Below are 226,793 nucleotides of genomic sequence, written 5' to 3'. Positions count from 1 at the left end.
GACGGTTGGTATCTGGTTGCCGCCAAGGGCAGCCATCAACAGTTCAAACACCCGATCAAGACCGGCTGGGTGACGGTGCCTCACCCCAAGAAGGACATACCGATAGGCACGCTGAATAGCATCAAGAAACAAGCGGGTCTCCAGTAAGGAACCATTATGTACTACCCGATTGCAGTTGAACCCGGTGACGACCAACATGCCTACGGCGTCATCGTGCCGGATCTGCCCGGCTGCTTCTCCGCCGGGGACACTCTGGATGAAGCCATCCGGAACGCCCGAGAAGCCATTGAGCTACATCTGGAAGGGCTGGTGGACGACCTGGACGTTATCCCTCTGGCCAGCAGCGCGCAGGCTCATGTCGGTAAACCCGAGTTTGCCGGCCATCTCTGGGCGCTGGTGGATGTGGATATCACCCGCTATCTGGGTAAAGCGACCAAGATCAATGTCACGTTGCCGGCCAACCTTCTGCACCGTATCGATGAATATGTCGCTTCCCACCCGGAATACGATAGCCGCAGCGGTTTCCTGGCCAAGACCGCGCTAGAAAAGCTGTTGTGTCGGCCGTAAAAGCGGTTAATTTTACTGTTTGAGCATGGATGTGCCGCGGAGCGCACTCAGCCTAGGCCCGCTAACAAAACCGCGCCGCGTACCTGAGCCAAGGCGCGCCGACGCAGGCAGTACAAGTGGTACGACCAGGAGGCGCAACGCAGGATCAGGGGTTTTGTTAGCGGGCCTTAGTTACAAATCCAGCACCAGCGGTCCGCTCCCCGCCGCCCGCGACACGCAGATCATGATGCGTTCCCGCCGCTCCGCCTCGTTCAGGTATTGGTCGCGGTGTTCGGCGTCGCCGGCCAGCAGCCTGGTTTCACAGCTGCCGCAATAACCTTCCCGACATAGACAGTCCGGCCGCAGCGAGCTCTGCCGTTCTATCGCCGCCAGGATGGATTCGTCGGCGTCCACTCGCAGCCGCAGGCCGGAGCGGGCCAGTTCCACCTCAAAGCCGGCGCTCTCGGCCGCCGTGTCGGCGCTGAAGCGCTCATAGTGCAGCCGGCCGGCCGGCAAGCGCCGCGCGCAGGCGTCCGCCGTCGCCGCGATCAGCCGCTCCGGCCCGCAGACATACACCTGGCTGTCCGCCGGCGCGGCGGCGATCAGCGCGTCCAGATCCAGCCTGCGGCCGGCCCGGCTCTCGTACAGGCGGATTCTGGCGTCGCCGCGCTCGCTGCGCTCGGCCAGCTGGGCGGCGAAGGCGGCGCCGGCGGCGTCGCGGAAGGCGTAGTGCAGCTGGTAGTTCGCGTTAGCGCCCAGCGCCGCCATATGGGCGATGAAGGGCGTGATGCCGATGCCGCCGGCGATGAACAGCCGCGGGCCGGGCACGGCGGCCAGCGGGAAACGGTTGGCCGGCGCTTGCACCCGCAGGCGGCTGCCCGGCGCCAGCGCGTGCAGATAACGCGAGCCGCCGCGCGAATCCGGCTCGTGTTTGACCGCGATGCGGTAGACCCCGCCGCCGGGGTCCAGCAAGGAGTAGGCCGCCGGCCGGCCCGGCGGCGGCATGTCCACCACGATGTGGCTGCCGGACGGGCAGGGCGGGGCCGGGCCGTCCAGCGGCCGCAGGGTGAAGGCCTTGACGCCGGCGGCCACTTCTTCGATGGCGCAGACTTCGGTGACGATGGCGGGCATGCGCGGCGCTCCGGTTCAGCCGCGGTAGGCGGCGGCCACCATCTGGTGGAAATGGGCGATGCCGTGCTCGCTGATGCCGCTGCGCTGGCTGTCCGCCATGATGCGGCCCTGGCCGCGGTAGCCGCGCGATTGCAGCCCGCGTTGCACGCTTTCCACCAGCCGCAGGTCTTCGGGGCGGAATTCGTCGCGTGCCCAGCTGACGAAGCGGCGCTGTTCCTCGCTCAAATCCTGGTTGAGGAAGAGGATTTCGTAATGCTGGACGGTGATGCCGGCGGATTCCGGAAATTCGTAGATCACCGTCATCGCCGCGTCGCCGGGCACCACGTTGAACATCACGCCGGGCCACAGCCAGTAGCCGTTGAAGGCCTGGTTGGCGGCCTCGCCGTCAAAGGCGTAGCTGCTGTCGCTGGATTGGGCTGCGCCGCGCTGCAAGGTCCAGCGGCCGTGAAGGCTGTGGGTGTAGCCGTCGGTGGTCACCGATTGCGAGAAGCTGGGGTGGGCCGGCGCGCAGTGGTAGCACTCCATGTAGTTGTCGACGATGACTTTCCAGTTGGCCGGCGTGGTGGTGACCACGCGCTCGGCCACCTTCAAGTCCGCCACTCGCGGACACACTTGCATGAAGTGCTCGCGCAGGCCGGCGTATTCGACGTCGATGTTCGGCGCGTCCGGGTCCATGTTGACGAAGACGAAGCCGCAGTATTCGGCCACTCGCAACGGGCTCAGATGGCTGCCGGCCCGGTCGAAGTCCGCCACCTGCTCGCAGTTGCGCGCGTGCGCCAGTTGGCCGTCCAGCCTGAAGGCCCAGGCGTGGTAGGGACAGGTGATCACATTCCTGGCTTGGCCGCTGCCGCTGAGCAGCTCATGGCCGCGGTGCGGGCAGACGTTGTAGAAGGCGCGCAGCTCGCCGTCGCGGTCGCGCAGCAGCAGGATGTTCTCGCCTATCACCCGGCGGGTGACGTAATCGTTGGGCCGGGCCAGCTCGCTGCCGTGGCACAGGCAGAGCCAGGATTTGGCGAAGATCTGTTCTTTTTCGTACTGGAACACCTCGTCGGCGGTGTAGCAGCGCGCCGGCAGGGTGTGAGCGCGCTCGATGTCGCTGCAGAAGTCGGCGGGCAGGCGCGGCGCGGCGGGCGGGGGCTGGATGACGGCGTGCTGTTGCATGGCGGGGCTCCTTCAAAAGCCTTGAGTGGGGGACGGCTGTTGATGATTTAACGGTGTGCCGGCGGCGGCGGAGCGGATGGCCGCGACGCTTACTTTTCATTGCGCGACAATTTGCATTGGCGCGAACCGGGCGCTCGCGCTTATGCTGGGCCTTGGAACGTGTTTACGATCTCGCGAGCTAAGGCGAGACAAGGCGTTGCGGCTGAGAAAGCGGAATGTGCAAGTGGTGCATGAGCATTTCGAAGACGCCCTCACCGTGCCACGTCTCACGACGCGCAGCAGATCGTAAACAGGTTCTTAGACTGGGAGGGGAAAGCGCGGTGGACGAATACCATTTCCTGTTGTTGCCGGAGTTTTCCTTCATCGGCTTCGCCGCGCTGATGGAGCCCTTCCGCATCGCCAATCGCTTTCAGCCCGGCGCCAGCCGCTGGCGGCTCTTGTCCGTGGACGGCGAGGCGGTGGCGGCCAGCAACGGCATCGCGCTGATGGTGGACGGCGCGCTGGCGGAGGCCGGGCCGTGCACCTGTCTGTTCGTGGTCAGCAGCTTCCATCCGCTGCGGCATTACACGCCGGAGCTGGGCGCGGCGCTGCGGCGGCTGGAGCGCGGGGGCGTGACCCTGGGGGCGATAGACACCGGCTGTTTCATCCTGGCCGAGGCCGGCCTGCTGCGCGGGGAGACGGTGACGCTGCACTGGGAGGCGATTCCGGCCTTCCGGGAACGCTACCCGCAAGTGACCGCCAGCCAGGAGCTGTTCCTGACCGAGCGGCGGCCCACCTCCGCCGGCGCGGCGGCCGGGCTGGACCTGGCGCTGGCCTTGCTGGCGCGTCGTCACGGCCGCGAGCTGGCGCTGGCGGTGTCCGAGCAATTGGTGCAGGGGCAGATGCGCAGCCCGTCCGAGCACCAGCGCCTGCAGGTGGCCAGCCGCTACCAGGTGCACAACAAGAAGCTGGCGCAGGCGATACGGCTGATGGAGGCGCAACTGGAGGAGCCGTGGCCGCCGGAGGAGCTGGCCGCGCGTTGCGGCGCCACCCGCCGCCAGCTGGAACGCTTGTTCCGCGCGCATCTCAAGGCCTCGCCGGCGGAGTTCTACCGCGCGCTGAGGCTGGACCGCGCCCGCTGGCTGCTGCGCCAGACCGAGCTGAGCGTGGTGGAAATCAGCGTGGTCTGCGGCTTTGAGTCGCCGTCTTATTTTTCCCGCGCCTATCGCAAGCGTTTCGACCGCAGTCCAAGGGAGGATCGCGAGGATCGCAGCGGCGCTTGAGAAGCTGCTCTCAGCGGTTTTCGCCTTGTCCCGCGCTTGCTCGCGGGGCTTTGGACCGGTCCGGAGCGGGGGGCATTGGCTGGCCGCGGACGGTTTTATCGGGTACTGTTGAGGGTTTGGATTGGCGCGGGCGGCGCGCCTCCATAAAATAACAGGGCAAACCCCAAATAGCCCTACGCTGGAGAAACCCGAAAATGGCCATCATCCGTCAGGAAGACTTCGTGCAAAGCATTGCCGACGCCTTCCAGTTCATCAGCTATTACCATCCCAAAGACTATATCGACGCGCTGTACCAGGCGTATCTGAAGGAAGAGAGCCCGGCGGCCAAGGACGCCATGGCCCAGATCCTGATCAACAGCCGTATGTGCGCGGAAGGCAAGCGCCCGATCTGTCAGGATACCGGCATCGCCGTGGTGTTCCTGAAAGTGGGCATGAAGGTGCAGTGGGACGCCGAGTTGTCGGTGCAGGAGATGGTGAACGAAGGCGTGCGTCGCGCTTACCTGAACCCGGACAACAAGCTGCGCGCCTCGGTGCTGCTGGATCCGGCCGGCAAACGCCAGAACAGCAAGGACAATACCCCGGCGGTGGTGCATTTCGAGATCGTCGAAGGCGACGGCGTGGAAGTGACCTGTGCGGCCAAGGGCGGCGGCTCGGAGAACAAATCCAAGTTCTACGCGCTGAATCCGTCCGACTCCATCGTGGACTGGGTGCTGAAGACCCTGCCCACCATGGGCGCCGGCTGGTGTCCGCCGGGCATTCTCGGCATCGGCATCGGCGGCACGCCGGAAAAGGCGATGCTGCTGGCCAAGGAAAGCCTGATGAGCCATGTGGACATCCAGGATTTGAAAGCCAAGGCCGACAGCGGCGCGGAACTGAGCCGCGTGGAGCAACTGCGCCTGGAACTGTTTGAAAAGGTCAACGCGCTGGGCATCGGCGCCCAGGGCCTGGGCGGCCTGACCACGGTCTTGGACGTGAAGATTCTGGATTACCCCACCCACGCGGCCAGCCTGCCGGTGGCGATGATCCCCAACTGCGCGGCCACCCGCCACGTGCATTTCCACCTGGACGGCAGCGGCCCGGCTTCGCTGGAAGCGCCGCGCCTGGAAGACTGGCCGGACATCACTTACGACAACTCCAACGGCAAGCGCGTCAACCTGGACGCCATCACCCCGGAAGAGGTGCAAAGCTGGCAGCCGGGCGACGTGCTGCTGCTCAACGGCAAGATCCTCACCGGCCGCGACGCCGCGCACAAGCGCATGGTGGACATGCTGAACAAGGGCGAGAAGCTGCCGGTGGACTTCACCAACCGCTTCATTTACTACGTGGGCCCGGTGGATCCGGTGCGCGACGAAGTGGTGGGCCCGGCCGGCCCCACCACCGCCACCCGCATGGACAAGTTCACCCGCCAGATGCTGGAGCAGACCGGCCTTCTGGGCATGATAGGCAAGGCCGAGCGCGGTCCCACCGCGATCGAGGCGATCAAGGACAACAAGGCGGTCTATCTGATGGCCGTCGGCGGTTCCGCCTATCTGGTGTCCAAGGCGATCAAGGCGTCCAAAGTGGTGGCCTTCGAAGACCTGGGCATGGAAGCCATTTACGAGTTCGAGGTCAAGGACATGCCGGTGACGGTGGCGGTGGATTCCTGTGGATCCAGCGTGCACAACACCGGCCCGGCCGAGTGGCGCGTGAAGATAGGCAAGATTCCGGTGATCCCGGTGTAATGCCGGCATGAAAGAAACGGTCGCCTTCGGCGGCCGTTTTTGTTTGCGCCGGCGGCGCCTGAAAACGGTTTGATCCAGACCAAGGTCGGGCGGCGAACCGTCGCCTATGCTCGGCGGCACCCCCTTATTGTGCTGCCCGCATGTTGACCGAGTTCTCATTGATCCTGACCTTGTTGCAGCAGATGTGCGTTTACCTGGTGATCGCCTATCTCTTGTCCAAGACGCCGTTGTTCATTCCGCTGACCCAGGTCACCATCCGCCTGCCGCACAAGCTGGTGTGCTATCTGGTGTTCTCGGTGTTCTGCGTGATGGGCACTTATTTCGGCTTGCACATCGACGATTCCATCGCCAACACCCGCGCCACCGGCGCGGTGCTGGGCGGCATGTTGGGCGGGCCGTGGGTGGGGCTGGCGGTGGGTTTCACCGGCGGCCTGCATCGATATTCGCTGGGCGGCGTCACCGCCGGCGCCTGCATGGCGTCCACCATGGCCGAAGGCCTGCTGGGCGGGCTGGTGCACCGTTATTTCGTGCGGCGCGGCCAACTGGGGCGGGTATTCGACCCGCTGGCGGTGGCCGCGGTGGCCTTGCTGGCGGAGTGCATGCAGATGCTGATCCTGCTGGCGGCGGTCAAGCCCTTCGCCGCCGCCTGGCATCTGGTGCGCAGCATCGCGCTGCCTATGTTGATAGCCAACACCCTGGGCGCGGCCATGTTCATGCGCATCCTGCTGGACCGGCGCGCGCTGGCGGAGAAGTATTCCTCCGCCTTCTCCTCCAAGGCGCTGCAGATCGCCGCCCGCGCCGAAGGCGTGCTGCGCCACGGCTTCGACCGCGACAACTGCATGACCATGGCGCGCATCCTGTACGAGGAGCTGGGCGTGGGCGCGGTGGCGCTGACCGACCGCGAGCGGCTGCTGGCCTTCATCGGCGCCGGCGCCGACCACCATCTGGCGGGCACGCCCATCACCTCGCCGCTGACCCAGCGCGCCATCGCCGCCAACCAAGTGGTGTACGCCGACGGCAATGAGGCGCCATACCGCTGCTCCATCAGCCCGGCCTGCAAGCTGGGCTCTTCGCTGGTGATCCCCTTGCGCGGCGAGGACGAACGGGTGATCGGCACCATCAAGCTGTACGAGACGCGCAACAAGCTGTTTTCCGGGATCAACCTGACCCTGGGCGAGGGCATTGCCCGGCTGCTGTCCAACCAGATCCTGCAAGGCAAGTACGAGCAGCAGAAACAGCTGCTGGCCCAGACCGAGATCAAGCTGCTGCACGCCCAGGTCAATCCGCATTTCCTGTTCAACGCGCTCAATACCCTGTCCGCGGTGATACGCCGCAACCCGGAGCACGCGCGCCAGCTGGTGCAATACCTGTCCACCTTTTTCCGCAAGAACCTGAAGCGCTCCAGCGAGATGGCCACCCTGGGCGACGAGATCGACCACGTCAGCGCCTATCTGCGCATCGAGGAGGCGCGCTTCGCCGGCCGGCTGCAAGTGGAGATAGCCGCGCCGGAGGCGGCGCGCCGCGCCGAACTGCCGGCGTTTTCCCTGCAACCGCTGGTGGAAAACGCGATCAAGCACGGCACCTCCCAGCTGCTGGAGCCGGGGCGCATCCGCATCTCCGCCCGCTGCGACGCGCAAGGCCTGCGGGTGACGGTGGAGGACAACGCCGGCCTCTACCACAAGCCGGAACAGAGCGACGGCCTGGGCATGTCCCTGGTGGACCGCCGCATCCGCGCCCGTTACGGCGAGGCCTACGGGGTGGCGGTGGATTGCGCCCCTGAGCTTTACACCCGGGTCAGCCTGCTGCTGCCCTGTCGTTGCCCGCAGGCGGACGCGCGCCGCGCCGGAGCGGCGACATGAGCGCGGCCGGCCTGCCCAGCGCGCTGCTGGTGGACGACGAACCGCTGGCGCGCGACGAATTGCGCCAGCTATTGCAGGCCGCCGGCGGACTGGACATCGTCGGCGAGTGCGGCAACGCGGTGGAGGCCATCGCCTTCATCCATCGCCGCAAGCCGGACGTGGTGTTCCTGGACATCCAGATGCCGCGCATCAGCGGCCTGGAAATGCTGGCGATGCTGGACCCGGAGGCCATGCCGCAAGTGGTGTTCGTCACCGCTTACGACGCCTACGCGCTGCAGGCCTTTGAAGAACACGCCTGCGACTATCTGCTGAAGCCGGTGGACCCGGCGCGCTTGGCCAAGACCCTGGCGCGGCTGCGCCAGCGCGCCGCGTCGCCGCCGGCGGCGGTATGCGCCTTGGCGCCGCTCAGCCTGATTCCCTGCCAGGGCGTCAACCGCATCGTGCTGTGCCGCTTGGAGGAGGTGGCCTATGTCTGCTCCCGGCTCAGCGGCGTTTACGTGGTGGACGCCGCCGGCGTGGAGCGCTTCACCGAGCTGACGCTGCGCACGCTGGAAGAGCGCAGCGATCTGTTCCGCTGCCATCGGCAATACCTGGTGCGCTTGTCGGCGATCCGGGAAATCCTGTTCGGCGACAACGGCGTCGCCACCATCCATACGCTGGACGGCCACAGCCTGCCGGTCAGCCGCCGCTATCTGAAGCCCTTGAAGGACGCGCTGGGCATCGCGAGCTAGCGGCCGCCCGTCCAAATGCGCCGCGCATCCCCCTCCGCTGTGCTAAACCTCAGTCCAGGGGAGACATTCGATGACAAAACAAATGCTGCTGTGCGCGGCCTGGGCGCTGGGCTGCGCGCCCGGCCTGCTTCATGCCTGCAACGGCACGGCAACCCAGGACAGCTCGCCGGACATCAACCGGCCGGATCTGCACGGCATCGCCGTGTTTCTGCCGCAATTGCTGGAGAACAACCAGAACAGCCCGTTCGCCGAACTGCTGCAAGTGGTGGCCAGACATTACAAGGAAGGCAAGATCAGTTTCAGCATAGAGCCGGTCAAGCGCGTCTATCTGGACGCCAGCGACAAGAACGCGGACTTCCGCTTTCCCATCATGAAGGTGAGGGAGGGCGCGGACGACGCCACGCCCTATCAGTTCACCAAGGAGATGCTGGGCAAGGTGACCTTCGTGCTCTACACCCACAAGACCAAGCCGCTGGACAAAGAGGACGTGCTGCGCATGGCCAATCTGGCCAAATACAATATCGAGGCGCCGCCGGTGAACTGGGGCTTTCCCAGCAAGAGCGTGGTCAATCTGGAGCTATCGCTGAAAAAGCTGAATCTGGGCCGGGTGGACGGGGTGCTGTGGGCGCAGGAGGAGGCGGATTATCTGGTGCGCAAGTTCAAGCTGAACAATATCCGCCGCGCCCGTTTCGACGACTACCCGGACGTGCTCTTCCTCAACTGCAACCGCCGCGGCGATTTCGTCCATCAGGCGCTGAACCGGGCCATCCGCGCCGCGCGCGCCAGCGGCGAACTGCAAAAAGCCTACGCCAAGGTGCATAAGCCCTATCAGGACTGGCAGCCCTGAGGGCCTGTAGGCTAAAGACGCTGCATCTTTATGTTCTGCCTACGATAAAATACAAAATACGCTTGCCTGTTAGCTCAAGAATGTATGCATATTTGCTCTTTTGAAAGCTACCACTACGGCCTATGCCATCAAAATTATCCGTTATGCAAAGATATTTCTTCGGACCCTCCTCAAGTAATGCCCAATAAGCTAATTCAACATGAACCACCGGCTTGCTCACCTTTGCTACTCCTGGAAGCAGTGTCGAGCGATTAATAGGCCAGAGTTTGCCCATGTAAAGTACCGCGCCTCCCTTTGGCGAGGTGGCAAAGCCAATATCAATACCCTCGTGTTTTACATACTCAGCAGTGTACCCTGGCTTATAGCCATCTTCTTGAATAATTTCATTTATCCGTATTTCAACCGAGCTTATGCCACCTCTAGCCTGTGTTTCTAGGCAACTACTGATCACATTGGCAGATGGCGCTGCGAATAGTGCGGTTGAAATTAAAGTCAATGCAATGCCAAGCGATTTCATTTATATTCCTTCGCCTTGGTAAACCGCAAATAGTCCGTGTTCTGCTTCCAAAAGATTGTTCCCCCATGGGCAGCCGTGGACTCATAGACGTGATCGTAGCGATAAAGCTCCTCCTTGTAAGTTTCTATTTTTCCGTTTGCTTTCTTTTTGGTGACTTTGTGTTTTATAACCAGCTTTGACGACTCATTGATATCATAAATGTTGTGCGATGGGTCGGTAAAACGAATGCCGACCCTTACCTTGAAATGTTTTTTGTAGTTGGATTTAATATCGGCGCCATCCCAAAACCAAGCGCCATTAGATTTGTCAGGGCCATTTGCCAGCGCATTTTCTGCGGCGGCTATAGCGATTTTCATCCCGGCGTTGGCCAGTATGTCCTCGTCTTTTGTCTTTTTAAAGTGGACATAACGCTTATTGCCATCCCCGACTACAAATGAAAAAGATGGTTCACCTGCCACAAACGCGGCCATGCTGGAATAACCCCGAGCATCTCTTTGACGCTTTAGCACGCTGGCCAGGGCGTACATTTCATCGGGGCTATCCGCCAGAGATGCTTCGCCATACGCCATGGCGGCTAACAGGCGAACCTCCGGGTTTATCCTCGGTTTGGCTATAGCTGTCATGATTTGAGTCCCTAATCACGTTTAGCGGAATCACGCTCCAGCCACATGACGAAGTCCGAGTTCCCTCCTTGGATCGCGTTTGTCTTGCCTGAGTTGAAGCTTCCTTTATGAGTGACGCGCTCTTTGTTTTGATAAAGATCGTAGCGATAGCCTTCAACGGGATGACCGGACTCATCTTCAAGTGTGTACCAATGCTCGATAATCTCATTTTCCAAAGCTGCGGCAGCAGCCGTCGCTACAAGTACAACAGCACGAGCTGTCCCTCCAACGCTTGCCGCACCGCTGGCTTCATAACTACGCCCAACCTCACCCAGTGTTGAGATCAAGGTAGCGCCACAGCTAACTTTGTGTCCTTCCAGTGCCGTTGCTTTACCGTCGATGATCCATGAGGGATCCCCTTCAACAATGACACAGCCAGTATGTCCCTGCTGTGGGCAGCTTACTGGGTCGCCAATCCGAGCGACAGGCTTCCCAAAGAAAGTCGTTGTGGGCGCTGCGCCCGTGACAAAACCGCCATGATCTGTCGGGTCGCCCAAGCGAATCACTCTCTTCATAGCCATACCGTCAATATGGTTAATGAAGCAAAAACCATAGATCATTTTTATTGATTAATCTGCTGGCCTTTTGACTCGTTTTTGAGCTGCGCTCATATGCTCGCGAGTTCGTGAGCTGACGCCTGCCTTGTGCCGCTCGCCCCGCTCTGGCCGCCGCTGGCGACGCCATGCGGCCGCTGAGCCGCTTTCCGCCCCACGGAGACCGCGCCCGCGCGTAAGTTCCGGGTGAGACTATCACCGGAGCTGATAAAAATGGATCACGCATTGACCTTCGTGATCGCCACTCTTTGCATACTTGCCATCTGCTACCGCCTGTACGGGGTGTTCTTCACGCGCAAGGTATTGGGTGTCGATGATAGCGCCGTGACCCCGGCGCATGAATTAAAGGACGGCAAGGACTATGTGCCCACCAGCAAGTGGGTGGCGTTTGGCGGTCATTTCGCCGCCATTGCGGCGGCCGGCCCGCTGGTGGGACCGGTGCTGGCCGCCCAGTACGGCTATCTGCCCAGCATGCTGTGGCTGTTGATAGGCTGTGTGATCGGCGGCGCGGTACACGACACCGTGGTGTTGTTCGCCTCGATGAAGCATCACGGCAAATCGCTGTCGGAAGTGGCCAAGACCGAGCTGGGCCCCTGGGCCGGCTGGTGCACCGGCCTGGCCATGCTGTTCATCATCACCATCACCATGGCCGGCTTGTCCATGGTGGTGGTGCACGCGCTGGAGCGCAACCCCTGGGGCGCGTTCGCGGTGAGCATGACCATTCCCATCGCCATCGCCGTCGGTCTGTGGGAGCGCGTCACCGGCAGTATGAAGAACGCCAGCTATGTCGGCGTCGCCGCCATCATGGCCTGCGTGTTCGCCGGCCCCTACATCCAGGGCACCGCGCTGGGCGAATTGCTGACGCTGAAGGCGTCCACCGTGTCCCTGCTGCTGCCCGTCTACGCCTTCTTCGCCACCGCGTTGCCGGTGTGGATGTTGCTGACCCCGCGCGCCTGTCTGTCCAGCTTCATGAAGATAGGTGTGTTCGGCCTGCTGGTGGTGGGCGTGGTGTTCATCAACCCGCAAATCCAGTTCCCGGCCGTCACCCAGTTCATCCACGGCGGCGGCCCGGTGCTGGCCGGCCCGGTATGGCCGTTCATCTCCATCACCATCGCCTGCGGCGCCATTTCCGGCTTCCACGCCTTCATCGGCTCCGGCACCACGCCCAAGCAGATAGACCGCTGGAGCGACATCCTGCCGGTGGGTTTCGGCGCGATGCTGGCCGAATGCGTGGTGGGGGTGATGGCCTTGATCGCCGCCACCGCCTTGCATCCGGCGGATTACTTCGCCATCAACTCCGCGCCGGACACCTTCGCCAAGCTGGGCATGCAGGTGGTGAACCTGCCGCAGCTGTCCCAGGAGATCGGCCTGGACCTGTATGGCCGCACCGGCGGCGCGGTGACGCTGGCGGTGGGCATGGCGGACATCTTCACCCGCATTCCCTGGTTCCATAATCTGGCGTCCTATTTCTTCCAGTTCATGGTGATGTTCGAAGCGGTGTTCATCCTCACCGCCATTGATTCCGGCACCCGCGTCGCCCGTTATCTGATCCAGGATTTCGTCGGCGACGCCTGGGCGCCGCTCAAGCGCACTGACTGGATGCCCGGCGCTATCGGCGCTTCGGTGGTGGCCTGCCTGCTGTGGGGCTATCTGCTGAACTCCGGCGACATCAACTCCGTGTGGGCCTTGTTTGGCGTGTCCAATCAGCTGATGGCGTCCATCGGCCTGATCATCGGCGCCACCATCATCCTGCGGCTGTCGCACAATCGCGCCTACATGATGACCTGCCTGCTGCCGCTGGCTTATCTCTACGTCACCGTCAATTACGCCGGTTACTGGATGATCAAGCACGTTTACCTGAACCCGGCGGCCAAGGGCTACAACCTGTTCAACGCCGCCATCTCTATCGCCATGCTGGCGCTGGGCCTGGTGATCCTGCTCTCCGCCTGCCGCAAGTGGATGGAGCTGCTGGCGCGGCCAGCGCCGGATGCGCGGCGCGAACTGGCCGCCACGGAGGCTTGAGCCGCTTGATTAAAATTGGGGTAAGACTTGGCCCGCTGGAAACAGCGGGCTTTTTTTGCGTCAGGGCCGTGAGAGTCTGTTTACGTTCTTGCGAGCAAGAGCGAGACAAGGTGTTGCGGCTGAAGAAGCGGAATGTACATACGGTACAGGAGCATTCTGAAGCGGTACCCACCGTGTAACGCTCCACGACGCGCAGCAGATCGTAAACAGGCCCTGAGAAAGCCGGAGGGCGCTTTCCCAGGGCCTGATGGTGGTCAGCGCTTGGTGACGTAGTCAGGCAGGCCGCTGATCTTCTTCTCGTAATCCGGCACATTGATGGGCCGCACGCTGTTGTTGCCCTGAATCATCGACGGAATCGCTACCGCGTGTTCCGCCAGATCCCAGCCCAGAATGGTTTCATCCGCTTCGCCGGGGTCTTGCGGCCCGGTGATCGACTCATAGCCCAAGAGGCTGTTCAAGGTGACGTTGCGGCCGAGCAAGCGGCTGATCTCCCTGAGCGCCGCGGCCTCGTCGCTAAGCGGCTGGCTGGTGCGGAACAGGCGGGAGAGGGCGGTTCTGGGCACGTAGACGCGCATCATGATGCCGGTGGCGCCGGAGTCGTTGTCCAGCGCGTAGCCGTAGGCGACGTTCGGATCGCCGGCGATGTAGAGGCCGCGCCAGATCGGCTGCAGATCCTGGGTGCGGTGAGTGATGCCGGCGGTGACGATGCTTGTGGCGGCGGCGCGGGAGCCGCCGTGATAGCCGGCGAAGACATAGCCCTGGTCCAGCAGCCGCTGATGGGTGGCCAGCAGGCGTTCCTGGCTCCAGTTGCCGGTGGTGCCGTTGGCGAGGAATTCCACCGCTTCGCCCGGCGCGAAGAAGCTTGAGCCGGGGTGGTACTCGCGGTTGACGTGGGCGCCGTCGGCGTTGGCGGCGGCGCAAGGCTCGCTGTCGGCCGGGCAAGTCAGGGATAGCACGTCCGCTCTTTGCGCGTCGTCGGCGCTGGCGCCGGCGTGGTTGGCGCGATAGGCGTTCAAGCGCGCTTCCGCCTCGGCCAGGCCTTCGCGGGCCAGTTCCGGCGTTTCGCGCACCGCGGTGCCCAATTGCTCCAGCGCCTCCGGATCTTGCGCGCCGCTGACCGGGCGGGAATGGATCAAGTCATCGACCACCTGGCGGAAACGGTCGAAGGACAGCCGGGTGGCGATGTACAGCCCGACGATGTTTTCCACCCGGAAGCCGCAAGCGGACAGCTCTTCCCATCCCCTGGGCTGGCGGCTGCGGGCCAGGGATTCCAGCGGGATGCCGCAGACGCGGTGGGCGGACAGCGCGCCCAAGGCGTTTTCCTTGCTGAAGTGCACCCGGTGCTGGATGGGCGCTTTGGCCAGCGGTTTGAATTCATTGATCTGCGGCTTGCCGGCCACCACCTGGTACAGCTTGCCTTCCCAGGTCTTGTTCAACTGGCAGCGGTTTTGGGTGACATAGTTGTAGATGGCGTCCAGCGGGTCCAGCCAGCACAGCAGGACACCGCTATGCCATTCGCTCCAGCGCTTTTGCCGGTTGTGCTGCGTGGGCGCGGCGGTGTAGCCCACGCCCGGCCAAGACAGGATGATGTCGTTCCTTGGATTGGCGGAGCTGAACGCCAGCTTGGCCTTGTCCGGCCAGCGCGCCAGCGCGGCGTTGTCCAGGTCCACGCTGTACAGCGGCGAGTGATCGACGATCTTCTTATTGCTGTCCATGTCCATGATGAACAGCTTGATGCTGGTGGGCGCGTCTTTGCCGATGGGCACCACCCAATTCAGCGTGAACCATTCGGTGCGGCGCTTATGGGTGAATGTCTTGACCTTGCCGTCCGGGGCGGCCAGTTCAATGGTCAAAGTGCCCGGCGCGTGGCCGGTGCTTTGGCCGTCGTTGATCCGGACCTTGGCGAAGTTGTCGATCTTGATGGTGGCGCTATTATTGGCCGCGGCGATGAGACGGTCTTGCACGAACATCGAGTAATACAGCACGCCTTCGTCCGGCGACGGGGTGATTTGCAGCGGCAATGAGGTGCTGATGAATTTACCCGGTTCCGCCGGCGAGAGAATGCAGTTGTCCGCGCATTGCTTGAAGATTTCGAAATCGGTCTTGATGACGGAACTGGCGGCCTGCTTGAAACTGGCGGTCTGTACCGATCCGGTGGAAAAGGGGCTGGCTTCGTCGGTTTCGCACGCGGACAATAAGGGAATCAGGCCCGTGGCAAGGGCAAGGCTTTTATACAATCGCATATGGCGCTCCTAAGTGATGGAATGAAGCGAGCGAGCCATTGTTGTGATCATTTTTGTAAATGATTGAATTTTATATTTACAGTATTCCGGTGTTTGTTTTTTAAGGTCAATGGTAAATAATTACAGACCTATGTCATTGATTTTGATTATTAAATTGCCTTCTAGGAAAGTATTAAATAAAGATGGTTTTGTAAGGACGTTATTGTTGTTTTTATTGATGTGATGGATGGATGTTTAAATGTTCATGGCATTTTATTGGCCGCGGGTTTTTATTGAGGGGAGGGGGCGGAATGGCGATGCGGTTTCAATTAAACCGCTTTGGCTTGACGTATTTGGCCGTTTAGCCAACCCTTTTCGCCATGCTATCGCGCGGAATGGTCGGTATCGGCATAAGTGTTAATGGCGGGCGCTGTCGGGGAGCTCTCACGGGCTGCCGGTTCCAAGATGCCGGTCTGTCAACCCTGTTAGGCGTCTGCCGCCTCCATTCTGCGTTGTCTTGAGGTATCCGCCTGGCTTGCCAACCGATTCTGTCAGCCGTCGTGTGGCTAGGATAGGGCCGTCGGCTTTCTCCGCGTGGGTATCGCTGCGCTCCACCCACCCTACCCAGGGGACGCTGCGCGAGGCGTCAGTCCGTAGGGTGGGTGGAGCCACCGGCGATACCCACCGGCAGCGGCTTCGGGAGCCCGCCGACAGCCGGTCTTGAACCGGCCCTCAGCGCACAAACCGCAGCGGCAGACCCTGGCAATCCGGCTGGATGCGGCCCTGGAACCAAGCCAATTGACCGGAAACGATGGTGGCGCTGACCGTGTGGCGGAAGGCCAGATGCGGGAAGGGGGTCCAGCCGCAATGAGCCAGCAGGGCGTCGCGGCAGACCGGGCGCGGCGCGGGCAGGCGCTGCACCAGCGTCAGATCGGCCCAATAGCCTTCGCGCAGATAGCCACGTTCGGCGATGGCGAAGCGGGTGGCCACCGCGTGGCTGGTCTTGTCCACCAGTTGCTGCAGCGTCAGTTCGCCGTCGGCCACTAATTCCAGCAGCGCCGGCAGCGCGTGCTGGACCAGCGGCAGGCCGGCCGGGGCCTGTGTGTAGGGCTGCTGTTTTTCCTCCCAGGCGTGCGGCGCGTGATCGGTGCCGATCAGGTCGATGCGGCCGTCGCGTAGCGCCTGGCGCAGCGCGTCGCGGTCGGCGCGGCTTTTGATCGCCGGATTGCATTTGATCAGGTGGCCCAGGCGGGCGTAGTCGCCGTCGTCCAGCAGCAGGTGGTGGACGCAGGCTTCGGCGGTGATGCGCTTGCCGGCGACGGGGCCGGGCGGGAACAGCTCCAGTTCGCGCGCGCTGCTGAGGTGCAGCACGTGCAGTTGACTGCCGTGGCGTTGCGCCAGCTCCACCGCCAGCCGGGTGGATTGGTAGCAGGCTTCGGCGTCGCGGATCAGCGGGTGCTGGTCCGGCGGGATGTCGTCGCCGAAGCGCAGCCGCCAGGCGGCTTCGCGCTCGCGGATGCGCGGCGTGTGTTCGCAGTGGGTGAGGATGGGCAGCGGGCAAGCGGCGAACAGCCGCTCCAGCGCGGCCGGGTCGTCCAGCAGCAGGTCGCCGGTGCTGGCGCCCATGAACACTTTGACGCCGGCGGCGCGGTTGGGCGGCAGCGCGGCGATCAGCGCCAGATTGTGGCGGGTGGCGCCCAGGTGGAAGCCGTAATTGGCCACGGAGTGGGCGGCGGCGCGGCTTTCCTTGTCCGCCAGCGCCTCCAGGCAGGTGGTGGCCGGCCGGGTGTTGGGCATGTCCATGAAGCTGGTGACGCCGCCGGCCACCGCGGCGCGGGATTCGCTGGCGATGCTGCCCTTGTGCGGCGCGCCGGGTTCGCGGAAGTGGACTTGGTCGTCGATCATGCCGGGCAGCAGCCATTGGCCGGCGGCGTCGATGTCGATGTCGCCGGGGCGGCCGGGCAGGCTGGCATCGATGCGGCGGATGCGGCCGTTGCCGACGCGCAGGTCGGCTTCCCACTCGCGGCCGTCGCTGACCAGGCGGGCGTTGCGGATCAGGATGTCGCTCATTCAGAACTCGTTTTGCAGCGCTTTGTAGCCGCGCACCAGTTCGCTGTTGGCGCGCAGCACGTCTTCGGAGAATTCGGCGGCGGACACGCTGGCCTTGGGCAGGCGCGCGGTGTCGCTGGCCGCGCCTATGCGTTCGGTGGAGGCCACGTAGCAGCCGGCCGGCAGTTCGCAGCCGTCCACCACCGCGTTGTGGCGCACCACGCAGCCGTCGCCGACGCGGCAGTTGAACAGCACGCTGTTGAAGCCGACGAAGACGCGTTCGCCCACGGCGCAGGGGCCGTGGATGATGGAGCGGTGGGCGATGGAGGTGTGCGCGCCGATGGCGACGGCGGCGCCGGCCTTGGAGTGGATGACCACGCCGTCCTGGATATTGGAGTGGGGGCCGATGACGATGGCTTCCATCTCGCCGTTGGCGTCCACTTCGTCGGCGCGGATCACCGCGTAGGGGCCGATGAAGACATGGTCGTGGACGATGATCTTGCCGCAGAGGATGGCGGTCTTGTCGATGTAGGCGGATTCGGCGATCACCGGCAGGTGGCCGGAGGGGTTTTTGCGTATCAAGCGCTGCTCCCTGAGAGTGTGTTCACGATCTGCTGCGCTGCGGCGATACGGCGTTGAGAACATCTTCGAAATGCTCATGTACCGAATGTACATTCCGCTTTCTCCGCTGTTCTCGCCTTGTCTCGCTCTTGCTCGCGAGATCGTGGATAGCTTATGAGAGTTGGCTGGCCGCCACCGCGTCGTGCGGGTGCAGGCTTTCCTGGTGGCGCACGTCGACCCGGCTCAGGCCGTGGCCGGCCAGCGCCGCTTGCAGCCGGCGCGCGGCGTCTTCCACATACATCAGATTGGCGCCGTTGAGGGCGGCGAAAGCTTGTTCGTCGGCGCGCTTGACCGCGGTTTGCACCGGGGTGGCCAGCGCTTGTTCGGCCAGGTCTATGCGCATCGCCAGCTCCCAGCCGGCGGCGTCGGCGGGGATGTCGAAGCGCAGCCGCGCCTGGCTGCGCTGGCTGTGCGGGGTGGCCAGGGTGGCGTGTTCCAGCAGCCAGTCGTAAACCGCGTCCGGCGTGGCCGCGCGCTCCTGTTGGCGGAAGGCGTCGGCGATCAGCCTGCGCGCCAGCGCGGCGGAGCAGGGGCAGGTGGAGGAGTAGGCGATTTCCACTTCGGCCCACAGCCGGCAGCCGTCGCCATCGAGTTCGGCGCCCAGCGCGGCGGGGTAGGCCTTCCAGCCGGACAGGCCCGGCGTGGCCAGCGCCGGGCGCTGGCACAGCAGTTCGAAGCGGAATTCGGCGCGGGCGGCGTCGCTGCCGCAGTCGGCGTGGCTGTCCGCCATCGCCCGCAGCAGCCGGCTTAGGGCGTCCGGGCTCAGCGGCGCGGCGTCGGCGTGGGGCTGCAGCAGCCGGTAGAGCCGGGACATGTGGATGCCCTTGATCGCCGGCCGGGGCAGGTTGACTTGCACGCTGGCGCGGGCGGCGACGCAGCCGTGGGCGGCGTCCGCCAGCCGCAGCGCGATGCCGTCCATACCCACCCAGTTCAAGGGCAGCAGCGCGGCGGCGGCGCCGCTGCGCGCGATATCGGGCAGCGGGGCGTTCATGCGGCGTCCTCGGCAAGGGTGTCCAGCGGCGGGAAGGGGTCCGGCAGCAGCGCCCAGGCGGCCGGGCCGGCGGCCATTTCGGCCTCGTCCAGCAGGCAGTCGTCCAATTGCCGGCGCAGTTCGGCTTCGTTCATGGCGATGCCGATCAGCACCAGTTCCTGACGCGCGTCGCCGATGCCGTCCCGCCAGTGGCTTTCGATCTGGCGCAGGCTGTCTTCGTCCTGCGGCCAGTATTCGCGCGGGGTGGCGGCCCACCACTGGCCGGCCAGCTCGTGGCGGCACACCGCGCCGGCCTGCGACCACAGCTGGGCGTGGGCCGGGCGGCTGGCCAGCCAGAAATAGCCCTTGGAGCGCAGCACGCCCGGCCATTCCCGCTGCGCCAGTTCAAAGAAGCGCTGCGGATGGAAGGGGCGGCGCGCGCGGTAGACGAAGCTGGCGATGCCGTATTCCTCGGTTTCCGGCGTGTGCTCGCCGCGCAGCTCGCTGAGCCAGCCGGGGGCGTCGGCGGCGGCGTCGAAGTCGAACAGGCCGGTGTTGAGCACCGCGTCCAGCGGCACCTGGCCGAAGCGGGCTTCGACGATGCGGGCGCGCGGGTTGAGCTGGCGCAGGATGCCGGCCAGCCGCTCCTTGTCCGCGGCGTCGATCAGATCGGTCTTGTTGAGCACGATCACGTCGCAGAACTCCACTTGTTCGATCAACAGGTCCGCCACCGTGCGCTCGTCGGCCTCGCCCAGGGATTCGCCGCGTTGCCGCAGCTGATCGCGCGAGGCGTAGTCGCGCAGGAAGTGACAGGCGTCCACCACGGTGACCATGGTGTCCAGCCGCGCGGAGTCGGCCAGGCTGCGGCCCTGCTCGTCGGCGAAGGTGAAGGTTTCCGCCACCGGCAGCGGCTCGGCGATGCCGGTGGATTCGATCACCAGCTGGTCGAAACGGCCTTCGCGCGCCAGCCGCGACACTTCCAGCAGCAGGTCTTCGCGCAGGGTGCAGCAGATGCAGCCATTGCTCATCTCCACCAGTTTTTCCTCGGTGCGCGACAGCGCCGCGCCGCCTTCGCGCACCAGGGCGGCGTCGATATTGACCTCGCTCATGTCGTTGACGATCACCGCCACGCGGCGGCCTTCGCGGTTGTTGAGGATGTGGTTGAGCAAGGTGGTCTTGCCGGCGCCGAGGAAGCCGGACAGCACGGTGACCGGCAGTCTGGCGTCTAGCGCGGCGGAGGAGGAGGGCGTGGGCGTCATGGCATGGGGTCCGATTAAGTGAGGGCGATGCGGGTGGCGAAGGCCTTTGGCTGTTCGCTATTTTTGTTATGTTATAACATTTTATTTTTCGACGGCAAGGGTCGAATATCGCCACTAGTTCTTTCTGGCTAGTCCGTCTCGCCAAAGTACTAACCGTGACTAGTGCCAATGCGCCGTCCGGCGCCAACCTTCGGCGAATGTCGGCGCTTGCCGGCGCGTTCTAAGCTTGCAATCAAGTGAAAAGGTCCGTTTCCCCCGGTGGCTGGAGCCGCCGGCCCGTGCGGCGCGGACCCCGATATTTGGAGGCAAGATGAGTCACTTTCTCGACCGTTTGAATTTCCTGGGCAAGACCCGCTCCACCTTTGCCAATGGTCACGGCGCCGTCGTCAACGAGGATCGCGGTTGGGAAAACGCCTACCGCCAGCGCTGGCAGCACGACAAGGTGGTGCGTTCCACCCATGGCGTGAACTGCACCGGCTCCTGTAGCTGGAAGGTGTATGTGAAGAACGGCCTGATCACCTGGGAAACCCAGCAGACCGATTACCCGCGCACCCGGCCGGACCTGCCCAATCACGAACCGCGCGGCTGTCCGCGCGGCGCGTCCTATAGCTGGTACGTCTACTCCGCCCAGCGCGTCAAATACCCGATGATCCGCGGCCGGCTGGCCAAATTGTGGCGCGAGGCGCGCCAGACCCTGAGCCCGGTGGAGGCCTGGGAAAAGATCAGCCAGACGCCGGAACTGGCCAAGCAGTACAAGTCCAAGCGCGGCCAGGGCGGTTTCGTGCGCGCCAGCTGGGACGAGGCCAATGAGATCGTGGCCGCCGCCAACGCCTTCACCATCAAGCGATACGGTCCGGACCGCGTGGTGGGCTTCTCGCCGATTCCGGCGATGTCCATGGTGTCCTACGCCGCCGGCAGCCGTTACCTCAGCCTGATCGGCGGGGTGCCGCTGTCCTTCTACGACTGGTATTGCGACTTGCCGCCGGCCAGCCCGCAGACCTGGGGCGAGCAGACCGACGTGGCCGAATCCGCGGACTGGTACAACTCCACCTATCTGATGGTGTGGGGCTCCAATGTGCCGATGACCCGCACCCCGGACGCCCACTTCTATACCGAGGTGCGCTACAAGGGCACCAAGACGGTGGCGGTGTCCAGCGACTTTGGCGAAATGGCCAAGTTCGGCGACATCTGGATGGCGCCCAAGCAGGGCACCGACGCCGCGATGGCAATGGCGATGGGCCATGTGATCTTCAAGGAATTCCACCTCGATAATCCATCCGGCTACTTCAGCGACTACATCCGCCGCTATACCGACATGCCGATGCTGGTGGCGCTGAAGCAAGACGGCGAGCGCTACATTCCGGACTACTTCCTGCGCGCCTCCCATCTGGAAGGCGGCTTGGGCGAAGACAACAACCCGGACTGGAAAACCCTGCTGATCGACGAAGCCAGCGGCGACATCGTCGCACCCAACGGCTCCATCGGCTTCCGCTGGGGCCAGGCCGAGGGCAAGGCCGGCAAGTGGAACCTGGAGCAGAAGGACGGCGGCAACGGCCGCGAGGTGTCCGCCAAGCTGTCGCTGATCAAGGAAAGCGACGCGGTGGTGGGCGTGGGCTTCCCTTACTTCGGCGCCGAGCACGATGAACTGCTGACCCGCAATGTGCCGGCCAAGCGCATCCGCCTGGCCGACGGCAGCGAAACCCTGGTGGCCACGGTATTCGACCTGATGGCGGCCAACTACGGCATAGACCGCGGCCTGGGCGGCGGCAACGTCGCCGTCGACTACATGGACGACGTGCCCTACACCCCGGCCTGGCAGCAGAAGCACACCGGCGTGAAGCCGGAACTGGTGATCCAGGTGGCGCGCGAGTTCGCACAGAACGCCGATCAGACCCAGGGCAAATCCATGGTCATCGTCGGCGCGGCGCTGAACCACTGGTACCACATGGACATGACCTACCGCGGCATCATCAATATGTTGATGCTGTGCGGCTGCATCGGCCAGTCCGGCGGCGGCTGGTGCCACTATGTGGGCCAGGAAAAACTGCGCCCGCAAACCGGCTGGGCGCCGCTGGCCTTCGCCGGCGACTGGAACCGCCCGGCGCGGCAGATGAACGGCACCAGCTTCTTCTACGCCCACACCAGCCAGTGGCGGCATGAAAAACTGGGCGTCGGCGAAATCCTGGCGCCCACCGCCGACGGCCGCATGGCCGGCATGGCGCTGATCGACTACAACGCCAAGGCCGAGCGCATGGGCTGGCTGCCGTCCGCGCCGCAGCTGTCCGCCAACCCGCTGGAGGTGACCCGCGCCGCCGCCGCCGCCGGCCAGGACGCCGCCGCCTACGTGGTGGACGGCCTCAAGTCCGGCAAGCTGGACCTGGCCTGCAACGACCCGGACAACCCGCAGAACTTCCCGCGCAATATGTTCGTGTGGCGTTCCAACATCCTGGGCAGCTCCGGCAAGGGCCACGAATACTTCCTCAAATACCTGCTGGGCACCCAGAACGCGGTGCTGAATTCGGAAGACGACTGCATCAAGCCGACCGAAATCACCGTGCGCCCGGCGGCGGAAGGCAAGCTGGACCTGCTGGTGGTGCTGGACTTCCGCATGTCCACCACCTGCTTGTACGGCGATATCGTGCTGCCCACCGCCACCTGGTACGAGAAGGACGACCTCAACACCTCGGACATGCACCCCTTCATCCACCCGCTGTCCGAAGCGGTGCAGCCCTTGTGGCAGTCCCGCACCGACTGGGAGATCTACAAGGGTTTCGCCAAGAAACTGTCCGAGCTGGGCAAGGACTATCTGGGCGTGCAAAAGGACTTGGTGCTGACCCCGCTGATGCACGACACCCCGGAAGAACTGGGCCAGCCCTTCGATCCCAAGGACTGGAAAAAAGGCGAGTGCGAGCCGGTGCCGGGCAAGACCATGCCCAAGATGACGGTGGTGGAGCGCGACTACGGCGCGATCTACGACAAGTTCACCACCATCGGCCCCTTGCTGGAAAAAGCCGGCAACGGCGGCAAGGGCATCAACTGGAAAACCGGCCATGAGGTGGACATCCTGCGCGGCCTGAACCAAGTGGCGAGCCAGGGCGCCGGCAAGGGCCAGCCCAAGCTGGAAACCGCGATCGACGCCGCCGAGATGATTCTGACGCTGGCGCCGGAAACCAACGGCCACGTGGCGGTGAAAGCCTGGGACGCGCTGTCCAAGATCACCGGCCGCGACCACACCCATCTGGCCAAGCCGCGCGAGCACGACAGCATCCGCTTCCGCGATGTGCAGGCGCAGCCGCGCAAGATCATTTCCTCGCCCACCTGGTCCGGCCTGGAAAGCGAAGAAGTCAGCTACAACGCCGGCTACACCAATGTGCACGAGCTGATTCCCTGGAGAACGATTACCGGCCGTCAGCAGTTCTACCAGGATCACCAGTGGATGCGCGCCTTCGGCGAAGGCCTGTGCGTGTACAAGCCGGCGGTGGATCTGAAAACCACCCAGGCGGTGCTGGGCAAGCACGGCAACGGCAATCACGAATTGGTGCTGAACTTCCTGACCCCGCACCAGAAATGGGGCATCCACAGCACGTACTCCGACAATCTGCGCATGCTGACCCTGAGCCGCGGCGGCCCGAACGTGTGGCTGTCCGAGGACGACGCCAAGAAGGCCGGTATCGTGGACAACGACTGGATCGAGGTGTTCAACGCCAACGGCACGCTGACCGCCCGCGCCGTGGTGTCGCAGCGGGTGCCGCAGGGCATGACGATGATGTACCACGCCCAGGAGAAGATCGTGAACGTGCCGGGCGCGGAAGTGTCCGGCAAGCGCGGCGGCATCCACAACTCGGTGACCCGCACGGTGACCAAGCCCACCCACATGATAGGCGGCTACGCGCAGCTGTCCTGGGGCTTCAATTACTACGGCACCGTGGGCGCCAACCGCGACGAGTTCGTGGTGGTGCGCAAGATGAACTCAGTGGACTGGATGGATAGTCCGGCAGGAGAGCAACAATGAAAATCCGCGCTCAAATCGGCATGGTGTTGAATCTGGACAAGTGCATCGGCTGCCACACTTGTTCGGTCACCTGCAAAAACGTCTGGACCAGCCGCGACGGCGTCGAATACGCCTGGTTCAACAATGTGGAAACCAAGCCCGGCATCGGCTACCCCAAGGAATGGGAAAACCAGGAGAAGTGGAAGGGCGGCTGGGTGCGCAAGCCCAACGGCAAGCTGGAGCCGCGTCAGGGCGGCCGGCTGAAAATCCTGGGCAATATCTTCGCCAACCCCAATATGCCGGCGATAGACGATTACTACGAGCCGTTCACCTACGACTACGAACATCTGCAGAACGCGCCGGAGATGAAGACGCCGCCCACCGCGCGGCCGGTGTCGGTGCTGACCGGCAAGAAGATGAACAAGATCGAATGGGGCCCGAACTGGGAGGACGATCTGGGCGGCGAATTCTCCAAGCGCAGCAAGGACGCCCTGTTTGAGGGCATCCAGAAGGAAATGTACTCGGCCTTCGAGAACACCTTCATGATGTATCTGCCGCGCCTGTGCGAACACTGCCTGAACCCGGCTTGCGTCGCCTCCTGTCCGTCCGGCTCCATCTATAAGCGCGAAGACGACGGCATCGTGCTGATAGACCAGGACAAATGCCGCGGCTGGCGCATGTGCGTGTCCGGCTGCCCGTACAAGAAGATTTATTACAACTGGACCTCCGGCAAGGCCGAGAAGTGCACCTTCTGCTACCCGCGCATCGAGGGTGGCCAGCCGACGGTGTGCTCGGAAACCTGCGTCGGCCGCATCCGCTATCTGGGCGTGCTCTTGTACGACGCCGACAAGATAGACGAAGCCGCCGCGGTGGAAGACCCGAAGAGCCTGTACGAGGCGCAGCTGGGCGTGTTCCTGGACCCGAACGCGCCGGAAGTGATCGCCGAGGCGCAGAAGCAGGGCATTCCGCAAAGCTGGATCGACGCCGCGCAGCGCTCCCCGGTCTACAAGATGGCGATGGAGTGGAAAGTGGCTTTCCCGCTGCACCCGGAATACCGGACTCTGCCGATGGTGTGGTACATCCCGCCGCTGTCTCCCATCCAGTCCGCGATGGAAAACGGCCTGATCGGCGAGAACGGCATCATCCCGGACGTCAAGGACCTGCGCATCCCCATCCAGTACCTGGCCAATCTGCTGACCGCCGGCAAGGAAGAACCGGTGGTGAAGGCGCTGGAAACCATGGTGGCGATGCGGCGCTATATGCGCAAGAAGAGCGTGGAGAAGGTGTCGGACCCCGCCACCCTCAAGGGCACGCATCTGAACCCGGCCCAGGTGGAGGAGATGTATCAGGTGATGGCCATCGCCAATTACGAAGACCGCTTCGTGATTCCGTCCAGCCACAAGGAGCTGGTGGAAAACACCTTCGAGGACAAGGCGTCCTGCGGCTTCACCTTCGGCAACGGCTGCTCCGGCGGCGAGTCCGAGGCCAGCTTGTTCGGCAAGAAGAAGGCCACCCCCATCGTGTTCCACGACATGCGGCGCGACCGCAAGTCCAATTCCGGTCAGTGAAGGAGAACGCCATGCGCATCTATCAGGCCTTATCGGCGCTGCTGTGCTACCCGGAGCCGGATCTGATCGCGGCGGCGGACGACATCCGCGCCGAGGTGGCGGCCGAGCCGCGCATCGCCCGGCTACTGGAGCCCTTGCTGCTGTCCTTGGAGGGCGAGGATCTGATCACGCTGCAAGAACGCTATGTGCAGACCTTCGATCGCAACCCCAGCCATTCGCTGCATCTGTTCGAGCATATCCACGGCGAGGACCGCGCCCGCGGCCAGGCCATGGTGGATCTGCTGGCCGAATACCAGGCCCAGGGCCTGGAGCCGGCGGCGAACGAGCTGCCGGACTATCTGCCGCTGTTCCTGGAGTTCCTGGCGCAGTGCCAGCCGGAGGAGGCCGCCCGGCTGCTCTCCGACGCGGTGCACGTGATCGCCCACGTGGCCGGCAAGCTGGCCGACAGCCATTCCCACTACGCCGGCGTGCTGCAGGGGCTGGTGCTGCTGTCGCCAGTGGAGCCGGAAGCGCTGACCGTGCCGCCGGTGCGCGACATGGACGAGATGCTGGAGACCTTCGGCCCCGGCGCGGACGGCGTGGAGCCGCTGCTGAAGCCGGCGCGGCCGGCCATCGCTCCGGTGAACTTTTACCCGCAGCGGCCGCAGGGCTGAATCCCGCTGCCAGGAGAGCAACATGAACTATCTGCACCAATTCGTATTCGGCATCTACCCCTACATCGCGCTGGCGGTGTTCCTGCTGGGCAGCCTGATCCGCTTCGACCGCGAGCAATACAGCTGGAAGAGCGAATCCTCGCAACTGCTGTACCGCGGCCAGCTGCGGCTGGGCAACATCCTGTTCCACCTCGGCATCATCGGCCTGTTCTTCGGCCATCTGGTGGGCCTGTTGACGCCGGTGGCGGTATGGGACGCGCTGGGCGTCAGCCACAGCTTCAAGCAGGTGTTCGCGATGACGGCCGGCGGCATCATGGGCGGCCTGTGTCTGGTCGGCATCCTGATCCTGCTGCACCGCCGCTTCACTTGCGACCGGCTGGCGGCCAACACCACCTGGCGCGACAAGCTGGTGTTGCTGTGGATTCTGGCCACCTTGCTATTGGGCCTCAGCACCATCGCGGTGTCGGCGCAGCATCTGGACGGCCACGAGATGGTGTTGCTGATGAGCTGGGCCCAGCACATCGTCACCCTGCGCGGCGACGCGGCCATCTTCATCGTCGGCGCCTCGCCGGTATTCAAGGCGCACTTGTTCATGGGCATGAGCTTGTTCGTGATCTTCCCGTTCACCCGTCTGGTGCACGTGTGGAGCGGCTTCGGCGCGGTGACCTATCTGGGCCGGGCCTGGCAGCTGGTGCGGCCGCGGGGCTGATCCGGCGGGTTTGCCAAGATTCAGCATGAGGTCGCGGCGGGGCATCCTTGGATGCTCCGCCGTTTTTCATGCCGTCCGGCTACATATAAATTTGATAAGTTGTGAAGCGATAACAAGAGAGAACAATTCCTAACAATTCGAAACAGCCGGCTGTCAACCAAACGGTTAAGCTGCCTCATCCGTTTAAATTCAGGAGTTAGCCGCATGAAACGCGCACTTGTCATCTTATCGCTGAGCCTGGCCGGTTTGGCCTCCACCGCCCTGGCGGACACCTCCACCATCGTTGGCGGCGCGCTGGGCGGCGCGGCCGGCGCGGCGGTGGGCGAGGCGGTGGGCGGCCGCAACGGCGCCATCATCGGCGGCGCGGTGGGCGGCGCTTCCGGCGCGGCCATCGGCCACGACTACGGCAAGCCGGCGGCGTCGGAACGCCGCGACGACGACGGCCGCCGCTATCGCAAGCACCGCCATCGCCATCACCGCGACAAAGGCTATTTCTGCCCGCCGGGCCAGGCCAAGAAAGGCCGTTGCTGAGCCGCCGCGGCTGTCCAGCCGGCCATTGGCATTAAACCCATTGCAGTATTCAGCATGAGCCGGGCTTGATCTATATTGATGGATGTTGGTTTCCATTGTCATGGAAAATCAAGAGAAACAGTCGATAGAGATCGGAGCCCGCCATGCTGTCCAGGCTATCCCTCGCCAGCAAGCTGCTATTGCTGCTGCTGCCATTTTCCGCCGCCCTGATCGGCCTCGCCTCGGTGCTGGCCGTCGATCGCTTCCAGACCCTGTCGGAACTGCAACGCTCGGATCGCCTGATCCAGGTGGCGGCGCGTTCCAGCCAGTTGATCCACGATTTGCAGACCGAACGCGGCCTGAGCAACGGCTTCCTCAGCGGCCAGGCCGCCGGCTTGCCGCCGCCCTTGCAGCAGGCGCGCGCGGTCAGCGACAAGGACCTGGCCGCCTTCCGCGACGAGGCGGCCAATCACGCCGCCAGCAGCCTGGCCGGCGATCTGTCCGCCCTGAGCAGTCAGCTGGACGGTCTGCCCCAGCTGCGCGACAGCGTGGAAAAACGCGCGACGCCGGCGGCCGAGGCCTTCGCCGCCTATTCCGGCCGCATCGACGCCCTGATCGGCCTGATCGCCAAGCTGGCGCAGGCCAATAGCGACGGCGATCTGCTACGCAGCACCGCGGCCTTGCTCAGCCTGCAATGCGAGAAGGAGTTCGCCGGCCGCGAGCGCGGCTACGTCAACGGCGTGCTCAACGGCGGCGTGTTCGATCAAAAAGGCTTTGCCCAGGCGGTGGGCCTCAAGGCCAAGCAGGACGCCTGCGCCGGACAGCTGCGGCTGATGGCGGACGATACGCTGCGCGCCCAGATGGACGCGGTGGAAGGCGGCGACGAGGCCAAGGCCTTGCAGGCGCTGCGCGACAAACTCTTGGGCCAGGCCCTGGGCCAGCCGGCAGGCGTGGCGCCGGCGGCGTGGTTTCAGGCGGCGACCCAGCGCATCGGCGCGCTGAAAACGCTGCAGGACAAGCTGCTGTCCGATCTGGCCGGCCTGGTGGCGGCCAAGGTGTCCCAGGCCCGCGTCGACCTGTGGGTGACGCTGGGCGGCTCCGCCCTGGTGATTCTGGCCCTGGGCGGCCTGGGTTTCGCCATCTATCGCGGCATCCATGTGCCGGTGCAGCGGCTGGAACTGCTGATGACCTCGATGAGCCGGGATTTTGACCTGAGGCCGCGCGCCGACATCCGCGGTCACGATGAAATCGCGCGCATGGGCAAGGCTTTCGACCACTTGGTGGAGGCCTTCGCCCGCACCCTGAACCAAGTCAATCACAACGCCCACAGCCTGGTGGAGGCGGCGCACGCGATGCTGGCGATTTCCCATCGCGCCGCCAAGGCTTCTGAAACCCAGAGCCAGTCGGCGGCCGGCATCGCCGCGGCGGTGGAGGAGATGAGCGCGGGCATCGAGTCGGTCAGCGCCAACACCCGGCTGTCGCTGAACGTGGCGCAGCAGATGCAGAGCAGCGTCAGCGACGGCCGCGAACGCATGCGGAGCACCACGCAGGCGATGAATCAGACCTCGACGGTGCTGGACGACGCCGGCGGCCGGATAGAATCCTTGCAGCAGAAGTCCGAAGACATCCGCTCCATCATCACCGCCATCCGCGAGATCGCCGACCAGACCAATCTCTTGGCCTTGAACGCGGCGATCGAGGCGGCGCGCGCCGGCGAGATGGGCCGCGGCTTCGCCGTGGTGGCGGACGAGGTGCGCAAACTGGCCGAGCGCACCGGCAAGGAGACGCTGGACATCACATCGCTGATCGAGGATATCCGCGGCGAGACTCAGACCGCCGCCCACCACATGCAGGAGGCGCGCCAGCGCATGGAGTCCGGCCTGGAGCTGGTGGGGCAGACCGTGCACGACCTGGATGAAATCCACCAGGAAGCCAGCGAAGCCGCGGCCAAGAGCCAGGGCACCGCGGTGGCGATGGCGCAGCAGACCGCGGCTAGCGGCGAGGTGGCCAACAATATCAGTGTGATCGCCTCGCTGGCGGAGGAGAATTCCGGCTTGGTGCAGGAGGTGGCGGATTTGTCCGACCGCCTCAATGCCTCGGCCAGCGAGCTGGTGGATCTGGTGGACAAGTTCAAACACGCCTGAGCGCCGATTTACCACGGGGTCGCTCCTGATCGCCGGACGCGCCTGTTCCCTTCATCCTGCGCTCGCATTTCGCCGGCCGGCCCTAGTCACAAGTGACTAGGGGCCGGCGTGCTTTGGTTGGACTGCGAATTGTTGGGCTAGCTAGTAAAATGGAATCAGGAAATATCAGATTGGCGGCGACAGCCGGGCCACTTGGTTGCGACTAAGCGGTATCATTGGCTGCCATGGAGGAACTCATGCTTACCGACCGCTTCGGGCGCTCCATCGAATACCTGCGTCTGTCCGTGACCGACCGTTGCGACTTGCGTTGCAATTACTGCCTGCCCAAAGGCTTCAAAGGCTTCGAAGAGCCGGCCAACTGGCTGACCTTCGACGAGATAGAACGCGTGGTGGCGGCTTTCGCGCGCCTGGGCACGCGGCGGCTGCGGCTGACCGGCGGCGAACCGCTGCTGCGCCGCAATCTGCCGGAGCTGGCGGCGCGCCTGTCCGCGCTGCCCGGCCTCAACGACCTGTCGCTGACCAGCAACGCCACTCAGCTGGCGCGCCACGCCCAGGCGCTGCGCGCCGCCGGAGTCAGCCGCGTCAACGTCAGCCTGGACTCGCTGCGCCGCGATTGCGTGCACGACATCACCGGCAGCGACAGCCTGCCGCGGGTGATGGAAGGGCTGATGGCGGCCAAGGAGGCCGGCTTTTCCCCGATCAAGATCAATATGGTGGCGATGAAGGACGTCAACGACGCCGACATCGGCGCCATGGTCGCCTTCTGTATCCAGCATGGCTTCGTGCTGCGGCTGATCGAAGCCATGCCCATGGGCGACACCGGCCGCGCCGCCAGTTACCTGGACTTGCAGCCGGTGCTGCGTCAGCTGCAAACCGAATTCGACCTGGTCGAACAGGCCGCCACCCTGGGGGGCGGCCCGGCCCGCTACTGGAAAACCCGGGACGGCGGTTTCTCGCTGGGCCTGATCACGCCCATTTCCCAACATTTCTGCGCCACCTGTAACCGGGTGCGGCTGTCCGTGGACGGCACGCTCTACATGTGTCTGGGCCAGGAAGAAAGCTTTGAGTTGCGCCCTCTGCTGCGCGCCGGCGTCAGCGACGCCGAACTGGAAGCGGCGATCCGCGCGGCGATAGAACTGAAACCGGAGCGACATGAATTCAGCGAGAAGCCGAAAAAGCTGGTGCGCTTCATGTCGATGACCGGTGGCTAGGGCGACGGCGATGCGGCTGAACGTGTCCCCGGTGCTGGGCGGCCCGCTGGGCCAGCGGCTCAGCGCCAAGATCGTCGGCGTGCTGGCGATTTTTCTCTTGGTGGCGCTGGGTTCCATCGGCGCCACGCTGTGGCTGTCCTGGCAGCAGGAGGGCGGCGCGGCGGCGATCAACGACGCCGGCAGCCTGCGCATGCGCGTCACCCGGCTGGCGCTGGATTTGCAGCTTAGCGGCCAGGACGGCGCGCGCGCCGACGCGCTGCGCCGCGACATGGTCAATTACGAAGCCATCTTGCAGCGGCTGCGCCGCGGCGACCCGGCGCGCCCGCTGCTGGTGCCGCGTCAGGCGGACATCCAGCAGGCGCTGACCCAGGTGGAAACGCAGTGGCGCGAGCAACTGAAACCGGTGTTGCAGGACGCGCTGACGCGGCCCGGCGACAACGCGGCGGAGGCCGCCCGTTTCGCCGAGCGCGTGGCGCTCTACGTGGCGGACATCAACACCTTCGTCAGCGGCATGGAGGCCTACAACGCGCGCAACACCGATTATCTGCGCCTGCTGCAGCTCTTGCTCGCCAGCATGGCGGTGGTGGGCACCGTCGCGCTGATTTATCTGATGCTGTTGATCGTGCTGCGGCCGCTGGACAAGCTGCACCAGGGCATACGCCGGCTGGCGGCTGGCGATTACAGCGTGCGGGTGCCGGTGGAGACCGACGACGAATTCGGCCAGGTCAGCACCGGCTTCAATCTGATGGCGGCCTGTCTGTCCGAATCCCACGCCACGCTGGAAGAGCGGGTGCGCGGCAAGACCGCCAGCCTGCAGCAGAAAAACCAGGAATTGGCGCTGTTGTACGAAATCACCTCCTTCTGCAATCAATCCCAGCCGCTGGAAGCGCTGTGCAAGGGCTTCCTCGCCCGGGTGATGCGCGCCTTCGACGCCGACGGCGGCGCGGTGCGCTTGACCGATCACGGCCAGGGCATGGTGTTCGTGGTGGCCGACGACGGCTTGCCGGAAGGGCTGCTGCGCGAAGAGCATTGCCTGAAAGTGGGCGACTGCCTGTGCGGCGAAGCCGCCGCCAAGGCCGAGAGCCGGGTGGAGAATATGCGCGGCCTGCCGGACAAGCAGTGCAGCCGCGAAGGCTTCCGCGTGGTCAGCGCCTTCCCGGTGGCGACGCAAAACCGCACCTTGGGCATTTTCAATCTGCATTTCCGACAGGCGCGCATCCTGCCGCCGCAGCAGGTGCGGCAACTGGAGATGCTGGGCCAGCACCTGGCGGTGGCGATAGAAAACCTGAGGCTGGCGGCCAAGGAGCGCGAACTGGCGGTGCTGGAGGAGCGCAATCTGGTGGCCCAGGGCCTGCACGACAGCATCGCCCAGGGCCTGTCCTTCCTGAATCTGCAAACCCAGATCATGCGCCAGGCGCTGGACAGCGGCGACCCGGGCCTGGTGGACGACACGCTGGCCTTGTTCGAGGCCGGGGTCAAGGAAAGCTACGACGATGTGCGCGAGCTGCTCAACAACTTCCGTTCCAAATTGTCGGAAAGCCTGAGCCAGGCGGTGAGCAGCCTGCTGGACAAATTCCGCAAGCAGACCGGGATGCGGGTGGAGCTGCGCTCCACCGGAGCCGGCGCGCCGCTGATGCCGGAACAGCAATTGCAGATCCTGTTCATCCTGCAGGAGGCGCTGTCCAATGTGCGCAAGCACGCCGAGGCCAGCCAGGTCACGGTCAGCCTCAGCGACGACGGCGAGGTCTTCGTGCTCAGCGTGCTGGACAACGGCGTCGGTTTCGATCTGGATACCGTGCGCAACAAGGGCGACGGCCATTTCGGCCTGTCCATCATGCAGGAGCGCGCGCAGCGCGCCGGCCTGCAACTGGACATCGAATCCACTCCGGAGGCGGGCACCCTGGTCAGCCTGCTGCTGCCGCGCGCGCGGCGCATGGCCGCTTGAGCCACTGGCGCGGCGGCTAGACAGCTCTCATACTGTCTATATCTGAATTCGAAAGACCCGGACTCGATGATGTCTGAACAGACCATACGCATTTTGCTGGTGGACGATCACACCTTGTTCCGCAGCGGAATCAAGGCCTTGCTGGCGCGCCAGGCGGCTTTCGACGTTGTCGGCGAGGCGGCCGACGGCGCCGAGGGCGTCAAGCTCGCCAAGCAGCTGGACCCGGACGTGGTGTTGCTGGACCTGAACATGCCGGGCATTTCCGGCGTGGAGGCGCTGACCCTGATGCTGCAGGACCAGCCCAAACGGGCGGTGGTGATGCTGACGGTGTCCGAGGAGGCCGACGATCTGACCGCGGCCTTGAAGGCCGGCGCGCGCGGCTATCTATTGAAAAACATCGACGCCGACTTCCTGACCCAGGCGGTGGCGCGCGCCGCCGCCGGCGAATCGGTGATGAGCGATTCGATGACCGCCAAGCTGATGGCCCAGTTCCGCCACGGCGCGGCCGCGCCGGTGGAGCCGGCGGAACAGGAACTGGACCGGCTGACCCCGCGCGAACGCGAAATCCTCGGCTTTCTGGCTCAGGGCAAGAGCAATAAGGAAATCGCGCGCAGCCTGGATCTGGCCGAGAGCACGGTCAAGATCCATGTGCAGAACATCCTGAAGAAGCTCAGCCTCAGCAGCCGGGTGCAGGCGGCGGTGTTCGCGGTGGAGAACGGGGTGGGGCGCAGCGCGTGAGCGGCTGCGCGCGGCCCTGGCCCCCATGAACAGCTTCTAAGCGGCGGTCCGCTCAGCCCTCCACCAGCCGATAGCCGACTCCGGTCTCGGTGAGGATGTGGCGCGGCATCGCCGGATTGTCTTCCAGCTTCTGCCGCAGATGGCCCATATAGACGCGCAGATACTGGTTGTGCTCAGAGAACGACGGCCCCCATACCGCCAGCAGCAGCTCGCGATGGGTGATCACCTTGCCGGCGCTGCGTATCAAGGTGGACAGCAGCCGGTACTCTATCGGCGTCAGATGCACCGCCGTTTCCGCCTTGGCCACCTGCCGGTTGACCAGGTCCACCTTGATGTCGCCGAACTGGAACACTTGTTGCGCGGCGGCGCTGCCGTGGGTGCGGCGGCGCAGCAGCACGCGGACGCGCGCCAGGCATTCGGCCACGCCGAAGGGCTTGGTCAGATAGTCGTCGGCGCCGGCGTCCAGCGCGGCCACCTTCTCGGTTTCCTGGGTGCGCGCGGACAAGACCAGGATGGGCAGATCGGTCCATTCGCGCAGCTGTTTGATGGTGTCCTGGCCGTTCATGTCCGGCAGGCCCAGGTCCAGGATCACCAGGTCCGGCTTGCGGGTGGCCACTTCGATCAGGCCTTGCTTGCCGGTTTCCGCCTCGTGGACGGTCAGGCCTTCTTCTTCCAGCGCCGCGCTCAGAAAGCGGCGTATCGGTTTCTCGTCTTCAATGACGACGATGCTGATCGGTGCGTCTTGCATGGTCATGGTTTTCTTTTGAGTTAGGGCGTCTCATCCGGCGGCAGCGCCGGCGCTTGACCGGCCGGCAGGCTGAAGCGGAATTCCGCTCCGTGCGGCGAGCGGTTGCGCGCGCTGATGCGGCCGCCGTGGATTTCCACGATGGAGCGGCAGATCGCCAGGCCCAGCCCCACGCCGGGGGTGCTGGACTCCGCCGCACCGCGCGAGAATTTGTCGAAGGCGCGCTGTTCCATATTGGGCGGCAGGCCGGGGCCGTCGTCGCTGACCGACACCAGCACCTCCGCGCCTTCGCGCCGCGCCGCCAGCGTGATGCGGCTGCCCGGCGGCGTGTATTTGCCGGCGTTTTCCAGCAGGTTGACCAGCACCCGCTCCAGCAGCACGGCGTCGTATTCCAGCACCGGCAGGTCCGGGTCCAGTTCCAGCTTCAGTTCCCGGCCGCGCAGGCCGCGTTCGGCGGCGCGCAGCGCGCTGCCCACCACCTCGTCCAGCATCTGCCATTCCTTGTTCAGCTTGACGCCGGATTGCAGCCGCGCCATGTCCAGCAGATTGGTCACCAGCTTGTTCATGCGCAGCGCTTCGTCCTGGATGGCGGCGGCGATCTCGGCGCGCTGATCGTCGTCCACATTGGGCGAGCACAGCCGCTCGGACAGGCCGGCCATGGTGGTCAGCGGTGTGCGCAGATCGTGGGACACCACGGACAGCACGCTGTTGCGCAGCCGCTCGGACTCCATCGCCACGATGGCGTCCTGCGCCACTTCCACGTAATGCACGCGCTCCAGCGCCAGCGCGATCTGGGCGGCGCAGGTTTCCAGCAGTCTTTGCTGTTCCGGCAGAAAGGCCTGATCGGTGACTTCCGGCAGCAGCGCGATCACGCCGCGGTTGCGCATCGGCGCGCGCAGCGGCACGTAGAGCGCGGCGTTGGCGGGCAGGGTGTTGGTGCCGAGGCCGGCCGGCTGCTGATGATCGTAAACCCATTGCGCGACGCCGATGTCGGCATGGCCGCGGTCTTCGCCGGCCAGGCGCAGTTCGTCGCCGCTATTGGGCAGGAACAGGTTGACCTTGGCGGCGAACAGCGGCTCCAGCCGGCCGACGGCGGTGTCCACGATCTGGGCGGCGGTCAGCGCGCCGGCCAGTTCGCGGCCCAGATCGTACAGCGCGCGGGTGCGGCGTTCGCGATAGGTGGAGATATTGGCGGCGAAGCGCAGCCGGGCGGTGAGCTGGCTGATGATGGCGGCCACCAGCAACATCACCACGAAGGTCATCAGGTACTGGGTGTCGGTGACGGCGAAGGACATCTGCGGCGGCACGAAGAAAAAGTCGAAGGCCGCCACCGACAGCAGCGAGGCCAGCATGCCGGGGCCGCGGCCGTAGCGCACCGACACCAGCACCACCACCAACAGGTAAATCATGATGTCGTTGGCCAGCGCCACATGGGGAATCAGCAGGCCGGCCAGCAGCGTGGTCAGCAGGCAGGCGACGGCGGCGGCGATGTAGCCGGCGCGGGAGCGCGGGCTGTCCTGCTCTTCGAACAACAGGCTGGCGCCGGTCTTGGCGGCGCCGGCGTCCTCCGCTTCCAAGTCGTGGGCCACCACGTAGAGATCGATGTCGCCGGAGCGGCGGCTCAGCTCGTTGACCAGGGTAGGGCGCCACAGCCGCGACCAGCGGCCGCGGACGGATTTGCCCACCACCAGCTTGGAGACGTTGCGGCTGCGGGCGTAGGCCAGCAGCGTGGGCGCCAGTTCGTTGCCGCCCAGCACCGTGGTTTCCGCGCCCAATTCCTGCGCCAGCCTCAGGCCCTTGAGCACGCGGGCGCGCTGCTCCTCGGACAGTTTTTGCTGGCGCGGCGTTTCCACGTAGACGGCGATCCAGTCCGCGTCCAGATTGGCGGCCAGGCGCTTGGCGCTGCGGATCAGCTTGTCGATGCCGGCGCTGGCGCCGACGCAGACCAGCAAGCGCTCGCGCGCGTGCCAGACGGGGTTGATGGACTGGTCGGCGCGGTAGGCGCGCATCTGCGCGTCCACGCGGTCGGCGGTGCGGCGCAGCGCCAGTTCGCGCAAGGCCAGCAGATTGCCCTTGCGGAAGAAGTTCTTCACCGCGCGCTCGGCCTGCTGCGGCAGATAGACCTTGCCGGCGGCTAGCCGGCCCAGCAGCTCGTCCGGCGGCAGGTCCACCAGCGCCACTTCGTCGGCGCGGTCGAACACGTGGTCGGGCAGGGTTTCGCGCACCACGATGCCGGTGATCTGTCCGACCACATCGTTCAGGCTTTCCAGATGCTGGACATTGAGGGTGGTGTAGACGTCGATGCCGGCGGCCAGCAGCTCCTCCACGTCCTGCCAGCGCTTGGGGTGGCGCGAGCCGGGCGCGTTGGAGTGGGCGAATTCGTCCATCAGGATCAGCTGCGGCCGGCGCGCCAGCGCCGCGTCCAGATCGAACTCGGACAGTTCGTGGCCCTTGTAGGCGATCCGCCGCGGCGGCAGCAATTCCAGGTCCGCCAGTTGCGCCTGGGTTTCCTTGCGGCCGTGGGTTTCCACCACGCCCACCAGCACTTGCACGCCTTCCTGGCGCCGGGCGCGGGCCGCCGCCAGCATGGCGTAGGTCTTGCCGACCCCGGCGCAGGCGCCGAAGAAAATCTTCAGCCGGCCGCGTTGGGCGTCCAGTTCTTCGCGTTTCAGTTCATCCAGCAGCGCGTCCGGATCGGGACGGATGTCGGGCATGGCTTGTCCTGTTTTTTAGCCGCGGAAGCGGGGGATTCCGCGGCTCGTTCTTATCAGCCGCGCCGCTGGTCCAGCGCCAGGTTCAATTCCAGCACATTGACGCGCGGCTCGCCAAGCAGGCCGAAGGTTTCGCCTATCACCCGGCTCTCCACCAGCTTGCGCAGCGCGGCCGGCTCCATCTTGCGGGCGGCGGCGACGCGCTCCAACTGGTAGAAAGCCGCGGCGGCGGAAATTTCAGGGTCCAGGCCGCTGGCCGAGGCGGTGACCAGGTCCACCGGCACCGGGCCGGTCTGCCCCGGATGGGCGGTGCGGATGCGTTCCACATTGGCCTTCACCGCGTCCAGCTGCGCCGGGTTGGTGGGGCCCAGGTTGGAGCCGCCGGACCCGCCGGCATTGTACGGCATTGGGCTGGTGGCGGACGGGCGGCCCCAGAAATATTGCGGGCCGGTGAAGTTCTGGCCTATCAGCCGCGAGCCGACGATCTTGCCGTCGCGTTCGATCAGGCTGCCGTTGGCCTGGAAAGGGAACAGCGCCTGGGCGGCCCCGGTGGTGAGCAAGGGATAGGCGAGGCCGGTGATCAGGGTCAGGCCGCCAAACACCACCAGCAGCGGGCGTAACAGTTTCATTTGCTTTGTCCTTTCAGTGCTTATGCCAGGCTCAGCGCGCCCAGCAGCATGTCGATCAGCTTGATGCCGGCGAAGGGCACCAGCAGGCCGCCCAGGCCGTAGATCAGCAGGTTGCCGCGCAGCAGCTCCGCCGCGCTCTTGGCTTGATACTTGACCCCCTTCAGCGCCAGCGGGATCAGGAACACGATGATGACGGCGTTGAAGATCACCGCCGACATGATGGCCGAGGCCGGGCTGTTCAGGCCCATCACGTTCAGCGCGTTCAATTGCGGATAGGTGCTGGCGAAGGCGGCCGGAATGATGGCGAAGTATTTGGCCACGTCGTTGGCGATGGAGAAGGTGGTCAAGGAGCCGCGCGTCATCAGCATCTGCTTGCCGATTTCCACGATCTCGATCAGCTTGGTGGGGTTGGAATCCAAGTCCACCATATTGCCGGCTTCCTTGGCCGCCTGGGTGCCGGTGTTCATCGCCACCGCCACGTCGGCCTGGGCCAGCGCCGGCGCGTCGTTGGTACCGTCGCCGGTCATTGCCACCAGCTTGCCCTCGGCCTGATGGCTGCGGATCAGCTTGAGCTTGGCTTCCGGCGTGGCTTCGGCCAGGTAATCGTCCACGCCGGCCTCGGCGGCGATGGCGGCGGCGGTCAGCGGGTTGTCGCCGGTGATCATCACCGTCTTGATGCCCATCTGGCGCAGCTCGGCGAAGCGCTCCTTGATGCCGCCCTTGACGATGTCCTTCAGTTCGATCACGCCCAAGGCGCGATTGCCTTCCGCCACCAAGAGCGGGGTGGAGCCGCGGCGGGCCACTTCATCGGCGCTTTTCGCCAGCGCGTCCGGGAACTGGCCGCCCAGTTCGGCGATGTGGCGGCGGATGGCGTCGATGGCGCCCTTGCGGATCCGGCGGCCGTCGTAGTCTATGCCGCTCATCCGGGTTTGCGCGGTGAAGGGGATGAACGCGGCTTCATGGCTGGCCAGCTCGCGCTGGCGCAGATTGAACTGCTTCTTGGCCAGCACCACGATGCTGCGGCCTTCCGGGGTTTCGTCGGCCAGCGAGGCCAGCTGGGCGGCGTCGGCCAAAGCCTGTTCGCTGACGCCGGGCGCCGGAATGAAGGCCGAGGCCTGGCGATTGCCCAGGGTGATGGTGCCGGTCTTGTCCAAGAGCAGCACGTCCACGTCGCCGGCGGCTTCCACCGCTCGGCCGGAGGTGGCGATCACGTTGGCGCCCATCATCCGGCTCATGCCGGCCACGCCGATGGCGGACAAGAGGCCGCCGATGGTGGTGGGGATCAGGCATACCAGCAAGGCCACCAGGGTGGTGATGCCGATGGGCGAGCCGGCCTTGGCCGCTTCCACGCTGAACAGCGAGAAGGGCAGCAGGGTGACGGTGACCACCAGGAAGACGATGGTCAGCGCCACCAGCAGGATGGTCAGCGCGATCTCGTTCGGCGTTTTCTGGCGCTTGGCGCCTTCCACCATGGCGATCATGCGGTCGAGGAAGGTTTCGCCCGGGTTGACGGAAATCCGCACCACGATCCAGTCGGACAGCACGCGGGTGCCGCCGGTGACCGAGGAGAAATCGCCGCCGGCCTCGCGGATCACCGGCGCGGATTCGCCGGTGATCGCGGACTCGTCCACCGAGGCCACGCCTTCGATCACCTCGCCGTCCACCGGGATCACGTCGCCGGCTTCCACCAGCACATAGTCTCCCTTGCGCAGGCTGCTGCCGTCGATCACGGTCTTGCCGGCGTCGTGGCTGGGGCCGGACAGCTTCTTGGCCACCACGTTTTTCTTGGCCGAGCGCAAGCTGGCCGCCTGGGCCTTGCTGCGGCCCTCGGCCAGCGCTTCGGCGAAGTTTGCGAACAAGACGGTGAACCACAGCCACAGCGCCACCGCCAGGATGAAGCCGGACGGCGCCTCGCCCTGGCCGGCCAGGGACTGAACCCACAGCGCGCTGGTCAGGATGCTGCCGATGTAGACGACGAACATCACCGGGTTGCGCCACTGGGCGCGCGGCGACAGCTTCTTGAAGGAGTCGACGATGGCCGGTTTCACCAGGCTGGGGTCCAGCATGGACTTGGCCGCGCTCCTGTGGCCCGCTTGAACGGGCTGGGCGGCCGGCAGTTTGGAATGATTGATATCGTTCATTTTATGAGTCCTCCCGCAAGGTTCAGCGACCGCTGATCATCTGCAATTGCTCGACGACCGGGCCCAGCGCCAGCGCGGGAACATAGTTGAGCGCGCCCACCAGCAAGACGGTGCCTATCAGCAGCACCACGAACAGCGGGCCATGGGTGGGCAGGGTGCCGCCGGTGACGGCCAGCCGCTTCTTGGCGGCCAAGGAACCGGCGATAGCCAGGATGGGCACGATCATGAAGAAGCGGCCGAAGAACATGGCCACCGCGGTGGCGACGTTGTAGAAGGGCGTGTTGGCGGACAGGCCGGCGAAGGCGCTGCCGTTGTTGTTGGCGGCCGAGGTGAAGGCGTACAACACCTCGCTGAAGCCGTGGGCGCCGGGGTTGAGGACGCCGGCCTTGCCGGAGGCGGCCAGCACCGCGATGGCGGTCAGCGTCAGCACCAGAACCGGGGTGACCAGAATGGTGATCGCCGTCATCTTCATCTCATGGATTTCTATCTTCTTGCCCAGGTATTCCGGGGTGCGGCCCACCATCAGGCCGGAGATGAACACCGCCAGGATGGCGAAGATCAGCATGCCGTACAGGCCGGAGCCGACGCCGCCGAACACCACCTCGCCCAATTGCATCAGGAAGGTGGGCACCAGGCCGCCGATCGGGGTCAGCGAATCGTGCATGGCGTTGACCGCGCCGCAGGAGGCGGAGGTGGTCACCGCGATGAACAGCGAGGTGTCGATGACGCCGAAGCGGGTTTCCTTGCCTTCCATATTGCCGCCGGACTGCAAATGGCTGGCCTGCTGATCCACGCCCATTGCGCTCAGCTGCGGCACGCCGGCCTGTTCCGCGCCGGTGGCCGTCACGACCGCGCAGACGAACATCACCGTCATCGCGGCGATGATGGCCCAGCCTTGGCGCTGGTCGCCCACCATGCGGCCGAACACGAAGCACAGCGCCGCCGGGATCAGGAAGATGGCCAGGCTTTGCAGGAAGTTGCTCAGCGGGGTGGGGTTTTCAAACGGGTGCGCGGAGTTGGCGTTGAAGAAGCCGCCGCCGTTGGTGCCCAGCAGCTTGATCGCTTCTTGCGAGGCCACCGGCCCCATGGGCAGCGTTTGCTGCTGGGTGCTGGCGTTCGCCATCACCGGCTTGCCGTCGGCGCCCAGGACCGCGTTGCCCTGAGCATCGGTCTTGGCCTGCTGATAATGAGTGGTTTCCACCGTCTGCGCGTTTTTATAGGCGGACAGGTTCTGGATCATGCCTTGCTGGCTGAAGGCCAGCGCGAACACGAAGGACAGCGGCAGCAATACGTAGAGGGTGAAGCGGGTGACGTCCACCCAGAAGTTGCCGATCTTGGCCGAGCCGTGACGGACAAAGCCGCGCACCAGGGCCAGCACCACCGCCGCGCCGGTGGCGGCGGACAGGAAGTTCTGCACCGTCAGGCCCAGCATCTGCACCAGATAGCCCATGGTGGATTCGCCGCCATAGCCTTGCCAGTTGGTGTTGGTGACAAAGGAGATCGCGGTGTTGAACGCGGAGTCCGGCGCCACCGCGCCCATGCCTTGCGGGTTGAACGGCAGCCAGCCCTGCAAGCGTTGCAGCAGATACAAGGCCAGCGCGCCCAGCACATTGAACAACAGCAAGGCGACGGCGTAGCCGCGCCAGCCCATGTCTTCGTCCGGCTTGACGCCGGCCAGCCGGTAAAAGCCGCGCTCCAGCGGCGCGAACAGGCGCAGGGGGCCGACATTGTCGCCCTGCATCACGCGGGCGATATAGGCGCCCAGCGGCCAGGCCAGCGCCAGCAGCACCAGCAGGAACAAGCCCAGCTGCAAGGGTGCGGCCGAGCCGATGAAATTGGCGAACATGATTAAAAATTCTCCGGCTTAAGCAGTGCGTAGATCAGATAGCCAAGCAGGCCCAGCGCGATCAGCGCGCTGAGCAGATACCAGACGCTCATTCCTTTTCTCCCAGTTTCCGGCAGCCGGCGACAAAGCCGCAGGCCAGCGCGCCGAACAACAGGACGAGTCCCAGATAGACGACATCCATCATGAAAATCTCCATTTGAATCAGTAATGGAAAGGTACTGAAGCCGGCGTCAAAAACCCGATAAAAGCCGTTGGATAGAGATAAAAATCGCGTAAAAATCGATGGGAAATCGCCGTTTGGCGCAAATTCGGACGGATTTCGGCGGGAAAAGGAATTTTCTTTATGCGCGCGGAGGCGGAGACGCAGGGGACAACGGGCGGACGACCGGCGTCGCTGGACGCGGGCGCGGCGGCGGGAAACGAAACGGGCGGCTCGGCACAGGCGGCAAGCGCGCGGTCCGCTTCAAGGCAGGGAGGTTGCGGCGTGGCGTATGGCTGGGCCGCTAACCGTCAACAGGCGGCAAGCCGCCAGTAGGCAAGGTGTTCAGAACAGGTCGTCGCAGCGGTCGGCCAGGAATCGGGCATCGTCCCGATCGTGCGCGCGCTGGCGCACTTTCTGCTGGCGCGACCTCTCAGCATCACTCAACTGAGGCTTGGCGACCGCATAGAGAAAACTCTCGTGCTGGTCTCTAGCCTGCTTTCTGCGAACACTCAGAGGAATACGGGAAGTCATCATCCTTGCACCTCTCGGTCACGTACTTGTGTGAGGCCAGGGCAAACCCTGACCCTTTGACATTGACGCTATTTTCGCGATTTGTAAAGCCCTGTTTGCTTGTGATTAGGAGCAAATCGGACTTGGGCATTCCAGCGGACTCCGCCCACGCTACCGGCGCGATGTTACCGCAGCATGATGGAGCGGGCGTCCGGGGCAAGTCTTTGAGGTAAATCACTTTTCGAATAATGTTGTTTCGAAACGGTATAAATCGTTATATGAAACTGGCGTAGCATGCCGCTATCGAATGGCGCGGCCAAGGAGCGGTTTTATGGAGTGGGGGTATGCGATCGCGGGTTTGGCGGTGGGCTTCATCGTAGGTCTGACCGGCGTGGGCGGCGGTTCGCTGATGACGCCCATCTTGCTGTGGTTCGGCATCTCTCCGGCCACCGCGGTGGGCACGGATCTCTTATACGCGGCCTTGACCAAGATGGGCGGAGTGACGGTGCATCATCGCCAAGGTCATGTCGATTGGCGCATCGCCGGCTGGCTGACCGCCGGCAGCGTGCCGGCTGCCCTGCTGGTGCTAGCCGGCCTGTCCTATCTGCATCTGCCGGAAAAAATGCTGGACACCCTGTTCAAGCTGGTGCTGGGCGTCGCCTTGCTGCTGACCGCCGCGGCCATCCTGGGCAAACCCTTGCTCTTGCGCTGGCTGGGCCGCGCCGGCGCGGCCAGCCCGTCGTTCGAGCCGCGGATAGGCTTGACCGTGGCCACCGGCGTGGTGTTGGGCGTTTTGGTCACGCTCAGTTCCATCGGCGCCGGGGCCCTGGGCACCCTGGCCTTGTTCCTGCTGTATCCGGCCTTGCCGACTTCGCGGCTGGTGGGCACCGAAATCGCCCACGCGGTGCCCTTGACCCTGGTGGCCGGTCTGGGACACGCCGGGCTCGGCAATGTGGATTTTACGCTCTTGCTCAATCTGCTGGCGGGCTCCCTGCCCGGCATCTGGCTGGGCAGCAAGCTGACGCGGCGGCTGGCGGAGGGCTGGTTGCGGCCGGCGCTGGCGGTGATGCTGGCGGTGATAGGCGGCAAGCTGGTGTTGTGAGCCGCGGCGCGGCATGACGGGACAGGGCGGCTCAGGCCGCCTTTTTTCATGGCCGCGCGCAAAAAAACGCCCTGATCGGAGAGGCGAGCAGGGCTGAAATGCAAACAACAAAAGGAGAAGCCATCATTAAGCCTCTCAATATTAGTATTTCGTAATCCTGATGCCCTTGACCTGGAGCAAGAAAGCGGCGGCAGCCAAGGCCGACGGCGTGGAAGACATAAAAAGACCGCGCAGCGCGCGGTCTGTTGACGAGAGTTGGGAGGCTTAGAACCTGTTTCCGATCTGCTTCGCGTCGGCGATACGGCGTTGAAAACGTTTTCGAAATGCTCATGTACCACGCGTACATTCCGCTTTCTCAGCCGTTTTCGCCTTGTCTTGCCTTAGCTCGCGAGATCGCAAACACGTTCTTACAGCTTAGCCGCCACCCAGGCCTGCACGCCGGCCAAGGCCGCCGCCAGGTTTTCCGGCTGAGTGCCGCCGGCCTGGGCCATGTCCGGACGGCCGCCGCCCTTGCCGCCCACTTGCTGGGCGACGAAGTTGACCAGCTCGCCCGCCTTGAGCTTGGAGGTGAGGTCGGCGGTGACGCCGGCCACCAGCGCCACTTTGCCGTCGCCCTTGGCGGCCAGCACGATGGCGGCGGAGCCCAGCTTGTCCTTCAGCTTGTCCAGGGTTTCGCGCAGGGCGTTGTTGTCCGCGCCCGGCAGTTCCACCGCCAGCACCTTGACGCCGTTGACCTCGGCCGCGCCGTCGGCCAGGCTGTCGCCGGCGGAGGCGGCCAGTTGGCCCTTGAGTTTGGCCAGCTCTTTTTCCAGGGTCTTGACGTTGTCCTGCAAGCTGCCGATCTTGGCGGCCACTTCGTCCAGCGTCTGCGCTTTCAGCGCGCCGGCCGCCTCTTTGAGCAGGGCGTCCTGAGCCTGGATGTGGGCGATGGCGCCTTCACCGGTGACGGCTTCGACGCGGCGCACGCCGGCGGCGACGCCGCTTTCCGCCACGATCTTGAACAGGCCGATGTCGCCGGTGCGCTGCACATGGGTGCCGCCGCACAGTTCGGCGGAGAAGTCGCCCATGGTCAGCACGCGCACTTCATCGCCGTATTTTTCGCCGAACAGCATCATCGCGCCGGATTTCTGCGCGGCTTCCATGCTCATCACTTCGGCCTTGACCGGCAAGTTGTGGCTGATCACGCGGTTGACCACGCGCTCCAGCTCGGCGATCTGTTCTGCGCTGACCGGTTCGCCGTGGGCGAAGTCGAAGCGGGTGCGCTCCGGATTCACCAGCGAGCCCTTCTGCGCGACATGGTCGCCCAGCACGTGGCGCAGCGCCGCGTGCAAGAGGTGGGTGGCGGAGTGGTTGCGGGCGCTGGCGGCGCGCGCGTGCAGATCGATGGTGGCGGTCACGCTGTCGCCGACGGCCAGACGGCCGCGGGCCAGCTTGCCTTTGTGGCCGAACACCGCGGCCTGGATCTTCTGGGTGTCGTTGACGTCGAACAGCGCGCCGATGCCGCCTTGCAGCGAAATCTCGCCCACGTCGCCGACCTGGCCGCCGCCTTCGGCGTAGAAGGGGGTGTCGTCCAGCACCACGATGCCTTCTTCGCCGGCTTCCAGCGCGGCGACGGCCTCGGTGCCCTTGAACAGCGCCAAGACCTTGGCGTCGGTGCTGGCGGAATCATAGCCGTGGAAGCAGGTGTCGGCGCCGCTGTAGCTGACCTTGCCGGTCATCTTGAAGCTGGAGCCGGCGCGGCCGCGCTCGCGCTGCGCTTCCATCGCGCGCTCGAAGCCTTCCAGATCGGCGTGGATGTCGCGTTCGCGGCAGATGTCGGCGGTCAGGTCCACCGGAAAGCCGAAGGTGTCGTAGAGCTTGAAGATGGTGTCGCCGTCAAGCTTGGTCTTGCCGCCTTCCAGCGCGGAGTCCACCAGGCCCATGCCGATTTCCAGCGTCTCGGCGAACTTGATCTCCTCGGCGCGCAGCGCGTCTTCGATATGCGCCTGCTTCTCGCGCAGTTCCGGATAGGCGTCGCCCATCTCGGCCACCAGATCGGCGACGATCTTATGGAAGAACAGGCCTTTCTGGCCCAGCTTGTAGCCGTGGCGGATGGCGCGGCGGGCGATGCGGCGCAGCACGTAGCCGCGGCCTTCATTGGACGGCAAGATGCCGTCGGCGACCATGAAGCAACAGGCGCGGATGTGGTCGGCGATCACTTTGAGCGACGGCACGTCCTGGCTGTAGGCTATGCCGGTTTCGCGCGCGGCGGCGCGCACCAGGCAGGCCAGCGCGTCGGTCTCATAGTTGGACTTGACGTGTTGCAGCACGGTGGACAGGCGCTCCAGACCCATGCCGGTGTCGACCGACGGCTTGGGCAGCGGATGCAGGGTGCCGGACTCGTCGCGGTTGAACTGCATGAACACGTTGTTCCAGATTTCCATGAAGCGGTCGCCGTCTTCGTCCGGGCTGCCCGGAGGGCCGCCGGCCACGCTCGGGCCGTGGTCGTAGAAGATCTCGGTGCAGGGGCCGCAGGGGCCGGTGTCGCCCATGGTCCAGAAGTTGTCGGAGGCGTACGGCGCGCCCTTGTTGTCGCCGATGCGGATGATCTTGTCGGCCGGCAGGCCCACGCGCTTGTGCCAGATGTCGTAGGCTTCGTCGTCGGAGGCGTAGACGGTGACCAGCAGCTTGTCCTTGGGCAGGTTCAGCCATTGCTCGCCGGTCAGGAATTCCCAGGCGAAGGTGATGGCGTCCTGCTTGAAGTAATCGCCGAAGCTGAAGTTGCCCAGCATTTCGAAGAAGGTGTGGTGGCGCGCGGTGTAGCCGACGTTTTCCAGGTCGTTGTGCTTGCCGCCGGCGCGCAGACATTTCTGGCTGGTGGTGGCGCGGGTGTAATCGCGTTTTTCAAAGCCCAGGAACACGTCCTTGAACTGCACCATGCCGGCGACGGTGAACATCAGCGTGGGGTCGTTGCCGGGGATCAGGCTGCTGGAGGGCACCACCTGATGGTTTTTGCCGGCAAAGAAATCCAGGAATTTCTGGCGAATTTCAGAGGTTTTCATGTTTGATTTCGTAAGATTGCGAATTCTGGGCCGCTTTGGGGGCTTGAACCCAGAGCGGCGCGGACAGCTGATTGTGTCAAGCCGCGCCGGCGCTGGCAAGGGTTTCGGCGCGGCGCTTGAGCGCCTGGTTCATCAATTCGAAACCCTTGCGCGTGTCGGCCAGCAGCGTCTGGCCGAACAGCGGCAGCAAGAGGCCGCTGAAAGTTTCGCCGTGATGCAGGCGGGTGCCGCCGTTTTCCAGCGCTTCCAGGCGAAAACTGTGGCGGCCGTCCAGCAGGCCGGGCAGCAGCGCGCGCCCCAGCCAGACCAGCTCCTCCGCCGTTTGCAAGACTTCCAGCCGCGGGCGGAAGGTCAGCCGCGGCCGGCCGGGCGGATGGACGCTGACCACCAGGCGAGACCCTATCTGCTGGCGGCCGTGCAGGCCGACGATGAAGGGGTTCCATTCCGGGTAGGCTGCCCAGTCGCACAGCACGCGCCAGACCGCGGACGGCGCGGCGTCTATGTCGATATGGGTGGCGATGCCGCGCGTTTGCATGCTCAGTCCTCGTCGGCGGGAAAGTCGTCGTCGGCGGCGCCGCTGAGCACCTTGCCGATCACGGACATCGGGAAGCCGCGTCCGGCCAGGAAGCGGATCTGGCGCGCGCGCTCCTGCGGCGTGTCCGGCAGCTGGCCGAACTTCTTCCGCCATTGCGCCTGGGCGGCGGCAAGGTCGTCGCGGCCTTGCAAGGCGTCGCGGATCAGTTCGGCGTCCACGCCGCGTTGACGCATTTCCTGTTGCAGGCGGCGGCTGCCGTAGCGCTGGCCCTTGCTGTCGGCGAACTGCTGGGCGAAACGCTGATCGGACTGCCAGCTGTGTTCGGCCAGATCGTCCAGCAAGGCCGTCAATTGTTCCGGGCTCTCCGCAAACGGAGCGAGCCGCCGCTCCAGCTCCCGTCGCGTGTATTCGCGGCGGGACAGGAGATCGACGGCCCGCGCCCTCAGGCTTTTTTCCATTCAGGGAATCAGGCGTCGAGCGCGTCGTCGGCGAACTCTTCGTCCGGCTGGCCTTCGGTGATTTCCACTTTGATGCCCACCGCGTCGCGGATCTTGCGTTCCACTTCAGCGGCGATTTCCGGGTTGGACTTCAGCCATTCGCGGGTGTTGTCCTTGCCCTGGCCGATCTTCTGGCCGTTGTAGGCGTACCAGGCGCCGGATTTGTCGATGAAGCCGTGCTTGACGCCCAGTTCGATGATCTCGCCCTGACGCGAGATGCCCTCGCCGTACAGGATTTCGAAATCGGCCTGGCGGAACGGCGGCGACACCTTGTTCTTCACCACTTTGACGCGGGTGTCGTTACCGATCACTTCCTCGCCCTTCTTGATGCCGCCGGTGCGGCGGATGTCCAGGCGCACGGAGGCGTAGAACTTCAGCGCGTTGCCGCCGGTGGTGGTTTCCGGGTTGCCGAACATCACGCCGATCTTCATGCGGATCTGGTTGATGAAGATCACCAGGGTGTTGGTGCGCTTGATGTTGCCGGTCAGCTTGCGCAGCGCCTGGCTCATCAGGCGGGCTTGCAGGCCCACGTGGCTGTCGCCCATCTCGCCTTCGATTTCAGCCTTGGGCACCAAGGCGGCGACGGAGTCGATCACGATCAGATCGACGCCGCTGGAGCGCACCAGCATGTCGCAGATTTCCAGCGCCTGCTCGCCGGTGTCCGGCTGCGAGATCAGCAGGTCGTCGACCTTGACGCCCAGCTTTTGCGCATATTGCGGGTCCAGCGCGTTTTCCGCGTCGATGTAGGCGCAGGTGCCGCCCAATTTTTGCATCTCGGCCACCGCTTGCAGACACAGGGTGGTTTTACCGGACGACTCCGGGCCGTAGATTTCCACCACGCGGCCGCGCGGCAGGCCGCCGACGCCCAGCGCCAGGTCCAGACTCAGCGAGCCGGTGGAGACCACTTGCAGGTTTTCGTTGATCTGGTTGTCGCTCATGCGCATGATCGAACCCTTGCCAAACTGTTTTTCAATTTGGGCAAGGGCCGCGGCCAACGCTTTGCTCTTGTCTTCGGATGCCATGCTGTCTCCAGTGTGGGGGGCGCTAAACAAAATGAATGCTCGGCCAGCGGCGGGCCGCGTCCATGGCGGCGGGGAAAACCCGATGCCGGACAGGGGTTTGCGCGGCGCCGGCGGGGCTGCCCCGTCGCGCTCGCGCTTGCCGCGCCGATAGCCGAAAAGATGCCGTCGATTATCTCATAAAGCCTTGGCCAACGGCAGAGCCGCTTGCCGGCGATACCGTCCTTCGGGACGGGAAACCGCGATCTCGCTTGAAAAAGTTGTGATTGCGACCACTTTTACAAGTGTCCACCCTGTGTACAATGAAGCCATCATGATGAACGAACGCGCGCAACACCTGCTCAAGGTCCTGATCGAACGCTACATCGTCGACGGCCAGCCGGTGGGGTCCAAAACCCTGTCCATGCTGCCCGGCGTCGAGCTGTCGTCCGCGTCCATCCGCAATGTGCTGGCGGAGCTGGAGGCGATGGGGCTGATCGCGGCGCCGCACACCTCGGCCGGCCGGGTGCCCACCGCGCGCGGCTACCGCATGTTCGTCGATCGTCTGCTCACCATCCGGCCTTTGGAAGAGGCGGCGCTGCACGAGCTGGAACTGAATCTGCAGCCGGACAGCCCGCAGCGCATCGCCCAGTCCGCGTCCTCCTTGCTGTCCGAGCTGACGCATTTCGCCGGCGTGATCGTCACGCCGCAGCGCTCCGACATCGCTTTTCGCCAGATCGAATTCCTACGCCTGTCCGAGCGGCGGGTGCTGATGATCTTGGTGACGTTGGACGGGGACGTGCAGAACCATCTGCTGACCACCGAACGCGATTACACGCCGTCGGAATTGATAGAGGCCGGCAATTTCATCAACCAGCATTACGCCGGCCAGGGGCTGGATCGCATCGCCAGCCGGGTGGCGGACGAGTTGCGTCAGCTGCAGGGCGACATCGCTGAATTGATGTCGGCGGCGATCCGCCTGGGGCAGAGCTCGATGGCGGCCAGCAGCGCCGCGGTGGTGGTGGCCGGCGGCAGCCGGCTGCTGGAGGTGAGCGACCTGTCCGAGGACTTGTCGCGGCTGCGTCAGTTGTTCAGCGTGTTCGAACGCAAGACCGAGCTGCTAAAGCTGCTGAACCAGGGGCGGGAAGCGCAGGGCGTGAACATTTTCATCGGCGAGGAGTCTGGCGTGATGACGCTGGACGAATGCTCGGTGGTGACCGCGCCTTACCGGATCAACGGCCAGGTGGTCGGCGCGCTGGGCGTGGTCGGTCCCACCCGGATGGCTTACGAGCGGGTGATCCCTATCGTCGACATTACCGCGCGCCTGGTGTCCAGCGCCTTGTCGTTCCGGGCCTAGCGCCCGTGCGCCGGCCGTGCGCCGGTTTTGGCCGCCGCAAGGCTTGACGCGAGGTCTGCGGCTATAGTTTTCGCGCCGCGTTCTTCGAGGAGCGCGGCTAAGTCAAAAACGCTTATTCAGAAACCAGCCCATGAAATCTTTGCTTAAACTGGCCCCGTTGGCGGCTCTGTTCTCCTTCCAGCTGGCGCAGGCCGACGCGGCCTTTCTGGCGCGTCCGGACGTGCAGCGCTACATCGACGAGCAAGTGGCCGGCGGCCAGTTCAACCGCCCGGAGCTGGAGGCGGTGTTCGCCAATGTCGAACTCAAGCCCAACATCATCAAGATTCTGGACAAGCCGTCCACCTCGCGCCCCTGGTATCAGTTCCGCAATTCCACGGTGGGGGAAAAGACCATTGCCGACGGCGTGGCGTTCTGGCGCGCCAACGCGGCCGCGCTGACGCGGGCCGAGCAGCAATACGGCGTGGCTCCCGAGCTCATCGTCGCCATCCTGGGCGTGGAGTCCCATTACGGCCGCAACACCGGATCGTTCCGCCTGGTGGACGCCTTGTCCACCATCGGTTTCGATTACCCGCGCCGCGCGGAATTCTTCCGCAAGGAGCTGACCGAGTTCCTGCTGCTGGCCAAGGAGGAGGGCAAGGACCCGCTGACGCTGAAGGGCTCCTACGCCGGCGCGATGGGCTGGCCGCAGTTCATGCCGTCCAGCTTCCGCAAATGGGCGGTGGATTTCGACGGCAGCGGCCACCGCGACATCTGGAGCGATCCGGACGACGCGATCGGCAGCGTGGCCAATTACTTCCAGCGCCACGGCTGGCGCCACGGCGACGACGTGATCCTGCCGGCCAGCGTGCAGCCGGGGCCGCAGATCGATCAGCTGATCGCCGACAAATTCAATCTGCACTACACCGTGGGCGAGCTGAAGAAAATGGGCGTGACGCCGCAGTCGCCGGTGGCTGACGACGTGCCGGCGGTGCTGGTGCCGCTGGAAACGGCGCCCGGCGTCACCGAATACTGGCTGGGCCTCAACAACTTCTTCGTGATCACCCGCTACAACCGCAGCACGCTGTACGCCAAGGCGGTGCAGGAAATCGCGGATCAGCTGCGCCAGCGCTATCTGGCGGGCCAGGCCGCGGCCCAGCCGTGACGCCGCGCGCCGCCCGCCGCGGCGGCGCGAAACCTGTCGCCACGCGCGGCAATTGCCATTAAAATCCGCCCCCATGAGCTATCAAGTCCTTGCCCGTAAGTGGCGTCCCAAGCGCTTTGCCGATCTGGTCGGCCAGGAGCACGTGGTGCGCGCCTTGACCAACGCCCTCAAAGAACAGCGCCTGCATCACGCTTATCTGCTGACGGGGACGCGCGGGGTGGGCAAGACCACCATCGCCCGGATTCTGGCCAAGAGCCTGAACTGCGAAACCGGCACCACCGCCGAACCCTGCGGCGAATGTTCGGCCTGTCGTCAGATCGACACCGGCCGCTTCGTCGATCTGCTGGAGATCGACGCCGCGTCCAACACCGGCATCGACAATATCCGCGAAGTGCTGGAAAACGCCCAGTACGCGCCGACGTCCGGCCGCTTCAAGGTCTACATCATCGACGAAGTGCACATGCTGTCCAAGAGCGCCTTCAACGCGATGCTGAAGACGCTGGAGGAGCCGCCGGCCCACGTCAAATTCATTCTGGCCACCACCGATCCGCAGAAAGTGCCGGTCACGGTGTTGAGCCGCTGTCTGCAGTTCTCCTTGCGCAATATGACGCCGCAGCAAGTGGCCGGCCATCTGGCCCACATGCTGGACGTGGAAGGCATCGCCTACGAGACGCCGGCGCTGGCCTTGCTGGGCCGCGCCGCCTCCGGTTCGATGCGCGACGCGCAATCGCTGCTGGACCAGGCCATCGCCTACGGTCTGGGCGAGGTGAAGGAAGACGGCGTGCGCGCGATGCTGGGCGCGGTGGACCGCCGCTATCTGTTCGCCTTGCTGCAGGCCTTGGCCGCCGGCGACGGCCCGCAGCTGATGGCCGAGGCCGACGGCCTGGCCGAGCGCGGGGTCAGCTTCGAAGGCGCTTTGAGCGAACTGGCGGTCTTGTTGCAGCAGCTGGCGCTGATGCAGACCGTGCCGCAGGCGGTTGCCCAGGACGAGCCGGAACGCGACGCCCTGCAGGCGCTGGCGGACGCCATTGCGCCGCAGGACGTGCAGCTGTATTACCAGATCGCCATCCACGGCCGCAAAGACCTGGCGCTGGCGCCGGACGAGCACGCCGGTTTCAATATGACCCTGCTGCGCATGCTGGCCTTCCATCCGGCCAACGCCCGGGCCGAAGCCGCGCCTCCGCGCCCGGCCGCCGGCGCGCCGGCTCGCCCGCAGCCGCCGCAAGCGCAGCCGGTCCCGGCCGCGCCGGGAGGCATTTCGCCGGCCGCGCGGGCCTTGCAGGCCGCCGGCCTGAGTTCGCCGGCGCCGCGGCAATCCGCGCCGCAGCCGGTTCAGGACAGCGCGCCGGCGGCGGAACCCGAACCCGAGCCTGCCGCGCCCGAAGCCAGGCCGCCTGCGCCGGCCGCGCCGGTCCGTCAGGCCGCGCCGCCGCCCGAGCCGGAGCCCGAGGAGGAAGACGCGTCGGACGACGGTGACGTCAGTCCCGACGAGGTGCCCTGGGATCAGGGCGCGGCGGCGGACGAGGAGATGCCGTCCTATTTGCAGGCGCCGCCGGAGGAGCCGGCCGACTATCGCTTCGACGGCGACTGGCAGGCGCTGGTGACCGAACTGGGCGTCAAGCTGGGCGCGGCGCGCATGCTGGCCCATAATGCGGTATTGAAGGACTGGGACCAGGAACGCCTGGCGCTGGCGGTGCCGGAGAGCTTCCGCCACATGACCAGCCGCGATTACCAGGACAAGCTCAAGCTCGCCTTGAGCGAGCGCTTCGGCCGGCCGGTGGAATTGGCGGTGACGGTGGAAGAGCTGGGCCTGGAGACGCCGGCGATGAAAGACGCCCGCCATCGGCAGGAGCAGTTGGACATCGCGCGCGAGAATATGAAAAACGATCCGGTGGTGCAGCAAATGGTGCGCGAATTCGACGCGACGCTGCTCATCGAAACCATTCAACCCGTGAAGGAGTGAAACGATTATGTTTGGCAAAGGTGGTATCGCCGGCCTGATGAAGCAGGCCCAGCAAATGCAGGACAATATGAAAAAGGCGCAGGAAGAACTGGCCACGGTGGAAGTGGAAGGCCAATCCGGCGCCGGCATGGTCAAGGTGGTGATGACCTGCTCTCACGACGTCAAGCGCGTCAGCCTGGACGACAGCCTGCTGGACGACGCCAAGGAAGACAAGGAAATGCTGGAAGACCTGATCGCCGCCGCGTTCAACGACGCGGTGCGCAAGGTGGAAGCCACCACTCAGGAAAAAATGTCCGGTTTCTCCGCCGGCCTGAACCTGCCGGCCGGCATGAAGCTGCCGTTCTGATCGCATCGGTTTCGGCATCCGGATGGCTCGGCGCGCGCCGGGCCATTTTTACGTTGTTTCCGAGGTCGCCATGCGCGGATTCGCCCATTTCACCGTGCGCAGCCGGCTGCGCGCCGACGCCGACAGGGTGTGGGCGCACGCCGCCAGCGCCGCCGGCATCAACGACGAGCTCGGGCCCTGGCTCCGCATGCGCTTGCCGGGCGGCGAGCTGCCCGACGGCTTGAGGCCGCCGGCGCGCATCGGACCGTGCCGGATTCTGCTGTTCGGCCTGTTGCCGGTGGAATGCGACGACTTGGAGCTGACGCGGCTGGAGCCGGGCGCCTTCGACGAGCGCTCTACCATGCTGACCCAGCGGCGCTGGCTGCACCGGCGGCGGGTGCGCGCCTTGCCCGGCGGCTGCGAAGTGGTGGACCGCATCGGCTTCGCGCCGCGCGCGCCCTGCTTGTTGACACTGCATTACGGCATTTTCCGCCTGGTTTTCGCCTGGCGGCACGCGCGTCTGCGCCGCCGTTTTTCCCGATTGTGAAAGCGATGAAGAATCCTCCCGCTCTAGACCATCTGATTTCCGCCCTGAAAGTGTTGCCGGGGGTCGGACCCAAGACCGCGCAACGGATGGCCTTCCACCTGTTGCAGCGCGACAAGAAGGGCGCGGACAAGCTGGCGCGCGCGCTGGACCGCGCGCTGACCCAATTGACCCACTGCGAACGCTGCAACACCTTCAGCGAAACGCCGCTGTGTCCGATCTGCGCCGACGAGGAGCGCCGGCAGGATTTGCTGTGCGTGGTGGAGATGCCGGCGGATCTGCTGACGTTGGAGCAGGCCAAATGCTTCGACGGCCTGTATTTCGTGCTGATGGGCCGCATCTCGCCGCTGGACAATGTCGGCCCGCGCGACATCAATCTGGACAAGCTGCTGGTGAGGGCGGCGGACGGCGCGGTGGAGGAGGTGATCATCGCCACCAATTTCACCGCCGAGGGCGAGGTCACCGCGCATATGATCGCCGAGCTGCTGAAGGAACGCGGCCTCAAAGTGACGCGCATCGCGCGCGGCATGCCGGTGGGCGGCGAGCTGGAGTACGTCGACCTGGGCACTCTGGCGCAGGCGGTGTATGAGCGTCGTGGCGTAGGCCAGTAAGAAGCTGTTCAATCTTTGCTGCGCTTCGCGGGACCTTGAACAGGCCCTTGGGCCCGGTCCGGCGGGGCGAAAAAAGCAGGCCGGACTAGCCGGCCTGTAACAGAGGAACATCTGAATCAGTGGGACGGCCCGCCGCGGGAGCGACGGGCCGTCGCTGGTTTAGGAGAGCGCCAGTTCGACGGCTTCCTGCACCGTCGGCTTGGCGGCCGGGGCGTTGAAGCGGTCGGCCAGGAAGGGCGTCACGTCCAGCGGCGGCGTTTCGCCGCGCACCAGCGCGTCCAGCATCACGCCGGTGATGGCCGAGGTCAGAATGCCGGTGCGGAAGTGACCGCAGGCGTTCAGATAGCCGTCCACGCCCTGCATCGGCCCGAGGATGGGCAGCTCGTCCGGGGAGCCGGGGCGCAAGCCGGCCCAGCAACGCTTGATGTTGATGTTCTTCATCTCCGGCAGGCAGCGGATCGCGCCTTTGACCAGGCCGGCGATTTCCGGATAGGTGTTGCTGACGTCGAAGCCCTTGTCCTCCGTGGTGCTGCCGATCAGGATTTCGCCGTTGTCCTTCTGCGCGATATAGCAATCGCTGGTGGTGATGCAGCCGCGCAACAGCTTGGGCATCTTTTCCGACAGCACGATCTGGCCCTTGACCGGTTTGACCGGAATATCGACGCCGGTCGCCCATTGGCTCAACTCGGCGGCCCAGGAGCCGGCGGCGTTGATCAGGGTGTGGCAGTGGAATTCGCCGGCTTCCAGCGTCCGCACGCCGGTGACGCGCGAGCCTTGCTTGAGCACGCCGGTGACATTGGTGTTGAAGAATACGTCGACGCCGTTCTGGCGTGCGGCCTCGGTATAGGCGTCGGTCAGGCGGAAGGGGCTGACCTGGTGGTCGCACAGGAATTCCAGCGCGCCGGTGGCCTCGTGGCTGATGTAGGGCTCGTTTTCACGCAGTTGGGCCTGGTCCACCCAGCGCACCTGATCGGACAGGTGGGGAATCTGCGCGGCGATGTGTTCGGCGTAGAGCTGGTCTTCCTCGTCGTAAATCACGAATTTCAGCCCGGTTTCCTCGAACTTGAAATCCATGCCGTGGTTTTCGATCAACTCCTGATGCAGGGCCGGATACAGCGCGTTGGAGGCCAGCGCGAAATTGAAGAAGGACTCCGGCAGGATGTGGGGGGTGCTGGCGTCCACGGCGATGGCGGCGCCGGCCGCCTCGCGCTTGTTCTTGGCCGAGGTCATGCGGAAGAAGATCACGCCGCAGCCCAGGCCAACCGATTCGCCGATTGCCCACAGGCCGCCGGCCGAGGCGCGCGAGGCGTTGCCGGGGCGCTTGGCGTCGATCAGCGCGATTTTCAGGTCTTTGCGTTTGGACAGCTGGTAGGCGCAAGAGGCGCCGATCACGCCGCCGCCGGCGATCACGATGTCGTATTGTCTGCTCATGGTCAGGCCTCTTCGGTTTCGGTTTGGAAGGCGGAGAACGGCAAGGGGTCCAGCGGGAAGCGCGGGCGGATCCAGCCCACGTCCGCCTTGCCGGTGTGCTCGCGCAGGCGGTCGCTGCAATAGCCGACGCACATCTTGCCCTGGCAATCGCCCATGCTGACGCGGGTGCGCATCTTCAGGCTGATCAAGTCCTGCACGCCTTGTTCCAGCGCGGCGTCGATATCCTTGCGCAGCGCGTTCTCGCAGCGGCAGATCACAGTGTCTTCCTGCGGCAGCGTCAGCTGTCCGCTGCCGCGCTGGGTGAAGCTGTCTATGCCCACGCGGAAGCGCAACACTGTTTTCAGTTCCGTCAGGTAGCGCTGGCGGTTTTTCTCGGCCAGTTCGGCGCTGATCGCGCCGCGTTGCTTGAGGATGGACTGGGCGGCGATGCGGCCGCTCAGCATGGCGGCCTCGCCGCCGCGCAGGCCGCCGATGTCGCCGGCCAGGTGGATGTGGGCTTCGCTGCTTTGCTGCCAGCCGTTGATTTCCGGCTTGAGGAAGCCGTCGGCGTCGTAAGCGTGGCGCAGGCCCATTTGCTGGGTCAGCTGGGTGCGCGGAATGAAGCCGTAGCCCACCGCCAGGGTTTCCGTGGCCAGGCTGACCGCGCGGTTCAGGTCCGGCGTCCAGTTGTCGTCGTAAGGCGCGACGGTGACTTCCTGCACCTCTTGCTGGCCGCTCGCCTCCACCACGCCCCAGCCGTAGTGCAGCGGCACGCCGTGGCGTTTCAGGTAGGCCAGCATGCTCAGGCCGTCCAGGAACAGCTGCGGCTTGTTCAGCATGGCCAGGGTTTCCTTGGCGATGCGGCCGAAGGAACTGGCTTCGTAGACGCCCTGAACGTCAGCGCCGGCGCGGTGCAGTTGACAGGCCACCAGCGGCAGCAGGGGGCCGGTGCCGACGATGGTGGTGCGGCCCAGCGGCTTGACCACGCCGCTCTTGATCTGCAATTGCAGGCCGCCCAGCATGATCACGCCGGGCAGGGTCCAGCCGGGGAAGGGCACGCTGCGTTCGTGGCAGCCGGCGGACAGCAGCAATTGTTCAAAGTCGATCTTTTCGACTTTTTCCTGTTCATTCAGCGCGTACAGCCACTGGCCGGCTTCGCCGCCGACGACGCGGGTGTTCAGCTTGATCTCCACCGCGTGGCTGACTTCGGCGAACTGCGCGTGCAGCGCCTGCATGGCGTCGCGGTAGCGCTCGCCCAAATAGTCCAGGGTCACGCCCTGGCGCAGCGGGCCGCGGTAAACCACGCCGCCCAGGCGCGAGGCTTCGTCTATCAGCGTGCAGGGCAGGCCGTGCTTGACCAGCTCGATGGCCGCGGCCATGCCGGCGGGGCCGCCGCCGACGATGATGGGGCGCGCGCTCATTGCAGGCCCTCCAGTTCGATGCGATTGGCCGCGGTTTCCACGGTCATGCCGGGCTGCACCACGGTCTGGCAGGCGCGGCGCTTGTAGCGGCCGTCGATGCGCACCAGGCAGCAATGGCAGACGCCCATGCCGCAATAGGAACCCATGCTTTGCTGGCTGTCGTTGCGGCTGACGCGGCGCAAGCCGACGGCGTTGAGCACGCTGAGCACGGTCTCGCCCTGCGCGGCGGCGACGGTGTTGCCATTGATGTTGATGGCGATTTGACCTTCATTCAATTTCTGAATGTCATATTTTCTGTCTAAATTTGGCATCGAAATAGCTCGTTTTGGTTCTACTGACACGATAAGGGAGCGCCGGATGGAGCGCGGAGTGGACAGTCGCTTCCGGCGGCGAGCGATTTGGTCGCGCCTGACTATGGTCAGACAATCAGGCTATTTGGCGATTGCCGTAGCCTAATTATGATGAATCGCTTTTTAATTGTCGCAAGCATTGTTATCGCATTGTATGGGTACAGGCAATGTACAGATTGCTGTGATCAGATGTATACAGATTGGCGGGAGCAGCAGGAGATCGGCGGGTGTTTGTCTTGTATTTGTTTTTGAAAAACAATTACTTGCTTGGATTTTGCGCGTGACTAGACCGTTGGAATAATGTATTTTTCTGTTACTTTAATGCGCATAGCATTTTCAAAACTGTGCATTATTTGATTATGATCAAATGGCTAGAAAGCTGATGTCATCATCATTATTTTAGCCATTGGATATAGTGTGTCTAAAGACTTTTCTGTTTGAAACCAAGTGCTTGCCGCGCTTGGTGGGCGGTATTCAGGCCGGTTTGCGCGCGCTGCGGCCGTTTTCGCCTTGATGCTCCTGGTGCCAGGCCTCCAGGGCTTCTTCCGCGTTCAGGATGTGTTGTCTCAGGAAGGCGGCGGCGCTGACCGCGTCCTTGCGGCGGCACAGTTCGAGCATTTCGCTGTGCTCGCGATGGGCGCGGTCGCTGAAATTGGTCAGCAGAATCTGCATCCGGGTGTAGCGATCGGTGCGATTGTGCAACTGCTCGATCAGCGCCAGGGTTTGAGGCCGGTCGGCCGCCTGGTACAGCGCCAGGTGGAAGCGCGAATTCAGAATGCCCCAGGCGCCGACATCCCGTCGGCGCAGCGCCTCCTCGAACTGCGCCAGCAGCGCGCCGGCCGCGTCCAGATCCGCCTGGGTCTGCCGCGGCACCGCCTCCAGCAACATATCGCATTCCAGCAGCACTCTCACCCGCAGCAATTCCAGCACTTCCGGCAGCGACAGCTGGGCGATCACCGCGCCGCGCCGTTCGGTGATGGCCACCAATCCTTCCGCCTCCAGTTGACGCAGCGCCTCTCGCAGCGGCACCCGGCTGACGCCCAGTTCCTTGGACAGCGCCTCCTGGCGCAGTTGGGTGCCGGCCGGCCACTCTCCCAGCAGGATGCGCTGGCGCAGCGTGTCGGTGGTGGTGGCGGTGAGGGTTTGGCGCGGAGCGGTGGTTTGGGGCATGGCGAAATCGGCGGTTGGAGTTTTCAAATTATCACAGGCGCGGGGAGGGCGGGCAATGGCCGCGTCCAGTCTTTGTTTTGGCATGGATTATGGGTGTGTCTGCTGTAATTTTGTATTCAATTATTCGCGGTTTCATCCCTTTTTTAAGGTGTTTTTGAGTTGGCGGCAATGCTGCAATGCAAGGTGATTAAAAAACAACACGCAATAATATGTTGATTTTATTGTGTATTTAATTATTTCACATGTGAGATAACGCAATATTCTCGCAAGCGCATGTCTGCTGCGCGCCTCAAAAATTGTATTCAAAAAAGAGCGCGGTTAGAGTGGCCCCATCACAAGCGAGGAGCAAGAACATGGCGGTGCGCGAATTCGAATGTCTCGATGGCCATACCTGCGGCAATCCGGTGCGGCTGGTGGTGAACGGCGGTCCGCGGCTGGAAGGGGAGACCCAGGCGGAGCGGCGGCTGGATTTCATCCGCCGCTACGACTGGATACGCACCGGGCTGATGTTCGAGCCGCGCGGCCATGCGCAGATGTCCGGCGCCTTTCTGTATCCGTCGACGCGGGAGGATTGCGACATCGCGGTGCTTTACATCGAGACCAGCGGCTGCCTGCCGATGTGCGGCCACGGCACCATAGGCGTGGTCACCATGGCGCTGGAGCACGGTCTGGTGACGCCGGCCGCGCCCGGGGTGCTGAATCTGGACACGCCGGCGGGCAAGGTGGCGGCAGAGTACCGGATGGAGGGCGACAAGGTCGCCGCGGTGACCTTGACCAATGTGCCGTCCTTCCTCTACCTGCGCGATGTGGAGGCCGAGGTGTCCGCGTTGGGGCGCTTGCGGGTGGACATCGCCTACGGCGGCAATTTCTATCCCATCGTCGAGGCGCAGCCGGGCTATCGCGATATGGCGGATTACTCGCCGGCGCAGCTGGTGGCGATGGGGCGCGAACTGCGCGAATACCTGAACCGGCATTACGACATCGTCCATCCGCTGGACCCCAATATCCGCGGCGTCCGCCATTGCCAGTGGACCGGCGCGGCCAAGAACGCCGGCTCCAGCGCGGCCAACGCGGTGTTGTACGGCGAGTCTGCGCTGGACCGCTCGCCTTGCGGCACCGGCACTTCGGCGCGGCTGGCTCAGCGTCACGCGCGCGGCCTGCTCGCCGTCGGCGAGGATTTCATCCACGAGAGCCTGATCGGCAGCCAGTTCGTCGGCCGCGTGCTGGCGGAAACGCGGGTGGGCGATTACCCGGCCATCGTGCCCTCGGTGCGGGGCTGGGCGCGCTTCACCGGCTACAACCGCATCCTGCTGGACGACGCCGATCCCTATGTCCACGGCTTCGAGGTGGCCTGAGATGAGCGCGCGCGTCATTGTCGTCGGCGCCGGCGTGGTGGGCATCGCCGCGGCGCTGCAACTGCGGCAAGCCGGGCTGGAGGTGTTGCTGCTGGACCGCGGCGAACCAGCGCGGGAAACCAGCTACGGCAACGCCGGCGCGCTGGCGGTCAGCGATGTGATTCCCTTGGCCGAGCCCGGCGTCTGGCGCCGCCTGCCCGGCTGGCTGCTGGACCCGCTGGGGCCGCTGGCGGTGCGCTGGCGCTATCTGCCGACGCTGGCGCCGTGGCTGGCGCGTTTCGCGCTGGCCAGCCGGCCGGCGCGGGTGGCTGCCCTGACCCGCGCGCTGGCGGCTTTGCTGAACCGGGCCGCCGCCGATTACGCGCCGCTGGTGGAGCTGGCCGGGCTGGAGGGCATGTGGCGGCGGCACGGCGCGCTGACCTTGTACCGCGACGCGGCCGAGCTGGAGCGGGCCTTGCCGGCCTGGCGGCGGAAGTCCGAGCACGGCGTGGGCTGGCAGGCGCTGGATCAGGCGGCGGCCCAGGCTTGCGAGCCGGCGCTGCTGGACGGCTGGGCGCGCGCGGTCAAGGTGGCGTCCTGGTCGCATGTCGATGATCCCTATCTGTTCTGCCGGGGCCTGTTCGACGCCTTCGTCGCCGCCGGCGGCGGCTTCGAGCAAGCGGAGGCGGCGGCTCTGAGCGAAGGCGAGGGCAAGGTCGACGGCGTGGTCTGCGCCGATGGCCGCACGCTGGCCGCCGCCCAGGTGGTGGTGACCGCCGGCATCTGGAGCGATCGCTTCACCCGGCAGTGCCGCTACCGGGTGCCGCTGGAAAGCGAGCGCGGCTATCACGTCAACCTGCCCAAGGCCGGGGTGGCTTTGCGCCATTTCATTCAGTGCGCCAGCGAAAGCTTCGTGATCCTGCCGCTGGCCGACGGCGGCCTGCGGTTGGCCGGCACCGTGGAACTGGCCCACCGCGACGCGGCGCCGGACTGGCGGCGCGCCGAGATCCTGCTGGACAAGGCGCGGCGCATCGTCGGCGATTTTTCCACCGAAGGCATGACGTTGTGGATGGGCAACCGGCCGTCGCTGCCGGACACCGTGCCGGTGATCGGCCCGGCTCCGGATCGCCAGGGCCTGTATTTCGCTTTCGGCCACGGCCATTTGGGCCTGACGCTGGCCGCCACCACCGGCGCGCTGCTGCGCGACATGGTGTTGCGGCGTCCGCCGGATCTGGATTTGCATCCTTACCGCCTGGCGCGCTTTTAGAACGTGTTTTCGATCTCGCGAGTTAGAGCGAGACAAGGCGAAAACGGCCGAGGAAGCGGAATGTACCCGTGGTGCATGAGCATGTCGAAGTCGTTTTCAATGCGGTATCGCAGCAGCGCAGCAGACCGTAAACAGGTTCTTAGCGCCGCGGCCCCTCCGCGCCGGCAGCCTCGACGTTGCCGGCCGCCCACCCGAGCAGAGGAGAAACGCCATGCAACAAAGATCGCCGCGCTTGCCGAGCGCAACCCAGGTTGTCGCGGTGATGGCCGGTTTCATCGCCATCATGTTTCTATTCCTTAACGTGCTGGACCTGCCCATCCAGTTGGCGCTGTTCAGCAGCTGGTTCCTGGTGATAGGGCTGGGCAACTGGCTGGGCCGCAGTTACGACGATATGCAGCAAGGCCTGATCCAGGGTATCCACAACGGCATGGTGGCGGTGCTGGTGCTGATCACCGTGGGCGCGCTGATCGGCACCTGGATCGCCGGCGGCGTGGTGCCGGCCATCATCTACTACGGCCTGGCCATCATGAGCCCGCAGATCTTTCTGTGCGCGGCCTTCATCATCTGCATGCTGACTTCGCTGGCCACCGGTACCTCCTTCGGCACCGCCGGCACGGCGGGCATCGCGATGATGGGCATAGGCTACAGCTTCGGCATGCCTTTGCCGCTGGTGGCCGGCGCGGTGATTTCCGGCGCCTATGTCGGCGACAAGATGTCGCCGCTGTCGGACACCACGGTGATGACCGCCTCGCTGTGCAAGGTGGATCTGATCGACCACATCCGCTCGATGATGTGGGTCAGCGTGCCGGCCACCTTGCTGACCGCGCTGTTGTTCCTCGGCGTCGGTTTCTTCTATGTCGACGCCGGCCTGGACACCGGCCGCGCCGACCTGGCGATGCAGGCCTTGGGCTCGCACTTCACCGTCAACGGCTGGCTGCTGCTGCCGGCGGCGGCGGTGATCACGATGTTGACGATGCGGCTGCCGTCCATCCCGGTGATCTGCTCGGGGCGGTGATGGGCATCGTCTGCGCCTGGTGGGCGCAGGACATGCCCGTGCTGGACGCGGTGCGCACCGCGTACTTCGGCAACCGCACCGCGTCCGACGTGGAGTTTCTCAACACCTTGCTCAACCGCGGCGGCATCGAATCCATGCTCAGCGTGATCGCGCTGATCCTGTTCGCCCTGGGGCTGGGCGGCCTGATGGAACGCGCCGGCATCCTGGAGGTGATCAGCGCCAACTTCCTGCGCTGGGCCAATAATCCGGGCCGTCTGACCGTTTCGACGATTCTGGGCGGCTTCTTCGGCAACTTCTTCGGCGGCGCCGCCTATGTGTCGCTGATCACCGCCAGCACCATCACCGAGCGCAATTACGATCTGCAGGGCATAGAGCGCCGGGTGCTGTCGCGCAATGTCGAAGCCGGCGGCACGGTGACCGCGCCCATGGTGCCCTGGAGCGACGGCGGCGTGTTCATGGCGGCGACGCTGGGCGTGTCCACGCTGCAGTATCTGCCCTTTCTCTGGTACCACCTGCTGGTGATCGCCATCAGCGTGTTCTACGGCTACGCCGACATCGCGATCTGGCGCGTCCGCTCCGCGCCCGCCGCCGCCGCGCCGGCTTGAGCCGCGCGACCTTCTTCCACCCGTAAGTACAAAGGAAACTCCCATGCAAGAACAAGGCATTCTGGTTCCCATCGTCACGCCGTTCGACCGCGACGGCCGCCTGGACCTGGCGGCGCTGCGGCAGCTGATCGAGCGTTTCATCGAGCAAGGCGTCGCCGGCGTCGTCGCCTGCGGTACCACCGGCGAATACTACGCGCTGGACGAGGGCGAGCGCCGCCAAGTGCTGGAGTGCGTGGCCCAGGCGGGCAAGGGCCGGCTGCGGCTGATCGCCGGCGCCAACGACCTGTCCACCCGCGGCGCGATCGCGCGCGCGCGCCAAGCGGCGGAGCTGGGCTACGAGGCGCTGATGCTGGCGCCGCCGGCCTACAGCCTGCCGGACCAGGCCGGCATCGTCGCCCATTTCAAGGCGGTGGCCGCCGCCAGCGCGCTGCCCATCATTCTCTACAACTTCCCGGCGCGCGCCGGGGTCGGCATCGACATCGACAGCGTGGCGGAGCTGAGCCGCGAGCCCAATATCGTCGGCATCAAGGAAAGCAGCGGCGATTTCAGCCGCGCGCTGGCGCTGATCCAGGCGAACTTGCCGGATTTCGAGGTGATCTGCGGCTGCGACGACCAGGCGGCGGATTTTCTGTTCTGGGGCGTGCGCAGCTGGATCAGCGGCGCGGCCAACGTCTTTCCCGGCGAACAGGTGGCGATGCTGAACGCGGCCAAGGTCGAGGACTGGGCGCGGGTGCGCGCGCTGATGGCGGCGATGTATCCGGCGATCCAGGCGATGGAATCCGGCGGCTACAACCAGAAGGCCAAGCTGGGCGTGCGTCGCCACGGCGTCGAGGCCGGCGATGTGCGCCTGCCGCTGCTGCCCTTGCCGGGCGCGGAAGCCAAGGCCTTCCTCGACGCGCTGGCCGCGTTCGATCGTTAACAGGAAACTGAGATGCCATTAAGCAAGGAAACGGTATTCGAGCAGGCCCGCGCCGGGCAATTGTGGGCCGGCCTGCTGATCCCCGGCCATGAGGGCAAGGGCGCGCGGCTGGACAATCGGACGCCGATGGACAACAGCCTGATCGGCCATGTCGCCGCCGGCGACGCCGCCGACGTCGACGCCGCGGTGGCGGCGGCGCGCGCCGGCTTCGAGTCCGGCGAATGGTCGCGCCGGCCGCCGGCCGAGCGCAAGCAGGCGATGCAGCGCTGGGTGGCGCTATTGCAAGAACACGTCGAGGAGTTGGCGGCGCTGGACTGCATCGACGCCGGCAAACCCATCACCGAATGTCTGAACACCGATCTGCCGGCCACGCTGGACACCTTCGGCTGGTACGCGGAGGCGATAGACAAGTGCTACGGCAAGGTGGCGCCCACCGGGCCGGAGGCGCTGGGCTTCATCGTCAAGGAGCCGATAGGCGTGGTGGGCGCGGTGCTGCCGTGGAACTTCCCGGCGCAGATGTACGCGTGGAAAGTGGCGCCGGCGTTGGCCGCCGGCAACTCGGTGGTGGTGAAGCCGGCCAAGCAGACCTCGCTCAGCGCCTATCGCATCACCCAGCTGGCGCATCAGGCCGGCATTCCCGCCGCGGCGCTGACCCTGGTCACCGGCTCCGGCCAGTCGGTGGGCGAGGCGTTGGGCCGGCATCCGGACGTGGACATGGTGTCCTTCACCGGCTCCACCGAAGTGGGGCGTTTGTTCCTGCAGTATTCCGCCGAGAGCAATCTGAAGGAAGTGGTGCTGGAGCTGGGCGGCAAGAGTCCGCAGCTGGTGTTCGAGGACGCCGAGCTGGACGAGATCGTCGACGACGTGTTGGCCGCGGCCTTCTGGAATATGAGCGAGAACTGCAGCTGCGGCTCGCGCTTGATCGTCGCCGCCGGCGTCAAGGACGCCTTGCTGGAGAAGCTCAAGCGGCGGCTGGCCGGCTGGAAGCTGGGCCTGCCCACCGATCCGACGGTGCAGGTGGGGCCGCTGGTGGAACAAGCCCACTTCGAGCGGGTGAAAGCCTATCTGGACGCGGCCAAGGCCGAGGGCGCGCGGCTGGTGCACGGCGGCCGCATCCACGCCGAGCTGGGCAGCGGCTGGTATATCGAACCCACCATTTTCGACCAGGTCGACGCCAAGATGCGCGTCTTCCAGGAGGAAATCTTCGGCCCGATCCTGGCGGTGAGCACCTTCGACAGCGAGGAAGAGGCGGTGCGCCTGGCCAACGACAGCGTCTACGGCCTGGCCGCCTCGCTGTACACCCGCGACGTCAGGCGCGCGCAGCGCGTGGCCGCCGCCTTGCGCGCCGGCACGGTGTCGGTCAACGGCTTCTCCGAGGGCGATATCACCACGCCCTTCGGCGGCTTCAAACAATCCGGCTTCGGCGGGCGCGACAAAGGCCTTGAGGCGCTGGAGCAATACCAGCAGACCAAGACCATCTGGTACGTGAACTAGCTTGAGGCCCGGCGCCGCCGGCGCGGCGCCGGGCGTTTTGCGCAGCACCCATCCAAAACAAAGGAGAGACGAGATGAAAACCATTTTCCCCCTGCGGGCGGCGCTCGCCGGCGCCGCGCTGCTGATCGGCGCCTGGCCGGCGGCCGCCGAAACCCTGGTCAAGATAGGCTTCGCCTCGCCCTTGTCCGGCCCGCAAGCCCATTACGGCAAGGACAATGAAAACGCCGCGCGGCTGGCGGTGGACGAATTGAACGCACGCAAGCCGCAGATAGGCGGCCAGCCGGTGCGCTTCCAGTTGCTGGCGGAGGACGACCAGGCCGATCCGCGCATCGGCACCCAGGTGGCGCAACGCTTCGTCGACTCCGGCGTCAAGGCGGTGCTCGGCCATTTCAACTCCGGAGTGTCGATTCCGGCTGCGCGTCTTTACGCCGCCGCCGGCATTCCGCAGCTGTCGGTGTCCACCAACCCGGCCTATACCCGGCAGGGCTACCGCACCGCCTTCCGGCTGGTGGGCAGCGACAGCCAGGTGGGCGCCGCGTTGGGCCGCTTCGCGGTGCAGACGCTGAAGGCGAGCAGCATCGTGGTGATAGACGACCGCACCGCCTACGGCCAGGGCATCGCCGACGAATTCGCCAAGGCGGTGCAGGCCAGCGGCGGCAAGATCGCCCGCCGCGAGTACACCAACGACAAGGCCAGCGATTTTTCCGCCATCCTGACCGCGGTCAAGCCGCTGCGGCCGCAGGTGATCTTCTACGGCGGCGCCGACGCCCAGGCCGCGCCCATGGCCAAGCAGATGAAGCGGCTGGGGCTGGACGCGCGTCTGCTGGGCGGCGACATGCTGCAAACGCCCACCTTCCTCAGCCTGGCCGGCGACAGCGCCGGCGGCCACTTCGCCGGCATTCCCGGCGGCCAGTTGAACGACAGGCCGGCGGGCAAGGCCTTCCGCCAGCGCTATCAGGCGCGTTTCAAGCAGGATGTGGTGAGGCTGGGGCCGCAGTTCTACGACGGCATGATGATGGTGGCGGCCGCCATGCAGCAGGCGGGTTCGGTGGAGCCGGCGCGATTCATGCCGGTATTGGCCAAGCTCAGTTACGCCGGAGTCAGCACCGATTTTTCCTTTGACGCCAAGGGCGATCTCAACAAGGCGGCGGTGACGATTTCCGAAGTCAAGAACGGCCAGTGGATGACACGGGCGGTGATGCAGTGAGGCAGTGAAAGGAGGGTGGGATGAGGCGGTATGCCCAAGGACAATTGGATGAATGGCTGACATTCGCGCGGGAGCTGGTGGCGGACAGCCGCGGCTTGCTGGCTTCCCGTACCGACTGGAGTTCGCAGTTCAAGCCGGACCGCACTCTGGTGACTCAACTGGATCTGGAGATTGAGCAAAAGCTGCGCGAGCGCATCCTGCGGCGTTATCCGGACCACGGCGTGCTGGGCGAGGAGTTCGGCGCCAGGGAGCGGGACGCGGAATGGCTGTGGGTGCTGGACCCCATCGACGGCACCGCCTCCTTCATGGCAGGCATGCCGGTCTACGGCAGCCTGATCGCGCTCTTGCATCAGGGCGTGCCGGTGCTGGGCGTGATCGACCAGCCGGCCACCGACGACTGCTGGATAGGCCGTCGCGGCCTGCCCACCTTATTGTTCAAGCGCGACGGCGGCCGCGAATGCCGGACCCGAGCCTGCGCCGGCCTGGAGCGGGCCTTCGTCTCGGTCAGCAGCCCGGATTTTTTTCTGCCGGAAGAAAGGCCGGTATGGCAGGGCTTTTGCGAGCGCACGGGCTGGCGGGTCTACGGCGGCGCTTGCCGCAGCTACGGCCTGCTGGCTTCCGGGCGCACCGACCTGGCGCTGGACGCCGGCCTCAAGCTCTACGACTACGCGGCGATGCGGCCGGTGATCGAGGGCGCCGGCGGCGTGATCAGCGATTGGGAGGGCCGGGCGATCACGCTGGACAGCGGCAGCCGGGTAGTGGCGGCCGGCGATCCGGCCCGCCACCGCGAGGCGCTGGAGCTGATTCAGCGGCTGGCTTGAGGCAAGGCGCGCAAAGACGCGCCGGTCACAACGGCGCCGCCGTCGCGGCGGCGCGGACAGAGGAGAACGCACATGTCGCTGAGAACATGGCTGAGCTGGCTGCGCGCGCAGCCGGAGGCGCCGGTGGACAAGAACCAGGAGGAAATCAACGCCAGCTACCGCCATTGGCGCCTCCACATCATGTTGGGCTTGTACGCCGGCTACGCCGTCTACTATTTCACCCGCCGCAGCTTCAATTCCATCCTGCCGGCGATGTTGGACGATCTGGGCTGGGAGCGGGCCGCCGGCGGCGCCATCCTGTCGATGTTCTACATCGTCTACGGCGTGTCGCGCTTCGTGTCCGGCATGATGAGCGACTTCGCCAATCCGCGTTACTTCATGGGCCTGGGCCTGATCGCCACCGGCGTCATCAACATCCTGTTCGGCTTCAGCAGCAGCTTGCTGGCCTTCACCGCGCTGTGGACGCTGAACGCTTTCTTCCAGGGCTGGGGCTGGCCGCCGTGCGCCAAGTTGATGACGGCCTGGTACTCGCGCAACGAGCGCGGTTTCTGGTGGGCGATCTGCAATACCTCGCACAATGTCGGCGGCGCGCTGATTCCCTTGCTGGCGGGCGCCTTGGCGATGGCCTACGGCTGGCGCTACGGCATGATCGTGCCGGGGGTGATCGGCATCGCCGTCGGCCTGTTGCTGTGCGTCCGCCTGCGCGATCGGCCGGCGTCCATGGGCCTGCCGACGGTGGGGGCCTGGCGGCGGGACGAACTGGAGCTGGAGCAGGAGAGGAATAGCGCCAAGCTGCCGATGTGGCAGGTATTGCGGCGTTATGTGTTCGGCAACCGCTTCATCTGGCTGCTGGCCGCGTCTTATCTATTCGTCTACGTGGTGCGCATCGGCATCAACGATTGGGGCAACAAATTTCTGCAGGAGCAGCACGGTTACGCGTTGCTGAAGGCCAACTCGGCGATTTTCTGGCTGGAGGTGGGCGGCTTCATCGGCACCATCGTCGCCGGCTGGGGCTCGGACCGTTTTTTCCGCGGCAACCGGGTGCCGATGAACATCATCTTCACCCTGGGCATCCTGCTGTCGGTGCTGCTGCTGTGGACCTTGCGGGTGGATCACTACCTGTTGATCGCCGGCAGCTTCTTCTTCATCGGTTTCTTTATTTTCGGCCCGCAGATGCTGATAGGCATGGCGGCGGCCGAGGCCGCGCACAAGGAGTCGGCGGGCGCGGCCACCGGTTTCGTCGGCGTGTTCGGCTATCTGGGGGCGGCGCTGTCGGGCTACCCGCTGGCCAAGGTGACCGACGCCTGGGGCTGGGACGGGTTTTTCCTGGCCTTGTCCGTGACCACCATGCTGTCCGCCGTCTTGCTGCTGCCCCTGCTGGGGCAGCGCAAGCGGGTCAAGCTGGCGGATGAGCGGATCTGAGGCTCAGCGGACGTTGGCCGGGCTGAGCAGCTCGGCCAGCAGGGGGACGCCGGAGCGGTGTTGCAGCGGATCGAAGAAGCTGAAGTTCAAGCGCATCGCGTTGCCGGTGTCCTGTCCCGGGGTGTGGAACATCTGGGACGGCGCGAAGTGCAGCCCCTGTTGCATCGCCATCGGCAGCAGGCGGCGGCAGTCGACGCCGGGCGGCAGCTCCACCCACAGGAAGTAGCCGCCCTGCGGCCGGGCCATCCGGCAGTCGGCCGGGAAGTGGGCGGAGATCTGCTGTTGCAGCGCGGCCAGATTGTTTTGCAGACGCTGGCGCAACAGGCTGAGCATGTCCTCGTGATGGCCGCCGGCCAGCAAGCGCGCCAGCGCCATCTGGCTGGGCAGCGGGGTGGCCAGCGAGCTGCACAGCTTGAGGCCCAGAATGCTGTCGCGGAAGCGTCCGGCGGCGATCCAGCCCACGCGATAGCCGGGGGCCAGCGATTTGCTGAAGGAGGAACAGTGCAGCACGCTGCCGCGCTGGTCGAAAGCCTTGAGCGGCAAGGGCGCGCCTTCGCCGAAGTACAGCTCGCGATAGGTGTCGTCCTCGATGATGGGCACGCGGTGGCGTTCCGCCAGCGCCAGCAGCGCGGCTTTTTGCGAATCGCTCATCACCTGGCCGGTGGGGTGCTGGAAATTGGGCATGGCGATGATGCCGGCCGGCTGGTGCTGGATCAGCAGCGCCTCCAGCCGTTCCAGGTCCAGCGGCTGCCCCGGCGGACAGTTGAAGCCGACGGCGCGTAGTTCCAGGTGTTCCAGTTGTTCGAAGATGGGCGGGAAGGCCGGGGTGATCACCAGCATGCAGTCGCTGCCGCTGAGGCGGGCCACCGAGCGGATCGCCAGGTTCAGCGCCTCCATGCCGCCGCAGGTGATCAGCATTTCCTCGCCGTCCAGCTCCACGCCCTGGGCGAGATAGCGCAGCGCCAGTTCTCGGCGCAGCCCCTCGTAGCCCTCGCTGTCGGTGCTGGACAAGGCGTAGCGGTAATCGCTGAGCGCGCGGGTCAGCGCGCGGGTCAGCGGCGTGGTGTTGATCAATACCGGGTTCATGAACGGGCAGCCCCAGGGCATGGGCAGCGCCATGGTCAGGTGCTCGGCGCGGAACTCGCCCGGGTGGTCCGGCAGCGGCGGCGACTGGCGCAGCGACAGCGAGGACAGGCCCAGCACCCGGAAACCGGAGCGGGCAGGGACTCGATCAGGCCTTGTTTCTCCAGCTCGGCGTAAGCGCGTTGGGCGGTGGTGATGCTGACCTTGTGGTCCAGGCATAGCTTGCGCAGCGAAGGCATGCGATCGCCGGGGCGCAGATGGCCTTGCTCGATGGCATGGCGAAAGCGCTGGCTCAGTTGACTGGTCTTGCTCATTGTATTCCTGGCGGTTGAGCCGCGGCGGCGTTGCGCCGCGGCATGACTCCTGATGGACTGCCTAGGGCCGCCGACGTTTGCTTGGCGCTGAAAAACATCGGCGGGTCCTAGATTCATTCGCCGATGAAGCTGGATTTTTCCCTGATCATACTACCGTCATGGCTCAGCGAGCTGACCACGAAGTAGATGTCGTGCGCGCCGCGGGTGGCGTGCTCGGGCTCGGCCTGCACTCGCACGGTGACGGTCTCGGTGCGGGTGGGCGCGACTTCGACCACCTGGCCCGGCTTGTCCAGCCTCAGGCTGGGCAGGCCTTCCACCTGGATCTTGAAGCGCTGCGCCTGTTCGCTGGTGTTGATCAGCTTCAGGTTATAGCTGTTTTCCAGCAGGCCGTCGTCGGTGGCGCGCACCAGGACCGCGCGGTCGCGCAGCACGTCCACCTTGAACGGTTTTTTCAGGATCAGCGCGGTGGTGGACAGGGCGATGATGCCGGCCAGCAGGCTGGAGTAGACGATGACCCGCGGGCGATGGCTGCTGCTGGGGCGTTCCGGCTTGCCGGCGGCTTCCAGCGCGGCGGCGCTGGTGTAGCTGATCAGCCCGCGCGGCGCATGGATCTTGTCCATCACCTGATCGCAGGCGTCGATACAGGCGGCGCAGCCTATGCACTCGTATTGCAGGCCGTTGCGGATGTCGATGCCGGTGGGGCAGACCTGGACGCAGATGCCGCAATCGATGCAGCTGCCGCGCGCCTTGTCGGCCGCCTGCTTGCTCTTGCCGCGCGGTTCGCCGCGGCGGTTGTCGTAGGAGATGATCAGGGTGTCGTTGTCGAACATCGCGCCCTGGAAGCGCGCGTACGGGCACATGTGCAGACAAACCTTCTCGCGCAGCACGCCGGCCAGCAGCCAGGTGAAACCGCCGTAGAACAGGATCCAGAAGCTTTCCCACGGGCCGTAGGCCAGGCTGGGCGCGGCGGCGGCCAGCTCGCGCACCGGGGTGAAGTAGCCGACCAGGGTGAAGCCGGTGATCAGCGAGAACAAGCCCATCAGCCCGTGCGACAGCGTCTTGCGCGTGAACTTGTTCACGCTCATCGGCGCCGCGTCCAGTTTGCGGCGGGCGTTGTGATCGCCCAGGGTCAGCCGTTCTATCCACAACATGATCTGGGTGTAGACTGTCTGCGGACAGCTGTAACCGCACCAGAGCCGGCCGGCCAGCGCGGTCCACAGGAACAGGCCCAGCGCGCAGATCACCAGCAAGGCGGCGAAGAAGATGAAGTCCTGCGGCCAGAAGGTGAGGCCGAAGATCAGGAAGCGATGTTGTTCCAGATCCAGATGCACAGCCTGCCTGCCGTTCCACTGCAACCAGGGCAGGCCGAAGAACGCCAGTTGGGTAGCGAGAACCATGAACACCCGAACGTTGTTGAAGCGGCCGGTGGTCAGGCGCGGATAGATTTTGATGGGGACGGCTTGCTGGCTAGACATGGCGAAATGACCATTGGATGAAAACCCCTTATTAGTACTGCTTGGGATCGGTACAAACAATGAACAGTTGTCTTTGAAAATGTGTATACAGCGCCGTCTGTCTATATACAGATTCGGGCTTGGGCTTGAGCGTGGACATGGAAAACCCCAAGTAAAAACAAGGGGTTTTCCATGCGGCGAACGGGCGGGGCCCGGGTCTTGCCCCGCTTTGTCTGGTATTGAACGCCAGGCGCTGTGCTGATCGCCTCAGCACAATAATCCTGCCGAGTTTGTGGGTTTTTTGGGATTTTATCGTGCAAGCTGCGGAAAAAGCCGGTAAATCCCATCCACGATGATTTCCACCGACACCGCCGCCAGCAGCATGCCCATCACCCGGTTGACGATGTTGATGCCGGTCTGCCCCAGCAGGCGGGACAAGGGCGAGGCCAGCACCAGCGCGCCGTAGCAGGTGATGGCCACCAGCAAACTGCTTACCAAAAGGTAAACCACCTGTACCCACGACGAGGCCGTCGTCGCATAGATGATCACGGTGGAGATGGTGCCCGGCCCGGTCATCAGCGGGATGGCCAGCGGCACCACGGCGATATTGGTCTTGGTTTCCGCTTCCTCGCGCTCCACCTTGGTGGTCTTGGTCGGTCCCGGTTTGGCGTTCATCAGCGCGATGGCGATCAGCATCACCAACAGGCCGCCGCCCACCTGGAAAGAGCCGACGCTGATGCCGAGAAAGCGCAGCAGGGTCTCGCCGACGACGGCGAACAGGCAGAGCACGATGGCCACGGCGATGGCCGTGGTCTTGGCGATCTTCTTGCGCTCCAGCTGGTTGGAGGTGGGCGTCAGGCTGATGAAGATGGGGATGGCGCCCAGCGGATTGACCAGCACCAGCAGCGCGATGAATATTTTTGCGATTTCGACTTCCATGGTTCGGATCATACCTTTCGCTGGAGGCCGCCGCATTCAGGCGGGAGACGAGAAGCGTCGACGCCGCGCCACGGCGGCGCGCCGCAAAGCAAAAAAACCGGCCGCGCCAGGCGCAACCGGTTTCAGCATAGCCGGAATTCGGCTTAGTCAGTGTTCAGCAGCAGTTCCAGCGTGTGGCGATAGATGGCGGACAAGGGTTCGACATCGGCCGCCTCCACGCACTCGTTCAGCTTGTGGATGGTGGCGTTGACCGGGCCGAACTCCACCAGCTCGCGCGCGATGCGCTTGATGAAGCGGCCGTCGGAGGTGCCGCCGGTGGTGGAGAGCTCGGCCCGGCGGCCGGTGGCGTCGGCGATGGCGAGGCCAAGCGCCTCGGTGAGCTTGCCCGGCTGCGTCAGGAAAGGCTGGCCGGACAATTGCCAGTGCAACTCATAGCCCAGGCCGTGGCGGTCCAGAATGGCGCAGACGCGTTCCTTCAGCGATTCCGCGCTGCTCTCCGGCGAGAAGCGGAAGTTGAAGCGGATATCGCAATGGCCGGGAATGATGTTGCTGGCGCCGGTGCCCGCATGGATGTTGGACACCTGCCAGCTGGTGGGCGGGAAAAAGGCGTTGCCCTCGTCCCAGCGCGTCTCCGCCAGTTCGGCCAGCGCCGGCGCCATCAGGTGAACCGGGTTCTTGGCCAGGTGCGGATAGGCGATGTGGCCCTGGATGCCGTGCACGATCAAATGGCCGGACAGCGAGCCGCGGCGGCCGTTCTTGATGGTGTCGCCCAGCGCCTGGTCCGAGGTGGGCTCGCCGACGATGCAATAATCTATGGTTTCGCCGCGCGCCTCCAGCGCGTCCACCACCTTGACGCTGCCGTCCACCGCCACGCCTTCCTCGTCCGAGGTGATCAGGAGGGCGATGGAGCCGGGGTGTCCGGGATGGCGGGCGACGAAGTCTTCGCAGGCGGTGACGAAGGCGGCCAGCGAAGCTTTCATGTCGGCGGCGCCGCGGCCGTAGAGCAGGCCGTTGCGGATGGTGGGTTCGAAGGGCGGGCTGTCCCATTGCTCCAGCGGACCGGTGGGCACCACGTCGGTGTGGCCGGCGAAGCAGACCAGCGGAGCTGCGTCGCCGCGGCGGGCCCAGAAGTTGTCGACCTCGCCGAAACGCATGCGCTCCACGCGAAAGCCTATGGCTTCCAAGCGGGCGATCATCAATTCCTGGCAGCCCTGGTCGCGCGGGGTGACCGAATCCAGCCGGATCAGCTGCCGCGCCAATTCTAAGGTTGCGCTCATTTCAGCAGGCGCTCCGCCCAGTCGGCTTCGACGAAGCCGACGCTGATCTTGCCGCCGGCGTCCAGCACCGGGCGCTTGATCACCGAGGGATTGGCCTGCATCAAGGCCAGCGCGGCCGGCAGTTGCTCGGCGCCGGCCTTGACCTCGTCCGGCAGCGCGCGCCAGGTGGTGCCCTGGCGGTTGATCAGCTTGGCGAGGCCGACCGCGGCGGCCCAGCGCTCCAGGCTGGCGGCGTCCGCGCCTTGTTTCTTGAAATCATGGAAGTGGTAGTCGAGGCCGTTGTCGCTCAGCCATTGGCGCGCTTTTTTGACGGTGCTGCAATTGGGTATGCCGTAAAGAGTAATCATGGGTGGGTTTACAGGTCCAGTTTGATGCTGTCGAAGCTTGGCGGCTCGCCGCCGGCTTGCTTATCGTCGCCGCTCGCCGCTTTTTCCTTGCTCTGATTGATCAACCAGTACAAGTTGGTGGGCGAGTCGGCGTTTCTCAGGGCCTCGTCCAGGCTGATGCGCCCCGTGCTGTAGAGCCGGTACAACGCCTGTTCGAAGGTTTGCGAGCCATCGCTCATGCTGCTTTCGATGGCTTCCTTGATTTTGTCTATCTCTCCGTTTCGGATCAACTCCGAAATGCGCGCGGTGTTGATCAGGATTTCGATTGCCGGCACCCGGGCGCCGTCCACCGTGGGGATCAGCCGTTGCGAAACCACCGCCTTCAGCGCGGAGGACAGGTCCATCAGCAAGGCGGCGCGGCTTTCCGCCGGGAAGAAATTGATGACCCGGCTCAGCATGTGATAGCTGTTGTTGCCGTGCAGCGTGGAGATGCATAGATGGCCGGACTGGGCGTAGGTCACCGCCTGGGTCAGGGTTTCCGGGTCGCGGATCTCGCCTATCATCAGCACGTCCGGCGCCTCGCGCATCGCGTTTTTCAGCGCGCGGGCGTAGGAGAGGGTGTCGAAGCCCACTTCGCGCTGGTTGACGATGGACTTGTCGTGGCGGAACAGGAATTCGATCGGGTCCTCCACGGTGAGGATGTGGCCGCTCATGCTCTGATTGCGGGTTTGCAGCATGGCCGCCACGGTGGAGCTTTTGCCGGAACCGGTGGAGCCGACCACCAGGATCAGGCCGCGTTTGAGCTTGATCAGTTCGCTGAGCACCGGCGGCAGCTGCAAATGCTCCAGCGACGGAATATTGGGCAGGATGTAGCGCACCACCATGCCCACCGAGCCGCGTTGCCAGAAGATATTGATGCGGAAACTGCCGAGGCCGGGCACCGGGTGGCCCAGGTTCATTTCGCGTTCCTGTTCGAAGACGCCGATTTCCTCTTCGCTCATCAGGCTGTAGGCCAGCTGTTTGACCATGTCTGCGGTCAGCGGTTTTTCGTTCATCGGCAGCAGCTCGCCGTTCTGCTTGATCATCGGCGGGGAGAAGCTGGTGAAGAACAGATCGCTGGCGCGGCGTTCGGCCATCAATTTGAAAAACGGCAGCATCAACATAATCGTGCACCCGAAGCGGCAAGGTTTATCAATGGAACGGTTCTTTTAAAGTGTAGCCGGCCCGCGCCCAAAAAAAACGCCGCCCGATAGCGCGGGCGGCGGCGATTTCATGGCGTCCGCATGGATCAGGCGGGTTTGGCGCCGCTGTTCTCATCGCGCAGCGCGCGGCGCAGAATCTTGCCGACATTGGTCTTGGGCAGCTCGTCGCGGAATTCCACCAGCTTGGGCACCTTGTAGCCGGTCAGATTGTCGCGGCAGTGCTGGATGATGTCTTTTTCCGTCAGCGCGCGGTCTTTGCGCACCACGAAGACCTTGACCACCTCGCCGGACTTGTCGTCCGGCACGCCGATGCAGGCCACTTCCAGCACGCCGGCGTGGCCGGCCACCACGTCTTCGATCTCGTTGGGGTAAACGTTGAAGCCGGACACCAGGATCATGTCCTTCTTGCGGTCCACCAGTTTGACGAAGCCGTCCGGCGTCAGCATGGCCATGTCGCCGGTGGCGAGGAAGCCGTCCGGGCTCAGCACCTTGGCGGTTTCGTCCGGGCGGTTCCAATAGCCTTTCATCACCTGAGGACCGCGGATGCACAGCTCGCCCTGCTCGCCGGGGGCCACTTCCTCGCCCTCGGGGCCGCGCAGCTGCATCTCGGTGGAGGGCACCGGCACGCCGATGGTGCCGTTGTAGGCGGCGAGATCCAGCGGGTTCATGCACACGGCCGGGCTGGCCTCGGTCAGGCCGTAGGCTTCCACCAGAGTGACGCCGGTCACTTGCTTCCACTTGTCCGCCACCGCCTTTTGCACCGCCATACCGCCGCCCAGCGCCAGGCGCCAGGTGGAGAAGTCGAGCTTGGCGAATTCCGGATTGTTCAGCAGCGCGTTGAACAGGGTGTTGACCCCGGTCATGCAGGTGATCGGGTACTTGCCCATTTCCTTGATGAAGCCGGGGATGTCGCGCGGATTGGTGATCAGGATGTTGAGCGCCCCCACTTCGGTGAACACCATCAGATTCGCGGTCAAGGAGAAGATGTGATAGAGCGGCAGCGCGGTGACGATGATTTCCTGTCCCGGGCGGATCACCGGCTTCACCCACTCGCCGGCTTGCAGCATATTGGCGACGATATTGCGGTGAACCAGCATCGCGCCCTTGGAGACGCCGGTGGTGCCGCCGGTGTATTGCAGGAAGGCGATGTCGTCGTGGCCCAGCTCCACCGGCCGGTAGGGCGCGCGCGCGCCGCGGGACAGAACGTCGCTGAAGCGGACATGGCCGGGCAGGCGCCACGGCGGCACCATCTTCTTGACCTTGCGCACCACGAAGTTGACCAGCATGCCCTTGGCGAAGCCCAGCATCTCGCCGATGGAGGCCACGATCACGTGCTTGACCTGGGTGCGTGGCAGCACCTGCTCCAGCACGCTGGCGAAGTTCTCCAGGATCACGATGGTTTCCGCGCCGGAGTCCTTCAGCTGATGCTCCAGCTCGCGCGGGGTGTACAGCGGATTGACGTTGACCACGGTGCCGCCGGCGCGCAAGGTGCCGAACACCGCGACCGGATATTGCAGCAGATTGGGCATCATCACCGCCACGCGGTCGCCCTTCTGGAGCTTCAGCTCATGCTGCAGATAGGAGGCGAACTGGCCGGAGAGCTGGTCCATCTCGCGGTAGCTGAGTTCTTTGCCCATGCAGGCCAGGGCGGGGCGGTCATGGAATTTCTTGACGCTGCGGTCGAAGACTTCGACCACGGATTGAAACTGGTTGATGTCGATTTCGTGAGCTACGCCCGGCTGGTAGTTTTTGAGCCACACCTTTTCCATAAATCCCGGTTTCTCCATCGTGCTGGTTAACGAGAGTCGCGCCAGCGTATCGCGCGCCGGCGGGCGTCGTACCTATTTGGTGACTATATATTTGTTATGTCGCGGCGGCTTGGCCGCTCATGACGTCAAACTGCTGTTTGAGTGCCCGGTAATGTACCGTAACTGGAACCGCTCGCAAAGAAGTCCGGCGCAAACAGCCGTCCGGTCCCGTTGGAGGCGGGCGGTTCGCCGGTTTTCTTTTTCAATGGAATAGGTTACAATCGCGTCGGTTAGGGATGGGCGTTTCGCCCATTTTTTATTTGTGGAAAAAGCAATGGATGTTCGTTTGCTGCTGGAAAACACCCTGCCGGGTCTGGGCTACGAGTTGGTCGATTTCGAAATGACCCCAGGGGGCGGTTTTCGCGTTTTTATCGACAAGCCGGGTGGCATCACCGTGGAAGATTGCGTCCAGGTGAGCAATCACTTCACCCGCCTTTTCATGGTCGAGAACATCGACTACGAGCGACTCGAAGTGTCTTCGCCGGGCTTGGACCGTCCGCTGAAGAAAGAGGCTGATTTCGTCCGCTTCGCCGGTAAGCTTGCCAAGATCAAGACGCGCATGCCGATCGAGCAGCAGAAGAAATTTACCGGTCGTCTTGCCGGGGTCGAGGAAGACTCTGTGAAGCTGGATGTGGATGGCCGCATCGTGGCGATTCCGTTTGCCAATATCGACAAGGCCAGGCTGGAGCCTGAGTTTTGATGTCTGGACGGCCATAAGCCACGCAAAAGGACAAAAATCGGAGAGGAATGAATGAGTCGCGAGATTTTGTTGCTGGTGGATGCCCTGGCGAGCGAAAAGAATGTCAGCAAGGATGTGGTGTTCTCCGCCCTTGAGATGGCGCTTGCCTCGGCAACCAAGAAAAAGTTTACCGATGACGAGATGGACGTGCGCGTCGAAATCGACCGCCACAGCGGTCAATATCAGACCTTCCGCCGCTGGTTGGTGGTGGAAGACGAACTGCTGGAATCGGAAAGCAAGGAAATCGGCGTAATCGACGCGCGCGAGCGCGATCCGCGCATTGAAGTGGGCGCGTTCATCGAGGAGCCGATGGAGGCGGTGGAGTTTGGCCGCATCGGCGCGCAAACCGCCAAGCAAGTGATCCTGCAACGCATTCGCGACGCTGAGCGCGAGCAGCTGCTGAACGAGTTCCTGCAGCGCCGCGAGCACCTGGTGACCGGCACCATCAAACGCATCGAGCGCGGCAACGCCATCGTGGAATGCGGCAAGCTGGAAGCGGTGCTGCCGCGCGATCAGATGATCCCCAAGGAAAACCTGCGCGTGGGCGACCGCGTCAAGGCTTTCCTGTTGCGCATCGATCGTCTGGGTCGCGGCCCGCAGCTGGTGCTGTCGCGCACCTCTCCGGATTTCCTGACCAAGCTGTTCGAGCTGGAAGTGCCGGAAATCGACGAAGGCCTGCTGGAGATCAAGGCCGCCGTGCGCGACGCCGGCATGCGCGCCAAGATCGCCGTCAAGGCCAACGACGCGCGCATCGATCCGCAGGGCACCTGCATCGGCATGCGCGGTTCCCGCGTTCAGTCGGTCAGCCAGGAGCTGGGCGGCGAGCGCATCGACATTGTGCTGTGGGCGCCGGAACCGGCTCAGTTCGTGATCAACGCGCTGTCGCCGGCTGAAGTCAGCCGCATCATGGTGGACGAAGACAACCACAGCATGGACGTGGTGGTGGAGGAGGAGCAACTGGCGCTGGCCATCGGCCGCAGCGGCCAGAACGTCAAGCTGGCCGCCGAGTTGACCGGCTGGTACCTCAACATCATGACCGTTGCCGAGGCTGAAGAAAAGCATCAGGCGGAAGACGCCGCCGTGCGTGATCTGTTCGTGAACGCCCTGGGCGTGAGCGAAGACGTCGCCGCCGTACTGGTGCAAGAAGGCTTTGCCGCTTTGGAAGAAGTGGCGTATGTGCCGATTGCGGAGATGCTGGAGATTGAAGGGTTTGATGAGGAGCTGGTCAACGATCTGCGCATCCGCGCACGTGACGCTCTTTTGACACAGGCTATTGCGTCCGAAGAAAAGGTGGAAAGCGTTTCCGATGGCCTGCGCGATATCGAGGGCCTGGACGCCGAGCTGGTTCGCAAGCTGGCCGAAGGCGGCGTGATCACCCGCGACGATCTGGCCGATTTGGCCGTGGACGATCTGGTGGACATGACCGGCATGGAGGCCGAGACCGCCCGCGCCGTCATCATGAAGGCGCGCGAGCACTGGTTCGACCAGTAAGGCCTGTCCGGAAAGAATTTACAGAATTTGGGAAGACGCATGGTTTTGACAAACGTAAAACAATTTGCCAGTGAGCTTAACCTCACACCGGAACGCCTGCTGGAACAGCTGGGCGCGGCCGGCGTGAGCAAACGCTCGCCGGATGACGCGCTATCCGCGCAAGACAAGTCCCAGCTTCTTGACTATCTGAAGCGCTCCCACGGCGCGCGCGACGAAGAGTCGCGCATCGCCCTGACGCGCAAGTCCACCAGCGAGATCAAGACCGCCGACGGCAGCACCGTCAAGGTGGAGACCCGCAAGAAGCGCTTCGTGGTGCGTCCGGAAGAGGCGTCCGCGGCTCAGCCCGCCGCGGCCGAGTCCAGCCCGGTGGAGCCGGTGAAGGCGCCGGAACCGGCGCCGGCTCCGGCGGTGGAAGCCAAGCCCGAACCGAAACCGGAAATCAAGCCCGAGCCCAAGCCGGAACCGGCTCCGCAAGCCGCGGAAGCCAAGCCCGAGCCCAAGCCGGCTGAAGCGCCGCGCCAGGAAGCCGCCAAACCGGCCGCTCCCAAGCCGGCCGCTCCGGCGCAGCGTCCGACCGTGGCCTCCATCCTGAGCCCGGAAGAAATCGCCGCTCGCGAAGCCGAGGAAAAGCGCCAGGCCGCTTTCCGCGCCCGTCAGGAAGCGCTGATGCGCGAAAAGATCGAGCGCGAAGAGCGCCGCCAGGCCGCGCGCCAGGCCGCCTTGCAACCGCCGCCGGCTCCCGAGCCGGTGCGCGCCGCTGAGCCGCCGGCTCGCCGCGAAGAACCGCGCCGCGACGACCGTCGTCCGGCCGGCGCCGGCGACAACCGCGGCCCGCGCCCGGCTGGCGACAACCGTGGCCCGCGTCCGGCTGGCGACAACCGCGGCCCGCGCCCGGCTGGCGACAACCGTGGTCCGCGCCCGGCTGGCGACAACCGCGGCCCGCGTCCGGCTGGCGATAACCGCGGTCCGCGCCCGGCTGCTGCCGGCGCGCCCGGCGCCCCGGCGGTTCCGGCCACCGTGGCCGGCCGTCCCGACGCCAAGAAAGGCGGCGGCAAGAAGGGCGGCGATCGCTGGGACGAAGGCAAGAAGGGCGGCCGCGGTCTGAGGACCAAGGGCGGCGATGCCGGCAACGACTGGAAATCCCGCGGCGGCAAGAACCGTCACAAGCAGAACAATCAGCACGCCTTCCAGGCGCCGACCGAACCCATCGTGCATGAAGTGCTGGTGCCGGAAACCATTTCCGTCGCCGATCTGGCGCACAAGATGGCCGTCAAGGCCGTCGAGGTGATCAAGGCGCTGATGAAGATGGGCATGATGGTGACCATCAACCAGGTGCTGGACCAGGAAACCGCGATGATCGTGGTGGAAGAAATGGGTCACGTGCCGAAGGCGGCTCAGGCCGACGATCCGGAAGCCTATCTGGAACTGGGCGGCGCCGAGTCCGCGGTGGAAGTCGTGGAACTGCCGCGCTCCCCGGTGGTGACCGTGATGGGTCACGTCGACCACGGCAAGACCTCGCTGCTGGACTACATCCGCCGCGCCAAGGTCGCCGCGGGCGAAGCCGGCGGCATTACTCAGCACATCGGCGCTTACCACGTGGAAACCCCGCGAGGCATGATCACCTTCCTGGACACCCCGGGTCACGAAGCGTTTACCGCGATGCGTGCCCGCGGCGCCAAGGCCACCGACATCGTGGTGCTGGTGGTGGCGGCCGACGACGGCGTGATGCCGCAAACCATCGAAGCCATCCACCACGCCAAAGCGGCCAAGGTGCCGATGGTGGTGGCGGTGAACAAGATCGACAAGCAGGGCGCCAACGTCGAGCGCATCCGTCAGGAACTGGTATCGCATGAAGTGGTGCCGGAAGACTGGGGCGGCGACACTCAGTTCGTCGAAGTGTCGGCCAAAATGGGCCAGAACATCGACGCGCTGCTGGAAGCCATCCTGCTGCAAGCCGAAGTGCTGGAGCTGAAGGCTCCGGTGGAAGCGCCGGCCAAGGGCATCATCGTCGAGGCTCGCCTCGACAAGGGCCGCGGCCCGGTGGCCACCTTGCTGGTTCAATCCGGCACCCTGAAGAAGGGCGACGTGGTACTGGCCGGCACCGCCTTCGGCCGCGTCCGCGCCATGATGGACGAAAACGGCAAGGCCATCGAATCCGCCGGTCCGGCGATTCCGGTGGAGATCCTGGGTCTGTCCGACGTGCCGCAAGCCGGCGAAGACGCGATGGTGCTGACCGACGAGAAGAAGGCGCGTGAAATCGCCCTGTTCCGCGCCGGCAAGTTCCGCGACGTGCGTCTGGCCAAGCAGCAGGCGGCCAAGCTGGAGAATATGTTCGCGCAGATGGCGGAGGGCGAGGTGCAAACTCTGTCCATCATCATCAAGGCCGACATGCAAGGTTCCTACGAAGCGCTGGCCGGCAGCTTGCAAAAGCTGTCCACCGACGAAGTGCGCGTGGGCATCCTGCACTCCGGCGTGGGCGGCATCTCGGAATCCGACGTCAACCTGGCGATCGCCTCCAAGGCCATCGTGATCGGCTTCAACACCCGTGCCGATGCCGCCGCCCGCAAGCTGGCGGAGAGCGAAGGCGTGGACATCCGCTACTACAACATCATCTATGATGCGGTGGACGAAGTGAAAGCGGCGCTGTCCGGCATGCTGGCTCCGGAGAAGAAAGAACAGATCCTGGGCACGGTGGAAATCCGTCAGGTGATCCCGGTGTCCAAGGTGGGCAATATCGCGGGTTGCATGGTGACCGACGGCATGATCAAGCGCACCGCTTCGATCCGTCTGATCCGCAACCACGTGGTGGTGCACACCGGCGAACTGGATTCCCTGAAGCGCTTCAAGGACGACGTGAAGGAAGTGAAGCAGGGCTACGAATGCGGCCTGATGCTGAAAAACTTCAACGACATCCAAGAAGGCGACCAGCTGGAAGCGTTCGAAATCGTGGAAGTGGCGCGCTCTCTGTAAGCGAGACGCCAAGGGCGGGCGCCGGTCTGACCGTGAGGTCGGCGGGCGCTCGCCTTTTTTCTTGTTTGAATTAGCCACGGAAGTACACGGAATGAATGGCGCTGAATGAGGGGGCCTGATTCGGTGGACGAGGGAGCGCCGCCGATGCGCGCTTTCCGTGCCGTTCCGTGTGCTTCCGTGGCTAATTAATCAATTTATTGGAAATGCTATGGCCAAAGCCAAAAAAGGTTTCTCCCGTTCCGACCGCATCGCCGAGCAGATTCAGCGCGAACTGGCGGAACTGACCCGCAAGGGCCTGAAAGATCCGCGCGCCGGTTGGATCACCATCACCCTGGTGCAAGTGACCCGCGATTATTCGCACGCCAAGGTGTTCTACACCGTGATGGACGAGAAGACGCGCGAAGCCACCCAGGAGGCGCTGGAAAGCTCGGCCGGCTATCTGCGCTCCGAGCTGGGCCGCAGCATCAAGATCTTCACCACGCCGCAGCTGCACTTCGTCTACGACGAATCGGTGGAGCGCGGCATGCATATGACCAGCCTGATCAATCAGGTGGCGCGCGAGGACGCCGAGAAGTTCGGCGGCCAGGAAGCCGCGGCCGGCGAGGACGGCGCCGAGGGCAAGGAATGAGCAAGCCGCGCAGCAATCGCCGCCTGATAGACGGCGTGCTGCTGATCGACAAGCCTTACGACATCTCCAGCAACGGCGCGCTGCAAAAGGCGCGCTGGCTGCTGAACGCCGCCAAGGCCGGCCATACCGGCGTGCTGGACCCGCTGGCCACCGGCCTGCTGCCGGTCTGCCTGGGCGAGGCCACCAAGTTTTCCTCCTATCTGCTGGACGCGGACAAGGGCTACCGCGCCACGGTGAAGTTCGGCGTGGTGACCACCACCGGCGACGTGGAGGGCGAGGTGGTGTCCGAACGTCCGGCGGCTTTCGACCGCGACGGCCTGCTGGCGGCGATGGCGGCCTTCCGCGGCGAAATTTCCCAGGTGCCGCCGATGTATTCGGCGCTCAAGCATCAGGGCAAGCCCTTGTACGAGTACGCGCGCGCCGGCATCGAGATCGAACGCGAGGCGCGGCGGGTGCATATCCGCAAGCTGGAGTTGATCAGCCTGGACGGCGACACCGCGGTGATCGAGGTGCTGTGCAGCAAGGGCACCTATATCCGCACTCTGGCCTGCGACATCGGCGAAGCCCTGGGCTGCGGCGCGCATCTGACCGGCCTGCGCCGCACCGCCACCGGCGGTTTTTCGCTGGACGAGGCCTTGCAACTGGCGGATATCGAAGCGCTGGAAATGCCGCAGCGCGAGGCCTTGCTGTTGCCGGCGGACATCCTGGTGCGCCATCTGCCCGAGGCGGAACTGGCGGCCGAGGAGGCCGGTAAATTCATGCACGGACAGCCCGTGCGTTTTACCGAAAAATGTGCGAAAATGCAGCGTTTCCGGATTTACCGCGAGGGAAGCCGGGAATTCTTGGGGCTGGGCGAGGCGCGCGACGATGGTCGCCTGCATCCGATCCGGCTCCTGGCGAGCAAGACGGCGACGTCTTGAACGCCGACGGCCGCAAGGCCGCTTTACCGGAGTGTTGATGGGTTGCGAGGGTTTCGGCCTTGGCTGCTCGCTGCACTTGTCGGGTTGAAAGACCCCTACTGATAATTTGGAGTTACCCCAAATGGCAATGACCGCCGCTCAAAAAGCAGACATCGTTAAAGACTTCCAGCGCAGCGAAGGCGACACCGGTTCGTCCGAAGTGCAAGTGGCTCTGTTGACCGCTCGCATCAACGACCTGACCCCGCACTTCAAAGCCAACACCAAGGACCACCACAGCCGTCGTGGCCTGTTGAAGCTGGTAAGCCGTCGCCGTCGTCTGCTGGATTACCTGAAGCGCACCGATGCCGATAGCTATCGCGCATTGATCGCTCGCCTGGGCCTGCGCAAGTAAGGTTGGGTTTTGGAAAAGTCGCAGCGTGCTGCGACTTTTTCATGCCGCATGCAAGATCGCGAGCATTATTGCTGTAACAACGGGGGGAGCCTCTAAAAATTCGGATCGGCGCTGTTGGTCGGAATTTTTAGGGTTCCCGTTGTTTTTTCGGCTTGCGATTATTTGTCACACACAAAGAAATAGGGAAACCCTGTGTTCAATAAAATCACCAAGTCTTTCCAGTACGGCCGTCACACCGTCACCCTGGAAACCGGCGAAGTCGCCCGTCAGGCGTCTGGTTCCGTCATCGTCTCCGTTGAAGACACCGTCGTGCTGGTCTCCGTGGTGGGCGGCAAGAACGTCAAGCCGGGCCAGGACTTCTTCCCGCTGACCGTGGACTACCTGGAGCGCACCTACGCCGCCGGCAAGATCCCGGGCGGCTTCTTCAAGCGCGAAGGCAAGCAGTCCGAGAAGGAAGTGCTGACCAGCCGCCTGATCGACCGTCCGATCCGCCCGCTGTTCCCGGAAGGCTTCTTCCACGACGTGCAGATCGTCGCCACCGTGATGTCGCTGAATCCTGAAGTGGATTCCGACGTTCCGGCGATGATCGGCGCTTCCGCCGCTCTGGCCATTTCCGGCCTGCCGTTCGCCGGCCCGATCGGCGCCGCCCGCGTGGGCTACGCCAATGGCGAATACATCCTGAACCCGACCCGCACCGAACTGGCCGCATCCGAAATGGACCTGGTGGTCGCCGGTACCGAGCGCGCGGTGCTGATGGTGGAATCCGAAGCCAAGGAACTGCCGGAAGCCGTGATGCTGGGCGCCGTGGTGTTCGGTCACGAGCAGATGCAAGCCGCGATCAAGGCCATCAACGAACTGGCCGACGAAGTGAACCCGGTGATGTTCGACTGGGCCGCTCCGGTGGCCGATGAGGCGCTGATCGCCCAAGTGCGCGCCATCGCCGGCGAGCAACTGGCCAACGCCTTCCGCCTGCGTCAGAAGCAAGCCCGCACCGTGGCGATCAACGAAGCCTGGAGCGCGGTCAAAGCCGGTCTGATCGACGAAAACACCGACACCCTGAAGGCCAATGAGATCAAGGGCATCTTCAAGGGCCTGGAAGCCGAAATCGTTCGCGGCCAGATCCTGGCCGGCGATGCGCGCATCGACGGTCGCGACACCCGCACCGTGCGCCCGATCAGCATCCGCAACAACGTGCTGCCGCGCACCCACGGTTCCGCGCTGTTCACCCGCGGCGAAACCCAAGCCATGGTGGTGACCACGCTGGGCACCAAGCAGGACGAGCAGATCATCGACGCGCTGGCCGGCGAATACACCGAGCGCTTCATGCTGCATTACAACTTCCCGCCGTACTCCACCGGCGAAGCCGGCCGCATGGGCCCGCCGAAGCGCCGTGAAATCGGCCACGGCCGCCTGGCCAAGCGCGCGCTGGTTGCCGTGCTACCGCCGGAATCGGAATTCGGCTACTCGATGCGCGTGGTGTCGGAAATCACCGAATCCAACGGCTCCTCGTCGATGGCTTCCGTGTGCGGCGGCTGCCTGTCGCTGCTGTCCGCCGGTGTGCCGCTGAAGGCGCACGTGGCCGGCATCGCCATGGGTCTGATCCTGGAAGGCAACCGCTTCGCGGTGCTGACCGACATCCTGGGCGATGAAGATCACCTGGGCGACATGGACTTCAAAGTGGCCGGTACCGCCGCAGGCGTGACCGCGCTGCAGATGGACATCAAGATCCAGGGCATCACCAAGGAAATCATGCAGGTGGCGCTGGATCAGGCCAAAGAAGGCCGCATGCACATCCTGGGTCTGATGAAGGAAGCCGTGGACGGCCCGCAAGAGCTGTCCGCTCACGCTCCGCGTCTGTACGTGATGAAGATCAACCCGGACAAGATCCGCGAAGTGATCGGCAAGGGCGGCGAAACCATCCGCTCCATCACCAAGGACACCGGCTGCGAGATCAATATCGAGGAAGACGGCACCATCACCATCGCTTCGGTCAGCAACGAAGGCGCGGAAGCCGCCAAGAAGCGCATCGAAGAGATCACCGTTGAAGTGGAAGTGGGCAAGGTGTACGAAGGCACCGTGGTCAAGATCCTCGACAACAACGTCGGCGCCATCGTGTCCATCCTGCCGGGCAAAGATGGTCTGGTCCACATTTCCCAGATCGCCAACGAGCGCATCAAGAACGTGGCCGACTATCTGAAAGAAGGCCAGGTCGTGAAGGTCAAGGCCATCGAAATGGACGACCGCGGCCGCATCCGCCTGTCCATCAAGGCCCTGCTGGAAGAAGAAGCCAAGACCGCGCAGGCGACTGCCGATTCCTTCGGTCTGAAAACCCAGTAAGCCAGCCAGAGCGCGGCTCCGATGCGGAGCGGCCGCCGGCTAGCATCACCCCCTGCCATGGCAGGGGGTTTTTTACGACTGCGAGATGAGCGCGATGGATGAGACGCGTATTGAGTTCGGCGGCGGCAAGGTGCTGTTGCTGATCGTCGCCGGCCTGGCTTTTGTCGCCGTCGGCTATGCGATGTGGACTGCGCCGGACACGGATATCAGCCTGGTCCGGCGTTATGGCGCCGGAGGCGCGGCGATGGTCTTCTTCGGCGCTTGCTGCCTGCTAGGCCTGCGTCAATGCCTGCAGCGCAAGCCGGCCCTGGTGTTCAACGCGCAGGGGCTGTCGGACCATTCCAGCCAGATCGCCGTCGGCTTGATCGCATGGACGGATATCGTGGGCTGGGAAGTCTCGGCGGGGCGCGGTCAGCAGTTTTTGATCATCAAGGTGAGAGCGCCGGGCAAGTACCTGAGCCGGCTGGGGCCGGTGGCGAGGCTATTCAGCCATTTCAATTTCATATGCTATGGCAGTCCGATCGCCATTTCCTCCACCGCCTTGCAGGCGAGTTTCGATGATTTGCTCGCGTTGCTTGGGCGCTATCATCAACGCTATGGCTCGGCGCCCGCCGGGTGGGCTTAGTCATTGCCGCACACGCCGAGCGCTTTGCGCCTCGGCGTGTTTTGGCTTGGTCCTCAGGGGCTGTTTACGATCTCGCGAGACAAGGCGTAAGCGGAGTGTGCAAGTGGTGCATAGCATTCTGAAGCCGTACACACCGTGTAAGGCTCCACGACGCGCAGCAGATCGTAAGCCGGCTCTCAGGGCTGGGCCGGCTTGATGGCCATGCCGCGCGCCAATAGCCGGGCGCTGTCGCGGCACCAGTCGTCGATCAGGCTTTCCAGGCTTTCCAGCTTGACCGCCTCGCCGCGCTGGCGGCTCTTGTCGCTTTTGCGCAGATTGACGCTGCCGGCCAGCAGCTTGCCGTTATTGGCGTCTTCCAGTTGTCCCATGCTGGCCACCTTGGTCAGATAGGGTTCCTTGCCGGCGGCCAGCCGGCCCAGATTGAACACCGCCTTGATCGGCAGGATGTCCAGCGGCTCCACGCCCGGCCGTTCCTGAGCCATGCCGGTGACGGCCACGCGCAGGCGGGCGCTGTCCGGCAGCGCCTCGCGGCTGACCGGGATGCCGACCTTGTGCAACTCCTCGGTCATCCGCCGCTGAAAATAGGCGGCGATCCGGTTTTCCTCGCCGCTCTGCAGCAATTGCCAATCGCCGTCAGCCTGGTGGCGCATGAAGTACAGCGGTTCCACCACGATGGATTTGTAAGCGCTCAGCTGCGCGTCCGGCGCCCGGTACAGCTTTTGCGAGGCGTCGCGGTCCGCGGCCTTGAAGGCGGTCAGCGGCAGGCTGAACACGGTCTGCGGGGCCGCGGCGTCCTGGCCAGAGCGGGCAGGGCGGCCAGCAACAGCAGGCCGAAGGTGAGGGTCTTGCGCATGAGGCGTTCCTGTTTCATGGGGTATGAGGCTTGCGGCGATGCTTGCGGCAACCGCGGCTAGACCGGCGGCGCGGCGCGGGCGTTCCCCGGCTTCACACATCTTTGCATTCCGCCATCATCATGCTAGCAGCCGGCCAGGGCGATGCGCGATTTTGATCTTGAGCATTGAATACCACATTAATACCAGTTAGCCTGTGCCCACGGTGGCATGCGGATGACGATTGGGAGTCGCGGCGATAGCGTTTCGCCGCGCGGCGCGCCACGCAAATCGCAGAGGTGAGCATGAGGACGAAACAACTATTGGCGGCGGGCCTGTTGTCGGCCAGCGCGCTGGCTTGGGCGCAGCCGGATGTCGCGGCGATGGCGCGGGACCTGTCCCTGGCGGTGGCGGTGGACAGTAATAAGGGGGCGGCCGCCGGCGCGCGCTGCGTGGAACTGGGCGCGGACTGGGGCAGTTGCCTGAAAGGGCGGCTGATCCTGCAAAACCATGGCTCGGCCGCGGTGCCGGCCAAGGACTGGACCTTGTACCTGCACAGCATCCGGCGGCTGCTGAAGCTGGACAGCCCTGACTTCGAATTGAGCCATTTGACCGGCGATCTGTATCGGCTGACGCCCAAGCCGGGCTTCGCCGGCATCGCCGCCGGCGCCAAGCTGGAACTGCCCTTGGTGGCCGAGTACTGGATGTTGCACAACAGCGACGTGTTGCCGCGGCCCTATCTGGTAACCGACGGCCAGGCGCCGGCAGTGCTGGCGCGCAATGACGACGACGACGCCAGCTATCTGCTGCCGCTGCCGGGCGATGAATGGAAGTCGCCGGCGGGCGAAGCGCGGCCCCTGATGGACGCCGCCGAGCGTTATCGCGAATTCGCGCGCCGCGGCCCGCAACTGGCCGCCGCCGATGTGGCCGCGCGGGTGATTCCCGCCGCGCTGCGCGTCAAGCCGGACGGCGGCAAGACGGCGGCCGCGGGGCTGAGCTGGCGGCTGCCGGCGCTGGCCCCGGACGCGCGCGCGGCGCTGGCGCAACGCAGCCGCCAGCTGGGCCTGGCCGGGCAGGGCCTGCCGGTCAGCGGCGCGGTGGTCAAGGGCTTGCCGGCCGACATCGCCGTCGCCGGCGGTTACCGCTTGCGGGTGGGGCGCGGCGGCGCGCGCATAGACGCGCATGACGCCGCCGGCCTGTTCTACGGCGCGCAGACCTTGCTGGGCCTGATGCCGCAAGGCGGCGGCGAGATCCCGACGCTGACGGTGGAGGACGCGCCGCGCTACGCGCACCGCGGCTTCATGGTGGACGTGGCGCGCAATTTCCGTCAGCCGGCCACGCTCAAGCGCCTGATCGAGCAGATGGCCGCCTACAAGCTCAACAAGCTGCATCTGCATCTGTCCGACGACGAAGGCTGGCGCTTGCAGATCAACGGCCTGCCGGAATTGACCGAGGTCGGCGCGCGCCGCTGTCACGATCTGAACGAGGACCGCTGTCTGCTGCCGCAACTGGGGTCTGGTCCGGACAACCGTTCCGGCGGCGGCTATTTGAGCCGCGAGCAGTATGTGGAGCTGCTGCGTTACGCCAAGGCGCGCTTCATCGAGGTGATTCCGGAAATCGACATGCCGGCGCACGCGCGCGCGGCGGTGATGGCGATGGAGCGGCGTTATCGCCACCTCAGTCAGTTGGAGCAGCCGGAAGCCGCCTCCGCCTACCGGCTGATCGATCCGCAAGACCGTTCCAACACCTTGTCGGTGCAATTCTACGACCGTCACACCTATGTCAATCCTTGCGTGCCCGGCGTGCCGCGCTTCGTCGACAAAGTGGTGTCGGAAGTGGCCGCCATGCACCGCGAGGCCGGTGCGCCGCTGGCGGTCTGGCACTTTGGCGGCGACGAGGCCAAGAACATCTTGTTGGGCGGGGGTTTCCAGGACCTGTCCGGCCAGGACCCCGGCAAGGGCAAGATCAAGCTGGCGGAGCAGGACAAGCCCTGGGCGCGCTCGCCGGCCTGCCGCGCGCTGTTGGCGGAGCGGCCGGGGAAAACCGTCGCCGATCTGCCCTTGCAGTTCGCCGAGGACGTCAGCCGCATCCTGGCGCGGCACGGCATCGCCACGATGGGCGCCTGGCAGGACGGTTTGAAAGGCGCGAAATCGCCCAAGGATTTCGCCACCGCCAAGGTGATGGTGACCGAGTGGGACGCCTTGTTCTGGGGCGCGGCCAAGGAAGCGCACGAGTTCGCCAACAAGGGTTTTGAGACCGTGCTGGCGATGCCGGATTATTTGTACTTCGACTTCCCCTATGAGTTGAACCCCAAGGAACGCGGCTATTACTGGGCCTCGCGCGCCACCGACAGCTATAAGGTGTTCAGCTTCGCGCCGGACAATCTGCCGCAGAACGCCGAAGTGATGACGGACCGTCAGGGCAAGGCTTTCGAAGTGCCCAGCGAGGCCGGGCCGGCGCGCTTCGCCGGCATCCAGGGGCAGGCCTGGAGCGAGGTGATGCGCAGCGACGCCCAGTTTGAATACATGGCCTATCCGCGGCTGCTGGCATTGGCCGAGCGCGCCTGGCACCGCGCGGGCTGGGAACGGCCTTATCGTCAGGGCGAGCGTTATCAGCTGGGCGTCAGCCATCTGGTGGACCGCGCGGCCTTGAACCGGGATTGGCAGCAGTTCGCCGCAGTGCTGGGCTGGCGCGAGGCGGCCAAACTGGAGCGCGCCGGCATCGGTCTGCGCATCGCGCCGCCGGGCCTGGCGAGCGGGGCGGCGGCGGTGCTGACGGAGTTCCCCGGCCAGGCGCTGCAGTTCTCGCCGGACGGGCGCAACTGGACGCCGTACCGGCCGGGCCTGGGCGCGGAAGCGCCTTATTGGCGCGGCGTCAGCGGCGACGGCGCGCGCTTTAGCCGGCAGGAGGCGCGCGGCGGCGACTGAGCGCCGATGCGGGCAAGGTAAGGACGCTCGGGCCGCCGGCCCGGGCGTTTTTCATGGATGAGCGGTTTCCCGGCGTTGATAAGACAATAGAGTTGATCTATCTTGATGATCCCGCAGCGCGCCGGAGGGCGGCGTTTACAGCCGGATTGAGCACAGTTGCCCTCTGTAATGGATGTTGTCGGACAAAATTTATTGCGCTGTATCAAAGAATGTATACGCCGGTGTCGCAAACCGGATATGGATTTGCGACGGGCTTACCTTAGAATCATTGAAACTTCATGAAATCATCGATAAAGCCGGCATCACGACCGGTCCGGCCAGCCGCTTGGGATTTCATGATACGGATAAGAAACGACGATAGAGCAGGAAGGGAACCATCAAGATGAGCAATACTGTAACGCGCGCCGATTTCGACCAGGTCATGGTCCCCAATTACGGTCCGGCCGGTTTCATCCCGGTCAAGGGCCTGGGTTCCCGCGTATGGGACCAGAGCGGCCGCGAATTCATCGATTTCGCCGGCGGCATCGCCGTCAACTCGCTGGGCCATTGCCACCCGCAGCTGGTGGCGGCCTTGACCGAGCAGGCTTCCAAGCTGTGGCACGTGTCCAATGTGTTCACCAACGAGCCGGCCTTGAAGCTGGGCAAGCTGCTGACCGAGTCCACCTTCGCCGAGCGCGTGTTCTTCTGCAACTCCGGCGCGGAAGCCAATGAAGCCGCCTTCAAGCTGGCGCGCAAATACGGTTCCGATCACTTCGGCCCGGAAAAGAACCAGATCCTGGCCTGCAAGAACTCCTTCCACGGCCGCACCCTGTTCACCGTCAGCGTCGGCGGCCAGCCCAAGTACACCGAAGGCTTCGGCCCGGTGCCGGGCGGCATCGCCCACTTCGAATACAACGACATCGAATCGCTGAAAGCGGCCATCTCCGACCAGACCTGTGCGGTGGTGATCGAACCCATCCAGGGCGAGGGCGGCGTGATGCCGGCCGACAAGGCCTTCCTGGAAGCCGCGCGCCAGCTGTGCGACCAGCACAACGCGCTCTTGGTGTTCGATGAAGTGCAAAGCGGCGTCGGCCGCACCGGTTCGCTGTTCGCCTATCAGGAATACGGCGTGACCCCGGACATCCTCAGCTCCGCCAAGGGCATAGGCGGCGGCTTCCCGATCGGCGCGATGCTGACCACCGAGAAAGTGGCCAAGAGCTTCGGCATCGGCACCCATGGCTCCACCTACGGCGGCAACCCGCTGGCCTGCGCGGTGGCGCACAAGGTGCTGGAACTGGTCAAGGAGCCGGCGGTGCTGGACGGCGTGCGCGCCAAGCACCAGCGCTTCGTCGACGGCCTGAACGCGATCAACGCCAAATACCAGGTGTTCAAGACCGTGCGCGGCATGGGCCTGCTGCTGGGCTGCGTGCTGACCGACGCTTACGCCGGCCGCGCCAAGGAGTTCCTGAAAGCCGCTGAAAAGCAGGGCCTGATGTTGCTGGTGGCCGGTCTGAGCGTGGTGCGCCTGGCGCCGTCGCTGGTGATCGAGGATCAGGACATCGACGAAGGCCTGGCGCGTTTCGACGCGGCCATCGCCGAACTGGTCGCCGGTCGATAAGCGCCCGCGGCACTGATTCCGGGCGGCCGCCGGCCGCCCTTGCTCCAAGACACAATACTGTTATCCGCCCACGCTCCCGCCCCTGGCAGGCGCGCGGGTGATGCTGCGCCGCGGTCCCGCCGCGGCCCGGCCGGATTTCAGCGATAGGGGAGATGTCCCATGCTTACCGTGCGTCCCGTCCGCACCTCCGATCTGCCCGCCATCGAACGCATGGCGGTGGCCAGCGGCATCGGCGTCACCAGCTTGCCCAATAACCGGGAAAAGCTGTTCGAGCGCATCCAGCAGTCCGTGTCCGCCTTCGAGCACGAGGCCACCGGCGACTCCGGCTGCGAATACTATATGTTTGTGCTGGAGGAGGGCGGCCAGGTGCTGGGCACCGCGTCCATCAACGCTTCCGCCGGTTTCGACGAGCCCTTCTACAGCTATCGCAGCGAAATCTTCGTGCACGCCTCGCGCGCGCTGAAGGTCAACAACCGCGTGCACGTGCTGAATATGTGCCACGACCTGACCGGCATGGTGCAGCTGTGCGGCTTCTACGTGGACGGCCACCAGGAGCCCTTGGCCGCCGAGCTGCTGTCGCGCGCCCGGCTGCTCTTCATCGCCAGCAAGCGCGAGCGCTTCGGCCGCCGCGTGATCGCGGAGATGCAGGGCATTCACGACGACGCCGGCCAGTCGCCGTTCTGGAACGCCATCGGCCGCCGCTTCTTCAATATGGATTTCCTGCAGGTGGAACAGGCCTTCGTCAGCCACAGCAAGACCTTCATCGCCGAGCTGATGCCCAGCTATCCGATCTACGTACCCTTGCTGCCGGACGAGGCGCAGCACGCCATCGGCCAGATCCACGCCAGCTTCGAGCGCTCCTGCCAGCTGCTGTGCAACGAGGGCTTCGAAGCCGACAACTATATCGACATCTTCGACGGCGGCGCGGTGCTGACCGCCGAGGTGGACCGGCTGAAAACGCTGGAAAACAGCCGCTGCTACCCGGTGGAAGTGCTGGCCAGCCTGCCGGAGCAGGCGCAGCCGCAGTTGTTGAGCAATCTGGAGTCCAGCGAGTTCGCCGCCGCGGTGTGCCGCGTGGCGGTGGTGGACGGCGTGGCCTTCATCAATCCCGACGCCGCCCGCGCGCTGGGTCTCGCCAGCGGCGGCCAGGTTCAAGTGGCCGGTTTGCAGCAGAAGGAGTCCGCAGCATGATGTTCATCCGCCCCGTAGCCCACAAGGACCTGGACGGCCTGATGAATCTGGCGCGCAGCGCCGGCGTCGGCCTGACTTCGCTGCCGGTCAACGAAGAGCGGCTGTCGCGCCGCATCGCCCGCTCGGTGCTGTCTTTCGCCGGCGAGCTGGACAAGGCCGACCAAGGCTATGTCTTCGTGATGGAAGACGGCGCCACCGGCGCCATCGCCGGCATCTGCGCGCTGGAAGCCGCGGTGGGCCTGAAGGAGCCGTGGTACAACTACCGCGTCGGCACCATCGTCCACGCCTCGGAGGAGTTGGGCGTCTATTCGCGCCACGACACCTTGTTCCTGTCCAACGACCACACCGGCTATTCCGAGCTGTGCACGCTGTTCCTGCACCCGGACTATCGCGCCAACCGCAACGGCGGCCTGTTGTCCAAGAGCCGCTTCCTGTTCCTGGCGCAGTTCCCGCAGCTGTTCGGCAAGCTGGTGGTGGCCGAGATGCGCGGCGTGTCCGACGAGGCCGGCCGTTCGCCGTTCTGGGAAGGCCTGGGCCGCCACTTCTTCTCCATAGACTTCGCCCACGCCGATTACCTGACCGGCGTCGGCCAGAAGGCCTTCGTCGCCGAGCTGATGCCCAAGCACCCGGTCTACATCGACTTCCTGCCGCCGGAGGCGCAGGCGGTGATCGGCCAGACCCATGAAAACACCCGCCCGGCGGTGGCGATGCTGGAATCCGAAGGCTTCCGCTACGAGGGCTATGTCGACATCTTCGACGCCGGCCCGACGGTGCAGACCTATACCAGCGAAATCCGCGCGGTGAAGGAAAGCGCGACGGTCGCGGCGCGGCTGGCGGACCCGCTGCCGGAAGGCGACAAGAACTTCTACCTGGTGTCCAACGACTCGCTGGCCGGCTTCCGCGCCGTCCTGGCCGAGACGCTGGCGCCCACCCATGAAATCCTGCTGACGCCGGAACAGGCGCAGGCGCTGAACGTGGAAGAGGGCGGCCATCTGCGCTGCGTCGCGCTCTACCCCAAGGAGAATGCATAGTGAGCAGCTTATTCATCAACGGTCAGTGGCAGGAAGGCGCCGGCGCGGCGCTGAGCAAAACCAATCCGGCCGACAATAGCCCGCTATGGCAGGGCCGCGCCGCCGACGCCGCCCAGGTGGACGCCGCCGTGGCCGCCGGCCGCGCCGCGTTCAAGCACTGGGCGCGCACGCCGCTGGACGCGCGGGTTGCGGTGGCCAAGCGCTTCGGCGAACTCCTGAGCGCCAATAAGGACGCGCTGGCCCGCGTCATCGCCCAGGAAACCGGCAAGCCGCTGTGGGAGGCGCAGACCGAAGTGACCACCATGGTCAACAAGGTGGACATCTCGCTGAAGTCCTACCACGAGCGCACCGGCGAACGCGCCGCCGCCATGGGCGACGCCCAGGCGGTGCTGCGCCACAAGCCGCACGGCGTGGTGGCGGTGTTCGGCCCCTACAACTTCCCCGGCCACCTGCCCAACGGCCACATCGTGCCGGCGCTTTTGGCCGGCAACGCGGTGATCTTCAAACCGTCCGAACTGACGCCGTGGACGGCGCAGGAAACGGTGCGCTTGTGGGCCGAAGCCGGCCTGCCGGCCGGCGTGATCGCGCTGCTGCAAGGCGCGCGCGACACCGGCGCGGCCCTGGCCGGCCACGCCGGCATCGACGGCCTGTTCTTCACCGGCAGTTCCGCCACCGGCGCGCTGCTGCACAAGAACTTCGCCGGCCATCCGGACAAGATCCTGGCGCTGGAAATGGGCGGCAACAATCCGCTGATCGTGGAAGGGGTCCAGGACATCGACGCCGCCGTCCACCACATCGTCCAGTCCGCCTTCGTCTCCGCCGGCCAGCGCTGCACTTGCGCGCGCCGGCTGCTGCTGCCGCAAGGCGCTTGGGGCGACGCGCTGCTGGCGCGGCTGGTGGAGGTGGCGGCCAAGCTGCGCGTCGGCAAATACGACGCCGAACCGGCGCCCTTCATGGGCGCGGTGATCTCCAGCGCCGCCGCCGAGGCGTTGCTGCAAGCCCAGGCCGCTATGTTGGCCGCCGGCGGCAAGGCGCTGCTGGAAATGCGCCGCTTGACGCCGGACGCGGCGCTGTTGAGCCCGGGCATCATCGACACCACCGCCGCCGAGCGTCCGGACGAGGAATACTTCGGCCCGCTGCTGCAAGTGATACGCTACGCCGATTTCGATCAGGCCATCGCCATCGCCAACAACACCCGCTTCGGCCTGGCCGGCGGCGTGCTGTCCGACGAGCGCGCGCTGTACGAACGCTATCTGCTGGAAAGCCGCGCCGGCGTGGTGAACTGGAACAAGCCCTTGACCGGCGCGTCCAGCGCCGCGCCCTTCGGCGGCGTCGGCGCCTCCGGTAACCATCGCGCCAGCGCCTATTACGCCGCCGACTACTGCGCTTATCCGGTGGCCTCGCTGGAATGCGACAGCCTGGCCGTGCCGGCGCAGCTGTCTCCCGGCATGGTGTTTTAAGAGCGCCCCCTCTCCCCAACCCCTCTCCCGCAAGGGGAGAGGGACTGAAGGCTGAGTGCGACGCCCGTTCATTCGTGCAGTAAGCGTGGGCGGTGCGGTTTTCTCCCCTCGGGGAGAGGGGCGTGTAGTCAACGCAAAAGAGTTAGGTGGCGAGAAGGGGCCAGATGGCCGTCCCGCCATTCAGATGGATTGAGGCAAGGGAGCATTCTCCAAATGAACGCCTATGAAGTGAATTTCGACGGTCTGGTGGGCCCGACGCACAATTACAGCGGCCTGTCCTTCGGCAATGTGGCGTCCACCAGCAATGTCAGCGCCGCGTCCAATCCCAAGCTGGCCGCCAAGCAGGGCCTGGCCAAGATGAAGGCCTTGCACGATCTGGGCTTCAAGCAGGGCGTGCTGGCCCCGCACGAGCGTCCGGACGTGGCCAGCCTGCGTCTGCTGGGCTTTGGCGGCAGCGACGCCGAGGTGGTGGCGCGCGCCGCCAAGGAAGCGCCGGCCATCCTGGCCGCGGCCTGCTCGGCCTCCTGCATGTGGACCGCCAACGCCGCCACCGTCAGCCCGTCCGGCGACACCGCCGACGGCCGCGTGCATTTCACCCCGGCCAATCTGAACAATAAATTCCACCGTTCGATCGAGCATCCGACCACGGGCCGGCTGCTGCGGGCGATGTTCGCCGACGAGTCCCGCTTCGCCGTGCATCCGGCGCTGCCGGCGCAGATGCATTTCGGCGACGAGGGCGCGGCCAACCACACCCGTTTCTGCGCCGAGTACGACGGCGCGGGGGTGGAGTTCTTCGTGTTCGGCGCGGCGGCTTTCGACGCCCGCTATCCCAAGCCGGCCAAGTTCCCGGCGCGCCAGACCCTGGAAGCCTGCCAGGCGGTGGCGCGCTTGCACGGCCTGAGCGCGGAGCGCGTGGTCTACGCGCAGCAGGACCCGGACACCATAGACGCCGGCGTGTTCCACAACGACGTGATCTCGGTGGGCAACCGCCAGGTGCTGTTCCACCACGAGAAATCCTTTGTCGACCAGTACAAGGTGCTGGCCGAGCTGAGCGCCAAGCTGGCGGCGGTCGGCGGCCGCTTCGTGTCGGTGGAGGTGCCGGCGGCGGAGGTCAGCGTCGAGGAGGCGGTGAAGAGTTATCTGTTCAACAGCCAGTTGCTGTCCAAGCCGGACGGCAAGATGATCATCGTGGTGCCGGAAGAGTGCCGCAATCAGCCGCGCGTCTGGGCCTACCTCGGCAAGCTGGTCGCCAGCGGCGGTCCCATCGACGAGGTCAAGGTGTTCGATCTCAAGCAAAGCATGCAGAACGGCGGCGGCCCCGCCTGCCTGCGGCTGCGCGTGGCGCTGTCGGCGGCGGAAATCGCCGCGCTCAATCCCAAGGTGCTGATGAGCGACGCGCTGTTCGCCACGCTCAACGGCTGGGTGGATCGCCATTATCGCGATCGCCTGAGCAGCGAAGACCTGGCCGATCCGCAGCTGCTGATCGAAAGCCGCACCGCGCTGGACGAGTTGAGCGGCATCCTGGGCCTGGGCTCGGTGTACCCCTTCCAGCTGGTTTGAGCCAGCGAGACCCACGCCTGATTTCGAGTCAGGCGCTCTAGCGAAACAGGCCGGGATTCCCGGCCTGTTTTGCGTTTGAAGCGGCGGCGTCCGCGCGGATGCGCCGCTCTTGTCGTCGGGATGATGACAGCCTTTCTTTCACCGAAAACTGTCCTGATTAATGGTATCTATTTGACGAATATCATCTATTTTTGGTTTTTAATGTTGTTTGACATGACAAAAGTCATGTGATAGCTTGAATGACATTGGAATATATTGATCGATACGGCTTGCGGATTTCGGCCTCCTAGCCACGGAGGACGCGGGTTTGCGGCGCGGCCGTCCGCTGCGGCGCAGCGGTTGGGCGTTTGGCGAGGGCGGAGACGAAACGAGGCCTGAGGCGTTTCTACAACGGGATACGGCCTGGCCTTTGGTACTGGTCTGGACGAAATGGCGGAGGTTCATGCCGGAGCGGGCGGCGTTTCGCCCCCGGCGATGTTTTGGCGGTTTTGCGGTTGTTGTTGATTGCGAATGAGAGTGCCGGTTGGATTTTCCGCCGCTGCGATACGCAGTTCATCGCGGCTCCTTTTGTCTTGCATACACTTCAAGTGCCAATACACCATGAAATATCACTGCATCGGCATCGGCAGCGGGCCGTCCAATCTGAGCGTGGCTTCGCTCTTGCATGGCCAGCACGACATCAAGAGCATCTTCTTCGAACAGAAAGCGGCGTTCACCTGGCACGACGGCATGATGATTCCCGGCGCGGGGCTGCAAGTCTCCCTGTTCAAGGATCTGGTCACGCTGGCGGACCCGACCAACCGCTTTTCCTTTGTGTCCTATCTGCACCAGCACGGCAGATTGCTGCAGTTTCTTAATGCGCGTTTCGATCAGGTGTCGCGGCTGGAATTTCGCGATTATCTGAAATGGGCGGCGGAGAGCAACGGCAATATCTGCTTTGGCGAGCGGGTGCTGGAGGTCGATTTCGACGGCGGCGCCTTCGTGGTGCAGACCACGAAGCGAAGGGTGCAGGGCGACAATGTGGTCGTCGGCGTCGGCATTGTGCCGGAGGTGCCGGACTTCGCGCGCTCCTGTCTCGACGACAGCACGCATTTCCACGTCAATGAGTTCGCCGCCAAGGCCGGCGTCGCGGCGGGCAAGCGCGTGCTGGTGATAGGCGGCGGCCAGTCCGGCGCCGAGGTGGTGCTGGATTTGCTGCGCCGCGGCGGCGGCCAGGCGCCGGCGGCGCTGAGCTGGCTGTCGCGGCGGGAGAATTACTTCCCGCTCGACGATTCCCCGTTCACCAACGATCTGTATACGCCCACCCATTCCAATTATTTTTACGAGCAGGACGAAATCTTCCGCAGCGCCTTCATCAAGCGCAATCTGCTCAGCAGCGACGGCATTTCCGAATGCACCTTGCGCAGCCTCTACCAACAGATCTACTCGCTGCGCTTCATCGAACGCTCGCCTATCGACATCCGCCTGCTGCCCTTCCGCGAGGTGCGCGCCATCGGCCGGAACGGCGAGCGCTGGTCCATCGCCGCCCGCCATCTGGGCGCCAACGCGTCGGAAACGCTGGAAGCGGACGTGGTGATCTGGGCCAGCGGATTCAAGCCGGCGCCCACGCCCTTCCTGCAGCCCCTGCGGGAGCGCCTGGAGCGCGAGGGCGAGGAAATCGCCGTTGACCGCGATTACGCGGCGCTGGGCAAGCTGCCGCGCAATCGCAGCCTGTTCATCCTGAACGCCATCCGCCAGCAGCGCGGCCTGGCCGATCCCAATCTCAGCCTGACCGCCTGGCGCAGCCAGATTGTCATCAACCGCATGCTGGACGCGCCGCGCGTCGACAACGTCGACGCCGCCTTCGTGTCCTGGGCGCCGCTGGCCTCGGCGCGCGCGGACGAGCGCAAGAACAAGAGGGAATGGGCATGACGGCGCCCCGCATCGTCGTCGTCGGCGGCGGCATCCTCGGCTGCACGATAGCCGCGCGCCTGCTGGAGCGCGAGCCGCGGGTCCGGCTCACCCTGGTGGACCGCGACCTGGTCGGCGCGGGAGCATCGATGTATTCCGCCGGCGTCCATTTCCCGGTGGGACGCTCCGAGCGCGTGCGCCAACTGAGCGCGGCCAGCGCGGATTACTACCAGACCTTGCGCGCCCGCCATCCGCAGCTGCCCATGCACGGTTTCGACTTTTTCGTCGCGGCCGGCGCGGCCGACGCCGATGAGGTCCGCGCCCGCTGCGCCGGCCTGCTGCCCTTGTCGGCGGAGGAACAGTCGCGCGTCGCGCCGGATCTGCCGGTCGGCCGCGAGCTGTGGCGGATGCCGGATTGCCATGTGACGGATGTGCAGGGGCTGGCCTTATGGCACGCGCAGCGTCTGCGCGGCCGCGCCGAGGTGTTGGAAGGCGTGGGGGTCGAGGCGCTGGACGAGAGCGCCGACGGCGTCCGCCTGAGCTTGTCCAGCGGCCGGGAGCTGGCCGCCGACGCCGTGGTGCTGGCCCCCGGGCCATGGGTCAACGAGGGCTGCTGGAGCGGGCTGACCGCCGGGCTGGGGGTTCGCGTCAAGAAGGTGGTGGCCCTGCATCTTCAGCGGCCGGCGGAGGAGGGCGCCGCGCTGTTCTTCCCCGCCGAGGACGCTTTTCTGGCGCCGCTGCCGCACCGCGGGCATTGGCTGTTCAGCTACACCTGCCAGCAATGGGACGTGTCGCCGGAGCAGTGCCGGCAGGCCGGGGTGGAGGCTCGCGAGATCGCCGAGGCGCGCGAGGCGCTGCGGGGCGTCGCGCCGGCGCTGGCGCCGCTGCTGAGCTCGGGCCGGGTGTTCTGCGACGCCTACAGCCCAAGCCGCGAGCCGCTGGCGCAATACCTCGGCCGTCATCGACGCGTTCTGTTCGTCGGAGCGTGCAACGGCTCCGGTTACCGGCTGGCGCCCGGCGTCGCCGCGGAAGCCGTCGCCCTGCTCAATCACACTCTCACCAAGGGATAGCCGATCATGCACATCATAGAATTGAACGAAGCGCAGCGGTCGCCGGCTTTCGGCATCGAGATGGCGTCCATCGCCGGCCTGGGCGAGCAGGAGCAGGTGCGGCTGGCCTACGGCGTCGTCGAACCCGGCGGGGAAAGCCAGCCGCACAAGCACGACGAGCTGGAAGCCTTTCTGATTCTGAGTGGGGAGGGCGTCATCGACGCCGACGGCCGCTCCCAGCCGGTGCGCGCCGGCAGCCTGGTGCTGTTCAAACCGTTTGAAAAACACGTGTTGCGCAATACCGGCGGGCAGCCGCTGCGCTTCTGCGACTTCTACTGGCGGGACGCGGCCAAACGCGAGGCCGCCGCGCAGGACAACGGCGCCGCGCGTCTGAAAGGGCGGCCGGTATTCGTGTTTTCCACGCCGCCCACGCCCAACGGCGATCTGCACCTTGGCCATCTGTCCGGGCCCTATCTGGGCGCCGACGTCTATGTGCGCTTCCTGCGCGCCAGCGGACACGAGGCCTACCACCTGACCGGCAGCGACGATTACCAGAGCTATGTGGTGGGCCGCGCCCGCCAGGAAAACAGCAGCCCTCAGCAAGTGGCCAGCCATTATTCGGCGGCGATCCAGTCCACGCTGGATCTGATGGACATCCATCTCGATCAATACACCGTCACCACCCGGGACCCGGCTTACGCGGCCGGCCTGCGCGATTTCTTCTCGCGCCTGGTGCGGGGCGGCGCGCAGCTGCGTTCCGACGCGGCGCTGTTCGACGCCGAAACCGGCGATTATCTGTACGAGGTGGACGTTTCCGCCAAGTGTCCAAGCTGCGGCTCGCCCTGCGGCGGCAATATCTGCGAGGAGTGCGGCGAGCCCAACAACTGCGTGGATCTGGACGCGCCGCGTTCGCGGCTGTCGGACGCGACGCCGGTCACCGGCGCCATCCGCCGCTACATGATCAATCTGTCCGCCTTCAAGGACGCGGTGGAGCAGCATCAGCGCCTGGGCAAGGTGTCGCCGCGCTTGCAGCAATTGGCGGAGCGGGTGCTGGCGCGCAAGGACTACTGGGTGCCCATCACCCATCCGGCGCAATGGGGCGTGCCGCCGGCGGAGGAGGTCGAGGGCGAGCAGGTGATCTGGGTGTGGCCGGAAATGGCTTACGGCTTCCTGTACGGCATCGCCGAACTGGGCGGCCGGCTGGGCAAACCCTGGCAAGCCGACCGGCCGCAGCCGGACTGGAAGATCGTCCACTTCTTCGGCTACGACAACAGCTATTACCACTCCATCCTGTACCCGGCCTTGTACCGGATGGCCTTCCCGGACTGGCAGTGCGACATCGACTACAACGAGAACGAGTTCTACCTGCTCGACGGTCTGAAGTTCTCCACCAGCCGCCGGCACGCGGTATGGGGCAAGGACATCCTGAGCCCTGACAGCGTGGACGCGGTGCGCTATTACCTGGCGCGCACGCGCGGCGAGCAGGAGCGGACCAATTTCACGCTGGAGGATTTCCATGCCTGCGTGGAGCGGACGCTCTTGGGCCAGTGGCAGGCCTGGCTGAGCGGCCTGGGCGAGCGCTTGCGGCAGGATTTCCAGCAGCGGGCGCCCGACGCCGGCAACTGGACCGCCGCTCACACCGCCTATTTCGACGCGCTGAGCAATCGGCTGACCAGCCTGAGCACCCATTACGGCGCCGACGGCTTTACGCTCAACCGCGTGACGGAAGAGCTGGACGGGCTGGTGGCCGGCGCGCTGCGCTTCGCCAAATCGAACGAGCGCATCCGTCGGAATCCGGCGCTGCGCGACGAATACCGGACCGCGGTCGCGCTGGAGCTGGCCACGGCCCGCCTGCTGGCTCAGGCCGCCGGCCCGCTGATGCCGCGCTTCGCCCAGCGCCTGGGCCGCGCCTTGGGCATGGAAGGCGTCGACGTCTGGCCGGAAAGCGTGGAACTGTCGCCGCCGGGCGCCGCTCTGGACTTGGCGGAGCAGCGCTTTTTCACGCCGCTGCGCCGGGCGGGCGCGGCGGAGGAAGGGCGGTCATGAGCGAGATGAGGTCTCAAGCGCCGCGCGGCCCGGACGTCGATCTGGTCAACGCCATCGCGCTGCGCGGATGCGATGACGAGCGACATGTGATCCGCTTCCGGCAAGACGGCGTCGTGCGCGCCTGGACGCTGGCCGAGCTGGACCGCAAGGCGGCGCGCGTGGCCCGGCGCTTGCATGCGCTGGGCCTGCGTCCGCGCGACCGGGTGGGCGTTTTGTCCCGCAATCGGATCGAATTCGTGCTGTTGGATCTGGCCGTCCTGAAACTGGGGGCGGTGACCGCGGGCTTCGAGGCCGGGCGTTTCGAGCCGGCGCGCATCGTGGACCTTTACGGCTTGAAAGCCTTGTTCGCCGAGGGCGTGGACCGCTCGGGCGCGGTGTTCGACATCGCCGAAGTCCAGGCCTGGGCCGAATGCGTCGAGGCGGACGCAGCGGAGCGGCCCCTGCACGCCGGCTACGACCCGGCCGACGTGCTGGCGATCAAGTTCACCTCGGGCAGCACCGGCGCGCCCAAGGGCCTGGAAGCCACCGTCGCCAGCGTCAACAGTTCCATCAATGAAGTGCAGGCGATGTTCGGGCATGGGGACGGCGACAATCTGCTGGTGTTCCTGCGGCTGGCCTTGCTGCAGCAGCGCTACTGGATTTATTCGGCGCTGGCGTTTGGACACGACCTCACGCTTTCCGATCTGGATCAGGCGCTGGACATGGCCAAGGCCTGCCAGCCCACCGTCGTCATGGGCGTGCCGGGCTTTTACGAAGCCTTGCGCGCCAGCCTGTCGCAGCGGCACGGGGACGCCGATTCCGCCGCCCGCGGCGCGCAGATACAGGCCGCGCTCGGCGGGCGCGTCCGTTATCTGTGGACCGGCTCCGCTCCGGCCAGCCGGACGGTGCTGGAATTCTTCAACCATGCCGGCGTGCCGCTGTACGAGGGATACGGCAGCAACGAGGCCTGCATCGTCGCCAAGAACCATCCCGGCGCCTTCCGCCTGGGCAGCGTGGGCAAGGTGCTGCCCAACAAGTCCATCCGTTTCGACCAGGACGGCGTCTTGATCGTGGCCAGCCGCCATCCGGTCAACTGCCGCTATACCTGGTGCGATCCCGGCGTCAGCGAAAAAAGCTTCCTGCCCAGCGCCGAGGTCAAGACCTGGGATCTGGGCCATGTGGACGAGGATGGTTTCCTGTACATCCACGGCCGCGTGGACGACGTCTTGACCATGGCCAGCGGCCGCAATGTGCTGGCGAGGCCGCTGGAGGAGGGCTTGCGCCGGCACCCGGACGTGCACGAATGCGTGTTGTACGGCACCGGCAAGCCCTTCATCACGGCCATCCTGTCCCCGGCCTTGGCCGGGGCGGACGCCGAGGCTTTGCGCCGGCATATCCGGGCGCTGAACGAGGATGTTTTCCAGGAGGCGCGCATCCTGGCGGCGCTCATCGTCGACGAGCCGTTTTCCATCGAGAACGGCCTGCTGACTTCTCAATTCAAGCCCAAGCGCAAAATGATTCATCAGCGCTATATGGCGCAGCTGGACGACATCTATGCGCGCCACGCGCGGACGCCGGAAGCGTTTTCGGCGGACGCGGCGTATGTGCGGGATGGCCGGGCGCCGCAGCCCTCTTTCTGATACGCGGCCCGCTTAAACCTATGCAAGGAGCGATACATGACTTGGCGTAATTTGAAGGACCTCACCCTGGAAAACGAACGCGTGCGCTTGCGCCGGATTCAGATCGGCGATTACGCGGCGTTCGAGCGCATCGTGTTCGAGCCCGCCATCTGGGAGTACTTCGTCGCCCGCATCCAGACGCCGGACGATCTGGGCCGCTTCGTCGAGCAGGCGATACAGGACACGCTCAACGGCAGCCGCATCGTGTTCGCCATCATCGACCGCCAAACGGACCGCATCGTCGGCAGCACCGCTTACGGCAATCTCGCCGAGGGCGAGCGCCGCCTGGAGATAGGCTGGTCCTGGCTGTGCCGGGACGCGCGGCGCACCGGCATCAACCGCGCGGTCAAGTTCGAACTGCTCAAGCACGCGTTCGAAGCGCTGGAATGCGAGCGCGTGGAGTTCAAGACCGATGTGCTGAACGCCGGCGCGCGCGCGGGCCTGGCCGGCATCGGCGCAACGGAGGAAGGCGTGCTGCGCAGCTTCAACTTCATGCCCGGCGGCCGTCGCCGCGATGTGATCTATTACAGCGTGCTGCGCCAGGAATGGGAGCGGGTCCGCGCCGAACGCTTCCCGGCGCTGGCCGCCGCGGCAAGCCGTTGAGCGGCCGGGCCGGCATCAAGATGGACGCCCCCGACATGTCCGCGAGCCCGCAGATGAAAACCGAAGACTTCGTCTTTAGCGCCGGCGAGCACTGGCTGGCCGCCACCCGCGTGCAGCCGGACGCCGGCGCGGCAAGCAGCGTCCTCACCCTGCACGGGCTGGGCCAGACCGCGAACCGGCACACCATACGCTATGTGCTGGACCACCTGGCCGGGCACGGCCTGGGCTCGGTGTGCTTCGAATTCTCCGGCAACGGCGACAGCAGCGGGGCGCTGGAAGAGGCCTGCCTGCGGCGTCGTTACGAGGAAACGCTGGCCGCCGCGGAACACCTGGACAAGCGCGAGCCGCTGACCCTGATCGGCACCAGCATGGGCGGCCATCTCGCCGCCTGGGTCGCGCCGGTGTTGAAGCCCGCCTGCCTGGTGCTGTTCTGCCCTGCAAGCTATCCGGCCGACGCCGCCGAATCCCGTTTCGACGGCGGCCTGGCCCGTCCCGGCCCCTATCCGGACTCCCCGGCCTATGCCGGCCTGCGCGAATTCAGCGGCGACTTGCTGATCATAGGCGCCGGCAAGGACGCGGTGGTGCCGGCCGAGACGCTGGACGGCTATCTGGCCGCGGCCATGAACGCCCGCAGCAAGAAGATGGTCTGGCTGGACGACTGCGAGCATTTCATCCATCGCTGGCTGCCGCATCAGGACGCTTTGCGGCCGCAAGTGCTGACGACGATAAGGGACACCATTCTGCGGGCGCGCGCCCGCCAATAAGACCCACTAACAAAACCCCTGATCCCGCGTTGCGCCGCCTTGTCGTACGACTTGTACTGTCCGCGTCGGCGCGCCTTGGCTCAGGTTCTCTGCGAGGTTTTGTTAGCGGCTCTAAGTCTATTGGAGGAATCCATGCAACACGCTCCCGTTCTGATCGAAGCGAATATCCTGAAGCGGCGCGATGTCGCCAGCCTGGAGATCGTTGAAAACGCGTTCTCCAGCGGCCCCGTCGCCGAGGCCCTGCGCCGGGCGCCGGGCATCGAGCGCCGCCGGGGCTTGAGCAAGGAGGCGTTCGACCGCGAATACCGCCACCAGCAGCGGCCGGTGATTCTGGAAGGCTACGCCGCCGACTGGCCGGCGGTGCGCCATTGGAGTTTCGAGCATCTGGCCAAGCGCTGCGGCGCGACGCCGGTGGTGGTCAACAGCTATAGCAGCCAGCGTTCCGCCCAGGCCAGCTTCGCCGAGTTCGTCGACATGCTGATGCGCAACGAGGGGCCGGAGGCGACGCCCATCTATCTGCAGGAATGGTATTACCAGGCCTCCTGCCCCGAGCTGGCCGCGGACATGCCGGAACTGGACATCGCCCAATACGATTTCCGCCGCGATCTGTACGGCGAGGTGATTTCCACCAATCACCAGCTTTGGCTGGGCCAGCGCGGCGGCGTCACCCGGCTGCATCAGGACTCCTACACCATCGACGTCATGCATGTGCAGCTGGTGGGGGAAAAACACTGGACCGTCTTGGGGCCGCAGGCGATGTTGCCGGAAACGGAGACGGGGGGCGCCGATCTGCAAGCGCTGGCCGACGATCCCGCCGCCCAGCTGATGCAATGCACGCTGAAGCCCGGCGACGTGCTCTATCTGCCGGCGCTGTGGTTCCACCGCATCAAATTGCTGAGCAACTCCATCGGCCTGGGACGGAAGTGCCTGGACCAGGCCAATCTGCAAACCCATATCCGGCAACGGATGGCGGAGCTGCTGGCGCTCGCCCTCAATCCGGAAGAGGTCAAGCTCACCCATCCCGAACTGTTCAACGTGGTGATGATGCGCAACCGGGTCTGGGCCAAGCGCATGGGCATCGATTTGTCGAAACTGCGCCCATGATCCGGCTTTCGCCCCGCGGTGCGGGACACATCATCAGGAGAAAATAAATGAAGCAAGCACATGTATTGGTTGTCGGGGGATTGAACCACACGCTGGACAGGCTGGAGCAATTGGGCGCCCGCTATTCGATGATGCAGATCCCGGAGCGCGTCAATGAGCGCCAGTACGGCGCGGCGGTGCGCTACGCGGTGATGGATTACGAAGACATGGAGGAGGTCTTGCTGCTGGCGCGCGCCTGGCACGCCAAGGACCCGTTCGACGCGGTGGTGTCCTTCACCGAATACGGCCTGCATCCGGCGTCGCAATGCGCGATCGAGCTCGGCGTCGCCGGCGACAATCTGGAAGCGGTGCTGAACACGCGCGACAAGATCAAGATGCGGGAGCTGCTGGGCCGCCACGGCCTGAGCCCGGTGCGATACCAGGTCTGTCAAAGCCTGGACGACGCGAGAAGCTTTTTCCGCTCGCTCAACGGCGAGGCCATGGTGCTGAAGCCGTATGCCGGCGGCCTGAGCGAGGGCGTGTTCTTCGTGGATGAGGACGCGCATCTGGAGGCGCGCTGGAACGGCTCCCGCGCGGTGATGGACGGGCCGCTTCTGGCGGAGGAGTTCCTGCACGGCCCGGAGTACAGCGTGGAATCGCTGTCCATCAACGGCCGGCATGAGATCGCGATGATCACCGAGAAAGAGGTCACGGCGCTGCCGCGCTTCATCGAGCTGGGCCATCAGGTGCCGGCGCGGCTGGACGAGGCGCAGCAGGCGGCGGTCAAGGCCTTGGTCAGCCGTTTTCTGGACGTCATCGGCCAGAAAACCGGGCCCGCGCACACCGAGATCCGCCTGACGCCGTCCGGGCCCAGGATCATCGAATCGCAAACCCGGATAGGCGGCGATCAAATCTGGGAAATGTGCGAGCTGGTCAGCGGCGTCAACCTCACCGGCGAGACCATCGCGGCGCTCACCGATCTGCCGCGGCCCGAACGCAAGCCGGCTGCCAAGGCCGCCGCCATCCGCTTCTTCTCCTACGAAAACGCCCGCATTCTGGACGTGAGCGGCGTCGAGCAGGCGAAAAGCGCCCAGGGCGTGATCCGGGTGGAATGCCAGCTGCACGCCGGCCTGCGCTGCGAGACGCTTAAATCGTCCAATTCCCGCCAGGGCTACGCGCTGTGCGTGGGCGACTCGATAGAGCGGGCCGTCGCCAACGCGGAGGCCGCGCGCGACGCGGTGCGGGTGGAGTGGGAAGCGCTGAGCGCGGAGCAGGGCGGACTTTGAACCGTTTCTTGGATCAACTCGAATAAGAGCCGCTAACAACACCTCGCAGAGAACCTGAGCCAAGGCGCGCCGACGCAGGCAGTACAAGTCGTACGACAAGGAGGCGCAACGCAGGATCAGGGGTTTTGTTAGCGGGTCTAAAGACAGGCAAGTATGAACTCACATCCGGTCCGGCGCAGCGTGTTGTACATCACCGCGCATTACATCATGACCTATCTCGGCTACTACGGCCTGGTCTCCACCCTGGTGGTCACGCTCAACAAGGCCGGGTTCAGCGCCGAACGGATCGCCATGCTGGTCATCCTGTTCACCTTGACGACCAAGGCGGCGAAGATACCGCTGGCGCCGTGGCTGGACCGGATGGCGGCGACGAAGTCCGTGCTGATAGGCTGCGTCATGGCCGCGGTCGGCTTCTTGCTATTGTATTCGGCCAAGGATTTTTATTTGACCGCCTGTGCGCTGGCCCTGTCCGGCACCGGCATTTCCATCAACGCGCTGGCGAGCAAGCAGCTGGCCGCGGCGACCAGCGATATGATGGACAACCGCGCCAAGCTGTTCTCCATCACCTATATCGGCATCAATATCGCGGCGGCGGCGGCGGCGCCGCTGGCTCTGTACCTGGCGGCCAAGGGCAGTACCAGCTGGTGTTGATCGGCATCGCCGTCTCCTACTGCGTGGCCGGGGTGGTGACCTTCCTGAACTTCGGCAAGCTGGGCATGAAGCACCCCGGCGGCGGCGCGCCGTCGTTTCTGGCTTATTGGAAGCTGCTCTACGTGCCCGGCATTCCCCCCTTCCTGCTGATCAATTTCTTTTGCTGGCTGCTGTACGGCCAGCTGTTCAACGTGCTCGCGCTCTATGTCTCGGAAACGCTGGCCCAGCCGGGCAAGCTGGGCTGGCTGTACACCCTGAACGCCTTGCTGGTGATCGGGCTTCAGCTCTTGGTCACCCATCTGGCCCACCGCTGGAGCGGCGGCAAGCCGCTGGGCATTGTCCGTTCTTCCTACGCCACCTTCGCGCTGGCCTTCATCATGCCCTTCATGCTTCCGGGCTATATCGGCGCGCTGGCCTTCGTGCTGCTGTTCACCTTCGCCGAGATGATGTTCGCGCCCAGCATGGATGTGCTGCTGCTGTCCTTGATCGGCAAGGAGAGCCGGGCGGTCGCTTACAGCGTGCTGTCCATCAGCACCGCGCTGGGGGAGTCGCTGGGCGGGGGCATGGGCGTTGCGGTTTATCGCTGGATGGCGGATTACGGCCATGCCGGCCAATTCTGGCTGGCGCTCGCCGGCTTGTCGCTGCTGTGCATCGCCGTCGCCTATGTGTTGCAGGAGTCGAGCGCCGGCTTGCGCGCGCAGGCGGCGGGCGCGGTTTAGCGAAGCGGAGCAGAGCGTAAACCGCTGCTTAGAAGCTGCTCAAAGTCTTGCGAGCTAGAGCGAGACAAGGCGAAAACGGCTGAAGAAGCGGAATGTACATGTGGTACATGAGCATTCTGAAGTCGTTTTCAACGCCGTATCGCTGAAGCGCAGCAGACTTTGAATAGGTTCTCAGTGGCGGATCTGGGTGCTGCCGGCCTCGGCCAGCGCCTCCAGCAATAGGGCGGTGCTGGCGCCGGGCAGGCTGAACGGGTCCAGGCGCGCCTGGGCGGAATAGCGCAGCAGCAGCGAGGCGTTGAGTTTTTCCATCATCACTTCCGCCATGCTCCAGTTGGCGAAGCGGCGTTGCTCCATTTCCTGGTAGTCCAGCAGCGTCAGGCATTGATGGCGCGGATCATGGGCCAGTTTCTGGTACAGCAGATTGACCTCGGCGCGGCCGCCTTCCAGCGATTGCACGAATACGTCCTTGCTGTAGCACAGCACCCCGGTGATGCCCTGGGCCGGATTGTATTTGCGCGCGGCGATCATGATGTCGTCCACCAGATCGCTGTCTATGGATTTGTGCGCGCGGCTGCAGTAGGTCAGGCGTACCAGCATGATGTGCCCCTTGGATGCGAAGAAGCCGCGCCAGACCGGCGCGGCCTCGTTTCATCTTAGTCGCTGCGCGCCGTCTTGCCGCTGACCTTAAAACCTGTTCAAGATCTTGTCCCGTGCTTGCCCGAGAGACGGTGAACGGGCTCTTTATTTATGCATCAGGGACAGGAATTCGCGGCGCAGATTGGCGTCGCTGAGGAAGGAGCCGCGCATCACGCTATTGGTCATCTTGCTATTGCTGTCCTTGACCCCGCGCCAGTGCATGCAGAAGTGGTCGGCCTCCATCACGATGGCCAGGCCGTCCGGCTGCAGCTTCTTCATCAGCAGGTCCGCGATCTGGGACACCGCCTCTTCCTGGATTTGCGGCCGGGTCATCACCCAGTCTATCAGCCGCGCGTACTTGGACAGGCCGATCAGATTGGAATGTTCATTGGGCATCACCCCCACCCAGACGCGGCCGATGATGGGGCACAGATGGTGGGAGCAGGCGCTGCGCACCGTGATCGGACCCACGATCATCAACTCGTTGAGCTTCTCCACATTGGGAAACTCGGTGCTGGCCGGCATCTGCACATAGCGGCCGCGGAAGACTTCCTTGATGAACATCTTGGCCACGCGCTTGGCGGTGTCCTGGGTGTTGTGGTCGTGCTCGGTGTCGATGACCAGGCTTTCCAGCACGGCTTTCAGTTTCTCCTGAACCTCGGATTGCAGCAGGTCCAACTCGCCGTCTTCGATGTGGGCGGCGATATTGTCGTTGGCGTGGAAACGGACGCCGGCTTGCTGCAGGCGGCTGCGGATGCGTTGTGAGACCGGCAGATGGTCAACGGTATTGGTCTTGTTCATTGTGTTGGCAGTCTCGGATGCTTATTTATCATTTTGGCGCCGCCATGGCCGGCGGCTCTATCCATTGCGCATGACTTGGGGCAGGGCAGGCGGTGGGCGCCTCCCTGAAAGGCGGCGTGCTTGGAGCCTGGCCGATGCGACAGGAACGCTCCATGTTAGCACAAGCAAACGAAGCGCATCCGCAGCCGATGCGCCTAGTAGAAACCCTTAGCCCGTCAGGGCTTGACGCGGGAAGCCCTTAATTTGGCGGGCATGCAAAGTCAATGCCGGCGGCTGGCCATACAGGATATTGCTGTCCTTTTGGACGGGGTTGGGCGCGTGGCGGCGCCTCTCGCCGCGCCGGCTCAAGCCTTGTTGGCCGGAAGCGGGCGCGCGGCGCGGCGCAGCGTCCGTCCGCATTGGCGTTTTCGACACAGAAATTATCCGGATTGAATTTTCCTCCGCCTGGATTACCACTCACATAAGAACGAAAACTTATGGAGAGAGGCGGGACGGAATGAATAGCCAACAGCAAAACAGCCGGCAGCGCTGGGCCCGGGACTATGTGTTCGACGCATTGAGCCAATTGGGCATCCATCGCATTTTCGGCGTGCCCGGCACCAATGAGATTCCCATCATCGACGGCACGTCCTACCCGGAAAACCAGGTGGAGTACATCGAGTGCCTGCACGAGAACATCGCCATGGGCGCGGCCATGGGCTCGGCGCGGATGACGGGCAAGCCCGGCGTGGTGGTGGTGCACGTCACCCCGGGCATCGCCCACGGCATCGGCAATCTGTTCAACGCCTGGCGCTCGCAGGCGCCGCTGGTGATTCTGTGTTGCCAGCAGCAGAACGAGCTGGTCACGCAGGAGCCGCTGCTGGCCTCCAATCTGGTGGACCTGGCGCGGCAATACACCAAGTGGGCGCATGAGGTGCGCACCGAGCAAGAATTGCCGATGGTGTTGCAGCGCGCCTTCAAGGAGGCGATGGCGCCGCCCAACGGGCCGGTGTTCGTCGCCATTCCCTGGGAGTTCACCATGCGGCGCATCGGCGACGGCGACCGCCTGCCGGGCATTACCCGGATCTCCCCGCATTTCATCGCCGACGCCGACGCCATCCGTCAGGCGGCCGTCATGCTGCGCGAGGCGGTCAACCCATTGATCGTGGTGGGCGACGCCGCCGGCTACGCCGAGGCCTGGCCGGAATTGCAGGCGCTGGCGGAGTTGATCGGCGCGCCGGTGTCGCTGCAAACCTTCAGCAGCCTGGCCAACTTCCCCAATGGGGATTACCACTGGCAGGGCGAACTGCCCGGCGGGCAAAAAGATCTGCAGCAAGTGTTCGCCGGCCACGATGTCGCCTTTTTATGCGGCTTCAGCAACCAGGCTCAGGTCACGGTGTTCAAGTACAGCGACGGCCCCTTGATCCCGCCCTCGGTGCGCCAGGTGTATCTGAGCAACAACAGCTGGGACATCGGCAAGAACTACTACGGCGAATGCGCGCTGTTCGGCGACATCAAGGCCACCTTGCCGCTGCTGAACCGGGAGATCGGCGAGCAGCCGTCGGCGGCCGCGCGGCAGCGCAATGAGCTGTTGCGGCAAAAAGCCGAAGCGCGGCGCTTGCAATGGGACGTCTATCTGCGCGAGGCGATGCAACAGCAGGAAATCTGGGCGGTGGTGATCGCCGACGCGCTGCGTCTGGAAATCAGCGAACGCCGGCTGGAAAAGCAGTTCGTCTACGTGCACGAAGCGGTGTCGGACCCGGCGCCGTTCCAGTACCTGCTGCCCTTCACCGAAGAGGCCGCGGCGCCCATCAGCTACTACTGCGTCGGCGGCGGCTCCTTGGGCTGGTCCATGCCCGCCACCCTGGGCATCAAGCTGGAAGCGCAAGGCTGCCAGGGCATAGACACCCGTTTCGTGGTGGCGGCCACCGGCGACGGCTCCTCCTTGTTCTATCCGCAAACCTGGTGGACCGCTCAGCATCGCCAGCTGGGGGTGCTCTACATCATCACCAACAACCACGAATACCACACCCTGCAAATGGGCCTGCAACAAGTGGAGGCGATGTACGGCGACGCGCCGGGCTACGGCTGGCAGGCGCGCACCCAGGACCCGGAATACCTGCGCATCCACCGGCCCAAACCGGATTTCGTCGCCTTGGCCCAGGCTTTCGGCGGCATGGAGGGCGAGGTGGTGGCGCATCCGGAGGCGGTGCGCGCCGCGGTGCGGCGCGGGCTGGACCACGCGCTGGCCGGCCGCGCCTATGTGCTGGACATGCAGACCGTGGGCCTGGATCAGCCGCCGCCCACGCCGCAGCAGGCCAACGCCCGCTACCGCCATCAGCCGAGGCTGGATTGCTTCCACGTCCCGGACGGGGACGGCCAGCGCAATACGGACAACGGCCAGCCGGCCAATGTGCCGGTGATTTTCTGATCCCGGCTCCACATAGCGAGGACGAGCAAACATGGCTAGCGAAAACATAGACATTGCCATTGTCGGCGGCGGCGTGTCCGGCGTGTACAGCGCCTGGCGGCTGCAACAACACTATCCCCAGAGCAAGATCGCGGTGTTCGAGGCCAGCGACCACATCGGCGGACGTCTGCTGTCGGTGCGGCCGCCGGACATTCCGGACATGGTGGCGGAACTGGGCGGCATGCGCATCCTGCCGGAGGTGCAGCCGCTGATCTACGACCTGATTCAGGAATTGAATACGCTGTTGCCGGCGCCGGAACAGATCGAGCTTTACCGCTTTCCGGTGGACGAGCCGCAAAACATCGCCTATCTGCGCGGCGTCTATCTGCGGCTGCAAGACTTCACCACCCAGCCGGACAAAGTGCCGTACCGGCTCAACTTCCTGGACCGCGGCCAGACCGGCGGCGCCGTCATCATCGACGCCATCGAGCAGATCGTGCCCGGCATCACCAATAAATCGCTGACCGAGGAAGAGCGCCGGCAGATGGCGCAGAACGCCAGCTTCGGCGGCGTGCCGCTATACCAGCAAGGCTTCTGGAACGTGTTGTTCCGCGTGATCACCGGCGAAGCCTATCAATACGCCGAAGACACCGGCGGCTACGACACCACCTTGTGCAACTGGAACGCCGCCGACGCCATTCCCTGGTTTCTGTCGGACTTCGGCGTATCGGCCCAGTACATGGGCTTTTGCAACGGCTTTCAGCAAGTGCCGCTGGTGTTGGCGCAATTGTTCGAACAGGCCGGCGGCGAGGTGCGGCTGGAGGCCCCGGTCAGCGGCGTGACGCGCAGCGAGTCGGGCTTCCAGTTCCAGGCCCAGGGCCGGACGATATCCGCCAAAACGCTGATTCTGGCGATGCCGCGCCGCGCGCTGGAGCTCTTGTCCGCCACCAGCCCCTGGCTGCAGGAGGCCGCGCGCTTCCAGCAACTGGCCGCCAGCGTCACGCCGCGGCCGCTGTTCAAACTGTTCACCACCTACAACAGCCCCTGGTGGCTGAATACGGGTTACAGCACGGCGGACGGCGACTACGTGCCGGTCAAATCCGGCCGCTCCGTCACCGATTTGCCGGTGCGCCAGACCTATTACTGGCCGCGCAGCAACGGCCTGCCCGCCTTGCACGGCCACGCCATGTTGCTGGCCAGCTACGACGACGGCGACAACACCGGCTTTTGGGACGGTCTGCGCGGCCGCCGTCACAGCGCCTGGAAGAAGGGGCTGGAGGTGGCCGAGCTGGCCGATCCCTTCATCGGCGCGGACGACCAGGTGCGCGCCAAGGAGCTGAGCTGGCACCGCTACAAGGCTCCGCGGAGGATGACCGAGGAAGTCACCCGCCAACTGACGGTGATGCACAGCCTGTCCTACACGCCCAAAGTGCGCAACGCCGCCTTCCGCGACTGGGGCGACGACCCGTACGGCGGCGGTTGGAACAGCTGGAACATCGGGGTGAAAAGCTGGGAAGTGAAACGGCAGATCATCCAGCCGCTGGACGGCCAGCCGCTATACGTGTGCGGCGAGGCCTATTCCGACGCCCAGGGCTGGGTGGAGGGGGCTTTGCAGACCGCGGACATGATGTTGGCCAAGCTGGTCTGAGAACCTGTTTTTGGTCTGCCGCGCGCCGGCGGGACCATCAGACGGGAGGCGGAAGCGTTTCAGGGAGCGGGACAGGCAGGCCTGTCCCGCTTGGCGCGCGGCCCGGCGCGCGCTACCATGACGGTTTGCCGCCGCGCCAGCCCCTTAGCGCGGCCCCATTCTTTCCCGAGGTCTTCGTCCGATGCGCCATTGATGCCGCCGTCCTCCTAGACGGCCACGTTCTCCGCCCCCTGCGCGCAGGGGAATGTTCGGCATCCTTTGGAAAGCTTCATGACGCCTATCCATCTCACTTTGGACGACGTGTCCTATCAACTGCCCGACGGCAGGGTTCTGTTCAGTCATCTCAATATGGCGTTTCACGCTCAGCGCATCGGCCTGGTGGGCCGCAACGGCGTGGGCAAGACCGTGCTGGCGCGTTTGTTGGCCGGAGAGCTGCGGCCCAGCGCCGGCCGCTGTCTGCGCGGGGGGACGACGCATTATCTGGCGCAGCGGGCCGGCGCGCTCCGGGGCGACACCGCCGCCGGCCTTGCCGGACTGCAAGGCGCGCTGGACGCGCTGGCGCGCATCGAAGCCGGCAGCGTCGACGCGCGGGATTTCGAACGGCTGGCCGAGCGCTGGGATCTGCGCCAACGCTTGGAGCGGGAATGGCGGCGTTTCGGCCTGGGCCATCTGCGCCCGGAAACGCCGGCCGACGCGCTCAGCGGCGGCGAAGCCGCGCGAGCGGCGCTGTGCGGGGCCATACTGTCCGACGCCGACTTCCTGATCATGGACGAACCCAGCAATCATCTGGACCGGAGCCAGCGGCAAGCGCTGATCGAACAACTGTCCCTCTGGCCGCGCGGCCTGCTGGTGATCAGCCACGACCGCCGCTTGCTGGCCGGCATGGAGCGCATCGTTGAACTGTCGCCGCAGGGCCTGGCCGGCTACGGCGGCGCTTACGATTTTTACACCGAACACAAGGAGCGGGAACAGGCGAGAGCGCTGCAAACGCTGGAGCAGCGCAAACAGGAGCGCTTGCGCGGCCAGCGGGCGCTGCGCGAACAGCAGGAGCGGCAAGAGCGGCGGCAGGCCCGCGGCGAACGGCGCGGCCGCGAGGCCAACCAGGCCCGCATCCTGTTGGACCGACAGCAGCAGCGCAGCGAGGACAGCGCCGGCAAGCTGCGGCGGCAACAGGCCGCGGCGCGGGAAGCGCTGGACCAGGCGGTGCGCGAGGCCGCCCGCCGGGCGGAGGACGACGCGGCGGTCGTCGTGCACGCCTTGCCGCAGGGGCCGGCGCTGCCGCGCGTCGCCGTTGTTCTGGACGAGGTGGCGTTGCCGTTCGCGCCCGAGGCCACGCGCCGGATTCACCTCAGCCTGGGCGGCGGGCGCCGCATCGGCGTCGTCGGCGCCAACGGCTGCGGCAAGTCCACCTTGCTCAAGGTGTTGGCCGGACGATTGCGTCCGCTCGCCGGACAGGCGCGGGCGCCGGCCGCCTGCGCCTATCTGGCTCAGGATCTGGACGGACTGGACCCCGGGCGCGGCGCGATCGAGCAATTGCTGGCGGCCAATCCCGCGGCGGGGGAAAGCCGGCTGCGCATGTTGCTGGCCCAATTGGGCCTGGACGCCGAGCGGGCGACCCGGCCCTGCGGCCGGCTCAGCGGCGGGGAACGGCTGAAGGCGGCGCTGGCCTGCGCGCTCTACGCCGATCCGCCGCCGACGCTGCTGCTGCTGGACGAGCCCAGCAATCATCTGGATCTGCCGTCGCTGCAAGCGTTGGAGGCGATGTTGCGCGCTTACCGCGGCGGCCTGCTGGTGGTGTCGCACGACGACGCTTTTCTGGACGCGCTGGATCTGGACGGCTGGCTGACGGCGGACGAGGACGGCTGGCGGCTGCTGGACGGAAGGGAGCGGCCGGAGCGCGCCATCGATAAAAGTTCGTTTTAGGTAATTTAACGTACAGATATACTAAAAACGCATGAATATAGTTAAAGCGCTGACGAAAACCGTCGGCGCTTTTTCATTCCAGTGACACGCAGGCCGGCTGGATGACGAGGCGGATGGGCGAGGCATTTGGGTGGGTGCGGAGATTCCCCTGGGGCGCGGCGGCCGCTTTGCGGCTCAGCGGCAATGGCCCTTTGCCGGCAAGAAGCCGATTGGGAGCGCGGACCGCATAGTGCCTCCAGTCGCAGCACGCGCCGCCGCTTTCCGCTCCATCCAGACGAGGGCGCCGCCAAGCAGGCCTCGGTCACAGAGCTCAAGCCAGGAGGACACCATGGCCCAACCGGAAGTGAACAAACTGCTGATGCGCGCGGTGAGCGATAACGATTTCCGCGTCAAGTTCTTGTCGGACCCCATCGCCGCGGCGAAGGACGCCGGCGCCAACAGCGCAACGGTCGCCGAATTGAAAAAGATCGACGTCGCGCGCTTGCGCGCCCAGTTCGACCACCTGACCCGGGTGTCCGGCGATTTGCTGGCCGGCTCGGTGGTGGCGGCCGGGCATAGCCGCGACTGGAGCGACCGCAGCAATATCCACGACAACGACGGCCATATCCACGACAAGGCGGCCAGCGTGTTTTCCCCGGGCGATCTGGTCACCAATCCGGCGGTGTCCACCACGCTGAACCCGGCGGCGGTGCGCGACGCGCTCAAGGACCCGCTGGTGCTCAAGGAAATTGAAAACAACCCCCAGATCAAGGCGGCCTTGAAACGCGGCGTCAAATAGCCCGCGCGGCGGAGCGGACCCCGGCGCGGCCAGCCGCGTCGGGACGGATTTCCTGGCGGCCCGCTTGCGGGCCTCTTCGTGGGGCGACGGCGATGATCATCCGGCTGACGGCTTCCTGCAACAATAAGTGCTTCTTCTGCATCGTGGACGACGAGATCGCCCAGCGCGCCTTCCGGCCGCTGGCGGAGATCGTGGCCGAGCTGGACCAGGCGGCGCCGGACGAGGAGGTGGACATCTTCGGCGGCGAGCCCACCATAGACCCGGTGTTCTGGGAGGTGCTGCGCGAGGCCTTGAAAACCGGCCGCCGCGTCAGCCTGGCCTCCAACGTACGGCTGTTCTCCCACCGCCCGTCGGCGGAGCGGCTGGCGGCCATGGCCGACGGCCGGCTGGAAGTGCGCACCAGCCTGATGGGCCACAGCGCGGAATTGCACGACAAGCTCAACGGCGTGCGGGAGGGCGCGTTCCGGCAAACCCTGCAAGGCATCCGCCGCCTCAGCGAACTGGGCTTCGACATCCAGACCAATATCGTGATCCTGGCGGAAAACGTGGAACACCTGCTCGCCACCGGCGTGACCGCGGTGGAGGCCGGCTCGTCGCGCCTCAAGTTCAGCGGCACCGTGCGCACCGGCAAATTCATCGACTCCATCGCCGATCCGGCGCTGGTGCGCGAACGGCTGCGCACCATCGTGCCGCTGTTCCGCGCGCTGGGCGTGCCGGTGACGCTGGAGAAACTGGCGCCCTGTCTGATACCGGATTTCCTCGATCTCTTGATCCGGGATTCCGATCCAGCGGTGGACACCCATCCCTGGTACGAGAAAACCCGCGCCTGCCGCGCCTGCCGGCTGGCCGACGCCTGTCCGGGCGCCGAGCGCGGCGCGCTGATCCGCCACGGCCGGGACTGGGTGCGGCCCCTGGCCGAGATCCCGGCGGAATTGATAGACGAGGTGCGCGTCGCCGCGCTGGAGCGTTATCAGCCGCGGCGCGACAAGCCCTTCTTGCGCGTGCTGTTCGATCACCAGGACCTGTCCTCGCTGGGCGTCATCGCCAGTTTTTCGCGCCAGCATCCGCAACTTTATCTGATCGCCTGAACCCGCCACCCGTTTGCGAGGCCCGCCATGAACCACGTCGTCACCCCGATCCGCCCGATTGAAGCGCGCGCGCCGCGCGCCGCGCCCGCCCAGCCGGACCGGGCCGGCATGGAGGACATCTTCGCCGATTTCCGGCTGCGCGACCGCTGGAAACCCAATTACCGCGCCCGGGACGTGGGCGACGGCGTCTTCCTGTCCAGCGACCAGGGCAGCTGGGCGCTGTTGAGCCGGGAGGAGTACCGCGCGCTGCGCAGCATCGCCCTGCCCGCGGCGCTGCACGATCTGCTGGAAGAGCGCGGCCTGATCCTCACCGCGCGCAACGCCGGCAGCGTGATGCGGGCCTATGAAGACTGGTCCGCCAATTATTTTCCCGGCACCGCCTTGCACATCATCGGCATGACGCGGCGCTGCAATCTGCGCTGCGCCTACTGTCACGCCGCCGTGGTGCGCGACAGCTCGGACCCGGCCCGCTACGACCTGGACGAAGCCACCGCCCGCGCCATCGTCGACTTCGCCTACCAATCGCCGTCCTCGCGCATCCATTTCGAATTCCAGGGCGGCGAAGCCACGCTCAACTTCGGCGCGGTGCGCTATCTGCACGCCTACGCGATGATCAAGAATCTGGCGCACAAGCGCGCCTTGTCCTTCTCCATCGTCAGCAACGGCGTGGAACTGCCGGACGAGGTGCTGGACTATCTGGCGGCCAGCCGCATCAACATCACCACCTCCATCGAGTTCGACGCCGCCGAACACCCCTCGCTGCGCGTGGATTGGGAAGGCCGCGGCCATTGGGACGATATCCGCCGCAACCGCGCCCGCATGCGCGAACGCGGCCTGGACGTGCCCTCGCTGATCGTGGTGGGGCGCAACAATCTGCACAAGCTGCGTGAATACGTCGATTTCGCGGTGGCGGAAGGACAGTCCTCCATCTTCTTCTCCCCGGTGCAGAAAATGGGTTTCGCCAAGGGGAAGTGGGACAGCGTGGGCATGGGGATGGACGAGTTCTTCGACGCCTGGCGCGACGCGCTGGACTACATCTTTTCGCTGTGGGACCAGGGCATCCTGCTGGAAGAACGCTATTTTTCGCTGGCGCTGGAAAAGCTGTTCAACAACCGCGACGTCAAATACGTGGACTTCCGCAACCCCAGCGGCATGGTGCTGGGCAATCTGGCCTACGATCATCTGGGCAACGTCTACGGCTGCGACGAAGGCCGCGGCCACGCCGATTTCCGCATCGGCAATGTGCACACCGACAGCTACGCCGACGCGGTCACCTCCGACAAGGCGCGTCAGCTGGTGTCCTACTCGCTGCGCGAGCACGACGCCTGCCAGGTGTGCGCCTACCGGCCTTATTGCGGCGTGTCCCCCATCGTCAGCAAGGGCGAGACCCACTCGCTGGACCCGCAGCCCTTGACCAGCTCCTGCTGTCAGCGGACCCGGCATCTGTTCGACTTCGTGGTGAAGCTGATGCGCGAGCGGCCGCAGCGCATCGACCAGGCGCTGACCATCATCCGGATGAGCACCCAATGAGCGCCCGGGACCGGATCGCCGGCGAACTGCAAGCCGGCGGAGAAGGCGCCCGCATCGCGGTGGAGGCGCTGGCGGTGCTGGCCGGCCTCAAGCCGCTGGCGCGCTTCACCGCCGGCCGCGACAGCGCCGCGCGGCTGTGCGCGCTGCTGGACGCCTGCGGCCTGCGCCACGGCCGATACGTGCCGCCGCCGGACGACTGGGGCTACCGCCACGCCACCGCGGAGGAACGCGCCGCCTTCAGCCGCAACGACGCGCGCGTCTATTACGCGCTGGACGCGGAGGCCCTGGAGCGGGGGCTGGACGCCCAGCGGCGGCAAGACAATGTGGCGCTGGGGCGGGCGCTGGGCTACCCGGCCTGCTGCATCGCCGCCAACGAATACTTCGGCGCCGCGCCGATGACGGATCTGCTGCGGGTGGCGCGCACTCCGGGCGGGCGCGACTGGCGGCTCAATGTCTTCCTGACCGAGATGGAAGTGGGCCGCGGTTCGCCGTATTACCTGATTTCCCACTTTCCCTGCCACTTGGGCTGCCGCGCCAGCGTCGACTACGCCGCGGCGCTGCTGGAGGTCCTGCGCGACGCCGCCCCGGCCTTCGCCGCGCAACTGGAGCGCCTGCTGCCGCTGCCGCTGCTGCTGCGTGACGAGGAAGAGCCGCCGGAGGCGCGGCGTTACGGCAATTTCGGCGCCCAGCTCTACGGCGGCGCCGTGGGCGACGCGGTGTTTTATCAGGGCTGGCGGCCGCTGCGTTCCAGCGACCGTCTGCCGGAGGCCCGGCTGGATCAGGGCGATTGCATTGCATGGCAGGAGGAGGACTTATGCGTGCTCAGCGCGCGGAACGGGCGCGAAGTGGCGAGACTGCCCACGGAACGCTGGCATCTGGTGGCGTTTCAATAAGGGCGTCCGCCTCGCCCGAACGCTTGCGCGCCGCCTTGCCGCAGCTGACCCAGGCGGCGCGGGTGGACCTGGCGCTGACCCTGGCCGGCGCCAAGCCGCTGGCGCGGGTGTCCTGCGCCTACCGCGAGGCGGAGTCGGTGATCGGCGCGCTGCGGCGGTTGGGCTTGCACGCCCGGCGCTGGGAGCGGGCCTTGCGGCCGGCGGTGGCGGACGCCGACGACTACGTGGTGTCCGCCGTGGCCAGCGACGAGACGGCCGCGCCGGACGCGCGCGCCTTCGTCTTCGCCGCCCGCGACGGCGAACTGGCGGAGTTGGCCGCGCGTTTCACCGACAACGACGTCATCGCCGGCCGCCTGCTGGGCTATCCGGATTGCTGCGTGCAAGCCTATCTGGCGCATCGCGATCATCATCACGCCCGCCTGGAGCCGGCTTTCGCCGGCGACGGCGGCGCGCAGCCCTACTGGACCAACACCATGCTGGACGTGTTCGGCTGGCATCTGCTCAGCCACTTCCCCTGCCGCGCCGACTGCGCGGCCAGCCGCGATCAGGCGATGCGGCATTGGGAGGCGCTGTGCCGGCTCGACCCCGGCTTCGGCCTGGCGACGGCGCGCCATCTGCGCAGCCTAGTGCTGCGCCATCCGCGGCTGGGGCTGGTTTACGGCCAGCCGCTGGCGGACGGCGGCTTGCGGCTGCTGGGCGGCTCCGCCGCCTTCCGCGCCGCGCTGGGCGGCGCCGAGCGGGTGAGCCGCCGGCCCGGCGGGCTGGCGATCGGCGATTTTGCCGTGAGCGGCCTGGAAACCTTCGACTTCACCGCGGGCAGCGACGATGTCCACCCCGTTTGACGATCTCGCCGCCAGCGCCGCCTGCCCGGGCGATCCGGACGGGCTGGCGCTGCTGGAAAGCTGCGCGGCCCGGGCCTGGCGACAAAGCCTGAGCGTTTTCCTAGAGCGCGTCGCGCCGGTCATCGCCTTGCCCGGCGGCGCGGCGCGGGCGCTGCGCGAGCTGGCAGAAGCGGAGCCGGATTTCGAACGGCTCTGGCACCCGGCGCTGGGCGCGCTGGCCCAGGCCGAGCGCCAGCCTCGCGCCGGCTTTCTGTTGGCCTGCGCCTTGGAAATCGCCTGGCACGCCCACCTGAGCGGGGTCGCCGGCGAATGGCGCGCGCGCTGGAGCCCGCCGCGCACCCTGGCGCTGCCGGATCGGATCGCCGACGTCCGCGCGCTCAGCGTCGTCGCGGACGGGCGGACGCTGACGCTGAAGGCCGCCGGCGCGGACGGTTCGCGGCTGGCGCTGAGCGCCGCGGCGGCGGCATGGGGCGGGGCGGGCAGAAGCCCCGTTCTGGCCGCCTATCCGGTGCGCACCCCGGACGATCGCGAGCAGGCCGCCGGCGAACCGGACGCGGCGGCCGGACGGGCGCTGGCCGCCGGGCTGGCCTTGATCGAGCAGGGCGCGCCGGCCTACGGCCCCTGGGTGCGCCGCCTGGTGCGCCAGGTCCGGCCGCTGAGGCAAAGCGGCTGCCTGGTGTCCAGCTGGAGCAGCCTGCACTATCCGGGGCTGGTGTCGATGACGCTGTTCGCCTCGCCGCTGGACATGGCGGAAACCCTGGTTCACGAAGCCAGCCATCAGCACTTCCACTTGCTGGACCGGTTGTTCCCCTTGAGCGAGCGCGGGGCGGAAGAATGGCTGTACTCCCCGGTCAAGCGCTGTCGGCGTCCGGCCCTCATGCTGCTGCTGGCCTACCACGCCTTCGGCAATGTGGCGCTGTTTTTCGACGCCTTGCGCCGCAACGGCCGCTTGGCGGACGCCGACTGGCGTCATCACATGGCGGACTTGCGCGACTGGCTGCCGCGCATGGCCGCGGAACTGGAGCGGGCGCGCAGTCTGAGCCCGGCAGGGCGGCGCTTCCTGGACGCCTTGCAGTTGCCATTGCGGCCGCTGCTGAAGCCGGCGGCGAGCCCGATCGAGGAGATCGCGCGATGACCCCTGAAATCGCCCGCGCTTATTCCAGCCCCTTCGAAGCCTTCGACGAGGACTGGCACGCCGGCTGGACGCGGCAGCTGCGCGGCCGGCAGTTGAACGCCTTTCTCGAGCATTGGCGGCCCTTGCTGCAGCGCCACGCGCCCGGCATCGCCCCGGCCTTGTTGGAGATGGCCGCCGCCATGCTGTCCGCGGGCGGCGCCGACGCGGCAGAGACCGCGCGGCTGACCGAGCTGGCCGCGCATCCGTTTTGCAATCTGCAAGCGCTGCGAGACGAAGAGGCCCGCCAGCCGGACCTGTTGCTGTCGCGCGCCCTGCAATGCGCGCTGCACTGGACCGCGCACCGGCCCGGCCGCGAATTCCACCTGCGGCTGTCCCGGCCGCTGGCGCTGGGCTTCGCCGGCTACGCGCTGCCGGCCGCCGTCGCCTACCGCGTCAGCGGCGACGCGCAAAGGCTGGAAATCCGGCTGGACACCGCCGCGCACACGCAGCGCGGTTGCGCTTTCGAGCGCGAGGGCGAGAGCTGGCGCAGCGTGACGGGACCGGCGCGCAAACTGCCGGCCGTCGCCCTGGGCGAGGCGGGGCCGGACATCGTGCTGCGGCCCTTGCCGCGCAGCCTGCTCAACCCGGACCCGGAGGTCGTCCCGCCCGGCCCGGGCTGCGCCGCCACCTTGAACCGGGCGATGACGCTGATCGCCTGTTATTCCCCGGCCTACCACCGCTGGATCGCCCGTCTGCTGCGCGTGGTGTCCCCGCTGCGGCTGGAACCGGGCAAGTTCAACAGCGAAAGCTATTCCATGCTCAACGGCGCGTTGTACATGACCATCCATCCGGACCCCTTGCGCTGCGCCGAAACCCTGGTGCATGAGGTCAGCCACGATTATCTGCACCAGCTCGCCGCCATGGGCGCGCTGAGCGATCCCTCGCTGGGCGAAACCTTCCATTCCCCGGCGCGCGGCGAGCAGCGGCCGACGCTGGGCATCCTCAAGGCCCACCACGCCTTCGTCAACGTGCTGATTTTCTACTACCGGCTGATCATGGCCGGCGTCGCGGTGCACAGCGAGCTGGCGCGCAATGTGTCGGAGCTGGAAGACTGGCGCGCCCAGATGGAAGAATCTCTGGCCCGGGCGCGGGCGCTGACCGCGCTGGGACAGGCCTTGTGGCGGCCGCTGGCGCTGAGGGCGGACCAGTTCCGCGCCTTGGCCGGCCGCGACGCCGCGGCACATTGCGCATAGGGGCGAACCATGTTGGAAAACGTCTTGTTCTTTGAGCAACCGTACCGCCACTTCCTCTGCTTCGACACCTTCGACGAGACGGTGGCGGCACAAGCGGGCGCGGTGCTCAGCGGCCCGCTGCCCTGGGAGGAGCGGGTGGGGGATTTCTTCGTCACCTATCGGCTGGATCTGCGCCGGCTCTATATGTTGAGGCCGGACGCGCCGGCCTTTGTGCGCGAGGAGTTTCTGGACGCCTTGCGCGAGCAGATGCAAATCCTGTTCGAGGTGCCGCTGTCCGCGGACGACATTCAGGTGCTGGGGCACCGCATGGTGCCGGGCCAGCGCATCGGCGTGCATAACGACAATCCCGGCCTGGGCTACGAAGGCTACCGCGTGGTGGTGCAATTCACCCGCGACCACCGGCCGGAAGACGGCGGCTTGCTCAATATCCACGCCGGCGACGAGCCGGAGGCCGTCTACCAGAGCATCCGGCCCTATCCCAATATGGCCTTCGGCTTTGAGATGAGCGCGCATTCCTATCACTCGGTGTCGGCGTTGACGCGACAGCCGCGCGACGCGCTGATCTTCAATTTCTGGCACCAGGGCAATACCCCGGCGGTGGAGCGCCGGGTGCGGCAAACCCTGGCGCAGCTGTTTCCGGACGCGGCGCTGGCCGCATCCGATCCCGGCGAGCGCGGCCTGCACCGCGACGGCGACGTTTCGGATGCGCCCGATTGGCCGGCGCCGAGCGCGGCGCAAGCGCTGTTGGCGGAGTGGGGGCTGGGCGGCGCGGCGCAGGCGGCCGGCCTGCTGCTGGCCGCCGCCCGTTCCGGCGGGCCGGAACCCGTCCGCGCGCCGGAAGTGAGCGCGGCCCTGGCGCGGCTGGGATTCGCGCCCGGCGCGCCGCTGCCGGCCAGCGAGGCTATACACGCCGCCGCCCAGGTCAACGTGGGCTTGAGCACCGACCCGGACACCCTGCGCGCCGCGCTGGTGCTGGCGGTGTGGGTGGCCAGCGCGCCCAGCCGCATGTTCACCCACGAGCATTGGCGCCGCTGCGCCGCCCAGGTTCGCCCCTGGGCGCATCGCTTGCCGATACGCGTGATGCACCTGGCCGAGACGCTGTTCCCGGAATGGCCTCAGACCGGCGCGGGGTAGGAGGGCCCGGCCGACGCGTCGAGCGCGGGCTCAGGCCTTGACGGCCGCCGTCCAAAGCGGGGCCATGGCGACGCGCACCGAGGCCAAGAGCCGCTCGCGCGGCACGCCGTCGCGCGCCTGCACCGAGATGCCGTGCAATTGCGCGGCGTAGAAATCGCCCAGTGCGTCCGCATCGGCATCCGGCCGCAGCTGGCCGTCGGCCACGCCGCGCCGCAGCCGCTCCGTCACCGATTGGGTGCGCTCTTGGCGCTGCGCGCGCAGCCATTCCTGCACGCCGTCGTTCTGTTCCGAGCAATTGGTGGCCGCCGACACCACCATGCAGCCCTGCGGCGCGTCATGCCGGGTGTAGAGCATGACCGCGTCGCGCAGCATCCGCTCGATGGCGGCGGCCACATCGCTCTCCTGGCGCAGCGCCAGATCGGCGAAGCCGCCGTCCCCGGCGGCGTAGCGCGCCACCGCCTCGCGGAACAAGCCCTCCTTGCTGCCGAAGGCCGCGTAGATCCGCGCCGAGGCGATGCCCAGCGCCGCAACCAGATCCGACATCGACGTGCCCTCGTAGCCGCGCCGCCAAAAGGCCAGCATCGCCTGTTGCAACGCCTGTTCCCGGTCAAACTCCCTAGGCCTGCCCGCCATCTTTCCGCCTCGCTCGATTGTTCTTGGGCGGAATTTTATCGCGGTCCGCCGTTGACGTGTAGCCTTGGCGTCGCCTATTATTTGTCGATCGACAAACAATTAAGGGCGACACATGAAAACACTCAAGGGACCCAGCCTGCACCTGGCTCAATTCGGCGCGGATCAAGCCCCGTTCAACAGCCTGGACGGCATCGCCGGCTGGGCGGCGCGCACCGGCTTCAAGGCCTTGCAGATCCCGGCCTGGGACAGCCGCTTCATCGATGTGGAGCGCGCCGCCGTCAGCCAGGACTATTGCGATGAAATCACCGGCACGCTGACCGCGCACGGTTTGGAGATCAGCGAGCTGAGCACGCATATCTTCGGGCAACTGGTCGCCGTGCACCCGGCCTACGACGCAATGTGCGACAACTTCGCGCCGCCGGGCCTGCGCGGCAAGCCGGCGGAGCGCGCCGCCTGGGCGTTGGAGCGTCTGCGGATGGCGGCCCAGGCCTCGCGGCGGCTGGGCCTGAGCGAGATGGGCACGTTTTCCGGCTCCTTTGTCTGGCCGTATCTGTTCCCGTTTCCGCAACGGCCGGAAGGGCTGATTGAAACCGCCTTCGAAGAACTGGCGCGGCGCTGGCGGCCGATTCTCGACGTCTGCGACGAACACGGCGTCAATCTGTGCTACGAAATCCACCCCAGCGAAGACCTGCACGACGGCGTCAGCTTCGAACGCTTTTACGAGCTGGTGGACCGGCACGCGCGCTGCAAGATGCTGTTCGACCCCAGCCACCTGGTGTTGCAGCAACTGGACTACCTCGCCTTCCTGGACATCTATCACGAGCACATCCGCATGTTCCATGTGAAGGACGCCGAATTCCGGCCCAACGGCCGGCAAGGCATTTACGGCGGCTACAGCGGCTGGATGGAGCGTGCCGGACGCTTCCGTTCCCTGGGCGACGGCCAGGTGGACTTCAAGGCGATCTTCTCCAAGCTGGCGCAATACGACTACGAGGGCTGGGCCACGCTGGAGTGGGAGTGCTGCCTCAAGAACCAGGAGGACGGCGCGCGCGAAGGCGTCGACTTCATCAACCGTCACATCATCCATGTGACCGAGCGCGTATTCGACGACTTCGCCGGCGCCGCGGTCGATCAGCAGCAGATCCGCGCGATGCTGGGCATCGCCTGACTTCCCATTCCCTTTTTCAGCGAGACTACAGATGTCGGCACTTCCCCTTATCGACACCGAATCCGATTTCATTCACGACTACGTGCGGCTGGACGGCCAGCGCGTCCATGTGGTCACCGCCGGAGGCGGCCGGCCGGTGTTGCTGATCCCCGGCTGGCCGCAAACCTGGTTCGCCTGGCGTCATGTGATGCGCGCCTTGGCCGCGCGCGGCTTCCAGGCCATCGCCGTGGATCCGCCGGGCACCGGCTTGTCCAGCCGGCCGGACAGCGGCTACGACACCGGCGCCGTCGCCGCGACATTGCGCCAGGTGATGAGCCGGCTGGGCCATGAGCGTTACCAGGTGGTGGGCCACGATGTGGGCATGTGGCTGGCTTACGCGCTGGCCAGCGACCACCCCGGCGTGGTCAGCCGGCTGGCGCTGACCGAGGCGGTGATACCCGGGCTGGCGCCGGCGCCGTCGATTTTCGCGCCGCCGGAAGAAAACATCTTCCTGTGGCATTTCATGTTCAACCAGCTGGCCGACTTGCCGGAAACGCTGATTGCCGGGCGCGAGCGCGCCTACCTGGACTTCATGTTCCAGCGCTGGTCATGGCGGCGTAACCGGGTGGCGGCGGAGGTGTATATCGACGCCTACTCCTCGCCGGGCGGCCTGCGCGGCGGCTTCGCCTATTACCGGGCCATTCCCGAAACCATTCGCCAGAACCAGCGGCGCGCGCAAAGCAAGCTGGCCATGCCGGTGCTCGCCATCGGCGCCGAACACGCCACCGGCAAGGCCCCGCTGGACACCATGCGCGGCCGGGCCGACGATTTGCGCGGCGTGGTCATCCCTGACTGTGGCCACTTCATCATGGAGGAGGCCGCCGACGAGTTCATTGCCGAACTGCTGCCCTTCCTGGAAAGCGAGGACTGAGATGCCCTTGGATAGCAAGATCCAGCAGTGGCTGGAACAGGCGGAGGCGGGCAAGGCCGGCGCGCCCGTGGACATGGCGCGGCTGCGCGCCGACACCGACGCCGGGCTGCGCCAACAGCAGGGCCCGCTGGAAGATGTGGCGCGGGTGGAGGTGTTCCAAGTGAAGGCGCGGGACGGCTACCCGCTGCGGGTGATCGGCTATTGGCCCGAGGCCCGCGCGGCGGCGCAGCCGGCGCTGGTCTTCGCCCACGGCGGCGGCTGGTGCCTGGGCTCGGCCGATGTCTACGACAACCCCTGCCGCGCGCTGGCCCAGGCCACCGGCTGCGTGGTCTTGTCCGTCGATTACCGGCTGGCGCCCGAGCACCGCTATCCGGTGCCGTTGCACGATGTGTACGACGCCTTGTGCTGGGCGTTTGAAAACGCGCAAGCGCTTGGCCTGGATCCCGCCCGGCTGGGCGTGGCCGGAGACAGCGCCGGCGGCAACCTCGCCGCCGCGGCCTGCCTGCTGGCGCGCGATCACGGCGGCCCGTCCATCGCCCATCAACTGCTGATCTACCCGGCCTTGAGCCACAAGATGGACAGCGCCTCCTACCAGGCTTACGGCGACGGCTATTACTTGACGCGGGAGTTGATGCGCTTCTGCTACTCCAGCTATCTGTCCGCGGAGGAAGAGGGGGCGTCGCCCTATGTTTCGCCGCTGCTGGCGACCCGCCTGGCCGGCCTGCCGAGCGCGACCATCCTGACCGCCGAGTTCGATCCCTTGCGCAGCGAGGCGGAGGACTACGCCGCGCGGCTGAACGCGGCAGGCGTCAAGGCGACGGCGCGGCAGCTGGACGGCATGGTCCATGGCTGCATCCACATGCTGGGGCTGACGCCGGCCGCCGGCGCGCTGTTCGACATCGCCGGCGGCGAGGTGCGTACGGCCTTGGGAGTGGACGGCTGACTGCGTTTCAAGCGACGGCCAGCTGCGTCAGCGCCAGACCGGCTTGCAATGCCTGAAGGGCCTGCGGGCCCAGGCGTTGGAGTCGGTCAAGAACCAGTACGTCATCGAGCGGCTGGGCTTGTCAAATGAGCAGCAACGCAAGTCCTTGATGCGGGTGCAAAGCGTGCTCAAGTGCGAAGATGAAGCCACTGGATAGCGGCTATTGCGATGTGGGGGCGGACAAGGGCAAGGCGACGCTGACCAAAGCCGCCAAACACATCATGGACACCATAGACACCGAGGGCGGGCGTATCCGACGCGAGGGCATGGGCGTGGCCTTGGCGGGGGCGCCGCAGGAGGGGGAGGCGGATTTTTTGATGTACTGTGAATGGACGTGGGGTAAGGGGAGGTGGGAGTGTCAGAGCAAGTCTGAACTTCTACAGGTGAAACTGGCCACCATTCTAGTCAGGGTTGGCAACTTCTGACCTTATGTTCTGAAAGTGGCCAGCCTCTGTAACAGGGGGCTGTCTGCTGCGCGTTCGAAGCTAGTAGTCAACTCCGCCAGTACTTCGGCGAAATGACGCAGATATCGACGGTCAAACTGCGTCGCTCATAGTCACGGGTAGACGGCTCGGCCGCCAGTCCTTGATGTAGAGCACAGCACTGTCGCTGAGCTGAATGACGCTCTGCTTTTGCAAAGTCAGGGCAGCCCCCGGTCCATATTTTTGGATCTCATCAAGCGCGATAAACGACTGCTTCTTGATCTTTGCGTACAGCCCGACGAGATGGGCAACGGAGTCGTTCGAGATATTCTTGAAGAGCACCGAATCGTGCGCAATGGCCGGAAGGTTTGTTGCTCGAAAAACTGCCATATCAAAAAGTACGAGACCGAAGTACGCAGTCCCCGTGCCGGTGTCTTCGAAAACCTCGAAGTTGTAGGAGGTGTCGTCGAGCGACAGGTGCGGGCTCTTGCGGTGCTCGCCGACGGCTTCGCTGACGATCTCGCGCATCTCTTCGTTCACGCTGGTCTCAATCTCGGTGAGGATGCGTTGCTTTACTTCCACGAGTGCTTCTTTTGCCTTTTGCCGCGCGTCGACGTGCGATTGTTCAAGCTCGTAGCTATCTCTGCTGCCCCGCGCGGTCTGAAGCGACAATGCAACCTTGTAAACGTGGTCGACCAGCGACTCAGGCTGCTCAACTGATCCCAATGCTGTCGCCATTTTCATGTCGATATCCATGATGCTCCAGTCGATCAGCTTCAACTCCTCTGCCAATTGCTCTTTGGACTGCTTCAGCTGCTCCCTTAGAATGCGAGCAACGCCATCGTGAAACGCTTCGACCTCTGAAAGCCGCTCAGTGTTGATCTCCGGGAAAAATTTTTGGAGATCTTGGAAGTTGCCACCGTGAAAGGTTCGCTTCCCTACGAGGTTGCGGTCGATCCGCTGGAGGCGCCCGGCCACGGTCATGTGGCGCTGAAGCAAATCATCCTTGCGCTCTTTGAGTTCTAGAACCTCTTTGTTGATGACCGCGCTCAGACTCGTCGCGTAGCTGGCCAAGTTCTGACGCACCTCTTCAAGGTCGCGCTCAAGACTCGCGATCTGTACCTTCGCCTGTGCATAACCAGTCTTGGTGACCTTTGGAATGAGCTGCTTGCTTGCTGCCGCCCTGATTACCTTCAGCTCTGCGTCGGCTGTTCTCGCTGCGTCGTCGCGCGCTCGAATCGCCTCGAACTTGTCATACGTCTTGATCAGGTTGTCGATGCAATCCTTATCCCTCTGCTTCGGGAACGTATGCAGCGGCTCGTCTGGAATCAGGTTTGTCTTACCCCAGACGCGCAAATGTAGGCCAACTGCGGCACGGAACGTCTGACCTGACTGAGCGAGGTCATACGCGTGTTTCAAGAATGCGGTGAATTCGTCCAGTTGTATTGCTGACAGCACCTTGTAATCCGCATCGCAGATGTAAACAGTTTCTGGTGTGATCGTCTCGCGCCGAAAGCGATGTAGTTCTCCGTCGAACTCGAAGGCGAAGTCATAGTGGTGATGTCCCAGCTCAGCCACGATGTCCTTGTTCCATGTCAGCAGTGTCGAGCCGCCAAACACATAGTCCACCAGCATCAAGAGTGTAGACTTGCCGATCGAGTTGGTCGCGTTATCGTCGCCCAGCACGACGTTCAGGCCTGGGTGAAAGCTAACAACGCGGGTACGGAACTTCTCACAGCGGATTTCACGCAGCATAGACAACTTTCTCGGTGCTGAAGTCGACGGTCAAGCGGTCAAGTAAAAACAGGACATCTAGCGCCAGCAAGAATTGGTCGATGCTCTCGAACTTGTCGCCCACCTGCTGGAACAGTTCCACCAAGTGGGTCGGGTCGGGTCCCACCTTCAGGACATGGGGCAGGTGCCCCAGCACGGAGTCGGACAGCGGAACAACCTTGTTGGGCGTGATCATTCGAAGACCTCGCAGTTCTGGATGAAGAATGAAGCTACGGCCTCCGCGGACTCAAGGGTTTGAGCTTTCGCGCGAGTACGAATCCAAGCGACTAGATTGGCAAACACCTGTGCCTGCGTCAGGCTCTGCCGCTTCTGCATCACGTAGAACGACTTGACCTGGACGAAGATCAGCTCGGAGCACCCAGGGTCGCTGCGCTCCAGTTCCAAGAAGGCGGCTTGGACATGCCGGAAGTAATCCTCGACAGCATTGCGAACCTTCCGCTTGGTGGGGGGCGGCATCGTCGCGTCCAGCTTGTCATTGATCGCCTTTGGAGTGAACGCAAGCTCGAAACCACCGTCTTGTTCTATTGCAGCGCTGTGCAAGTGCGCAACGACCTCGGTAATCTGCTGCTCAAGGGGGTACTGCGAAGCCAGCGACCGTTGCTGCTCTTGTTGCAGCGCATCAAATTTGATTTGATACAGTTCGAGATACTCATCCTCCGTCCGGGGCTTGTCGAACTTTCTGTGGCACTTGATGCAGAGCGGGATGATGTTGTCTGGGTCGTTGACGTCAGCACACAGCCTTGGGGAGTTCACCAACTCGGTGACTTCTTCTGGACGCGGGTTCAGCGGGTAGATGTGTGCCAGATCATACCCCTTGAACTGCCGTTGCTTCTTCCGGTAGAAAAGTGGATCGTCACACAGTGGGCAACGGCTGCGGACCTGCGCAAGCATGGCAGCGACCTCCGCGTCGTTGTAGTTACGTCTTGTGTTCGTCACTAGTGCATCCCTAAGGAGTTTTTTTGGGGGTTAGTCACCACTAAGAATCGAGTTGGCGTCAACATAGTTCAACTCCTCATAATCCGTTAGTTGCAGATCGCAGAAGCAGCAGTTGATGCTGTCGACAAAAACACCGGTCACAAAAGATATTCTCTCGACCGGATCATAATCGTAGTCAGGCTCTATTCTCGCTACGGCCTCCTGAGCGCATGCAGGACAGTCAATTGGCTCATAACTGAAATCCTGATCGGGCAGGAGCAGTAATGATGCTGTTTGATTCTTGGCCTGGCTGACAAACTCCGGGCTCGAAGAACGATCAATCCAAAGAGCCCGGTGCTGTTCAAGCCGCGCCTCCATGTCCTGAGCGAATGCTTCCTCTTCTTGTAACCTGTTGCTCAAAGTTTGTAGATGGTCATTGTTTTCCCCGAAAAACCCATTTGTCGGAATGGAGTGCTCGGAGCAAATGTCGTTCAACAACTTGTAGGCGTCTTTTGTGAGGAGGCGTTTGGCCTTGGGGATATCTAACCCAGATAATGGACGATGGGCCAGAATGTCCCGATGGTTAGCCAGTGTGTACAAAAGCTGGCGATGGTCCTTCACCCCATTCGAGAAAAGTAGCGCGCGTTGCAGGGCAAGCCTAAACGAGACCACATCATGGTCCGGTTGGCTTGACGTCACTTTGTGCTGATCGTCGTTCACGAACCTGTGCTTGTAAAGGCAAGGGGCTGCATTCTTGAAATCCCCGTTGCTCAACACGAAAACCGGGTTCACATCGGCAAGAATGAACTTCAGCAGACGCTCGACCCCAAGAGAGAAGAACATGGTGGAGGCAATCACCTCCTGATCGTTCATGTTGGGGGAAATTTCTTTGCTTGCCATCCCGATCAGCCTTTGTGCGTCGGCCAAATACTCCTCAGCGGTCATTTGTATCTCTCCCCAATTGGGCTGGTGGTTGAACTGGTAAGGCTCATGTCAGCAACTCCTCCTGATACTGGATCTTGGTGGCACTGAGGGTGAGGTTCCTTCCCCTGGAACCTCAAGAATCCTCTCGTCCCAGGAGAGAGGCCCAAAAAGGTTTGGGTCAGAGGAGCATTTTCGTTGCCCAGTCCTATTTTGACGTTGCTCTCGCTATCGACGATTCAGGATGTTGTGGCGACCCGCTGGATCGACCACCCGAGAAAAGCCCACCCAGGAGGGCTTCTGTGTAATTGGCCTGGTACTTGCAGGCTTGTTGTTCGTTTTCCATGCTCTGCCCTGTCTTCACGGCATTTTTACATTTCCCAAATATTAACCCAATTGGCATTAATGGTGCGACTGAGAAGTAGAGATAGATCTGTCAGACAGGTGAATCGACACGGCCTGCGCAGACAGGTCCTATGCCTGTTTAGTGTCACAAAGCAGCCAGATGGCTCAGGATGACTAAATGGTGGCTCCGGCCGAGTTACAGCTGTTGCAAACGTAATGTCTGATCAAGCGCCTTGCGGTAGCCCACATAAAAATGCCCCAGCCGAAGCCGAGGCATAAATATGACTATTAAAAATTCATGAAGACTTATAGGTAAAAGCTCATACAGCAATATGCCTGCTTTTACTCTATATAGGCGTCATTGTCGGGGCGCTCCTTGGCGATATGCCGGCTACACCAGGCGGTTGATGCGGCTTAGGCCGTGGCTCAAGCGCTGTTGCACCGGCTCCAGCAGTGCAACTGCTTCATCGCTGCTGAACAGCAGCGGTTCATCGCGCCGTTGCAGCAGGGTCAGGATGGCTTGCAAGCCGATATGGGCGGCGCGCAGTTCCATCAAGCCCTGCAGCAGACAGGCATCCATTTCCGCGCACTGCTGGGCCAGTTGCTGGCCCAGATGGGACAGCGCGGTTTGATCCGGCTGGGCGTCCAGCAAGTTTTGATTCAGCTGCTTCAATTGCTCCATCACGGGTATTGGGCCATCCATGTCATTCTCCTTCCGGCTGCGCCAGCGTGGCTTCAATACCGGCCGCCAATTTCAGAATATGGGTGTCGCGGCCGTGCAGTCCGCAGACGCTCAGGCCGATTTGGGGGGATAGGGGCAGGCTGACGGCGCAGCCGTCCAGCAGATTGACGACGGCGCTATTGCGCTGCACCAGGCGATTCAAGCGGGTATAGGCGTCATCGTTCTCCAGCTGAGCCAGCGTGGGCGGCAGGATCGCCACAGTGGGCATGAGCCAGGCGTCGGCCATGGAGAGCCGTTGCGCGGCGACGGCTTGCAGCGTGCGGCGTTGCTCAAGCAGGTCTTGATAATCCACGGCGCTCTGATTTGCCCCTTGCCGGATGAGTTGGGCAATGCGCGGATCAAGGTGGCGGCAGTCTGCCTCTTCCAGCCGCGCATGGTGCCAGCGCCAAGCTTCGGCTGCGATTTGCCCGCCCTGGGCGTTCATTTCAGCAATCTGCCTGAGTTCGGGAAAGTCGAAGCGAATGATGCGGGCGCCGGCTTTGGACAAGCGCGTCAGCGCCTTGTCGAACGCTTGGGCCACCTCGGGGTCCAGTTGCTCCGCGAGATAGTCCTCGGTGACATAGAGCCGGCATCTTTTGATTCCCGGGGCTGGCTGTTGCGGATATGGGTGGGCATCCAGCCTCCGCTGAGCACGGCGCTCAGGACCGAGCAACAAGAGACCGAACGCGCCAACATTCCTACGGAGTCCAGCGAGGGCGATAAGGACAGGCAGCCTTGCAGCGGCATCTGTTTTGCCGTGGCCTTGAAGCCGACCAGGCCGCAGAAGGCGGCGGGAATGCGCGCGGAGCCGCTGCTGTCTGACACCAGCGCGGCCGCGCTCATGCCCAGGGCCACGCTGACCGCCGCGCCGGAACTGGAGCCGCCGGCAATGCGCGTTGGATCGCCGGGGTTCAGCGGGGTGCCGTAATGAGGGTTCAGGCCCAGGCTGGAGTAAGAGAACTCGCTCATATTGGCGCGCGCCAGCAGTACCGCTCCGGCTGTGCGCAGGCTTGCGACCACGGCTGCGTCCTGGCTGCGTCCTGGCTGGCGGGCGGCTTGGATTTCAGCACCACGGAGCCGGCGCAAGTGACTTGGCCTTGAACGTCGAAACCATCGCTGATGACGAGGGGAAGGCCGGCTAGCGGGGTGGGGTAGAGCCGGGCGGCGTCAAGTTGCCGGGCAACGGCCAGGGCGGTTTTGGCGTTGACTTGGGTAAAAGCCGCGCCGCCGGCTTGTTGATGGCAGGCAATGGCGTGGAGCGCCTGTTTCGTCAGCGCCACGCTGCTGGTGTTGCCCAGCAGCAAATCCCTATGCAAATGCATCAAGCTGGGTTTCATGTCGTCCCCCATGCCAGATACTCGCTTTGGGCCGCGGTGTTGATCTGCTGCAACTGGGCAGCGTAGTGGTCCAGTACGTCGACGGAGAGGCGAGCTAATAGATGTTGATGGGAGGGGGGAGTGGTTTGGGCTTGGATCGCGGCCAAGGTGGCGCGCAATTGGGAGAGGCAGTTCAAGGCCAGCGCGCAAGCGTCCAGGGTTTGGGACAGCAGGCGCAGTTGTTCCTGGCGAATGGCGGGGGGCGGTTTGGCGAGAGTCGAGGGAGAGGTCATTGCGGTCTCCAAGTCAGCGTTGGAAACCTGTCCGGCGAGACTTGGACAGGCGCGTGACAAGGTTGGAAGACCGGTACTCGTAATCAAAAACCGGTAGCTCACGAGGAGCTCCCTGCCACGGCCTGTCCGAATGGGCACAGCGTGGCAGCAGACGTAGTTGTGCCAAAGCGGGCACAAACGAGTCTGCGATTACGAGTTTTTGGGCTTCCAAACCCTGCGCGGCGTGATTGGACGCTGCGCGACACAAAGGGTACTGAGGCGGGGGTGGGGCGTCAAGCTGATGGCGGGGCGGATTGTTTTTGTTGGGACTAATGGATTGGGGAACGACAGGGGGTGGCCGTTTAAGGCTGGGGCGCAGGCGCCAAATTTAGTGGGTTCTGTGGGATAAGTGGTAGAAGTTCAGACTTGATCTGGCAGCCTTTCGTTTTGACGGCGCCCGATTGTCAGTTCAAATCAGAACTTTTACAGATGAGCGCTTTCATCGCCGGTTCCCGGCCAGCGGCCAGTTCCGCGTCGGCTTTGAACAGCTTGATCAGAGCGTTGTCATTTATTGTTGTACTCAAGTAGGTGCATCTCTTGCTTCGCTGGACCCTGCGCGCCTGGCCCGGGCTGCCGCCCTTCCACCTGCGGTTTGCGGGCGGATTGAAGGTCGGGGCGGAATTAGGGCATCATGTGCGGCCCGCGTCGTCATGCCGGTCGGGTTCGGCGGTTGTGATGGCCTAGCATGGATATTCCGCAATTGTAACTTTGAGCGATGACAGATCAACGCCCTTGCACTCACACCCTGCTGACGGGTTTTCGCATCGTATTCCGCCTCCAGCTCATAGTGTTGGCGGTATCCTGCGTGATGAGCTGGCTCCAGTACCATGACCCGCATGGCAGCCTGCATCAGGATTTGACCGGGAGCGGCGTGCTGCTGCTGGGCATCAATCTCATGGCTTTTCTTATCGGCTGTAGCGTGTTCCTGCAGCGGGTGCGGCTGGATTGGGTTGGCCGCAAGATCGCTTATGTGGGTGTGGAAACAGAATATCGCTGGCGCGAGGTTGATGTTGCCGCTATTGATGCCATCCGTTTTCTGACGCATGGCCAGGGCAATAGAGGGGCGGTGGATCGTCTGTGGCTGAAAGCCGACGCCCATCCGCGTGGTGGCTTGGTGCTGCTCGATTCTCGCATCCGCCCGCTGTTCTGGCGGCGGCCCTCGCCCTTCTTCTGCGCGGTGGTGGATTTCGTCAGGGAGCAGAATCCCGAGGTCAGCCTGCCACAAGCGCTGGTGTAGTGTTGTAGCCGCGCAATGGCGGCTTGATTTCATTTGGGAACGACGATGCCGGAATACTCGAATCTGCTGGCCTTTGCGCTGGTCTCCTTGGGCATGGTGGCCACCCCGGGGCCGAATATGATGTATCTGATCTCGCGCTCCATCTGCCAGGGCAAGCGGGCCGGGCTGATCTCCTTGTCCGGCGTGGCGCTGGGCTTTGTGTTCTACATGTTGTGCGCGGCGCTGGGCATCACCACCTTGCTGCTGGCCATCCCCTATGCCTACGACGCCTTGCGCTTGGGCGGCGCGGCGTATCTGCTGTATCTGGCGTGGCAAGCGCTCAAACCCGGCGGCAGCTCGCCCTTCCAGCTGCGCGAGCTGGCGCCGGACAGCGACCGCAAGCTGTTCATGATGGGTTTTCTGACCAATCTGCTGAATCCGAAAATCGCCGTGATGTATTTGGCCCTGTTGCCGCAGTTTCTGTCCAAGGCGGGCGGCGACGTGTTGTCCCAATCGCTATTGCTCGGGTTCACGCAAATCCTGATCAGCGTCAGCGTCAACGCCTTGATCGTGCTGAGCGCCGGCGCCATGGCCGCGCTTCTGGTCCGGAAACCGGCCTGGGGCGTGGCCCAGCGCTGGATCATGGGCACGGTCTTGGGCGGCCTGGCGGTCAGAATGCTGTTTGAAAAGCCGCGCTGACGCGATTGAGCGCTTGCCGGCGAGAAAAACAATGCGGCGGCCCCGTTGAATGGGGCCGCCGCATTGTTTCAGCCTAAGAACCGGTTCATGGCCTGCCGCGCGTCGGCGGGATGGATGGACAAGAGCGTTGAAAACCGCTCTTGCTCGGGCGCTTAGGCGGGGAGAGCCTTACTGCAATACGCCGTTGATCGTGTAGCGCAAAGCGCCGCTCGCCGCGGGAACCGCCTTGCTGGCCAGCGTTTTTCCGCCGCAAACCACTTTCGTGTTTTGCGGCTGCAAGGCGCTGGGCACGTTGACGTGGAATTTGTTCATCACCTCGCCGTTGACGCGCGTGCTTTGCAGTTTGAACTTCAGCTGCCCGCTGGCGGTGTCGACCTGCAATTGGCATTGCGCGGAGGACGCCGACGCGCCGTCATCCGGGTAGCTATAGCCGTAAGCGCCGCGCAGGGCCGGGTATATATAGGAGGTGAGTTTCATCTCCGGGTCGTAATACCCCAGCAAGGTGGTGACCGGCACGCCAAAGCGCTGCGGCTTGCGGTCGGTTTCAATGGACTGCGTCTTGACCCACAGCCGGCCGTCGGACACGAAGTGATTGTCCCCGCTGCGGCCCGTTATCGTAAACGTCTGGCCGGGCGCCAGCAGGCTGGTGGCGTAGGTGGCGCGGTTGTCTATGGTGATGAGCTTGCCCTTGTTGGCGGCGCTGGCCGCCGGCGCCTTGACCTCCCGCGTCCAATAGCCGTCTTCCATCTTGATCAGCGCGCGGTCGGCCTTGCCTATCGCCTCGGCGAGATAGGCCTCGCTCAGTTTTTCCAGCGGCACGGTCGCCGTGTCCGGCGCGATCCGGTGAGGGTAGGGCTGCATGCTTTGGCTGGACGCGTTCCACAGGCTGAAGCCGGTGGCCGAGGCGGGGTCGAACACCGGCTTGCTCTCCAGGAACTGCTGAATCCGCTTGGCCACATAGGGCGTATACAGCGTGAAGCGGTTGACGGCGCTCATCGGGCTGCCGCCGGCCATGGCGTCCAGGCCGTAACTGCGGCCGGCGAAGGGCGTCTGGCAGGGCTTGCCTTCCGGCATGCAAGTGTCTTGATTGCTGACGACGCCGCTGAAGTTGGGAAGGAAGCGCTTGAGGTCCGCATCCCAGCCCCAGCTGGAGTTGATGGCCCCGGCGGGACGGTGAACCGAACCGTCGAAACCGCCGACATAATGGCCCAGACCGTAGTTGTGGCCCACTTCGTGGCTGAACTCGTTGCCCAGGGACGCGTCCAGCGTGACCACGCCGCCGCCGCCGGAGCCGCCGTGCACTTGCACGCCGTTGGCGTAGCGGCCCTGGCTGTTGTGCGCGGTCAGCAAGGCGGCGGTCAAGGGGAAGTCCGCCCCGCGGCCGGCCGTGCTGTTGACGCCGTAATTGGCGTAATTGATGCCGGTGGAAATCAGTTCCTTGCCGATGTCCTCCCGCATGGTGCCGGTATGCCAGCCGCCCTCGCTGGGGTCTTGTTGAGTCAGCCGGCTGCCGTCCGGCAGCATCACTTCTTTCAAATGGACGGGTTCGTACTGGGCCACCAGCAGTTGATTGAGCGGAACGGTTTGCAGGTACTCGCGATGCGCGCCGGGATCGTTGGCGAAGGCGAAAGCCCGGCGCGGCTCCACCAGCATGCCGATGTCTATGGTGTTGATCAGCAGCTGGGTGGCCGGGCCCACTTCAAGCTTGGCCAGGGTGCCGGATTTCGCCGCGTGGCTGAACTGCAGGGACATGCCCGGCTTTACCCAGGCGGCCGGCAGGACGGCGCTCCAAAGGTTTTGCGCGTAGACGATCCGGTTGTTGTCCAGCTCTCCTTGGCGGAACCATTGGCCGTTGACGTATTTGAACAGCAGGGTGTCGCCGCGGCTGACGTCCACCGCGCGCGAGCTGTAGCGCACCGTGGAGCCGTAACCGGCCTGGGACTGGAAGCGGATCATCTTGCCTTCGAAGGAGGCGTCGGCGGGCAGATAGGCGGTCTTGACCCAGCTGCCGTCCGCGGTCTGGATATTCACCATGGCGTTGGCGCCGAGCTTGCCGCGCAGGAAGGCGCCGTTGGGGTCGTCGAGCTTGGCCAGATCGGCATTGCTGCTGATGGTGGTTTGAGCGCCTGACGGCGGCGTGAAGTCAATGCCGCCTTCCGGCGCGCCGTCGACGAAATACGCCGTCTTGGGCTGTTTGTCGGGCGGATTCAGCGACAGCGTGCCCAGCGTGGCGCCGCTCTTGTCCTTGACGGCGACTTGCAGCGGCTTGTCGGCGCTGATGGCGGAAATCGGACGCAGCATCAGCAAGGCTTGGCGTCCTGCCACCAAATGCGGCTGGCTGTCTCCGGCGACGCCGGAGCCGGCCGGCATGATCTGGCTTTGGGCGACGGATACCTCGCCTTCAAAGGCGCCGCTTAGATCATTGCGCGGCGCGACGGCGTTGAACGGCCAGGCATTGGCGACGGCGGCATAGCCGGCGGCCTGCCCGGCCAGCTGTTTTTGCGCGTCGTCTTCATTACAGCCAAATAAAGAAACCCCGATCAGCAGACTTGGAATAATAGCTAGGCGCATGTTCTCTTTCCCTTATATGAATGAGGGTGGTTGACATTTGGATCCATAGCCGCGCAGCTATCAGCAGTGACTGGACCTTATGCGGTAAGTTTCTGGACGGGGGTGGTTTTTGTGAATAATGCCGGTTATTTTAACGCGGCATTTTGTTTTAAAGATGACTGTATTTATTGGTTTTTTCGTTGTGGATGCTTGGGGGTTAATTGCGGCGTGGCGGTTTTCCGTCTGTTTGATCCCGCCGTGTTTTGGCGGCTTGATCGTCCCAGGTTTTAAAGGACGGCGGCTTGTTTGATGTGAATAGAGAGAGCGGTGTTTTCTTGGCTTTTATGGAAGACGAAATTGTTCTTTCATTGATTTTCCGGCGGTTTGATTGTCAATGAAATAATGGCAACGCCAAGAGGCTTAGCGATGACAGCAGCGCTTCCTTACGGCGTTGAAACCCGCTTCAAAATGCTCATGCGACAGGTGTGGATTCCGCTTTCTCCTCAGCGGTTTTCGCCTTGTCTCGCTTGTGCTAGCGAGACTTTGAACCGGCTCCAAGGCCCGCCTCCTCTTGGCGTTCGGCTAACCGAATAAAGGCCGGCCGCCGGGCGGAGACGTCGCAGGCCGGTTCGGCCGCCGCGGGATGTGAAGGGCGGTGCGGTCTTGGACTCAGTCCAGCTCCGGGTCTTGCTCCACCAATTCCAGGCGCGCCACCACCGCGTGCGGCGGCAGCAAGGTGCCGGGAGACAGCACGGCGTTGGCGCCGATGCGGCTGTGGTCGCCCACCAGGGCGCCGAATTTCTGCGTGGGCAGGGTCCAGGCCTGCTGGCGGCAGCGCAGCGTGATGGTCTTGTCGCGGCGCTCGTTCCAGTGGTTGGCGATGACGGCGCCGGCCTCCATATTGATGTCCGCGCCCAGCACGGAATCGCCGACGAAGTTGAAATGGGCCAGCCGCGAGTAGGGGCCGATGACGCAGGTTTTGAGTTCGCAGCCCGGTCCCACCGTCACGTCGTTGGCCAGCGCCACGCCGCCGCGCAGATAGGCGTGGGCGGCGATGCGGCAATTGGGACCGATCAGCAGCGGGCCTTTGAGGACGGCGCCGGCTTCGATCGAGGCGCTGCGGTGGATGGCGATGTCGCCGTCCACCGCCCAGTGCGCCGGGTCCAGCAAGGCGTTTTGCCGCGCCAGGCTGTCGGGCAGCCGGCCAAGCCAATGCCACGGCGGCTGGGCGCGGTCCAGCCAGGGAAAGTGGGTGAGCAGGTCGGCGAACAGCTCGGCGGCGAGGGCGGAGGACATGGTTGAGCCTGTTGCGTAAGGAGATTTGTATTGTAGGGCCGGCGGCGCGAGGCGGCCAGAAGGCCGGCCGTCGCGGCTTCAGATTTCGTAGACCCAGCTGATGGAGTCGCCGGGGCGCTCCACTTGGGAGGATTCCAGGCTGAACAGTTCCATTTTGCGCAGCGGCGGCGAATACAGATGCAGGGTGACCAAGTCTTCGCCGTAGGGCTGGAGGTTGGAGATCTGGTGGATGTCCAGATGGCTGTTGACGGTCAGGCTGCCGCTTTCCAGCCGGTGGGACTCCACCGCGTACACCAGGCCGTGATCGGTGCGTTCGAACACGGTTTCGGTGGCGGCGCCTTGCAGCACGCGCAAGCCGCACAGGCTGCCGCGGTGGTTGTGGATGCGGCTGCGCTGGGTGCTGCGCCAACAGAGCAGCAAGAGTTCGCACCAGGGGCTGAGGTAGATCTGGTTGCGGCGGTAGCGTTCGTCGCTGAATTGGCGGAAGGGCTGCAAATCGTCCGGGCCGAGTTGCAGCGAATCGTGAAACAGCCGGATCTGCTCGATGTTCAGATTGGCCTGGTAGGCGTCCAATTGCCGCAAGGAGGCGGCCAGGCTGGGGCTGAGGGGGAAGGCGGACTGCGCGGCGGCGCATAAGGTGTCGTTCATCGGTTTCTCCTTTGGCCGGCGCGGACGCGGACAGTGGGTTCTGTCCGTCGGGCTGGAGCGCGGGCGGCGTTTTTCTGACTGGGCCCGCGCCGGCAAAGTTCGCGGCGGCGGGGCCGCGGCTATGGATTCGGTATAGCCGATGGGGCCGCGGCCCGGCTGCCTGAATGGGCAGGTTTCAGCTGCTCGGCGCGCCGGACGCCTCGCCGTGGCGCCGCAGCGCGGAGCGCGTGCGGCGCAGGCCCAGGGCGATGGCCAGCGCCAGCAGCGGCACCGCGGCGGCGGTGGCCAGCTCCACGTTGAGCGGCAGGCCGGCGGCCTTGGCGCCTTTGAGCAGATAGCCGATCAGGCCGGCGCTGTAATAGGTGATGGCGGCGATGGACAGCCCTTCCACGGTTTGCTGCAGGTGCAGCTGCATGGCGGCGCGGCGCTCCATCGAGGTGAGCAGCGCCTGGTTCTGCCGTTCGCGGCGGATGTCCACGCGGGTGCGCAGCAACGCGGTGGCGCGGTTGACCCGCGCCGCCAGTTCGCGCTGGCGCGCGGCCACGGCGCGGCAGGTGTCCATGGCCGGTGCCAGGCGGCGTTGCATGAATTGCTGGAAGGGCTGCAGGCCGTGAATCCGGCGTTCGCGCAGCTCGGCGACGCGGCTGCGGACAATGTCGTAATAGGCGAGGGAGGCGTTGAAGCGATGATCGGTGCGGGACAGCGCGTTTTCCGTCGCGCCCGCGAGCTCGGTCAAACGGTGCAGCAGCTGGGGCTCGCTGTCGGCGCCGGCGCCGCTCATGGCGCCGGTGAGCTCGGCCAGTTCCTCGTCCGCCTTGGCCAGCTCCGGGGCGATGCTCTTGGCCACCGGCAGCGCCAACAGGGCCAGCATGCGGTAGGTTTCCAGCTCCAGCAGGCGCTGCAACATGCGGCCGGCCTGGCGGCGGCCCATATAGAGGTCCGCCAGCAGATAGCGGGAGAAGCCGTCCGGGTGGATGCGGAAATCGGTGTAGGCGCGGCCGGCGCCGTCGCCTATCTCCGCGCCCGCCAGATCGTGGCCGTTGAAGCACTGAGCGGCCAGATCCTCGATGCGCAGCGGCAGCGCGCCGGGCGGCAACAGCGCGGCGTGGGCGGCCACCAGCACATTGCCGGGCAGCAGCGGCAGCCAGGCCGCCGGCAGCGCTTGCAGCGCGGGTTGGGCGAAGGGGCTGGTTTCCGCGCCGTGGGCGAGGATGGTGAAGCTGGAAAATTCCCCGTGCCGCTCCCAGCGCACGCGGCCAAACGCGGCGTCCAGCTGAAACTGGCCGGTCCCGACGTCGGGCGCCGGCTGTCCCAGTTGCAGCGCCAGTTCCCGGCATAACCAGTTTTCCTGTTCGCGGCTGATGTGGCGGTGCAGATAGGCCAGATAGCTGACGCGGTTGTCGGAGGCGATCTGCAGCGCGGGCCTGGCGTGGGCTTCGCGGTTGAGTTGCCGGCGTTGCGGATGTTCGTTGAGGCGGAGGCGGGGCGGATCGGAGAGTTCGGCGGTCATGGCGGGCTCCGGTTGCGGGCGGGCAGTCTTCAGCATAAAGCGTTTTATGTTGCAATGCAGCATATTTTGACGCCGGATTGTTTCGCCATGAATAAAGGGCGGCCGCGGCCGCCCTTTAGTTTTGTTCTCGGTCTTTAGATCCGTGTTTTGCCCGCCTAGCCTTGGGCTGATCACTGTTCAGCTAAAACCCCTGAGCCTGCGATGCGCCCCCTTGTCGTACGACGGGACTGTAGCTTCGCGGAAACGTTGTGTTAGCTGCGCGGCTACAAGGTCGTCTGCGTCGGCGCGCTGGGGCTGGGCTTATCCACGAGGTTTTGTTCGCGGCTCTGAATCGGGCGCTGGCCTGCTAGGGCTGGCTGGCGACGGCGTCCGGCGCGACCAGGGCAAGCGTCTTGCCGTGCCGCCTCATCAGCAGGTAGTAAGTCGATAAGCCCAGCCCGCAGCCGATGAACCAATTGAAGTTGGCAAGCGTTTCCCATGAGCTGAAGGTAATGATCAGGCCAATGAGCACGGAAGGGGCCAAGGCGTAAAGGGCTTTGGGGTTGACGCCGTTTTGATACCAGTAACGGCCTCCGGGCTGATTGCTGTAGAGGTCGTCGACGTGGATGACGCGATGACGGATGAGGTAGAAATCGGCAATCAGGATGCCGAACAAGGGACCGATAAAAGCGGCCAGCACGTCCAGCGTATAGTGGATGACCTGAGGGGAGTTGAACAGATTCCAGGGCGTGATGAAAATCGAGGCGAAAGCCGCGATGAAACCGCCGGTCCGCCAACTGATGTGCTTGGGGGCGACATTGGAAAAGTCGAAAGCCGCGGAAACGAAATTGGCCACGATGTTGATGCCGATCGTGGCGGTGACGAAAGTGAAGCCTCCCAGCACGGCGGCCAGCGTATTGTCGATCTTGCTGACGGTTTCGATGGGGTCGGTAATCATGCGGCCGAATACGGTCAGGGTTCCGGAGGTGATGACCACGGTGACGATGGAAAAGGCCAGGAAGTTGACCGGCAGGCCCCAGAAATTGCCGCGTTTGACCTCTTTGAACGTTTTGCCGTAACGGGAAAAGTCGCCAAAGTTGAGCATGGGGCCGGAAAAATAGGAGACCACCAGGGCGGTGGCGATCGCCATCTGACCCAGGGCGAGGAGGCCCTGATGGCTGGTTTCGCTCAGCGTGGGGCTGATATTGGCGGGGCCCGCCCGCCAGACGACCCACGCCGCGAGCAGCAGCATGACGGCGTATACCGCGGGGCCGGCCCAATCGATGAATTTGCGGATGGATTCCATGCCATGCCAGAACACGATGGCCTGCAGCGTCCACATAATCATGAATCCCAGCCAGCCAAGGTAGGACAAGCCCAGCAGACTGCCGTGGGCAAGAACTGCGAGCTGAGGGAAGAAGCGCAGCAGTATGATGTTGAGCGCGCTGGAAGCCAGGAAGGTCTGGATGCCATACCATGCCACGGCGATCAGCCCGCGGATGACGGCGGGCACGTTTGCGCCGTATACGCCGAAAGACATGCGACAGACCACGGGGTAAGGGATGCCGGCTTGCTGGCTGGGTTTGGCCACCAGGTTGCAGAATAGGTTGACCAGGCAGATGCCGATCAGCAGGGAGAGCAGAACCTGCCAGACATTGAGGCCTAGAGCGAACAGGCTGCCGGCAAACACATAGCCTCCAACGCTATGCACGTCCGACATCCAGAAGGCGAAGATGTTGTACCAGTTCCAGTTCTGCTGCTTGAGAGGTCCGAGGTCTTCGTTGTATAGCCGGTCGCTATAGCGGGCGGGGTGTTGCTCTGACATAGGGTGACTCCTGATGGGGTGAGTCGCTCCTTTTTTGTCTACGATTTTTTTATTTTCGTATACAAAATAAAGGATGATTTACTAGGGTTTTGCAAGGCTCCATGGCTGTCCATGGCCTAACAAAACATCTCTGCAGCAAACCACATGCCAATCCGCTGATTTTAATGATTTTTTCTTGTTGAACACTGATGGCGCATTGTATTTTGCGTTTTTTGTTGTGTACAATATTATTGTTGATTGTGAACAATTTTTGTTGTTTTGATGGTCGGCGTCGTTTTGCGCCGCGGATGGGACAGGGAAAGGGAGGGGAGGGTGTCGGAGCGCAGCAAGGAGGAGGACGCGGCTTTGGATGAGGTCGGCGCCAAGGATGCGTTGGTCTACGAGCATTTGCTGACGGCCATTTACGAGGCGCAGTTGCCGCCGGGCACTAAACTGCCGGAGGATGCGCTGGCGGAGGCGTTTGGCGTCAGTCGCGCAGGGGTGCGCAAGGCCTTGCAGCGCCTGTCGATTGCGAGGCTGGTTGATTTGCGTCCGAATAGAGGGGCTTCGGTGGCGGAGCCGACGGTGCAGGAGTCGCGTGATGTTTTCGCCGCCAGAAGGTTGATCGAGTGCGGCGCTTTGCCGCTGGCCATGGCCAATTTGCGCAAGGAAGATCTGTCCGCGCTGGCGGACGCGCTGCGGCAAGAGTGCAAGGCCCAGCACGAGCAGAACCGGTCGGCGGCCATTACGTGGTCCGGCGCCTTTCATCTGCGGCTATTGTCCATCGCCGGGAATCAATTATTGACCGATATCCTGCATGAATTGATTGTGCGCAGCTCTTTGATCATTGCCCGCTACGGCGCGCCGATTGCCGGTTCATGCCGCCATGCCGATCATCAGCAGATTCTAGAACTGATGGAGAACGGACAGGCGGATGAGGCGGTGGAATGGATGCGGCGTCACCTCGACGCCGTGGAGGGCAACTGTCGGTTTGAGGAAGAGAGCGCCGGCGGGCCGGATTTGAAGGCGGTGTTGCACGGTATCGCCAAGCGGCGCAGCGGCCGATAAATGGCGTTTGCGCATGGAGCGTGCTCATGAAGATTTGCGTGATTAATCCTAATACGACCGCGGATATGACCGAGCGTATCCGTTTGGCGGCGGTGCGGGCGGCCAGGCCTGACACTTTGATTGTGGCCAGGAATCCAGAGGATGGACCGGTGTCGATCGAGTCGCATTTCGACGAGGCGGTCAGTGTGATCGGGGTGTGCGAGGAGATCAGGGAGGGCGCGCGGCAAGGCTACGACGCTTACGTGCTGGCCTGTTTTGGCGACCCCGGTTTGAACGCGGCGCGGGAACTGGCGCGCGCTCCGGTGGTGGGGATCGCGCAGGCCGCTTTTCAGATGGCGTCCTTGATCGCCACGCGTTTTTCGGTGGTCACCACATTGGGCCGAACGTGCGTGATCGCCGAGCATTTATTGCATAGCTACGGCTATGCCCATCTTTGCCGGCGGGTGCGCGCCGCCGAGGTGCCGGTGCTGGATCTGGAGCGAGAGCCCGATATCGCTTACCGGCTCATCGTCGAGGAGGCGCGCAGGGCCCGAGACGAGGATGGCGTCGGCGCCATTGTGCTGGGGTGCGCCGGGATGGCGGATCTGGCTCCCCGTATCGGAGATGCGATCGGCCTGCCGGTTGTGGAAGGGGTGGGCGCGGCGGTGGCGTTGGCGGAGTCGCTCGTCGCCCTGGGTCTGCGGACCAGCAAGACGGGCGACCTGGCGTTCCCTCCGCCAAAGCATTTTTCCGGGCGCTTCGCCGCTTTTTCGCAATAGCGCGCGGGCTCCAATGAAAACAGGGCGGCTCCGGCCGCCCTGTTGGTTTGGCGCGTCGGTTTCAGTCCGGCAGGTTCAGCGCCGCCGCGCCCTTGGCGTCGAACCAGGCCACGCCGCTGCCCAGCATCGCCTGGCCGTTGCGCACGAACAGATTGTGCGCCATCGCCTGCTTCAGCTGTTCCAGATAGGCGGGAGTGAAAATGGCGCTCCACTCGCTTTGCAGCTGGCGGGCATTGGCGATCTGGCGGCTGCCGCCCTTGTGGTTGATCCGGAGCGGAAAGTGCACGTAGCGGCTGGCCTGCTGGGCTTCGCCGGCCAAAGCGGCGCGCTGGAAGCCTTGGACTTTGGCTTCGAAGGCGGCGTCGCTTTCTTCGGTGACGTCCTGATACCAGCGGCCTTCGGAGGCCGGCGCCATGTCGCCCATGGTCAGCGCCACCGGCAGGGTCTTGGCTTTCAGCGTCCAGTCGCCGTCCAGGCCCACGCTGTTGTCGAAGCTCAGCGGCTGGCCGTCGGCGCTGCCGTTGCCTTTGAAGCGCAGCTTGAACACGCCGCCGCCCGGTTCGCTGAGTTGCAGGATCTCGCCTTGCAGCTTGCCGCGCAGCGGGATGTCCTTCAGATAGCGGCCGTAGAAGTAGTGGCCGCCGCTGAAGGTTTTGCCGTCCTTCACCAGTAGGCTCATGCCTATGCGTTCCTGTCCCAGCGTGCCTTCCAGATTGACGCGGTCGATGTCGTCGGCGGCGTGGGCGGCGCCGGCCAGGCCGGCGAGCAGGGCGGCGGCCATCAGGCCGCGGGATGCGAGTTTGAGCGCGGTCATGGGATGTTTCTCCGTTAACGGGCGATGAGGCGTTTGCGGTAGCTGGCGCGGTCTATTTCCTGGATTTCCACGCACAATTGCACTTCCATGCCCGGCGGCAGCGCCGCGCTGTCGGCCAGCGCCTGCAGGCTCAGTTCGGACAGACGCTGTTTTTCCTCGGGGCTGCGCCCGCTGAGTATGGCCAGTTTGGCGTGGACGAAGCCGCGCGGCAGATCGTGGACGCCGATGCGGCAGGCGTCCAGCGCCACGGCGCGGCTCTTGATGTCGGCTTCTTCGAAGTGGCCGCTGGCCAGCAGCGCGCGGTTGATGTCCAGCAGCGCGTCCGCGGCGGCGAAGCCGGCCAGATTGCCGCTGTACTCCAGTGTCAGATGGGGCATGTGTGAGCCTGTGGTGTTGCGCCGCCTTCCGTGTGCGCCGGGAGGGCGATGGAATGGTTGCGCGGCGGTCGATACGCCATTGTATTGCAACGGCTCAGTGTACCCAAGCCCGGGACGGGAGAACAGGGGCGCGGCCGGCGGCGCGCCCGGCGCGATCAGGGCTTTTTCGCGGTCCGGATCAGGCTTTGGATGTCTTCGGGCTGGATGATCTCGTGTTCCAGGCTGCGGCTGATCAGCTCCAGCAAATAGGTTTTCTTGAATACCGGGGAGCCTTCCCATTCGCTGCCCGGCTGTCCAAGCACGCTGGACTGGGTAATGATGGCGGGTTCGCCGTCAATCACGTCCAGCGCGAATTCATCTTCTGAAATTCTCATTTAAGCGCTTTCCTCTGCATTGCGTCGTGGCGGGCTTTTGCGTCGCGTTGATTGTTCTTATTAATATTTTTCTTCTTTTAAATTTATGGTTCGCGAGTATCTTGCGCCTGCCCCGAATGATATAGTGTTGCAAAATTATTATATTGTCTTTTTGTTTAAAAGAGTAGTGACGGAATTACAAAAGATAGTCTGATAAAAACAATATCGTTTGATGCTTGCGCCGGGTTTGGCGCTTGCGTTTAAAATGGGCGTGCATGTTTGGACGTGAAATTAAAAATGGAATCGAAACGGATTCGACTTGCATGGAGGGCTGAATGAGCAGGGCGGTGTGGAAAGAAGAGGCCGAGAATGGCGCTTTGTTGAGCAAGGCGTCGAAAAACCTGACGTGTCTGATGGGGCGCGCCGGCGTCGACGCCGCGCAATTAAGCGAGGCGATAGGCCTGGGCGTGGCGACGATCAACAATATCAAGCGCGGCGTGGGCAATCCCACCTTGCTGACCTTGATGGAGCTGGCCCGGTTTTTCGATGTCAGGCTCAGCGATTTCGTGGAGAGCGATCTGGGACGCGAGGCCGGCGACAGCCCCGCGGCCATGGCGGTGCCCTTGATCAAATTCACCGAACTGACCCTGTTTTTTGACGGAATGATTATCGAGCCGGAACGGTATTTTGTGGATGCCGCCGGTTTTGACGCCGCGGACGCGTTTGCGGTGTTGTTGAACAATGATTCGCTGTTTCCCGGTTTTTCCCAGGGCAGCGTTTTCATCGTGGCCCGGCAGGAGCGCCCGGCGGACGGCGATGTGGTCTTGGTCAGCATGGCCGGCCAGCAGCCTTGTTTCCGGCGGGTGTTCATCGACGGCGAGCATTGTCTGTTTTCAAGCATTTCCTTGATGCACGATTTGCAGCCTTTGGTGTGCCGGGATTTCAAGGTGCTTGGCGTGGCGGTCAAGGCGATTAAGACTTTTAGCGCAGGATGAAGGTGTGGAACAGTTCAGAGTTTACGGATTGATTGTGGGTTTGTCGGTGACCATCATGGTGGTCTGCGATTCGCTGGTGTACAAGACGCTGGATATTTACGGCTTGAAGATCACCGCCAGCGGCATCGTGTTTTCGCTTTGCTATCTATTGTCCACGGTGTCCACCGAGGTGTACGGCTATAAGCTGGGCGGACGCACGGTGTGGATTCTGGTGGCGTGCCAGACCTTTTTCGTTCTGATCATCAATGGCTTCGCCTTGCTGCAGCCGGATAATAACGAGATTTCCAAGCAGTACTACCTCTTGTTCAACGAATTTTGGCGGGTGATGGTGGGCACCTGGATCTCGGTGCCGGCCTCTTATTTTTGCAATGGCTTCGTCGTGTCGCGGATGAAGGTCTTTTTCGCCGGGCGCTTCTTTTTCATCCGCTATGTGATCGCGTCCATGCTGGCCCAGGCGGTGCTGTTGACCACGGCCTATCCCATCAGCCTGTCGTCGCGCTATAGCGGGCAGGAACTGCTCAACATCATCGCCACCACCTGGTCTTACAAGGTGTTCGTTTCCATCGCCTTGCTGCCGGTGGGCTATTACCTGGTGGGCGTGGTGAAGCGGATAGAAAAGACCGATTACTTTGACTGGAACGTGTCCTACAACCCCCTGGCGGTGTTCAAGGAGGATGGCGAAGACGTCAAGAGAAACAAATACGCGATGGAGGAAGGACGATGAGGGCCGCGCAGATATCCGACACGCATCTGTTCGCCGAGGCCGGCGGGCAGTTGATGGGCTACGACACTTACCGCGAGTTCGACCGGGTGCTGAGCCAGCTGGAGCGGCGGCATGCGGCGGAGCTGGACGCCGTTCTGGTTACCGGGGACATTTCTCAGGATGAGAGCGCGGCTTCCTATGAGCGCTTCGCGCAGCGGCTGGAAAGAACGGGCCTGCCGGTGTACTGGCTGGCCGGCAATCACGACGCCGCGTCCTTGGCGGCCGAGGTGCTGGGCCGCTACCCTTTCATGCGGCCGCTGGAGCGCCTGGAAACGGCGGACTGGCTGTTGTTGGCGCTGGATTCGGTGCGGCCGGGCACGGACGACGGCCATATCGACGAGCGCGCCGCCGCCGCCTTCCGGCAACGGCTGGCCGGGGCGGATGCCGCCGGCAAGCGCTGCGCCGTGCTGTTGCATCATCATCCGGCGGCGGTGGGCACGCCGCTATTGGACAGCTGCATGCTGCAGGACACGGAGCGGTTTTGGGAATTGATGGCGGAGACGCCGCGTTTGCAAGTGCTGTTGTGCGGCCACGCGCATGGGGATTACCGGCTGGAGGCGCGCGGCGTGGCGCTGGAAGTCTGTCCGGCCAGCTGTTTTCAGTGGCGCAAGGGCACGGCGGCGCTGGACACCGTGGACGCGCGCGGCTACAAGCTGCTGGAGTTCGACGCGGTCGGCTTCCGCAGCCAGACCGTGATGATTTAGCGCCTGTTTTCAACGCGGTATCGCCGACGCGCAGCAGACTATGAACAGGCTCTTAGCGCGGCCGGGCCCGCCGGAGCGCCAGCACCTTGCCCGAGCCGTCCGCCGCCGGCGTGTCCTGGCGGCGGGCTTCCGCCGCCGCGCGGCTGATGTGGCCGGAGACGGCGCGGCCTTTTTGAAAACCGGTGGCGTAGGCGATCTTGCAGACTTCCTGCGGGGCCAGGTCGGCGAAATAATCGATGTTTCGACAGATGCTTTCGCCGGAAAAGGTTTCGCTATTGCCGTGTAGATGAATCCGGTATTGATTGCCGCGCAGTTCTTCCTCCACCTTGCAGCGCTTTTCTTCTTCTTTCCTATGGTTTTCCAATAGCGCGATTTTTATCAGGTCTCGCGGCCGGATGGCGGACAGGAGCTGATTGCTGGCCAAGATGTCCGCGTGGGACAGCTTGACGAAGTCGTGGCTGCCGTAAAGCTTGAACAGATAGAGATATTCCTTGGAGTTCTTCTTGAGCATTCTGTCGCACAATACCAATTGGTAGGGCGGATTGAATACGCTGATGATCCATTTTTTTATTCGAGTCAGAAAACGAGCGCGCATCGTGCATTACCCCTGCATTTAACGCGCTCTAGTTTACCCAAAGCCGACAAAAGGCGCTTGAGGGAATGTTTTTGGAATATCCTGATCCTTATTATTTTAACGGCGCGGCGGGTCCGATTTTCGGCGCAGGCGTTTGCAGCGGCAGAAACAAATCGCAGACGGCTTCGTTTTCCGCCACGTCCGGATAGAAACGCACGCGCTGGAGAAACAGCGGGTCATCGCGCGGGGTTTCGCCGCTGGCGGGCAGCCATTCCGCGTACAGGCGGCGCGCGAGGGCGGCCAGCGCGTCGTCGGAGCCGATGTGGCGCAGCCGGGCGCAGCGTCCGGCGGGAATCTGCGCGGCGCGCACCCCTTGGCGGTTGGCGGCGATGTCGCCGTCGAAAGCGGCGCAGAGGCCGAAGCGGTAGTCCGCCGGCGCGCAGTCGTCCGGATCGGCGTACAGCAGGTTGTAGGTGGCGGCGGCGCTGGGCGGCAGGCGGTGTTCTCGCCGCCAGGCGATGAAGTCGCGCAGGCTGTCTCCCAAGAGCGCGGGGTCGCCGCGGTGTTCCAGCAGGGCGATCGGGGTGGCGGGGAAGTCGACGATGTCGACGGCGAGCGGGATTTGGCGGGATGGCATGGAACGGCTCCTCAGTTGGGATAGGGCGTGGAAGTGCTGATGCCAAGGCCGCCAGCGCGGCCGCCGCCTAAAGGCGGACGGCGTCTGGCCCGTCGCCTGCCGGAAAGCGCGGGCAAAGGCCTCCGGGCTGCGGTAGCCGCTGTCCAGCGCGATGTCCAGCACGGTGCAGCGGCGGAAGGCCAGCCGTTCTCCGGCGCGGCGCAGCCGGCAGAGCCGCACGTATTGATGCAGGCTGAGGCCGAAGCGGGCGCGGAACAGGCGGTGGAAATGGAAGCGCGAGCAGGCGGTCACCCGGCTGAGCCGTTCCAGGCTCAGGTCGGCGTCCAGATGGGCGTCGATATAGGCCAGCGCCTTGTCCAGGCGCGGGCTGGCGGTGTCGTGCTGCATGCTTTCCTCCTTGGCGCCGCCAGTCTAGCGCGGCCGCGCCGCCGCGCGCCTGACCGATCTTGCGGTGTTGTCGGACACCTTAAAGCAGCGGTTTCTGCATCGCCACGCGCCGCCTGAGGCCGTGCTCGGCCTCGGCGCGCAACAGGGCCAGCAGGAAGGGCGGGCTGTCGGCGGGGTCTAGGGTCAGGAAACCGCGTTTGTGGTAGTAGGGCGCGTTCCAGGCCAGGTGTTCGAAGGTGGTCAGCGTCAGCCGGCGCAGGCCCAGCCGGCGCGCGGCGGTTTCCGCGTGCGCGATCAGCGCCGAGCCCAGGCCCCGGCCCTGATGCTTGGGGCAGACGTCCATTTCCTGCAGGTGCAGGCTGTCGTCGTGGCGGCGCGCCAACAGGAAGCCGTGGACGCCGTCGGCGTCGGCCGCCGCCCACAAGAGGCCGGCCGCGCAGGCGGCGGCCAGTTCGTCGCGGGGCAGTGTGTCGCCGGCCAGCGCCGGTGGCAGGTCTTGCGGGTCGAAGCGGGCGGCGGCGGCGCGTTCGATTTCGGCCAGCCGGGCAAAGTCTGCCGGCGCGGCCGGACGGATGCGCGGGGCGTTCATGTCAGCGCGCCTCCCGCCACAGGCCCTGGTAGTCGCGCGGCAGGCCGTCCGGGGTGAGGCTGAGTTCGGCCTGGAACGCGCCTTGTCGCGATTCGTAGCGGTAGCCGATCTCGGACAGGCGGGTGTAGCGCTGCGGCAGCGGCGCCAGGGTCAGCGCCGGGAATTGCAGCCAGGCGGCGTTCAGTTCCAGCGCCGCGCCGATCTCAAGCCGGCCGCGGCGGATGGGCAGCAGATTGGTGGCCGGGGTGAAGGCCAGGTCGATGTCGACGCAGCCTTGCACTTGCGGCTGTTCCGCGCCGTTGAGCCGCCAGCGGCCTTCGGCGTCGGTTTCCAGCCGCAGGGCGATGGCTTCTGCGCCGCGGTAGCCGTTCACCTCGACGCGACGGGTGCTCCAGTCCGGCGCGCAGTCCACCTGGTATTGCAGCAGGCAGTTGACGCCGTCTTCGACGAAGACGGCGCAGCCCTTGAGGCGCGGGCCTTGCTCGCTCTGTTCAAGCGCCGCGTAGTCGTGGCCGGAGGCGTCCAGCCGTTGCCAGACGATGGAGGAGACGAAGGTGTGGGACATGCGGCGGCCTTGCTGTTTTTATGATGGCGTATTTCACCGCAATGTCCTGTTGCTTGTCCATGGCGGGCATTGCCCGATCCGGTGTTTATGCGGCCTGGCCGGCCAGCCGCCGTTCCCGGCTATGCCACAGCAAGGTGGCGGCCAGCGCCAGCGCGGCCAAGGCGCCGCCGGCGACGAAGGTGCTGGCGCTGCCGTGGCGGTCCCACATCCAGCCGGCCAACACGCTGGCCAGCAGCAGGCACAGGCCGCTGACCAGATTGAACAGGCCGAAGGCGGTGCCCTTCATGTCGGCCGGCGTTTCCTCCGCCACCAGCGTGGCCAGCAGGCCCTGGGTGAAGCCCAGGTGCAGCCCCCACAGGGCGATGCCGGCCAGCGTGACGGCGACGGAACCGGACAGCGCCAGCGTGACGTCGGCCAGGATCAGGATCAGCAGGCCTGTCGCCAGCAGCGCGCTCTTGCTGCAGCGGTCGGCCAGCACCCCCACCGGATAGGCGGTGAGCGCGAAGACCAGGCTCATCACCACCATCACCAGCGGCAGCCAGCTCAGCGGCAGGCCGTGGCGCTGCGCCAGCAGCACCAGAAAGGCCTCGCTGAAGCGGGCCAGGGTGAACAGCGCGCCGATGGCGACGATCCACCAGTAGCGGCCGGAAAAGCGGCGCAGCAGCGCCAGGCGCAGCGGCGAGCGGAAGGGCTTGCGTTCGCCGCCGTCCGGCTCGCGCACGCCGGCCGCCAGCAGCAGCACCGCCAGCAAGGCCGGCAGGCAGGCCCACCACAGCACTTGCTGGATGTCGTCCGCCAGCCAGAACATCAGCGCGATGCCCAGCAGCGGGCCGGCGAAGGCGCCGACGGTGTCCATGGACTGGCGCAGGCCGAAACAGGCGCCGCGGATGGCCGGCGGCGAGACTTCGGCCACCAGCGCGTCGCGCGGCGCGCCGCGTATGCCCTTGCCCACGCGGTCCATCAGCCGCGCGGCCAGCACGGTTTCGGCGCTGTGAGCCAGCGGGAACAGCGGCTTGCTCAGCGCCGCCAGGCCGTAGCCCAGCAGGAGCAGGCCTTTGCGGCGGCCCCAGTAGTCGCTGATGGCGCCGGAGAATACGCGCAGGATCAGCGCGGTGGCCTGGGCCAGGCCTTCGATGACGCCCAGGGTCAGCGCGCTGACGCCCAGGGTGGAGACCAGGAACACCGGCAGCAGCGCGTGGATGATCTCGGAGGACATGTCCATGCACAGGCTGACCAGGCCCAGGGCCCAGATGGTGGCGGGGATGCGGGGCTGCATGCGGGAGGCCTTTCTCGATGGGGGAATGCGTTCACGGCAGGCGCCACAGGCTGAGCAGCAGGCCGGCCAGCGCCGCGCCGGCTATCACCGGCATCGCCTTGACTTGTTTTTTCAGCAGCGCCCAGGCCGCCAGCGCGGCGATGGCGGCGGCGGCTCCGTCCACGCCGCCGCGCCAGCCTTGCGGCCACAGCACATGCCAGCCGAAGAACAGGGCGAGGTTGGCGATCACCCCGACCACGGCGGCGGTGACGGCGGTCAGCGGCGCGGTCAGGCGGATCTCGCCATGGCTGTGTTCGATCAGCGGGCCGCCGGCCAGGATGAAGACGAAGGAGGGCAGGAAGGTGAACCAGGTGACCAGCGCCGCGGCCAGCGCGCCGGCCAGGAACAGGTGTTCCGGGCCCAGCAGGGCCTTGGCGTAGCCGCCGACGAAGCCGACGAAGGCCACCACCATGATCAGCGGCCCCGGCGTGGTTTCGCCCAGCGCCAGGCCGTCCAGCATCTGGCCGGCGCTCAGCCAGCCGTAATGCGCCACCGCGCCCTGGTAGACATAGGGCAGCACCGCGTAGGCGCCGCCGAAGGTCAGCAGCGCGGCCTTGGTGAAGAACCAGCCCATCTGGGTGAAGCCGCCGTGCCAGCCGTAGGCGGCTGTCAGCAGCGCCATTGGCAAGCTCCACAGCAGCAGGCCGGCCAGCGCCGCGCGGCCCAGCCGTAGCCAGGAGAAGCGGGCGTGCGCCGGCGGCGGGGTGTGATCGTCGATCAGCGCCGGGCCGTAATGCGCGTCCGCGCCGCCGTGGCCGCCGGCCTGGAACCAGCGCGGCCGCAGCCGGCCGGCCAGCGCGCCGATCAAGGCCGCCGCCAGCACGATCAGCGGGAAGGGGGTTTGCCATAGCGCGATGGCGCACAGCGAGGCCAGCGCCACGCCCCACAGCCAGGGCCGTTTCAGCGTGCGCGTGCCGATGCGCCAGGCCGCCTGGGCCACGATGGCGACCACCGCGGGCTTGATGCCGTAGAACAGGCCGGCGATCCAGGCCAGGTGGCCGTAGGCGATATAGACCCAGGACAGCAGCACCAGCAGGAAGAAGGACGGCAGCACGAACAGCGCGCCGGCGGCGACGCCGCCCCAGCCGCGGTGCAGCAGCCAGCCGATATAGGTGGCCAGTTGCTGCGCTTCCGGCCCGGGCAGCAGCATGCAGTAATTCAGAGCGTGCAGGAAGCGGCGTTCGGAAATCCAGCGCCGGCGCTCCACCAGCTCCTGGTGCATGATGGCGATCTGGCCGGCCGGGCCGCCGAAGCTGATCAGGCCCAGCTTGAGCCAGAAACGGAGCGCTTGCCGGAAGCCGACGGGGGCGGGCGCGGCGTCGCGGGGGCTGGGCGGCATGATCAGCTCTCCTTGGCGAACTGTTGGTAGAGCCCGTCCCAGATATGGGCGGCGGCGCTCAGCAATTGGTCGTCGTCGCTCAGCGCGGCGCGCAAGCCGGCCAGCACGGTTTCCACGCCGCTGGCTTCCGGCGGCGCCGCGCCGCCCACGTCCAGATAATGGACCAGCTCGGCCAGCCTTCGCAGCGGGGGCGCGTCCAGACCGAAGCTGGCCAGCAGCACCTCGAAGCTGACCTTGTCGCCGACATGGGTGAAGGCGGCGCCGTCGAAATCGAAGCCCAGCGCCTCCGGCGGGCAGTCGCCGGGCGCGGCCAGCCACAGGATGCGCGCCTGCGGGTCGATGAAGCGGCGGATCAGCCAGGCCGAGGCCAGCCGGTCCACCCAGGGGCGGCGGCGGGTGGCCCAGGTCCGGCCTTGATGCTCGGCCACGGCGCGGCGCGGAATCTGCATGTCCAGACTATGGGGCTCGCCCGGCGACAATTGCAGCTGGATGGCGGTTTCCAGCTGTTGCAGCGCGGCCTGCGCCTGTTGCTGGCCGGCGCCGGGGAAGAAATCGATGGCGGCGACGCCGGCCAGGGCCTTGCTCAGCCGCCGCCATTGTTTGAGCCGCTCGGCGGCGTTGTCGGGGTCCAGCCCGCTCAGTTGTTCCTGGATGTCCTGCCGCAGCTGCTGATAGTCGGCGTCGCGCTGGAACAGCGGCGGAAAATCGCTGCCGTCCAGCGGCCGGCAGGCCAGCAGCCGCGCGACGCCGCCGTGTTGTTGGATGTCGGAGGCGATGGCCTCCAATTGTTGCAGCCGGGCGTTGCTGCCGGGCAACAGGTAGGCGCCGTCGCGCAGCGCGGCGGAGCCGCAGGCTTTCAAGGCGCGCCAGGCGCGCATGCGCGCGGTGGCGTTTTCGGTGGGCAAAGAAGTGATCAGCAGCAGCCAGTCCATGATGCGCTCCATTTTTTTGTAGCGTATTCTACAATTATGTAGCGATCAATATATTTTGTCGGGCGCGAGATTAAAGTTGGACTCAAGCTTGGCCGGCGCGTGGTCGATAATCTAAATCGGGCTCAACAGAGACGGGAGACGAAGATGAAGCGATGGAAGCAATGGTCTGTGTGCTTGTTGGCGGCGGCGCTGGCGGCGCCGGCGCTGGCCAATCCGCCGGAAGGCAAGGGCCAGGGTCATGGCCAGGGGCAGGGCAAGCACAAGGATAAAGACAAGGACAGGGAAGCGTCGCCGGAGCGGTCGGACCGGGATTTGGTGGCGGCGGGCATCAGCGTCGCCGCCGCGCGGCGCCTGGCGCTGGATTCCGGGGTGACCGGCTATAAATCCTTGCCGCCGGGCATGCGCAAGCGCCTGGCGCGCGGCAAGCCGCTGCCGCCCGGCATCGCCAAGCAGGTCTTGCCGGCGCCCTTGCTGAGCCAGCTGCCGCGCCACCCCGGTTACGAGTGGCGGGCGGTGGGCGCGGACCTGGTGCTGGTGGCGGCCAGCGGTTTGATCGCGGATATCTTGCTGGACGTGCTGCGCTGATCCGGCCGGCTTACAAGATTTGGCGGTAGATCACCGCGTCCGCCAGCTCCGCCACCTGGTCGTACAGGCGGCGCGCGACGAGGTTGTCGCCGGCGGTGCGCCAGTACAGCATGGCGGCGCCGTCGTCGCGCGCCCGTTCCGCGGCGGCTAGCAGCAGCGCGCGGGCGACGCCGCCGCCCCGCGCCGCCGGCGCCACGTATAGATCCTGCAGATAGGCGCTGTCCTGGATCTGGATGGTGCTGCGGTGGTAGAGCAGGTGAGCGATGCCCAGCAGCGCGCCGTCGGCGACCGCGGCCAGCCCGCGCACCGGCTCCTCCGGCGCGAGCAGGCGGCGCCAGGTTTCCCGGTCCACCTCCTCGGGCAGGGCGCTGACGCCGACGCGGCCGTAGAAGGCGTTGTAGTCGCGCCATAAGGGCAGCCAGCCGGCGTGATCGCCGGCTTGCAGCGGGCGGATGGAGAAGACGGCCTCAGCCATGGCGCGCTTCCGTTTCGCCGGCGCCGGCCATGTGTTCGAGGCCGGCCAGCACTTGCAGGCTGGCGGCTTCCATCATCGCGACATGTTCCACCGCGGCCCGGCTGTCGCCGTCGGCGTGGGCGCGCAAGGCGTCCAGCGCCGCGGTGTGCACCTTGGCGTGCGGCGCTTCGATTTCGCGGAAGCCGGGCAGGTGGGAGAAGCCGGCGCGGCCCTCGCCTTCGTAATACCACTTGCCGAAGCGGCAGTGCTGATGCGAGCCGAAGTGGCCGATGTCCTCGTCCGACAGGCCGAACATCACCTGGTAGACGCGGAATTTGTAGATCAGGTGGTCCATCTTGGCCAATTCGCAGAAACCGCGCAGCGCGGAGGCGGCGATGCTGCCTTCCATGCTGGTGGACATGTCCAGCAATTGTTTCATGGTGCCGGCGGCGGTCTCGCCGTCCTGGCTGAAACCGGCGGCTTGTTCCGCCAATTGCTCCATCTGGCTGCGGCTGCCGGCGCTGTCGCCGCGGATCTGCTCCACCAGCTTGGCGATGTCGGCGGTGGCGGTGGCGGTGCGTTCGGCCAGCTTGCGCACTTCGTCGGCCACCACGGCGAAGCCGCGGCCTTGCTCGCCGGCGCGCGCCGCTTCGATGGCGGCGTTCAGGGCCAAGAGATTGGTCTGGTCGGCGATGTCGCGGATCAATTGCACGATGCCGCCCACCTCCTGGGCGCGGGCGTCCAGTTCCCCCACTTTTTCCGCCGCGCCCTGCGAGGCGCCGGCCAGTTTGGACAGATCGGCGGCGATCTGGTCTATGGATTGGCGGCTGCGCAGCGAAATGCCCTGAGCGGCGACGGCGCGGTCTTTTTCCCGGCTCATCACGCTGGAGAGGGTGGCCAGCGACTGCTGGGTGTCGGTCATCGATTGGGCGAAGGCGGAGAGGTTGGCGATCAGTCCGTTCAGTTCCTGAACTTTGGCCTGACTGGCGGCCAGCTGGCGTTCGGCTTCATCGGCGCGGCTGCGGGTGTGTTGCAGCTCCTGGCGCATTCGCTCCGCCTCCTGGCTGAGTTGCAAGCGCTCCGCCTGCTCGCGCGCGGCCTTGTCCTTGTTCCGGAACCACATTCCATTCTCCTCTTGAAGCCGGACCGGCACAGGCAAGCGTGGCTTGCGCTTGCATGTCGCCGGGTGATTTTAAATAAACGTTTAGCATTATCCGAATGCCGTCATGAATCTGCAATCATTTGTCTTGTTTAAGTTTGATTAATTATGACAAAAATCAGACTTGACGCTTGTTGCGCCGTTTACTAAGGTATCATTTTGATACGTTAAATAAGAGGCCCTTATGCACTCCCGTTTTGATGTCTTTCGCGAACAGGCGTTGGGCCGCCAGTTGGAGGCTTTGATCGACACGCCGCAGCGTTATGTGGAATACGCGGCCTTGTCGCGCGCTGAAGTGCCGGCGATTGCGGCCATCGTCCACGATGTGCGCCAGCTGTTTCCGGAAGTGGAGGCGGACGCCAGCGCGCGCCAGTTTTGCGGCGCGATGGTGGCGGAGGTGATGCGCCGCCATTATCACGAGGTGTTGCGGCCGCGCGGCCGGGTACCGGGCGGTTATTTCACTTACGGGGTGGTGTGGACGCCACGGCCGCAACAGTTGGACTGGGAGCAGCGGCTGGAGGCGCTGCGGGCGATGCCGGCCCAGTTGGCGGCGGCGCTGCGCGTGATTCCGGCCGCGGACTGGCGGCGGCGGCCGGACGGCATCGATTTTGCCGCGGTGGAGCATGCCTGCCATCTGCGCGATCTGGACCGGATTTTCTGCCAAAGGGTGGCAAGGGTATTGACCGAGGACATGCCGGATATTCCGTCGGTAGACGGCACTGAAATGTCGCGCGAACTGGCTTATCTGGAGCAGGACGGCTCAGCGGCCCTGGACGATTTCCTGGCCGGACGGCGACATTTGCTGACAGCGCTGGCCGGCGCCGAAGCGGCCCAGCGCGGGCGGCTATGCCTGTTTGGCGGCGAGCGGCGGATGAGTCTGGAGGATTTGGCCGAGGACATGCTGCAGCACGACCGCGCCCATTTGCTGGAGGTGGAGGAGCTGACGGCGGAGTTGGGCGGCGAGCCGGTTTGAGCGCCGGCCCGGCTCAGAGTCGGTTGACGATCTGCTGCGCGTCGGCGATACGGCGTTGAGAACGGCCCTTGTACACCCCGCTGCTTCCGCCGCAAGGCCTGGTCTCGCCTTGGCTCGCGAGATGGTAAACGCCCTCTCAGGGTTGTTGATACCAGGGGCGGCGCAGCAGCGCGGGCAGCAGGGTTTCGCGCAGTTTGCCTATCTGCTGCCACAGGCAGCGCGCCAGGGCCGGATTGTCCCGGTGCCAGCGCTTGCCCAACACCAGATAGTAGTCCTTGCGCGACAGCGGCGGCTGCAGGCGGACGATGCCGGCCTGCGGGTGGTCTTCCAGATAGCGGTCGCCGATGTGGTTCTGCGTGGCGTAGGCGGCGATGTGGCGGGCCAGCAGTTTGCGGAAGTTCATCTCGGTGTCTTTGGCGGCCTCCACCTGGGCGCCCTTGGCGCGCAGATCGTCGGCGATGGACCAGCCGGCGTTGACGCCGATGGCGCCCAGCGCCGGCAGGTTCTTGCCGTTCCAGGCCGGCGGCGCGTTTTTCAGCGCGTACAAGGAGTAGGCCAGCGTGGTCAGCCGGTAGCGCGGGTCGGGCTCCTCGCCCTGCATCGGGTAATCGAAATAGGCTTCGCGTTCTTTGTTGTGGGAGAACATGAAGGCGGCGTCGTGCTGATCGTGCTGCATCTCGGTGAGCAGGCGCTTGCCCGGCAGCCGCGACAGCTTAAGCGCGATCCGGCAGCCCTTGGCCGCCGCCTGCGCCATTTCCACCACCGCGCCGGGGTGGGGCGGCATTTGATCGCCTTCGCCGCTCATATACGGGTCCGAGGCCACCGCGCCGTAAACCATGTCCAGCGTCGCCGCCGCCGCCGGCTGCGCGGCCAGCGCCGCGATCAGCAGTCCTATCTGTTTCAAGCCCAATCCACGCATCCATCGCTATCGCCTGCGCAGAGGGTAACAGCGCCGGACTCCCTTAGCATAGAGTTCCGCGCCGGGGTTTCAATATTCCCGTTCCGCCTGTCGCGCCAGCATGCGTTTCAGCTCCGGCAGACAGGAGCCGCAAACGCCGCCGCAACCCAGCCGCGTCTTGAGTCCGGCCAGATCCGCGCCGTCGGCGATGGCCGCCTGGATGCGCTCGGCGTCCACTTGCAGGCAGTTGCAGACGATGCGCGCGGCGGCGGGCGCGGCCGCGGCGCCGGGAACCAGCGCGCTGAGCCGGCTGCCGGGCCAGGGCCGGCCGCTTTGCATCGCGGCCAGCAGCCGCGCGCCGTCGTCCTGGCCGCCGGCGAAGACGTAGGCCCAGGGCGCGTCGTCGCGCCAGGCGATGCGTTGTTCCAGGCCGCGGCGCGCGTCGCTGAAGGTTTGCAGCTGCGGGCCGCCGTCCAGGTCCAGCAGCCAAGTCAGCTCGGCCAGCCAGTCCGGCCGCGGCTGGGCGTGGGCGGCGTTCAGCACCAGGATGTCCGGCGGGCGCAGGCTGAGCGCGGCGTAGCCGCAGCCGGCCAGCAAGGGCTGCAGCCGCGCGCGCAGCGCCGGCAGGTCCGGGTGGCGGCTGGCGGCGCGCACCCGCCACGGCAGTTCGGCGCGTTCCACCCGCACCGCGGCGTGCTTGAGTTCGGGCTGGAACGATTGCGGGTCCACCGCCGGCGAGCAGGCCTGGTTGACGCCGCCGCTGTCCAGATGCTGGCCGCTCCAGTGCATGGCGGCGAACACGCTGCCGCCCGGCAGTTCCTCGCAAAGCGCCAGCGGCAGCACCAGACCGCCGCGCCGGCTTTCCACCCTGACCAGTTCGCCGGCCTGGAGGCCGCGGCGGGCGGCGTCGGCCGGGTGCATGTCCAGCGTCGGTTCCGGCGCGTGGGAGAACAGCCGCGCCACCCGGCCGCTGCGGCTCATGCCGTGCCATTGGTCGCGCAGCCGGCCGGTGAGCAGGCGGAAGGGGTAATGGGCGTTGACCGCGTCCGCCGGCGGCCGGTAGGGCGTGGCGTGGAACAGCGCGAGGCCGTTGGCGGTGGCAAAGCGGCCGTCCTCGTAACGCCGAGCCTGGCCGGCGGCCGCGCCGGCCGGGAACGGCCATTGCTGCGGGCCGTCCCGCTCCAGCCGCGCGTGGCTGAGGCCGCTGAGGTCCAGATCGCGGCCGGCGGTCAGCGCCGCGTGTTCGGCGAACACCGCCGCCGGTTCGCTGTGTTCGAACAGGCTGGGCGCGTCCGGGTAGAGCAGCCGTTCCAGCCGGCGGCCCACTTCGGCGGCGATCCAGCCGTCGGCGCGCGCCTCGCCCGGCGGCGGCACGGCGGCGCGCACCCGGCTGATGCGGCGTTCGGAGTTGGTGACCGTGCCTTCTTTTTCGCCCCAGCTGGCGGCGGGCAGCAGCGCGTCGGCGCAGGCGGCGGTGTCGGTGTCGGCGTAGGCGTCCTGGACGATGACGAATTCGGCCTGGGCCAGCGCCTGGCGCGCTTGCTCCAGGTCCGGCAAGGAGTGGGCGGGGTTGGTGCAGACTATCCACACCGCCTTGACCCGGCCGGCCTTGAGCGCGTCGAACAGCGCGATGGCCGGCAGGCCGGGGCGGTCGGAGAGCCGCTCCGGCGGCACGCCCCAGTGGGCGGCCACTTCGGCGCGGTGTTGCGGGTTGGCGATATCGCGGTGGGCGGCCAGCATGGTGGCCATGCCGCCCACTTCGCGGCCGCCCATGGCGTTGGGCTGGCCGGTTAGCGAGAAGGGGCCGGCGCCGGGGCGGCCGATCTGGCCGGCGGCCAGGTGCAGATTGATCAGCGCCAGGTTTTTGGCGGTGCCGTGGCTGGACTGGTTCAAGCCCATGCAGTACAGCGACAGGCTGGCCGGGCTGCGGCCGAACCATTCGGCGGCGGTGGTCAGGTCGGCTTCGGCGATGCCGCACAGGCCGGCGGCCTGGCGCGGCGCATAGTCGCGCAGCAGGCGCTTGAGCGCGTCGAAGCCCTCGGTGTGGGCGGCGATGTAGCTCTCGTCTATCAGCCCTTCCCAGATCAGGTGGTGCAGCATGCCGTTGAACAGCGCCACGTCGCTGCCGGGCTGGATCTGCAGATGCAGGTCCGCCAGCGCCGCGGTGTCGGTGCGGCGCGGGTCCACCACGATCCACTTGCGGTCCGGCCGCGCCGCCTTGGCGGCCTCCAGCCGGCGGAACAGCACCGGGTGGGCGTAGGCCGTATTGCTGCCGGCTAGCAGCACGCAATCGGCCAGGTCCAGGTCCTGGTAGCAGGTGGGCGGGCCGTCGGCGCCCAGCGCCAGCTTGTAGCCGCTGACGGCGCTGGACATGCACAGCCGGGAGTTGGTGTCGATATTGTTGCTGCCGATCAGGCCCTTGGTCAGTTTGTTGAACAGGTAGTAGTCCTCGGTCAGCAGCTGGCCGGAGGCGTAGACCGCCACCGCGTCCGGCCCGTGGCGGCGGATGACGCCGGCCAGCCGCTCGGCCACGGTGTCCAGCGCGCTGTCCCAGTCCACGCGCCGGCGCGCGGCGTCGCGGGTCAGCCGCAGTTCGGGGTGCAGCGCGCGGCCGGACAGACTGGCGCAGCTGTCCGCCAGCGCCAGGCCCTTGGTGCACAGCCGGCCGTGGTTGGCGGGGTGGGCCGGATCGCCTTCCACGCCGGTGACGCGCGCGCCGTCGCTGTGGATCAGCACGCCGCAGCCGACGCCGCAGTAACAGCAGGTGGAGGGGGTGGTGGTCATGGCGCGGTCCCCGGGTTCACAGTTGCAGGTAGACGTCGCCGTCCCGCAGGCTGACCGGGAAGCGTCGCGCGCAGCCGCGGTCAGGCGCCTGGGCTTCGCCGTCGTCCAGATTGAGGGTCCAGCCGTGCAGCGGGCAGGTGACCGCCGCGCCGTGCACCAGGCCCTGGCTCAGCGGGCCGCCCTTGTGCGGGCAGCGGTCCAAGAGCGCGAACACTTGCTGCGGCTGCGGCCGGAACAGGGCGATGTCGCCGTCGTCGCGCGCCAGCACGCGGCTGCCCAGCAGCGGGATGTCGTCCAGCGCGCAGATGCGCAGCCAGCGGGAGGAGGGGGGCGGGGTGGGTTCCATGGCGGCCTCAGGCGATGACTTTCAAGGGGATGTATTCCTGGCGCTGCGCGCCGGCGATGCGGGCGGCCCAGGGGTCGGGCAGGCCTTCCAGCGCGAACAGCAGCCGCTGGTACAAGGCCTGGCGGTTGGCGGCGTCGTCCACCACCCGCGCCTTGACGTAATCCAGGCCGACGCGGGCGATGTAGCGGACGGTGCGGTCCAGGTAATAGCCCTCCTCGCGGTAGAGCTGCAGGAAGGCGCCGCTGTATTCCTTCACTTCCTCGGCGGTTTTCACCTTGCACAGGAATTGCGCCACCTCGGTCTTGATGCCGCCGTTGCCGCCCACGTACAGCTCCCAGCCGGAGTCCACCGCGATCACGCCCACGTCCTTGATGCCGGCTTCGGCGCAGTTGCGCGGGCAGCCGGACACCGCCAGCTTGACCTTGTGCGGCGCCCACATATTGGCCAGCATGGTTTCCAGGTCTATGCCCATCTGGGTGCTGTTCTGGGTGCCGAAGCGGCAGAATTCGCTGCCGACGCAGGTTTTCACGGTGCGGATGGATTTGCCGTAGGCGTGGCCGGATTGCATGCCCAGGTCTTTCCAGACATCGATCAGGTCTTCCTTGCGGATGCCCAGCAGGTCGATGCGCTGGCCGCCGGTGACCTTGAGCATGGGCACCCGGTATTTGTCGGCCACGTCGGCGATGCGGCGCAGCTCGGCGGCGTTGGTGACGCCGCCCTTCATCTGCGGGATCACCGAGAAGGTGCCGTCCTTCTGGATATTGGCGTGCACCCGCTCGTTGACGAAGCGGCTTTGCGGATCGTCCACCGCCTCGCGCGGCCAGGTGGACAGCAGGTAGTAGTTGATCGCCGGGCGGCAGCTGGCGCAGCCGTTGGGGGTGCGCCATTCCAGGAAGTGGTAGACCGCGGCGTGGTCCAGCAGGCGGTGGTCGCGTATGGCCTTGCGCACCTCGGCGTGACTGTGATCGGTGCAGCCGCAGACGGCCTTGGTCTTGGGCGCTTCCTGGAAGCTGGAACCCACGGTGTTCATCAGGATCTGTTCCACCAGGCCGCTGCAGGAGCCGCAGGAGCTGCCGGCCTTGGTGCATTGCTTGACCTCGTCCAGGGTGAACAGGCCGTTTTCCTTGATCGCTTTGACGATGGCGCCCTTGCTGACGCCGTTGCAGCCGCAGACTTCGTCGCCGTCCCGCATGCCGGCGGCGCGGCTCTGGCCTTGGACGCCGACGTCGCCGATGGCGGTTTCGCCGAAGATCAGCCGCTCGCGCAGATCGCCTATCGCGCGCTGTTCGCGCAGCAGCTTGAAGTACCAGGCGCCGTCGGCGGTGTCGCCGTACAGGCAGACGCCGATCAGCTTGTCCTCGCGCAGCACCAGTTTCTTGTACAGGCCGCCGGCCGGGTCGGACAGCACGATCTCTTCGCAATCGCCGCCGCCGATGAAGTCGCCGGCGGAGAACAGATCGATGCCGGTGACCTTGAGCTTGGTGGCCATCACCGAGCCCTGGTAGCGGCTGCTGCCCAGTTGGGCCAGATGGTTGGCGCAGACCTTGGCCTGTTCGAACAGCGGCGCCACCAGTCCGTAGCAGACGCCGCGGTGGCTGACGCATTCGCCCACCGCGTAGATGCGCGGGTCGAAGGTCTGCAGCGCGTCGCTGACCACCACGCCGCGCTCGCAGTGCAGGCCGGCGCCGGCGGCCAGCGCGATATTGGGGCGGATGCCCACCGCCATCACCACCAGCTTGGCCTCCAGGGTTTCGCCGTCGGCGAGCTTCGCCGCCGCCACCGCGCCATGGCCGTCGTCCAGCAGCGCGGCGGTCTGGCGGCCCAGCAGGAAGCGCAGGCCGCGCGCTTCCAGCGAGGCCTGCAGCAACTGGGCGGCCGCGGGGTCCAGTTGTCTTTCCAGCAGCCAGTCCGCCAGGTGGACCACGGTGACGTCCATGCCGCGCTGCTTCAGGCCGTAGGCGGCTTCCAGGCCGAGCAGGCCGCCGCCTATCACCACCGCCCGGCCGCCGCCGGCGCTGGCGGCCAGCATGGCTTCGGTGTCGCGGATGTCGCGGTAGCCGATGACGCCGGCGAGATCGCGGCCCGGCAGCGGCAGCATCACCGGCAGCGAGCCGGTGGCGAGCAGCAGCCTGTCGTAAGGGGCGACGCTGCCGTCGTCGGCGCGCACCAGGCGGCGCGCGCGGTCCAGTTCCACCACGGTCTTGCCGGTGTAAAGGCTGATGCCGCGTTCGGCGTACCAGGCGCGCGGATTGAGCACGATGTCGTCGAAGGTCTGTTCGCCGGCCAGCACCGGCGACAGCTGGATGCGGTTGTAATTGGGGTGCGGCTCGGCGCCGAACACGGTGATGTCGTACAGGTCCGGCGCCAGCGTCAGCAGCTCTTCCACGGTGCGGATGCCGGCCATGCCGTTGCCGACCACCACGAGTTTGGGTTTGGTCATGATGGATGTCCTCGCGGGTTCAGAGCCGGGCGCTGGCGAGAGACCAGCCGGCGCGCCAGCGCTGGCGCAGCCCGGCCAGGCCGGCCCAGCCGGCCAAGGCCAGCGCGGCGTACAGCCACAGTCCGATGGCGTAGCCGCCGCTGGCCTGCTTGATCACGCCCAGGCCGGCCGCCAGCAGGAAGCCGCCGACGCCGCCGGCCATGCCGATCAGGCCGGTGACCGCGCCGATCTCGCCGCCGAAGCGCTGCGGCACCAGCTGGAACACCGCGCCGTTGCCGGCGCCGAGGCAGAGCATGGCCAGCACGAACAGCAGCAGCGCGCCGCCGGCGCCGCCCGCTTCCAGGCCGGCGGCGAACAGCAGCGCCGCCACCGCCAGGTAGACGGCCAGCAGCGAGCGGGTGCCGCCGACGCGGTCCGCCAGCACGCCGCCCAGCGGCCGCATCATCGAGCCGGCGAACACGCAGGCGGCGGTATAGAGCCCGGCGGTCTTGGCGTCGAAGCCGAACTGGTCGTGGAAATAGCCGGGCAGCGCGCTGGCGAAGCCGGCGAAACCGCCGAAGGTGATGGCGTAGAACAGCATCAGCCACCAGGCGTCGCGCTGGGCCAGCACCGCCAGATAATCGGCCCAGCGCTTGGGCGGCGGCGCGCCCGGCGCGTCCTTGGCCAGCCGGGCGAACAGCAGCAGCGCCAACAGCAGCGGCAGACAGGCGAGGCCGAACACGTTCTGCCAGCCGAACTGCAGCGCCAGCGCCGGCGCGAACAGCGCCGCCAGCACGGTGCCGGAGTTGCCGGCGCCGGCGATGCCCAGCGCCGTGCCCTGATGCGCAGGTGGATACCAGCGCGAGGCCAGCGGCAGCGCCACGGCGAAGGAGGCGCCGGCCACGCCGAGGAACAGGCCCAGCAGCAGCGCGCCGCCCAGGCTGGAGAGGCCGACGCGCCAGGCGGCGAGCAAGGCGGCGATGACGACGATCTGGGCGATCAGCCCGGTGCGCTTGGCGCCGATGCGGTCCGCCAGCATGCCGACGGCCAGCCGCAGCAGCGCGCCGGCCAGGATGGGAGTGGCCACCATCAGCGCGCGTTCTTGGGTGTCCAGGTCCAGCGCGGCGGCGATGGGCACCTGCAGCGGGCCCAGCAGATACCAGACCATGAAGCTGAGGTCGAAGTAGAGAAAGGCGGACAGCAAGGTGGGCTTGTGCCCGGTGTGCCAGAAAGAACGGTCCATGCGAAACTCCTGTGCCGCGAGCGGCCGGGGGCCGGCCAAAATAAAAACGGCGTTCGCTCCTCGGTGATAGCAGGAGCGGACGCCGTTGTCCGTTGCCGTCCCGGCCGCCATTGGCCGGACAAGCATTTGGGGTGGGCGGGGCACGTCTTTGTGCCAGGCCCGGCTTGACTTATGCAAACGCCGTGCCAGCCTCCGCGCGCCGGAAATCCGGGTTTCGCGTGGATTCGCGGCGGGAAGCCGCACCGCGCTGGTGCGAAAATAGCCGGCCGCGCACTGAGTTTGTGCGTTGCAACATGCGGGGCTTAATCAAGCAGACGCTCCGTCGCCGGGTAGCGCGGCCGTCCGTCCCACTCCACGCCGTCGCACAGCCGGCTGCGGCGCTGCGGCCGGGCCGGCGCGGGCAGGCCCAGCGCGTCCGCCGCCTGCCGGTAAAGCCGGCTCTGGCTCACCGCGGCGGCCACGGCCTGCGCGTCCTCGTCGCCGCGCAGCCAGCCCCAGCGCCGGAACTGGTCGATGAACCAGACGCCGTCGGACGGATAGGGATAGTTGACCCGGCCCTGGTCGAAGAAGCGCAGCGCCGACGCCCCGGCGGCGGCCGAGGGCAGGGTGGCGGCGATCAGCGTTTCCGGCAGGGCGATATGCTCCGGCCGCGCCAGCCAGCGCGCCGCCTGGCGGCGGTTTTCGCCGTGCTCCAGCCAGCGGCAGGCTTCTAGCAGCGCCATGATCAGCGCGGCGGCGGCGGCCGGTTCTTCTTGCGCGAAACCACGGCGGCAGAGCAGGGCTTTTTCCGGGTGGCCGGGCCAGATCTCGCCGCTGGCGACGGCGATGCGGCCGGCCTGGCGCGCCGCCGCCTGCTGGTGCCAGGGCTCGCCGGCGCAAAAACCGTCCAGCTGGCCGGCTTCCAGCGCCGCGCCCATCTGCGGCGGCGGAATCACCACCAGGCGCGCGTCGCGCAGCGGGTCCAGGCCTTGCGCCGCCAGCCAGTAATTGAGCCACAACGCGTGGGTGCCGGCGGGAAAGGTGTGCGCCAGCGTCAGCGGCGCGCCGCCCTGGCGGACGCGGCGCGGCAAGGCCTGCTGCGGCGCCGCCGCCAGAGCGTCGGCCAACGGGTGGCTGAGGGTGATGGCCTGGCCGTTCTGGTTCAGCGTCATCAGCAGCGCCATGTCCGCTTGCGGGCCAGCCAGGCCCAGCTGCATGCCGTAGGCCAGGCCGTACAGCGCCGCGGCGGCGTGCAGGCGGCCGTCCAGCAGCTTGTCGCGCACCGCGCTCCACGAAGGCTGGCGCAGCAATTCCAGTTCCAGGCCGTGGCGGCGGTCCAAACCGAGCTGGCGCGCGACGATCAGCGGCGCGCTGTCGGTCAGCGGCAAATAGCCCAGGCGCAGGCGGTGGGGGACGGTCATGGGATTTCCTCGCGGCTCAGCCTAGCAGTTCGGCGGCCTGGATCAGTTGTCGGGCGAGATCGGCGACGCGCAGGCCCTCGCGCATCGCCTGCCGGCGCAGCGCCTGGTAGGCGTCGTTTTCGCTGAGCCGGCGCTTGTCCATCAGAATGCCCTTGGCGCGCTCGATCAGCTTGCGTTCGGCCAGCTGCTGTTCCGCCGCCGCCAGCCGCTGTCGCAGCCGGGCGTCCTCGGCGAAGCGGGCGCGGGCCAGGTCGATGATGGGCGCCAGCCGCGCCGCGTCGGCCTGGTCCACCACATAGGCCGCCACGCCGGCGTGGACGGCGGCTTCTATGGTGGGCAGGTCGCCCTGGTCGGCGAACATCACCACCGGGTGCGGCGCGATCTCGCCCAGCAGCGCCAGTTGTTCCAGGGTGTCGCGCGACGGGGATTCGGTGTCCACGATCACCACGTCCGGCCGCAGCCGCTCCACCGCCTGCAGCAGCGCGGCGGCGCCGTCCACTTCGGCGACGACGGCGTAGCCGGCGCGCGCCAGCGCCTGGCGCAGCGAGGCGATGGTTTTGGCGTGGTCGTTGACCAGCAGCAGGCGCAGCGGCGGAGGCGTGGACATTGCGGCACCGGGGAGAAGGGACGGCTTGGCTGAAGCAAGCGCCGTGCCCAAGGGAATTCTTGACGCGATTTTTAGCGAGGATGCGGCCGGATTGACGCGGCGTTTAGCCGCGATGTCTTAGAGTGGCTAACAAAAATCAGTTTTACGGCTGAGGCAAGGCGTGCCGACGCAGGCAGTACTTGAGTACGACAAGTCGGCGCAACGCAGCATCAGGGGTTTGTTAGCCGCTCTTATCGTGGAGCGGAGACAAGGCCAATGGACAGGAGGTGAAACACGGGTGAACAACAGTCGTTGGCGAGGCCGGCCCCGCGCGAGCGGAGCCGGCCGATTTCATTTGAGTTTGACGTTCCAGTTGTCCTCGACGCAGCGCTGGTAGTTGCCGGCTTGCAGCGCGCTGTACGGGGTCTGGTAGTTCACCAGCTGGCATTTGTAGTCATTGCCCCATTTCCAGTCCTTTTCCCAATAGATGTTGTAGGCGGCGGAGCTGGCGGCGCTGAAGCGCTGCATATTGGCGCAGGACAGCTGCTCGTTGCCGTAGTCCCAGCCCAGGTCCTTGGCGAACTGGCGGTAGTAATCGATGCGGTTCTGCGCCGCCTGGCGCTCGGTGCCGCCGCCGCACTCGGCGTTGATGATCTGGATGGTGGTGGCGAAGTTGTTGCCGGCGCCGGCGGCCTTGTCCGCGGCGTTGGGCACCCAAGTGCCGTCCAGCACATGCAGCATCGACGGCTTGGGCGGCTGCGGGAAGACGAAGAAGAAGGTGGCCGAGCTCAGGTTGAGCCAGGTGGAGGCCACCAGGTCCGGGTTCTTCAGCAGTACGGATTGGTCGCCGTCGTGCATGGCTTGGGAGAAGGGGCCGTAGTTGTAGTTGTAGGACAGCTGCTTGGCGCCGCGGCCGAAGTATTTCTTCCAGCTGCCGTCGGCGTTCTTGCCGCAGGTCCACACCTTGTTGAACACCGGATCGGCGCATTCGGTGTTGTAGCCGCAGCCGGGGCCGGTTTCGGCGCAGCCCATTTCGCGCAGGTATTTCAGGCCTTGCCGCCATTCCGGCACCGTGTCGCTGCGGTTGTGGTCGCCGGTTTCCTGAGCGAAGTGGGCGAACATGGTGGCCAGGCTGTGGCGGCAGATGGCGTCGCCGTCGCGGCCGTCGCCGTAGTCGTCGCAGATGGCGGGGAACTTGGCGATGGCCTGCAGGAAGCGCTGGTAGCTATAGCTGGCGTCGCGGCGGGAGAAGTAATACTCCCACTTGCTCGCCGGCAGCAGGCGCTCCACCCGGCGCACGTTCAGCGGGTTGGCGGCGCGGCCGGGCGTCACTTGTTCCACCTGGGCGTTGGGCAGGGTGCGGATCGAGGCTTTGACGTTGCGGAAGAAGGAAGTGTCGGTCAGGGCGGCCTCGTATTGCAGCGCTTGCTGTAGCGTGGGCGGCTGAGGCTGGCCCGGTTCGGCCAAAGCCGTGGCCTGGGCCGCCGCCGGCGTCCAGCTGCCTCTGGGGTTGGCGGCCGGCGTTTCGGCGCGGGTGCGCCATTTGGCCTGCCAATCCTGACCTTGCCATTGGACTTGCTGTCCAGCCTGATAGACGGCGCCGGCGTTCCAGGGCGCGGCCAAAACGGACTGGCAGGCCAGGCTCAGCAGCAGGGCGGTGAAGGGTTTGCGCATGTTGGCTCCTGTTGTCGGGCTGCCGGCGCGGGGGACGCCGCGCGAAATCATCGCAGCCGTTTATGGGGGCCTCGACACACCCGCTGCGCGGTCCGATGGCCTCGCTCAGTCACAGGCTTCTGGCTTTGCCGTGCGCGCGGTCTCGGGGCTTGCGTTCTGATGTCAGAGGACGCGTCTTGCTCTTGAACGGATCGCGGCGGTTTTCGAGGTTGCCCTAGATGGTTTTCTGCCGCGCGCGACGCACGGCATAGATACCACTATGGAACCAATTTTTGATATGTCAAACGACTTTTTGAAGGAGAATGGGATTGACGCGGCCATGCGGCCGGCGCGCGGCTAAGCCGGAAGGGGCGAAGAAAGCGGAAGCGGCCGCGGCGGGCGCCGGGGTGAGATCCCGGACGGGTGCGGCGTTGAGCGTCAATCGGACCGTGGGGCTGTCTCAGGGGCGAGAGGCGTTGATCCAGGCGTCGTGCGGGTAGCTGGCGGAATCCAGGCCCAGTTCCGACGAAAAAGTGACGTGACAGTGACGTCCTACTGCATTGACCGCAATCACGGTAAATGTGATTGCGGCGCTATCGTGTTGTTCGGCGATGTAATCGCCGGGTTTGAGTTCATTGACTCGCAAATGTTGCTCCAGGGCATGACCGCGATAGCGGGTCATGCCGGCAGATCAACGGCGTCGGTTGTGATGGGGGCGAGGCGTGCCGCCGCCGGCCGGCGCCGTCGGATGACGGAAATTGATGCGGCCCTTGGTCAAGTCGTAGGGCGACATCTCTACAGTGACGCGGTCGCCTACCAGAACGCGAATACGGTGCATCTTCATCTTGCCCGAGCCATAGGCCAGGATTTCGACGTTGTTGTCCAGACGCACGCGGAAGCGGGACTCGGGCAACATTTCAATGACAACACCTTCCAGTTCGATCATGTCTTCTTTGGACATTACGATTCCTTTCTAATACGGTAGGCCAACAGCCACAGCGGCAGTCACATGGACTGCCGCGAGCGGGTGCTATTGGCGCGTCTATTCGGTAACCAAGCTAGGGAGGGGCTGGCTTCACAGGCAGCCCTCAGGCAAGGCGGAGCGTCCGACAGGCAGCTGCCGGAACGATCAGAAAATCTGAGGCGAACGGTATTATATATCTAACGCACTGATTTGTCAGAAAAATACAAGAATTTATCCGGCAATGGCCGAATCAGGCGCGGCGATGAGGCGGTTTTCACAAAAAAATCAGGGAGATGGATTTATCCGCCGCCGTCGCCGTTGTGTTGAAAATCGCATTGGCAAGCGGGTTTCAGCGCCCTTGTCCCGCTATCCCGCCTAGCGCGGCGGGTCGTAAACCGGTTCATTAGAGGCGGAGCGGGGCCGCGCCGCCTTTCTTGACCAGTGCGGCGAATTCGTTTTCCGGCATCGGCCGGGCGTAGAGAAAACCTTGGCCGTGCTCGCAACCGGCGTCCAGCAGGAAGCGGCGCTGGGCTTCGTTTTCCACGCCTTCGGCCACCAGGCCCAGGTGCAGGGTTTTGGCCAGCGAGATGATGGCCAGGCTGATGCTGGTTTCGTGCTCGCGGTCCGGCAGGCCGCGCACCAGCGATTGGTCGATTTTCAGCGTTTGCACCGGCAATTGGCGCAGATAGCTGAGCGAGGAATAGCCGGTGCCGAAATCGTCGATGGACAGGCCGACGCCCAGTTGGCGCAGCTCGCGCAGCACCGACAGATGCGCGTCCGGATTGCTCATCACGAAGCGCTCGGTGATTTCCAGTTCGATCTGCTGCGGCGGAACCCGGCAGTCGCGCAGCGCCTGCTTCAGGGTTTGCAGAATGGGCGCGCGCTGGATTTGCGCGCCGGCGATATTGAGGCTGAGCACGCCCGGCGACAGGCCGGCGTCCTTCCAGCGGCGCAGAATGCCGCAGGCGTGGCGGATCAGCCAGCTGCCGATCGGGATGATCAGGCCGGTTTCCTCGGCCAGCGGAATGAAGGTGTCCGGCCCGATCAGGCCCCGGCTCGGGTGCTGCCAGCGCAGCAAGGCCTCGGCGCCGATCAGGGCGCCGCTTTGCAGATGATATTTGGGCTGGAACACCAGGAAGAGTTCGCGTCGCTCCAGCGCCAGGCGCAGCTCACGTTCCTGTTCCACCCGCAGCCGCGCGCGCTGGGTCAGTTCCTCGGTGTAAAAGCGGAAGGCGCCCTTGCCGTCGTTCTTGGCCTGGTACATGGCGGCGTCGGCGTTGCGCATCAGCGTTTCCGCGTCCTGGCCGTCGCGCGGGTAGATGCTGATGCCCACGCTGCAGCCCACTTCCACCTCCTGTTCTTCCAGGCGGAACGGCCGGGCGCAGGCTTTGACGATCTTGTTGGCGATGTCGATCACCGGATTGTCGGCTTTCTGGTTCTCCAGCAGGATCAGGAATTCGTCGCCGCCGATGCGGGCCACGGTGTCGTTGGCGCGCAGGCAGTCCTTGAGCCGGGCGGCCACTTCCACCAAGAGGCGGTCGCCGGCGCCGTGGCCGCGGGTGTCGTTGATCTGCTTGAAGTTGTCCAGATCGATGAACAAGACCGCCACGCGGCGGCGTTCGCGTTTGGCGGTCTGGATCGCGTGTTCCAGCCGCGACAGGAACAGCAGCCGGTTGGGCAGGGTGGTCAGCGAGTCGTAATGCGCCAGCTGCGCCATTTCGGCGGCGGATTTCTTGATCTGGGCGATGTCGGAGAACACGCCGACGTAGTTGCGCACCGCGCCGTCGGCGTCGCGCACCGCGGTGACGGTGAGCCAGGCCGGCGCCACGCTGCCGTCCTTGTGCCGGTTCCAGATTTCGCCTTGCCAGCGGCCGTGTTCCGCCACGGTCTGCCACAGCCGGCGGTAGAAGCCGGCGTCGTGGCGCCCGGAATGCAATAGGCGCGGGCTCTGGCCCAAGAGGTCGGCGCGGGCGTAGCCGGTGAGCGCGCTGAAGGCCGGGTTGACGTCGAGGATGCGCAGATCGGCGTCGGCGATCATCACCCCTTCCAAAGTGTGTTCGTAAACGGCGGCGGCCTGCTGCAGGGTCTGTTCGCGGCGCTTGAATTCGCTGATGTCCTGCAAGGTGCCGCTCAGGCGGACAACGCGGCCGCGGCTGTCCTGTTCCAGCGAGATGTGATGGCGCACGTGGCGGTCGCCGCCGTCCGGCAGCAGGATGCGGTGGTCAAGCTGCGCGGTTTCGCGCCGGCGCAGCACTTGGCGCAGGCAGCGGCGCAGCGGCGGCCAGTCGGCGGGCGGCAGCAAGGCGGGTAAGCGCGCCAGCGGCGGCGGGGGCCGGGCCGGGTCCAGCCGCCACAATTGGTACAGCTCTTCCGACCAATGCGGGGCGGCGTCGCCGCGCCGCCATTCCCAATGGCCTATCCGCGCCTGGGCCAGCGCCTCGCTCTGACGGCGTTGAGCGTCGCTGTGGTATTGGCTGCGCTCCAGGAAGTTGGACAGCATGTCCGCCACCGATTGCAGCATGTGTTGCTCTATCCACAGCCAGCTATGCGGCGTCGGCGCGCTGACCGCCAGCACGCCGCGCCAGCATTGGCGAGGCCGCAGCGTGGCCAGCAGCGCGCTCTGGCCGTTGTCGCCCAGCAATTGGCGCAGCGCGGCGGCGGCTTCCGGCGCGTCGGCGCTGTCGTTCAGTTGCAAGGTGCGTTGCTGGCCCAGCTGTTGTTCCAGCCAGCAGAGTTTGGAGCGGGGGATGGCCGGGGCCTCGGCCGGCGGTCCGGCCGCCCGCGCCTCGTTTCGCCATTCTCGGGCGATGCGCACTTGCTTGCCTTCGGCGTCGAGCAGGGCCAGCAGGCAGCGGTCGGCGCCCAGGAATCGTCCCACGCGCTCCAGCAGGCCGCTCATGCGCGCCCACAGCGGTTCGGCCGGTTGGCTGGCCAGTTCGGCGGACAGGCCGGCCAGTTGCGCGAGGATGTCCAGATGGCGGGTCAGCAGTTGCTCGGAGGTGAGCCGGTCGGTGGCGTCGTGGAAGGTCAGCAGCAGGCAGTCCTGGCCTTCGGCCCGCAGCGGCCGCGCGCGGATGTCGGCATGGCCGGCGTCGCCGTCCGGCCGGCGCAGCGGGGTGGCGGCGATCTGGCTGGGTTTGTCCTTGGGCAGGGCCAGCAGCGGCCGCAGGGCTTCGGCCAGCCCGCTGTCGGGCGCCAGCGCCGAGAGCGCGAGGGGATAGGCGGGCGGCTCGGCGAGGCCCAGCAATTCCATCAGCGCGGCGTTGGCGTACAGCACTTGCTGGCCGCTGGGCTCCAGCAGCAGCACGCCGTCGTCCAATTGCTCCAGCATGGCCTGGGCCGGCGGCGGCTGGGGTTTGGCGGCGGCGCTCAGCGCCGGTTGCAGCAGCTGCCGCCCCAGGCTGTGGGTCATGTCGGTGAGCATCTGCCGCGCCTGTCGTCCGGCGGCACTGTCCTGCGGCAGCGCGGGCTGGGCGGCCAGCGCGGACAGCATCTGCGCTTCGCCTATGGCGTGGCGCAGCGCGTAATCACGCACTTGCTCCAGCTGGCGCAACAGGCTGTCCAGCGACGCGCCGGCGGCGAAGGCGGCGTCGTAGCGGTTCAGCAAGTCGCGCAGACGGCGTTGGTGTTTGCCGGCGGCGGGCCCGCTATCGGCGGCGGCTGGTTTCTTGATCGTCGGCATGAAGTCTCTTTCTGCGCTCGCGCCCGCTGCGGACGCGGTCAGGTCTTGCTTCATTGTTAGGCATGGATTTCAAAAAGGCCAACCACTTAATAGCTATATGAGTGGTTCATAAAAACGCCGGCGCGTCTTGAACATGTCTTCGCGCGCGGCGGGGCGCGGACTTGCGCGGGATCCGCCGCCGGCGGGCGTTGCCGGCGGGGGTTTATGAACGCCGGAGCAGGCCGGCCAGTTCGCCGACGCGCGCCAGCGCCGCCAGATAGCGGTCGTCCAGCGGATAGCAGCAGGACAGCCGCAGCGCGTTGGGATAGCGGCCGCTGGGGGAGTACAGCGGGCCGGGCATGATGCTGATCTTTTCCGCGATGGCGGCGTGGAACAGCGCCACCGCGTCGATGTCCTCGGGCAGTTCCACCCAGATCAGGAAACCGCCGGAAGGCGCGGTGGCGTGGGTGCCGGCCGGGAAGTGGCGCGCGATCATGCCGCGGACTTTTTCCACGTGGGCGGCGTAGCGCCGCTTCAGCGCGCGCAGATGATGGTCGTAGCCGCCGGACTCCAGAAAGGCGCCCAGGGTTTCCGCCAGCACCGCCGGCTCCGCCACGGAGGAGGCGAATTTGAGCTGGCGCAGCGCGTGGCCGAAGCGTCCGCCCTCCATCCAGCCGATGCGGAAATCGGGCGCCAGGGTCTTGGTGTAGCTGGAGCAGACGATGACCCAGCCTTCGTCGTCGAAGGCCTTGACCGCAGGCGACAGGGTGTCGCCGAACTGCAGCTCGGCGTACAGCGCGTCCTCGATCAGCGGCACTTGGTGACGGGTGATCAGCCGCGCCAGCCGTTTCTTGGCCTCCAGCGGCATGGTCGCGCCCAGCGGATTGTGCACATTGGGCATCGCCACCAGCGCGTTGATGCGCTTTTCCGCCAGCAAGAGCTCCACCGCGTCGATGGACAGGCCGGTTTGCGGGTCGGTGGGGATCTCCACCGTTTTCAGGCCCAGGCTGGCGATCAAGGGTAGCAGGTTGAAATAGGTGGGCGATTCCAGGCCCACGGTGTCGCCGGGCCGGGTCACCGCGCGCAGCGCCAATTGCAGCGCTTCCATGCAACCGTGGGTGAGCACGATGTCCTGCGCCTGCAAGGTCATGCCCAGTTCCAGACCGCGGCGCGCGATCTGGGTGCGCAGCCGCAAGGAGCCCGGCGGCAGCGCGTAGCGGCTGATCATGCCGGGCTGGCGGCGCAGTATCTGTCCCATTAGCCGGCCCAGCTTGCCGCCGGGGTAGAAGTCGCCGCCGTGCGGACAGGCCAGCGCCAGGTCGATGTAGTCCTCGTTCTGCTGCGCCTCCAGCACGGTGTCGATCAGGCCCAGCACCTGCGGGCGGGTGGGCGCTGCCGGGCTGCTGAGGGTGGCGGCCGGCCGCGCCGGCGACGGCAGCCGCGCCCGCACGTAGTAGCCGGATTGCGGCCGGGCCTCGATCAGGCCGCGGTCTTCCAGCACCCGGTAAGCGGCCACCACGGTGTTCAGGCTGAGCTGGCGGCTTTGCGAGGTGCGCCGCACCGACGGCAATTTGGCGCCGGGCGGCAGCGTGCCGCGCTTGATGGCCAGCGACAGATCGTCGGCCAGTTGCTGATACAGCGTGGGGGCTTGGGGGGCGACAATGGGTTCCATGAGCACAGCTTGCCGCGCTTGGGCGGTGGTAGACAGACACAGTGCCCATGATAGGCGATGGTGACAGTTTGAGGAAACGCCGCGCTGTCACCACCGCGAAAGGTGACAGCTGCGGCTGTCGGCGCGGCGAGGCGCTGCGTAGCATGGATTGGGAAAGCGGGGCCGCGTCGGCCCCATGCATCGTCATACCGCGCCGCCGGCCGGCGCGGAGCAAGAAAGTGAAGCCCGTCATGCCCGAATTCGCCCTACTGTCCTACGTGGCAGTGATGTCCATCACCCCCGGCCCCAATAACCTGATGCTGACCGCGTCCGGCGTCAATTTCGGCTTTCGCCGCACCATCCCGCACATGCTGGGCATCAGCCTGGGCTGCGCTTTCCAGGTGTTCCTGGTGGGCAGCCTGCTGTCGCTGCTGCTGGACGGCATCCAGGCCGCGCGGCTGCCGCTGGCCCTGCTGGGCTGCGCTTATCTATTGTGGTTGTCCTGGAAGATCGCCCGCGCCGGCCAGCCGGAGGCGGGCGCGGCGGCGCGCCCGCTGGGCTTTGTCGGCGCGGCGCTGTTTCAATGGCTGAATCCCAAGGCCTGGGTGATGGTGATCAACGCCGCCATCCTGTTCATGCCGGCGGCGGACGGTCAGCGCTGGCTGGGCGCGGCCATGCTGGCGGCGGTGTTCGCCGTGGTCAATCTGCCCTGCATCGGCGTCTGGGCCTGGGCCGGCGAGCGCTTGCGCGCCTGGCTGGCCAGCCCGCGCGCCTTGCTGGGTTTCAATCTGAGCATGGGCGTGTTGATGGCGGCCACCGCGCTGTGGCTGTTGTACGACGAATTCCAGCCGCAGGGCCCGGCGCGGGCGGCCGAGGTCGCGGCCGCGCCGGCGGCGCCGCGAGCGGTGGGCACGATGTCCGTTTTTGACAGCGGCTTGTCCGTAATCAGCGTTAAATAAAGGCGGGAGAGTCCGTAGCATTCGGGCTGTGTTCAACAGCGTCCGGCCCGGACGTGAGGGAGAAACCGCCATGAAGAAAACCGCCTTGCTGGTGATTGACGCGCAAGAGTCGTTCCGCCACCGTCCGTATTGGAAGGAAGACGAGATTCCGGCCTTTCAGGACAAGTTGCAGCAATTGATCGCCGGCGCCGAGAGACTGGGCGCGCCGGTGATCAACATTCTGCACGAAGACGGCGACGCCGCCTTTTCCGCCGAGTCCGGCCTGGTGCGGCCGCTGGAGTGGCTGCGCCACCGGCCGGCCGCCACCTTCGTCAAGCACGTGCACAACGCCCTGACCGATTCCGGCCTGCAGCCCTGGCTCATCCGCCACGGTATCCAGCGCTTGATCGTGTCCGGCATCCGCACCGAGCAATGCTGCGAAACCACCACCCGGGTGGCCTCGGACTTGGGCTACGAGGTGGATTTCGTCACCGAGGCCACGCTGACTTTCGACATGAGCCATCCGCATAGCGGCCAGGTGTTCAGCGCGGCGGAGATTCGCGCCAAGACCGAGCTGGTGCTGGCCGGCCGTTTCGCCGACATCGTCAGCGTGGAGCAGGCGCTGGCCAAGCTGGCGCGCTGAACGGCGGGTATTTGATCATCGCCATCTCGACTATCTGATGTTACCGTAAAGCGATATCCAAAATGAATGCGGCGGGCGCGGCCCGCCGCGCAGCCATGGGAGAATTGCATGCAGCCCACCCTTCCGCCCGACGACATGCCGGTCTACCGTCTGCTGACCGGCCCGGACGACGCCGGCTTCTGCCGCCGCGTCAGCGAGGCGCTGGCCCTGGGCTACCGGCTGTACGGCTCGCCGGCGGCCACCTTCAACGGCGAGCGCGTCATCGTCGCCCAGGCGGTGCTGTGGCCGGGCGCGCAAGCCCAGGGAGGCGGCGATGCCGTGGAGTGATCTCTTGCAGGCGCTGGCCATCGTGCTGGTGTGGGGCGTCAACTTTGTGGTGATCAAATGGGGCGTGTCCGATGTGCCGCCCTTGCTGCTGGGCGGCCTGCGCTTCTGTCTGGCCGCGGTGCCGGCCTTGTTCTTCATCCGCCGGCCGGCGCTGCCGTGGCGCTATCTGCTGGCCTACGGCCTCAGCGTGGGCGTCGGCCAGTTCGCCTGCCTGTTCACCGCGATCAAGCTGGGCATGCCGGCCGGCCTCGCCTCGGTGGTGCTGCAATCGCAGGCCTTCTTCACCCTGATCCTGGCCGGGCTGTGGCTGCGCGAGCGCTGGCAGGCCAGCCAGATGGCCGGCCTGCTGCTGGCCCTGGGCGGCCTGGCGCTGATAGGCCTGAGCAAGGGCGGCAGCATGACGGCGGTGGGCCTGGGTCTGACCATCGCCGCCGCCTTCAGCTGGGCATTGTCCAATGTGGTGGTGAGGCAGATGGGCCGCGCCGGCTACAGCGTGCAGCCGCTGGGCCTGGTGGTGTGGTCCAGCCTGGTGCCGCCGATTCCGTTCTTCTTGCTGTCCTGGTGGCTGGAAGGGGGCGAGCGCATCGCCGCCGCCTTGGAGCATTTCACGCTGCAGGCGCTGTTCGCGGTGGCCTACCTGGCTTTTGTCGCCACCCTGTTTGGCTATGGCTTGTGGAGCCGGCTGCTGTCGCGCCATCCGGCCGGCAAGGTGGCGCCGTTTTCCCTGCTGGTGCCGGTGGTGGGCGTGCTGGCCTCGGGCCTGCTGCTGGGCGAGCGCCTGAACGCGCTGCAGGCGGCCGGCAGCCTGTTGTTGCTGGCCGGGCTGGCGGTGAACGTGTTCGGCGCGCGCTGGCTGGCGCGCTGGCGCGCGGGAGCGGCGACGCGTGGCGCTTGATATCTTTTTCGTACTGCCGCCCAATCTGCTGCTGGTGGATCTGGCCGGTCCGGCCGACGCTTTTCGCATCGCCGCGCAACTGGGCGCGCCGTTCCGGTCGCATTACATCGCGCCGGCGGCCGGCGTGCCCACCTCGCTGGGCCTGAGCCTTGAAGGTGCGGCGCCCTTGCCGGAAGCGCTGCCGGACGAGGCGCTGGTGGTGATCAGCGGCGCCGCGCATTCGATCGAGGCCTATGCGCGGCCGGAGGCGCGCGAGATCGTGCGCTGGCTGCGCCGCCGGGTGGACCCCGGCCGCCAGCGCGTGGCCAGCATTTGCTCAGGCAGCCTGCTGGCGGCGGAAGCCGGCCTGCTGGACGGCCGCCAGTGCACCACTCACCACACCCTGCTGCAGCGTTTGCAGCAACTGGCGCCGCAGGCCAGAGTGCAGCAGAACCGCGTCTTCGTGCAGGATGGGCCCATCAGCAGCAGCGCCGGCATCACCGCCGGGGTGGACCTGGCGCTGCAACTGATCGCGCAGCTGGCCGGCCCGGCGCTGGCGCGGGACGTGGCGCGCCACATGGTGGTGTATTTCCGCCGTTCCGCCGGGGATCCGGAGTTGTCGCCGTGGCTGACGCACCGCAACCATTTGCACCCGGCGGTGCACAAGGCGCAGGACCTGATCGCCGCCGATCCGGCGCGCGGCTGGCGGGTGGAGGACTTGGCCGGCCAGGTGCACGTCAGCGCCAGGCATTTGTCGCGCTTGTTCCGCGAGCACGCCGGCGTGTCGGTGCACGACTATCACACCGGGCTGCGCCTGGCGCTGGCCAGCCAGTGGCGCGGCGCCGGCCTGTCCAAGGAGAAGGCCGCGCTGGCGGCCGGATTTTCCTCGGCGCGGCAATTGAACCGGGCCGACGCCGGTGGCCATTGATGCGGGCGGGATTTTGTTTTTATTCAAGTTTTGCATAGGAATGCCGATGTTGCGGTTGACGTTCGCTTAGATCGCTTCATAATTCGAGCAATATCCAACGGTATTTGCCATGAAAACGATTCCCAGTGTTGCCTGCTTCCTGTCCGTCTTGCTGGGCTTGTCCGCCTGCGCCACCGCCGAGCGTCCGCCGCTGGCCGCCGAGGCGCCGCGCGCCGCCGCGGGGATGACGCCGAGCGGCGTCGGTTTCGTCGGTCCTGGCATTGAAACCGAAGCGCCCAAGGTGGTGGTCAAGGAAGTGAATCCCTATCAGCCCATCGTGGTGCGGGTGGTGGGCAGCGGCGCGGCGCCGTACACCTCCAGCCTGACGCCGTCGCAGCGCAAGCTGCTGGCCTTGCGCGCCGCCCGGCTGGACGCTTTCCGCGCCATCGCGGAACAGGTGCAGGGCATGAAGCTGGTGGGCAACAGCTCGGTGTCGAACATGATCGCCAACAGCGATAGCTTCCGCACTTATGTGGACGCCTATCTGCGCGGGGTCAACATCGTGTCCAACAGCATGAAGCCGGACGGCACCAGCGAGGCGGTGGCCGAGATCACGCTGGATCAGGACTTCTACAAGCAGTTCCGCCAGGCGCTGGACAAGACCGGCAGCGTGATGAAGGCTTCGCAGGAAAACGCCACGTCCGGCCTGCAGTGCGCCGAGGGCAATTGCGGCGCGGCGCGTTACAACAGCAACTACTACATGGCTCAATGATGCGGTTTCGTTTCCGTACCCTGCTGGCCGCCGCGTTTGCGGCGGCTTTTGTTTGTCCGGCCGGCGCCGAGATCATGCGCGCCGAGGGCGTGGCCTCATTGGACAACGGCGTCGCCGCCGCGCGCGAGCAGGCGCTGCAGGACGCGCTCAAGATGGTGGCGCTGCGCCAGGGCGCGCGGGTGGAGGCTTCGCAGGGGCTGGATTACGGCAGGAGCAGCGAGTCCGGCACGCTGACGCCGCTGGCGCCGGCGCAGGGCGCGGTCAAGGTGGTGAAGGAGTTCCAGCAGGGCAAGCTCTACCATGTGCTGGTGGAGGTGGACACCGCCAAGCCGTCCGGCGCCGCGCGCGGCAAGGAGGCCGCCTGCGCGATGCCGCCGGGCCGCAGCCTGCGCCGCAAGATCGTCACCACGTATTTCCAGGTGGACCGCCCGGCAGAGGCGTCCGACATGCCGGAGCTGGCCACCGGCCTGCCCACCGAGCTGTCGCGGAGGCTGGGCGCCAACCGCATGTACAGCCTGTTGGACGCCAACACGGTGTCGGTGCTGGCGGATGCGCGCGTGGCCGAGCCGGCCGCCGGCGCGGAGATCGTCCGCCGCATCGGCCAGTCCGAGGACGCCCAGTTCGTGGTGGCGGGGCGGGTGTTGGCCACCGGCGCCACCGCCAAGGGGCTGCGCAAATCGCTGTACGAGTCCAACAACACCAGTCAGCAGGGGACGTTCTACAACGGGCCGTTCGCCGGCCTGTTCGGCGGCGGAGTCAAATACGTACCCACCGAGCGCCAGTTCGACGCCGAAGTCTGGGTGTACGACGCGCTGACCGGCGCCTTGCTGGCCCGCGAGCGGGTGTCGGAGCTGGCCAAGGGCGAAGTGACGCCGAATCCGCCGCGGCCCTTCGCCTCGGCGGCGTTCTGGCAGAGCGATTACGGCCAGGCGGTGAACCGGGCGCTGGATCAGGCGGTGAGCAGGATAGGCGAGGTGATTTCCTGCATTCCGTTCTCCGCCCGCATCGTCAAACTGGCCGGCCCGCGCCAGGTCTACATCAACGCCGGCTCGCTGGACGGCGTCGCCGTCGGCGATAAATTCCTGGTCTATCAGCGCAAGAGCGCGCAGCCGGTGCGCGATCTGATCTCCGGGCGCGAGCTGGGCGTGCCGGAAACCCTGGCCGGCGACGTCGTCATCAGCCAGGTGCAGCCCAATTTCGCCGTCGGCGCGGTGCAGGCGCCGGGCAAGGTGGAAGAAGGCGATTACGTGCGCTTCATGCCGCGGCGCTGAGCGCGGCCGCCAATGAAAAAAAGCCCGCCTTCACGGCGGGCTTTTTTGCGTCGGATTTGCGTCGGAGAGTCAAGCGGGCAGGAAGGCGGTGGCCTCGATTTCGAACAGCATGCCGTCCAGCGCCAGCCGCGGCACCGGGATCAGCGTGCAGGCCGGCGCGGGCAGCGCGCCCCAGGCGGCGGCCAGTTCCGCGCCGAAGGCGCGCAGCCGCGCCTCGCTGTGATCGACGATCAGCACCGTCAGCTTGGCGACATGGGCGAGATCGGCGCCGCCGGCGGCCAAGGCGGTGCGCAGATTGACCAAGGCCTGGCGCACTTGCGCCTCGAAACCGTCGGCCAGTTCGCCGGCGGCGTTTTCACCGCCCTGACCGGCCACCAGCAGCATGCGGCTGCCGGCGTCGACGATGGCCAGATGGGAATAGCCGTTGGGCGCCGGGTCGTACAGACCGGCGGGATTGCTCAGGCGGAAGGGAACGGTTGTGCTCATCGACTTTCTCCTGTGGTGTGCCGCTGTCCCGGGATCAACGGGGCTGCGCGGCGACGACGGCCTGGTTTTGCATCGCTTCGGCGTAGCCCTGGGGCGCGAAGCGGCGGGTCAGCACCAGCAGGCTGGCGATCAGCAGCGCCAGGCACAGCCAGGCCAGATTGAAGCTGGAAGTGGCGTCGCGGATCCAGCCGGCGGCGAAGGGCGCCACCGCGGCGATCAGATAGCCTATGCCCTGCACGAAGGCCGACAACTGGCCGGCGTTGCGCGCGTCCTCGTAGTGGTGCAGCGTCAGAATCATGGTCAGCGGGAACAGGCCGCCCACGCCCAGGCCCAGCAGCGCCACCCACAGCAGCAGCAGGCCGCCGTGCGGCGCCAGCACCATGCCCAGCAAGCCGGCCAGCACCGCCAGCAACACCAGGGTCAGCCAGCCGCGCATATCATGACTGCGCGCCGACAATAGCGGGATGGTCAGGCCGGACACCACTTCCATGCCGGTCATGAAGCTGAGCATCAGGCCGCCTTGCTGCTGGCTCCAGCCCAGTTGCACGAACAAGGCCGGCAGCCAGGCCAGCGAGCTGGCGTAGACCGCGGTGCCGATGCCGAAATAAAAGGCCAGCAGCCAGGCGCGCGGGATCCGGCTGAATTGCGGAGCGCGCGCGGCGGAGCCGCCGCCGGGAGCGCGGCGCGGCGCGCTCAGCAGCCAGCAGGGCAGCGCCAGCGCCGCCAGAGCGGCCCAGGCGGCCAGGCCGTTTTGCCAATGCGCGCTATGCGCGGCCAGCCACGGCGCGCCGGCGGCGGCCAGGGAGGCGCCGCCCATGATGGCGGTGATGTAGAAGCCCATCAGCGCCGAGACCTTGTGCGGGAAATACTGCTTGATGAAGCCGGGAATCAGGGCCTGGGCCAGCGCGATGCCGATGCCGGCCATCAGCGCGGTGGCCAGCAGCGCGCCGAAGCTCGCCGGCAGCCAGCGCAGCGCGCTGGACAAGAAAATCAGCAGCAGGGCGATGACCACGCCCTGGCGCGCGCCGGCGCGGCGTTCCAGCCAGCTGCCCAGAAAGGCGCCGGCGCCCATGGTGGCCACCGGCAGCGTGGTCAACAGCGAGGCGTCGCTAAAGCTCATGCCGGTGGCGTGGCGCAGCTGGTCCAGCAGCGGGCCGATGGCGGCGAGGGCGGGGCGCAGGTTCAGGCCCACCAGGATGATGGACAGCGCCAGCCACAGCGGGCGCTGAACGGAGGTGTCTTGCTTCATGAAGTTTTGCTTTCGGTGGGGAGGGGGCGAGCTTGGGGCGTCGCTTCGGCTTGCGCTTCTCCGGGGAAGCTTTGCAGCCACTGGCTCAGCAGCGCGGCCAGTTGTTCGCGTTGCGGCGCGGCCAGCGCGGCCAGCGCGGTGTCCTGGGTGGCGATGTGGGCGCTCATCGCGCGCTCAATCAGCTCCAGTCCGGCCGGGCTCAGACGGATCAGCATGCCGCGGCGGTCCTTGGGGTCGGGCAGGCGCTCCACCCAGCCGGCGCTCTCCAGCCGGTCCAGGCGCTTGCTGACCGCGCCCGAGGTCAGCAGCAGCGTGGTGTAGAGCATGGTGGGCGATAGCTGGTAGGGCGCGCCGGCGCGGCGCAGCGTGGCCAGCACGTCGAACTCGCCGTCCTTGAGTCCGAAGCGGGCGAAGTTGTCGGCCAGCGCGCGCTCCACATGGGTGACCAGCCGCGCCAGCCGGCCGATGACGCCGATGCTGGCGCTGTCCAGATCGGGCCGCTCGCGCCGCCACTGGGAGATGATGGTGTCTATCTTGTCCATGGGGGGCGATTATGTCATGGATATGTATTCCTGGGAAGATATTTTACTTAAAGTATCTTTATATGAAATTATTTGCGCGGCATCAGGCGACCCCGCGTTTGAACCGTTTCAGCCGTCCGCTTGCAGCCAGGCGGACTTGAAATCAAACCAGCCCAGGCTGTTGAGGCGCACGCCCTGCATCTGGGCCGGCCCTTGCAGCCGCAGCCAGTTGTGAAACAGCGGCAGCATCCAGCGTTGCTGGACCACGGCGGCGGACAGATCCTGGGCGCGGAACAGGCCCTGGCGCCAGCTCTGATGCCACTGCGCCAGCGGCAGCGCCGGCTCCAGGCAGCGGCGCAGCAGCGGGGTGCCCAGCACCCAGGCGGCCACCGAGTATTCCGGCCGGGTGGCGAAGTTGACCGAGCCCAGCCACACATCGGCGTCGGCCCGGCCCTGCTCCCAGTCGGCGTAGGGCAGGGCGAGGCATTCCAGCGTCACGCCGTGGGGCCGCAGGCAGCGCGCCATCGCGGCGGCGATCAATTGGTACTCCGGATGCTGCTCGTAATACGCCAGACGCAGCGCGCTCAGACTGTCCGGCGGCTTCAGGTTCAAGGCCGGCTGGGCGTGGTGCCAATTGGGCAGCAGGCCGGCGGCCGGCGCCCAGTACTGACGCACCGCCGGCGCGGTTTCATGGATCACGGCCAGCGGCGCCAGGGCCTGGGCCAGCCAGTCGCGCAGCGCGGCATCGTGCAGACGCGGGGAGCGGCCGTCGGCGAGCAGGAAGTAGACGCCGGACTCCAGCGCCATTTCGGTCTGCACGCTGGGCTCGCGCGGATTGATGCGCACTTCCAGGCCGCAGACCTGGCCGTTGCCGTGCTCCAGTTGTTCGCCCAGTTCCGGCATCATCCAGATGTCCACCTGGTCCAGCAGCGCGCGGTAGCCGAAGTAATCGTCGAAGGCCTGCAAGCACAGCCGGTGGCGGGTGTTGGCGGCGACGCGGTAAGGGCCGGTGCCCACCGGGCGCGAGGCGAAGTCGGCGCGCGCTGCGTGGTCGGCCGGCAGGATCAGCGCGGCGCTGTCGGCCAGCAGCCAGGGCAGCCATTGGTCGGGCTCGCTCAATTCCAGCGCCAGGCTGCGCGGCGACAAGGGCCGCACGGCTTGCAGATGGGAGAACAGCGGCTGCGCGCGCAAGCGCAGCAGCGAGGCCTGGACATCGGCGACGCTCAGCTCGCGGCCGTCGTGCCAGCGCACCGCCGGTCGCAGGTGGAAGTGCCATTCCAGCGGGCCCTGCTGGCTCCAGTGATGGGCGAGATCGCCTTCCACTTCCCCTTTTTCCTCATTTATCCGGCTCAGTCCGTTGAAGATCTGGCCGACCAGATGCCGTTCGGAACGGCGCAAGGGCGTGCCGGGGTAGAGGTTGGGTAAGGGCCGGTAATAAGGCACGCCCAATACCTGGCGGTCTTGGCTCCAGCGTTTGCCCAGCCGCGCCAACAGCAAGGGCGCCAGCTCGCCGCGGTCGTCGCCCAGCAAGTCCACCGCCTGCTCCACCCGGCCCTGTTCCAGCAATTGCGCGGCGCGCTCCCGCTGCAACTGCTCCGGGGCTTGCAGAAAGCGCAGTTGCGAGCGCATGCCGCGCCCGGCTTGCGCCTGCCACGCTATCCAGCCTTGCGCCTGCATCTGTTGCAGCAGGCTGCGCATGTGGCGACGCGTGCAAAACAGCAGGTCGGCCAGCTGTTGCAGGGAGACGGCCTCGGTCTGGCCGGCGAAGTGATGATGGAGCTTCTGGTATTGCTGGGCGAGCCGCGCGGACATAAGAGGAAGTTTCCTGATTGAAAGTCAGCAATTTTTATTGCCTCATATTGCGCCGACAATACTCGCATCCACAGCGGGAGTCCACAGCGATGAAAACCGATCCGACCTTCTTGTTTTACCAGCGTTTTCTCGACGGCAAAAAGCCGGTGTTCGGCTTGACGCCGCAGGCGGCGCTGGAGCGTTTGAACGAGTTGATGCAATGGCGGCCGCCGGCGGACGGCGGCGCAGAAAAAAAGCCGGGCGAACCCGGCTTGGAAGGTACTGAGGAGAACGAGGGAATTCAGAACCCGTTCAAAGTCTGGCGAGCCAGCGCCAGACATTGAAGCGGATCTCAGCGTAGGTAAGGCAGGTAGGGCGCCTCCTCGCGGATGGCGTAAGTCTTGCCGCCCAAGGTCACGCTGAAGTTGCGCGGGCCGGAGATCGGCAGATAGTAGACCACGGCCAGGCTGACGCTCTGGCCCGGCGCCAGCGACTGCCACGACGGCAGCTTGACCGAGACGCGATGGGCGTCGCCCTTCAGGCCGCCGATATTGTTGCCGCTATGGCCGACGCTGATCACCTTGAGTCCGAAGCCGGACTGGTCGGCGAAGTTGGACGGCGCCGAGGTGGGCACGTCGAACTGGAACTCGGTGCCGCCGGGCAGGGTGCTGCCGGAACGGTTGGCGATGGTCAGCTTGGGGTTGATCGGATAATTGCTGTCGCCCAGCGCGTAGCCGTCCAGCGAGAAGCCGACGTCGATGGCGGCGGTGGCAGCCGGGGCGGTGGCGGCGGGCTTGACGCTGACGGCGGCCGGTTTGCTGAAAGCGTTGTACAGCAGGCTGGTCAGCGTGGTGCCGATGAAGTACTCGCCCTTGCCGCCGTTGCGCTCCTGTTTCCAGTCGTAGTCGCCGGCCAGTTCCCAGAACATCACGCCGCCGACGTTGTTGGCGTCGACCCAGGCGGCTTTCTTGGCGATGGACTGCTCATCCTCGGTGGACAGGAACACTTTCTTGCCGGCGTTCCACAGCCACGGCGCGCTCAGGGTGTCGTTGTAGAAACGCTGATAGCTGCCGCTGAGCTGGTTTTCCGGCTTGCTCGGGTCCAGGTAGGCGGACAGATAGCTGCCGCCCTGGTTTTTCTCCAGGTTCTTGGCGTGCCACATCGGGTTGGAGCCGGCGCCCACTTCACGGCCTTGTTCGTCCAGGTCGTGCCACAGATTGTCTATGCCCACCGCGCCGTCGCCGCAGGTTTTCAGGCCGGTCGGGCAGTTGCCGCCCACCGAAGTGCCCCACAAGCCGTTGCTGCCGCCGTTGACGTTTTTCCAGCCGCGGGTGTAGTAGGGCACGCCGATATTGACGCGCGCCGCCGGCAGGCCGCCGCGGTAGTAGTGGTAGGACCAGTCGGTGTTCAGATAGCCGATGCCGCCGTATTGCGCGGTGGTGTACACGCTCCAGCGCGCCAGTTCGGCGTCCTTGCCGTCGTCGTAGAGCGCGGCGTTGGGGCCGACGAACTCGTTCCAGGCGCCGTGCAGGTCATAGGACATCACGTTGACGAAGTCGAAGTTGCGCAGGCTCTGGAAGGCTTCCATGCCGCGCAGCAGATAGCCGGAGGCCGGCACCGCGGCGGTGAGCTGGTAGTAGCGGCCGTCTTGGGAGGCGGCGCGGTCCAGCCGTTCGCGCAATGTCCGCGTCAGCGCGTTGAAGCCCTTGTTCAGCGAACCGCGGCGGGCGTTGGCGACGCTCCAGTCCAGCGGGTTGCCGGCGTCGTTCATCGAGGTCGGGTATTCGAAGTCGATGTCCACGCCGTCGAAGCCGTATTTGCGCAGGAAGGCGACGGCGGAGTCGGCGAAGGCGTCGATGCCGGCCTGGTTGACGCTGCCGTCGGCGTTGATGGTCATGCTGTAGAAGCCGCCGCTGTTGACGCGCTTGCCGTCCGCGCCGAAATAGCCGCCGGTCTCGGCCCAGCCGCCCACCGAGACCAGGGTTTTGACGCCCGGGTATTTGCGCTTGTACTGGGTCAGCAGGTTGAAGTGGCCCTTATAGGGCAGGCTGGCGTCCATTTCCGCGCCGGGCACGCCCGGCCAGCTCATGTCGGTGGCCGGGTTGCCGGGATTGTTTTCGCCCACCGACAGCCGGTTGTTGCCGTCCACGTGGGCGAAGGCGTAGTTGATGTGGGTGAGCTTGCCCCAGGGGATGTCGCTGGCGAGGTAGGCCGGCTGGCCGTTCTTGCCGGTGCGCCAGCTGGTGAAGTAGCCGATCAGCCGCTTGCGGCTGCCGTTGGCCAACTGCTCGGCGCCGCCTTTCTGGTAGGCCGCGCAATACGGCACGTCCACGCCGTCGGTGCGCGCCAGCCCTTCCGGCCGGCACAGCGCGTTGCCGGTGGGCGGAGGCACTTGCACCAGCGGCGGTTCGGTCGGGTTGCCGCCGCCGCCGTCGCACTGGCCGATCAATTTCCACGGACTGGCGTCGCTGGCGGAAGGCGTATTGCCCTGGGTCCACCATTTGGCCTCCCAGGTCTGGCCCTGGTAGCTGACGCGCTGACCGCCGGTGTAGATCGAGCCGGCGCTCCAGGCCGGGTCGGCGCAGCTGGCGGCCGCGGTTTTGATCAGGCCGTCGCGGGCGGCGGATGCCGGCGCCTTGGCGGCGGTGGGGGCGTGCTGGGCGGCCAGCAGCGCGGCGCCGGCCACGGCGGTGCCGGCCAGGCCGGTTTTCAGCAGCAGTAAGGCTTTGCTCACAGTCCATCTCCTTCTTGGAAAAAGGCGGGGCGAAAGGCCGGCGCGGCGCGCCGACTTGTATTTAAGTTGTATTAAAGTTGTATGTAAGTGGTATTGGACCTAAGCATGTGCAGGGAAGGACTAAGCACACACCTGTTCTTTTTTTCAGGTGTATTCGCGCCGTTTTTTGCTAGCGCCCGGACGAAGACGGACGCGCTGAGCGCGGCGGGACGGCCAAAGCCCGCAGCGGCGGCGTTTATGCGGTTTGGAGGCGGGAGAAGGAGACGGAGCGGCGGTCGGAATGCTGCAATGCGGCACGCCGACCGTGAATAATGGCGGAAAGAGCGAACTGTCGTTTTTCCGCGGCAGGAACTGTCGAAACCGGTTTAGTCGAAGCTCAGTTGACTGCCGGCGGCGATGGCGTGCTGGCGCGCCAGCGCGTGACGGGCGTAGCCGGTGCAGTGACAGGCGTACAGGCCCTCCGGCGCCAGTTGCTGGAAGTAGCGGCGGGTCCGCCAGACGCGCCACGGCGCCGCGCTGCGCAGGTGGAAACCGCCTATCACCGCGTGGACGCGCGGCTCGGCGCAGACTTCGCGCGCGTAGTCGACGATGTGGCGGATGCCGGAATGGGCGCAGCCGCTGAAGACGATCAGGCCTTGCTCGCCGCGGTAGACCAGGGCTGAATCGTCGGCCACCGGGTCCGGCCGGTGGCCGCTCGCGTCGACGAGGCGGCCCAGGGTGCCGCGGCCTTCGGCGTGGCGCCTCCGTGGAATCTGGCCGAGGAAGACGTAGCGGTCGGCGAAGGCGTGGGGCCGGGCGTGCAGTTGCAGTTCGAAGCTGGCTTGCAGATCGGCTTCGGCGAGCGGCGAGCCCAGCTTGCGCAGCGTGATCGGCCCCAGCCGCGCTTCGCGCGCTCGGAAGGCCTCGGGATGGGCCAGCAGCGGCAGCGGCGCCGCCGCGCGCTGGCGCAAGAGCCGGCTGAGCGCCGGCAGGCCGCCGCTGTGATCGTAATGGCCGTGCGACAACACCACCTGGCTGAGCGCGGCGAGGTCGACGCCCAGCTGACTGGCGTTGCGCAGCAGCGCGTCGCTGCGGCCGGTGTCGAACAGGATGCGGTGCGGGCCATCCTCGATCAGCAGCGCGAGGCCGGGCTCGGCGATCAAGTCCGGCCGCAGGCTGTGGTTTTCCGCCAGTACGGTGACGCGCATCGCTTATTGACCGCGCATGAACAGCTTGTCCAGCTCGCGCATCGACAGCCGGGTCCAGGTGGGGCGGCCGTGGTTGCACTGGCCGGAGCGTTCGGTGGCTTCCATATCGCGCAGCAGCGCGTTCATTTCCGGCAGCGTCAGCTGGCGGTTGGCGCGCACCGCGCCGTGGCAGGCCATGGTGGCCAGGAGCTCGTTGCGGCGCTCGGTCAGCACCTGGCTGAGGCCGAACTCGCGCACATCCTTCAGCACCGCGCGCGCCAGGTCCACCGGATTGCCGTCCTTCAGCCACACCGGCACGCCGCGCACGGCGATCTGGGTGGGGGACAGCGGCGCCAGTTCCATGCCCAGCCGCTTCATCTCCTCGCCGTGCTCGTGGGCGGTGGCCACCTCCATGCGATCGGCGGCGAAGGACACCGGCAGCAGCAAGGGCTGCATCGGGATGGTGTCGGCCTCCAGCGCGGTTTTCAGCTGTTCGTAGACGATGCGTTCGTGGGCGGCGTGCATGTCCACCAGGATCAGCCCGTCTTCGCACTGGCTGAGGATGTAGACGCCGTGCAGCTGAGCCAGCGCGAAGCCCAGCGGCGGAACGCCGTCCGCGCTTTGCGGCAGCGCGGCCACGCGCTGCGGCGGCAGGCTGTATTCCACCGGCGCTGGCGCCGGCGCGGCGGGCTGGGCGCGTTCTTCCTCGCGCAGGCCGCCGAACAGCTTGTCGTAGATGCCGGTGGCTTCCCGGGCCACGTGCAGCGGCATCGCCTGCTGCTGGTAGCGGAAGGCGGGCTGTTCCCCGGCCAGACCGGAGGAGGGCGCGGCGGGCCGGTTGAACGGTTTGTCGAACAAGGGCGCGGATTCGCCCTGGGCCAGCGCGGGCTCGACCGCCGAGTCGGCGCCGGCGATCTGAACGGTAGGCGCGGCGCCGGCGGTGGTGCTGGCCAAGGCCTTGTGCACGCTGTGGAACAGGAATTGGTGGATGGCCTGCGATTCGCGGAAGCGCACTTCGATCTTGGTCGGGTGCACATTGACGTCGACGCCGGACGGCTCCATGGTCAGGAATAGCGCGTAGGCTGGATGGCGATCGTGGTGCAGCACGTCGCGGTAGGCCTGGCGCAGCGCGTGCAGCGCGGTCTTGTCGCGGACGAAGCGGCCGTTGACGTAGAAGTACTGGGCGTCGCGGCTGGCCTTGGAGTAAGTGGGGGAGGCGACGAAGCCGCTGAGCGTCAGCGGGCCGGCGGCGGTGTCGATCTCGATGGCGGCGGCGACGAAATCCTTGCCCAGCATCGCGGCCACGCGTTCGGCCAGGCTTTGCGCCGGCAGGCGCCAGATCACCTTGCCGTTGTGGCGCAGCATGAACTCCACATGGGGTGGGCCAGTGCGATGCGCTCGAAAACGGCCTCGCAGTGCGCGTATTCGGTGTTCTCGCTTTTCAGGAATTTGCGCCGCGCCGGGGTGTTGAAATAGATGTCCACCACCTCGACGCTGGTGCCGGGCGCGTGGGCGGCCGGCTCCACCGGGTGCAGCGCGCCGTCGATGGCGATGAGCTGATGGGCGTGTTCGGCGTCCGGCGGCCGGCTGACCAGGGTCAGCCGCGACACCGAGGCGATGCTGGCGAGGCCCTCGCCGCGGAAACCCAGGGTGGCGACGTTTTCCAGATCGTCCAGCGAGGCGATTTTGCTGGTGGCGTGGCGGTCCAGCGCCAGCGCCAGGTCTTCCGCCGCGATGCCGCCGCCGTTGTCGGTGACGCGCAGGAGCTTGATGCCGCCCTGGGCCAGGTCCACCGTGATCTTGGACGCGCCGGCGTCCAGGCTGTTTTCCAGTATTTCCTTGAGCGCGGAGGCGGGGCGTTCCACCACTTCGCCGGCGGCGATCTGGTTGACGAGGTGGTCGGGCAGGCGTTGGATGCGTTTCATGGGCGGCATTGGGGCGTGATGTCAAAGCAAAAGGCCGCGCTACGGCGGCCTTGTCGATTCTACTACGGATCAGCCGCGGGCGGCCGCGCGCTTGTGGCGCCAGATTTCAATCAGCCCCGGCAGGAAGGAGACCAGGATGATGCCGAAAATCAGCAATTCCAGGTTTTTGCGCACGAAGGGCAGGTTGCCGAAGAAATAACCGGCGTAAGTGAAGCCGACCACCCAGGCGATGGCGCCCACCACGTTGTAGCGCAGGAACTGCGGGTAGTGCATCTTGCCGATGCCGGCGACGAAGGGCGCGAAGGTGCGCACGATGGGCACGAAGCGGGCGAAGATGATGGTTTTGCCGCCATGGCGTTCGTAGAAGGCGTGGGTCCGGTCCAGGTATTGCGGCTTCAGGATGCGCGGAAACTTGTCGAACAGCTTCATGCCGACGTTGCGGCCGATGGCGTAATTGGTTGCGTCGCCAAGGATGGCGGCGACGATCAGGAGCAGCACCAGCAAGTGCGGGTTCATCTGGCCCATGGCCGCCAGCGCGCCGGCGACGAAGAGCAGCGAGTCGCCGGGCAGGAAGGGGGTGACCACCAGTCCGGTTTCGCAGAACACGATCAGAAACAGAATGGCGTAGATCCAGGGGCCGTAGGCGGCCACCAGCTGGGACAGATGAGTGTCGATGTGCAGGATGAAGTCGATCAGAAAAGTGATGGCTTCCATGATGTCGTTGCGCTCGGTAAGGGTGCTGCTCGGGTTGAAAGTAAAACTGGCCGGACAAGCCGGCCAGCAATCAGAACCTTTTTAAATGAGGCTCATGAGGGAAGTGATCAGACGACCGCTTCTTCTTTTGGTTTCACCGGCTTGATCATATGTTCGCGCTTCACGCCCAGCCACAGGGCGATCGGGCTGGCGACCAGCACCGAGGAGTAAATGCCGAACACGATGCCGATGGTCAGCGCCATCGCGAAGCCGTGCAGCGCCGGGCCGCCGAACAGCAGCATGGACACCACCATCATCTCGGTGGAGAAGTGGGTGATGATGGTGCGGCTCATCGTGGCGGTGATGGCGTTGTCGATGACTTCGGCCACGCTGTGGCCCTTCATGCCCGGCTTGCGGAAGTTCTCGCGAATCCGGTCGAACACCACCACCGATTCGTTCACCGAGTAGCCCAGCACCGCCAGGATGCCGGCCAGTACGGTCAGCGAAAACTCCCAGCGGAAGAAGGCGAAGCAGCCCAGGATGATCACCACGTCGTGCATGTTGGCGATGATGGCCGCGATGGCGAAACGCCATTCAAAGCGGATGGCCAGGTAGATCATGATGCCCACGCACACCAGGATGGTGGCGGTCAGACCGTGGGTCACCAGTTCCTCGCCCACGCTGGGGCCGACGAAGTCCACTTTGCGCAGTTGCACTTGAGGATCGCCGGCCTTGAGCATGGCCATCACTTTTTCCGACAACTGGGCGGAGGTGACGCCCGGCTTGTTGGGCAGGCGTATCATCACGTCGCGGCTGCTGCCCAGGCTCTGCACCGTGGATTCGCCCAGCTTGAGCTCGTCCACCTTGTCGCGGATGGCGCCCAGGTCGGCGGACTGCTGGTACTGAACTTCCAGCACGGTGCCGCCGGTGAATTCCACGCTGTAGTTCAGGCCGCGGGTGGCCAGGAAGAAGATGGCCAGGATGAAGGTCACCAGCGAGATGGTCGTGGTGAGCCGGCCGTAGCTCATGAACGGGATGTCCCGTTTGATGCGGAAAAGCTCCATATCCGGTCCTTATCCTTTGTTTTCCGGTTTCCACACCTGGCCGATGGCCAGCGTGGTCAGTTTGCGGCGGCGGCCGTACCACAGGTTGACCAGGCCGCGGGAAATCACCACCGCGGAGAACATCGAGGTCAGGATGCCCAGGCTGTGCACCACGGCGAAGCCGCGCACCGCGCCGGAGCCGAAGATCAGCAGCGCGAGGCCGGCGATCAGCGTGGTGACGTTGGAGTCCAGAATGGTGTGCCAGGCGTGGGTGTAACCGGCCTGGATCGCCGAATGCGGCGGCACGCCGTTGCGCAGCTCCTCGCGGATGCGCTCGTTGATCAGCACGTTGGCGTCGATGGCCATGCCCAGCGCCAGCGCGATGGCGGCGATGCCGGGCAGGGTTAGCGTGGCCTGGATCATGGACAAGAGCGCCAGCAGCAGGAAGACGTTGATCGCCAGCGACAGCGCGGAGAACACGCCGAACATGCCGTAGTACAGGACCATGAAGGTGGCGATGGCGGCAAAGCCCCACAGCGTGGCGTGGAAGCCTTTCTCGATGTTTTCCTGACCCAGGCTCGGGCCTACGGTGCGTTCTTCGACGATGTTCATCGGCGCGGCCAGCGAACCGGCGCGCAAGAGCAGGGCGGTGTCGTTGGCTTCGGCCGGGTTCATGCTGCCGGAGATCTGCACGCGGCCGCCGCCGATTTCGGAGCGGATCACTGGAGCGGTCACCACTTCGGCGCGGCCTTTTTCCACCAGCACCATCGCCATGCGGCGGCCGATGTTCTCGGCGGTCACCTGACGGAAGATGGAGGCGCCGGCGGAGTCCAGATTGATGTGGACGGCGGGCGCGCCGTTTTCGTCGAAGCCGGCCTGGGCGTCGTTGATATTGTCGCCGGTCAGTTCAACGTCCTTGCGCACCAGAATCTTCTGCACGCCGCGGGAAGAGGCTTCGTCCAGCAACTCGTAGCCGGCCGGCACGTTGCCGGCCATCGCGTCGGCCATCTTGCTCGGGTCGTCTTCCACCATGCGCACTTCCAGCGTGGCGGTGCGGCCGATGATGTCCTTGGCGCGGGCGGTGTCCTGGATGCCGGGCAGCTGCACCACGATGCGGTTGGGGCCGTTCTGCTGAATGATGGGCTCGGAGGTGCCCAACTCATTGACGCGGTTATGCAGCGTGGTGATGTTCTGTTTGACCGCGTCGCCCTGGATCTTGGTGATCTCTTCCGGCTTCAGGGTCAGCGTCAGCCGGTAGTTGCCGTCGTCGCTCTTGACGGTGAGCGAGGGCAGGCTGCGGTAGACCACGTCCTGAGTGGCCTTGAGCGTGTCGGCGTCGCGCAGCTGCACTTCCAGCGTATTGCCGTTGCGCTTGATCGCGCCGTAGCGGACTTTCTTGTTCTTCAGCTCGCGGCGCAAGTCGCCTGCGTAGCGTTCCATCGTCTTGTCGATGGCGGCCTTCATGTCCACTTCCAGCAGGAAGTGCACGCCGCCGCGCAGGTCGAGGCCGAGGAACATCGGATGCGCCTTCAGGCTGGTCAGCCAGGCGGGGGAGGCGGACAGCAGATTAAGCGCGATGATGTAGTTGTCGCCCAGCGCGTGCTGGATGGCGTCGCGCGCCTTGAGCTGGGTGTCGGCGTCCTTGAAGCGGACTCGCAGGCTGGTTCCGTCGAGGAACAGGCCGTCGGGAGAGATGTTCTGCGCTTTCAGCGCCTCTTCCACGCGCGTCATCACGGCGGTGTCCACCGGAATGGATTGGCGCGAGCTGGAGACCTGGACCGCGGGAGTCTCGCCGTAGAAATTGGGCAGCGTGTAGATCGCGGAAAGGATCAGGGCCACCGCAATGACGAGGTATTTCCAAAGAGGGTAGCGGTTCATGTTTTAGTTCGGGAAAAGAAAATGAACCGGCCACCGGCAGCGCGCTGCGGTGGCCGTCGGCTGAATCCTTACAGCGACTTCAGCGTGCCTTTTTCCAGCTTGGCGGAAACCGAGCCGCGCTGAACGGTGATTTCCACGCCGTTGGCGATTTCCAGAGTCAGGAACTGTTCGCCGATCTTGGCCACGCGGCCGACGATGCCGCCCTGGGTGGCGACTTCATCGCCCTTCTGGATTTCCGACAGCATCTTCTGATGCTCTTTCATGCGCTTCTGCTGCGGGCGCACCATCAGGAACCAGAACAGCACGAAGATGGCGATCATGGGCAGGAAGCCCATCAGGTCGAAACCTCCTACTGCGGCGCCGGTGTTGGCGAAGGCGGGGCTGATAAAGGACATCAAACTACTCCCTTAGATTATGTATTGTTATGGCTGGTCGAAATAAACGGACCATTGTAGCCATGCTGGTCCGCTTTTTCCAATGCTTGCGACGGTCAGGCCTGTGACAGGCCGACCGCGCAGGTGGTTCCTCAGTTGACGCCGCGGGCGCGCTTGGCGGCGAACTCCAGGCGGAAGTCCTCGAAACGGTCTTCCTCGATGGCGCGGCGCATCTGGCGCATCAGCTCCTGGTAATAATGCAGATTGTGTATGGTGTTGAGGCGGGCGCCCAGAATCTCGCCGACGCGGTGCAGATGATGCAGGTAAGCGCGGCTGAAGTTGCGGCAGGCGTAGCACTCGCATTCCTCGTCCAGCGGCTTCTTGTCGTCCTTATAGCGCGCGTTCTTGATCTTGACGTCGCCCCACTGGGTGAAGATCCAGCCGTTGCGCGCGTTGCGCGTCGGCATCACGCAATCGAACATGTCCACGCCGTTGGCCACGCCGTGCACCAAATCCTCCGGCGTGCCCACTCCCATCAGATAATGCGGCTTCTCAGCCGGTAGCATGTCCTTCAACTCGGTGAGCATCCGGTACATCTCAGGCTTGGGCTCGCCCACCGACAGGCCGCCGATGGCGATGCCGTCGAAGCCGACCTGCATCAGGCCTTCCAGCGATTCCTGGCGCAAATCGGTATAAAGGTTGCCCTGGACGATGCCGAACAGCGCATTGGGGTTTTTCAGATCGTCGAAGGCGCGGCGCGAGCGCTCTGCCCAGCGCAAGCTCATCTGCAGCGACTTCTGCGCGGTGGCGTGATCCACCTGGCCCGGCGTGCACTCGTCCAGCTGCATCACGATGTCGGAGTTGAGCACGGTCTGGATCTTCATCGAGATTTCCGGGCTCAGGAACAGCTTGTCGCCGTTGATCGGGCTTTGGAAGGTGCAGCCTTCCTCGGTCAGCTTGCGCATATCGGACAGGCTGAACACCTGGAAGCCGCCGGAATCGGTGAGGATGGGTTTGTCCCAGCCGATGAACTCGTGCAGGCCGCCGAACTGTTCGACGATTTCCAGGCCCGGGCGCAGCCACAGGTGGAAAGTGTTGCCCAGAATGATCTGGGCGCCGATGTCGTTCAGCTCGACCGGGCTCATCGCCTTGACCGAGCCGTAAGTGCCCACCGGCTGGAACACCGGCGTCTCCACGGTGCCGTGGTTCAGCTCCAGCGTGCCGCGCCGCGCGCCGCCGGAGGTTTTATGTACGGTAAACTTCAGCATGATTCGGGGATTGCTCTGGTATGTTTGTTTAGCAAAATCAGCCGGCTAGTATACCGTAAGCCGCGCCCGCTGGGGCTTTGTCGCGGTTTCTTCCTCGCGGCGGATGAAAAAAACGCTTGCCAAGCGTGGCGGGCTTGTTTAGTATTCGCAGCTCGACGACAGGCACGTAGCTCAGCTGGTTAGAGCACCACCTTGACATGGTGGGGGTCGTTGGTTCGAGTCCAATCGTGCCTACCAAAATTCAAACGCATGGAGCGTTACAAGTGTCCAACTTGCGAACTACCACAACCCGACATACTCACGCTAGCTGAGCCTTGCGGGTTGTTCCATGCAAAAAAAGTGCGGCTCAGGCCGCACTTTTTTTTTATCCTACGCTTTCTAAAAATTTCTCTCTCGCCTTGTTGGAGTTGACATGCCAGACATTCGCTTGCCGGACGGCTCGATCCGTTCGTTCGATAAACCGGTAACGGTTCATGAAGTGGCCGCATCCATCGGCGCAGGCTTGGCTCGCGCGGCGCTCGCCGGCCGCGTGGACGGCGCGCTGGTGGACACCTCTTACGCCATCGACCGCAATGCCGACCTGGCCATCGTCACCGACAAGGACGCGGACGGCCTGTCCATCATCCGCCACTCCACCGCCCACTTGCTGGCCTATGCGGTAAAGGAGCTGTTCCCGGAAGCCCAGGTCACCATCGGGCCGGAGATCGAAAACGGCTTCTACTACGATTTCGCCTACAAGCGCCCGTTCACGCCGGAAGACCTGGCCGCCATTGAAAAGAAAATGGCCGAGCTGGCGAAGAAAGACATCCCGGTGGAGCGTTACGAGCTGCCGCGCGACGAAGCCATCGCCTACTTCAAGAGCATAGGCGAGGCCTATAAGGCCGAGATCATCGAATCCATCCCGCAGGGCGAAGTGCTGAGCCTGTACCGCGAGGGCGAATTCACCGACCTGTGCCGCGGCCCCCACGTGCCGTCCACCGGCAAGCTCAAGGTGTTCAAGCTGATGAAGGTGGCCGGCGCCTACTGGCGCGGCGACAGCAAGAATGAAATGCTGCAGCGCGTTTACGGCACCGCCTGGGCCAAGAAAGAAGACCTGGACGCCTATCTCTATATGTTGGAAGAGGCGGAAAAGCGCGACCATCGCAAGCTGGGCGTGCAACTGGACCTGTTCCACCTGCAGGACGAGGCGCCGGGCATGGTGTTCTGGCATCCCAAGGGCTGGCAGCTGTGGCAGAGCGTCGAGCAATACATGCGCGAGAAGCTGAACCGCGAAGGCTATAAGGAAATCCGCACCCCGATGATGATGGACGCCCATCTGTGGGAGCGTTCCGGCCACGCCGCCAACTACCGCGAGAACATGTTCATCACCGAATCGGAAAAGCGCGACTACGCGGTCAAGCCGATGAACTGCCCGGGCCATGTGCAGGTGTTCAATAGCGGTCTGCGTTCTTATCGCGATCTGCCGCTGCGCTACGCCGAGTTCGGTTCCTGCCACCGCAACGAGCCGTCCGGCGCGCTGCACGGCATCATGCGCGTGCGCGGCTTCGTGCAGGACGACGGCCACATCTTCTGTACCGAAGATCAGATCAACCAGGAGGCCAAGGATTTCCATCGCCTGGTGATGGAAGTGTACGAGCGCTTCGGCTTCGACAAGGTGGCGATCAAGCTGGCGCTGCGTCCGGAAAAACGCATCGGCGAAGAATCCACCTGGGACAAGGCGGAAGAAGGCATGCGCGAAGCGCTGCGCGCTTGCGGAGTGGAGTGGGAAGAGCTGCCGGGCGAGGGCGCGTTCTACGGCCCCAAGATCGAATACCACATCAAGGACGCGCTGGGCCGTTCCTGGCAGTGCGGCACCCTGCAGCTGGACTTCATGCTGCCGGAGCGTCTGGACGCCGAATACGTGGCCGACGACAACAGCCGCAAGCGCCCGGTGATGCTGCACCGCGCGGCGCTGGGTTCGCTGGAGCGCTTCCTCGGCATCCTGATCGAAAACCACGCCGGCGCCTTCCCCTTGTGGCTGGCTCCGGTGCAGATGATGGTGATGAATATCACCGAAGCGCAGGCCGAATACGCGGCCAATGTGGCCGCCAAACTGCGCGAACAAGGCTTCCGCGTTGATCTTGACTTGAGAAACGAGAAGATCGGCTATAAAATTCGCGAGCACAGTCTGCAAAAGTTGCCGTATCAGATCATCGTCGGCGACAAGGAGAAGGCTGGCGAGTTGGTTGCCGTACGCTCCCGCGGGGAAGACCTGGGGCAGCTTACGCTGGATGCGCTGATTGCGCGCCTCAAGGCTGAGATGCCTGGGGCCTGATTCCGGCGACGGCAGGCATTGAGTTTAGATTAATAGGAGATTTGGCTATAGCTCAGGAACGCGAAGCACGGATCAACGGCGAGATTACCGCCCGTGAAATTCGTCTGGTAGGTAAAGAAGGTGAGCAGATTGGTGTTGTCAGTCTGCGTGAGGCAATGGCGCTGGCGGAGGAGGGCGATGTGGATCTGGTGGAGATTTCCCCGACCGCGCAGCCTCCGGTATGCAAGCTGATGGACTACGGCAAGTACAAGTACGAGCAGTCCAAGAAGCGTCACGAAGCCAAGCAGAAGCAGAAACAGGTTCAGATCAAGGAAATCAAGTTCCGTCCGGGCACCGACGACGGCGACTACAACGTCAAGTTGCGCAACTTGACCCGATTCCTGGCTGACGGCGACAAAGCCAAGGTCACCCTGCGCTTCCGCGGTCGTGAGATGGCCCACCAGAACATCGGTTTGGAGTTGCTTAAGCGTGTCGAAGCCGATTTGTCCGAAATTGCGGTGGTTGAGCAGTTTCCCAAGCTGGAAGGCCGCCAGATGGTCATGATGATTGCGCCGAAGAAGAAATAATCGGTATAATCATCAAACTGACACGGCAGGGTTCGCTCTGCCGTGTTGATTTTGTAGGTCGGCAACGATCTGCCCAAAAGCGTGACACGATGGTTTTTCAAGCGTTTCCGGATTCGTCCGGCAGCCACCTCGCGTCTAATCTAATCAAAATTCAGCAGGAGCAGTCCATGCCGAAAATGAAAACCAAGTCGAGCGCGAAAAAGCGTCTCAAAGTACTGGGCAATGGTGGTGTAAAGCGCTCTTACGCGTTCAAGCGTCACATCCTGACCAAGAAAACCACCAAGAACAAGCGCCAACTGCGTGGTACTACCATGGTAGATAGCACCAATATGGCCTCTGTTCGCGCAATGATGCCCTACGCTTAAGGAGACTAAGATATGCCACGCGTAAAACGCGGTGTAACCGCTCGTGCTCGTCACAAGAAAATCCTCGCACTGGCGAAAGGCTATCGCGGCCGCCGGAAGAACGTCTATCGCATCGCCAAACAGGCGGTGATGAAAGCCGGTCAGTACGCCTACCGTGACCGTCGTCAGAAAAAGCGTCAGTTCCGTCAACTGTGGATTGCTCGTATCAACGCAGCTGCTCGTGAAAACGGCCTGCCGTACAGCAAATTCATGAACGGCCTGAAAAAAGCCTCTATCGAAATCGACCGCAAGGTCCTGGCCGACCTGGCCGTGTTCGACAAGCCGGCTTTTGCACAGATCGTCGAAAAGGCGAAAGCAAGCCTCGCTGCTTAATCGCCCGGACGGATCAAAAGGGAGGCAATCTTGCCTCCCTTTTTTTTGATGCGGCCCGGCCGCAGGCATGACTCAAGATCAAGACGGTTGGCCAGACTCGCCCGAGTGCTGGGGCGCGTGTGGCCAGCTTTCTTTCGCATACGGTGTGGAACACGATGAACAACGTTGACGCGATTCTCCAATCCGGTCTGGCCGCGGTAGCCGCGGCGGCCGATCTTCTTGAACTGGAGCAGGTCAAGGCCCGCTATCTGGGCAAGAGCGGCGAGTTGACCGAACTCCTGAAACAGCTGGGCAAGCTGCCCGCCGAAGAGCGCAAGGCCGCCGGCGCCACCATCAATGTGGCCAAGCAGGCTTTTGAGGCCGCGCACAAGCAGCGCCTCGACCAATTGAACGCCGCCAAGCTGGAGGCGCAACTGGCCGCCGAGGCGCTGGACGTAACCCTGCCGGGGCGCGGCAGCAACGGCGGCGGCCTGCACCCGGTGGCGCTGACGCTGGAACGCATCGCCGGCCTGTTCCGCACCATGGGTTTTGAAGTGGCGGACGGCCCGGAGATCGAAACCGATTTCTACAATTTCCAGGCGCTGAACATCCCGGAAAACCATCCCGCGCGCGCGATGGCCGACACCTTCTACGTGGAAGGCGGCGACGTGCTGCGCACGCATACCAGCCCGATCCAGGCGCGCTTCATGATGAACAATCAGCCGCCTATCAAGATCGTGGCCCCGGGCCGCGTATACCGCGTGGACTCCGACGCCACCCATTCGCCGATGTTCCACCAGATGGAAGGCCTGTGGGTGGAAGAGGGCGTGTCCTTCGCCGACCTCAAGGCGGTGGTGACCGACTTCCTGCGCCGTTTCTTCGAGCGCGACGATCTGCAAGTGCGCTTCCGTCCGTCCTTCTTCCCCTTCACCGAGCCCTCGGCGGAAATCGACGTGTTGGGCGAGCGCGGCTGGCTGGAAGTGGGCGGCTGCGGCATGGTGCACCCCAATGTGTTGCGCAATGTCAACATCGACCCGGAGCGTTACACCGGCTTCGCCTTCGGCATCGGTCTCGATCGTTTCGCCATGCTGCGCTATGGCGTCAACGACCTGCGGCTGTTCTTCGAGAACGACCTCAACTTCCTGAGACAGTTCAACTGATCGCGTACGGAGCCGAATACTATGCAATTTTCCGAACAATGGCTGAGAAGCTGGGTTAATCCGTCGCTGAGCACCGACGAGCTGTCCTACCTGCTGACCATGGCAGGCCTGGAGGTGGAAGAAGTCAACGCCGCCGCGCCGGCCTTCAGCGGTGTGGTGGTGGCCGAAGTCAAGGAAGTGGCCAAGCACGAAAATGCCGACCGCCTGCGCGTGACCAAGGTGGACGTGGGCACGGGCGAACTGGTGCAGATCGTCTGCGGCGCGCCCAATGTCGCCGTCGGCCTGAAAGTGCCGTGCGCCTTGCCCGGCGCCGCGCTGCCCGGCGATTTCAAGATCAAGCCGACCAAGATGCGCGGCGTCGAATCCAACGGCATGCTGTGCTCCGGCAAGGAGCTGGGCGTGCCGGACGAGGTCGACGGCCTGCTGGTGCTGCCGGCCGACGCGCCGGCGGGGCAGAGCATACGCGACTACCTGGGCCTGGACGACCAGCTGTTCACGCTGAAAATCACTCCCAACCGCGCCGACTGCCTGTCCATCCGCGGCATCGCGCGTGAAGTGGCGGCGCTGACCGGCGCAGAACTGGCGCCGGTGGCCATTCCCGCGGTGGCCCCGGTCATCGACGACGCGCTGTCGGTGAGCATAGACGCCGCCGCTGGCTGCGGCCGCTACCTGGGCCGCGCGCTCAAGGGCGTCAACGCCGCCGCCGCCACGCCGGAATGGATGCGCCGCCGCCTGGAGCGCGCCGGCCTGCGTTCGATTTCCGCCGTGGTCGACATCACCAACTACGTATTGTTGGAACAAGGCCAGCCGATGCACGCCTTCGACCTGGCCAAGCTGGACGGCGGCATCGTCGTGCGCATGGCCAAGGACGGCGAAGAACTGCTGTGCCTGAACGAGAAAACCGTCAAGCTCAAGTCCGATTACATGGTGATCGCGGACCAGACCAAGGCGCTGGCCATCGCCGGCATCATGGGCGGCGAGCACAGCGGCGTCACCGCCGCCAGCACGGATATTTTCCTGGAAAGCGCCTTCTTCGCGCCGGAAGCGATCGCCGGCAAGGCGCGCGAGCTGGGCTTCGGTTCCGATTCTTCCTTCCGTTACGAGCGCGGCGTGGACTTCCAGCTGCAGCGCGAAGCGATGGAACGCGCCACCCGCCTGGTGCTGGACATCTGCGGCGGTCAGCCGGGTCCGGTGGTGGAGGCCGTGGCCGAACTGCCGCGGCGCGGCGAGGTCAAGCTGCGCGTGCCGCGTTGCGCCAAGCTGTTGGGCGTGAGCTTGAGCAGCGCGCAGATCGGTGAAATTCTGGGACGGCTGGGCCTGGCGCACCGTCTGGACGGCGAAGTCTTCACCGTGGAGGTGCCGTCCTTCCGCTTCGACATCGCGATTGAGGAAGACCTGATCGAGGAAGTGGCGCGGGTATACGGCTACGACGCGATCCCCGCCGACGCGCCGCGTTCCGGCATGCGCATGCTGGCGCAGCGGGAAGAGCTGCGGCCGCGCGATCAGATCCGCCATCTGCTGGCGGCGCGCGACTATCAGGAAATCGTCAGCTACGCCTTCGTCGACGAGGCCTGGGAGCGCGATTTCGCCGCCAACGAGCAGCCGGTGCGCCTGATCAACCCGATCGCTTCGCAGATGAGCGTGATGCGCTCCACGCTGATCGGCGGGCTGGTGGACGTGCTGGTGGGCAACCTCAACCGCAAGCAGCCGCGCGTGCGCGTGTTCGAAGTGGCGCGCGTGTTCAAGAAATCCGCAGACTGGTTCGATCAGCCGGAAAAAGTGGCCGGCCTCGCCTGGGGTCCGCGCTTGCCGGAGCAATGGGGCGTCAAGGCCGAACGCGTCGATTTCTTCGACGTCAAAGCCGATGTCGAAGCCCTGTTGCACCCGCGGCGCGCGGATTTCTGCAAGGCCGCGCATCCGGCCTTCCATCCGGGCCGTTGCGCCGAAGTACTGGTGGACGGCGTGGTTGTCGGCGTGATCGGCGAACTGCATCCCAAGTGGGCGCAGCAATACGATCTGCCCAGCGCGCCGGTGCTGTTCGAACTTGACCTGGCGGCGGCGGAAGCGCGGCAGCCCATCAAGGCGCAGCCGGTGAGCAAGTTCCAGGCGGTGCGCCGCGATCTGGCGCTGGTGGTGGACGAGGCGGTGGAAACGGCCCAATTGCTGGCCTGCTTCGCCAAACACGGCGCCGCCATCGTCAGCGAAGTGGCTTTGTTCGACGTTTATCGCGGCAAAGGCGTGGAAGAGGGCAAGAAGAGTCTGGCCTTCCGCGTGATGTTGCAGGACAATAGCCGCACGCTGACCGACGAAGACGTGGAGCCGGCGCTCAAGGCCCTGCTGGACGGCGTTGCCGCCGAGCTGGGCGCTCAGTTGCGCTGAGCCCAAGGCGTGGAGCCCGCCGCGGAGTCGGCGGGCTTTTGAATGATTAGAAATATTGATGTGTGAGAGGGTGACATGACTTTGACCAAGGCTGAGCTGGCCGACATGCTGTTCGATCAAGTGGGTTTGAACAAGCGTGAAGCCAAGGACATGGTTGAATCGTTCTTTGAGGAAATTCGCCAGGCCCTGGAGTCCGGCGATTCCGTCAAATTGTCCGGTTTCGGCAATTTCCAATTGCGCGACAAGCCGCAGCGTCCGGGTCGCAACCCCAAGACCGGGGAAGAGATTCCCATCACCGCGCGACGTGTGGTAACGTTCCACGCTAGTCAGAAACTCAAGGGAATGGTCGAGCAATTCCATGCCAACAAGCAAGGCTGATCTGCCGCCGATACCGTCCAAGCGCTACTTCACCATTAGCGAGGTGAGCGAGCTCACCGGCGTCAAGCCGCATGTGCTGCGCTATTGGGAGCAGGAATTTTCCCAATTGCGCCAGGTGAAGCGCCGCGGCAACCGCCGTTATTACCAACATCACGAAGTGTTATTGGTCAGGCGCATTCGCGGTCTGTTATATGACGACGGGTTTACCATCCACGGCGCCCGCCAGCGTCTGGGCGCGGACGGCCAAGAAGTGCGCCCGGCAACGGCCCAGGAAGTCAGGACCGAGTTGGAGGCGATTTTGGAATGGCTTGATTCAGGGCTTGGCAAAAATCAAAAAGCAGTTTAGAATACGTTTCTCTCGAGTCGGGGCGTAGCGCAGCCTGGTAGCGCACCTGCATGGGGTGCAGGGGGTCGGAAGTTCGAATCTTCTCGCCCCGACCAAAGAATTCCAAAAGTATCAAATATTTAAAAGCTCTGCGTTTGCAGAGCTTTTTTTATTTTCCCCTCCAAATATTAGAAATCCTTCTAATTCCATCCCCTTCAATGAGTCGAATTCAGCGGGCGATTTTTATTGCCCGATAGACGGCGGCGAACCATTTGTTTCTGCGCCTGCCGTATTCCTGTGGCCGCCGCGGAGATGCGCGGCGGCGTATCGCCGACTTTTGTGAGGATTGCCATGTTGCATGTAGTAGCCGTGATTACGGCCAAGCCGGGCCAGCGCGCCGTAATTTTGCGCGAGTTGAATGCGATCGTGCCTCTGGTACGCGAGGAAGAGGGCTGCATCGAGTACGGCCCGGCGCTGGACCACGCGGATTCGCCGCAGCCGTATGGCGCGGACAGCCTGGTGGTGATAGAGAAGTGGACCAGCAAGGCGGCTTTGGACCGCCACCTGGACGCGCCGCCGCTGCGCGCCTTCGTCGCCGCGACCGAGGGCGCGGTGGCCGGCCTGGCCGTGCATGTGCTGAACCCGGCCTAAGAACCTGTTTACAACCTGCTACGCGTTGGCGATGCGGCGTTGAAAACCGCCTAGAAATGCTCATGCACCACGAATGCATTCCGCTTTCTCAGCGGTTTTCGCCTTGTCTCGCCCTCGCTCGCGAGACGCTGAACAGACCCAAACGCTGCTTACCGTTCCCCGCCGGCCTTGCCGGCTATTTTTCTGGGCGGATGTCGGTCAGAGGCGCTTCGATGGGCAGCCGTTGCAGCTCGCTGTTGAAAAAGCTGCGCTCGCCGCGCCGCAGCGATGGCAGCAAGGCCTGGAGGCGGGACAGCGCGTCCGCGGCCTCCCGGCCGGCGCCCTGCTCATGCAGCAGGAACCAGGCGGCTTCCAGCAATAGATTGGCTTGTTGCAGAGGAGGGAAGGCGGCGTTGCCGGCGAGTTGCTCGTCCAGCGCCAGGACCGCCGCCGAGGACCAGCGGCTGAAGCCCTTGGCCGGAGACAAGGAGGCGTGCAAGGGCTGCAAGGCCGCGATGGCGTCTTCCAGCGCCAGCGGTTGCTGGGCGCGGAAGGCCGAGAGGCTGCGCGAACGCGGCGGCGGGCAGTTGCCGCGGGCGATGCGCAGGATGAAGATCAGATTCCAGGCGGAGCCGCTGCCGTAGCCGAAGCGGTCGCAAATCCATTCGGACAGCCCAAGCCAGCGCATCGCCTGCAACTGCACCGCGCCCACGCGTTGCTCGCGTTCCGGGTCGACCAGCCCCTGCTGCCAGAACAGCCACAAGCACCAGCCGATATTGGCGGCCACATGTTGGGCGGCGTCGATGGAGTCCGCCTCGTAAGCCGCTTCCAGCGCGCCGCTCAGCGCTTGCAGCGCCGCGCCGGCCTCGTCCCGTTGGCGCGCGGCGCCGGCGCCGCTGGTGGCGGCGTGCTTGTGGAGCAGGGCCAGCAGGTTCAGGCATTCGAAGCGCACGCGCGGGTTGTAGCGGAAAACCGGCTGCAGCTCCGGCGAGGTTTGCAGGTGTTCCAGCGCGGTCCGCGCCGCGTCGGCGTCGCCTTGGGAGTAACGCTCCCAGGCTTTGACGATGCAGGCCATCGCGGCGAAGGTGGGATGGGCGTGATGGACGCTGCCGGCGTCCAGCACTCGGTCCAGCCGCTTCAACGCGCTGCGGCTGCCGTCCAGTTGAGCGCTGCGGCGCAGGGCCAGGCTTTCTTTCATCAAGGCCAGCGCTTGCTGAAAATCGTCTCCGGCGAATTGACGCGCGACGTGGAAGGATTCCGCCACCTGGCGGCTGGGGCGGCGTCCGAAGCCGTCGTATTCGTCGCGGATGGCCTGCGCCATCTGTTGCCAAAAGCGCATGTCGCGCATCAGATAGGACAGATCGCCGGCCGGGCTTTCCGGTTTTTCCCGGCGAAGACCGAGGAAGTGCTCCAGCCAATCCCGCTCCACCTCGACGCCGCCGGCGCGGAAACGCAGCCGCGAGGCCATGTCGGCCGTCAGCCAGAACGGACCGCGGCTGCGTCCGTTCAGCGGCAGGGTGGCGATGGGCCGGCCGCGCGCGGCGCCCCAGCCGGCCTGCACGCCCCAGCGGGCGAAGTCGGCGAACGCGCGCGAGATCAGCATGCGGATATTGTTCTGGCCGGGAAAGCCTAGCCGCAGGGCGGCGGCGGACACCGCGCCGTCGCCGAACTGCTGGGCGTGCCAGAGCCGGGCCAGCAGCCAGACGGATTGGCCGCGGGCGGCCTCGCCCTTGACGCGGTAGGGAGCGGACAACTCGATTTCGATGAGGTCGGGAGCTTCTGTCATGGTTGGAATGGGGGCTGAACAGGAGGCCGGCAAGGCGGGGAGCGCTTGCCGGCGAGGAGGCGATGTCGCCGCGGGGCGCTTACCACAGCCGGTCGATGTCCCCGGGATGGAGCGCGATCTCGCAATCTTCGAAACGCGACGCCAGCCGCCTGGCCTTGTCGCTGAAAAAGCAGGCCATGGTCGCCTTGTCGAACTGGCTGCTGGGGAAGGGCGCGGCCGGCGTGCCGCCGATCAAGACGGCGCCCGGCAGTTCGCTCCAGCCGCAGCTTTGGTAAAAGCGCCGCAGGGGGCGGTCGCAAGTGAAGATGCCGAGATCGGCGCCGTTGGCCTGCATGGTTTCGCGCGCGGAGGCGGCCAGCAGCCGGCCCAGGCCGCGGCTGCGGTCCTCGGGCTGGGTGACCATGCAGCTGATGCCGCTGGCCTGGAAGTCCTCGCCGGCGTGGCGCAGCGTTTTGCTGAGGATGTCCAGCGCCGACAGCACCCGGCGGTTTTCCACCAGCAGCAGCGACAAGGGCGCGAGCGCCGGGTCGTGGATGGGCTCGGGACCGGCCGGCGGCTCTCCGGGCCAGGCCAGGTTTTGTAGCGCCAGCACTTGCATGCGCAGTTCCGCGGGCACTTCCGCTTCGGGGAAGATCAGTATCTCCATCGGCTGGCTCTCCTCGCAATGGACGGGTATGGTCGAGCTATATGATAACAGCCGCCAAGGGCGCGGGAGAGAGACAGTCATGGCGGAAACGACGGCCGGCCCGCGGGCGGCTTGGGATGCCGAGAGCCGGGCCACCTGGGAGGTGGCGCGGCGCTACCACGAATGCTGGCGCGCGCGCGACGCGCGGGCGGCGCTGGCCTTGTTTCATCTGGAGGTCGAATATTGCGATTTCTACCGCAATCTGACGCTGACTTACGCCGATTTGCCGGCCTATCTGGCCGAGAGCATGCCGGACGGCGGCAAGGAGAGTTTGCAGCACACCGACCGCATCCGCGTCGACGGCGACACCGCCTTCATCCAATACCGCTATGTGATCCGGCTGGCCTCCAGCGGCAAACTGGCCAGTTTTCAAGGCGGCGAGGCGATCCGGGTGCGGGACGGCCTGATCGTCTCCGTGCATGAGTACTGTACGCCGGTGCGTTTGAGCGGGGAGCGGACCGGCGATCGCATCGGTTTGAACCCGCAGCGGCTGGCGCGGCTGCTGGCGGACCTGCAAGCCTATTTCGCCGAACAGCGGCCCTATCTGGACTGCGAGCTGAGCCTGGGCCAGGTGGCGCAGGCCACCGGCTACACCCGCAATCAGATCTCCCACGTCTTGAACCAGGCGCTGGGCCTGAGCTTCTACGCCTGGCTCAATCAGCAGCGCGTCCGCCATCTGCTGGCGCTGCCGCGGCCGCCGGCCGCTCCGCTGGACATGGCCTTCGCCGTCGGCTTCAAGTCCGCCTCCACGTTCTACAAGGCTTTCCGTCTGGAAACCGGCACCACGCCGCAGCGCTACTTTTCCGCCGATTCCTAGCGGTCCCGCGCGCACGACGCGGCGCGGGCGCCGGCTTAGTCTGTTCGGGTCCGCCCCAGGTTCGGGGCTATCGCCAAGGAGCATTCATGGGGATCGAGTCCCAAGCTTGTCTGTGGCTGGATCAAAGTCCCGCGGCGCGGTCCTGGCCGCCGTTGACGCAGTCGGCCCGCTGCGACGTGGCGGTGATCGGCGGCGGCTACACCGGCCTTTGGACGGCTTACTACCTCAAGCGCATGGCGCCGGAGCTGGATGTGGCGGTGTTGGAGGCGGAAACCTGCGGCTACGGCGCGTCCGGACGCAACGGCGGCTGGCTGATAGGCGGGCTGGCCAATCAGGACGTCCATTTGCTCAGTCTGGACGGCGAGCGGCGCGAACACGCGCGGCGGCGGCTGTACGGCATCGTCGACGAAGTGGCCGCGGTGTTGGCGCGCGAAGGCGTCGAATGCGATTTTGCCCATGGTGGGGTGCTGTACGCGGCGGCGCGCTATCCGGAGCAGGAAGCGATGGGACGGAACTGGCTGCGCGAACTGCGACGGGCGGGTCACGGCGAGGCCGACTTCCGTTGGCTGGACCGCGAGGAAGCCCGGGCGCAGCTGGGCGCGAGAGACGTGCGCGGCGGGGTGTTCTCCCCGCATTGCGCGGTGGTTCAGCCGGCCCGGCTGGCGCAAGGCCTGGCGCGGGCCGCGGCGCGGCTGGGCGTGCGCATTCACGAGCATAGCCCGGTGCGCCGGCTGGCTCCCGGAGTGGCGGGGCTGGACGGCTGCGACTTGAGCGCGGACGTCATCGTGCCGGCGCTGGAGGGCGCGGCCGGGCAGTTTTCGCGTTTGGGCCGTTGCCTGCTGCCGGTGCAGAGCCTGCTGCTGGCCTCCGAGCCGCTGTCGGCGGCGCAGTGGGACGAGATCGGACTGGGGCGCCGCCAGGCTTTCGGCGATTTGAGCCGGATGGTGACTTACGGCCAACGCAGCGCGGACGGTCGCCTGGTGTTCGGCGCGCGCGGCGGTTACCGGCTGGGCGGCCGCGCGCAGTGGGACTTCGACCCTAACGGCGCCGAGTTCGCCTGGCGCGAGCGCTTGCTGCGTCGGCTGTTCCCGGCCTTGGGCGCGACGGCGGCGCCCTACCGCTGGGGCGGCACGCTGGGCGTGGCGCGCGCTTTCACGCCCTACGCCTTGTTCGACCGGCGCGCCGGCATCGCCATGGCCGGCGGCTACGGCGGCGAGGGCGTGGGAGCCGCCAATCTGATGGGGCGCACGCTGGCGGAATTGATTCTGGAGCGCGACGGCGATCTGGCTTCCATGCCCTGGGTCATGCCGGAAGGGCGTTTGGAGCGGGTGCGCCGCTGGGCGCCGGAGCCGGTGCCGTGGCTGGGTTACCACCTGGTGCGCAGCGCTTACGGGCTGGAAGAGAAACTGTGCGCCGACGGGAGCGCGCCGGCCTGGGCCCGGCGCGGCGCGGGCAAGCTGGCGGCGGCCCTGGAGGCTTTGCTGGCCTGATGGCCGGCGCGCGATATCGGGAGAGCATTCATGTGGCGACGCATTGGGGTGGGGATCTGGGTCTGCTGCCTGGCCGTTCCGGCGCAGGCGGCCGAAGAGAAGGTGCTGAACGTCTACAACTGGAGTCATTACATCGGCAAACAGACCTTGCGGCGTTTCGAGAGCGAGACCGGCATCAAGGTGCGTTACGACGTATACGACAGCAATGAAATCCTGCAAGGCAAATTGCTGACCGGCCGCAGCGGCTACGATGTGGTGGGACCGTCGATGAGCTTCCTGGCCAATCAGCTGGCGGCGGGCGCCTTCCGGCCGCTGGACAAGGGCAAGCTGCCCAATTACCGCCAACTGGACCCGGCGCTGCTGCGGCAGCTGGCCGCGGCCGATCCCGGCAACCGTTACGCGCTGCCCTATCTGTGGGGCACCACCTCGGTGGCCATCGACGAAGACCGGGTGAGGCGGGCGCTGGGCGGCGCGCCACCGCCGGCCGACGCGCTGGCCTTGTTGTTCGACCCGGCTTACGCGTCCAAGCTGCGCGGCTGCGGCGTTTCCATGATGATGTCCCCAGCCAGGTGGCGGTGCAGGCCTTGATCTACCTGGGCAAGGACCCTGGCCGGAACCGGCCGGAGGATCTGCCCGCCGTCGCCGACCTGCTGCGCGCGGTCCGGCCCTATGTGCGGGTGTTCACCTCCACGCCCATCAATGATCTGGTCAACGGCGAGCTTTGCGCGGCGATGATCTATTCCGGCGACGCCTACATCGCCGCGCGTCGCGCGGGCGAGGCCAAGAGTCCGCGCAAGATCCGCTACCTGCTGTCGCCCAAGGGCGCGGAGTTGTGGGTGGACACTTTCGCCATCCCCAAGGACGCGCCGCATCCGGACAACGCGCATCGCTTCCTCGATTTCATGATGCGGCCGGAGGTGATGGCGGAAATCAGCAATGAATTGTTCTATCCCAACGCCTTGCCGGCGTCGCGGCCTTTGCTGGATGGCGCGCTGACGGCGGACCGCAACCTCTATCCGGACGCGGCCGGCATGAGCAAGCTGCGCGGCCAGGGACGGGTGCCGCCGGCGCTGCAAAGGGAGCGGGTGAGGCTGTTCAATCAGTTCAAGAACAATAGCTATCGCTGAAGGATTCCGAGGGTCGGCCCAGCAATTGGGCCGGCGTGCGGCCGAAAGTCTGTCGGAAGGCGGCGATGAAGGCGCTGGGGCTGTCGTAGCCGCAGCGCCAGGCGGCGGCGCCGACCGGCTGGCCGGCCGATAGATATTCCAGCGATTTCAACAGCCGCAGCCGACGGCGCCAGGCCTGGAAGCTGAGACCGGTCTGCTCCGGAAACAGACGGCTCAGGCTGCGTCCGCTGAGGCCGGCCCATTGCGCCCAGTCGTCGCGCGAGCGCGGGTCTTCGGGGCCTCCGTCAGCGCGTCGGCGACCCGGCGCGCGCGCCGGTCTTGCGGCAAGGGCAAGCTCAGGCGCAAGGGCGGGCAGTGTTCCAATTCATCCAGCAAGACCTCCAGCAGCCGCAGCTCTCTGGGAAGGGGTGGGGCGGAAAAATCCAGCGCGCGCCGCATGATGGCGGGCGGCAGCGCGTCGCAGGAGATGGCTTGCGCGTCGGCCGGCAGCCGCGCGCAGGCCGCGGCGGCGAAGTGCAGGCTGATGCCGTCTATCAGGCCGTGGCGGTGCGAGGCGTGGCGCACGCCGGGAGGAATCCAGGCCAGGTGGCCGGGCGGCAGCCAGAGCCGGCCGCCGTCGGTGGCGATGTTCAGCACGCCGCGGCGCAGCAAGCTGAGCTGGCCGCTGTCATGGCTGTGCCAGGCTTCGGGGTCGGCGTCGTCGTGACGGATGCGGGCGGCGGCGAGCAGCATGGTTTGGCCTGTTTGAGATATTAGATGACATTATAGCGATAACACGCCATCAGCGCCCGGACGGATACTGGCCATTGTGGCGGGACGGGTTTCGGCCGCGCCGCCCACCGTCGATATCACCCCTCTATAAGGAGTCAAACCATGCAAGACAGCGCTATCGCCGTGGTGCGCGAATTATTCGAATGCGCATTGCTGCGCCCGGAACTGGACGAAAACCGTTTGGCGAAGCTGGTGCATCCCGATTATCGCCAGCAGGCGGACGGCCGCAGCTTGGATTACGCCGATTTCATCAAGCATTTGCGCCATCTGAAGCAGACGTGCAGCCGGGTCGATCTTGAAATCCTGAGTTGGGCGGAGCAGGGCGAGCGCGTGTTCACTCGCCATCGCGTCGCCGCGGACAAGCGGGACGGCGGCCGGGTGAGCATGCTGGTCATCGCCGAATTCCGCGTGCAAGACGGCATGGTGCGCGCCTGCGACGAACTGACGCATATGCTGAGCGGAACGACCGAGGACCGGGATCTGGGGTCCCGCCACTGATGCGGGCTTGACCGGGTTCGCAAGCGCCCGGCGGCCTGCCGGGGCGGATCGTCGTCCTGGAGGCCGTTGAAGTCCGCGGCGCAGCGGCGAGGGCGAAAAAAATGGACCCGGCGGGTCCATTTTCATTTGGAGGCGATCGAATCAGGCTTCCGGCACATTCAGCGAGTTGATGCTGAAGCCGGCGTCGACATAAGTGATTTCGCCGGTGATGCCCGAGGACAGATTGGACAGCAGGAAGGCGGCGGTATTGCCCACTTCCTCGGTGGTGACGTTGCGGCGCAGACAGGACTGTCCGGCGGCCATGGCCAGCAGCTTGGAGAAGCCGGAAATGCCGGCGGCGGCCAGGGTCTTGATCGGGCCGGCGGAAATGCCGTTGACGCGGATGCCGTCCTTGCCCAGGCTGGCGGCCATGAAGCGCACCGAGGCTTCCAGGCTGGCCTTGGCCAGGCCCATCACATTGTAGTTGGGGATTGCGCGCACCGCGCCCAGGTAGGACAGGGTCAGCAAGGCGGCGTTGCGGCCCTGCATCATCGGGCGCGCGGCCTTGGCCAGCGCCGGGAAGCTGTAGGCGGACACATCGTGGGCGGTCTGGAAGGCTTCGCGGCTCAGCGCGTCCAGGAAGTCGCCTTCCAGCGATTCGCGCGGGGCGAAGGCGATGGCGTGGACCAGGCCGTCCAGGCCGTCCCATTCCTTGCCGAGATCGGCGAACAATTTATTGATTTCTTCGTCGTTCTGCACGTCGCAGCGGAAAACCAGCTTGGAGCCGAAATCCGCGGCCATTTCACGCACGCGGTCTTCCAGTTTGTCCACCACATAGGTGAACGCCAGTTCCGCGCCTTCGCGATGACAGGCCTGGGCAATGCCGTAAGCGATGGAGCGGTTGGAGATCATGCCGGTAATCAGAATCTTTTTGCCTTGCAGAAAGCCCATTTGGAGTCCTTCTCGGAATAAACAGCTGCGCATTATACCGAAGCCGGGGCGTTTCAGCAGCGGCATTGTCGGCCAGGTCGGACGCTTTCCGGTGGTATATAAGGAAAGAGCGAAGCGCGGAGCGCGCCGCGCGCGCCGGATTTCCGGTTGCCCCGGCACTCCGCGCTTGCTACCATCACACATCAATTGCAGTAGTTGCGCCACCATATAAATAGCGAGGAAACCATGAGCGATCTGATCCACCACGTAAGCGATGACAGTTTCGATACCGATGTTCTGAAAGCCGACCTGCCGGTGCTGGTCGATTACTGGGCCGAGTGGTGTGGTCCGTGCAAGATGATCGCTCCCATCCTGGACGAAGTGGCCAAGGAATACGAAGGCCGCCTGAAAGTGGTCAAGCTGAACATCGACCAGAATGAGCTGACGCCGCCGAAATTCGGCATCCGCGGCATCCCGACGCTGATGATTTTCAAGGACGGCCAGGTTGCCGCCACCAAGGTGGGCGCGCTGGCCAAGAGCCAGTTGACCGCCTTCATTGACAGCCAACTGTAAAGCGTCTATTCTCCAGCAAAATCTCAAAACGGGTAGCGATTGACGCGTTGCCCGTTCCATTTTTACGCCACCCTCCGAATTCAGCGTTCCGCTAAATCGTTACCGAGTCGACCTACGGCTGCTATGCACTTATCTGATCTAAAACATCTTCATGTTTCCGAACTCGTTGAAATGGCCATTTCCAACGAGATCGACGGGGCCAACCGACTGCGCAAGCAGGACTTGATCTTCGCCTTGCTGAAAAACCAGGCCAAAAAAGGCGAGAGCATTTTCGGTGAAGGTACCCTGGAAGTGCTGCCGGACGGTTTCGGTTTCCTGCGCAGCCCGGACACCTCCTATCTGGCCGGCCCGGACGACATCTATGTCAGCCCGTCGCAGATTCGTCGCTTCAACCTGCATACCGGCGATTCGATCGAAGGCGAGATCCGCACCCCGAAAGACGGCGAGCGTTACTTCGCGCTGGTCAAGGTGGACAAGGTCAACGGCGAAGCGCCGGAGAACTCCAAGCACAAGATTCTGTTCGAGAACCTGACGCCGCTGTTCCCCACCGAGCAGTTCAAGCTGGAACGCGACATCCGCGCCGAAGAGAACATCACCGGCCGCATCATCGACCTGATCTCGCCGATAGGCAAAGGTCAGCGCGGCCTGCTGGTGGCGCCGCCGAAGTCCGGCAAGACCGTGATGCTGCAGCACATCGCCCACGCCATCACCGCCAACCATCCGGAAGCGGTGCTGATCGTGTTGCTGATCGACGAGCGTCCGGAGGAAGTGACCGAGATGCAGCGTTCGGTCAAGGGCGAAGTGGTGTCTTCCACCTTCGACGAGCCGGCCACCCGCCACGTGCAAGTGGCCGAGATGGTGATCGAGAAGGCCAAGCGCCTGGTGGAACACAAAAAGGACGTGGTGATCCTGCTGGACTCCATCACCCGTCTGGCGCGCGCCTACAACACCGTGGTGCCGGCCTCCGGCAAGGTGCTGACCGGCGGCGTGGACGCCAACGCGCTGCAGCGCCCGAAGCGCTTTTTCGGCGCCGCGCGCAATGTGGAAGAGGGCGGCAGCCTGACCATCATCGCCACCGCGCTGATCGATACCGGCAGCCGCATGGACGATGTGATCTACGAAGAATTCAAGGGCACCGGCAACAGCGAAATCCATCTGGAACGTCGCATGGCCGAGAAGCGCATCTTCCCGGCGCTGAACATCAACCGTTCCGGCACCCGTCGCGAAGAGCTGCTGATTCCGCAGGACCAATTGCAGCGCATCTGGGTACTGCGCAAGCTGCTCTACCCGATGGACGATCTGGAGGCGATGGAATTCCTGCAGGACAAGATCAAGGCCACCAAGTCGAACCAGCAGTTCTTCGACTCGATGCGCCGCTGAGCGGAAATGCTCGCAAGAATGCCAGGCTGCCAGCCTGGCATTTTTTTTGCCCGCGTCGGCCGGCGTCGTTCAGGCGCCGGCGCGCGGGTTTTTTGTTAATACCGATGGCGGCGCCGACAGCGGGGCCGCGATTTGGCCTAAGATGGAGCAAGAACATCGCCGGCGCGTTGGCCCGGCGAGCGGATGACGGCAGGGGACAATAAAATGTGGTCGATGGAGGCGGGAGAAGCGGCCGACTGGATTGCCGGTCGGCTGTCGGCTTATGACTTTACCGGCAGGGTGGGCGATTTCAGCTTCCGGCCGGCCGACGGCGGGCTGCGGCCGGCGGCGGTGCTGGTGCCGCTGGTGTGGCGGCACGAGGGGCCGACGGTGATGTTGACCCGTCGCGCGGAGAACCTGCCGGCGCACGCCGGCCAGGTCAGCTTTCCGGGCGGCAAGCTGGAGCGGGACGACGGTTCGGCCGAGCGCGCCGCGCTGCGCGAAACGCGGGAGGAGACCGGGCTGGCGGAAAGCCATGTCCGGCTGCTGGGCCGCTTGCCGGATTATGTGACGATTACCGGCTTCGTGGTGACGCCGGTGGTGGGCCTGGTGTTGCCGCCGTTCGAACTCTGCCCGGAGCCGGGCGAGGTGGCCGAGGTGTTCGAGGCGCCGCTGCCGCTGCTGATGGATACCGGCGCTTACCAGCGCCACAGCCATCAGGGCGACGACGGCCAGCTGCGGGCCTATCTGTCGCTGGATTGGCAGCGCCACCGCATCTGGGGCGCCACCGCGGCGATGTTGTGGCTGCTGTCCGACGCCTTGGGCGTGGCCGGGCAGGAGCCGCCGCCGTTCAGATCATGTCCAGATCGTTGAAGAGGATGTTGCGGCCGGCGACCTTGGCTTCGTAGAGCAGGCGGTCGGCGCGCGCCAGCATCAGTTCCGGCGTGTCGTGCGGCCGCCAGTCGGTCAGCCCGCCGCTGAAGGTCACGCTCTGGTCCACCAGCGGGAAGCGGGTCTGGCTCAGCACCACCTGGACCCGTTCCATCACCTTTTGAGCGTCGCGCAGACGCGTGCAGGGGAAAATCACCAGGAATTCCTCGCCGCCCACCCGCGCGCTGATATCGGTGTTGCGCGTGGTGTCGGTCAGCGCGTTGGCCACCGCCACCAGCACATTGTCGCCGGCCTGGTGGCCGTGGCGGTCGTTGAATTGCTTGAAGTGGTCGATGTCGAACACCGCGATGGTCATCGACTGGCCGTAACGCTCGCAGCGGCTGATTTCGTCTTTCAGCATCATGTCGGCGTAGCGCCGGTTGTACAAATGGGTCAGCGGATCGGTGGCCGCCATTTCGCTCAGTTGCTGATTGCTTTCCTGCAATTGCTGCTCCAACTGCTTGCGGCTGGAAATATCGTAGAGCGCCACCAGCGTGGACGGCGGGGTGCGTTCGCCCAGGGGCCGCAGCGAGACGATGACCCAGAGCCGGCTGTGGTCCTCCAGCTCCAGTTCCATTTCCTGATTCTCTATCTCCTGGCCGGCTTCCAGCCACTGCTCCAGCGGCTGTAGTCGAAAAGGCAGGTTGAGGATGTCCGAATCCTCCTTGGTGCCCGGCGCGCGCGGCGGCAGTTGCAACATGGCGCGCGCGAGCGCGTTGGCCCGCTGGATGCGGCGGGTTTTGGGGTTGACCAGCAACAGCGCCAGCGGCGCGGTGTCCAGGATCAGCTTCGCCTCTCCCTCGCTTTGTCGGATCAGATCGGTGCTGCGGCTCAGCAGGGTGTGCTGGCGCAGATTGGACAGATAGTTGCGCAGGGCCAGCAGCGTCATGCCGGCGATGAACAGCCAGCCTAGCAGGGCCAGCATCGCCTTCTCCTGCACCGAGCGGGTGAAATCCTTGCGGGCGAGGCCCACGGCCACTTGGAAGGGATAGCGGCCGGTCTGGCTCTGGCTGTACAGGCGGGTGACGCCGTCGATATTGGACGGCGCGCTGAATTGCGCCTGATTGCCGTCGCGGCTGAGCAGCTTGGCCGGCTGCAGCGGTCGGAATTGCCGCTCTAGTCCCTTGGGGGGCTTGGGCCAGCGCGCCACCATCAGCTGGCGTTGGTCCAGCACCAGGATCTCCCCGTGCTCGCCCACGGTGACGCGCGAGACCTCGTCCTGGAAGAAGTTATTGGCGATGACGCCGGCGGCCATGCCGATGACGTTGCCGCCTTCGTCGCGCAGCTTGCTGGCCAGGACGATGCCGTGTTGTTCGGGATTGTGCTGAGCGGCGGTGTAATTGTTTTCCGGGTCTTCGTTGCGATGCAGCCAGCGGCAGAATTCATTGTGGGGCTGGCGCACGATGGCGGCCTGGCGACTGGTGAAGATGGCCTGGCAGGCGCTGTCTATGATTTCGATCCGGCTCAGATAGGGCGCCAGCTGCAGTTGCTGCTGCAGCTGCTGATACAGCTTCTGCTGTCCTTCCTCGCCGCTTGTGCCGGTGTGAAGCAGGGTCTGGACCTGCGGCAGCTGGCTGCTGCTTTGCAGGATCAGGCCGGCTTCGCTGATGCCGGCGGCCAGCCGTTCCGCCAGCAATTGGCTGAGGCCGTTGGCCTGGCGCAGCGCGTTTTCCTCTTCCTGGTGATAGGTGTTGAGCAGTTCCAGGGCCACCAGCGCCAGCGTGCCGAGCAGGAAGAGGATGGAACCCCAGATCGCATAGCGTGCCGGGCGTTTGTTCCGTTTGCGGAGGTTGAAGTCCATGACGCTCGTTATTGGGGGTTATGAACCAGTTATAGCGCTAGGCGGCGGAGTATGACAGGGGCCCGCCGCCGGGCCCGGACGGCGCCTCAGGCCGCGGTGAAGCGCATGGAAAGGTCGACGGCGCGGACGTCCTTGGTCAATTTGCCCACCGAAATGCGGTCGACCCCGGTTTCCGCAATCGCGCGCACGGTGTCGAAGTCCACGCCGCCGGAGGCTTCCAGCTGGGCGCGGCCGGCGGTCAGCCGCACCGCTTCGCGCATTTGCTCCAGCGACATATTGTCCAGCAGGGCCAGCTTGGCGCCGTGGAGCAGCGCCTCTTCCAGTTGCTCCAGCGTTTCCACTTCGATTTGCAGGCTGACCTCGGCCGGGGCCAGCTGTTGCGCGGCCCGCAGCGCGGCGGCGATGCCGCCGGCGGCCATGATGTGGTTTTCCTTGATCAGGATGCCGTCGAACAAGCCGACGCGCTGATTGTCGCCGCCGCCCGCGGTCACCGCGTATTTCTGCGCCAGCCGCAGGCCGGGCATGGTTTTGCGGGTGTCCAGTATCCGGGCGCGGGTGCCGGCCACGGCGTCTACGTAGCGGCGGGTTTCGCTGGCGACCGCGGACAGGGTTTGCAGGAAGTTCAGCGCGGAGCGCTCCGCGGTCAGCAGCGCGCGGGCCGGGCCGTCGATTTGGCACAGCACGGCGCCGGCGGCGACCTGCTCGCCTTCGGCGGCCAGCCATTCCACCCGGCAGCGGGGATCGACCTGGCGGAAGCATTCGTCGAACCAGGCCTGGCCGCACAGCGTGGCCGCTTCGCGCGCCGTCACCCGCGCCGCGCCGGCGCTGTGTTCGGGAATCAGCAGGGCGGTCCAGTCGCAACGGCCGATGTCTTCGGCCAGGGCGGCGGCGACCTGTTGGGCGATCAGGTGAGGGGCGGGCAAGGCGGGCATGCGGGACTCTCCAAGAAAACGTCATTGTACCCAATGGCGGCGGATTGGTGCGCGCGCTCTGGTATCATTCGAAATGGATATATAAGCCGATAGGTAGGCCATGGATTTACCCGCATCGTTTTTCCCCGACGCCGCGCTTTGGCTGAGCAACGGCGCGGCTTTGTCCTTGTTGGCGCTGGCGGCGCGGCGGGTGGCCTGGCGCGGCCTGCCCTTGCCGGCCTGCAACGCCTGGATGGGCGCCTGCGTGCTGGCGCTGGCCTTGTGGCTGCTGCGCGGCGGCGTGGCCCCCGGCTTGTCCTTCCATTTGCTGGGCGCCGGCCTGTTCACCTTGATGATGGGGCCGTGGCTGGCCTTGCTGGCGCTGGCGCTTCCCTTGCTGGCATTGGCTGTGAGCGGACAGGCCGATCCGCAGGCGCTGGGCCTGAACTATCTGAGCATGATTGTGCCGCCGGTGGCGCTGTCGGCCGCGGCGCTGCGTTTGAGCCAGCGCGTCCTGCCCAGCAATCTGTTCGTCTATGTCTTCGTCAACGGCTTCCTCGCCGGCGGGGCCGGCATGTTCGCCGCCGGCTTGTCGGGTTTGCTGGCCTTGGGCCTGGCCGGCGCCTATCCCTGGGACCAGTTGTTGGAGGAGACGCTGCCGTTCTATTTTTTACTGTCGTGGTCGGAGGCCTTCACCACCGGCTTGTTGGCGGCGGTGCTGGTGGTTTACCGACCGGAATGGGTGGCGACCTTCGACGACGGGCGCTATCTGGGACACAGGCGCCGCTCGCCGTGAGCGGGCGGCCTTTTACACGCTAAAGGAGAAACCATGCCCTTCGCTTTATGGAGCATTTTGCTGGCGGCCTTGCTGCCCTTGATCTGGGCCGGGGTGGCCAAGGCCGGTTCGCGAGTGGACAACCACAAGCCTCGGGAGGCGATGGCCCAGGCCAGCGGTTACCGGCTGCGCGCCAATTGGGCGCAGCAGAACGCCTGGGAGGCGTTCCCGACTTTCGCCGCGGCGGTGTTGGTGGCTTGGGGGATGCATGTGCCGCCGGCGTTTCTGGACGCCGCCGCCGCGGTTTTCATCGCGGCGCGGATCGCGCACGGCTTGCTGTATCTGGCCGACCGGGCGGCGCTGCGTTCCCTGTCCTGGTTGATCGGCCTGCTGACGGTGGTGGCGATTTTCTGCAAGGCCGGCGGGGTGTTCTAGCGCGGTTAGGCCTAATCCAGCCAGCCGTTGGCGCGCAGCGCGGCCTGCACCTGGTCCAGGCCCTTGGTGTGGAAGGCCTGCCAGCCGGCGCGGCGGGCGGCGTCCACACATTCTATATTGTCGTCGAAAAAGGCGATGCGCTGCGGGGCCGCGCCCAGCTCGTCCTGCACATGGCGGTAAACCGCGTCGTCCGGCTTGCGCAGGCCGATCAGGTGGGAGGCGAACAGCCGGTCGAAGCGGTGCAGCAGATCGAATTCGCGTTCGATCTTGCCCCAGTGCAGCGCATTATTGTTGCTGAGCACGGCCAGGCGGTGGCGTTCGCCTAGCCGGGCCAGCATCTCCGCCGCGCCGGGGTAGGCGCCGCGCAGCCAGCTGTCCAGTTGCGCGGTCATGTCCGCCGCGCCGATGTCCAGTCCCAAGTGCTCGGCCATCGCCGCGCTGAAGGCCTCCGGCGTGCAGGCGCCGGTGTCCAGTTCGGCGATCCACGGCGTTTCCATCCAGAAGCGCCGGGCCTGTTCCGGGTCCAGCTTGCCCTGGGAGAGCCGCACCAGCGGATCGATGCCGTTCCAGTCCACCAATACTCCGCCCAGATCGAATACCAGCACATCTACGCTTGAATGCATTGCTTAGCCTTTTGTCTAGGGCGCGAACGGCTCGCGCCTGCAGTTTAGAGAACGATGGGTTCCGGCTCCAGTTCCACGCCGAAGCGTTGACGGACTTCCGCGCGCACCTTGTCGGCCAGCGCGCGCATCTGCTCGCCGCTGGCGGCGCCGTAGTTGACCAGCACCAGGGCCTGGCGCGCGTGCACGCCGGCGTCGCCGTCGCGATGGCCTTTCAGCCCGCACTGATCGATCAGCCAGCCGGCGGCCAGCTTGACCTTGCCGTCGGCGGCCGGGTAGTGCGGCAGCGTCGGATGGCGCGCCAGCAGCGCCTGCGCCTGTTCCGCCGGCAGTACCGGATTTTTGAAGAAGCTGCCGGCGTTGCCCAGCTCGGCCGGGTTGGGCAGTTTGCTCGAGCGGATGCGGATCACCGCGTCGCTGACGTCTTGCGGCGTGGGCGCGGCAATGCCGGCGGCGTCCAGTTCTTGCTGGATGTCGCCGTAGCCGGTGCGCAGCCGCGGCGCGCGCGACAGGCGGAAACGCACGGCGGTGACCAGCAGTCGGCCGGCGGCCTCGTGCTTGAACACGCTGTCGCGATAGCCGAAGCGGCAGTCGGCCTTGCTTAGCGTCAGTTCGGCGCCGCCGCGCTCTAGATCGGCGCAGACGACTTGGTGGATGTGGTCCTTGGCCTCGACGCCGTAGGCGCCGATGTTCTGGATGGGGCTGGCGCCGACGGTGCCGGGAATCAGGCTGAGGTTTTCCAGGCCGTACCAGCCTTGCTCCAGGGTGTGGAGCACGAAATCGTGCCAGTTTTCGCCGGCGGCGGCCTCGACGATCACGTCCTCGCCGCTCTCCTCCAGCAGACGGACGCCGCGCAATTCCAATTTGACCACCAGGCCGGGGTAGTCGCGGGTGAACAGCAGATTGCTGCCGCCGCCCAGCCACAGCACCGGCCCGGCCCGGTAGGCCGGGCTGTCCAGCAGCGCCGGCAGCTCCGAGAGCGCGTCCAGCCGGCAGAAGTCGCGCGCGCGCGCGTCCATGCCGAAGGTGTTCAGCGATTTGAGCGGATGATGGTGGCTGAAGCTCAGGCTCATGGCGCCGGTTCCGTTTGAAGTTGTCGATGCAGGCGTCGGCGGCTTTCGCCGGCCAGGTAGCGGGTCAGGAATAGCGCGGCCACGCTCAGGCTGATCACCAGCGCGGTCCAGAAGCCGAACACGCCCATGGGCTTCTTGCTCAGCCAGTCGGTCAGGCCCAGGGTGATGCCCAGGCCCAGGCCGACGCACCAGAACGACAGGATGTGAATGATCATCGGCACCGTGGTCAGCTTGTAGCCGCGCAGGGCGCCGGAGGCGATGGTCTGGGCGGCGTCGGTCAGCTGGTAGACGGCGGCGAACAGCAGCAGGGTGGAGCCCATCGCGATCACGCGCGGGTCCGGCGTGTACATGCGCATGATGGGCTCGCGGAACAGCAGCACCACCAGCATCGCGCAGAAGGCCATGCTCAGGCCCAGCAGCAGGCCGACGCCGGAGCTGAAGCGCGCGGCGCGGTAGTCGCCGGCGCCGACGTGGTGGCCGACGCGAACCGACATCGCGGTGGCCACGCTCTGCGGCAGCATGTAGATGATGCTGGAAAAATTGAGCACGGACTGGTGAGTGGCCACCACCACGGTGCCCAGTTCGGCGATCAGCAGCGCGATGAAGGAGAACAGGCTGACTTCCACGAAAAAGGACAGGCCGATGGGCACGCCCAGCTTGAGGAAGCCGCGGTACATGCGCCAGTCCGGGCCGCGCAGCCGCTCCAGCAGCCGGAACTGGCGGAAGTTGCGATGCCAGCTGACATAGGCGAGCAGGGCCAGGCAATTGAACCAGAACACGATGCCGGTGGCCCAGCCGCAGCCGGCGCCGCCCAGCTTGGGCAGGCCGAACAGGCCGTGGATCAGGATGTAGTTGAGCGGAACGTTCAGCGCCAGCGCCAGCAGGCTGACCACCATGATGGCCTTGGGGCGGCCCAGGCTGGACGCGTAAGCGTGCAGCGCGCGGTGGGTCATCGCCGCCGGCATGCCCACGGCGGCGCCGGTGATGAAGAGCATCACCTTGTCGGTCACTTCCGGCGGCAGGTGCAGCCACAGCCGCAGCGCCGGCTCCAGCGCCATCATCATCGCCGCGCCTAAGAGGCCGATCAGCAGGCCGAACCACAGGCCCTGGCGCGCGGTGTCCTTGAATTTGTCGTGCTCGCCGGCGCCCAACTGGTGGGCCAGGATGGGATTGAGCGCGGTGACGATGCCCATCAGCGTGACGTAGAAGGTGATGAAGACGCTGGCGCCCAGAGAGACGGCGGCCAGGTCGTCGGTGCTGACGCGGCCGGCCATCACCGTATCGACGAAGGCGGTGGCCACCTGGGCGATCTGGGCGATCATCATCGGCAAGGCCAGCCGGCTGATTTGACGGGCTTCCAGCAGCACGGCCCCGCGCGGGGCGCGATTGATTTCAAACAGCATGGGAGTAGGGCGGGATGGCACGGAGAACTGGCCATTATACCGGCTGCGGGGCGGGCTTGTCTTTGTCGCGCCATGACAATGGGGCGACATGGCGCGTGCCGGGAACGCAAGGCGCTCCCGGCGGCGCGGGAGACGGGGTCAGAAACGCGCGGGCGGGTCGCGGCGCAGATCGCAGCTGATCAGCAGCTCGCCGCCGAAGCGGGCGTTGATGCTGAGCGCGTCCAGCAGGGAAATGTCCCGCACGGTCAGTTGTTCGCCGTTGCGGTCCAGGTCATAGCCCAGTTCATGGGCGAAATCCGCCAGCTGCTGCAGGGCGGGGGCGTCGGCCGGCGTGAGCGGAGAGGCGCTCAGGCTGCCGCAAAGGGGGCGAGGTCTTCCCACGGCGTCGAAATTGGCAAAAGAAAAATCGGTATAGCTGTCTTGCAGGCAGTCGTACATGGCGGTTCTCCAGTCGGTTCGGTCGCGGTTCGCGCGCCGGTCCTGAGTATCGCCGGCGACGCTTTAGCAGGATTTTTGGGCGCCCTGCAAGTTGTCATTAACTCGGCGCCAGCCGCGCATGCCCGAAATGGAAACGGGGCGCG

General features: G+C 65.3%; 203 protein-coding genes, 2 tRNA genes and 3 pseudogenes (1 of these 208 only partly in view). 110 read left to right on the top strand and 98 right to left on the bottom strand.

Features of this window, described 5'->3' with window-relative positions; all coding sequences use genetic code 11:
- A protein-coding gene (locus HQN78_RS11450) for a type II toxin-antitoxin system HicA family toxin (protein WP_235089564.1) crosses the window boundary here: on the top strand, positions 1-147 show its 3' portion. The gene continues 36 nt to the left of window position 1, outside the view; only the last 147 of its 183 coding nucleotides appear in the window; the start codon falls outside the window, past its left edge; its stop codon occupies positions 145-147.
- A 9-nt stretch (positions 148-156) separates the two neighbouring features.
- A complete protein-coding gene (locus tag HQN78_RS11445; protein WP_107799897.1) occupies positions 157-567 on the top strand; it encodes a type II toxin-antitoxin system HicB family antitoxin in 411 nt (136 codons plus the stop codon).
- A gap of 171 nt (positions 568-738) precedes the next feature.
- On the opposite strand, the gene HQN78_RS11440 is transcribed toward HQN78_RS11445, so the two are convergent.
- Together HQN78_RS11440 and HQN78_RS11435 are read right to left on the bottom strand one after the other, a co-directional pair.
- Positions 739-1,677: a PDR/VanB family oxidoreductase gene (locus HQN78_RS11440; protein WP_235089563.1), complete on the bottom strand. Its 939-nt coding sequence runs from the start codon at positions 1,675-1,677 to the stop codon at positions 739-741.
- Positions 1,678-1,692: 15 nt separating this feature from the next.
- Positions 1,693-2,838, bottom strand: coding sequence for an aromatic ring-hydroxylating dioxygenase subunit alpha (locus tag HQN78_RS11435; protein ID WP_235089562.1), 1,146 nt, complete (start codon positions 2,836-2,838; stop codon positions 1,693-1,695).
- Positions 2,839-3,158: 320 nt separating this feature from the next.
- Here HQN78_RS11435 and HQN78_RS11430 point away from each other — a divergent pair, with 320 nt between their 5' ends.
- The 5 genes from HQN78_RS11430 to HQN78_RS11410 all read left to right on the top strand — a co-directional run bounded on the left by HQN78_RS11430 (position 3,159) and on the right by HQN78_RS11410 (position 9,258).
- Positions 3,159-4,100 (top strand): GlxA family transcriptional regulator, encoded by a 942-nt coding sequence (locus HQN78_RS11430; protein WP_235089561.1) that lies wholly within the window; start codon positions 3,159-3,161, stop codon positions 4,098-4,100.
- Positions 4,101-4,294: 194 nt separating this feature from the next.
- Complete coding sequence (locus tag HQN78_RS11425; protein ID WP_081551201.1) at positions 4,295-5,821, top strand: fumarate hydratase; 1,527 nt, start codon at positions 4,295-4,297, stop codon at positions 5,819-5,821.
- A gap of 140 nt (positions 5,822-5,961) precedes the next feature.
- Positions 5,962-7,680: a sensor histidine kinase gene (locus tag HQN78_RS11420; protein WP_304502855.1), complete on the top strand. Its 1,719-nt coding sequence runs from the start codon at positions 5,962-5,964 to the stop codon at positions 7,678-7,680.
- On the top strand, positions 7,677-8,411 hold the full coding sequence (btsR, locus tag HQN78_RS11415) for a two-component system response regulator BtsR (RefSeq protein ID WP_227107435.1): 735 nt from the start codon (positions 7,677-7,679) through the stop codon (positions 8,409-8,411). Before HQN78_RS11420 ends, btsR begins: the two co-directional genes overlap by 4 nt.
- Before the next feature lie 70 nt (positions 8,412-8,481).
- Entirely contained in the window at positions 8,482-9,258 is a 777-nt protein-coding gene (locus HQN78_RS11410) for a hypothetical protein (protein ID WP_146176666.1), read from the top strand.
- A 28-nt stretch (positions 9,259-9,286) separates the two neighbouring features.
- On the opposite strand, the gene HQN78_RS11405 is transcribed toward HQN78_RS11410, so the two are convergent.
- From HQN78_RS11405 to HQN78_RS11395, 3 genes are read right to left on the bottom strand one after another with little or no spacing between them, the layout of a single operon-like run.
- Positions 9,287-9,775: a hypothetical protein gene (locus tag HQN78_RS11405; RefSeq protein WP_235089560.1), complete on the bottom strand. Its 489-nt coding sequence runs from the start codon at positions 9,773-9,775 to the stop codon at positions 9,287-9,289.
- Positions 9,772-10,398: a hypothetical protein gene (locus HQN78_RS11400; protein WP_235089559.1), complete on the bottom strand. Its 627-nt coding sequence runs from the start codon at positions 10,396-10,398 to the stop codon at positions 9,772-9,774. The genes HQN78_RS11405 and HQN78_RS11400 overlap by 4 nt, the downstream gene beginning before the upstream one ends.
- A gap of 11 nt (positions 10,399-10,409) precedes the next feature.
- Entirely contained in the window at positions 10,410-10,997 is a 588-nt protein-coding gene (locus HQN78_RS11395) for a PAAR domain-containing protein (RefSeq protein WP_235089557.1), read from the bottom strand.
- Between the two features lie 207 nt (positions 10,998-11,204).
- Here HQN78_RS11395 and HQN78_RS11390 point away from each other — a divergent pair, with 207 nt between their 5' ends.
- The gene (locus tag HQN78_RS11390) at positions 11,205-13,013 is read left to right on the top strand and encodes a carbon starvation protein A (protein ID WP_235089556.1); all 1,809 of its coding nucleotides are present in this window, start codon (positions 11,205-11,207) and stop codon (positions 13,011-13,013) included.
- Positions 13,014-13,267: 254 nt separating this feature from the next.
- Here HQN78_RS11390 and HQN78_RS11385 read toward each other — a convergent pair whose 3' ends face one another.
- The 5 genes from HQN78_RS11385 to zigA all read right to left on the bottom strand — a co-directional run bounded on the left by HQN78_RS11385 (position 13,268) and on the right by zigA (position 20,134).
- Positions 13,268-15,256: an exotoxin A binding domain-containing protein gene (locus HQN78_RS11385; protein WP_235089555.1), complete on the bottom strand. Its 1,989-nt coding sequence runs from the start codon at positions 15,254-15,256 to the stop codon at positions 13,268-13,270.
- A 711-nt stretch (positions 15,257-15,967) separates the two neighbouring features.
- Positions 15,968-17,305 (bottom strand): dihydroorotase, encoded by a 1,338-nt coding sequence (locus HQN78_RS11380; RefSeq protein ID WP_235089554.1) that lies wholly within the window; start codon positions 17,303-17,305, stop codon positions 15,968-15,970.
- Complete coding sequence (locus tag HQN78_RS11375) at positions 17,306-17,866, bottom strand: hypothetical protein (RefSeq protein ID WP_235089551.1); 561 nt, start codon at positions 17,864-17,866, stop codon at positions 17,306-17,308.
- A 151-nt stretch (positions 17,867-18,017) separates the two neighbouring features.
- A complete protein-coding gene (folE2, locus tag HQN78_RS11370; protein WP_235089550.1) occupies positions 18,018-18,896 on the bottom strand; it encodes a GTP cyclohydrolase FolE2 in 879 nt (292 codons plus the stop codon).
- A complete protein-coding gene (zigA, locus tag HQN78_RS11365) occupies positions 18,893-20,134 on the bottom strand; it encodes a zinc metallochaperone GTPase ZigA (RefSeq protein WP_235089549.1) in 1,242 nt (413 codons plus the stop codon). The genes folE2 and zigA overlap by 4 nt, the downstream gene beginning before the upstream one ends.
- Before the next feature lie 310 nt (positions 20,135-20,444).
- Here zigA and HQN78_RS11360 point away from each other — a divergent pair, with 310 nt between their 5' ends.
- The 9 genes from HQN78_RS11360 to HQN78_RS11320 all read left to right on the top strand — a co-directional run bounded on the left by HQN78_RS11360 (position 20,445) and on the right by HQN78_RS11320 (position 33,603).
- Entirely contained in the window at positions 20,445-24,146 is a 3,702-nt protein-coding gene (locus tag HQN78_RS11360; RefSeq protein WP_235089548.1) for a nitrate reductase subunit alpha, read from the top strand.
- A complete protein-coding gene (gene narH / locus HQN78_RS11355; protein ID WP_107798999.1) occupies positions 24,143-25,693 on the top strand; it encodes a nitrate reductase subunit beta in 1,551 nt (516 codons plus the stop codon). The genes HQN78_RS11360 and narH overlap by 4 nt, the downstream gene beginning before the upstream one ends.
- An 11-nt stretch (positions 25,694-25,704) precedes the next feature.
- Positions 25,705-26,346 (top strand): nitrate reductase molybdenum cofactor assembly chaperone, encoded by a 642-nt coding sequence (gene narJ / locus HQN78_RS11350; RefSeq protein WP_235089547.1) that lies wholly within the window; start codon positions 25,705-25,707, stop codon positions 26,344-26,346.
- Positions 26,347-26,368: 22 nt separating this feature from the next.
- Positions 26,369-27,055, top strand: a complete 687-nt coding sequence (gene narI, locus HQN78_RS11345) for a respiratory nitrate reductase subunit gamma (RefSeq protein ID WP_235089546.1) — start codon at positions 26,369-26,371, stop codon at positions 27,053-27,055.
- 204 nt (positions 27,056-27,259) lie between these two features.
- On the top strand, positions 27,260-27,586 hold the full coding sequence (locus HQN78_RS11340; protein ID WP_107799002.1) for a glycine zipper domain-containing protein: 327 nt from the start codon (positions 27,260-27,262) through the stop codon (positions 27,584-27,586).
- A 143-nt stretch (positions 27,587-27,729) separates the two neighbouring features.
- On the top strand, positions 27,730-29,709 hold the full coding sequence (locus HQN78_RS11335) for a methyl-accepting chemotaxis protein (RefSeq protein WP_235089545.1): 1,980 nt from the start codon (positions 27,730-27,732) through the stop codon (positions 29,707-29,709).
- A 236-nt stretch (positions 29,710-29,945) separates the two neighbouring features.
- The gene (gene moaA / locus HQN78_RS11330) at positions 29,946-30,920 is read left to right on the top strand and encodes a GTP 3',8-cyclase MoaA (RefSeq protein WP_235089544.1); all 975 of its coding nucleotides are present in this window, start codon (positions 29,946-29,948) and stop codon (positions 30,918-30,920) included.
- A 10-nt stretch (positions 30,921-30,930) separates the two neighbouring features.
- Positions 30,931-32,865, top strand: a complete 1,935-nt coding sequence (locus tag HQN78_RS11325; protein ID WP_107799005.1) for a type IV pili methyl-accepting chemotaxis transducer N-terminal domain-containing protein — start codon at positions 30,931-30,933, stop codon at positions 32,863-32,865.
- 69 nt (positions 32,866-32,934) lie between these two features.
- A complete protein-coding gene (locus HQN78_RS11320; protein WP_107801745.1) occupies positions 32,935-33,603 on the top strand; it encodes a response regulator in 669 nt (222 codons plus the stop codon).
- A gap of 52 nt (positions 33,604-33,655) precedes the next feature.
- On the opposite strand, the gene kdpE is transcribed toward HQN78_RS11320, so the two are convergent.
- From kdpE to HQN78_RS11285, 7 genes are all read right to left on the bottom strand, one after another.
- Complete coding sequence (kdpE, locus tag HQN78_RS11315) at positions 33,656-34,351, bottom strand: two-component system response regulator KdpE (RefSeq protein WP_107801747.1); 696 nt, start codon at positions 34,349-34,351, stop codon at positions 33,656-33,658.
- A gap of 20 nt (positions 34,352-34,371) precedes the next feature.
- Positions 34,372-37,062: a sensor histidine kinase KdpD gene (locus HQN78_RS11310; RefSeq protein ID WP_107799006.1), complete on the bottom strand. Its 2,691-nt coding sequence runs from the start codon at positions 37,060-37,062 to the stop codon at positions 34,372-34,374.
- 53 nt (positions 37,063-37,115) lie between these two features.
- Positions 37,116-37,688, bottom strand: a complete 573-nt coding sequence (gene kdpC, locus HQN78_RS11305; RefSeq protein ID WP_235089543.1) for a potassium-transporting ATPase subunit KdpC — start codon at positions 37,686-37,688, stop codon at positions 37,116-37,118.
- A gap of 20 nt (positions 37,689-37,708) precedes the next feature.
- Positions 37,709-39,754 carry a potassium-transporting ATPase subunit KdpB gene (gene kdpB / locus HQN78_RS11300; protein WP_235089785.1) on the bottom strand — a complete coding sequence of 682 codons (2,046 nt, stop codon included), beginning with the start codon at positions 39,752-39,754 and terminating at the stop codon, positions 37,709-37,711.
- A gap of 97 nt (positions 39,755-39,851) precedes the next feature.
- On the bottom strand, positions 39,852-41,675 hold the full coding sequence (gene kdpA, locus HQN78_RS11295) for a potassium-transporting ATPase subunit KdpA (RefSeq protein ID WP_235089542.1): 1,824 nt from the start codon (positions 41,673-41,675) through the stop codon (positions 39,852-39,854).
- Between the two features lie 2 nt (positions 41,676-41,677).
- Positions 41,678-41,767 (bottom strand): K(+)-transporting ATPase subunit F, encoded by a 90-nt coding sequence (gene kdpF, locus HQN78_RS11290; protein ID WP_019103745.1) that lies wholly within the window; start codon positions 41,765-41,767, stop codon positions 41,678-41,680.
- Positions 41,768-42,219: 452 nt separating this feature from the next.
- Positions 42,220-42,411, bottom strand: coding sequence for a hypothetical protein (locus HQN78_RS11285; RefSeq protein ID WP_146176613.1), 192 nt, complete (start codon positions 42,409-42,411; stop codon positions 42,220-42,222).
- A 307-nt stretch (positions 42,412-42,718) separates the two neighbouring features.
- On the opposite strand from HQN78_RS11285, the gene HQN78_RS11280 reads away from it, so the two are divergent.
- Entirely contained in the window at positions 42,719-43,489 is a 771-nt protein-coding gene (locus HQN78_RS11280; RefSeq protein ID WP_227107460.1) for a sulfite exporter TauE/SafE family protein, read from the top strand.
- A 407-nt stretch (positions 43,490-43,896) separates the two neighbouring features.
- On the opposite strand, the gene alaS is transcribed toward HQN78_RS11280, so the two are convergent.
- The 4 genes from alaS to recA form a co-directional block, all read right to left on the bottom strand.
- Positions 43,897-46,530, bottom strand: a complete 2,634-nt coding sequence (gene alaS, locus HQN78_RS11275) for an alanine--tRNA ligase (RefSeq protein ID WP_235089540.1) — start codon at positions 46,528-46,530, stop codon at positions 43,897-43,899.
- 76 nt (positions 46,531-46,606) lie between these two features.
- Positions 46,607-47,065 (bottom strand): SRPBCC domain-containing protein, encoded by a 459-nt coding sequence (locus HQN78_RS11270; protein ID WP_227107464.1) that lies wholly within the window; start codon positions 47,063-47,065, stop codon positions 46,607-46,609.
- A gap of 2 nt (positions 47,066-47,067) precedes the next feature.
- Positions 47,068-47,523, bottom strand: a complete 456-nt coding sequence (gene recX / locus HQN78_RS11265) for a recombination regulator RecX (RefSeq protein WP_235089538.1) — start codon at positions 47,521-47,523, stop codon at positions 47,068-47,070.
- Positions 47,524-47,531: 8 nt separating this feature from the next.
- The gene (recA, locus tag HQN78_RS11260; protein WP_043591738.1) at positions 47,532-48,584 is read right to left on the bottom strand and encodes a recombinase RecA; all 1,053 of its coding nucleotides are present in this window, start codon (positions 48,582-48,584) and stop codon (positions 47,532-47,534) included.
- A gap of 310 nt (positions 48,585-48,894) precedes the next feature.
- On the opposite strand from recA, the gene hrcA reads away from it, so the two are divergent.
- The 6 genes from hrcA to recR all read left to right on the top strand — a co-directional run bounded on the left by hrcA (position 48,895) and on the right by recR (position 54,501).
- Entirely contained in the window at positions 48,895-49,917 is a 1,023-nt protein-coding gene (gene hrcA, locus HQN78_RS11255; RefSeq protein ID WP_107799013.1) for a heat-inducible transcriptional repressor HrcA, read from the top strand.
- A gap of 130 nt (positions 49,918-50,047) precedes the next feature.
- Complete coding sequence (gene mltB, locus HQN78_RS11250) at positions 50,048-51,058, top strand: lytic murein transglycosylase B (protein ID WP_227107469.1); 1,011 nt, start codon at positions 50,048-50,050, stop codon at positions 51,056-51,058.
- Positions 51,059-51,131: 73 nt separating this feature from the next.
- Positions 51,132-53,021, top strand: a complete 1,890-nt coding sequence (gene dnaX / locus HQN78_RS11245) for a DNA polymerase III subunit gamma/tau (protein ID WP_235089537.1) — start codon at positions 51,132-51,134, stop codon at positions 53,019-53,021.
- Between the two features lie 7 nt (positions 53,022-53,028).
- Entirely contained in the window at positions 53,029-53,367 is a 339-nt protein-coding gene (locus tag HQN78_RS11240) for a YbaB/EbfC family nucleoid-associated protein (RefSeq protein ID WP_081547734.1), read from the top strand.
- Between the two features lie 70 nt (positions 53,368-53,437).
- Positions 53,438-53,893, top strand: a complete 456-nt coding sequence (locus HQN78_RS11235) for a hypothetical protein (RefSeq protein WP_235089536.1) — start codon at positions 53,438-53,440, stop codon at positions 53,891-53,893.
- Between the two features lie 5 nt (positions 53,894-53,898).
- Positions 53,899-54,501: a recombination mediator RecR gene (recR, locus tag HQN78_RS11230; RefSeq protein ID WP_048412399.1), complete on the top strand. Its 603-nt coding sequence runs from the start codon at positions 53,899-53,901 to the stop codon at positions 54,499-54,501.
- A gap of 159 nt (positions 54,502-54,660) precedes the next feature.
- Here the strand turns inward: recR and hcnC are convergent, their stop codons facing one another.
- From hcnC to HQN78_RS11210, 4 genes are all read right to left on the bottom strand, one after another.
- Positions 54,661-55,932, bottom strand: a complete 1,272-nt coding sequence (hcnC, locus tag HQN78_RS11225; protein WP_107799018.1) for a cyanide-forming glycine dehydrogenase subunit HcnC — start codon at positions 55,930-55,932, stop codon at positions 54,661-54,663.
- Positions 55,933-55,934: 2 nt separating this feature from the next.
- A complete protein-coding gene (locus tag HQN78_RS11220; RefSeq protein WP_107799019.1) occupies positions 55,935-57,332 on the bottom strand; it encodes an NAD(P)/FAD-dependent oxidoreductase in 1,398 nt (465 codons plus the stop codon).
- On the bottom strand, positions 57,329-57,607 hold the full coding sequence (locus HQN78_RS11215; RefSeq protein WP_304502853.1) for a (2Fe-2S)-binding protein: 279 nt from the start codon (positions 57,605-57,607) through the stop codon (positions 57,329-57,331). The genes HQN78_RS11220 and HQN78_RS11215 overlap by 4 nt, the downstream gene beginning before the upstream one ends.
- Positions 57,608-58,156: 549 nt before the next feature.
- Positions 58,157-58,852 carry a GntR family transcriptional regulator gene (locus HQN78_RS11210; protein ID WP_235089534.1) on the bottom strand — a complete coding sequence of 232 codons (696 nt, stop codon included), beginning with the start codon at positions 58,850-58,852 and terminating at the stop codon, positions 58,157-58,159.
- 353 nt (positions 58,853-59,205) lie between these two features.
- Here HQN78_RS11210 and HQN78_RS11205 point away from each other — a divergent pair, with 353 nt between their 5' ends.
- The 9 genes from HQN78_RS11205 to uhpC all read left to right on the top strand — a co-directional run bounded on the left by HQN78_RS11205 (position 59,206) and on the right by uhpC (position 68,936).
- The gene (locus tag HQN78_RS11205; RefSeq protein WP_227107477.1) at positions 59,206-60,207 is read left to right on the top strand and encodes a 4-hydroxyproline epimerase; all 1,002 of its coding nucleotides are present in this window, start codon (positions 59,206-59,208) and stop codon (positions 60,205-60,207) included.
- Position 60,208: 1 nt separating this feature from the next.
- Positions 60,209-61,453 carry an FAD-binding oxidoreductase gene (locus HQN78_RS11200; protein WP_235089533.1) on the top strand — a complete coding sequence of 415 codons (1,245 nt, stop codon included), beginning with the start codon at positions 60,209-60,211 and terminating at the stop codon, positions 61,451-61,453.
- Positions 61,454-61,664: 211 nt separating this feature from the next.
- Complete coding sequence (locus HQN78_RS25560) at positions 61,665-62,468, top strand: Na+/H+ antiporter NhaC family protein (protein WP_255701235.1); 804 nt, start codon at positions 61,665-61,667, stop codon at positions 62,466-62,468.
- On the top strand, positions 62,468-63,073 hold the full coding sequence (locus tag HQN78_RS25555; RefSeq protein ID WP_255701234.1) for a Na+/H+ antiporter NhaC family protein: 606 nt from the start codon (positions 62,468-62,470) through the stop codon (positions 63,071-63,073). Before HQN78_RS25560 ends, HQN78_RS25555 begins: the two co-directional genes overlap by 1 nt.
- Before the next feature lie 43 nt (positions 63,074-63,116).
- A complete protein-coding gene (gene dapA / locus HQN78_RS11190; RefSeq protein WP_107799025.1) occupies positions 63,117-63,992 on the top strand; it encodes a 4-hydroxy-tetrahydrodipicolinate synthase in 876 nt (291 codons plus the stop codon).
- A gap of 12 nt (positions 63,993-64,004) precedes the next feature.
- A complete protein-coding gene (locus tag HQN78_RS11185; RefSeq protein ID WP_235089532.1) occupies positions 64,005-65,486 on the top strand; it encodes an aldehyde dehydrogenase in 1,482 nt (493 codons plus the stop codon).
- 73 nt (positions 65,487-65,559) lie between these two features.
- Positions 65,560-66,693, top strand: a complete 1,134-nt coding sequence (locus tag HQN78_RS11180; RefSeq protein ID WP_235089531.1) for a branched-chain amino acid ABC transporter substrate-binding protein — start codon at positions 65,560-65,562, stop codon at positions 66,691-66,693.
- A 20-nt stretch (positions 66,694-66,713) separates the two neighbouring features.
- Positions 66,714-67,514 carry an inositol monophosphatase family protein gene (locus tag HQN78_RS11175; RefSeq protein ID WP_235089529.1) on the top strand — a complete coding sequence of 267 codons (801 nt, stop codon included), beginning with the start codon at positions 66,714-66,716 and terminating at the stop codon, positions 67,512-67,514.
- Positions 67,515-67,586: 72 nt separating this feature from the next.
- Positions 67,587-68,936, top strand: a complete 1,350-nt coding sequence (uhpC, locus tag HQN78_RS11170) for an MFS transporter family glucose-6-phosphate receptor UhpC (RefSeq protein WP_107799029.1) — start codon at positions 67,587-67,589, stop codon at positions 68,934-68,936.
- A 3-nt stretch (positions 68,937-68,939) separates the two neighbouring features.
- On the opposite strand, the gene HQN78_RS11165 is transcribed toward uhpC, so the two are convergent.
- The 8 genes from HQN78_RS11165 to HQN78_RS11130 all read right to left on the bottom strand — a co-directional run bounded on the left by HQN78_RS11165 (position 68,940) and on the right by HQN78_RS11130 (position 77,300).
- Entirely contained in the window at positions 68,940-70,139 is a 1,200-nt protein-coding gene (locus tag HQN78_RS11165) for a PLP-dependent aminotransferase family protein (protein ID WP_235089527.1), read from the bottom strand.
- A complete protein-coding gene (locus HQN78_RS11160; RefSeq protein ID WP_235089525.1) occupies positions 70,058-70,333 on the bottom strand; it encodes a GntR family transcriptional regulator in 276 nt (91 codons plus the stop codon). Before HQN78_RS11160 ends, HQN78_RS11165 begins: the two co-directional genes overlap by 82 nt.
- Positions 70,334-70,446: 113 nt before the next feature.
- Positions 70,447-71,808, bottom strand: coding sequence for a cytochrome c oxidase accessory protein CcoG (gene ccoG / locus HQN78_RS11155; RefSeq protein ID WP_107799031.1), 1,362 nt, complete (start codon positions 71,806-71,808; stop codon positions 70,447-70,449).
- A gap of 288 nt (positions 71,809-72,096) precedes the next feature.
- Positions 72,097-72,726 carry a MarC family protein gene (locus tag HQN78_RS11150; protein WP_019103674.1) on the bottom strand — a complete coding sequence of 210 codons (630 nt, stop codon included), beginning with the start codon at positions 72,724-72,726 and terminating at the stop codon, positions 72,097-72,099.
- Between the two features lie 143 nt (positions 72,727-72,869).
- Positions 72,870-74,003: a succinyl-diaminopimelate desuccinylase gene (gene dapE, locus HQN78_RS11145; protein WP_107799032.1), complete on the bottom strand. Its 1,134-nt coding sequence runs from the start codon at positions 74,001-74,003 to the stop codon at positions 72,870-72,872.
- The gene (locus HQN78_RS11140) at positions 74,000-74,350 is read right to left on the bottom strand and encodes an arsenate reductase (RefSeq protein WP_107799033.1); all 351 of its coding nucleotides are present in this window, start codon (positions 74,348-74,350) and stop codon (positions 74,000-74,002) included. The genes dapE and HQN78_RS11140 overlap by 4 nt, the downstream gene beginning before the upstream one ends.
- A gap of 8 nt (positions 74,351-74,358) precedes the next feature.
- Positions 74,359-75,486 (bottom strand): PilT/PilU family type 4a pilus ATPase, encoded by a 1,128-nt coding sequence (locus HQN78_RS11135; protein ID WP_233246666.1) that lies wholly within the window; start codon positions 75,484-75,486, stop codon positions 74,359-74,361.
- A 131-nt stretch (positions 75,487-75,617) separates the two neighbouring features.
- Complete coding sequence (locus tag HQN78_RS11130; protein ID WP_227107488.1) at positions 75,618-77,300, bottom strand: long-chain-fatty-acid--CoA ligase; 1,683 nt, start codon at positions 77,298-77,300, stop codon at positions 75,618-75,620.
- 313 nt (positions 77,301-77,613) lie between these two features.
- Here HQN78_RS11130 and rimP point away from each other — a divergent pair, with 313 nt between their 5' ends.
- From rimP to HQN78_RS11090, 8 genes are all read left to right on the top strand, one after another.
- Positions 77,614-78,039 (top strand): ribosome maturation factor RimP, encoded by a 426-nt coding sequence (rimP, locus tag HQN78_RS11125; RefSeq protein ID WP_048409119.1) that lies wholly within the window; start codon positions 77,614-77,616, stop codon positions 78,037-78,039.
- A gap of 51 nt (positions 78,040-78,090) precedes the next feature.
- The gene (gene nusA / locus HQN78_RS11120) at positions 78,091-79,569 is read left to right on the top strand and encodes a transcription termination factor NusA (RefSeq protein WP_235089524.1); all 1,479 of its coding nucleotides are present in this window, start codon (positions 78,091-78,093) and stop codon (positions 79,567-79,569) included.
- A 39-nt stretch (positions 79,570-79,608) separates the two neighbouring features.
- On the top strand, positions 79,609-82,539 hold the full coding sequence (gene infB / locus HQN78_RS11115; RefSeq protein WP_235089521.1) for a translation initiation factor IF-2: 2,931 nt from the start codon (positions 79,609-79,611) through the stop codon (positions 82,537-82,539).
- Between the two features lie 208 nt (positions 82,540-82,747).
- Positions 82,748-83,167, top strand: a complete 420-nt coding sequence (gene rbfA / locus HQN78_RS11110; protein ID WP_107800119.1) for a 30S ribosome-binding factor RbfA — start codon at positions 82,748-82,750, stop codon at positions 83,165-83,167.
- Entirely contained in the window at positions 83,164-84,087 is a 924-nt protein-coding gene (truB, locus tag HQN78_RS11105) for a tRNA pseudouridine(55) synthase TruB (protein ID WP_235089520.1), read from the top strand. Before rbfA ends, truB begins: the two co-directional genes overlap by 4 nt.
- Positions 84,088-84,208: 121 nt before the next feature.
- The gene (gene rpsO, locus HQN78_RS11100; protein WP_019104449.1) at positions 84,209-84,478 is read left to right on the top strand and encodes a 30S ribosomal protein S15; all 270 of its coding nucleotides are present in this window, start codon (positions 84,209-84,211) and stop codon (positions 84,476-84,478) included.
- Positions 84,479-84,670: 192 nt separating this feature from the next.
- A complete protein-coding gene (gene pnp, locus HQN78_RS11095) occupies positions 84,671-86,815 on the top strand; it encodes a polyribonucleotide nucleotidyltransferase (RefSeq protein WP_107800117.1) in 2,145 nt (714 codons plus the stop codon).
- Positions 86,816-86,900: 85 nt separating this feature from the next.
- Complete coding sequence (locus HQN78_RS11090) at positions 86,901-87,440, top strand: STM3941 family protein (RefSeq protein WP_227107494.1); 540 nt, start codon at positions 86,901-86,903, stop codon at positions 87,438-87,440.
- 176 nt (positions 87,441-87,616) lie between these two features.
- Here HQN78_RS11090 and HQN78_RS11085 read toward each other — a convergent pair whose 3' ends face one another.
- Positions 87,617-88,213 (bottom strand): DUF3313 domain-containing protein, encoded by a 597-nt coding sequence (locus HQN78_RS11085; RefSeq protein ID WP_235089518.1) that lies wholly within the window; start codon positions 88,211-88,213, stop codon positions 87,617-87,619.
- A gap of 362 nt (positions 88,214-88,575) precedes the next feature.
- On the opposite strand from HQN78_RS11085, the gene HQN78_RS11080 reads away from it, so the two are divergent.
- The 15 genes and pseudogenes from HQN78_RS11080 (at position 88,576) to HQN78_RS25825 (ending at position 109,785) form a co-directional block, all read left to right on the top strand.
- A complete protein-coding gene (locus tag HQN78_RS11080; protein WP_235089516.1) occupies positions 88,576-91,197 on the top strand; it encodes a family 20 glycosylhydrolase in 2,622 nt (873 codons plus the stop codon).
- Positions 91,198-91,579: 382 nt separating this feature from the next.
- On the top strand, positions 91,580-92,794 hold the full coding sequence (locus HQN78_RS11075; RefSeq protein ID WP_227107499.1) for an aspartate aminotransferase family protein: 1,215 nt from the start codon (positions 91,580-91,582) through the stop codon (positions 92,792-92,794).
- Between the two features lie 159 nt (positions 92,795-92,953).
- Positions 92,954-93,985: an arginine/ornithine succinyltransferase subunit alpha gene (gene aruF, locus HQN78_RS11070; RefSeq protein WP_235089513.1), complete on the top strand. Its 1,032-nt coding sequence runs from the start codon at positions 92,954-92,956 to the stop codon at positions 93,983-93,985.
- A complete protein-coding gene (gene astA / locus HQN78_RS11065; protein ID WP_107800111.1) occupies positions 93,982-95,016 on the top strand; it encodes an arginine N-succinyltransferase in 1,035 nt (344 codons plus the stop codon). The genes aruF and astA overlap by 4 nt, the downstream gene beginning before the upstream one ends.
- Positions 95,016-96,476: a succinylglutamate-semialdehyde dehydrogenase gene (gene astD / locus HQN78_RS11060; protein ID WP_235089511.1), complete on the top strand. Its 1,461-nt coding sequence runs from the start codon at positions 95,016-95,018 to the stop codon at positions 96,474-96,476. Before astA ends, astD begins: the two co-directional genes overlap by 1 nt.
- Positions 96,477-96,689: 213 nt before the next feature.
- A complete protein-coding gene (gene astB / locus HQN78_RS11055) occupies positions 96,690-98,036 on the top strand; it encodes an N-succinylarginine dihydrolase (RefSeq protein WP_235089509.1) in 1,347 nt (448 codons plus the stop codon).
- A 600-nt stretch (positions 98,037-98,636) separates the two neighbouring features.
- On the top strand, positions 98,637-99,947 hold the full coding sequence (locus HQN78_RS11050; RefSeq protein WP_235089507.1) for a lysine N(6)-hydroxylase/L-ornithine N(5)-oxygenase family protein: 1,311 nt from the start codon (positions 98,637-98,639) through the stop codon (positions 99,945-99,947).
- A complete protein-coding gene (locus tag HQN78_RS11045; protein WP_199225908.1) occupies positions 99,944-100,996 on the top strand; it encodes an FAD-binding oxidoreductase in 1,053 nt (350 codons plus the stop codon). The genes HQN78_RS11050 and HQN78_RS11045 overlap by 4 nt, the downstream gene beginning before the upstream one ends.
- Before the next feature lie 6 nt (positions 100,997-101,002).
- Positions 101,003-103,021 (top strand): class I tRNA ligase family protein, encoded by a 2,019-nt coding sequence (locus HQN78_RS11040; protein ID WP_235089505.1) that lies wholly within the window; start codon positions 101,003-101,005, stop codon positions 103,019-103,021.
- Complete coding sequence (locus HQN78_RS11035; protein WP_235089504.1) at positions 103,018-104,640, top strand: AMP-binding protein; 1,623 nt, start codon at positions 103,018-103,020, stop codon at positions 104,638-104,640. Before HQN78_RS11040 ends, HQN78_RS11035 begins: the two co-directional genes overlap by 4 nt.
- A 36-nt stretch (positions 104,641-104,676) precedes the next feature.
- Complete coding sequence (locus tag HQN78_RS11030) at positions 104,677-105,282, top strand: GNAT family N-acetyltransferase (RefSeq protein WP_107800104.1); 606 nt, start codon at positions 104,677-104,679, stop codon at positions 105,280-105,282.
- 35 nt (positions 105,283-105,317) lie between these two features.
- A complete protein-coding gene (locus HQN78_RS11025) occupies positions 105,318-106,046 on the top strand; it encodes a carboxylesterase (RefSeq protein ID WP_235089503.1) in 729 nt (242 codons plus the stop codon).
- A 132-nt stretch (positions 106,047-106,178) separates the two neighbouring features.
- A complete protein-coding gene (locus HQN78_RS11020) occupies positions 106,179-107,150 on the top strand; it encodes a cupin-like domain-containing protein (RefSeq protein WP_107800102.1) in 972 nt (323 codons plus the stop codon).
- 47 nt (positions 107,151-107,197) lie between these two features.
- Positions 107,198-108,415 carry an ATP-grasp domain-containing protein gene (locus HQN78_RS11015; RefSeq protein WP_107800101.1) on the top strand — a complete coding sequence of 406 codons (1,218 nt, stop codon included), beginning with the start codon at positions 107,198-107,200 and terminating at the stop codon, positions 108,413-108,415.
- Between the two features lie 153 nt (positions 108,416-108,568).
- Positions 108,569-109,785 (top strand): annotated as a pseudogene (locus HQN78_RS25825) (MFS transporter).
- Positions 109,786-109,956: 171 nt separating this feature from the next.
- On the opposite strand, the gene HQN78_RS11000 reads toward HQN78_RS25825, so the two are convergent.
- On the bottom strand, positions 109,957-110,382 hold the full coding sequence (locus HQN78_RS11000; RefSeq protein WP_107798585.1) for a BLUF domain-containing protein: 426 nt from the start codon (positions 110,380-110,382) through the stop codon (positions 109,957-109,959).
- Positions 110,383-110,526: 144 nt separating this feature from the next.
- Positions 110,527-111,222, bottom strand: coding sequence for a GTP cyclohydrolase I (folE, locus tag HQN78_RS10995; RefSeq protein ID WP_227107517.1), 696 nt, complete (start codon positions 111,220-111,222; stop codon positions 110,527-110,529).
- Positions 111,223-111,718: 496 nt separating this feature from the next.
- On the opposite strand from folE, the gene HQN78_RS10990 reads away from it, so the two are divergent.
- From HQN78_RS10990 to HQN78_RS10940, 11 genes are all read left to right on the top strand, one after another.
- Positions 111,719-113,632, top strand: coding sequence for a thiamine pyrophosphate-binding protein (locus HQN78_RS10990; protein ID WP_235089500.1), 1,914 nt, complete (start codon positions 111,719-111,721; stop codon positions 113,630-113,632).
- Between the two features lie 31 nt (positions 113,633-113,663).
- Entirely contained in the window at positions 113,664-115,259 is a 1,596-nt protein-coding gene (locus HQN78_RS10985; protein WP_235089498.1) for an FAD-dependent oxidoreductase, read from the top strand.
- Positions 115,260-115,529: 270 nt separating this feature from the next.
- A complete protein-coding gene (locus tag HQN78_RS10980) occupies positions 115,530-117,182 on the top strand; it encodes an ATP-binding cassette domain-containing protein (protein WP_235089496.1) in 1,653 nt (550 codons plus the stop codon).
- A gap of 328 nt (positions 117,183-117,510) precedes the next feature.
- A complete protein-coding gene (locus tag HQN78_RS10975; protein WP_107798579.1) occupies positions 117,511-117,960 on the top strand; it encodes a hypothetical protein in 450 nt (149 codons plus the stop codon).
- 92 nt (positions 117,961-118,052) lie between these two features.
- On the top strand, positions 118,053-119,048 hold the full coding sequence (locus HQN78_RS10970; protein ID WP_227107525.1) for a radical SAM protein: 996 nt from the start codon (positions 118,053-118,055) through the stop codon (positions 119,046-119,048).
- A gap of 27 nt (positions 119,049-119,075) precedes the next feature.
- Positions 119,076-120,578: a radical SAM/SPASM domain-containing protein gene (locus tag HQN78_RS10965; protein WP_227107527.1), complete on the top strand. Its 1,503-nt coding sequence runs from the start codon at positions 119,076-119,078 to the stop codon at positions 120,576-120,578.
- Positions 120,575-121,471, top strand: coding sequence for a hypothetical protein (locus HQN78_RS10960; RefSeq protein ID WP_107798576.1), 897 nt, complete (start codon positions 120,575-120,577; stop codon positions 121,469-121,471). The genes HQN78_RS10965 and HQN78_RS10960 overlap by 4 nt, the downstream gene beginning before the upstream one ends.
- Before the next feature lie 23 nt (positions 121,472-121,494).
- Positions 121,495-122,313, top strand: a complete 819-nt coding sequence (locus HQN78_RS10955) for a hypothetical protein (protein ID WP_235089493.1) — start codon at positions 121,495-121,497, stop codon at positions 122,311-122,313.
- The gene (locus HQN78_RS10950; RefSeq protein WP_235089491.1) at positions 122,297-123,448 is read left to right on the top strand and encodes an HEXXH motif-containing putative peptide modification protein; all 1,152 of its coding nucleotides are present in this window, start codon (positions 122,297-122,299) and stop codon (positions 123,446-123,448) included. Before HQN78_RS10955 ends, HQN78_RS10950 begins: the two co-directional genes overlap by 17 nt.
- Positions 123,445-124,680 carry an HEXXH motif-containing putative peptide modification protein gene (locus HQN78_RS10945; protein ID WP_235089489.1) on the top strand — a complete coding sequence of 412 codons (1,236 nt, stop codon included), beginning with the start codon at positions 123,445-123,447 and terminating at the stop codon, positions 124,678-124,680. Before HQN78_RS10950 ends, HQN78_RS10945 begins: the two co-directional genes overlap by 4 nt.
- Positions 124,681-124,689: 9 nt before the next feature.
- Positions 124,690-125,814, top strand: coding sequence for a 2OG-Fe(II) oxygenase (locus HQN78_RS10940; RefSeq protein ID WP_235089488.1), 1,125 nt, complete (start codon positions 124,690-124,692; stop codon positions 125,812-125,814).
- A 30-nt stretch (positions 125,815-125,844) separates the two neighbouring features.
- Here HQN78_RS10940 and HQN78_RS10935 read toward each other — a convergent pair whose 3' ends face one another.
- On the bottom strand, positions 125,845-126,447 hold the full coding sequence (locus tag HQN78_RS10935) for a TetR/AcrR family transcriptional regulator (protein WP_227107533.1): 603 nt from the start codon (positions 126,445-126,447) through the stop codon (positions 125,845-125,847).
- A 112-nt stretch (positions 126,448-126,559) separates the two neighbouring features.
- On the opposite strand from HQN78_RS10935, the gene HQN78_RS10930 reads away from it, so the two are divergent.
- From HQN78_RS10930 to HQN78_RS10910, 5 genes are read left to right on the top strand one after another with little or no spacing between them, the layout of a single operon-like run.
- The gene (locus HQN78_RS10930) at positions 126,560-127,615 is read left to right on the top strand and encodes a sugar phosphate isomerase/epimerase (protein ID WP_235089487.1); all 1,056 of its coding nucleotides are present in this window, start codon (positions 126,560-126,562) and stop codon (positions 127,613-127,615) included.
- Between the two features lie 31 nt (positions 127,616-127,646).
- On the top strand, positions 127,647-128,525 hold the full coding sequence (locus tag HQN78_RS10925) for an alpha/beta fold hydrolase (RefSeq protein ID WP_235089486.1): 879 nt from the start codon (positions 127,647-127,649) through the stop codon (positions 128,523-128,525).
- Position 128,526: 1 nt separating this feature from the next.
- Positions 128,527-129,468 carry an alpha/beta hydrolase gene (locus HQN78_RS10920; RefSeq protein WP_235089485.1) on the top strand — a complete coding sequence of 314 codons (942 nt, stop codon included), beginning with the start codon at positions 128,527-128,529 and terminating at the stop codon, positions 129,466-129,468.
- Between the two features lie 43 nt (positions 129,469-129,511).
- Positions 129,512-129,664 (top strand): hypothetical protein, encoded by a 153-nt coding sequence (locus tag HQN78_RS10915; protein ID WP_235089484.1) that lies wholly within the window; start codon positions 129,512-129,514, stop codon positions 129,662-129,664.
- Positions 129,648-129,932, top strand: a complete 285-nt coding sequence (locus tag HQN78_RS10910; RefSeq protein WP_235089483.1) for a hypothetical protein — start codon at positions 129,648-129,650, stop codon at positions 129,930-129,932. The genes HQN78_RS10915 and HQN78_RS10910 overlap by 17 nt, the downstream gene beginning before the upstream one ends.
- Before the next feature lie 111 nt (positions 129,933-130,043).
- Here HQN78_RS10910 and HQN78_RS10905 read toward each other — a convergent pair whose 3' ends face one another.
- From HQN78_RS10905 to HQN78_RS10870, 9 genes are all read right to left on the bottom strand, one after another.
- Entirely contained in the window at positions 130,044-131,684 is a 1,641-nt protein-coding gene (locus HQN78_RS10905; RefSeq protein WP_235089481.1) for a DUF2326 domain-containing protein, read from the bottom strand.
- The gene (locus tag HQN78_RS10900) at positions 131,674-131,898 is read right to left on the bottom strand and encodes an ABC-three component system middle component 7 (RefSeq protein ID WP_235089479.1); all 225 of its coding nucleotides are present in this window, start codon (positions 131,896-131,898) and stop codon (positions 131,674-131,676) included. The genes HQN78_RS10905 and HQN78_RS10900 overlap by 11 nt, the downstream gene beginning before the upstream one ends.
- Positions 131,895-132,659, bottom strand: coding sequence for an ABC-three component system protein (locus HQN78_RS10895; protein WP_235089477.1), 765 nt, complete (start codon positions 132,657-132,659; stop codon positions 131,895-131,897). The genes HQN78_RS10900 and HQN78_RS10895 overlap by 4 nt, the downstream gene beginning before the upstream one ends.
- 30 nt (positions 132,660-132,689) lie before the next feature.
- Complete coding sequence (locus tag HQN78_RS10890; protein WP_235089475.1) at positions 132,690-133,583, bottom strand: hypothetical protein; 894 nt, start codon at positions 133,581-133,583, stop codon at positions 132,690-132,692.
- Between the two features lie 712 nt (positions 133,584-134,295).
- The gene (locus HQN78_RS10885) at positions 134,296-134,607 is read right to left on the bottom strand and encodes a DUF1484 family protein (protein ID WP_235089472.1); all 312 of its coding nucleotides are present in this window, start codon (positions 134,605-134,607) and stop codon (positions 134,296-134,298) included.
- A gap of 1 nt (position 134,608) precedes the next feature.
- On the bottom strand, positions 134,609-135,166 hold the full coding sequence (locus tag HQN78_RS10880; RefSeq protein ID WP_235089470.1) for an amidase family protein: 558 nt from the start codon (positions 135,164-135,166) through the stop codon (positions 134,609-134,611).
- On the bottom strand, positions 135,139-135,645 hold the full coding sequence (locus HQN78_RS25550; protein ID WP_255701233.1) for an amidase family protein: 507 nt from the start codon (positions 135,643-135,645) through the stop codon (positions 135,139-135,141). Before HQN78_RS25550 ends, HQN78_RS10880 begins: the two co-directional genes overlap by 28 nt.
- Positions 135,591-135,962, bottom strand: a complete 372-nt coding sequence (locus tag HQN78_RS25545) for an amidase family protein (protein ID WP_255701232.1) — start codon at positions 135,960-135,962, stop codon at positions 135,591-135,593. Before HQN78_RS25545 ends, HQN78_RS25550 begins: the two co-directional genes overlap by 55 nt.
- Positions 135,959-136,234, bottom strand: a complete 276-nt coding sequence (locus HQN78_RS10870) for a hypothetical protein (RefSeq protein ID WP_235089468.1) — start codon at positions 136,232-136,234, stop codon at positions 135,959-135,961. The genes HQN78_RS25545 and HQN78_RS10870 overlap by 4 nt, the downstream gene beginning before the upstream one ends.
- An 847-nt stretch (positions 136,235-137,081) precedes the next feature.
- Here HQN78_RS10870 and HQN78_RS10865 point away from each other — a divergent pair.
- On the top strand, positions 137,082-137,510 hold the full coding sequence (locus HQN78_RS10865) for a hypothetical protein (RefSeq protein ID WP_146176696.1): 429 nt from the start codon (positions 137,082-137,084) through the stop codon (positions 137,508-137,510).
- Between the two features lie 45 nt (positions 137,511-137,555).
- Positions 137,556-138,188, top strand: coding sequence for a LysE family translocator (locus HQN78_RS10860; protein WP_227107549.1), 633 nt, complete (start codon positions 137,556-137,558; stop codon positions 138,186-138,188).
- A 168-nt stretch (positions 138,189-138,356) separates the two neighbouring features.
- Here the strand turns inward: HQN78_RS10860 and HQN78_RS10855 are convergent, their stop codons facing one another.
- The 5 genes from HQN78_RS10855 to HQN78_RS10835 form a co-directional block, all read right to left on the bottom strand.
- Positions 138,357-140,759 carry a M66 family metalloprotease gene (locus HQN78_RS10855; protein WP_235089467.1) on the bottom strand — a complete coding sequence of 801 codons (2,403 nt, stop codon included), beginning with the start codon at positions 140,757-140,759 and terminating at the stop codon, positions 138,357-138,359.
- A 648-nt stretch (positions 140,760-141,407) separates the two neighbouring features.
- On the bottom strand, positions 141,408-142,034 hold the full coding sequence (locus HQN78_RS10850; protein ID WP_107800293.1) for an LpxA family transferase: 627 nt from the start codon (positions 142,032-142,034) through the stop codon (positions 141,408-141,410).
- Positions 142,035-142,112: 78 nt separating this feature from the next.
- Positions 142,113-142,682 (bottom strand): cysteine dioxygenase family protein, encoded by a 570-nt coding sequence (locus HQN78_RS10845; RefSeq protein WP_107800292.1) that lies wholly within the window; start codon positions 142,680-142,682, stop codon positions 142,113-142,115.
- 175 nt (positions 142,683-142,857) lie between these two features.
- Positions 142,858-144,192, bottom strand: coding sequence for a DUF3422 family protein (locus tag HQN78_RS10840; protein ID WP_235089465.1), 1,335 nt, complete (start codon positions 144,190-144,192; stop codon positions 142,858-142,860).
- A gap of 346 nt (positions 144,193-144,538) precedes the next feature.
- Positions 144,539-145,996 (bottom strand): NCS1 family nucleobase:cation symporter-1, encoded by a 1,458-nt coding sequence (locus HQN78_RS10835; protein WP_235089462.1) that lies wholly within the window; start codon positions 145,994-145,996, stop codon positions 144,539-144,541.
- A 261-nt stretch (positions 145,997-146,257) separates the two neighbouring features.
- On the opposite strand from HQN78_RS10835, the gene HQN78_RS10830 reads away from it, so the two are divergent.
- A complete protein-coding gene (locus HQN78_RS10830) occupies positions 146,258-147,043 on the top strand; it encodes a GntR family transcriptional regulator (protein WP_107800290.1) in 786 nt (261 codons plus the stop codon).
- A gap of 26 nt (positions 147,044-147,069) precedes the next feature.
- Positions 147,070-147,801, top strand: a complete 732-nt coding sequence (locus HQN78_RS10825; RefSeq protein WP_227107562.1) for an aspartate/glutamate racemase family protein — start codon at positions 147,070-147,072, stop codon at positions 147,799-147,801.
- Positions 147,802-147,862: 61 nt separating this feature from the next.
- On the opposite strand, the gene HQN78_RS10820 is transcribed toward HQN78_RS10825, so the two are convergent.
- The 3 genes from HQN78_RS10820 to HQN78_RS10810 all read right to left on the bottom strand — a co-directional run bounded on the left by HQN78_RS10820 (position 147,863) and on the right by HQN78_RS10810 (position 149,366).
- Positions 147,863-148,615: a hypothetical protein gene (locus tag HQN78_RS10820; RefSeq protein ID WP_227107563.1), complete on the bottom strand. Its 753-nt coding sequence runs from the start codon at positions 148,613-148,615 to the stop codon at positions 147,863-147,865.
- Positions 148,616-148,629: 14 nt separating this feature from the next.
- A complete protein-coding gene (locus tag HQN78_RS10815) occupies positions 148,630-148,992 on the bottom strand; it encodes a 5-carboxymethyl-2-hydroxymuconate Delta-isomerase (protein ID WP_235089461.1) in 363 nt (120 codons plus the stop codon).
- A 155-nt stretch (positions 148,993-149,147) separates the two neighbouring features.
- Positions 149,148-149,366 (bottom strand): hypothetical protein, encoded by a 219-nt coding sequence (locus tag HQN78_RS10810; RefSeq protein ID WP_107800286.1) that lies wholly within the window; start codon positions 149,364-149,366, stop codon positions 149,148-149,150.
- Positions 149,367-149,680: 314 nt separating this feature from the next.
- Here HQN78_RS10810 and HQN78_RS10805 point away from each other — a divergent pair, with 314 nt between their 5' ends.
- Genes HQN78_RS10805 through HQN78_RS10795 form a run of 3 tightly spaced genes read left to right on the top strand, consistent with a single transcriptional unit; the run spans position 149,681 to position 151,807 of the window.
- Positions 149,681-150,340, top strand: coding sequence for a helix-turn-helix domain-containing protein (locus HQN78_RS10805; RefSeq protein WP_107800285.1), 660 nt, complete (start codon positions 149,681-149,683; stop codon positions 150,338-150,340).
- A gap of 4 nt (positions 150,341-150,344) precedes the next feature.
- On the top strand, positions 150,345-151,064 hold the full coding sequence (locus HQN78_RS10800) for a VUT family protein (protein ID WP_199225913.1): 720 nt from the start codon (positions 150,345-150,347) through the stop codon (positions 151,062-151,064).
- Positions 151,061-151,807: a metallophosphoesterase gene (locus HQN78_RS10795; protein WP_235089460.1), complete on the top strand. Its 747-nt coding sequence runs from the start codon at positions 151,061-151,063 to the stop codon at positions 151,805-151,807. The genes HQN78_RS10800 and HQN78_RS10795 overlap by 4 nt, the downstream gene beginning before the upstream one ends.
- Before the next feature lie 52 nt (positions 151,808-151,859).
- Here the strand turns inward: HQN78_RS10795 and HQN78_RS10790 are convergent, their stop codons facing one another.
- The 7 genes from HQN78_RS10790 to HQN78_RS10760 all read right to left on the bottom strand — a co-directional run bounded on the left by HQN78_RS10790 (position 151,860) and on the right by HQN78_RS10760 (position 158,145).
- On the bottom strand, positions 151,860-152,402 hold the full coding sequence (locus HQN78_RS10790) for a hypothetical protein (RefSeq protein WP_235089455.1): 543 nt from the start codon (positions 152,400-152,402) through the stop codon (positions 151,860-151,862).
- 91 nt (positions 152,403-152,493) lie between these two features.
- Positions 152,494-153,405 carry a GyrI-like domain-containing protein gene (locus HQN78_RS10785; protein WP_235089449.1) on the bottom strand — a complete coding sequence of 304 codons (912 nt, stop codon included), beginning with the start codon at positions 153,403-153,405 and terminating at the stop codon, positions 152,494-152,496.
- 79 nt (positions 153,406-153,484) lie between these two features.
- Positions 153,485-153,994: a GNAT family N-acetyltransferase gene (locus HQN78_RS10780; protein WP_235089447.1), complete on the bottom strand. Its 510-nt coding sequence runs from the start codon at positions 153,992-153,994 to the stop codon at positions 153,485-153,487.
- A gap of 1 nt (position 153,995) precedes the next feature.
- Positions 153,996-154,559: a putative glycolipid-binding domain-containing protein gene (locus HQN78_RS10775; protein ID WP_235089445.1), complete on the bottom strand. Its 564-nt coding sequence runs from the start codon at positions 154,557-154,559 to the stop codon at positions 153,996-153,998.
- Between the two features lie 85 nt (positions 154,560-154,644).
- Complete coding sequence (locus tag HQN78_RS10770) at positions 154,645-155,835, bottom strand: MFS transporter (RefSeq protein WP_235089442.1); 1,191 nt, start codon at positions 155,833-155,835, stop codon at positions 154,645-154,647.
- 31 nt (positions 155,836-155,866) lie between these two features.
- Positions 155,867-157,213, bottom strand: a complete 1,347-nt coding sequence (gene chrA / locus HQN78_RS10765) for a chromate efflux transporter (protein ID WP_107800278.1) — start codon at positions 157,211-157,213, stop codon at positions 155,867-155,869.
- A 2-nt stretch (positions 157,214-157,215) separates the two neighbouring features.
- Complete coding sequence (locus HQN78_RS10760) at positions 157,216-158,145, bottom strand: chromate resistance protein ChrB domain-containing protein (protein ID WP_227107571.1); 930 nt, start codon at positions 158,143-158,145, stop codon at positions 157,216-157,218.
- A 144-nt stretch (positions 158,146-158,289) separates the two neighbouring features.
- Here HQN78_RS10760 and HQN78_RS10755 point away from each other — a divergent pair, with 144 nt between their 5' ends.
- Complete coding sequence (locus HQN78_RS10755; RefSeq protein ID WP_227107573.1) at positions 158,290-158,730, top strand: anti-virulence regulator CigR family protein; 441 nt, start codon at positions 158,290-158,292, stop codon at positions 158,728-158,730.
- A gap of 10 nt (positions 158,731-158,740) precedes the next feature.
- Here HQN78_RS10755 and HQN78_RS10750 read toward each other — a convergent pair whose 3' ends face one another.
- Together HQN78_RS10750 and HQN78_RS25705 are read right to left on the bottom strand one after the other, a co-directional pair.
- Positions 158,741-159,205, bottom strand: a complete 465-nt coding sequence (locus HQN78_RS10750; RefSeq protein ID WP_227107575.1) for a GNAT family N-acetyltransferase — start codon at positions 159,203-159,205, stop codon at positions 158,741-158,743.
- The gene (locus tag HQN78_RS25705; RefSeq protein WP_304502852.1) at positions 159,198-160,307 is read right to left on the bottom strand and encodes a methyl-accepting chemotaxis protein; all 1,110 of its coding nucleotides are present in this window, start codon (positions 160,305-160,307) and stop codon (positions 159,198-159,200) included. The genes HQN78_RS10750 and HQN78_RS25705 overlap by 8 nt, the downstream gene beginning before the upstream one ends.
- Positions 160,308-160,527: 220 nt before the next feature.
- Between HQN78_RS25705 and HQN78_RS10735 the strand changes: the two genes are divergently transcribed.
- Complete coding sequence (locus tag HQN78_RS10735; RefSeq protein WP_107800274.1) at positions 160,528-161,316, top strand: DinB family protein; 789 nt, start codon at positions 160,528-160,530, stop codon at positions 161,314-161,316.
- Positions 161,317-161,452: 136 nt separating this feature from the next.
- Here the strand turns inward: HQN78_RS10735 and HQN78_RS10730 are convergent, their stop codons facing one another.
- From HQN78_RS10730 to HQN78_RS10675, 12 genes and pseudogenes are all read right to left on the bottom strand, one after another.
- Positions 161,453-162,220, bottom strand: a complete 768-nt coding sequence (locus tag HQN78_RS10730; RefSeq protein ID WP_227107578.1) for a transporter substrate-binding domain-containing protein — start codon at positions 162,218-162,220, stop codon at positions 161,453-161,455.
- An 84-nt stretch (positions 162,221-162,304) separates the two neighbouring features.
- Positions 162,305-164,998, bottom strand: a complete 2,694-nt coding sequence (locus tag HQN78_RS10725) for a nitrate reductase (RefSeq protein ID WP_235089440.1) — start codon at positions 164,996-164,998, stop codon at positions 162,305-162,307.
- Positions 164,999-165,014: 16 nt separating this feature from the next.
- A complete protein-coding gene (gene nirD, locus HQN78_RS10720; RefSeq protein ID WP_048409167.1) occupies positions 165,015-165,344 on the bottom strand; it encodes a nitrite reductase small subunit NirD in 330 nt (109 codons plus the stop codon).
- A gap of 7 nt (positions 165,345-165,351) precedes the next feature.
- The gene (gene nirB, locus HQN78_RS10715; protein WP_235089439.1) at positions 165,352-167,784 is read right to left on the bottom strand and encodes a nitrite reductase large subunit NirB; all 2,433 of its coding nucleotides are present in this window, start codon (positions 167,782-167,784) and stop codon (positions 165,352-165,354) included.
- Between the two features lie 19 nt (positions 167,785-167,803).
- Positions 167,804-169,006 carry an MFS transporter gene (locus HQN78_RS10710; RefSeq protein ID WP_048409169.1) on the bottom strand — a complete coding sequence of 401 codons (1,203 nt, stop codon included), beginning with the start codon at positions 169,004-169,006 and terminating at the stop codon, positions 167,804-167,806.
- 302 nt (positions 169,007-169,308) lie between these two features.
- Positions 169,309-170,406 carry a CmpA/NrtA family ABC transporter substrate-binding protein gene (locus HQN78_RS10705; RefSeq protein WP_227107586.1) on the bottom strand — a complete coding sequence of 366 codons (1,098 nt, stop codon included), beginning with the start codon at positions 170,404-170,406 and terminating at the stop codon, positions 169,309-169,311.
- A gap of 16 nt (positions 170,407-170,422) precedes the next feature.
- Positions 170,423-171,013 (bottom strand): ANTAR domain-containing response regulator, encoded by a 591-nt coding sequence (locus HQN78_RS10700; RefSeq protein WP_107800268.1) that lies wholly within the window; start codon positions 171,011-171,013, stop codon positions 170,423-170,425.
- A 330-nt stretch (positions 171,014-171,343) separates the two neighbouring features.
- Positions 171,344-172,666 (bottom strand): glycoside hydrolase family 19 protein, encoded by a 1,323-nt coding sequence (locus tag HQN78_RS10695; RefSeq protein WP_235089438.1) that lies wholly within the window; start codon positions 172,664-172,666, stop codon positions 171,344-171,346.
- Between the two features lie 439 nt (positions 172,667-173,105).
- Positions 173,106-173,327, bottom strand: a complete 222-nt coding sequence (locus HQN78_RS10690) for a hypothetical protein (RefSeq protein ID WP_048409173.1) — start codon at positions 173,325-173,327, stop codon at positions 173,106-173,108.
- A 66-nt stretch (positions 173,328-173,393) separates the two neighbouring features.
- Positions 173,394-173,606: pseudogene (gene infA, locus HQN78_RS10685) on the bottom strand (translation initiation factor IF-1); the annotation flags it as partial.
- Between the two features lie 406 nt (positions 173,607-174,012).
- Positions 174,013-177,291, bottom strand: coding sequence for an EAL domain-containing protein (locus HQN78_RS10680; protein ID WP_235089437.1), 3,279 nt, complete (start codon positions 177,289-177,291; stop codon positions 174,013-174,015).
- A gap of 202 nt (positions 177,292-177,493) precedes the next feature.
- Positions 177,494-178,942 carry a PLP-dependent aminotransferase family protein gene (locus HQN78_RS10675; protein WP_107800265.1) on the bottom strand — a complete coding sequence of 483 codons (1,449 nt, stop codon included), beginning with the start codon at positions 178,940-178,942 and terminating at the stop codon, positions 177,494-177,496.
- Between the two features lie 230 nt (positions 178,943-179,172).
- Between HQN78_RS10675 and HQN78_RS10670 the strand changes: the two genes are divergently transcribed.
- From HQN78_RS10670 to HQN78_RS10640, 7 genes are all read left to right on the top strand, one after another.
- A complete protein-coding gene (locus tag HQN78_RS10670; RefSeq protein ID WP_107800264.1) occupies positions 179,173-179,880 on the top strand; it encodes a LysE family translocator in 708 nt (235 codons plus the stop codon).
- 70 nt (positions 179,881-179,950) lie between these two features.
- Positions 179,951-180,502 carry an isochorismatase family protein gene (locus HQN78_RS10665; protein WP_235089436.1) on the top strand — a complete coding sequence of 184 codons (552 nt, stop codon included), beginning with the start codon at positions 179,951-179,953 and terminating at the stop codon, positions 180,500-180,502.
- 135 nt (positions 180,503-180,637) lie between these two features.
- Positions 180,638-180,829: a DUF1737 domain-containing protein gene (locus HQN78_RS10660; RefSeq protein ID WP_227108571.1), complete on the top strand. Its 192-nt coding sequence runs from the start codon at positions 180,638-180,640 to the stop codon at positions 180,827-180,829.
- Positions 180,816-181,724: an EamA family transporter gene (locus HQN78_RS10655; protein WP_235089435.1), complete on the top strand. Its 909-nt coding sequence runs from the start codon at positions 180,816-180,818 to the stop codon at positions 181,722-181,724. The genes HQN78_RS10660 and HQN78_RS10655 overlap by 14 nt, the downstream gene beginning before the upstream one ends.
- Entirely contained in the window at positions 181,714-182,631 is a 918-nt protein-coding gene (locus tag HQN78_RS10650) for a GlxA family transcriptional regulator (RefSeq protein WP_235089433.1), read from the top strand. Before HQN78_RS10655 ends, HQN78_RS10650 begins: the two co-directional genes overlap by 11 nt.
- 109 nt (positions 182,632-182,740) lie before the next feature.
- A complete protein-coding gene (locus HQN78_RS10645) occupies positions 182,741-183,382 on the top strand; it encodes an LPP20 family lipoprotein (RefSeq protein ID WP_227107597.1) in 642 nt (213 codons plus the stop codon).
- Complete coding sequence (locus HQN78_RS10640; RefSeq protein WP_235089432.1) at positions 183,382-184,653, top strand: flagellar assembly protein T N-terminal domain-containing protein; 1,272 nt, start codon at positions 183,382-183,384, stop codon at positions 184,651-184,653. Before HQN78_RS10645 ends, HQN78_RS10640 begins: the two co-directional genes overlap by 1 nt.
- Positions 184,654-184,722: 69 nt before the next feature.
- Here the strand turns inward: HQN78_RS10640 and HQN78_RS10635 are convergent, their stop codons facing one another.
- The 4 genes from HQN78_RS10635 to sgrR all read right to left on the bottom strand — a co-directional run bounded on the left by HQN78_RS10635 (position 184,723) and on the right by sgrR (position 188,721).
- Positions 184,723-185,139, bottom strand: a complete 417-nt coding sequence (locus HQN78_RS10635) for a RidA family protein (RefSeq protein ID WP_235089431.1) — start codon at positions 185,137-185,139, stop codon at positions 184,723-184,725.
- A gap of 34 nt (positions 185,140-185,173) precedes the next feature.
- Positions 185,174-186,388, bottom strand: coding sequence for a cyanate transporter (locus HQN78_RS10630; RefSeq protein ID WP_235089430.1), 1,215 nt, complete (start codon positions 186,386-186,388; stop codon positions 185,174-185,176).
- Complete coding sequence (locus HQN78_RS10625; RefSeq protein WP_107800256.1) at positions 186,385-186,930, bottom strand: MarR family winged helix-turn-helix transcriptional regulator; 546 nt, start codon at positions 186,928-186,930, stop codon at positions 186,385-186,387. The genes HQN78_RS10630 and HQN78_RS10625 overlap by 4 nt, the downstream gene beginning before the upstream one ends.
- Before the next feature lie 108 nt (positions 186,931-187,038).
- Positions 187,039-188,721, bottom strand: coding sequence for an HTH-type transcriptional regulator SgrR (gene sgrR / locus HQN78_RS10620; protein ID WP_235089428.1), 1,683 nt, complete (start codon positions 188,719-188,721; stop codon positions 187,039-187,041).
- A 17-nt stretch (positions 188,722-188,738) separates the two neighbouring features.
- Between sgrR and HQN78_RS10615 the strand changes: the two genes are divergently transcribed.
- Positions 188,739-189,044, top strand: coding sequence for a hypothetical protein (locus tag HQN78_RS10615; protein WP_146176695.1), 306 nt, complete (start codon positions 188,739-188,741; stop codon positions 189,042-189,044).
- An 8-nt stretch (positions 189,045-189,052) separates the two neighbouring features.
- Here the strand turns inward: HQN78_RS10615 and HQN78_RS10610 are convergent, their stop codons facing one another.
- The 8 genes and pseudogenes from HQN78_RS10610 to tgt form a co-directional block, all read right to left on the bottom strand.
- Entirely contained in the window at positions 189,053-191,434 is a 2,382-nt protein-coding gene (locus tag HQN78_RS10610) for a glycosyl hydrolase family 18 protein (RefSeq protein WP_304502851.1), read from the bottom strand.
- Between the two features lie 365 nt (positions 191,435-191,799).
- On the bottom strand, positions 191,800-192,621 hold the full coding sequence (locus HQN78_RS10600) for an MBL fold metallo-hydrolase (protein ID WP_235089427.1): 822 nt from the start codon (positions 192,619-192,621) through the stop codon (positions 191,800-191,802).
- A gap of 3 nt (positions 192,622-192,624) precedes the next feature.
- Positions 192,625-194,525: pseudogene (mutL, locus tag HQN78_RS10595) on the bottom strand (DNA mismatch repair endonuclease MutL).
- Positions 194,526-194,594: 69 nt separating this feature from the next.
- The gene (locus HQN78_RS10590; RefSeq protein ID WP_107800251.1) at positions 194,595-195,239 is read right to left on the bottom strand and encodes a DedA family protein; all 645 of its coding nucleotides are present in this window, start codon (positions 195,237-195,239) and stop codon (positions 194,595-194,597) included.
- Positions 195,240-195,346: 107 nt separating this feature from the next.
- Positions 195,347-196,282 carry a protein translocase subunit SecF gene (gene secF / locus HQN78_RS10585; RefSeq protein WP_107800250.1) on the bottom strand — a complete coding sequence of 312 codons (936 nt, stop codon included), beginning with the start codon at positions 196,280-196,282 and terminating at the stop codon, positions 195,347-195,349.
- A 9-nt stretch (positions 196,283-196,291) separates the two neighbouring features.
- The gene (gene secD / locus HQN78_RS10580) at positions 196,292-198,139 is read right to left on the bottom strand and encodes a protein translocase subunit SecD (RefSeq protein WP_107800249.1); all 1,848 of its coding nucleotides are present in this window, start codon (positions 198,137-198,139) and stop codon (positions 196,292-196,294) included.
- 68 nt (positions 198,140-198,207) lie between these two features.
- Positions 198,208-198,534 carry a preprotein translocase subunit YajC gene (gene yajC, locus HQN78_RS10575; protein WP_043633815.1) on the bottom strand — a complete coding sequence of 109 codons (327 nt, stop codon included), beginning with the start codon at positions 198,532-198,534 and terminating at the stop codon, positions 198,208-198,210.
- 131 nt (positions 198,535-198,665) lie between these two features.
- Positions 198,666-199,781 carry a tRNA guanosine(34) transglycosylase Tgt gene (gene tgt / locus HQN78_RS10570; protein ID WP_107800248.1) on the bottom strand — a complete coding sequence of 372 codons (1,116 nt, stop codon included), beginning with the start codon at positions 199,779-199,781 and terminating at the stop codon, positions 198,666-198,668.
- A 160-nt stretch (positions 199,782-199,941) separates the two neighbouring features.
- On the opposite strand from tgt, the gene HQN78_RS10565 reads away from it, so the two are divergent.
- The 11 genes from HQN78_RS10565 to HQN78_RS10515 all read left to right on the top strand — a co-directional run bounded on the left by HQN78_RS10565 (position 199,942) and on the right by HQN78_RS10515 (position 208,270).
- Positions 199,942-200,018, top strand: a tRNA-Val gene (locus HQN78_RS10565).
- Positions 200,019-200,193: 175 nt separating this feature from the next.
- Complete coding sequence (thrS, locus tag HQN78_RS10560; RefSeq protein WP_235089416.1) at positions 200,194-202,095, top strand: threonine--tRNA ligase; 1,902 nt, start codon at positions 200,194-200,196, stop codon at positions 202,093-202,095.
- A 41-nt stretch (positions 202,096-202,136) separates the two neighbouring features.
- Positions 202,137-202,661, top strand: coding sequence for a translation initiation factor IF-3 (infC, locus tag HQN78_RS10555; protein ID WP_081556240.1), 525 nt, complete (start codon positions 202,137-202,139; stop codon positions 202,659-202,661).
- Between the two features lie 167 nt (positions 202,662-202,828).
- Entirely contained in the window at positions 202,829-203,026 is a 198-nt protein-coding gene (rpmI, locus tag HQN78_RS10550; RefSeq protein ID WP_019103239.1) for a 50S ribosomal protein L35, read from the top strand.
- A gap of 12 nt (positions 203,027-203,038) precedes the next feature.
- Complete coding sequence (gene rplT / locus HQN78_RS10545) at positions 203,039-203,398, top strand: 50S ribosomal protein L20 (RefSeq protein ID WP_019103240.1); 360 nt, start codon at positions 203,039-203,041, stop codon at positions 203,396-203,398.
- Between the two features lie 155 nt (positions 203,399-203,553).
- Entirely contained in the window at positions 203,554-204,537 is a 984-nt protein-coding gene (pheS, locus tag HQN78_RS10540) for a phenylalanine--tRNA ligase subunit alpha (protein WP_107800246.1), read from the top strand.
- 21 nt (positions 204,538-204,558) lie between these two features.
- Positions 204,559-206,916 (top strand): phenylalanine--tRNA ligase subunit beta, encoded by a 2,358-nt coding sequence (gene pheT, locus HQN78_RS10535; RefSeq protein WP_235089415.1) that lies wholly within the window; start codon positions 204,559-204,561, stop codon positions 206,914-206,916.
- A gap of 75 nt (positions 206,917-206,991) precedes the next feature.
- Positions 206,992-207,294 (top strand): integration host factor subunit alpha, encoded by a 303-nt coding sequence (locus HQN78_RS10530; RefSeq protein ID WP_019103243.1) that lies wholly within the window; start codon positions 206,992-206,994, stop codon positions 207,292-207,294.
- Positions 207,275-207,640: a MerR family transcriptional regulator gene (locus tag HQN78_RS10525; protein WP_107800244.1), complete on the top strand. Its 366-nt coding sequence runs from the start codon at positions 207,275-207,277 to the stop codon at positions 207,638-207,640. Before HQN78_RS10530 ends, HQN78_RS10525 begins: the two co-directional genes overlap by 20 nt.
- 18 nt (positions 207,641-207,658) lie before the next feature.
- A tRNA-Pro gene (locus HQN78_RS10520) sits at positions 207,659-207,735 on the top strand.
- Between the two features lie 196 nt (positions 207,736-207,931).
- Positions 207,932-208,270, top strand: coding sequence for a putative quinol monooxygenase (locus HQN78_RS10515; protein ID WP_370646607.1), 339 nt, complete (start codon positions 207,932-207,934; stop codon positions 208,268-208,270).
- Between the two features lie 175 nt (positions 208,271-208,445).
- On the opposite strand, the gene HQN78_RS10510 is transcribed toward HQN78_RS10515, so the two are convergent.
- Together HQN78_RS10510 and HQN78_RS10505 are read right to left on the bottom strand one after the other, a co-directional pair.
- Entirely contained in the window at positions 208,446-210,035 is a 1,590-nt protein-coding gene (locus HQN78_RS10510) for a hypothetical protein (protein WP_227107616.1), read from the bottom strand.
- A gap of 79 nt (positions 210,036-210,114) precedes the next feature.
- Complete coding sequence (locus HQN78_RS10505) at positions 210,115-210,681, bottom strand: GNAT family N-acetyltransferase (protein ID WP_107800241.1); 567 nt, start codon at positions 210,679-210,681, stop codon at positions 210,115-210,117.
- Positions 210,682-210,760: 79 nt separating this feature from the next.
- On the opposite strand from HQN78_RS10505, the gene HQN78_RS10500 reads away from it, so the two are divergent.
- The 4 genes from HQN78_RS10500 (at position 210,761) to HQN78_RS25530 (ending at position 214,154) form a co-directional block, all read left to right on the top strand.
- Positions 210,761-211,537 carry a helix-turn-helix domain-containing protein gene (locus HQN78_RS10500; protein ID WP_227107619.1) on the top strand — a complete coding sequence of 259 codons (777 nt, stop codon included), beginning with the start codon at positions 210,761-210,763 and terminating at the stop codon, positions 211,535-211,537.
- 86 nt (positions 211,538-211,623) lie between these two features.
- Positions 211,624-213,027 carry an FAD-binding oxidoreductase gene (locus HQN78_RS10495; RefSeq protein ID WP_235089414.1) on the top strand — a complete coding sequence of 468 codons (1,404 nt, stop codon included), beginning with the start codon at positions 211,624-211,626 and terminating at the stop codon, positions 213,025-213,027.
- A gap of 30 nt (positions 213,028-213,057) precedes the next feature.
- Positions 213,058-213,615, top strand: coding sequence for an extracellular solute-binding protein (locus tag HQN78_RS25535; RefSeq protein WP_255701231.1), 558 nt, complete (start codon positions 213,058-213,060; stop codon positions 213,613-213,615).
- A complete protein-coding gene (locus HQN78_RS25530; RefSeq protein WP_255701230.1) occupies positions 213,603-214,154 on the top strand; it encodes an extracellular solute-binding protein in 552 nt (183 codons plus the stop codon). Before HQN78_RS25535 ends, HQN78_RS25530 begins: the two co-directional genes overlap by 13 nt.
- Here the strand turns inward: HQN78_RS25530 and HQN78_RS10485 are convergent.
- A complete protein-coding gene (locus tag HQN78_RS10485; RefSeq protein ID WP_235089782.1) occupies positions 214,132-214,362 on the bottom strand; it encodes a helix-turn-helix domain-containing protein in 231 nt (76 codons plus the stop codon). The two genes, HQN78_RS25530 and HQN78_RS10485, sit on opposite strands and share 23 nt — an antisense overlap.
- A gap of 5 nt (positions 214,363-214,367) precedes the next feature.
- Positions 214,368-214,886, bottom strand: a complete 519-nt coding sequence (locus tag HQN78_RS10480) for an AraC family ligand binding domain-containing protein (RefSeq protein ID WP_235089413.1) — start codon at positions 214,884-214,886, stop codon at positions 214,368-214,370.
- Between the two features lie 141 nt (positions 214,887-215,027).
- On the opposite strand from HQN78_RS10480, the gene HQN78_RS10475 reads away from it, so the two are divergent.
- The gene (locus tag HQN78_RS10475; RefSeq protein WP_235089412.1) at positions 215,028-215,423 is read left to right on the top strand and encodes a nuclear transport factor 2 family protein; all 396 of its coding nucleotides are present in this window, start codon (positions 215,028-215,030) and stop codon (positions 215,421-215,423) included.
- Between the two features lie 141 nt (positions 215,424-215,564).
- On the opposite strand, the gene fabI is transcribed toward HQN78_RS10475, so the two are convergent.
- Positions 215,565-216,353: an enoyl-ACP reductase FabI gene (gene fabI / locus HQN78_RS10470; RefSeq protein WP_043591772.1), complete on the bottom strand. Its 789-nt coding sequence runs from the start codon at positions 216,351-216,353 to the stop codon at positions 215,565-215,567.
- Between the two features lie 225 nt (positions 216,354-216,578).
- Between fabI and trxA the strand changes: the two genes are divergently transcribed.
- From trxA to HQN78_RS10455, 3 genes are all read left to right on the top strand, one after another.
- Entirely contained in the window at positions 216,579-216,905 is a 327-nt protein-coding gene (gene trxA / locus HQN78_RS10465; protein ID WP_039755088.1) for a thioredoxin TrxA, read from the top strand.
- A gap of 123 nt (positions 216,906-217,028) precedes the next feature.
- Positions 217,029-218,285 carry a transcription termination factor Rho gene (gene rho, locus HQN78_RS10460; RefSeq protein ID WP_043591613.1) on the top strand — a complete coding sequence of 419 codons (1,257 nt, stop codon included), beginning with the start codon at positions 217,029-217,031 and terminating at the stop codon, positions 218,283-218,285.
- 183 nt (positions 218,286-218,468) lie between these two features.
- On the top strand, positions 218,469-219,137 hold the full coding sequence (locus HQN78_RS10455) for a CoA pyrophosphatase (protein ID WP_235089411.1): 669 nt from the start codon (positions 218,469-218,471) through the stop codon (positions 219,135-219,137).
- On the opposite strand, the gene HQN78_RS10450 is transcribed toward HQN78_RS10455, so the two are convergent.
- Together HQN78_RS10450 and nadC are read right to left on the bottom strand one after the other, a co-directional pair.
- A complete protein-coding gene (locus HQN78_RS10450; protein ID WP_107800234.1) occupies positions 219,115-220,995 on the bottom strand; it encodes a GGDEF domain-containing protein in 1,881 nt (626 codons plus the stop codon). The genes HQN78_RS10455 and HQN78_RS10450 overlap by 23 nt on opposite strands.
- 86 nt (positions 220,996-221,081) lie before the next feature.
- Positions 221,082-221,927 (bottom strand): carboxylating nicotinate-nucleotide diphosphorylase, encoded by an 846-nt coding sequence (gene nadC, locus HQN78_RS10445; protein WP_235089409.1) that lies wholly within the window; start codon positions 221,925-221,927, stop codon positions 221,082-221,084.
- Positions 221,928-222,027: 100 nt separating this feature from the next.
- Here nadC and HQN78_RS10440 point away from each other — a divergent pair, with 100 nt between their 5' ends.
- Positions 222,028-222,702, top strand: a complete 675-nt coding sequence (locus HQN78_RS10440; protein WP_107800232.1) for an energy-coupling factor ABC transporter permease — start codon at positions 222,028-222,030, stop codon at positions 222,700-222,702.
- Between the two features lie 33 nt (positions 222,703-222,735).
- Positions 222,736-223,116, top strand: coding sequence for an MAPEG family protein (locus tag HQN78_RS10435; protein ID WP_107800231.1), 381 nt, complete (start codon positions 222,736-222,738; stop codon positions 223,114-223,116).
- A gap of 11 nt (positions 223,117-223,127) precedes the next feature.
- On the opposite strand, the gene HQN78_RS10430 is transcribed toward HQN78_RS10435, so the two are convergent.
- From HQN78_RS10430 to HQN78_RS10415, 4 genes are all read right to left on the bottom strand, one after another.
- A complete protein-coding gene (locus HQN78_RS10430) occupies positions 223,128-223,739 on the bottom strand; it encodes an HAD family hydrolase (protein ID WP_107800230.1) in 612 nt (203 codons plus the stop codon).
- 44 nt (positions 223,740-223,783) lie between these two features.
- On the bottom strand, positions 223,784-224,809 hold the full coding sequence (gene murB, locus HQN78_RS10425; RefSeq protein WP_235089407.1) for a UDP-N-acetylmuramate dehydrogenase: 1,026 nt from the start codon (positions 224,807-224,809) through the stop codon (positions 223,784-223,786).
- Complete coding sequence (locus HQN78_RS10420) at positions 224,806-226,212, bottom strand: MATE family efflux transporter (RefSeq protein ID WP_235089406.1); 1,407 nt, start codon at positions 226,210-226,212, stop codon at positions 224,806-224,808. Before HQN78_RS10420 ends, murB begins: the two co-directional genes overlap by 4 nt.
- Before the next feature lie 138 nt (positions 226,213-226,350).
- Positions 226,351-226,650, bottom strand: a complete 300-nt coding sequence (locus HQN78_RS10415; protein WP_107800227.1) for a hypothetical protein — start codon at positions 226,648-226,650, stop codon at positions 226,351-226,353.
- Positions 226,651-226,793: the final 143 nt, after the last annotated feature.

Origin of the sequence: Chromobacterium sp. Beijing, assembly GCF_021496765.1 — a bacterium.
Classification (GTDB): domain Bacteria; phylum Pseudomonadota; class Gammaproteobacteria; order Burkholderiales; family Chromobacteriaceae; genus Chromobacterium.
The sequence above is the reverse complement of the archived record's forward strand: the minus strand, read 5'-3'. Positions and strand labels throughout refer to the sequence as shown.

Coding starts and splice junctions, on each gene's coding strand:
- HQN78_RS11445 (WP_107799897.1), top strand. CDS start 157: ATGTACTACCCGATTGCAGTTGAACCCGGTGACGACCAACATGCCTAC.
- HQN78_RS11440 (WP_235089563.1), bottom strand. CDS start 1,677: ATGCCCGCCATCGTCACCGAAGTCTGCGCCATCGAAGAAGTGGCCGCC.
- HQN78_RS11435 (WP_235089562.1), bottom strand. CDS start 2,838: ATGCAACAGCACGCCGTCATCCAGCCCCCGCCCGCCGCGCCGCGCCTG.
- HQN78_RS11425 (WP_081551201.1), top strand. CDS start 4,295: ATGGCCATCATCCGTCAGGAAGACTTCGTGCAAAGCATTGCCGACGCC.
- HQN78_RS11420 (WP_304502855.1), top strand. CDS start 5,962: ATGTTGACCGAGTTCTCATTGATCCTGACCTTGTTGCAGCAGATGTGC.
- btsR (WP_227107435.1), top strand. CDS start 7,677: ATGAGCGCGGCCGGCCTGCCCAGCGCGCTGCTGGTGGACGACGAACCG.
- HQN78_RS11410 (WP_146176666.1), top strand. CDS start 8,482: ATGACAAAACAAATGCTGCTGTGCGCGGCCTGGGCGCTGGGCTGCGCG.
- HQN78_RS11405 (WP_235089560.1), bottom strand. CDS start 9,775: ATGAAATCGCTTGGCATTGCATTGACTTTAATTTCAACCGCACTATTC.
- HQN78_RS11400 (WP_235089559.1), bottom strand. CDS start 10,398: ATGACAGCTATAGCCAAACCGAGGATAAACCCGGAGGTTCGCCTGTTA.
- HQN78_RS11395 (WP_235089557.1), bottom strand. CDS start 10,997: ATGATCTATGGTTTTTGCTTCATTAACCATATTGACGGTATGGCTATG.
- HQN78_RS11390 (WP_235089556.1), top strand. CDS start 11,205: ATGGATCACGCATTGACCTTCGTGATCGCCACTCTTTGCATACTTGCC.
- HQN78_RS11385 (WP_235089555.1), bottom strand. CDS start 15,256: ATGCGATTGTATAAAAGCCTTGCCCTTGCCACGGGCCTGATTCCCTTA.
- HQN78_RS11380 (WP_235089554.1), bottom strand. CDS start 17,305: ATGAGCGACATCCTGATCCGCAACGCCCGCCTGGTCAGCGACGGCCGC.
- folE2 (WP_235089550.1), bottom strand. CDS start 18,896: ATGAACGCCCCGCTGCCCGATATCGCGCGCAGCGGCGCCGCCGCCGCG.
- zigA (WP_235089549.1), bottom strand. CDS start 20,134: ATGACGCCCACGCCCTCCTCCTCCGCCGCGCTAGACGCCAGACTGCCG.
- HQN78_RS11360 (WP_235089548.1), top strand. CDS start 20,445: ATGAGTCACTTTCTCGACCGTTTGAATTTCCTGGGCAAGACCCGCTCC.
- narH (WP_107798999.1), top strand. CDS start 24,143: ATGAAAATCCGCGCTCAAATCGGCATGGTGTTGAATCTGGACAAGTGC.
- narJ (WP_235089547.1), top strand. CDS start 25,705: ATGCGCATCTATCAGGCCTTATCGGCGCTGCTGTGCTACCCGGAGCCG.
- narI (WP_235089546.1), top strand. CDS start 26,369: ATGAACTATCTGCACCAATTCGTATTCGGCATCTACCCCTACATCGCG.
- HQN78_RS11340 (WP_107799002.1), top strand. CDS start 27,260: ATGAAACGCGCACTTGTCATCTTATCGCTGAGCCTGGCCGGTTTGGCC.
- HQN78_RS11335 (WP_235089545.1), top strand. CDS start 27,730: ATGCTGTCCAGGCTATCCCTCGCCAGCAAGCTGCTATTGCTGCTGCTG.
- moaA (WP_235089544.1), top strand. CDS start 29,946: ATGCTTACCGACCGCTTCGGGCGCTCCATCGAATACCTGCGTCTGTCC.
- HQN78_RS11325 (WP_107799005.1), top strand. CDS start 30,931: ATGCGGCTGAACGTGTCCCCGGTGCTGGGCGGCCCGCTGGGCCAGCGG.
- HQN78_RS11320 (WP_107801745.1), top strand. CDS start 32,935: ATGTCTGAACAGACCATACGCATTTTGCTGGTGGACGATCACACCTTG.
- kdpE (WP_107801747.1), bottom strand. CDS start 34,351: ATGCAAGACGCACCGATCAGCATCGTCGTCATTGAAGACGAGAAACCG.
- HQN78_RS11310 (WP_107799006.1), bottom strand. CDS start 37,062: ATGCCCGACATCCGTCCCGATCCGGACGCGCTGCTGGATGAACTGAAA.
- kdpC (WP_235089543.1), bottom strand. CDS start 37,688: ATGAAACTGTTACGCCCGCTGCTGGTGGTGTTTGGCGGCCTGACCCTG.
- kdpB (WP_235089785.1), bottom strand. CDS start 39,754: ATGCTGGACCCCAGCCTGGTGAAACCGGCCATCGTCGACTCCTTCAAG.
- kdpA (WP_235089542.1), bottom strand. CDS start 41,675: ATGTTCGCCAATTTCATCGGCTCGGCCGCACCCTTGCAGCTGGGCTTG.
- kdpF (WP_019103745.1), bottom strand. CDS start 41,767: ATGAGCGTCTGGTATCTGCTCAGCGCGCTGATCGCGCTGGGCCTGCTT.
- HQN78_RS11285 (WP_146176613.1), bottom strand. CDS start 42,411: ATGATGACTTCCCGTATTCCTCTGAGTGTTCGCAGAAAGCAGGCTAGA.
- HQN78_RS11280 (WP_227107460.1), top strand. CDS start 42,719: ATGGAGTGGGGGTATGCGATCGCGGGTTTGGCGGTGGGCTTCATCGTA.
- alaS (WP_235089540.1), bottom strand. CDS start 46,530: ATGAAAACCTCTGAAATTCGCCAGAAATTCCTGGATTTCTTTGCCGGC.
- HQN78_RS11270 (WP_227107464.1), bottom strand. CDS start 47,065: ATGCAAACGCGCGGCATCGCCACCCATATCGACATAGACGCCGCGCCG.
- recX (WP_235089538.1), bottom strand. CDS start 47,523: ATGGAAAAAAGCCTGAGGGCGCGGGCCGTCGATCTCCTGTCCCGCCGC.
- recA (WP_043591738.1), bottom strand. CDS start 48,584: ATGGCATCCGAAGACAAGAGCAAAGCGTTGGCCGCGGCCCTTGCCCAA.
- hrcA (WP_107799013.1), top strand. CDS start 48,895: ATGATGAACGAACGCGCGCAACACCTGCTCAAGGTCCTGATCGAACGC.
- mltB (WP_227107469.1), top strand. CDS start 50,048: ATGAAATCTTTGCTTAAACTGGCCCCGTTGGCGGCTCTGTTCTCCTTC.
- dnaX (WP_235089537.1), top strand. CDS start 51,132: ATGAGCTATCAAGTCCTTGCCCGTAAGTGGCGTCCCAAGCGCTTTGCC.
- HQN78_RS11240 (WP_081547734.1), top strand. CDS start 53,029: ATGTTTGGCAAAGGTGGTATCGCCGGCCTGATGAAGCAGGCCCAGCAA.
- HQN78_RS11235 (WP_235089536.1), top strand. CDS start 53,438: ATGCGCGGATTCGCCCATTTCACCGTGCGCAGCCGGCTGCGCGCCGAC.
- recR (WP_048412399.1), top strand. CDS start 53,899: ATGAAGAATCCTCCCGCTCTAGACCATCTGATTTCCGCCCTGAAAGTG.
- hcnC (WP_107799018.1), bottom strand. CDS start 55,932: ATGAGCAGACAATACGACATCGTGATCGCCGGCGGCGGCGTGATCGGC.
- HQN78_RS11220 (WP_107799019.1), bottom strand. CDS start 57,332: ATGAGCGCGCGCCCCATCATCGTCGGCGGCGGCCCCGCCGGCATGGCC.
- HQN78_RS11210 (WP_235089534.1), bottom strand. CDS start 58,852: ATGCCCCAAACCACCGCTCCGCGCCAAACCCTCACCGCCACCACCACC.
- HQN78_RS11205 (WP_227107477.1), top strand. CDS start 59,206: ATGGCGGTGCGCGAATTCGAATGTCTCGATGGCCATACCTGCGGCAAT.
- HQN78_RS11200 (WP_235089533.1), top strand. CDS start 60,209: ATGAGCGCGCGCGTCATTGTCGTCGGCGCCGGCGTGGTGGGCATCGCC.
- HQN78_RS25560 (WP_255701235.1), top strand. CDS start 61,665: ATGCAACAAAGATCGCCGCGCTTGCCGAGCGCAACCCAGGTTGTCGCG.
- HQN78_RS25555 (WP_255701234.1), top strand. CDS start 62,468: ATGGGCATCGTCTGCGCCTGGTGGGCGCAGGACATGCCCGTGCTGGAC.
- dapA (WP_107799025.1), top strand. CDS start 63,117: ATGCAAGAACAAGGCATTCTGGTTCCCATCGTCACGCCGTTCGACCGC.
- HQN78_RS11185 (WP_235089532.1), top strand. CDS start 64,005: ATGCCATTAAGCAAGGAAACGGTATTCGAGCAGGCCCGCGCCGGGCAA.
- HQN78_RS11180 (WP_235089531.1), top strand. CDS start 65,560: ATGAAAACCATTTTCCCCCTGCGGGCGGCGCTCGCCGGCGCCGCGCTG.
- HQN78_RS11175 (WP_235089529.1), top strand. CDS start 66,714: ATGAGGCGGTATGCCCAAGGACAATTGGATGAATGGCTGACATTCGCG.
- uhpC (WP_107799029.1), top strand. CDS start 67,587: ATGTCGCTGAGAACATGGCTGAGCTGGCTGCGCGCGCAGCCGGAGGCG.
- HQN78_RS11160 (WP_235089525.1), bottom strand. CDS start 70,333: ATGAGCAAGACCAGTCAACTGAGCCAGCGCTTTCGCCATGCCATCGAG.
- ccoG (WP_107799031.1), bottom strand. CDS start 71,808: ATGTCTAGCCAGCAAGCCGTCCCCATCAAAATCTATCCGCGCCTGACC.
- HQN78_RS11150 (WP_019103674.1), bottom strand. CDS start 72,726: ATGGAAGTCGAAATCGCAAAAATATTCATCGCGCTGCTGGTGCTGGTC.
- dapE (WP_107799032.1), bottom strand. CDS start 74,003: ATGAGCGCAACCTTAGAATTGGCGCGGCAGCTGATCCGGCTGGATTCG.
- HQN78_RS11140 (WP_107799033.1), bottom strand. CDS start 74,350: ATGATTACTCTTTACGGCATACCCAATTGCAGCACCGTCAAAAAAGCG.
- HQN78_RS11135 (WP_233246666.1), bottom strand. CDS start 75,486: ATGCTGCCGTTTTTCAAATTGATGGCCGAACGCCGCGCCAGCGATCTG.
- HQN78_RS11130 (WP_227107488.1), bottom strand. CDS start 77,300: ATGGAAAAGGTGTGGCTCAAAAACTACCAGCCGGGCGTAGCTCACGAA.
- rimP (WP_048409119.1), top strand. CDS start 77,614: ATGGATGTTCGTTTGCTGCTGGAAAACACCCTGCCGGGTCTGGGCTAC.
- nusA (WP_235089524.1), top strand. CDS start 78,091: ATGAGTCGCGAGATTTTGTTGCTGGTGGATGCCCTGGCGAGCGAAAAG.
- infB (WP_235089521.1), top strand. CDS start 79,609: ATGGTTTTGACAAACGTAAAACAATTTGCCAGTGAGCTTAACCTCACA.
- rbfA (WP_107800119.1), top strand. CDS start 82,748: ATGGCCAAAGCCAAAAAAGGTTTCTCCCGTTCCGACCGCATCGCCGAG.
- truB (WP_235089520.1), top strand. CDS start 83,164: ATGAGCAAGCCGCGCAGCAATCGCCGCCTGATAGACGGCGTGCTGCTG.
- rpsO (WP_019104449.1), top strand. CDS start 84,209: ATGGCAATGACCGCCGCTCAAAAAGCAGACATCGTTAAAGACTTCCAG.
- HQN78_RS11090 (WP_227107494.1), top strand. CDS start 86,901: ATGAGCGCGATGGATGAGACGCGTATTGAGTTCGGCGGCGGCAAGGTG.
- HQN78_RS11080 (WP_235089516.1), top strand. CDS start 88,576: ATGAGGACGAAACAACTATTGGCGGCGGGCCTGTTGTCGGCCAGCGCG.
- HQN78_RS11075 (WP_227107499.1), top strand. CDS start 91,580: ATGAGCAATACTGTAACGCGCGCCGATTTCGACCAGGTCATGGTCCCC.
- aruF (WP_235089513.1), top strand. CDS start 92,954: ATGCTTACCGTGCGTCCCGTCCGCACCTCCGATCTGCCCGCCATCGAA.
- astA (WP_107800111.1), top strand. CDS start 93,982: ATGATGTTCATCCGCCCCGTAGCCCACAAGGACCTGGACGGCCTGATG.
- astB (WP_235089509.1), top strand. CDS start 96,690: ATGAACGCCTATGAAGTGAATTTCGACGGTCTGGTGGGCCCGACGCAC.
- HQN78_RS11050 (WP_235089507.1), top strand. CDS start 98,637: ATGAAATATCACTGCATCGGCATCGGCAGCGGGCCGTCCAATCTGAGC.
- HQN78_RS11045 (WP_199225908.1), top strand. CDS start 99,944: ATGACGGCGCCCCGCATCGTCGTCGTCGGCGGCGGCATCCTCGGCTGC.
- HQN78_RS11040 (WP_235089505.1), top strand. CDS start 101,003: ATGCACATCATAGAATTGAACGAAGCGCAGCGGTCGCCGGCTTTCGGC.
- HQN78_RS11035 (WP_235089504.1), top strand. CDS start 103,018: ATGAGCGAGATGAGGTCTCAAGCGCCGCGCGGCCCGGACGTCGATCTG.
- HQN78_RS11030 (WP_107800104.1), top strand. CDS start 104,677: ATGACTTGGCGTAATTTGAAGGACCTCACCCTGGAAAACGAACGCGTG.
- HQN78_RS11025 (WP_235089503.1), top strand. CDS start 105,318: ATGTCCGCGAGCCCGCAGATGAAAACCGAAGACTTCGTCTTTAGCGCC.
- HQN78_RS11020 (WP_107800102.1), top strand. CDS start 106,179: ATGCAACACGCTCCCGTTCTGATCGAAGCGAATATCCTGAAGCGGCGC.
- HQN78_RS11015 (WP_107800101.1), top strand. CDS start 107,198: ATGAAGCAAGCACATGTATTGGTTGTCGGGGGATTGAACCACACGCTG.
- HQN78_RS11000 (WP_107798585.1), bottom strand. CDS start 110,382: ATGCTGGTACGCCTGACCTACTGCAGCCGCGCGCACAAATCCATAGAC.
- folE (WP_227107517.1), bottom strand. CDS start 111,222: ATGAACAAGACCAATACCGTTGACCATCTGCCGGTCTCACAACGCATC.
- HQN78_RS10990 (WP_235089500.1), top strand. CDS start 111,719: ATGAATAGCCAACAGCAAAACAGCCGGCAGCGCTGGGCCCGGGACTAT.
- HQN78_RS10985 (WP_235089498.1), top strand. CDS start 113,664: ATGGCTAGCGAAAACATAGACATTGCCATTGTCGGCGGCGGCGTGTCC.
- HQN78_RS10980 (WP_235089496.1), top strand. CDS start 115,530: ATGACGCCTATCCATCTCACTTTGGACGACGTGTCCTATCAACTGCCC.
- HQN78_RS10975 (WP_107798579.1), top strand. CDS start 117,511: ATGGCCCAACCGGAAGTGAACAAACTGCTGATGCGCGCGGTGAGCGAT.
- HQN78_RS10970 (WP_227107525.1), top strand. CDS start 118,053: ATGATCATCCGGCTGACGGCTTCCTGCAACAATAAGTGCTTCTTCTGC.
- HQN78_RS10965 (WP_227107527.1), top strand. CDS start 119,076: ATGAACCACGTCGTCACCCCGATCCGCCCGATTGAAGCGCGCGCGCCG.
- HQN78_RS10960 (WP_107798576.1), top strand. CDS start 120,575: ATGAGCGCCCGGGACCGGATCGCCGGCGAACTGCAAGCCGGCGGAGAA.
- HQN78_RS10950 (WP_235089491.1), top strand. CDS start 122,297: ATGTCCACCCCGTTTGACGATCTCGCCGCCAGCGCCGCCTGCCCGGGC.
- HQN78_RS10945 (WP_235089489.1), top strand. CDS start 123,445: ATGACCCCTGAAATCGCCCGCGCTTATTCCAGCCCCTTCGAAGCCTTC.
- HQN78_RS10940 (WP_235089488.1), top strand. CDS start 124,690: ATGTTGGAAAACGTCTTGTTCTTTGAGCAACCGTACCGCCACTTCCTC.
- HQN78_RS10935 (WP_227107533.1), bottom strand. CDS start 126,447: ATGGCGGGCAGGCCTAGGGAGTTTGACCGGGAACAGGCGTTGCAACAG.
- HQN78_RS10930 (WP_235089487.1), top strand. CDS start 126,560: ATGAAAACACTCAAGGGACCCAGCCTGCACCTGGCTCAATTCGGCGCG.
- HQN78_RS10925 (WP_235089486.1), top strand. CDS start 127,647: ATGTCGGCACTTCCCCTTATCGACACCGAATCCGATTTCATTCACGAC.
- HQN78_RS10920 (WP_235089485.1), top strand. CDS start 128,527: ATGCCCTTGGATAGCAAGATCCAGCAGTGGCTGGAACAGGCGGAGGCG.
- HQN78_RS10910 (WP_235089483.1), top strand. CDS start 129,648: ATGAAGCCACTGGATAGCGGCTATTGCGATGTGGGGGCGGACAAGGGC.
- HQN78_RS10905 (WP_235089481.1), bottom strand. CDS start 131,684: ATGCTGCGTGAAATCCGCTGTGAGAAGTTCCGTACCCGCGTTGTTAGC.
- HQN78_RS10900 (WP_235089479.1), bottom strand. CDS start 131,898: ATGATCACGCCCAACAAGGTTGTTCCGCTGTCCGACTCCGTGCTGGGG.
- HQN78_RS10890 (WP_235089475.1), bottom strand. CDS start 133,583: ATGACCGCTGAGGAGTATTTGGCCGACGCACAAAGGCTGATCGGGATG.
- HQN78_RS10885 (WP_235089472.1), bottom strand. CDS start 134,607: ATGGATGGCCCAATACCCGTGATGGAGCAATTGAAGCAGCTGAATCAA.
- HQN78_RS25545 (WP_255701232.1), bottom strand. CDS start 135,962: ATGAAACCCAGCTTGATGCATTTGCATAGGGATTTGCTGCTGGGCAAC.
- HQN78_RS10870 (WP_235089468.1), bottom strand. CDS start 136,234: ATGACCTCTCCCTCGACTCTCGCCAAACCGCCCCCCGCCATTCGCCAG.
- HQN78_RS10865 (WP_146176696.1), top strand. CDS start 137,082: ATGAGCTGGCTCCAGTACCATGACCCGCATGGCAGCCTGCATCAGGAT.
- HQN78_RS10860 (WP_227107549.1), top strand. CDS start 137,556: ATGCCGGAATACTCGAATCTGCTGGCCTTTGCGCTGGTCTCCTTGGGC.
- HQN78_RS10855 (WP_235089467.1), bottom strand. CDS start 140,759: ATGCGCCTAGCTATTATTCCAAGTCTGCTGATCGGGGTTTCTTTATTT.
- HQN78_RS10850 (WP_107800293.1), bottom strand. CDS start 142,034: ATGTCCTCCGCCCTCGCCGCCGAGCTGTTCGCCGACCTGCTCACCCAC.
- HQN78_RS10845 (WP_107800292.1), bottom strand. CDS start 142,682: ATGAACGACACCTTATGCGCCGCCGCGCAGTCCGCCTTCCCCCTCAGC.
- HQN78_RS10840 (WP_235089465.1), bottom strand. CDS start 144,192: ATGACCGCCGAACTCTCCGATCCGCCCCGCCTCCGCCTCAACGAACAT.
- HQN78_RS10835 (WP_235089462.1), bottom strand. CDS start 145,996: ATGTCAGAGCAACACCCCGCCCGCTATAGCGACCGGCTATACAACGAA.
- HQN78_RS10830 (WP_107800290.1), top strand. CDS start 146,258: ATGGTCGGCGTCGTTTTGCGCCGCGGATGGGACAGGGAAAGGGAGGGG.
- HQN78_RS10825 (WP_227107562.1), top strand. CDS start 147,070: ATGAAGATTTGCGTGATTAATCCTAATACGACCGCGGATATGACCGAG.
- HQN78_RS10820 (WP_227107563.1), bottom strand. CDS start 148,615: ATGACCGCGCTCAAACTCGCATCCCGCGGCCTGATGGCCGCCGCCCTG.
- HQN78_RS10815 (WP_235089461.1), bottom strand. CDS start 148,992: ATGCCCCATCTGACACTGGAGTACAGCGGCAATCTGGCCGGCTTCGCC.
- HQN78_RS10810 (WP_107800286.1), bottom strand. CDS start 149,366: ATGAGAATTTCAGAAGATGAATTCGCGCTGGACGTGATTGACGGCGAA.
- HQN78_RS10805 (WP_107800285.1), top strand. CDS start 149,681: ATGAGCAGGGCGGTGTGGAAAGAAGAGGCCGAGAATGGCGCTTTGTTG.
- HQN78_RS10795 (WP_235089460.1), top strand. CDS start 151,061: ATGAGGGCCGCGCAGATATCCGACACGCATCTGTTCGCCGAGGCCGGC.
- HQN78_RS10790 (WP_235089455.1), bottom strand. CDS start 152,402: ATGCGCGCTCGTTTTCTGACTCGAATAAAAAAATGGATCATCAGCGTA.
- HQN78_RS10785 (WP_235089449.1), bottom strand. CDS start 153,405: ATGCAGCACGACACCGCCAGCCCGCGCCTGGACAAGGCGCTGGCCTAT.
- HQN78_RS10780 (WP_235089447.1), bottom strand. CDS start 153,994: ATGAACGCCCCGCGCATCCGTCCGGCCGCGCCGGCAGACTTTGCCCGG.
- HQN78_RS10775 (WP_235089445.1), bottom strand. CDS start 154,559: ATGTCCCACACCTTCGTCTCCTCCATCGTCTGGCAACGGCTGGACGCC.
- HQN78_RS10770 (WP_235089442.1), bottom strand. CDS start 155,835: ATGCAGCCCCGCATCCCCGCCACCATCTGGGCCCTGGGCCTGGTCAGC.
- chrA (WP_107800278.1), bottom strand. CDS start 157,213: ATGCCGCCCAGCCCCCGCGACGCCGCGCCCGCCCCCGTCGGCTTCCGG.
- HQN78_RS10760 (WP_227107571.1), bottom strand. CDS start 158,145: ATGGACTGGCTGCTGCTGATCACTTCTTTGCCCACCGAAAACGCCACC.
- HQN78_RS10755 (WP_227107573.1), top strand. CDS start 158,290: ATGAAGCGATGGAAGCAATGGTCTGTGTGCTTGTTGGCGGCGGCGCTG.
- HQN78_RS10750 (WP_227107575.1), bottom strand. CDS start 159,205: ATGGCTGAGGCCGTCTTCTCCATCCGCCCGCTGCAAGCCGGCGATCAC.
- HQN78_RS25705 (WP_304502852.1), bottom strand. CDS start 160,307: ATGTGGTTCCGGAACAAGGACAAGGCCGCGCGCGAGCAGGCGGAGCGC.
- HQN78_RS10735 (WP_107800274.1), top strand. CDS start 160,528: ATGCACTCCCGTTTTGATGTCTTTCGCGAACAGGCGTTGGGCCGCCAG.
- HQN78_RS10725 (WP_235089440.1), bottom strand. CDS start 164,998: ATGACCACCACCCCCTCCACCTGCTGTTACTGCGGCGTCGGCTGCGGC.
- nirD (WP_048409167.1), bottom strand. CDS start 165,344: ATGGAACCCACCCCGCCCCCCTCCTCCCGCTGGCTGCGCATCTGCGCG.
- nirB (WP_235089439.1), bottom strand. CDS start 167,784: ATGACCAAACCCAAACTCGTGGTGGTCGGCAACGGCATGGCCGGCATC.
- HQN78_RS10710 (WP_048409169.1), bottom strand. CDS start 169,006: ATGGACCGTTCTTTCTGGCACACCGGGCACAAGCCCACCTTGCTGTCC.
- HQN78_RS10705 (WP_227107586.1), bottom strand. CDS start 170,406: ATGACCGTCCCCCACCGCCTGCGCCTGGGCTATTTGCCGCTGACCGAC.
- HQN78_RS10700 (WP_107800268.1), bottom strand. CDS start 171,013: ATGTCCACGCCTCCGCCGCTGCGCCTGCTGCTGGTCAACGACCACGCC.
- HQN78_RS10695 (WP_235089438.1), bottom strand. CDS start 172,666: ATGCGCAAACCCTTCACCGCCCTGCTGCTGAGCCTGGCCTGCCAGTCC.
- HQN78_RS10690 (WP_048409173.1), bottom strand. CDS start 173,327: ATGACCCGCTATCGCGGTCATGCCCTGGAGCAACATTTGCGAGTCAAT.
- HQN78_RS10680 (WP_235089437.1), bottom strand. CDS start 177,291: ATGCCGACGATCAAGAAACCAGCCGCCGCCGATAGCGGGCCCGCCGCC.
- HQN78_RS10675 (WP_107800265.1), bottom strand. CDS start 178,942: ATGGAACCCATTGTCGCCCCCCAAGCCCCCACGCTGTATCAGCAACTG.
- HQN78_RS10670 (WP_107800264.1), top strand. CDS start 179,173: ATGCCCGAATTCGCCCTACTGTCCTACGTGGCAGTGATGTCCATCACC.
- HQN78_RS10665 (WP_235089436.1), top strand. CDS start 179,951: ATGAAGAAAACCGCCTTGCTGGTGATTGACGCGCAAGAGTCGTTCCGC.
- HQN78_RS10660 (WP_227108571.1), top strand. CDS start 180,638: ATGCCGGTCTACCGTCTGCTGACCGGCCCGGACGACGCCGGCTTCTGC.
- HQN78_RS10655 (WP_235089435.1), top strand. CDS start 180,816: ATGCCGTGGAGTGATCTCTTGCAGGCGCTGGCCATCGTGCTGGTGTGG.
- HQN78_RS10645 (WP_227107597.1), top strand. CDS start 182,741: ATGAAAACGATTCCCAGTGTTGCCTGCTTCCTGTCCGTCTTGCTGGGC.
- HQN78_RS10640 (WP_235089432.1), top strand. CDS start 183,382: ATGCGGTTTCGTTTCCGTACCCTGCTGGCCGCCGCGTTTGCGGCGGCT.
- HQN78_RS10635 (WP_235089431.1), bottom strand. CDS start 185,139: ATGAGCACAACCGTTCCCTTCCGCCTGAGCAATCCCGCCGGTCTGTAC.
- HQN78_RS10630 (WP_235089430.1), bottom strand. CDS start 186,388: ATGAAGCAAGACACCTCCGTTCAGCGCCCGCTGTGGCTGGCGCTGTCC.
- HQN78_RS10625 (WP_107800256.1), bottom strand. CDS start 186,930: ATGGACAAGATAGACACCATCATCTCCCAGTGGCGGCGCGAGCGGCCC.
- sgrR (WP_235089428.1), bottom strand. CDS start 188,721: ATGTCCGCGCGGCTCGCCCAGCAATACCAGAAGCTCCATCATCACTTC.
- HQN78_RS10600 (WP_235089427.1), bottom strand. CDS start 192,621: ATGCGCGTCACCGTACTGGCGGAAAACCACAGCCTGCGGCCGGACTTG.
- HQN78_RS10590 (WP_107800251.1), bottom strand. CDS start 195,239: ATGGAAGCCATCACTTTTCTGATCGACTTCATCCTGCACATCGACACT.
- secF (WP_107800250.1), bottom strand. CDS start 196,282: ATGGAGCTTTTCCGCATCAAACGGGACATCCCGTTCATGAGCTACGGC.
- secD (WP_107800249.1), bottom strand. CDS start 198,139: ATGAACCGCTACCCTCTTTGGAAATACCTCGTCATTGCGGTGGCCCTG.
- yajC (WP_043633815.1), bottom strand. CDS start 198,534: ATGTCCTTTATCAGCCCCGCCTTCGCCAACACCGGCGCCGCAGTAGGA.
- tgt (WP_107800248.1), bottom strand. CDS start 199,781: ATGCTGAAGTTTACCGTACATAAAACCTCCGGCGGCGCGCGGCGCGGC.
- thrS (WP_235089416.1), top strand. CDS start 200,194: ATGCCAGACATTCGCTTGCCGGACGGCTCGATCCGTTCGTTCGATAAA.
- rpmI (WP_019103239.1), top strand. CDS start 202,829: ATGCCGAAAATGAAAACCAAGTCGAGCGCGAAAAAGCGTCTCAAAGTA.
- rplT (WP_019103240.1), top strand. CDS start 203,039: ATGCCACGCGTAAAACGCGGTGTAACCGCTCGTGCTCGTCACAAGAAA.
- pheS (WP_107800246.1), top strand. CDS start 203,554: ATGAACAACGTTGACGCGATTCTCCAATCCGGTCTGGCCGCGGTAGCC.
- pheT (WP_235089415.1), top strand. CDS start 204,559: ATGCAATTTTCCGAACAATGGCTGAGAAGCTGGGTTAATCCGTCGCTG.
- HQN78_RS10530 (WP_019103243.1), top strand. CDS start 206,992: ATGACTTTGACCAAGGCTGAGCTGGCCGACATGCTGTTCGATCAAGTG.
- HQN78_RS10525 (WP_107800244.1), top strand. CDS start 207,275: ATGCCAACAAGCAAGGCTGATCTGCCGCCGATACCGTCCAAGCGCTAC.
- HQN78_RS10515 (WP_370646607.1), top strand. CDS start 207,932: ATGCGCGGCGGCGTATCGCCGACTTTTGTGAGGATTGCCATGTTGCAT.
- HQN78_RS10510 (WP_227107616.1), bottom strand. CDS start 210,035: ATGACAGAAGCTCCCGACCTCATCGAAATCGAGTTGTCCGCTCCCTAC.
- HQN78_RS10505 (WP_107800241.1), bottom strand. CDS start 210,681: ATGGAGATACTGATCTTCCCCGAAGCGGAAGTGCCCGCGGAACTGCGC.
- HQN78_RS10500 (WP_227107619.1), top strand. CDS start 210,761: ATGGCGGAAACGACGGCCGGCCCGCGGGCGGCTTGGGATGCCGAGAGC.
- HQN78_RS10495 (WP_235089414.1), top strand. CDS start 211,624: ATGGGGATCGAGTCCCAAGCTTGTCTGTGGCTGGATCAAAGTCCCGCG.
- HQN78_RS25535 (WP_255701231.1), top strand. CDS start 213,058: ATGTGGCGACGCATTGGGGTGGGGATCTGGGTCTGCTGCCTGGCCGTT.
- HQN78_RS10480 (WP_235089413.1), bottom strand. CDS start 214,886: ATGCTGCTCGCCGCCGCCCGCATCCGTCACGACGACGCCGACCCCGAA.
- HQN78_RS10475 (WP_235089412.1), top strand. CDS start 215,028: ATGCAAGACAGCGCTATCGCCGTGGTGCGCGAATTATTCGAATGCGCA.
- fabI (WP_043591772.1), bottom strand. CDS start 216,353: ATGGGCTTTCTGCAAGGCAAAAAGATTCTGATTACCGGCATGATCTCC.
- trxA (WP_039755088.1), top strand. CDS start 216,579: ATGAGCGATCTGATCCACCACGTAAGCGATGACAGTTTCGATACCGAT.
- rho (WP_043591613.1), top strand. CDS start 217,029: ATGCACTTATCTGATCTAAAACATCTTCATGTTTCCGAACTCGTTGAA.
- HQN78_RS10455 (WP_235089411.1), top strand. CDS start 218,469: ATGACGGCAGGGGACAATAAAATGTGGTCGATGGAGGCGGGAGAAGCG.
- HQN78_RS10450 (WP_107800234.1), bottom strand. CDS start 220,995: ATGGACTTCAACCTCCGCAAACGGAACAAACGCCCGGCACGCTATGCG.
- nadC (WP_235089409.1), bottom strand. CDS start 221,927: ATGCCCGCCTTGCCCGCCCCTCACCTGATCGCCCAACAGGTCGCCGCC.
- HQN78_RS10440 (WP_107800232.1), top strand. CDS start 222,028: ATGGATTTACCCGCATCGTTTTTCCCCGACGCCGCGCTTTGGCTGAGC.
- HQN78_RS10435 (WP_107800231.1), top strand. CDS start 222,736: ATGCCCTTCGCTTTATGGAGCATTTTGCTGGCGGCCTTGCTGCCCTTG.
- HQN78_RS10430 (WP_107800230.1), bottom strand. CDS start 223,739: ATGCATTCAAGCGTAGATGTGCTGGTATTCGATCTGGGCGGAGTATTG.
- murB (WP_235089407.1), bottom strand. CDS start 224,809: ATGAGCCTGAGCTTCAGCCACCATCATCCGCTCAAATCGCTGAACACC.
- HQN78_RS10420 (WP_235089406.1), bottom strand. CDS start 226,212: ATGCTGTTTGAAATCAATCGCGCCCCGCGCGGGGCCGTGCTGCTGGAA.
- HQN78_RS10415 (WP_107800227.1), bottom strand. CDS start 226,650: ATGTACGACTGCCTGCAAGACAGCTATACCGATTTTTCTTTTGCCAAT.